At 28.8% G+C, this 206,429-nt stretch carries 169 protein-coding genes, 1 rRNA gene, 1 pseudogene and 3 riboswitches (1 of these 174 only partly in view); of the genes and pseudogenes, 147 read left to right on the forward strand and 24 right to left on the reverse strand.

Annotated features, from left to right (window positions below):
* From IC173_RS04390 to IC173_RS04480, 19 genes are all read left to right on the forward strand, one after another.
* Positions 1-122, forward strand: the final stretch of a protein-coding gene (locus IC173_RS04390; protein WP_227434357.1) for a uracil-xanthine permease family protein. The gene continues 1,222 nt to the left of window position 1, outside the view; only the last 122 of its 1,344 coding nucleotides appear in the window; the start codon falls outside the window, past its left edge; its stop codon occupies positions 120-122.
* Positions 123-147: 25 nt separating this feature from the next.
* Positions 148-822, forward strand: coding sequence for a flavodoxin family protein (locus IC173_RS04395; RefSeq protein ID WP_227434358.1), 675 nt, complete (start codon positions 148-150; stop codon positions 820-822).
* A gap of 230 nt (positions 823-1,052) precedes the next feature.
* Complete coding sequence (locus IC173_RS04400; protein ID WP_227434359.1) at positions 1,053-2,342, forward strand: hemolysin family protein; 1,290 nt, start codon at positions 1,053-1,055, stop codon at positions 2,340-2,342.
* A 28-nt stretch (positions 2,343-2,370) separates the two neighbouring features.
* A complete protein-coding gene (locus IC173_RS04405; protein ID WP_227434360.1) occupies positions 2,371-3,051 on the forward strand; it encodes an HAD family hydrolase in 681 nt (226 codons plus the stop codon).
* A 101-nt stretch (positions 3,052-3,152) separates the two neighbouring features.
* On the forward strand, positions 3,153-3,686 hold the full coding sequence (locus IC173_RS04410) for a putative ABC transporter permease (protein WP_227434361.1): 534 nt from the start codon (positions 3,153-3,155) through the stop codon (positions 3,684-3,686).
* A 195-nt stretch (positions 3,687-3,881) separates the two neighbouring features.
* Complete coding sequence (locus tag IC173_RS04415; RefSeq protein ID WP_227835213.1) at positions 3,882-4,901, forward strand: Gfo/Idh/MocA family protein; 1,020 nt, start codon at positions 3,882-3,884, stop codon at positions 4,899-4,901.
* Between the two features lie 36 nt (positions 4,902-4,937).
* Complete coding sequence (locus tag IC173_RS04420) at positions 4,938-5,909, forward strand: Gfo/Idh/MocA family protein (protein WP_227434363.1); 972 nt, start codon at positions 4,938-4,940, stop codon at positions 5,907-5,909.
* A 242-nt stretch (positions 5,910-6,151) separates the two neighbouring features.
* A complete protein-coding gene (dltD, locus tag IC173_RS04425) occupies positions 6,152-7,342 on the forward strand; it encodes a D-alanyl-lipoteichoic acid biosynthesis protein DltD (protein WP_227434364.1) in 1,191 nt (396 codons plus the stop codon).
* Complete coding sequence (locus IC173_RS04430) at positions 7,308-7,448, forward strand: hypothetical protein (RefSeq protein ID WP_227434522.1); 141 nt, start codon at positions 7,308-7,310, stop codon at positions 7,446-7,448. Before dltD ends, IC173_RS04430 begins: the two co-directional genes overlap by 35 nt.
* Positions 7,449-7,462: 14 nt before the next feature.
* Positions 7,463-8,977: a D-alanine--poly(phosphoribitol) ligase gene (locus tag IC173_RS04435; protein WP_227434365.1), complete on the forward strand. Its 1,515-nt coding sequence runs from the start codon at positions 7,463-7,465 to the stop codon at positions 8,975-8,977.
* Complete coding sequence (gene dltB / locus IC173_RS04440; RefSeq protein ID WP_227434366.1) at positions 8,977-10,125, forward strand: D-alanyl-lipoteichoic acid biosynthesis protein DltB; 1,149 nt, start codon at positions 8,977-8,979, stop codon at positions 10,123-10,125. Before IC173_RS04435 ends, dltB begins: the two co-directional genes overlap by 1 nt.
* Positions 10,126-10,143: 18 nt before the next feature.
* Positions 10,144-10,374, forward strand: a complete 231-nt coding sequence (dltC, locus tag IC173_RS04445; RefSeq protein WP_227434367.1) for a D-alanine--poly(phosphoribitol) ligase subunit DltC — start codon at positions 10,144-10,146, stop codon at positions 10,372-10,374.
* Between the two features lie 308 nt (positions 10,375-10,682).
* Positions 10,683-11,468, forward strand: coding sequence for a DeoR/GlpR family DNA-binding transcription regulator (locus tag IC173_RS04450; RefSeq protein ID WP_227434368.1), 786 nt, complete (start codon positions 10,683-10,685; stop codon positions 11,466-11,468).
* A 241-nt stretch (positions 11,469-11,709) separates the two neighbouring features.
* Positions 11,710-13,620: a 2-aminoethylphosphonate--pyruvate transaminase gene (gene phnW, locus IC173_RS20925; protein ID WP_227434369.1), complete on the forward strand. Its 1,911-nt coding sequence runs from the start codon at positions 11,710-11,712 to the stop codon at positions 13,618-13,620.
* Between the two features lie 255 nt (positions 13,621-13,875).
* Entirely contained in the window at positions 13,876-14,718 is an 843-nt protein-coding gene (locus IC173_RS04460) for a hypothetical protein (protein WP_227434370.1), read from the forward strand.
* Positions 14,719-14,757: 39 nt separating this feature from the next.
* On the forward strand, positions 14,758-15,528 hold the full coding sequence (locus IC173_RS04465; RefSeq protein ID WP_227434371.1) for a polymer-forming cytoskeletal protein: 771 nt from the start codon (positions 14,758-14,760) through the stop codon (positions 15,526-15,528).
* 7 nt (positions 15,529-15,535) lie between these two features.
* On the forward strand, positions 15,536-16,156 hold the full coding sequence (locus tag IC173_RS04470; protein ID WP_227434372.1) for a YhbD family protein: 621 nt from the start codon (positions 15,536-15,538) through the stop codon (positions 16,154-16,156).
* Positions 16,157-16,370: 214 nt separating this feature from the next.
* On the forward strand, positions 16,371-16,805 hold the full coding sequence (locus IC173_RS04475) for a MarR family winged helix-turn-helix transcriptional regulator (protein ID WP_227434373.1): 435 nt from the start codon (positions 16,371-16,373) through the stop codon (positions 16,803-16,805).
* Positions 16,798-18,129, forward strand: a complete 1,332-nt coding sequence (locus IC173_RS04480) for an MATE family efflux transporter (RefSeq protein ID WP_227434374.1) — start codon at positions 16,798-16,800, stop codon at positions 18,127-18,129. The genes IC173_RS04475 and IC173_RS04480 overlap by 8 nt, the downstream gene beginning before the upstream one ends.
* Before the next feature lie 395 nt (positions 18,130-18,524).
* On the opposite strand, the gene rbr is transcribed toward IC173_RS04480, so the two are convergent.
* Both rbr and IC173_RS04490 read right to left on the reverse strand, forming a co-directional pair.
* The gene (gene rbr / locus IC173_RS04485) at positions 18,525-19,112 is read right to left on the reverse strand and encodes a rubrerythrin (protein ID WP_227434375.1); all 588 of its coding nucleotides are present in this window, start codon (positions 19,110-19,112) and stop codon (positions 18,525-18,527) included.
* Positions 19,113-19,198: 86 nt separating this feature from the next.
* A complete protein-coding gene (locus IC173_RS04490; RefSeq protein WP_227434376.1) occupies positions 19,199-19,636 on the reverse strand; it encodes a MarR family winged helix-turn-helix transcriptional regulator in 438 nt (145 codons plus the stop codon).
* A 120-nt stretch (positions 19,637-19,756) separates the two neighbouring features.
* On the opposite strand from IC173_RS04490, the gene IC173_RS04495 reads away from it, so the two are divergent.
* Positions 19,757-20,752 carry a YhdH/YhfP family quinone oxidoreductase gene (locus IC173_RS04495; protein WP_227434377.1) on the forward strand — a complete coding sequence of 332 codons (996 nt, stop codon included), beginning with the start codon at positions 19,757-19,759 and terminating at the stop codon, positions 20,750-20,752.
* A gap of 199 nt (positions 20,753-20,951) precedes the next feature.
* On the opposite strand, the gene IC173_RS04500 is transcribed toward IC173_RS04495, so the two are convergent.
* Positions 20,952-21,878, reverse strand: a complete 927-nt coding sequence (locus IC173_RS04500) for a carbon-nitrogen hydrolase family protein (protein WP_227434378.1) — start codon at positions 21,876-21,878, stop codon at positions 20,952-20,954.
* Between the two features lie 398 nt (positions 21,879-22,276).
* Between IC173_RS04500 and IC173_RS04505 the strand changes: the two genes are divergently transcribed.
* Complete coding sequence (locus IC173_RS04505; RefSeq protein WP_227434379.1) at positions 22,277-23,875, forward strand: amidohydrolase; 1,599 nt, start codon at positions 22,277-22,279, stop codon at positions 23,873-23,875.
* A gap of 180 nt (positions 23,876-24,055) precedes the next feature.
* Here the strand turns inward: IC173_RS04505 and IC173_RS04510 are convergent, their stop codons facing one another.
* Positions 24,056-24,598 (reverse strand): helix-turn-helix domain-containing protein, encoded by a 543-nt coding sequence (locus IC173_RS04510; protein WP_227434380.1) that lies wholly within the window; start codon positions 24,596-24,598, stop codon positions 24,056-24,058.
* A gap of 370 nt (positions 24,599-24,968) precedes the next feature.
* Here IC173_RS04510 and serS point away from each other — a divergent pair, with 370 nt between their 5' ends.
* From serS to IC173_RS04585, 15 genes are all read left to right on the forward strand, one after another.
* Positions 24,969-26,240 carry a serine--tRNA ligase gene (gene serS, locus IC173_RS04515; RefSeq protein WP_227434381.1) on the forward strand — a complete coding sequence of 424 codons (1,272 nt, stop codon included), beginning with the start codon at positions 24,969-24,971 and terminating at the stop codon, positions 26,238-26,240.
* A gap of 198 nt (positions 26,241-26,438) precedes the next feature.
* Complete coding sequence (locus tag IC173_RS04520; RefSeq protein ID WP_227434382.1) at positions 26,439-27,932, forward strand: histidine kinase; 1,494 nt, start codon at positions 26,439-26,441, stop codon at positions 27,930-27,932.
* 128 nt (positions 27,933-28,060) lie between these two features.
* Complete coding sequence (locus tag IC173_RS04525; protein WP_227434383.1) at positions 28,061-28,759, forward strand: response regulator transcription factor; 699 nt, start codon at positions 28,061-28,063, stop codon at positions 28,757-28,759.
* A gap of 285 nt (positions 28,760-29,044) precedes the next feature.
* Positions 29,045-30,133, forward strand: a complete 1,089-nt coding sequence (locus tag IC173_RS04530) for a hypothetical protein (RefSeq protein WP_227434384.1) — start codon at positions 29,045-29,047, stop codon at positions 30,131-30,133.
* Between the two features lie 186 nt (positions 30,134-30,319).
* On the forward strand, positions 30,320-31,576 hold the full coding sequence (gene glyA / locus IC173_RS04535) for a serine hydroxymethyltransferase (RefSeq protein WP_227434385.1): 1,257 nt from the start codon (positions 30,320-30,322) through the stop codon (positions 31,574-31,576).
* A gap of 356 nt (positions 31,577-31,932) precedes the next feature.
* Entirely contained in the window at positions 31,933-33,534 is a 1,602-nt protein-coding gene (locus IC173_RS04540) for a GGDEF domain-containing protein (protein WP_227434386.1), read from the forward strand.
* Positions 33,506-35,116 carry a GGDEF domain-containing protein gene (locus tag IC173_RS04545; RefSeq protein ID WP_227855207.1) on the forward strand — a complete coding sequence of 537 codons (1,611 nt, stop codon included), beginning with the start codon at positions 33,506-33,508 and terminating at the stop codon, positions 35,114-35,116. The genes IC173_RS04540 and IC173_RS04545 overlap by 29 nt, the downstream gene beginning before the upstream one ends.
* Positions 35,116-36,405 carry a GGDEF domain-containing phosphodiesterase gene (locus IC173_RS04550; protein WP_227434388.1) on the forward strand — a complete coding sequence of 430 codons (1,290 nt, stop codon included), beginning with the start codon at positions 35,116-35,118 and terminating at the stop codon, positions 36,403-36,405. Before IC173_RS04545 ends, IC173_RS04550 begins: the two co-directional genes overlap by 1 nt.
* A 36-nt stretch (positions 36,406-36,441) precedes the next feature.
* On the forward strand, positions 36,442-38,088 hold the full coding sequence (locus tag IC173_RS04555; protein ID WP_227855208.1) for a peptide ABC transporter substrate-binding protein: 1,647 nt from the start codon (positions 36,442-36,444) through the stop codon (positions 38,086-38,088).
* A gap of 9 nt (positions 38,089-38,097) precedes the next feature.
* Positions 38,098-39,072: an ABC transporter permease gene (locus IC173_RS04560; protein WP_227855209.1), complete on the forward strand. Its 975-nt coding sequence runs from the start codon at positions 38,098-38,100 to the stop codon at positions 39,070-39,072.
* The gene (locus IC173_RS04565; protein WP_227434391.1) at positions 39,056-40,051 is read left to right on the forward strand and encodes an ABC transporter permease; all 996 of its coding nucleotides are present in this window, start codon (positions 39,056-39,058) and stop codon (positions 40,049-40,051) included. Before IC173_RS04560 ends, IC173_RS04565 begins: the two co-directional genes overlap by 17 nt.
* A complete protein-coding gene (locus tag IC173_RS04570) occupies positions 40,029-41,033 on the forward strand; it encodes an ABC transporter ATP-binding protein (RefSeq protein WP_227434392.1) in 1,005 nt (334 codons plus the stop codon). The genes IC173_RS04565 and IC173_RS04570 overlap by 23 nt, the downstream gene beginning before the upstream one ends.
* Complete coding sequence (locus tag IC173_RS04575; RefSeq protein WP_227434393.1) at positions 41,017-41,997, forward strand: ABC transporter ATP-binding protein; 981 nt, start codon at positions 41,017-41,019, stop codon at positions 41,995-41,997. The genes IC173_RS04570 and IC173_RS04575 overlap by 17 nt, the downstream gene beginning before the upstream one ends.
* Before the next feature lie 268 nt (positions 41,998-42,265).
* A complete protein-coding gene (locus tag IC173_RS04580; protein ID WP_227434394.1) occupies positions 42,266-45,040 on the forward strand; it encodes a calcium-translocating P-type ATPase, PMCA-type in 2,775 nt (924 codons plus the stop codon).
* A gap of 497 nt (positions 45,041-45,537) precedes the next feature.
* A complete protein-coding gene (locus tag IC173_RS04585; RefSeq protein ID WP_227434395.1) occupies positions 45,538-46,290 on the forward strand; it encodes an EFR1 family ferrodoxin in 753 nt (250 codons plus the stop codon).
* A gap of 183 nt (positions 46,291-46,473) precedes the next feature.
* Here IC173_RS04585 and IC173_RS04590 read toward each other — a convergent pair whose 3' ends face one another.
* Positions 46,474-47,235, reverse strand: coding sequence for an EFR1 family ferrodoxin (locus IC173_RS04590; RefSeq protein WP_227434396.1), 762 nt, complete (start codon positions 47,233-47,235; stop codon positions 46,474-46,476).
* Between the two features lie 482 nt (positions 47,236-47,717).
* On the opposite strand from IC173_RS04590, the gene IC173_RS04595 reads away from it, so the two are divergent.
* The 4 genes from IC173_RS04595 (at position 47,718) to IC173_RS04610 (ending at position 54,813) form a co-directional block, all read left to right on the forward strand.
* Positions 47,718-49,337, forward strand: coding sequence for a hypothetical protein (locus IC173_RS04595; protein WP_227434397.1), 1,620 nt, complete (start codon positions 47,718-47,720; stop codon positions 49,335-49,337).
* 233 nt (positions 49,338-49,570) lie between these two features.
* Entirely contained in the window at positions 49,571-50,749 is a 1,179-nt protein-coding gene (locus IC173_RS04600) for a cation diffusion facilitator family transporter (protein WP_227434398.1), read from the forward strand.
* A gap of 120 nt (positions 50,750-50,869) precedes the next feature.
* Positions 50,870-50,955: riboswitch (cyclic di-GMP riboswitch) on the forward strand.
* Positions 50,956-51,071: 116 nt separating this feature from the next.
* A complete protein-coding gene (locus IC173_RS04605; protein ID WP_227855210.1) occupies positions 51,072-53,780 on the forward strand; it encodes a SpaA isopeptide-forming pilin-related protein in 2,709 nt (902 codons plus the stop codon).
* 184 nt (positions 53,781-53,964) lie between these two features.
* A riboswitch (cyclic di-GMP riboswitch) is annotated at positions 53,965-54,051 on the forward strand.
* Positions 54,052-54,150: 99 nt separating this feature from the next.
* Positions 54,151-54,813, forward strand: coding sequence for an anthrax toxin lethal factor-related metalloendopeptidase (locus tag IC173_RS04610; protein WP_227434400.1), 663 nt, complete (start codon positions 54,151-54,153; stop codon positions 54,811-54,813).
* A gap of 95 nt (positions 54,814-54,908) precedes the next feature.
* Here the strand turns inward: IC173_RS04610 and IC173_RS04615 are convergent, their stop codons facing one another.
* Both IC173_RS04615 and IC173_RS04620 read right to left on the reverse strand, forming a co-directional pair.
* Entirely contained in the window at positions 54,909-55,874 is a 966-nt protein-coding gene (locus tag IC173_RS04615) for a DMT family transporter (RefSeq protein WP_227824319.1), read from the reverse strand.
* A 166-nt stretch (positions 55,875-56,040) separates the two neighbouring features.
* Entirely contained in the window at positions 56,041-57,231 is a 1,191-nt protein-coding gene (locus IC173_RS04620; RefSeq protein ID WP_227434402.1) for a pyridoxal phosphate-dependent aminotransferase, read from the reverse strand.
* A gap of 310 nt (positions 57,232-57,541) precedes the next feature.
* Here IC173_RS04620 and bilQ point away from each other — a divergent pair, with 310 nt between their 5' ends.
* The 6 genes from bilQ (at position 57,542) to IC173_RS04650 (ending at position 63,146) form a co-directional block, all read left to right on the forward strand.
* The gene (gene bilQ, locus IC173_RS04625; RefSeq protein WP_227434403.1) at positions 57,542-57,988 is read left to right on the forward strand and encodes a bilirubin utilization transcriptional regulator BilQ; all 447 of its coding nucleotides are present in this window, start codon (positions 57,542-57,544) and stop codon (positions 57,986-57,988) included.
* 1 nt (position 57,989) lies between these two features.
* The gene (bilR, locus tag IC173_RS04630) at positions 57,990-59,084 is read left to right on the forward strand and encodes a bilirubin reductase (RefSeq protein WP_227855211.1); all 1,095 of its coding nucleotides are present in this window, start codon (positions 57,990-57,992) and stop codon (positions 59,082-59,084) included.
* 77 nt (positions 59,085-59,161) lie between these two features.
* A complete protein-coding gene (gene bilS, locus IC173_RS04635; protein ID WP_227434405.1) occupies positions 59,162-59,692 on the forward strand; it encodes a flavodoxin family protein BilS in 531 nt (176 codons plus the stop codon).
* Between the two features lie 209 nt (positions 59,693-59,901).
* Entirely contained in the window at positions 59,902-60,174 is a 273-nt protein-coding gene (locus tag IC173_RS04640; RefSeq protein WP_227434406.1) for a CD3324 family protein, read from the forward strand.
* A 183-nt stretch (positions 60,175-60,357) separates the two neighbouring features.
* Positions 60,358-61,917 (forward strand): ABC-F family ATP-binding cassette domain-containing protein, encoded by a 1,560-nt coding sequence (locus IC173_RS04645; RefSeq protein ID WP_227482088.1) that lies wholly within the window; start codon positions 60,358-60,360, stop codon positions 61,915-61,917.
* A 371-nt stretch (positions 61,918-62,288) separates the two neighbouring features.
* Positions 62,289-63,146 (forward strand): MerR family transcriptional regulator, encoded by an 858-nt coding sequence (locus tag IC173_RS04650; RefSeq protein WP_227855212.1) that lies wholly within the window; start codon positions 62,289-62,291, stop codon positions 63,144-63,146.
* Between the two features lie 277 nt (positions 63,147-63,423).
* Here the strand turns inward: IC173_RS04650 and IC173_RS04655 are convergent, their stop codons facing one another.
* Positions 63,424-64,785, reverse strand: coding sequence for a hypothetical protein (locus IC173_RS04655; protein WP_227434409.1), 1,362 nt, complete (start codon positions 64,783-64,785; stop codon positions 63,424-63,426).
* A gap of 263 nt (positions 64,786-65,048) precedes the next feature.
* Here IC173_RS04655 and IC173_RS04660 point away from each other — a divergent pair, with 263 nt between their 5' ends.
* From IC173_RS04660 to IC173_RS04670, 3 genes are read left to right on the forward strand one after another with little or no spacing between them, the layout of a single operon-like run.
* The gene (locus IC173_RS04660) at positions 65,049-66,221 is read left to right on the forward strand and encodes a M20 family metallopeptidase (RefSeq protein WP_227824315.1); all 1,173 of its coding nucleotides are present in this window, start codon (positions 65,049-65,051) and stop codon (positions 66,219-66,221) included.
* Between the two features lie 14 nt (positions 66,222-66,235).
* Positions 66,236-66,883, forward strand: a complete 648-nt coding sequence (locus IC173_RS04665) for a nucleoside recognition domain-containing protein (RefSeq protein WP_227434411.1) — start codon at positions 66,236-66,238, stop codon at positions 66,881-66,883.
* Position 66,884: 1 nt separating this feature from the next.
* The gene (locus IC173_RS04670; RefSeq protein ID WP_227434412.1) at positions 66,885-67,394 is read left to right on the forward strand and encodes a nucleoside recognition domain-containing protein; all 510 of its coding nucleotides are present in this window, start codon (positions 66,885-66,887) and stop codon (positions 67,392-67,394) included.
* A gap of 228 nt (positions 67,395-67,622) precedes the next feature.
* On the opposite strand, the gene IC173_RS04675 is transcribed toward IC173_RS04670, so the two are convergent.
* Complete coding sequence (locus tag IC173_RS04675; protein ID WP_227434413.1) at positions 67,623-68,735, reverse strand: alanine racemase; 1,113 nt, start codon at positions 68,733-68,735, stop codon at positions 67,623-67,625.
* 340 nt (positions 68,736-69,075) lie between these two features.
* On the opposite strand from IC173_RS04675, the gene IC173_RS04680 reads away from it, so the two are divergent.
* The 3 genes from IC173_RS04680 to IC173_RS04690 all read left to right on the forward strand — a co-directional run bounded on the left by IC173_RS04680 (position 69,076) and on the right by IC173_RS04690 (position 73,377).
* The gene (locus tag IC173_RS04680) at positions 69,076-69,612 is read left to right on the forward strand and encodes a dihydrofolate reductase family protein (RefSeq protein WP_227855213.1); all 537 of its coding nucleotides are present in this window, start codon (positions 69,076-69,078) and stop codon (positions 69,610-69,612) included.
* A 247-nt stretch (positions 69,613-69,859) separates the two neighbouring features.
* Positions 69,860-71,587 (forward strand): ABC transporter ATP-binding protein, encoded by a 1,728-nt coding sequence (locus IC173_RS04685; protein ID WP_227855214.1) that lies wholly within the window; start codon positions 69,860-69,862, stop codon positions 71,585-71,587.
* Positions 71,587-73,377, forward strand: coding sequence for an ABC transporter ATP-binding protein (locus IC173_RS04690; RefSeq protein ID WP_227434416.1), 1,791 nt, complete (start codon positions 71,587-71,589; stop codon positions 73,375-73,377). Before IC173_RS04685 ends, IC173_RS04690 begins: the two co-directional genes overlap by 1 nt.
* Before the next feature lie 144 nt (positions 73,378-73,521).
* On the opposite strand, the gene IC173_RS04695 is transcribed toward IC173_RS04690, so the two are convergent.
* The 3 genes from IC173_RS04695 to IC173_RS04705 all read right to left on the reverse strand — a co-directional run bounded on the left by IC173_RS04695 (position 73,522) and on the right by IC173_RS04705 (position 75,414).
* Positions 73,522-73,830, reverse strand: coding sequence for a hypothetical protein (locus tag IC173_RS04695; protein WP_227434417.1), 309 nt, complete (start codon positions 73,828-73,830; stop codon positions 73,522-73,524).
* A 263-nt stretch (positions 73,831-74,093) separates the two neighbouring features.
* Entirely contained in the window at positions 74,094-74,642 is a 549-nt protein-coding gene (locus IC173_RS04700) for an L-2-amino-thiazoline-4-carboxylic acid hydrolase (protein ID WP_227855215.1), read from the reverse strand.
* Between the two features lie 100 nt (positions 74,643-74,742).
* Positions 74,743-75,414 (reverse strand): GntR family transcriptional regulator, encoded by a 672-nt coding sequence (locus IC173_RS04705; RefSeq protein ID WP_227434419.1) that lies wholly within the window; start codon positions 75,412-75,414, stop codon positions 74,743-74,745.
* 399 nt (positions 75,415-75,813) lie between these two features.
* Between IC173_RS04705 and garR the strand changes: the two are divergent.
* From garR to IC173_RS04720, 3 genes and pseudogenes are all read left to right on the forward strand, one after another.
* Positions 75,814-76,722: pseudogene (gene garR / locus IC173_RS04710) on the forward strand (2-hydroxy-3-oxopropionate reductase); the annotation flags it as partial.
* A 147-nt stretch (positions 76,723-76,869) separates the two neighbouring features.
* Entirely contained in the window at positions 76,870-78,252 is a 1,383-nt protein-coding gene (locus tag IC173_RS04715; protein WP_227824312.1) for a GntP family permease, read from the forward strand.
* Between the two features lie 58 nt (positions 78,253-78,310).
* Entirely contained in the window at positions 78,311-79,747 is a 1,437-nt protein-coding gene (locus tag IC173_RS04720; RefSeq protein WP_227434422.1) for a four-carbon acid sugar kinase family protein, read from the forward strand.
* 139 nt (positions 79,748-79,886) lie between these two features.
* Here IC173_RS04720 and IC173_RS04725 read toward each other — a convergent pair whose 3' ends face one another.
* Both IC173_RS04725 and IC173_RS04730 read right to left on the reverse strand, forming a co-directional pair.
* Entirely contained in the window at positions 79,887-80,741 is an 855-nt protein-coding gene (locus IC173_RS04725) for a putative ABC transporter permease (protein ID WP_227855216.1), read from the reverse strand.
* Positions 80,742-81,026: 285 nt separating this feature from the next.
* A complete protein-coding gene (locus IC173_RS04730; RefSeq protein ID WP_227434424.1) occupies positions 81,027-81,350 on the reverse strand; it encodes a DUF1540 domain-containing protein in 324 nt (107 codons plus the stop codon).
* Between the two features lie 202 nt (positions 81,351-81,552).
* Between IC173_RS04730 and IC173_RS04735 the strand changes: the two genes are divergently transcribed.
* The 22 genes from IC173_RS04735 (at position 81,553) to IC173_RS04840 (ending at position 116,634) form a co-directional block, all read left to right on the forward strand.
* Entirely contained in the window at positions 81,553-82,182 is a 630-nt protein-coding gene (locus tag IC173_RS04735; RefSeq protein WP_227434425.1) for a BofC C-terminal domain-containing protein, read from the forward strand.
* 412 nt (positions 82,183-82,594) lie between these two features.
* Entirely contained in the window at positions 82,595-83,845 is a 1,251-nt protein-coding gene (locus tag IC173_RS04740; RefSeq protein ID WP_227846053.1) for an RNA-guided endonuclease InsQ/TnpB family protein, read from the forward strand.
* A gap of 129 nt (positions 83,846-83,974) precedes the next feature.
* Complete coding sequence (ruvC, locus tag IC173_RS04745; protein WP_227434427.1) at positions 83,975-84,484, forward strand: crossover junction endodeoxyribonuclease RuvC; 510 nt, start codon at positions 83,975-83,977, stop codon at positions 84,482-84,484.
* A complete protein-coding gene (gene ruvA, locus IC173_RS04750; RefSeq protein ID WP_227434428.1) occupies positions 84,477-85,079 on the forward strand; it encodes a Holliday junction branch migration protein RuvA in 603 nt (200 codons plus the stop codon). Before ruvC ends, ruvA begins: the two co-directional genes overlap by 8 nt.
* A 72-nt stretch (positions 85,080-85,151) precedes the next feature.
* On the forward strand, positions 85,152-86,171 hold the full coding sequence (ruvB, locus tag IC173_RS04755; RefSeq protein ID WP_227434429.1) for a Holliday junction branch migration DNA helicase RuvB: 1,020 nt from the start codon (positions 85,152-85,154) through the stop codon (positions 86,169-86,171).
* A 316-nt stretch (positions 86,172-86,487) separates the two neighbouring features.
* Positions 86,488-87,513, forward strand: a complete 1,026-nt coding sequence (queA, locus tag IC173_RS04760; protein ID WP_227830848.1) for a tRNA preQ1(34) S-adenosylmethionine ribosyltransferase-isomerase QueA — start codon at positions 86,488-86,490, stop codon at positions 87,511-87,513.
* Between the two features lie 11 nt (positions 87,514-87,524).
* Positions 87,525-88,010, forward strand: a complete 486-nt coding sequence (locus tag IC173_RS04765; protein WP_227482100.1) for a phosphate-starvation-inducible PsiE family protein — start codon at positions 87,525-87,527, stop codon at positions 88,008-88,010.
* A 77-nt stretch (positions 88,011-88,087) separates the two neighbouring features.
* Entirely contained in the window at positions 88,088-89,209 is a 1,122-nt protein-coding gene (gene tgt, locus IC173_RS04770; RefSeq protein WP_227434432.1) for a tRNA guanosine(34) transglycosylase Tgt, read from the forward strand.
* A gap of 133 nt (positions 89,210-89,342) precedes the next feature.
* Positions 89,343-89,636 (forward strand): preprotein translocase subunit YajC, encoded by a 294-nt coding sequence (yajC, locus tag IC173_RS04775; RefSeq protein ID WP_227434433.1) that lies wholly within the window; start codon positions 89,343-89,345, stop codon positions 89,634-89,636.
* 57 nt (positions 89,637-89,693) lie between these two features.
* Positions 89,694-90,056 carry a TIGR04086 family membrane protein gene (locus IC173_RS04780; RefSeq protein ID WP_227434434.1) on the forward strand — a complete coding sequence of 121 codons (363 nt, stop codon included), beginning with the start codon at positions 89,694-89,696 and terminating at the stop codon, positions 90,054-90,056.
* A gap of 65 nt (positions 90,057-90,121) precedes the next feature.
* Positions 90,122-90,265 (forward strand): six-cysteine ranthipeptide SCIFF, encoded by a 144-nt coding sequence (gene scfA / locus IC173_RS04785; protein WP_009891067.1) that lies wholly within the window; start codon positions 90,122-90,124, stop codon positions 90,263-90,265.
* Between the two features lie 312 nt (positions 90,266-90,577).
* Positions 90,578-92,467 (forward strand): cell wall-binding protein Cwp8, encoded by a 1,890-nt coding sequence (locus IC173_RS04790; protein WP_227855217.1) that lies wholly within the window; start codon positions 90,578-90,580, stop codon positions 92,465-92,467.
* A gap of 502 nt (positions 92,468-92,969) precedes the next feature.
* Complete coding sequence (locus IC173_RS04795) at positions 92,970-94,373, forward strand: cell wall-binding protein Cwp9 (RefSeq protein ID WP_227855218.1); 1,404 nt, start codon at positions 92,970-92,972, stop codon at positions 94,371-94,373.
* Between the two features lie 204 nt (positions 94,374-94,577).
* Positions 94,578-94,663: riboswitch (cyclic di-GMP riboswitch) on the forward strand.
* Between the two features lie 122 nt (positions 94,664-94,785).
* Positions 94,786-100,716, forward strand: a complete 5,931-nt coding sequence (locus IC173_RS04800; protein WP_227855219.1) for a M60 family metallopeptidase — start codon at positions 94,786-94,788, stop codon at positions 100,714-100,716.
* A 213-nt stretch (positions 100,717-100,929) separates the two neighbouring features.
* Positions 100,930-102,813 (forward strand): cell wall-binding repeat-containing protein, encoded by a 1,884-nt coding sequence (locus IC173_RS04805; protein ID WP_227855220.1) that lies wholly within the window; start codon positions 100,930-100,932, stop codon positions 102,811-102,813.
* 368 nt (positions 102,814-103,181) lie between these two features.
* Entirely contained in the window at positions 103,182-104,783 is a 1,602-nt protein-coding gene (locus tag IC173_RS04810; RefSeq protein WP_227855221.1) for a cell wall-binding repeat-containing protein, read from the forward strand.
* A 219-nt stretch (positions 104,784-105,002) separates the two neighbouring features.
* Positions 105,003-106,592, forward strand: coding sequence for a cell wall-binding repeat-containing protein (locus tag IC173_RS04815; RefSeq protein ID WP_227855222.1), 1,590 nt, complete (start codon positions 105,003-105,005; stop codon positions 106,590-106,592).
* A gap of 212 nt (positions 106,593-106,804) precedes the next feature.
* Entirely contained in the window at positions 106,805-109,075 is a 2,271-nt protein-coding gene (gene slpA, locus IC173_RS04820) for an S-layer protein SlpA (RefSeq protein ID WP_227855223.1), read from the forward strand.
* Between the two features lie 235 nt (positions 109,076-109,310).
* Complete coding sequence (secA, locus tag IC173_RS04825) at positions 109,311-111,656, forward strand: preprotein translocase subunit SecA (protein ID WP_227855224.1); 2,346 nt, start codon at positions 109,311-109,313, stop codon at positions 111,654-111,656.
* 426 nt (positions 111,657-112,082) lie between these two features.
* Entirely contained in the window at positions 112,083-113,954 is a 1,872-nt protein-coding gene (locus tag IC173_RS04830; protein WP_227855225.1) for a cell wall-binding repeat-containing protein, read from the forward strand.
* A gap of 104 nt (positions 113,955-114,058) precedes the next feature.
* Entirely contained in the window at positions 114,059-114,766 is a 708-nt protein-coding gene (locus tag IC173_RS04835) for a PIG-L family deacetylase (RefSeq protein ID WP_227855226.1), read from the forward strand.
* Positions 114,767-114,798: 32 nt separating this feature from the next.
* Positions 114,799-116,634 (forward strand): cell wall-binding repeat-containing protein, encoded by a 1,836-nt coding sequence (locus IC173_RS04840; protein ID WP_227855227.1) that lies wholly within the window; start codon positions 114,799-114,801, stop codon positions 116,632-116,634.
* Positions 116,635-116,680: 46 nt separating this feature from the next.
* Here the strand turns inward: IC173_RS04840 and IC173_RS04845 are convergent, their stop codons facing one another.
* Positions 116,681-117,076: a GtrA family protein gene (locus tag IC173_RS04845; RefSeq protein ID WP_227855228.1), complete on the reverse strand. Its 396-nt coding sequence runs from the start codon at positions 117,074-117,076 to the stop codon at positions 116,681-116,683.
* Positions 117,077-117,307: 231 nt separating this feature from the next.
* Between IC173_RS04845 and IC173_RS04850 the strand changes: the two genes are divergently transcribed.
* From IC173_RS04850 to IC173_RS04950, 21 genes are all read left to right on the forward strand, one after another.
* Positions 117,308-119,719, forward strand: coding sequence for a cell wall-binding cysteine protease Cwp84 (locus tag IC173_RS04850; RefSeq protein WP_227855229.1), 2,412 nt, complete (start codon positions 117,308-117,310; stop codon positions 119,717-119,719).
* Positions 119,720-119,929: 210 nt separating this feature from the next.
* Positions 119,930-121,507 (forward strand): cell wall-binding repeat-containing protein, encoded by a 1,578-nt coding sequence (locus IC173_RS04855; RefSeq protein WP_227855230.1) that lies wholly within the window; start codon positions 119,930-119,932, stop codon positions 121,505-121,507.
* A 108-nt stretch (positions 121,508-121,615) separates the two neighbouring features.
* Positions 121,616-122,767 (forward strand): DUF5009 domain-containing protein, encoded by a 1,152-nt coding sequence (locus IC173_RS04860; protein WP_227434448.1) that lies wholly within the window; start codon positions 121,616-121,618, stop codon positions 122,765-122,767.
* A 259-nt stretch (positions 122,768-123,026) separates the two neighbouring features.
* Positions 123,027-125,051: an N-acetylmuramoyl-L-alanine amidase gene (locus tag IC173_RS04865; protein WP_227835712.1), complete on the forward strand. Its 2,025-nt coding sequence runs from the start codon at positions 123,027-123,029 to the stop codon at positions 125,049-125,051.
* Positions 125,052-125,270: 219 nt separating this feature from the next.
* Entirely contained in the window at positions 125,271-125,957 is a 687-nt protein-coding gene (locus IC173_RS04870) for a sugar transferase (RefSeq protein ID WP_227434450.1), read from the forward strand.
* A gap of 94 nt (positions 125,958-126,051) precedes the next feature.
* Entirely contained in the window at positions 126,052-127,107 is a 1,056-nt protein-coding gene (locus IC173_RS04875) for a cell wall-binding repeat-containing protein (RefSeq protein ID WP_227855231.1), read from the forward strand.
* Between the two features lie 115 nt (positions 127,108-127,222).
* Positions 127,223-128,779, forward strand: coding sequence for a murein biosynthesis integral membrane protein MurJ (gene murJ / locus IC173_RS04880; RefSeq protein ID WP_227434452.1), 1,557 nt, complete (start codon positions 127,223-127,225; stop codon positions 128,777-128,779).
* Positions 128,780-128,824: 45 nt separating this feature from the next.
* Positions 128,825-130,531 (forward strand): phospho-sugar mutase, encoded by a 1,707-nt coding sequence (locus IC173_RS04885; protein WP_227855232.1) that lies wholly within the window; start codon positions 128,825-128,827, stop codon positions 130,529-130,531.
* Between the two features lie 21 nt (positions 130,532-130,552).
* Entirely contained in the window at positions 130,553-131,626 is a 1,074-nt protein-coding gene (locus IC173_RS04890) for a mannose-1-phosphate guanylyltransferase (RefSeq protein WP_227855233.1), read from the forward strand.
* A gap of 11 nt (positions 131,627-131,637) precedes the next feature.
* On the forward strand, positions 131,638-132,360 hold the full coding sequence (locus IC173_RS04895) for a glycosyltransferase (protein WP_227434455.1): 723 nt from the start codon (positions 131,638-131,640) through the stop codon (positions 132,358-132,360).
* 15 nt (positions 132,361-132,375) lie between these two features.
* Entirely contained in the window at positions 132,376-133,533 is a 1,158-nt protein-coding gene (locus IC173_RS04900; protein WP_227855234.1) for a polysaccharide polymerase, read from the forward strand.
* A 2-nt stretch (positions 133,534-133,535) separates the two neighbouring features.
* Positions 133,536-134,375: a glycosyltransferase family 2 protein gene (locus IC173_RS04905; RefSeq protein ID WP_227434457.1), complete on the forward strand. Its 840-nt coding sequence runs from the start codon at positions 133,536-133,538 to the stop codon at positions 134,373-134,375.
* A 14-nt stretch (positions 134,376-134,389) separates the two neighbouring features.
* Positions 134,390-135,565, forward strand: a complete 1,176-nt coding sequence (locus IC173_RS04910; protein WP_227482119.1) for a CDP-glycerol glycerophosphotransferase family protein — start codon at positions 134,390-134,392, stop codon at positions 135,563-135,565.
* A 28-nt stretch (positions 135,566-135,593) separates the two neighbouring features.
* Positions 135,594-136,343: a glycosyltransferase family 2 protein gene (locus IC173_RS04915; protein ID WP_227434459.1), complete on the forward strand. Its 750-nt coding sequence runs from the start codon at positions 135,594-135,596 to the stop codon at positions 136,341-136,343.
* Between the two features lie 21 nt (positions 136,344-136,364).
* Entirely contained in the window at positions 136,365-137,273 is a 909-nt protein-coding gene (locus IC173_RS04920) for a glycosyltransferase family A protein (protein WP_227855235.1), read from the forward strand.
* 47 nt (positions 137,274-137,320) lie between these two features.
* Entirely contained in the window at positions 137,321-138,073 is a 753-nt protein-coding gene (locus tag IC173_RS04925; RefSeq protein WP_227835714.1) for a glycosyltransferase family 2 protein, read from the forward strand.
* Positions 138,027-139,394 carry a UDP-glucose dehydrogenase family protein gene (locus tag IC173_RS04930; protein WP_413927540.1) on the forward strand — a complete coding sequence of 456 codons (1,368 nt, stop codon included), beginning with the start codon at positions 138,027-138,029 and terminating at the stop codon, positions 139,392-139,394. The genes IC173_RS04925 and IC173_RS04930 overlap by 47 nt, the downstream gene beginning before the upstream one ends.
* 5 nt (positions 139,395-139,399) lie before the next feature.
* Positions 139,400-140,491, forward strand: coding sequence for a glycosyltransferase family 4 protein (locus IC173_RS04935; RefSeq protein WP_227855236.1), 1,092 nt, complete (start codon positions 139,400-139,402; stop codon positions 140,489-140,491).
* Positions 140,492-140,575: 84 nt separating this feature from the next.
* Complete coding sequence (locus IC173_RS04940) at positions 140,576-142,489, forward strand: polysaccharide biosynthesis protein (protein ID WP_227824289.1); 1,914 nt, start codon at positions 140,576-140,578, stop codon at positions 142,487-142,489.
* Positions 142,490-142,676: 187 nt separating this feature from the next.
* Complete coding sequence (locus IC173_RS04945) at positions 142,677-143,384, forward strand: SH3 domain-containing C40 family peptidase (RefSeq protein WP_227482123.1); 708 nt, start codon at positions 142,677-142,679, stop codon at positions 143,382-143,384.
* Positions 143,385-143,683: 299 nt separating this feature from the next.
* Positions 143,684-145,798: a cell wall-binding glycosyl-hydrolase Cwp19 gene (locus IC173_RS04950; RefSeq protein WP_227835269.1), complete on the forward strand. Its 2,115-nt coding sequence runs from the start codon at positions 143,684-143,686 to the stop codon at positions 145,796-145,798.
* A gap of 241 nt (positions 145,799-146,039) precedes the next feature.
* Here the strand turns inward: IC173_RS04950 and IC173_RS04955 are convergent, their stop codons facing one another.
* A complete protein-coding gene (locus tag IC173_RS04955) occupies positions 146,040-147,005 on the reverse strand; it encodes an LCP family protein (protein ID WP_227855237.1) in 966 nt (321 codons plus the stop codon).
* A gap of 335 nt (positions 147,006-147,340) precedes the next feature.
* Positions 147,341-148,297, reverse strand: a complete 957-nt coding sequence (locus IC173_RS04960; protein WP_227855238.1) for an LCP family protein — start codon at positions 148,295-148,297, stop codon at positions 147,341-147,343.
* 368 nt (positions 148,298-148,665) lie between these two features.
* On the opposite strand from IC173_RS04960, the gene IC173_RS04965 reads away from it, so the two are divergent.
* Positions 148,666-149,454, forward strand: a complete 789-nt coding sequence (locus IC173_RS04965; RefSeq protein ID WP_227434469.1) for an HAD family hydrolase — start codon at positions 148,666-148,668, stop codon at positions 149,452-149,454.
* 135 nt (positions 149,455-149,589) lie between these two features.
* A complete protein-coding gene (locus tag IC173_RS20665; protein ID WP_255613120.1) occupies positions 149,590-149,712 on the forward strand; it encodes a hypothetical protein in 123 nt (40 codons plus the stop codon).
* Between the two features lie 104 nt (positions 149,713-149,816).
* On the opposite strand, the gene IC173_RS04970 is transcribed toward IC173_RS20665, so the two are convergent.
* Entirely contained in the window at positions 149,817-150,287 is a 471-nt protein-coding gene (locus tag IC173_RS04970; protein ID WP_227855239.1) for a DUF4358 domain-containing protein, read from the reverse strand.
* Between the two features lie 138 nt (positions 150,288-150,425).
* Between IC173_RS04970 and IC173_RS04975 the strand changes: the two genes are divergently transcribed.
* From IC173_RS04975 to IC173_RS05025, 11 genes are all read left to right on the forward strand, one after another.
* Positions 150,426-151,070, forward strand: coding sequence for an undecaprenyl diphosphate synthase family protein (locus IC173_RS04975; RefSeq protein ID WP_227482127.1), 645 nt, complete (start codon positions 150,426-150,428; stop codon positions 151,068-151,070).
* Between the two features lie 123 nt (positions 151,071-151,193).
* Positions 151,194-152,018 carry an N-acetylmuramoyl-L-alanine amidase gene (locus IC173_RS04980; RefSeq protein WP_227434472.1) on the forward strand — a complete coding sequence of 275 codons (825 nt, stop codon included), beginning with the start codon at positions 151,194-151,196 and terminating at the stop codon, positions 152,016-152,018.
* Between the two features lie 325 nt (positions 152,019-152,343).
* On the forward strand, positions 152,344-153,894 hold the full coding sequence (locus IC173_RS04985; protein WP_227482128.1) for a GGDEF domain-containing phosphodiesterase: 1,551 nt from the start codon (positions 152,344-152,346) through the stop codon (positions 153,892-153,894).
* Positions 153,894-154,292, forward strand: a complete 399-nt coding sequence (locus IC173_RS04990) for an RrF2 family transcriptional regulator (protein ID WP_227434474.1) — start codon at positions 153,894-153,896, stop codon at positions 154,290-154,292. The genes IC173_RS04985 and IC173_RS04990 overlap by 1 nt, the downstream gene beginning before the upstream one ends.
* A 39-nt stretch (positions 154,293-154,331) precedes the next feature.
* On the forward strand, positions 154,332-156,065 hold the full coding sequence (locus IC173_RS04995) for an Eco57I restriction-modification methylase domain-containing protein (RefSeq protein ID WP_227434475.1): 1,734 nt from the start codon (positions 154,332-154,334) through the stop codon (positions 156,063-156,065).
* A gap of 230 nt (positions 156,066-156,295) precedes the next feature.
* Positions 156,296-157,507 (forward strand): patatin-like phospholipase family protein, encoded by a 1,212-nt coding sequence (locus IC173_RS05000; RefSeq protein ID WP_227434476.1) that lies wholly within the window; start codon positions 156,296-156,298, stop codon positions 157,505-157,507.
* Positions 157,508-157,698: 191 nt separating this feature from the next.
* The gene (locus IC173_RS05005; protein ID WP_003422895.1) at positions 157,699-157,959 is read left to right on the forward strand and encodes an HPr family phosphocarrier protein; all 261 of its coding nucleotides are present in this window, start codon (positions 157,699-157,701) and stop codon (positions 157,957-157,959) included.
* Positions 157,960-158,220: 261 nt separating this feature from the next.
* Positions 158,221-159,933 carry a phosphoenolpyruvate--protein phosphotransferase gene (gene ptsP / locus IC173_RS05010; RefSeq protein WP_227434477.1) on the forward strand — a complete coding sequence of 571 codons (1,713 nt, stop codon included), beginning with the start codon at positions 158,221-158,223 and terminating at the stop codon, positions 159,931-159,933.
* 471 nt (positions 159,934-160,404) lie between these two features.
* Positions 160,405-160,743 carry an IS200/IS605 family transposase gene (gene tnpA / locus IC173_RS05015; protein WP_227434478.1) on the forward strand — a complete coding sequence of 113 codons (339 nt, stop codon included), beginning with the start codon at positions 160,405-160,407 and terminating at the stop codon, positions 160,741-160,743.
* Positions 160,744-160,774: 31 nt separating this feature from the next.
* Positions 160,775-161,863, forward strand: coding sequence for an IS200/IS605 family element RNA-guided endonuclease TnpB (gene tnpB / locus IC173_RS05020; RefSeq protein WP_227855240.1), 1,089 nt, complete (start codon positions 160,775-160,777; stop codon positions 161,861-161,863).
* Between the two features lie 139 nt (positions 161,864-162,002).
* Positions 162,003-162,209 carry a hypothetical protein gene (locus IC173_RS05025; protein WP_227830823.1) on the forward strand — a complete coding sequence of 69 codons (207 nt, stop codon included), beginning with the start codon at positions 162,003-162,005 and terminating at the stop codon, positions 162,207-162,209.
* 441 nt (positions 162,210-162,650) lie between these two features.
* Here IC173_RS05025 and IC173_RS05030 read toward each other — a convergent pair whose 3' ends face one another.
* Positions 162,651-163,316: a hypothetical protein gene (locus tag IC173_RS05030; protein ID WP_227434480.1), complete on the reverse strand. Its 666-nt coding sequence runs from the start codon at positions 163,314-163,316 to the stop codon at positions 162,651-162,653.
* A gap of 343 nt (positions 163,317-163,659) precedes the next feature.
* Here IC173_RS05030 and IC173_RS05035 point away from each other — a divergent pair, with 343 nt between their 5' ends.
* The 20 genes from IC173_RS05035 (at position 163,660) to IC173_RS05130 (ending at position 185,858) form a co-directional block, all read left to right on the forward strand.
* Complete coding sequence (locus IC173_RS05035; RefSeq protein ID WP_227482131.1) at positions 163,660-165,090, forward strand: DUF4116 domain-containing protein; 1,431 nt, start codon at positions 163,660-163,662, stop codon at positions 165,088-165,090.
* A gap of 305 nt (positions 165,091-165,395) precedes the next feature.
* On the forward strand, positions 165,396-166,004 hold the full coding sequence (locus IC173_RS05040) for an accessory gene regulator ArgB-like protein (RefSeq protein ID WP_227434482.1): 609 nt from the start codon (positions 165,396-165,398) through the stop codon (positions 166,002-166,004).
* Between the two features lie 3 nt (positions 166,005-166,007).
* On the forward strand, positions 166,008-166,154 hold the full coding sequence (locus IC173_RS05045) for a cyclic lactone autoinducer peptide (protein ID WP_227434483.1): 147 nt from the start codon (positions 166,008-166,010) through the stop codon (positions 166,152-166,154).
* 356 nt (positions 166,155-166,510) lie between these two features.
* Positions 166,511-167,890, forward strand: coding sequence for a thioether cross-link-forming SCIFF peptide maturase (gene scfB / locus IC173_RS05050; protein ID WP_227434484.1), 1,380 nt, complete (start codon positions 166,511-166,513; stop codon positions 167,888-167,890).
* Positions 167,891-167,918: 28 nt separating this feature from the next.
* Positions 167,919-168,413 (forward strand): gamma carbonic anhydrase family protein, encoded by a 495-nt coding sequence (locus tag IC173_RS05055; protein ID WP_227434485.1) that lies wholly within the window; start codon positions 167,919-167,921, stop codon positions 168,411-168,413.
* A gap of 301 nt (positions 168,414-168,714) precedes the next feature.
* The gene (locus IC173_RS05060) at positions 168,715-170,379 is read left to right on the forward strand and encodes an ABC1 kinase family protein (protein WP_227824276.1); all 1,665 of its coding nucleotides are present in this window, start codon (positions 168,715-168,717) and stop codon (positions 170,377-170,379) included.
* Between the two features lie 12 nt (positions 170,380-170,391).
* Positions 170,392-172,842, forward strand: coding sequence for a single-stranded-DNA-specific exonuclease RecJ (recJ, locus tag IC173_RS05065; RefSeq protein WP_227855241.1), 2,451 nt, complete (start codon positions 170,392-170,394; stop codon positions 172,840-172,842).
* Positions 172,843-172,854: 12 nt separating this feature from the next.
* On the forward strand, positions 172,855-173,367 hold the full coding sequence (locus IC173_RS05070; RefSeq protein ID WP_227434488.1) for an adenine phosphoribosyltransferase: 513 nt from the start codon (positions 172,855-172,857) through the stop codon (positions 173,365-173,367).
* Between the two features lie 73 nt (positions 173,368-173,440).
* Positions 173,441-175,648 (forward strand): RelA/SpoT family protein, encoded by a 2,208-nt coding sequence (locus IC173_RS05075; RefSeq protein ID WP_227434489.1) that lies wholly within the window; start codon positions 173,441-173,443, stop codon positions 175,646-175,648.
* 24 nt (positions 175,649-175,672) lie between these two features.
* Entirely contained in the window at positions 175,673-176,122 is a 450-nt protein-coding gene (dtd, locus tag IC173_RS05080) for a D-aminoacyl-tRNA deacylase (RefSeq protein ID WP_227434490.1), read from the forward strand.
* 14 nt (positions 176,123-176,136) lie between these two features.
* Positions 176,137-176,751, forward strand: a complete 615-nt coding sequence (locus tag IC173_RS05085; RefSeq protein WP_227434491.1) for an MBL fold metallo-hydrolase — start codon at positions 176,137-176,139, stop codon at positions 176,749-176,751.
* Positions 176,752-176,843: 92 nt separating this feature from the next.
* Positions 176,844-178,403 (forward strand): coproporphyrinogen III oxidase, encoded by a 1,560-nt coding sequence (locus IC173_RS05090; protein ID WP_227855242.1) that lies wholly within the window; start codon positions 176,844-176,846, stop codon positions 178,401-178,403.
* Positions 178,393-179,655 carry a histidine--tRNA ligase gene (gene hisS / locus IC173_RS05095; protein WP_227434493.1) on the forward strand — a complete coding sequence of 421 codons (1,263 nt, stop codon included), beginning with the start codon at positions 178,393-178,395 and terminating at the stop codon, positions 179,653-179,655. Before IC173_RS05090 ends, hisS begins: the two co-directional genes overlap by 11 nt.
* Before the next feature lie 73 nt (positions 179,656-179,728).
* The gene (aspS, locus tag IC173_RS05100; protein ID WP_227855243.1) at positions 179,729-181,516 is read left to right on the forward strand and encodes an aspartate--tRNA ligase; all 1,788 of its coding nucleotides are present in this window, start codon (positions 179,729-179,731) and stop codon (positions 181,514-181,516) included.
* 333 nt (positions 181,517-181,849) lie between these two features.
* Positions 181,850-182,602, forward strand: coding sequence for a GntR family transcriptional regulator (locus tag IC173_RS05105; RefSeq protein ID WP_227855244.1), 753 nt, complete (start codon positions 181,850-181,852; stop codon positions 182,600-182,602).
* A gap of 24 nt (positions 182,603-182,626) precedes the next feature.
* Positions 182,627-183,040, forward strand: coding sequence for a PTS sugar transporter subunit IIA (locus IC173_RS05110; RefSeq protein WP_227434496.1), 414 nt, complete (start codon positions 182,627-182,629; stop codon positions 183,038-183,040).
* 3 nt (positions 183,041-183,043) lie between these two features.
* Positions 183,044-183,787 (forward strand): BtpA/SgcQ family protein, encoded by a 744-nt coding sequence (locus tag IC173_RS05115; protein WP_227434497.1) that lies wholly within the window; start codon positions 183,044-183,046, stop codon positions 183,785-183,787.
* Positions 183,787-184,257 (forward strand): PTS sugar transporter subunit IIB, encoded by a 471-nt coding sequence (locus IC173_RS05120; RefSeq protein ID WP_227434498.1) that lies wholly within the window; start codon positions 183,787-183,789, stop codon positions 184,255-184,257. Before IC173_RS05115 ends, IC173_RS05120 begins: the two co-directional genes overlap by 1 nt.
* 16 nt (positions 184,258-184,273) lie before the next feature.
* Positions 184,274-185,032, forward strand: a complete 759-nt coding sequence (locus IC173_RS05125; RefSeq protein WP_227482135.1) for a PTS mannose/fructose/sorbose/N-acetylgalactosamine transporter subunit IIC — start codon at positions 184,274-184,276, stop codon at positions 185,030-185,032.
* Positions 185,016-185,858, forward strand: coding sequence for a PTS system mannose/fructose/sorbose family transporter subunit IID (locus IC173_RS05130; protein ID WP_227434500.1), 843 nt, complete (start codon positions 185,016-185,018; stop codon positions 185,856-185,858). The genes IC173_RS05125 and IC173_RS05130 overlap by 17 nt, the downstream gene beginning before the upstream one ends.
* Before the next feature lie 6 nt (positions 185,859-185,864).
* Here the strand turns inward: IC173_RS05130 and IC173_RS05135 are convergent, their stop codons facing one another.
* On the reverse strand, positions 185,865-186,062 hold the full coding sequence (locus tag IC173_RS05135; RefSeq protein ID WP_227855245.1) for a hypothetical protein: 198 nt from the start codon (positions 186,060-186,062) through the stop codon (positions 185,865-185,867).
* Positions 186,063-186,567: 505 nt separating this feature from the next.
* On the opposite strand from IC173_RS05135, the gene IC173_RS05140 reads away from it, so the two are divergent.
* Together IC173_RS05140 and IC173_RS05145 are read left to right on the forward strand one after the other, a co-directional pair.
* Positions 186,568-187,800 (forward strand): cytosine permease, encoded by a 1,233-nt coding sequence (locus IC173_RS05140; RefSeq protein WP_227434502.1) that lies wholly within the window; start codon positions 186,568-186,570, stop codon positions 187,798-187,800.
* 13 nt (positions 187,801-187,813) lie between these two features.
* On the forward strand, positions 187,814-188,620 hold the full coding sequence (locus tag IC173_RS05145) for a nitrilase-related carbon-nitrogen hydrolase (protein WP_227830818.1): 807 nt from the start codon (positions 187,814-187,816) through the stop codon (positions 188,618-188,620).
* Between the two features lie 121 nt (positions 188,621-188,741).
* Here the strand turns inward: IC173_RS05145 and IC173_RS05150 are convergent, their stop codons facing one another.
* Positions 188,742-189,611 (reverse strand): LysR family transcriptional regulator, encoded by an 870-nt coding sequence (locus IC173_RS05150; protein WP_227482138.1) that lies wholly within the window; start codon positions 189,609-189,611, stop codon positions 188,742-188,744.
* A 171-nt stretch (positions 189,612-189,782) separates the two neighbouring features.
* On the opposite strand from IC173_RS05150, the gene IC173_RS05155 reads away from it, so the two are divergent.
* The 6 genes from IC173_RS05155 (at position 189,783) to IC173_RS05180 (ending at position 195,146) form a co-directional block, all read left to right on the forward strand.
* Complete coding sequence (locus IC173_RS05155) at positions 189,783-190,844, forward strand: DUF917 family protein (RefSeq protein ID WP_227855246.1); 1,062 nt, start codon at positions 189,783-189,785, stop codon at positions 190,842-190,844.
* 263 nt (positions 190,845-191,107) lie between these two features.
* Positions 191,108-192,043 carry a DUF1177 domain-containing protein gene (locus IC173_RS05160; RefSeq protein ID WP_227434506.1) on the forward strand — a complete coding sequence of 312 codons (936 nt, stop codon included), beginning with the start codon at positions 191,108-191,110 and terminating at the stop codon, positions 192,041-192,043.
* Between the two features lie 109 nt (positions 192,044-192,152).
* Positions 192,153-193,580 (forward strand): cell wall-binding repeat-containing protein, encoded by a 1,428-nt coding sequence (locus tag IC173_RS05165; RefSeq protein ID WP_227855247.1) that lies wholly within the window; start codon positions 192,153-192,155, stop codon positions 193,578-193,580.
* 373 nt (positions 193,581-193,953) lie between these two features.
* Positions 193,954-194,355, forward strand: coding sequence for a hypothetical protein (locus IC173_RS05170; RefSeq protein ID WP_227434508.1), 402 nt, complete (start codon positions 193,954-193,956; stop codon positions 194,353-194,355).
* 42 nt (positions 194,356-194,397) lie between these two features.
* Positions 194,398-194,691, forward strand: a complete 294-nt coding sequence (locus tag IC173_RS05175; RefSeq protein WP_227434509.1) for a metal-sensitive transcriptional regulator — start codon at positions 194,398-194,400, stop codon at positions 194,689-194,691.
* 14 nt (positions 194,692-194,705) lie between these two features.
* Positions 194,706-195,146: a SoxR reducing system RseC family protein gene (locus tag IC173_RS05180; protein ID WP_227434510.1), complete on the forward strand. Its 441-nt coding sequence runs from the start codon at positions 194,706-194,708 to the stop codon at positions 195,144-195,146.
* An 88-nt stretch (positions 195,147-195,234) separates the two neighbouring features.
* Here IC173_RS05180 and IC173_RS05185 read toward each other — a convergent pair whose 3' ends face one another.
* Both IC173_RS05185 and IC173_RS05190 read right to left on the reverse strand, forming a co-directional pair.
* A complete protein-coding gene (locus tag IC173_RS05185) occupies positions 195,235-195,708 on the reverse strand; it encodes a threonine/serine exporter family protein (protein ID WP_227434511.1) in 474 nt (157 codons plus the stop codon).
* Positions 195,708-196,496 (reverse strand): threonine/serine exporter family protein, encoded by a 789-nt coding sequence (locus tag IC173_RS05190; protein WP_227434512.1) that lies wholly within the window; start codon positions 196,494-196,496, stop codon positions 195,708-195,710. Before IC173_RS05190 ends, IC173_RS05185 begins: the two co-directional genes overlap by 1 nt.
* Positions 196,497-196,813: 317 nt before the next feature.
* On the opposite strand from IC173_RS05190, the gene glyA (IC173_RS05195) reads away from it, so the two are divergent.
* From glyA (IC173_RS05195) to IC173_RS05225, 7 genes are all read left to right on the forward strand, one after another.
* Entirely contained in the window at positions 196,814-198,058 is a 1,245-nt protein-coding gene (gene glyA / locus IC173_RS05195) for a serine hydroxymethyltransferase (RefSeq protein WP_227434513.1), read from the forward strand.
* A gap of 247 nt (positions 198,059-198,305) precedes the next feature.
* Positions 198,306-199,403, forward strand: a complete 1,098-nt coding sequence (locus IC173_RS05200; RefSeq protein ID WP_227855248.1) for an MGDG synthase family glycosyltransferase — start codon at positions 198,306-198,308, stop codon at positions 199,401-199,403.
* On the forward strand, positions 199,394-200,092 hold the full coding sequence (locus IC173_RS05205; RefSeq protein ID WP_227434515.1) for a polysaccharide deacetylase family protein: 699 nt from the start codon (positions 199,394-199,396) through the stop codon (positions 200,090-200,092). The genes IC173_RS05200 and IC173_RS05205 overlap by 10 nt, the downstream gene beginning before the upstream one ends.
* Positions 200,093-200,094: 2 nt before the next feature.
* Positions 200,095-201,159 (forward strand): lysylphosphatidylglycerol synthase transmembrane domain-containing protein, encoded by a 1,065-nt coding sequence (locus IC173_RS05210; protein ID WP_227434516.1) that lies wholly within the window; start codon positions 200,095-200,097, stop codon positions 201,157-201,159.
* Positions 201,160-201,338: 179 nt separating this feature from the next.
* Positions 201,339-202,043: a response regulator transcription factor gene (locus IC173_RS05215; RefSeq protein ID WP_227434517.1), complete on the forward strand. Its 705-nt coding sequence runs from the start codon at positions 201,339-201,341 to the stop codon at positions 202,041-202,043.
* Positions 202,036-203,358, forward strand: a complete 1,323-nt coding sequence (locus IC173_RS05220) for a sensor histidine kinase (RefSeq protein WP_227855249.1) — start codon at positions 202,036-202,038, stop codon at positions 203,356-203,358. The genes IC173_RS05215 and IC173_RS05220 overlap by 8 nt, the downstream gene beginning before the upstream one ends.
* A gap of 112 nt (positions 203,359-203,470) precedes the next feature.
* Complete coding sequence (locus IC173_RS05225) at positions 203,471-204,844, forward strand: hypothetical protein (RefSeq protein ID WP_227434519.1); 1,374 nt, start codon at positions 203,471-203,473, stop codon at positions 204,842-204,844.
* A gap of 233 nt (positions 204,845-205,077) precedes the next feature.
* On the opposite strand, the gene pdaA is transcribed toward IC173_RS05225, so the two are convergent.
* Complete coding sequence (pdaA, locus tag IC173_RS05230; protein WP_227855250.1) at positions 205,078-206,019, reverse strand: delta-lactam-biosynthetic de-N-acetylase; 942 nt, start codon at positions 206,017-206,019, stop codon at positions 205,078-205,080.
* Positions 206,020-206,362: 343 nt separating this feature from the next.
* Between pdaA and IC173_RS05235 the strand changes: the two genes are divergently transcribed.
* Positions 206,363-206,429: ribosomal RNA gene (locus IC173_RS05235) — 16S ribosomal RNA — on the forward strand; the annotation flags it as partial.

Here is a 206,429-nt window from a genome sequence, read left to right on the forward strand (position 1 = left end):
AGATTATTAGAACCTTAGTTGGAAATTCTTGTATAGTATCAGTATTTATTGTAGCAATGATAATTAAATATATATTATCAATAAAATCGAATAAGTCTAATGATATAAACATAGAGGCTTAAATTAAAATTTGTGGGAGGTATAGTTATGGCTAAGATACTAGGAATATGTGGAAGTCCAAGAAAAGGAGCAACTGAATATGCAATACTACAAGCTTTAGAGGAAGCTAAAGAAATACCAGGAATAGAAACTGACTTTTGGACTGTAAGAGGAAAAAATATAGGTCCATGTATACATTGTGATGCTTGTATGAGAAAAGCAGAAAAATGTACTATACAAGATGATATGGGCGAACTAGAGAAAAAATTGTTAGAAGCAGATGGATTTATAATAGGTTCTCCTGTTTATGATATGGGAATAACTGCTCAATTGACTGCTGTGTTAAATAGATTAAGACATATGTATTTAGTACATGGATGTAATTTGCAAAATAAAGTAGGAGCTGCTATAACTACTGGTGGAACTAGATATGGTGGACAAGAAATGGCCAGATTACCAATAATAAATTTCTTTTTAATGCATGAGGTATTGGTAACAGGAGGACTTATTGGAGGATACACTGGTGCTAGTATTTGGAGTAAAGATGCAAAAGAACAAGGTGCAAAAGATGATGAAGTAGGCATGAATACGATAAAAAGACTTGGGAGAGGTCTAGCAGAAGCTGTTAAAATATCTAAATATGGTCTTGAAAAATGGAATATTGAAAAAGAAGAATTAGGAATAACAAGTGAAACTGAAAAAAGTCCTGTAAAAGACCACTAAAATTTATATTGCCCATACGTAAAATTTAATTAGCCCCTCTTAATATATTATACAACCCATCATAAATATTAAGAGGGGTAATTTTGTATTTAAAATTATTTGTAATAAAATAAGATATATTAATAAATATGATAGAATATATATTATAAATTAAATTTTATAAATATAAGGGGGGAACTTTGAGTTCTTATAAATTTCTTATGTTATAAGATTATAAGGGCCAATATTTTATGCGGGAGTTATTAAATGTAACACTTATAATAGTACTTGTTTTAATAAATGCATTTTTTGTAGCTTGTGAATTTGCTATGGTAAAGCTTCGTAGTTCTAGGATAGATACTATGATAGCTGAAGGTAATAATAATGCTAAAAGGTGTAAAATAATAAAAGATAATCTAAATTCATATCTTTCTGCATGTCAACTTGGGATAACACTTTGTTCACTTGCACTAGGATGGATGGGAGAATCTACAGTTAAAGAGTTAATATTGCCAATAATAAGTATATTTAATCTTAGTGAAAGTGTTATATATACAATATCAATTTCTATTTCCTTTTTAATTATAACAATGGTAGAAGTTGTAATAGGGGAGCTTGTTCCTAAAGCCTTAGCACTTTATAATACAGAGAGAATAATGCTAAGTACATCTTTTTTGTTGATTGGATTTTATAAATTGACATATCCAATAATATACTTTTTTAATCTAAGCACTGATTTATTTCTTAAGCCATTTGGATATTCACAAGCAGATGAAGTTGATGAGCCACATACAGGTGATGAAATAAGATTATTAGTTGAAGAAAGCTATAAAAGTGGGCTTATAGATGAATCAGAGCAAAGATTAGTTGACAATATTTTTGAATTTGAAGAAAAGAAAATTAGAGAGATAATGGTACCTAGAACTGATATGATTTGTATATATGAAAGTGACTCGGAGGAAAAGATATTATCTATTTTGAGAGATGAAGGTGTTACTAGGTATCCAGTATGTAAGAAAAATAAAGATGATATATTAGGATTTGTACATATAAGAGATTTGTATAATCAAAAAATAAACAGAAATAAAATTGAACTAGGAGAAATACTTAGAGATATTATATATATATCAGAAAATTGTACTATAGATAAGGCTCTTGAGAAATTAAGAAAAGAAAAACTCCAACTTGCTATAGTGGTAGATGAATATGGTGGTACATCTGGTGTAGTAACAATTGAAGATATACTGGAAGAGATAGTAGGAGAAATTCAAGATGAATTTGATAAAGAAGAAACTCATATTAAGAAAATAGGAACAAGTTCTTACTTAGTTGATGGAACTGAATCAATCAATGATATCAATAAATACTTTGGGCTTGATATAGAACATGATGGATTTGATAGTATAGGTGGTTGGATATCCTATATGCTTGGTTCAAACATTAAAGTAAATCAAAGTGTAACTTTTGAAAATTACAATTTTACTATATTAGAATTGGATAAATTGAGGGTTGTAAAATTAATCATAAAAAGTGTAATATAATTATATCAAAAAATATTGGAGGAATTGTATGCAAAAAGTAGAAGGAATTATTTTTGATATGGATGGAGTTTTGTTTGATTCAGAGAGAATCTCTCTTGAATTTTGGATAGAGACATTTGAAAAGTATGGATATACTATGACTAAAGAAATATATACATCTGTTATGGGAAGGAATCGTAAAGGGATAATAGAAGGTCTTACTAAGATATATGATAGCTCTGTGCCGATATTAGATTTGTATGATGAGAAAACTAAAAATATGATTGAATTTATGGATAGAGAAGGAGCTCCTATCAAATTAGGAGTTAATGAATTAATATCTTTTTTAAAGAAAAATGGGTATAAAATGGCAGTTGCAACTTCTACAAAACGAGAAAGAGCAGTTAAAAGATTAGCCAAAGCAAATTTAAAAGAATACTTTGATGCTATAGTTTGTGGAGATGATGTTGTAAACTCTAAGCCAAATCCAGAAATATTCTTAAAGGCAGCCAAAAAGATAAATGTTAATCCAGAAAATTGCATTGTTATAGAGGATTCCCCTATGGGAGTAGAGGCTGCTTATAATGGGGGTATAAAATGTATAAATGTACCTGACTTAAAAGAGCCAGATGAACAAATTAAAGAACAATCACATAAGATACTTGAAAATTTATTGGAAGTTAGAGAATACCTAAAAAGTTTAGAATCTAAAGAATGTTGTAGCCTATAATATGAAATATTAAATCAAAGAATTTAAATTTAATTTCTTTGATTTAGAATAAATCCATGAATATGAGAAAAAATAATTATAAACAATTAGGAGGAATATTCATGGATAGTGTAGGTTCTCTATTATATTTTTTATTTAATTTTTTCTTGTATGGTTTTATAGGTTGGATAATTGAAAATTTATATAGTTATTTTACTCAAGGTCATTTTCAAGAAGATGGATTTTTGAATGGTCCGTTTAAACCAATGTATGCAATTGCAATGTCTATTATAATAGAGGTCTCAAGGTTTATTGACCCAAATAATATATTTGCATTGCTTTTACTATGTTTAGTAGTGCCAACAACAGTAGAGTACATCACAGGCATAATTATGAAGGTATATTTTAATAAGGTATATTGGGATTATTCAGACTATAAGTACAATAATAGAGGAATAATATGTTTAAAATTTTCTATGTACTGGACTATATTGACTTTTATTGGAGTAAGGTATCTTCAAGTGTATGTAGTTGATAATTTATATAGTTTAATAATACCTTATTGGCCAATTATAGCAACTGTATTATTGATAGCATTGTTTGTGGATGAAATTTTTACTATAAAATTCCTGAGAGGAAATAGAGATATAATATAACTTTAGAAGTATAAGGTAAGTTTAGATTGTAGTTAAAAGAAAGCTATGCTAAAATGGTGAAATCATTTAAAGTTGGCTTTCTTTTTTATTTGATGAAGTTAACATTCTAATAAGTTTCAAAAGTTTATATAGAGTATTATTTATTATATGGTATTACTTATTTAAAATAAATTATAAAGAATGAGGAGTGTTTGAATGGTGAGTAAAATAAGATTTTGTATTATTGGTACAAGTAATATATCAAAACTATTTTTAAGAGCTGCATCTAGGATTGAAGAGTTTGAACTAGTTGCTGTATATTCAAGAGATTTAGAAAAAGCTAAGGAATTTGGAAAGATGCATGGGGCAAGTCTGTTTTTTGACGATTTAGAAACCATGGCTAAATCAGATGGTATAGATGCTATATACATAGCTTCTCCAAACGCAATGCATTCAAAACAAGCTATTACCTGTCTAAAACACAAAAAACATGTGTTGTGTGAAAAATCATTAGCATCTAACTTAGAGGAAGTAAAATTAATGATAAAGGTTGCAAGAGACAATAATGTATTGCTTATGGAAGCTATGAGAATTACATGTGTTCCAAATTTTAAAGCAGTTAAAGAAAATTTACATAAGATAGGTAAAATAAGAAGATTTTTTGGAAGCTATTGTCAGTATTCTTCAAGATATGATAAATATAAAAATGGAATTATAGAAAATGCATTTAAAAAAGAACTGTCAAATGGTTCATTGATGGATATTGGAGTGTACTGCATACACCCTATGATAAATCTATTTGGTGCTCCAAAATGTGTGAAATCATTTTCTCATATGCTTCAAACTGGAGTAGATGGAGAAGGTTTGGCTATATTCCAATATGATGGTATGGATGCAGTAGTTCAGTATTCTAAAATAGCTGATTCTTACATACCATCTGAGATACAAGGAGAAAAGGGAAGTATAATAATTGAAAAACTTAATTTGTTTGAAAGGGTGGTTATTAGATATAAAGATGGAACTGAAGAAGATATATCTATTTTAAAGGAAAAAGAAGAAGAGAAACCTAGAGAAATAGAAGGAATATATCATGAACTTATTGAGTTTATAACTCTTATAAATAATAATAAAATAGAGTCTGGTATAAACTCACATGAAAATTCAAAGATAGTAATGGGAATTATGGATGAGATAAGAAGACAAGGAAAGATTGTCTATCCAGCTGACAGTCTGTAATTTATTTAAAAATATATAGGATATGAGGTGGTAAATATGGAGAATATAAATTGGGCTATATTGGGTCCTGGAACTATTGCATCAGAATTTGCACAAGCTATGAGTGAGGTGAATTGTAAAGTGTATGCTGTTGCTTCAAGAAGTCTTGAAAGAGCAAAAAACTTTGCAAATAAGTTTGATATAGAAAATGTGTATGATGATTATGATAAAATGCTAGAGAATAAGAATATAGATGTAGTGTATATATCTACTCCACATTGCAATCACTATGAATATATAATGAAAAGTCTAAAAAATGGTAAACATGTGTTGTGTGAAAAAGCTATAACAGTAAATGGAAGTCAACTAACTGATATTATAACTTTAGCTATTGAAAAGAACTTAATAGTAGCAGAGGCGATGACTATTTATTATATGCCTTTATATAAAAAATTAAAGGAGATAGTAGAGTCTGGAAGTTTGGGAAAAATTAAAATGATACAAGTATCCTTTGGAAGTTGCAAGGATTATGATGTTAATAATAGATTTTTTAGTCAAGATTTAGCTGGTGGGGCATTGCTTGATATTGGTACATATGCACTTTCATTTGCTAGGTACTTTATGTCATCTCAACCGAATGAAATTTTAACAACTGTTAAGAAATTTGAAACAGGTGTGGATGAACAATCTGGAATAATTTTAAAGAATTCTGAGAATGAGATGGCTGTAATATCATTAACTATGAGAGCTAAGATGCCAAAAAGAGGTATTCTTGCATGTGAATTAGGATTTATAACTGTAGAAAATTTCCCAAGAGCATCAAAAGCTACAATAATTTATACAGATGGTGGAAGAATTGAAACTCTAGAATATGGTGATACAGAAAAAGCTTTAAAGTATGAAATTGAATATGTCAATAATTGTATATTAAATAAAATAAAAGCCAATACTCTAGAATCATCTATAGATGTCATGAATTTAATGGATGAAATAAGAAAGCAATGGGGATTAAGATATACTTTTGAGTAAATTTAATTTTAAAATAAGTTAAATTATATACACAATTAAGTATTAAAATGTCAAATTATAAAAAGAAGAAAATCACTAAAAAGATTCCTTTTTCAGTGAATTTCTTCTTTTTTTTTACAAATTTGTAACAGAATAAAAAAAAGTTTTGGAGATTTTATTACAATTTTGTAGTTGAATATATACATTAAAACTAATATGATTAATAATAACATAAATTTGAATATTTTTAGAGGAGAGAAAATATGAGAAAATTGATATACTTTATTACACCATTTATAATAGGCGTAGTATTTTTATTTGGGTTAGACAAATTTCTTGATTCTAAAACTGATGAACTTTTGAGGGAGAAAAATCTACTTCCAATTATGGATGATACTTTAAGTGATATAAAGGATAAAGGTGTTACAGCAAATAATCATTTTTTGAGAGAAAAAGATATTATGATTTTGGGGTCATCAGAACTTAGTAATTCAACAAAACAACATCCAAAGTACTATTTTAATACAGATAGGAGCAAAAACAAAGTATTTGCAATTGGTAGAGCTTATACTCAGACATTACAAGATGCTGCAGTGTTAGGAAGTATGAATCCTAATATTGATAATAAGAAGGTTGTCTTGTTAATTTCTATGCAATGGTTTATGGAAAAAGATGGAGTCACAAGTCACCATTACCAGTCTAGGTTTTCACCAATACAATTTTATCGTTTTTTAGATAATCCAAAGATATCTAAACAAAATAAGATTGAATATATAAAAAAATCAAGTAAGCTTTTATGGGGTAGTGACGAATATAAGGCAGAAGCATTGTATGCCAAGCTATATGAACCTAAGACAGTGTATGAGAAAGCTGAGAAGGTGTTATTAGAGCCTTATTTTCAAGGGAGAAAATACTGTATAGAGCTTAAAGAAAAAGGGATACTTTATAAGAAATTAATTAGGCTAGATAAACACAAAAAAGAAGGAAGAAAAAAACCTATAAATTGGTCACATGAGAAAAAGAAAGCTATTGAAGATGCTAAGAAGAGAGTAGGTAACAATCCTCTAAACATTGACAAGTATTATTACAATGAGCATTTTAAAGATGGTCTAGAGCAATATAGAGGAAGAGACAAGGGCATAGACTTAGTAACATCTAAGGAATTTGAAAGTTATAAGCTTTTATTAAATGTATGCAAGGACTTAGATATTAAACCAGTTGTTGTACTAATTCCAAGTATGGGCAAATTCTATGATTTAACTGGTATCTCTGAGAAAGAAAGAAATCAGTTTTATGATAAGGCACAGAATATAGCAGAAAGTAAAGGCTTTGAAGTTATGAATCTTAAAGATAAAGGTAAAGAGAAATATTATTTAAGAGATGTAATGCATCTTGGAACGAAAGGATGGGTAGATGTCTGTGAGAGATTATTTAAAATATTTAAAGAGCAATAAAGAATTAGTAACTAGTATTTGTTTAACTATGATTATAATATTGGCAATAGGTGTTTTAACATTTACACCATTTAAAGAGTTGCCATTTATTTATAATGGATTTTAAAGGAGAATTTTTATATGAAAATTATTGAAGGAATAAAAAAATATTCAAATACAAATAGAATAGCATTGACATGTAATGGAGATAAACTTTCTTATAAAGATTTAAATGAGTATTCAGATGCTATATCAGTTTTTCTAAAAAATGTATACAAAGAAGAAGATACTCCTATAGTAATCTATGGTAATAAAGAAAATATGATAATGGCATGTATGATAGGAGCTTTAAAATCAGGTAGAGCATATGTTCCTCTTGATATTAGTTTTCCACTAGATAGAGTTTTTGAAGTTACTAAGGAAGTAAAGCCAAAAGTATTATTTAACTTTAGTGATGAAAAAGACTTTGGAGATATCAATGTAATTGATAAGAATAAATTAAATGATATAATAAGTGAGTATAAAGGAAAGTCATTACATAAAGAAAACTGGGTAAAAGGTGACGAGAATGCATATATACTATTTACATCAGGTAGTACTGGAAAGCCAAAAGGGGTTCAAATAAGTTCAAATAACTTAGATAGTTTTGTAGATTGGATAAGTCCTTATTTAAATATAGATGGAAGTGAAAAAGTAATAATGAATCAAGCAGCATATTCTTTTGACCTTTCAGTGACAACAATATATCCTGGTCTTGTTCATGGAGCTACATTATTTTCAATATCAAAAGATGTACTAGCAGATTATAAAGAGCTATTCAAACAATTTGGCGAATCTAATATTGCAGTATGGGTATCAACACCTTCTTTTGCAGGTGTATGTGTAACAGAAAAAGAGTTTAATAGTAAGATGCTTCCTAAACTTGAATCCATGATATTTATAGGAGAAGCACTTTCAAAAAATCTTACTAAAGAACTTATGAGTAGATTTCCAAATACAAGAGTTATCAATGGATATGGACCAACTGAAGCTACTGTTGGCGTAAGTGTAAATGATATGACTCAAGAAGCTATAGATGATGAAAAGAGCCTTCCAGTTGGATATCCTATGCAAAATTGTAAAATAAAAATACTTGATGAAAATGGAAATGAACTGAAAGAAAATGAAAAAGGTGAGATTATAATAGTTGGACCATCAGTTTCAAAAGGTTACTTTAATAATAAAGAGAAGACTGAAGAAGTATTTTTCTATGATGAAATAGATAGTGTAAAGTGGCGAGCTTATAAAACTGGTGATATGGGATATCTCTTAGATGGAAATATATACTATTGTGGAAGAAAAGATTTTCAAATTAAGTTAAATGGATTTAGGATTGAAATAGAAGATATAGAAAATAATTTGAGAAAAGTTCATAATGTAAAAAACGCAGTAGTTTTACCAATATATAAGGATGAAAAAATTGCTTATTTAAAAGGTATTGTTGAGTTAAATGAGAAGAATGATTTAGGTAATATCAAAAATGGGATGATGATAAAAAAGGAACTAGGAAAGTATATACCTTCGTATATGATTCCAAGAAATATTGCAATAATTTCTGAGTTTCCAACAAATATCAATGGTAAAATAGACAGAAAGAAACTTATGGAGGAAATTTAATGATTTTTTCACAGTATGGAGATTATTTTTATCTTTACATATTATTATTAACATCAATACCAGCAGTGATTTTAGGTTTAATGGGTAAAAATATAAAGTATTATGGTATGTTGGCAAGTTTATTTATGATATTTTTGATTGTAGGAATAGATGTTCAGTTTAAATACTTGTTGATATTTATCATTTTAGAAGTAATAATAGTCAAAGGATACGAATATGTAAGAAGAAAAACTAAAAACAAATATATATATTGGGGATTTTTGTCTGCATCAATGCTTCCGATAATAATTAATAAAATATCTCCAGTTACATCTTTTGGATTGATTGGATTTATTGGAATATCATACTTAAATTTCAGGGCTATACAAATGGTTATTGAAATTTATGATGGTGCTATAAAAGAAGTTAAGATTTCAGATATGCTTTATTTTATGTTGTTTTTTCCAACACTGAGTTCTGGTCCTATTGACAGGTCAAGACGATTTGAACAGGATTTAGAGAAGAAAATATCTAGAAAAGAGTATCTAGAAGAATACTTATTGCCTGGAATAAAAAACATTGTTATGGGAGTAGGTTATAAGTTTGTTATAGCATTTTTGATAAATACATATTGGGTGTCAATAATACCTAAAGATATGAGGTTTATAAACATTTTAAGTTATATGTATGCATATAGTTTATACCTGTTCTTTGATTTTGCAGGATACAGTTTATTTGCTATAGGTACAGGATATATATTTGGAATAAAAGTACCTATAAACTTTGATAAACCATTTATAAGTAAGGATATGAAAGAGTTTTGGACAAGATGGCATATAAGTCTTTCAAGATGGTTTGGAGATTATATTTTTTCAAGATTTGTTATGTCTTCAATGAGAAAGAAAAGATTTAAGAAAAGAACTACTGCTGCTCATGTAGCTCAGATGATAACAATGATAACAATGGGATTTTGGCATGGACTAACTTGGTTTTACATTGCTTATGGTGTGTATCAAGGCTTAGCACTTGTCTTAACTGATATATATCAGAGAAAATCTAAATTTTATAAGAAACATAAAAAAGAAAAATGGTTTGAGAGAGTTCAAATTTTCATTACATTCCATATTGTATGTTTTGGATTATTGATATTCTCAGGATATTTAGCTTAATTTTAAGGAGGCAAATTTATGCAGGAAACAGTTATAGAAATATTTGAAGATGTATTAGGAACTGATGAGATAAGAGATGATTTAGACCTTAACTTATTTGAAACAGAGCTTTTAGACTCATTAGCTATAATTGAAGTTTTACTTGAGATTGAAAATAGACTTGGAATAGAACTTCAACCAACTGATTTAGAAAGAAAAGACATGTCTACTGTAAATAATTTAGTAAAATTCTTAGAAACAAGAAAATAAATTAATAACTAAACGTTTAATTATTAATTTACATAATAAAAGATTATAAAGTCCATCTAATATTGATATTTGATGGATTTTTTTATTGTAAAGAGATATAACTTAGTTGTATAAATAATAAAATAGTGAAAAGTTTAAGGTATGAATGAAAGATTGCATGCTATATAAATTAATAGTAATATCTATTGTAAGATATACTATATTAAATTGAGTGAAATATCTTTTGTCATATATTAGAATTACTTTATGAGCTTAGATGTTAATTATAATCTTATAAAAGTAGAATACATATTTAGGAGGAGAACTTAATGTCTTTAAATTCAATAGATAGAAAAAAAGAAATATTAGAACTGCTAGATGCAAAAGGAAAGGTGAATACTAAAGAATTAGTAAAAAAACTAGAAGTATCATCGGAAACAATAAGAAGGTATTTGGAAGAATTAGAAAGTGAAAATAAGTTAAAAAAGGTTTATGGTGGTGCTGTAAAAATAAATTATGGAGTAATTGAGCCAGAACATATAAAAAGAAATAGCACTAATTTAGAAAAGAAACAAAGTATTGCTAAGTATGCAGCTAAATTTGTGAATGATAATGAATCAATTGTAATAGATGAAGGGACTACTAATTTACAAATTGTGGATTACATAGTTTCTATAAAAAATCTAAAGGTTATCACCAGTTCTTATCCTGTGCTATCAAAGTTGATTTCATATGAAAACCAAGGCGTATTTGATGGAGAAGTTATATTCATTGGTGGTAAAGTAAATTTAAAACATCAAAGAACAGCATGTCAGATGTCAATAGATGCTATGAAAAACTTATATGTAGATAAAGCATTTATATCTAGTGAAGGTATAATTGACAGCTTTGGAATTAGTAGCATAGACCAAAGTAAAGCTTTATTGTCAAAAGAGTATATAAGAAATTCAAAGGAAAGTTTTGTATTATGTGATAGTTCTAAGATAGGAATTGTAAGTATGTACAAGATAGCTGATTTGAATGAATTAGATTTTGTTATTTGTGATGCAGAACCTCCAAATGAATGGAGAGATAAATTAAATGAATCAAATATAACATGGATAGAAGCAAAATAGAAATGATAAAAATTCATAGATTTAACCTAGAAAGAAGATTACAAATTTTAATTTTTTGTATAGAGTTTTAATGTGATTTTTATATTGAAAACTAAAAACAAGTAAAAACAACTAAAAACATAAATTTAATATACATTTAACCTAAATATGATGTATAATTAACATGAAAAAGTTATACTTTAAAAGTGAAAACAATTAAAAACACAAAAATTCTAAATGAGAATCTATGGAGGTTATAAATATGAAAAAGTTATATGGAGAAAAAATAAAGGCAGTAGTATTTGACTGGGCTGGAACAACAGTAGATTATGGATGTTTTGCACCTCTTAATGTATTTATAGAGATATTTAAAAGAAGAGGTATAGATGTAACAATGGAAGAAGCAAGAAAACCTATGGGAAAATTAAAAATAGATCATATAAGAGAAATGTGCGAAATGGATAGAATAAAAAATATTTGGGCAGAGAATTTTGGAGGATTTCCAACAGAGGAAGATGTAAACAAACTTTATGCTGAATTTGAACCTATGTTATTTGAAACTCTAGAAGAGTATACAACTCCAATTCCTCATGTTGTTGAAACTATTGAGAGATTAAGACAAAATGGATTAAAAATAGGTTCTACAACAGGTTATACAAGAGAAATGATGAATATAGTTGAACCAAATGCAGCTAAAAAGGGATATTCACCAGATTTTCTTGTAACTCCATCAGAAGTATCTCAAGGAAGACCATATCCTTGGATGTGTTATAAAAACGCTGAAGCTTTGGGAGTATCTCCAATGAGTGCTATGGTAAAAGTTGGAGATACATTAAGTGATGTAAAAGAAGGTGTAAATGCTGGAATGTGGAGTGTTGCTGTAATAAAAGGTTCAAGTGAATTAGGACTTACACAAGCAGAAGTAGAAAATATGGATAAAGAAGAATTAAAAGTTAAGATGGAAGCAGTTTCAAAGAAATTTAAAGAAGCAGGAGCACATTTTGTTATAGAAACTATGGCTGAATTAGAAGATGTTTTAGTAAAAATAGAAAATGAAACAATTAAGTCAGATTTTGTACCAGAAAATGATTACATATTACTTACACCAGGACCATTATCTACTACTAAATCAGTAAGAGCATCTATGTTAAAAGATTGGTGTACATGGGATGTTGAATATAATGATTTAGTACAAGATGTTAGAAGAAGACTAGTATCTTTAGCTACAAAAAATACAGAAAAATACACAAGTGTATTAATGCAAGGTAGTGGTACTTTCTCAGTGGAAGCTACAATAGGAAGCACTATCCCAAAGAATGGTAAACTTCTTGTAATTGCAAATGGAGCATATGGGAAGAGAATGAAGGACATATGCAGTTATTTAAATATAGAATATGTTGACTGTACATTTAGTGATGTAGAAGCAGTTGACTTAAACAGAGTGGAAAATTTATTGAAAGAAAATAAAGATATTACACATATATCAATGGTTCATTGTGAAACTACTACAGGTAGATTAAATCCTATACAAGATATAGGTAAGATTGCAAAAAAATATAATAAAGTTTACATAGTTGATGCAATGAGTAGTTTTGGTGGAATTAAAATTGATGTTGAAGACTTTAATATAGATTTTTTAGTGAGTAGCTCTAATAAATGTATACAAGGAGTACCAGGATTTGGTTTTATAATAGCTAACAGAGAAGAATTAGCTAAATGCAAAGGAATTGCTAAATCTTTATCTCTTGATGTATACGCTCAATGGGAAACTATGGAGAATAATAATGGTAAATGGAGATTTACTTCTCCTACACATGTTGTAAGAGCTTTTTATCAAGCATTACTAGAGCTAGAGGAAGAAGGTTCTGTTGAAAAAAGATATGCTAGATATAAAGAAAATCAATTTACAATATCTTCGAGATTAAAATCTCTAGGGTTTGATACATTGGTGAATGATGATGCTCAATCACCTGTAATAACAACTTTCCTATATCCTAAGAATGCAAAATTTGAATTTATGGAATTCTACACTTATCTAAAAGAAAATGGATTTGTTATTTATCCAGGTAAATTGACTGATGTAGATACATTCAGAATAGGAAGTATAGGAGAAGTTTATCCAAAAGATATGGATAGATTAGCTGAGGTAATCGAGAAATTTATCAACATGTAGATTATATAAGTTCATTGATAGGTTATAAAGTTTAGAGACAAGTATATGTAAATAGTTAAATAATAGAGTAGTATTTTATTTGAATTGGAAATCTAAGAAAGATTCATAGTTCATATAAAATATTTCCTCTATTATTTTTTTGTCTATCTTTAAAGGAGCATTGTTTTATTCATCGAGATTATTATACTTGACAACGTAACAATGTTTTGTTATATTATATTCAAGAACAAAATAAGTTATTGAAAGGAAATCATTATGGATGGAGAATTACGTTCGCTAAATTTTAATGGAATGGGAAAATGTAAAGGTGGAATTTTTGATGAAGTTAATATAGCAGGTACAGGAAAAATAGATGGAAATATAAAATGTAATAAATTTGATTCTTCAGGTTCAGCAAAAGTGATTGGAACAACAGAATGTAATGAGTTTTTTACAGCAGGATTGAGTAAAATTGAAGGAAATATATTTGCATCACAAGTGACAATATTTGGACTTCTTAAGTGTACTGGAGACATAAATTCAAGTAAAGTTAAATCTGGAGGAATTATCAATGTTGGAGGAAACTTAAAGTCAGATATTATTAGCGGAGAAGGATGTCTAAAAATCAATAAGAGCATAGAATGCGAAAGTGTTGACTTAAGTGGAATTTTAGATTGTAATGGATTTTTAAATTGTGAAGAACTCAAGATAAGTTTGCATGGAACTTCTAATCTAAACGAAGTTGGTGCATGTAGTGTAAATATAAAAAAGGGACATGGCGATTATTGTAAAAGCTTTTATAGAGCCGAAAAAAAGAGTGGAGATTTTGAAAAGGCATCTTCTAATCTTAGAAATCTAGGTCTACTGTCAGTTAAAAAATATACAGAAAGTAGATTATTAGCAAATGTTATAGAAGCAGATGAAATCAGTTTAGAAAATAGTGAAGTTAAAATTGTAAGAGGTAAAAATATTAACATAGGCAAAGGTTGTTATATAGAGAGTTTGGAGTACAGTGAAAACATAGATATTGATGAAAGTTCAATAGTTGTTGAAATAAAGAATGTAAATGGAAAAGTAAGTCTAAATAATGAAAAAGTAAATCTAAATAAAGATAAGTAATATTTAGGCTTAAAATAAAATTTAAAATGAGGTAATGATATGGAAAATGGAACTATAAAAATACTTGGAGAAGGATTTATCAATAGTGGAGAATATGAAAGTATAAAAATTATGGGAAGTGCTAGGTCAAAAGGAAATGTAAAATGTAATGAAGTAAATGTATTTGGAAATGTAAAGTTTGATGGAGATATTAATATAAAAAACTTTGTAGTAAATGGAAAAGCTACTATAAAAGGGAGTCTTAAAGCTGAACGTGTAAGGGTTAATGGGCAACTTAGTATAGATGGAGATGCAGAAATAGATGACTTGATTATAACTGCTCAACAGAAAATTAATGGAAATTTAAAGTGTAATAATGTTACAGTAAAAGGTCAATTAATTGTAAGTGAAAGTATTTATGCACAGGATATAAAAGTTTATGGTGAAATGAGAAATAAAGAAAATATAGAATGTGAAGATATAAAGGTTCACGGAGCAATAAAATGTGATGGTCTTTTAAATGGAGAAAACATATATATCTATTCAGGAGGAGGTTCTTATTGTAAGGAGATAGGAGCAACTAATATAGAAATAGGTAGAAGTAAAGATATTTTTACATTTGGGATTAAATTTATTAACATTTTTTCAGGCAAATTTAAATGCAATTTGATAGAGGGAGATTCTATTGAATTAGAAGATGTTTCAATAAAAGATATACGAGGAAAAAGCATATCCTTAGTAAGCAATTGTGATGTTGAAAATATTGAATACAGTGACAAGTTGTTAGTTTCAGATAATTCGAGTGTAAAAAACAGTACAAAGGTGGGCTAGAAAAATTATGGAAGAATTGATATCTAAGAAAGATTTATTAAGCAAAACTAATATATCTTATGGGCAGCTATATAGATGGAAAAGAAAAAATATAATACCAGAAGAATGGTTTATAAAAAAATCAGCTTTTACAGGTCAAGAGACGTTTTTTCCAAGAGATAAAATACTAGAAAGAATAGAGTTAATACTATCTATGAAAGAAGATACATCTCTTGATGATATTGCAAACATGTTTACAAAAAAAGATACCAATAAAGAGTTTGACATTGACTTTATTTTAGAGAAGGAAGCTATATGTAATTACACAAAAGAAATATTTCAAAATTTATATAAAAAAGAACAGAGTATAGGCAAAAAGGAATTGCTTATATTGAGTATAATAGAGAAATTTTTAGTTAAATCCACAATAACATTTGAAGAATTAAAATTAATAGTAAATATAATAGAAGAAAATTTTAAATCAATATACAATGAAAATGGAAGAATTTATTTGTTTAGGAAGTTTGGTGTTCCATTTGTAATAGGATGCTTGGATTATAAACAAGTAAAATTTGAAAAGGATGTAGTTAAAATTGTTGAAATTGACTTAATGAAAGAAATAAATGATATAAGTATTAAGTTATCATAGTAGATTATTGTAGATTACTTATTATGTAGGAAAAGAGTTAGGATTTAAGTATGTGGAAAACGCACACTAATGCAAAAGTGTGCGTTTTTATTTTTCTATAAATTTTCTTAAATACTACATTTTTTTGAGAGTTTAAATATCCTATTGACTATAGTCCTAATTAGTACTATACTAAAATAGTACTGATTAGTACTTTTATATTGGGAGGGATATTATGGAAATTCGTGAACAAATTAAACTTGTAAATGCTGTTTTAAGTGGAACTTTAGATTTATACAGGGTATGGGCTAAAAAGCATGATTTAAATTATAATGCATTAGTTATCTTATATACTTTAGATGAGTATAAGGTATGTACGCAAAAGCAAATTTGTGAGTGGTGGGCTTTACCTAAACAGACGGTACATGGGATTTTGATGGAATTTGAAAAGAAGGGATATATTACTATTTCGTCTAATTCTGAAAATAAAAGAGAGCGTCTGGTTTCTTTTACAAAGAGTGGAAAACAATTTACTGATTCAATATTAGAACCACTTCATAGCATGGAAGAAAAGGCTATTGAAAAATTAGGAGATGAAAAATGGAATCAACTTATTGCTTGTAATACTGCATACTATGAATTGTTAAAGGAGGAAATTAAAAATGGATAATGTATTAGCTAAAAAATTTACATTTACTTCTTTACTATCTTTTGCAATTCCTAATGTTATTATGATGATTAGTTTATCTATGTACATTATTGTTGATGGTATGTTTATTTCTCGTTTGCTTGGTACAATAGCATTATCATCTACGAATATGGTATATCCAGCTATCAGTTTTGAAATGGCTGTAGCAATCATGGTTGCAACCGGTGGAAGTGCTATAGTTGCTAGAAAGATGGGGGAAGGAAAACAAGAGGAAGCAAGAAAAAATTTGAGTTTCTTAATCATTGTAGAAATATTGATTGGTATTTTTATTGCTATTATTGGAAACTTGTTTATTGATGAAATTATTTTGTTTTTAGGTGCAAGTTCAATACAAGCTCCTTTGTGTATTACTTATGCTAAAATACTTTTTAGCTTTGCACCTGCATTTTTTCTTCAAACAGCATTTCAGACTTTTCTAGTTACTTCTGGTAAACCAACACTTGGTCTGATTGTTACGTTGTTAGCTGGAGTTGTGAATATTGTGCTGGATTATATCTTTATGGTTCCATTGAATATGGGTATTGCTGGTGCAGCGATTGCAACTGGATTAGGTTATTGTATTCCTGCAATTGTAGGTTTAGCCTATTTCTTTTTTGCAAGAAATAATCCTCTGCACTTTGTAAAACCAGAACTAAATTGGAATGTGCTTTTTCGTTCTTGTACAAATGGGTCATCGGAAATGGTAACAAACTTAGCAAATGCTGTAACAACATTTATGTTTAACTATACTTTTTTGCAATATTATGGTGAAAATGGTGTTGCTTCTATAACAATTATCCTGTATTTCCAATACATCTTTACAGCTATTTATTTTGGCTATTCCAATGGAATAGCTCCAATTATCAGTTTTAAATATGGACATGGTGATAAAAAGCAACTACAAGATATATTTAAGAACAGTATATTATTTTTGATTATTAGTTCAATAGTATCGAATATTTTAATTCATTTGACTATAACAAAGTCATTGACTATTTTTACTTCAATTAACAGTGATGTTTACAATATTACACTTTATGGTTTTTCCTTCTATTCTCTAGCTTTTGTGATTATGGGATTTGGTATTTTTTCTTCTGCAATGTTTACAGCATTTTCTGATGGGAAAACATCAGCTATTATATCCTTTTCTAGAACGTTTATTTTTATTTTAGGTGCTATTCTTATTCTTCCAAATATATTTGGAGAAATAGGAGTTTGGATAGCTGTCCCTGTTGCAGAATTTTTAGGATTATTTATTTCTCTTTTATTTTTGATTAGAAAAAAACATTATGGCTATTGTAAATAAAACCTTAATTAAGGTCAATCCTATTACTCATACTACAACAGATAAGAATGTAAAAAGCAAGTTGTAAAATAAGATAGAAGTATACCCCAACAATACGAAACATATTGTTACAATATGCGGTGTAGGATATAAATTCAATGACAAATTGAAACAGCAAAAGGAGAAGTGCCATTTTTAATAATTGCACTTCTCTTTATTTTTATTGTATCAAAGTCTTTGATAAATATTAAATAAGTGGTAAAATTAGTTCTCAAGTTTTTTTATACTTTTAGAATACTGTATTTAATGGATAATATCATTTTTATAATATAATTTCATATTAGAATAATCTAATATTTATAAAACTAGATAGTATCAATATAATAAATTGCTTAAATACAGTAGATTATTTTTACTTATTCAAATAATGAATTTTTAAAGTCCAAGAAATATCCTTGTGGATGAAGACAAACAGGGCAAGCTTTTGGAGCTTCTTTACCAATATGAATATGTCCACAGTTTGTACATATCCATTGGATATCTTCATTTCTTCTAAATAAAGTACCTTCTTCTAAATCAGTAGCATATCTACCAAATCTATCACCATGAACTTTTTCTATTTCAGCTATATTTTCAAATAATTTAGCTATAGCTTCAAAACCTTCTTCACGTGCTGTTTTTCCAAAGTTTTTATATACATCATCCCACTCTTGAAGCTCATTATGTTGTGCAGCTTTAAGATGTTGAGCTGTTTTATCATATAAATCTACAGGATATGCTCCTGATATACTTATATTTTCTCCAGCAAATTCTTTTAATTTAGTAAAAAATTGTTTTGCATGTGACTTTTCTTGGTCAGCAGTATAATTAAATAAAGATTCTATTATATATAATCCTTCTTTTTTTGCTACAGATGCAGAAATATTATATCTATTTCTAGCCTGGCTTTCACCTGCAAAAGCTCTCAATAAATTTTCTTTAGTTTTACTGTCTTTTAAATTCATATTATACCTCTCTATTAACAATAAATTTTTACAATATTTGATTCTTTTTATTTATTATTCCAAAACTAGATATAATTATGCTCAATTTAGTCAGCATTTTTGAAATTATTATTGATTTTTTTTAAAATTCTAAGAAATTCTTGCTTTTCCTTTTCTGTGATATTACAGTAGGCTGTTTCTTTAACTTGTGATGAAATACTATTGAATGTATCCTCTATTAGCATTGCTTTCTTTGTAAGTTTTATATATGTAATACGTTTGTCATTGTCACTCTTTTGTCTTTCTATATATCCTAGACTTATAAGTTTATTAACTAATACTGTAACAGTAGATTTGTCTTTTCCTATTTTAGTTGCAATTTCTTTCATTGTAAGTATTCCATTATTTTCATAAAGTGCAGTGAGTATATTTCCATGTGTAGGCAACAATTCATTTAAACCGTTTTTATTGAGTTTATTTTCAATGAATTTAAGCATATTAGCTTTTGTCTTACTTATAAAATGTATGATATATTTATCTTCCATAAATTAATCTCCAATCTTTAAATTATTTGAGGTACTTTGAAATAAAAAGTAGTTTGACATAAAACTATTTTTCAACTATAATTAGTTTAACATAAAACTAAATGTATTGGGAGGAAATTTATGAGTAAAAATTTTAAATCACTATATATTACAGAAGAAGAGGGACGTTTTAAGAGAAATATAATCGAAAGAGATATAGATGAACTACCAGAAGGAGATGTTCTGATAAAAGTAAAATATTCTTCACTAAATTATAAGGATGCACTTTCAGCAAATGGAAATAAGGGTGTAACTAGAAAATATCCTCATACTCCAGGAATAGATGCATCTGGTGTAGTAGAATTTAGTAGTTGTGATGATTTTAAAGTTGGAGATGAAGTTTTGGTAACAGGTTATGATTTAGGAATGAACACCTCTGGAGGATTTTCAGAATATATAAGAGTTCCTTCTAATTGGGTTGTCAAACTTCCAACTAATCTTTCTCTAAAAAAAGCAATGGATTATGGTACAGCAGGATTTACAGCAGCTTTATCTGTATATAAATTTGTAAATACTGTAGACAAAGATATGGGAGATGTACTAGTTACTGGTGGTACTGGAGGAGTTGCTGTGATTGCAACTAAAATATTAGTTAAATTGGGATATTCAGTTGCAGTTTCAACAGGAAAATTGGAAGAACAAAAAGACACATTATTAAAACTAGGTGTTAAAGATGTTATACATAGATCAGAAGTAGATGATAATTCAGGGAGACCTCTACTTAGACCAAGATGGGCTGGAGTAATAGATACAGTAGGAGGAAATACTTTATCAACAGCAATAAAGACAACTAATTATTGTGGAGCAGTTACAACATGTGGTAATGCAGGTGGAATTGATTTTACAAGTTCAGTATATCCATTTATATTAAAAGGTGTTACTTTATATGGTATAGATTCTGTAGATTGCCCAATGAATTTGAGATTAAAAATATGGGACTTATTGTCAAATGAATGGAAGCTAGAAGATTTAGATGACATGGTAACTGTAGTATCATTAAATGAATTGAGTAAAAGCATAGATTCAATAATAGAAGGAAAGCATGTAGGAAGAACAGTAGTTGATTTAGGATTGTAGTGAAGGTTAGGTTTATAGTTAAGTTAACTGATTCTGAATATATAATTGGTTCTTAATATATAGTTAAGTAAGTTTTAATGTAAAACTATAACATCAAATCATAAAATAAAAAATGAGATACCTTAAAATTATTTTATTTAAGAGTATCTCATTTTGATTTTTATGTAAAAAGTTTATGTAAAGATTTTGGATAAAAAGACTATTCGTGAACAATTAATTCAAATACATCAGGTCTTGAATAGTGACCCTCTGAATCAAAATCTAGTCTACTAAGAACTATTTGTTCTAAATCTAAATCAGCTATTAATATTTCTTCTTTATTGAAAATAGGGCCTGCTACATATTTTCCAAAAGGGTCAACTATGCAACTTCCACCTGGACACATAATCTCTGGTTCTGCATCAAGTTCTTTATAATAGTTAAGGTCAGTTGGGTACATATTTTTTTCAACATATTGATTGCATCCAATAACAAAGCATCTTCCTTCTAAAGCGATATGCTTCATAGTTGATTGCCACTCTTCTCTTGAATCAGCAGTAGGGGCTATATAAAGTTTTACACCTTTAGCATAAAGAGCTGTTCTAGCTAGTGGCATGTAGTTTTCCCAGCAAATTAATGAACCCATTTTCCCATATGGAGTATCAACAACTGTAAGAGTACTTCCATCACCTTCACCCCAAATGCATCTTTCTGTTCCTGTAGGTTTAAGTTTTCTATGTTTACCAATAAGTTTACCTTCTGGTGAGAAAAATAAGTTTGTACAATAAAGAGTGCAATTTATATCGTTTCCATCTCTTTCTGTTATTCCCATTGATAGATATACTCCTGCTTCTTGGGCTGCTTTTCCTAATAAATCTGTTGTAGCACTAGGTACTGGTACAGAATTATCATAGTATCTTTTCCAATCTTCTCTACCTTTCATTGTTCTACTTCCAACAACAAATCCAAATGAAAGTCCTCTTGGATATGCAGGTATAAATGCTTCTGGGAAAACTACTATATTTGCCCCTTTTCTACTAGCTTCTTTAATTAATTCTAATGCTTTTTCAACAGTTTTATCTAAGTCCATTATAATTGGTGATGCCTGAACAACAGCAATTCTTACATTTTTATTTTCTTTGTTCATAAAAACCTCCTAAAAAATATTTGAATTTGTTGATTTGAACAGATTACATCAGGTTTTATTTGAGAAAAAAGTATCTTATCTTGTAAATAATGATGTAACTGTATATTTAAAATGATACATCATGATTTAGCAAATTACAATTATACAAAAAAATAATTCATATTAAGTACTTTTTTTTATTAACATATAATATTAATTTTTCACATCAATATTATGACTATTAAATTATAATATTTATAATGAATAGTATTTATTTCTTGGCGAACAATAATTAAAAATGAGATTTTTATATATTAATATTAGTTAATATTAAAAAAAATAAGCTTAATGAAATACGAATAATTAATTATAAAATACTAAAATAAATTTATCAAAATAGACAATTTAAGGAGAACTTTATGAAAGAAAAAATTTATTATAATGGAAATATCCTTACAATGGAAGATTCAATATGTGGAGATGCTATTCTTATAAAAGATAAAATAATAAAAAAAATAGGAACAAAAGAAGAAATTCTAGCTTTAAAAAATAATGAAACAGAAGTCATAGATTTGCAGGGTAAAACATTGATGCCTTCCTTTATAGATTCACACAGTCATTTGACAGCTTTTGCTACTACCCTAAGATTAGTTCCTTTAGAAGATGCAACTAGCTTTAAAGATATAGTAAAGAAAATACAAGATTTTAAAGATTCAAATGATATAAAAAAGGGTGAATGGATAATTGGTTTTTCGTATGATAACAATTTTTTAGAAGAAAATATTCATCCAGATAAAGATTTATTAGATAGTGCATCTTTAGAAAATCCAATACTAATTTCACATGCTTCTGGTCACATGGGAGTTGCAAATACTTTAGGATTAAAAAAATTAGGTGTTACTCATGAAACACAAGACCCAGAAGGAGGGCATATAGGCAGAGTCAAAGGGAGTAAAGAGCCAAATGGATACTTGGAGGAAAATGCCTTTTTTAAAGTATCATCTAAAATAAAACAACCATCATTAGATGAAGTTTGTAATCTAATTGAAAAAGTACAAGATATTTATTTAAGTTATGGTATTACAACAGCACAAGAGGGATTAATGGCAGATAATCAATTTAATCTCTTAAAACTAATGTCAAATCAAAATAGACTAAAAATAGATATTGTAGGATATGTAGATTTAAAAAATAGTAAATCTGTAAAAGATGATAATAAAAATTTTGTAAAGAAATATGTAAATAGATTTAAAATAGGAGGATATAAGATATTTTTAGATGGTTCTCCTCAAGGAAAGACAGCATGGTTAACGAAACCATATGAAAATTCAGAAGATGGTTATCGTGGGTATTCTATATATAAAGATGAGGAAGTAGAGAAATTTATAAACATTTCAGTAGAAGAAAAAATGCAACTTTTAACTCATTGTAATGGGGATGCAGCGGCAGACCAGTTGATAAACTTATTTGAAAAAGTTATAACAGGAAAAAATATTAAAGATAATATGAGACCTGTGATGATACATGCTCAAACTGTAAGAGAAGACCAAATTGATGAAATGGAAAAAATAAACATGATACCCTCATACTTTGTAGCTCACACATACTATTGGGGAGATATTCATATTAAAAACCTTGGGGAAGATAGAGCATTTAAGATTAGTCCAATTAAAACAACTATAGAAAAAGGTTTAATTTATACTTTACATCAAGATACACCTGTAATAGCACCTAATATGCTTGAAACAATATGGTGTGCGGTTAATAGAATTACAAAAAAAGGAGTATTGATAGGTGAAAATGAAAAAATAAGCCCATTAGAAGCTTTAAAAGGTGTTACTATAAATGCAGCATATCAATATTTTGAAGAAGATAAAAAGGGTTCAATCAAAGAAGGTAAACTAGCTAATTTAATAATACTAGATGAAAATCCACTTACTGTTGACTCTCTTAAAATAAAAGATATTAAAGTTTTACAAACAATAGTAGAAGGGGAAGTATTATATTCATTAAAATAGATATGAATTATATTCTTTTAAATATTATGTAAAAGTATTGTATAAAAAATATTATGTAAAAATAAAATCTAATAAAATAGGTAGAGTTAAATAATATTATATGTGACTGAAGGGCTAGCTTATTAGGTCTAAAGGTTCATTGCCATAATTTTATTAATTCTGCCTTGAAAATTTGTGTTTTTAGGACACAACTATGTAGATTACCTTACTTTCAACTTCACTTGGATTTCCCCATTTATGTCTCATACCAAAAGGTATTTTTACACTATCACCTTCATTTAATTCAAATATATCATCTTCCAAACTAAGTTCAACACTTCCTTTAAGTATATAAGCAACTTCGTCTCCAGCATGCCCATTTTTTTCTTTACAGTAAGACTTAGGGGACAAATTCATAATGGCAAATTCGAATTTATTAAATGGATTATTGGATAACATTTCATATAAAATATTTTCTGATTCTGGAAAAATTACTATTTTTCTAAGATTGTTTCTTACAATTAATTCTGAATCATCAATAGAAGGAACGAAAAAAGTAATTAATGGTACATTTAAAGCATTTGAAATTGATTTTAAAAAATTTATGGATGGATTTACGCTTCCTTTTTCTATTTGACTAATTAAAGAAGGTGTAACTTTAATTAATTTAGATAAATCTTTTATACTAATGTTCTGTTTTTTTCTACATAAAGTCAATTTTTTACCTATACTTGAATTACTCATTAAAATCCTCCTATTCTAACATCTGACAAAGAATATATAAAGAATTATATCATAAGGTAAAAAAATTTATATGAAAATTGATAATTATATAAGATTGATAAAAAAAAAGTCAAAATAGATAATTGATTGCTAAAATTAGCATAATTATAATGAAAGTAAAAGTAAGATTAATGATGAAAAATTAAATTATATTAATTTAATTAAATATAATTTGACAATATGTAAAAAAGTGAGTAAAATATAACTAAATAAAAATAATAGGTTCGGATAAGACAGAAAAAGATTTCTTAACCTTAAGCAAATATACTATTATCAAAGTTAACTGAGATTAAGAGATAACATCCAATCTTAAAGTATTGAGGAGGAAAAAATGCTTGATATAAAAAGAATAAGAGAAAACTTAGATTGTATAAAAAAAGCAATGGAAAGAAGAGGTGAAAAAGCCTTTAATCTTGATGAAGTAGTTAAGTTAGATGATGAAAGAAGAAAAATTCTTCAAGAAGTTGAGGTTATGAAAAACGAATTAAATACTGCATCTAAAAATATACCAAATCTTATAAAAGAAGGTAAAGATGTAGAAAATGAAAAAATTAAGCTAAAAGAGTTATCTGACAAGATTAAAGTTATAGACCAAAACCTTAAAGATGTAGAGGAAAAAATGGAATACTTGTTAATGAGAATTCCAAATGTACCACATTCAGAAGTACCACAAGGGGAAACCGATGAAGATAATGTTGAGGTGAGAACTTGGGGTAAGACGTCTAATTTTGATTTTGAATCTAAAGCTCATTGGGAAATAGGGACTGAGTTAGGTATACTTGATTTTGAAACAGCTGGTAAAATAACTGGTTCAAGATTCACTCTTTATAAGGGATTAGGAGCTAGATTAGAAAGGGCATTATTAAATTTTTATCTAGATACAAATACAACAGTAAATGGATACACAGAAATTATTCCACCATTTATGGCAAATAGAAATAGTTTTTTGGGTACAGGACAACTACCTAAGTTTGAAGAGGATATGTTCAAAATAGAAGGATTAGATTACTTTTTAATTCCAACATCAGAAGTTCCTTTAACTAATATACATGCTAATGAAATACTTAAATTTGAGCAACTACCAATAAATTATACAGCATATACTCCTTGTTTTAGGTCAGAAGCTGGTTCTGCTGGAAGGGATACAAGAGGTTTGGTAAGACAACATCAATTTAATAAAGTAGAAATGGTAAAAATAGTAGCTCCAGAAGAATCTTACAATGAATTAGAAAAATTAACTAATAATGCTGAGACTATGCTACAATTATTAAATTTACCATATAGAGTAGTAAAAATATGTACAGGTGACTTAGGATTTACAGCTTCTTTTAAATATGATGTAGAAGTTTGGATGCCAAGTTATAACAGATATGTTGAAATTTCATCTTGTTCAAACTGTGAAGATTTTCAAGCTAGAAGAGCTGGAATAAGATTTAAAAGAGACAAAAATTCTAAAGCTGAATATGTACATACATTAAATGGTTCTGGACTGGCTATTGGAAGAAGTGTAGCAGCTATATTGGAAAATTACCAACAAGCAGATGGCTCTGTAATAGTTCCAGAAGCTTTAAGACCATATATGGGTGTTTCTGTTATTAAATAACAATTAAAATATATATTTTTAAATAATAAAGTAAGCTATAAATAATTAAAAAATAATAATTAATATAATAATGTGTACAAACTAATGAATATTGATATAGTATAGCTATCATATGAAAGAGTATGTGCACATTTTTATTTGATAATTTATTTAAGGGTAAATGAATATAAATAATCTATAAACAGAAAGGGTTTTTTTATGAAGATTCAAAATACTGAGTGGGGATATATTGAATGGAAACATACTTATGATGAGAATAACCCAAAACAAGCTATGAATATATATATTGCAGTTACTATGCCAGGTAAAAAACATTTTAATCATGTTCATTATGGTCAAGAACAGATGATATATATTTTAGAAGGAGAAGGGTTATATATTATAAATGGAGTTTGGAAGCCATTTTCGCAAGGTATGATTTTTTACATAGAATCTGGTAGCACACATGAGTCTATAAATACAGGAGATGGACCAATAAAAGAACTTATTGTTTCAAATAATGTAGGAAATATAGGAGAAAGTGAAGTTATAGAAATCAATCCTAATAGTGATTTAAAAAAGACCTTAATAAATTATAGTGAAAGTACTTTAAATTTATATGCAGCAGTAGAATCAATTCGTGGTCAGTTTATTGATCCATTTAAAATTCCACTGATTATATATGATGATTCTTGGAACATAGTTTTAAAAAATCCATATTTTCCATTATTTTGTTTTGAAAAGTGTAACCCTATGAAGTTTCCTAAAAATTGCGATTGTATGAATCAAAAAAGTAGCAATCAATTCATATGTAAGTATGGGATAACTATATATAATATTCCAATATTATACAAGAACAATAGTATTGGAGTTATTCGAGGAGGATATGTATTGTTATCTGATTTAAATCTAGATACTACTCATAGTAATTTATATGATATTCCAGAAGGTGCTGCTAGAAGCATAAAAAGATTATTAAAGCAAATATCTAAAAACATAATAAATTTTTGTTCATTTAATGATATAAGAAAAGATTTACAAGAGAAAGAACAAACTATTGCAAGAACATATCACTATGGAGAACAACTTGAAATGAATCTAAAGGTAGCACAGGATACGGTTACTAATTTGAGAATAAATCATCATTTTTTATTTAATACTTTAAATTCAATGGCAAGTATAGCACTTGATGATGGTTGCTATGATTTATATAGTGCAATAATAGATTTGTCTAAAATGTTTAGATATACAATGAGGTCGGATTTAAGATTTGTAGAATTAGAAGCTGAAATATTATATATTAAAAATTATTTAAATTTGCAAAAGTTACGTTATGGTAATGCATTAAAAGTTGAATATGTTATTCCAAAAGAGTTATATAAGATTTCTGTACCTTTCAATTTTATTCAACCTATTGTAGAGAATGCTTTTACACATGGTTTTAGAGATATTGATAAAGAAAAGCAAATTAAAATAGTTGCAAGTGTAGATTGTCAGTATGCTGTTATAAAAATCTGTAATAATGGAACTATTTTGGATGAAGGTACTATTGAAAAAGTGAAAACAGGTATTCATAGTAATAATGGTCATGGTCTATCTTTAATATATACAAAGTTCACATCTGCTTATGGAAGTGATTTTGAGATGAATATTAAATCAAATAGTAAAGAAGGTACTTATATAATTATTAAAATCCCTCTTGAAAATGAATAAAGAATATGTATAAAACTTAGATAAAATTAATAAGTTTTATCAGTATAAAGAAATATATTAGATGTTTCTATATTATTTTTTACATCTTACTTTTTTGTACATCATTAAGCTAAAAGGGAGGAATTCTCATGAGAAGAGCACTAATAATAGATGATGAAGAAGCTGTTTTAAAAATAATAACACATTTTATAGAGATGAAAGATATGCCAATAGAAATTGTTGGGAGAGCAACTTCTGGTGACGAAGCAGTAGAAAAGATAATTAGTTTAGAGCCAGATATAGTATTTATAGACATTCAGATGCCGATATATAATGGGTTGGAAGTAATAGAAAGAACATCTCACATATCTAAAAAAATAAAATTTGTAGTAATAACTGCCTTTGATTATTTTGAATATGCCCAAAAAGCTTTAAGATTAAATGTAAAAGATATACTTCTTAAACCACTAGACTTGAAGGAGTTTACTAGGTCTGTAGAAAAGATTATTGGTTATCAGTATACTAGCAATGATTTGTTAAATGAAATACTAGAGTATATAAATTTAAATTATAGTGAGGATTTAAAATTAAATGATTGTGCTAAATTATTTTTAACTAATCCATCCAATATATCTAGGATTTTTAAAAGTAATTTGAATACTACCTTTATATCATATTTAAATCATATACGAATAGAAAAATCTATAGAATTGCTTGAAAATACAAAAAAAAGTATAAATGAGATTGCGGAAATAGTTGGATATAACAGTCTAAATAACTTTTATAAGAATTTTAAGATAGAAAAAGGGATGACACCCAAAGTTTATAAATTGAATATTAAAAATTGAAATTGATAAATAAAAAGTCAATATAGATAATTGTTTGAAAATGTCTGGATAAGTATACTTTAATTAATAACAAAAATTAAAGCGCTTTAAACATATTTAATAACATTGAACCTTATAAAAGATGTACCTATATATATAAAAAAATATATATAAATAAAAATTAAAAAATATACAAAATAAAAAAAGTGAATTAAATATTATTCCAAAAAGACAGAATATTCATTTAAGTTCGCTGTAAATTTATATTTGTTAAAGAAGGTAACTTTATAATGGAGGTAAGTTGATATGTCAGACAAAGTAAATATTAAAAATGTTATCTGTATTGCAGGTGCTTATTTAGCAACAGCAATAGGTTCAGGATTTGCGACTGGTCAAGAAATACTCCAATTTTTTGCATCCCAAGGATATATGGGATTGATTGGAGCATTAATATCGATGGTACTATTCTCATTTCTTGGTGTTGAAGTCATAACAAGGGGGAGAGAGTTAAAACTTAAAGAGCCAACAAGAATTTACACTTTTTATTGTGGAAAGATTCTAGGAAAATTTTATGAATGGTTTAGTCCAATATTTTTATTTGGAATTCTGATAGTAATGATTTCAGGTGCTGGTTCAACTTTAACTGAATATTATGGAATAAATCCTTATTTAGGAAGGGTATTAATGTCTATTGCTACACTAATCACAGTATCCATGGGTCTTGAAAAATTAGTAAATATACTTGGGCGCATTGGACCAGTAATAGCAGTATTTACTATTGCAGTTGGATTAATAAGTTTATTTAAGCACTTAGATGGATTACCTGTTGTTGGAGAGGCAATGAAAAATATTGAAGTTACAAAAGCATCAGGAAGCCCAATAGTTTCAGGTGTAATTTACAATACATTAAATATAATTGTAATGATTGTATTTTTAACAGGTATGGGAGCTTCTGTTGAAAATAAAAAAGATGCTTTCTGGGGAGGATTATTAGGTGGTGTAGTTTTTATGACTGCTGGTATAGTTATGTATCTAGCTATGATTTCAGATATAGGTAACCTGTATATGAAAGAGATACCATCCCTTTATCTAGCAGATAATATATCTCCTATTGTAGGTGTATGTTTCTCAGTTGCACTTATATTAGGTATCTATACAACTGCTGTTCCACTTTTATGGTCTGTGACTAATAGAATTGTTGAAGACAAACACCCTAAATTTAAATTAGTTACAACAGTAGTAGCTATTTTGGCTTGTATTGGTGGCTTTTTACCATTTGGTAAGCTAGTAAATATTTTATATCCATACACAGGTTATATGGGACTTTTAATTTTAGTTTGCATGGTATATAGGGCAATTACATGTAGAGAAAAATCAACTCAAAGTCAGGAATAAATATAGTTAGGATAATTGATAGTTGAGAAAATTTCTTATTGTAATACAAATTATAAAAAAGTCAAAATAGTTAAATAAATTGCAAATTTTGATAATATAATTAATTAAAATATTATAGTAGAATATAAATATAAATAAAAATTAATTAAATTTATAAAAATAATTAAATTAAGAAGAGGTGTTATTATGTTAAAAACAACAAGAATTTCAGACCCAGAGTTATACGAAATTGTAGCTGGTGAATTGGTTAGACAAGAGCATAATATCGAGATGATAGCTTCTGAAAGTACAGCACCAACAGAAGTACTTGAATTAAGTGGATGTGTATTTACAAATAAAACAGAAGAAGGTTATCCAGGAGCACGTTTCCAAGCAGGTTCTGAAGAAGCAGATAAACTTGAAAATCTAGCAATAAAACGTGCAAAAGAAATATTTGGAGCAGAACATGTAAATGTACAGCCTTACTCAGGTTCTACAGCTAACTATTGTGTATATTCAGCAATATTAAAGCCAAATGATACTGTTTTAAGTATGCGTCTTGACCAAGGGGGACACTTAACACATGGTAGTACAGTAAACTTCTTACATGATATTTATAAATATGAATTTTATGGTGTAGATTCAAATACTGGTCGTATAGATTATGATGCTCTTGAAGCGAAGGCAAAAGAGTGTAAACCAAAACTTATAATTGCAGGAGCGAGTTCATATCCAAGATTGATAGATTATGAAAGAATATCAAATGTTGCAAAAGAAGTAGGAGCTTATTTTATGGTAGATATGGCTCATGTTGCAGGTTTGGTGGCAGCAAAAGTAATACCTAGTCCTGTACCTTATGCAGATTTTGTTTCTTCATCTACAACAAAAACTTTCTGTGGACCAAGAAGTGGTATTGTGCTTTGTAAAGCTGAACATGCAAAGAAACTTGATAAAGGTGTTTTCCCAGGAACATTAGGTTCTATACATCTTAACACAGTTGCAGCGAAAACGTTTTCGCTATTGTATTTAGGGACAGATGAGTTTCGTAAAATAATGGAGCAAGTAGTAGTAAATGCTAAAACTTTGGCAGCTGAACTTATTTCTCACGGATTTAGTATAGTAAGTGGTGGAACTGATAATCATATAGTAATGGTTGATTTAAGAAGTAAAAATTTGACAGGAAAGCAGTTTGAAAAGGCTCTTGAATATGTAGGAATAACGGTTAATAAAAATGTTATACCTGATGACCCACAATCACCATTTGTAACTAGTGGCGTTCGTATCGGTCTTACATCAATATCTCAAAGAGGTCTTAAAGAAAAAGAAGTTGTGCAAATAGCAGGAATAATGAATAAGGTAGCAGAAAATATTGATAATAAAGAAGTATTAGATGAATGTAGGGTAGAAGCTCAGGAACTTATAGCTAAATTCCCATTATATCCAGAAGGATATTTTGAAGATTAAGTATATTGATTTATATAGCTCACAACCTATAAAGCCTATAACATAAAACCCAATAATATATAATTATTATAAGGAGATGCCTCAAAATAAAACTTTGAATCATCTCCTTTTTTTGTAGAAAAATAGAAAATGGAATCTCTAAGAACTCCTAATCTATGTAATAATTTAAATGAAAGTTTATTTAAAATCTTAAAAAACTGTGAACCATTGATATAAGAGGAAAATAGGTATGTTATTGCCAACAATGGACAGCAGTATAGTCTATTTAATACTTATGATACACAAATGTAGATCTCATTGTGGAAAGCCGCACTTGTGTGTTATAATGTTGTAAAAAATAAATTTGGAGTAATGCCATGATTGAAAACTACGTTTTGTGTGAAATTGAGGAATTAAAGAGAAAAATACATGAAAACATTAATGTGAACGATGATGTTATTTGTGGGATTTGTGATAAACTGATTTCGATTTCAAAAGAAAGTAAAGATTGGCAAAGTGTGGCTTTTGGACATGTATGGCGTGCCGATTATTATTTCTATGTGGAATCAAATATGAAATGCGTATCAAAAGAGTTGGAGTATGCACAAGAGTATATTAATGAAAAGAATCCAAGTGAATTATTAGAAAAATTTTATGCACTGTGTAGTTTACTTTCTTTAAATTCATATGATAAACAGTCTGCATTTAGATACACTTTAAAAGCATTGGATGTTTCTGAAAGATTAGACATCAGACATCGCATTGGTATAAATTATGGGAATATTAGTGCTTATTATTTGGACTATGAATTATATGATGAAGCACTGTTCTATTTAGATAAATCAATGGAAGTATTGCGTTCTTTGCCAGATACGAAGCCACGTTTTCTGCGAATGCTGTTAATTAATTTCATTAATATATATTTAAAATTAGGTAAGCTTGAATTGATGAAATCAACTATTGAAGAATTGAGTTTACTTCCCTTCGAAGAGAAAGATTTAAAAATATATGTTGATTATGCATATTTGCTTTATTATGCAGAGATACAGAATCAAGAAAAGAGTTTATATTATCTACAGGAAATGCAGAATGATGGACTTATGACTTTTCCAAATCGTGTTTATCTCATAGAATTTTTGATGAATGCATTAGAAGCAATGATATCTATCAAAAACAAAGTAAAATCAAGTGAATTATTACAATCCTTACAAGAGCTAATAAAAGAAGATGAACCAGAGCCTTTATTGAAATTATGTAAATTGAATATTAAGTATTCACAGAAATTTGAGACAAAAAAAGAATTATATTACCATTACCACGAGTATTATGATTTATATTTAAAAGCACAGAATCAAGTAAATCTATTAAAAGTAGAAGGTTTACGTGCAAAAATTGAATTGAATGACACTTATACTAAGTATACTCAATCAAAAAAAGTATTAGAAGAATTATATGACCTTGTAAATTATGATGAATTGACTAATGTATACAATCGTTATTATTTTAATATTAAGCAAGATGAAATTCTCAATAGTAATAGATATACTAATATTGGTCTTGCAATATTTGATATTGATTACTTTAAAGAATACAATGATTATTATGGTCATTTGGAAGGTGATGAAATATTAAAACAAGTAGCAAGTAGCTTGAAAGAAAAGGCAAATGAACAAATGGCAGTCTTTCGCTATGGTGGTGATGAATTTGTTTGTCTTAGCTGGGATTTGAATTTTGAACAAATGGCTGAATATGTTAATCAAGTAAAAGAAGCAATAAAAGAAAAAAGTCTTGAACATATACATTCACGATGTGAAAAAATAATAACATTGTCAATTGGATATGGTAATAAGACAGTTTCAACTAAAGTTGATGTACTTAATTTATTTGATGAAGTAGATAAAGCACTATATGATGTAAAGAATAATGGTAGAAATAATGCTAAATCAATAATTGCTATGGAAGAGGTGCATAATGAATAACTATAATGTAGCACTTGAACAAATTCAATTGCTGATTGATCGAATTCAGTGTCGTTTTGAGCATAATTCTAGGTTTAATAAACACGATTGTGATAGGTTACTAATGATATCAGAACAGTTAAACTACTTCTATGGACAAGCATTGGCTCATGTGTATTTGGCACAATATTTTCAAATGAAATGGGATGTAGATGCTTATAATTTTCATTCAGAGAAGGCAAGAGAAATTGCTGAGAATAAAAATTATTTTGATGTTTTAATTGAATATTTTAAAATAGAGGGCTTGCGAAATGTTACTATTTGTGACGAAATAGCAGCTCTTACTATATATTTAGAAGGAATCCAAATTGCTTATAAAATTAAAGATAAAAAATCATGTGCTATTTTCTATAACAATATTGCTGATATATTTTACACAAGTGGTGTATATAAAATTGCAGAGCAATTCTATACAAAAGCATTAGATGTTATAAAATATATTCCTATAAAAAGTGTGCTTTTTTATTACAAGTCTATACTTGTGAATCTATTACACCTTTCTTGTGTTCAAGGAGAATTAGATAAAGCCCTGAAGTATCATGAAAAATGTTTAAGCGTAAAATGTGAAGTTGGCATTTTACCTTTATTATTTATGGAAGGAGAAATACGTCTTTTATTATTAGAAAATAAGGAAACAGAAGCGTTACATAAAATAGATAGTTTGATAAATAAGTTGATTAAAAATAAGGAAGAAGCGTTTTTACTGAAATCCATTTATTTATATTTAATGGAATTTTTGCTTTTGTTGAAAAGAGAAGAAGATGCAGCATGGTGCTTAAACCAATTAGACACATTGTATAAAAATACGAATCAAAATATAATGATACAAATTCAAAAATTACATGTTCAATATTCAATTCTATTTGGGCATGAAACTGATGAACTTTATGAAACTTTTTATGAAACCATATTAAAAGGAGAAATGGACAGTAAGATATCAATGGGCGAAAGCTTCAAAAGTCTTCTTTCTCTCTATGAAAGAGAAAAAGAACAGAATCTTATGTTGGAAAAGCAAGTTAGTCTACAAACAGTAGCAGATATAGATGAACTTACAAAAATTTATAATCGAAGATACTGTAGTAAACTTATAAGTAAATTAATCCAAGATGATGAGGTTTTATCCATTGGATATGTTATGGTTGATATCGATTTTTTCAAAGAATATAATGATTACTATGGTCATTTAAAAGGTGATGAGGCAATAAAAGAAGTTACTACTTTATTAAAGAAGAACTTACCAAACAATGCTTTTGCTGCACGATATGGAGGAGATGAATTCACCTGTATATTTGTTGATAGAAGTGATGATGAAATTATTACATTTGTTGAATCAGTTCAAAAAGAGCTGAGAGACAAAAATATTGTACATTTAAAAAGTAAAAATTCCAAACAGCTCACTTTATCTTTTGGGATATATAATGAGATACATATGCATGGTTGTGATGAATTAACTCTTATTAAAAATGCTGATTTAGCCTTATACCAATCCAAAAAGAAGGGAAGAAATGTATATACAATTTATAAACAAAGGAGCCAATCGTAATGGAAACGGAAAATAATAGCACCTTAAAGCGTGATATGTATGATACTTCATATATTTTGGAAAAATATTGTAGGATAAAAGGTAGTGATGAAAGATATGCTTTAATACACTTGAACATTAAAAATTTTCGCTATTTTAATACAAAGTATGGAAGTAAAGCAGGTGATGAAATCCTGACATTGGTTTTTCAAAAAATAACCACATTTTTAGAAGAAAAGGAGTACGCTGCATATTTATATGCGGATAACTTTGCTTTTTTAGTAAGGTGTGATGATTCTAACTATCTTATATATGAACGATTGATACCACTAATTGACATATTATATCGTATAGATGATGAGCGGATTTATAGAAATCTTTTTATGTCTATGGGTATTTATGTGATTATTAACCCAGAAGTCTCATTTTATGATGCACTAAATTATGCGAATTTGTGTAGGAAAGAAAGTGAAGCTTTACTTAATAGAAGTTCTTGTATAGAACTTTATGGTGATTCTTTTTATAATAGTTATATGGACCGTATGAAACTGGAAATAGAGACAGCAGATGCATATAAAGGTTATGAATTTGTCACGTACTTACAGCCCAAAATCAGTCTAATAAATGGAAAGGTTATAGGTGCAGAGGCATTACTTCGTTGGTTTGATAAAGATGGAAACAGCATCCCATTATATAAATTTCTGCCTATTTTAAACCAAAATGGCTACATTAAATTAATTGATATTGATACTTTTGAACAAATGTGTCAGTACTTGGATACAAGAATAAAAAACAATCAGAAAGTTGTGCCAATTAGTTTTAATATTTCAAAGTCACATTTTTATGACCCAGGGATTGTTCAAAATTACATTGATGTGTTTGAAAAATATGATATTCCAAAGCACTATATTGAAATTGAATTTATGGAATCAATTTCTTTAAATGATACTGAACGTTTAAAAAAAGTAGTATCTGATTTCAAAGAATATGGGTTTACATGTTCACTAGATGATTTTGGAGATGGTTATTCTTCTTTTAATGTATTACTTAATGCTCATTTTGATATTATCAAGATGGACCGTCAGTTTTTTTTAAATAACTTAAATGGCAATAGTAGTCTAGTAATAAAGACTATTATAGATTTAATTCATTCTTTAAATATGAAAGTGATTGCTGAAGGCGTAGAATCTAAAGAACATATAGAGTTTTTAAAAGAGTATAGATGTGATATGGTTCAAGGTTATTATTATTATAAACCTATGTCAATTGATTCATTTAATATGATATTGGATGTGCAGGATGATTGTTAGGAATTATATGAATTAATTATTTAGAGGGAGAAAAATATGAGATACAAAAAAATTATAACATTATTAGTAGTAGCTATACTTGCACTAAATTTGGTGGCATGTTCCACACCTACTCAAGGAGATGCAACAAAAGGCTCAGTTTTTCAGGGGACTCAAGGAAAAGAAATGGTAACGTTAAATGTTACATCTGAGCCAACAGAATTGAATCCAATGAGAATGAGTGATACTATTGCACAAAGTATTCTCTATCATTGCATGGCTGGATTCACAAAGTTGAATGAGAAGGATGAGCCAGTGGCTGATTTAGCAGAACGTTGGGATATAAATGATGCGAACACTATTTATACAATGCATCTAAGAAAAGATGCAAAATGGTCAAATGGAGACCCAGTAACCGCGAATGATTTTTACTATTCCTGGGTGACACAGATGACGCCTTCTACTGGAAGTATATTTGCTTCGTATATATACAAGAATATTAAAAATGGAGAAGCATTTTATAAGGGTGAGATTGACGAATCACAGCTTGGGTTAAAAGTATTAGATGATTATACATTAGAAATTCAATGGTCTCATCCAATGACTAATGGCTTGTTTTATTTGTCACAGCCATATTTTTTGCCAATAAATAAAAAGGCTTATAAGGCAATTGGTGATAAACAGTACGCTAAAGAGGCCGATAAAATGGTAACAAATGGTGCATATAAAATAACAGAATGGGTTCATGATGACCATATTACAATGGAGAAAGCTGAAGAATATTATAATGCATCAGAAATTAATATTCCTAAAGTTAAGTTGGTTATGATAGGAGATGCAAATACAAGTTTGAATGCATTTACTGCTGGAGAAATTGACCTTTGTAACCTATATAACGAACAAATTAAACTCGTGGGAGACAAAAGTAAAGATACTATTCAATCCTATATAGATGGAGGCTCTTGGTATTTAAGCTTTAATACACAAAATGAGTATCTTTCTAACATAAACCTAAGAAAAGCACTTGCCTATTCTATTGATGTACAAAGTCTACTTAATAATGTAATTAATGATGGTTCTATAGCAGCCAATGGTCTTGTACCAGGTGTTATAAAAGGTGTTGATGGTAAAAGTTATGCAGAAAAACGTGGTAGCTTATTTAAGTATGACAAAGATAAGGCAAGGGAATTCCTTGATAAGGCACTTCAAGAACTTGGGATAGAAAAGAAAGATATTAAACTTGTATTTTGGACATCAGATACAACATATAATCAGAATCAGGCTGCCTACTTGCAACAACAATGGAAAGAAAATCTTGGACTGGATGTAGAACTGAAATCTACAGCAGTCAAAGCTTTGTCTGAAGCAAAAAGAAATGGTGATTATAGTTTTGCAGTGGATGCTTGGGGTCCTTCTGAGAATGATGCAATTACATTTTTGGAGAACTATACAACAGAAAATATGAACAATTATGGAAAGTATTCCAATCCAAAGTATGATAAGTTGATTGAGGATTCAACTCATGAGAGTGATTCTAAAAAGCGTCAAGAGATACTGATACAGGCAGAAAAAATTCTAATGGATGATATGGTTATAGGACCGATGTATTTTACATGTACTACTTATGCAGTTTCTAAAAAACTAGTTGGTCTAGTACGTACACCATTTCAATTCTTTAACGTTTTAAATGCACATATTAAGTAAATAAAAAACATGACAGGAGCAGACAAGATGTCTTTACAAATGAGGTATATCGCTAAGCGACTTATTTATGCGGTACTTACTGTATGGGTTTTGATTTCCATTACATTTTTACTGATGCAGATGCTTCCAGGAGACCCTTTTTCTGGACTTAAGGTAATTAATTCTGAGATAAAAGCTTCTTTAGCCACAAAATATGGTCTAGATAAACCTGTATTAGAGCAGTACAGAATATATGTGAATAATTTGATACATGGAGATTTTGGTTCTTCAATTGTTTCTGGTCGTCAAGTCACAGATATTATAGCCCAGGCATTCCCAGTTTCTTTAGAACTGGGAATACGGGCTTTGATTTTTGCAATCATTTTGGGATTTTTGTCAGGTATTACAGCTGCTTTGAAGCATAGGACAAAGTGGGACACATTGATGATGATTTTGGTGCTTCTTGGGGTGTCTGTTCCATCATTTATTATTGGTGCTTTGTTGCAGTATTTTTTTGGAATTGTGTTGTTTCAATTTACTGGTATCCATTTTTTTGCAATTATAGGATGGGGGAGTGAAAATAGCAAGATTTTACCTGCATTTGCGCTAGCTTTTGGCTCTATGGCAAGTATTGGAAGATTAATGCGTTCTAGTATGCTTGATGTACTTGGGCAGGATTATATTCGTACAGCAAAAGTGAAAGGAATCAAGAAAAAAGATATTATCCTTCATCATTGTCTACGCAATGCATTAATGCCAGTGATAACAGTTCTTGGTCCTATGACAGCAGTTCTGTTGACTGGGACATTTGCTGTAGAATATGTATTTTCTATTCCAGGTCTTGGAAAATACTTTGTGGACTCAGTACAGGCCAATGACTATCCAGTGATTATAGGAACAACATTATTTTTTGGTATGTTTCTTGTGTTGTGTAATCTAATCGTGGATATTTTGAACAGCTGTATAGACCCTCGCGTGAGATTAGGAGGTGAGGAAAATAGATAGTAGTAAAAGAGTACTTGTTCATGAAGATTTTTCATCTATTGATGGCTGTAATTCAGATATGACTAATAACGAACAGGTGTATCCCTCTATGAGTTTTGCAAGGGAGACCATATCCATACTACGCCACAATAAAATTGCAGTAGTATCATTTATAATGATACTTATTCTTATGATAGGTTCAGTATTTTTTCCAATATTTTGTAATTTTGATTTTTCATCTCAGAATGTGGCATATGCAAATAACCCCTTTTTTAGTAAAGATATAAGTAGTGGTTTTACTCATATCTTTGGTACAGATAATCTTGGGCGTGATATTTTTGTACGTATCTGGTATGGGACACGAGTATCACTTCTAGTAGCAGGGGTGGTAGCTATCATAGACTGCATAGTAGGAGTAGTATATGGTAGTATTTCTGGATATATAGGTGGTATGGTTGACAATGTAATGATGCGTACATTGGAAATCATTAGTGGAATTCCATACCTTGTTGTTGTTCTTTTACTTATGGCAGTGCTTCCACAGGGAATTGGAACTTTGATTATTGCCTATACCCTTGTAGGATGGACTAGTATGGCACGATTGGTAAGAGGACAGGTGGTTTCTCTTATGGGGAGAGAATTTATAATTGCTGCAAAAATTATGGGAGCAAGTATGGGACGGATTATTTTCTTCCACTTAATTCCTAATATGTTAGGTATTATAATTGTACACATGACATTGAGCATTCCAGGAATTATATTTACAGAAGCATTCTTATCAATGTTGGGAATGGGAGTTCCACCACCATATCCATCATTGGGAATTATGGCAAATGAAGGTGTTGCTGTTTTTCAGACTTATCCAGCAAGGCTTGTAGTGCCAGGATTATTTATTTGTCTGATAATGCTTTCTTTCAATCTCTTGGGAGACCAACTTCAAGATGCTCTAAATCCTAGATTAAGGAGGTCTGCTTATTATGGACGACATTCTAAGAATTAAGGAATTAAATGTATCTTTTGATATGTACGAAGGAACAGTAAATGCAGTTCGAGGTGTATCGCTTTCCATGAACAGTGGCGAGATTCTTGCGTTAGTGGGTGAAAGTGGTTGTGGTAAAAGTGTAATGGCACAGTCAATTTTGCAACTAAATCCTTCACCACCAGCTAAAATTATGGCTGAGGAATTGAAACTTCTCAATTTTGATATTTTGAATGCATCAGAAAAAGAGATGGAACGAATAAGAGGTACTTTAGCAAGTATGATTTTTCAAGACCCTTTGACCTGTTTGAATCCTACAATGAAAATAGGTAAGCAGATTACAGAGTCACTATATAGAAAAGAGAAAATGTCATCATCTGATTGTAAGAAAGAGGCAGTTAGATTACTTGAAATGGTACAGATACCAAATGCTGAACTACAAGCAGAACAGTACCCTCATCAATTTTCAGGAGGTATGCAACAACGTGTAATGATTGCTATGGCTTTGGCATGCAATCCTAAACTACTTATTGCAGACGAACCAACAACAGCTCTTGATGTTACTACACAACTGCAAATCTTGAAATTGATTGCTAAAATTAGAAAAGAGATGGGAACAGCTGTACTTTTGATTACTCATGATTTTGGTGTTGTAGCAAACTTGGCAGACCGTGTAGCAGTGATGTATGCTGGAAAAATTGTGGAAGAAAGTGGTGTGAAAGAACTTTTTAATAGAGCAACACACCCATATACACAGGCACTGTTAAGAACACTTCCTACATCAGGTGGTATAGGGGAACGCATATCTATATTGGGAAGTCCACCAAACTTATCTGATTTGCCAGTCGGTTGTTCTTTTTCAAAGAGGTGTCCATATTGTATGAAGATTTGTTTGAGAGAAGAGCCACCTTTATTTGAGGTTTCAAATAGTCACAGTGCTTCTTGTTGGCGTCTGCATGAAAGTTTTCCAAAGGAGGAATTGGATGATGGAAAAATTACTTGAATTAAATAATGTATCCAAGAGCTTCCCTCTAGGAAGAAAGCGCAAAAATATTGCTGTCAATCATGTGAACCTAACTATTTATAAAGGTGAAACTCTAGGGCTTGTTGGAGAATCTGGTTGTGGAAAATCAACTCTTGCAAGAGTTATTATGGGTGTATATCCATCAAGCGAAGGTGAAATATTATTTCAAGGCAAAAAGTTAGAACTACATAGACAAAGTAGAAGAAAGGCATTTGCACAACATACACAAATGATATTTCAGGACCCATATATGTCTTTAGAACCACATATGACAGTAGAATCTATTATTGCAGAAAATTTGAAGGTTCATGGGATGTTGGATAAAAATACAAGAACACAAAAAGTATATGAATTGTTAGAAATGACTGGGCTTTTGAGAGAACACGCAGGACGTTTCCCACATGAGTTTTCAGGAGGGCAAAGACAAAGAATTAGTATTGCACGTGCACTCGTGGTTCAGCCAGATTTTATTATATGTGATGAACCAGTGTCAGCACTGGATAATTCTATTCAGAGTCAGATTATAAATCTTTTATATAAGTTAAAGATGGAGTTTGGTCTTACTTATCTATTTATTTCACATGACTTAAGCATGGTACGTTATATTTCTGATAGGATTGCTGTGATGTATGCTGGTAGAATCGTGGAAACTGGAAATGCTGAGGCGGTTTACAATACACCTTTACATCCATATACACAGATGCTTTTGCGTGCAGTTTTGACTCCAAATCCGAATAGCAGAAATATACTACATGAAGAAGTAGATGTACAAGACGAAGTCAAAATTTTTTCGAATTCTGAAAAAGGATGTCCTTTTGTGGAGCGTTGTCCAGTATCAGCAGAATATTGTAGAAAAGAAATGCCTGAATTATTTGAACATAAACAGAATCATCTAGTTGCTTGCTATATGGCAAGTGAAGGATTTAGCTATTATAAAAAGTAATTTTTTAGTGTAATGATAAATTAATTTTATTTAAAATACATATGCTTTACCTCTTGTACTCAAATTTCTTAAATATTAAAATCTAGAATATTAATTAAAAAAGAAGTAGTAAAAAATAGCTTATAAAAATTCAACAGAGGAGTTGAACTTAAAATTTGATTAGAAAAAAATCAATTTTTAGACAACTCCTTATTTTTTTTGAAAAGTAATATACAAGCTATCATAAGCATATAATTCTCTATAGATAATTAACAAGGGGGATAAAGTTATGAGGTATTATAATAAACCTACCAAAGAAGTCTTAAAATACTTAAAGACAAATCCAGAAGTTGGACTTGCTGATAATGAGGTAGAAGAGAGGAAGCTTAGATATGGATTAAATGAATTTACGATAAAAGAAGGACGAACATTTTGGGACGAGTTGGGGGAAAGTCTGACAGAACCTATGATATTAATTCTTATAGGAGCAGCAGTAATAAGCTCATTTGTGGGAGAATTGCATGATGCATTAGGTATTTTAGGAGCTATCTTTATTGGTATTTCCATAGGTATAATAACTGAAGGGAAATCTAAAAAAGCTGCTCATGCTCTATCAAAATTAACAGAGAATATAGAGGTAAAGGTACTTAGAAATGGAAAGATAGTTAAAATATCAAAAAATGATTTAGTACCAGGAGATATTGTATATATAGAAACAGGAGATATGATACCAGCAGATGGAAGGCTTATACAATCTATAAATCTAAAGCTTAGAGAAGATATGTTAACAGGCGAATCTGATGATGTAGCTAAAAATGCTGATGCTATATTAGATATGGAGGTAGTTTATTCTAAAACAGAAATAATTGAACAAGATACAATACCCGCAAAACAAATCAATATGGTATTTGGGGGAACTCTTGTAGCATATGGTAGAGGGATAATGGTTGTTACTCATATTGGTGATAAGACAGAGATGGGTAAGATAGCACAGAACTTATCAAATGATGACCAGCAAACTCCACTTCAAATTAAATTAGGTAAGTTAGGTGCTAAAATAGCAGGTATATCAGGTGTAATAGCTACATTATTATGTATGTTTATGATTATACAAATGCAAAGAAGAGGTATGCTAATTTTGGATACAAGCAGTATTTTATCTTTTTTACAATCATTAGAGCCTGCTAAAAATGCATATATGGTTTGTATTGCTTTAATAGTTGCAACAGTACCAGAAGGTTTACCAACTATGATAAATATTACTTTAGCCATAACAATGCAAAAGATGGCAAAGATAAATGCATTAGTAACAAAGAAAGAAGCCTGTGAAACTATAGGTTCTGTCTCTGTAATATGTTCTGATAAGACAGGTACTTTGACACAAAATAAGATGATGGTAGAAGTAGCATATGTTGATGGTAAGTATATAAGTAGTGGAGAATATCAAAGTAATAGTTATTTTGAACAAAACTGTATAGTGAATTCAACAGCTGATATAGAAAAGGGAGACAATTCATTTAAATATATTGGAAGTGCAACAGAGTGTGCATTACTTTTATATCATAACGATAAAAATTATAATGAAATGAGAAAACAAACTTATTTAATATCACAAATCCCCTTTAGTTCAGAAGAAAAAAAAATGTCAACATTAATTCGTCAAGAGGATTCGGATATACTACTTTCAAAAGGAGCTCCAGAAGTATTATTAAAGAAATGTTCTTATGTACAACAAGGAAAAAGTATTGTCCCAATAACTCCTAAAATAGAAAAAGGTATTCTCGATGAAATTAAAAAACTACAAATTAAATCTATGAGAACATTGGGGTTTGCTTATAAAAAGATGACTAAATCTAGAACAGAAGTTGCAATAACTTCAGAAGGAGAATTGAATTTAATCGGAAATCCAAGAGGGTATGAGAAGGAAGAAAATTTAGTATTTAGTGGCTTTGTAGGAATAGTAGACCCATTGAGAGCAGGTGTTAAAGAGTCTATTGATAAGGCATTTAATGCAGGTGTAGATGTAAAAATGCTTACAGGGGATAATATCAATACAGCAACTGCTATTGGAGATGAATTAGGATTATTAAATGATGGTAAAAAGGCAGTTGAAGCAACCTATATAGATGTACTGACAGATGAAGAGTTAAGAGAAGAAATAAAAGGAATATCTATTGTCGCAAGAAGTAAACCAGATACAAAGATGAGAATAGTTTCTGCACTTCAAAAAAGTGGTGAGGTTGTAGCCGTAACAGGTGATGGTATAAATGATGCTCCAGCTCTTAGTCAAGCAGATGTTGGTATCGCTATGGGAATCTCAGGTACAGAAGTATCTAAAAATGCAGCAGATATAATATTGACTGATGATAGTTTTAGTACAATAGTAGAGGGAATAAAATGGGGAAGAGGTATTTATGAAAACTTCCAAAGATTTATACAGTTCCAGCTTACTGTAAATATAGTAGCATTTATAATTGCTATAATATCTCAACTTACTGGTAAAGATATGCCATTTACTACAATACAATTATTATGGGTAAATATAATAATGGATGGTCCTCCAGCTCTTGCATTAGGATTAGAACCTGTTAGAGATTATGTATTGAAAAGAAAGCCAATAAATAGACATTCTGGAATAATAGCTAGGTCTATGTCTGTTAATATTATTATAAATGCTATACTTATGATTACAATTGTATTTACACAATCAGCTTTTAATATATTGGGAGCAACTCCAGAAGAACAAGGTACAGTTATATTTTCATTATTTGCATTCAGTGCTCTTTTTAATGCATTAAATTGTAGAGAATTTGGATTAAACAGTACAATACCAAATCTATTTAAAAATAAATTAGCATTACAAGTAATAGTTGTGACAGGGGTGATTCAAATAATATTTACCCAAGTATTCCAAAGTTTCTTCAATTCAGTGTCACTAGGGTTTGATATGTGGATAAAGATAATATTATTCGCATCGACTATTCTATTGTCAAATGAATTTGTAAAATTACTTCTTAGAACAGTAAAAAATAGTAAGAAAGTAAATCTTAATAATAAAAATTAGATTATAAAATTTCGCAAAATCGTATTAATACTACGCTTTTGCGGTTTTATTTGTTTTTGTGTAAGTGATTTCAAAATACTATTTATCACTTTTTTGTATGGTACATTATTATACTTAAAAAGATGATTGACCATTAAAATATGGTATTTAGCAAAATATTCGTGAGATTTAAAGATTATTATTGCTACTAATTTACTGCCATTAAATGAGTCCTGATATGATGTAAAGAGTCTTGAAGATATAAACTGATAAACAACATAATTTTAAAAGTATTTGATATGAAATAATGATATATAATCTTTTAATGGTAAAGAGTTTCTTTACCAATGTCGCAATATTTATTTTGTCTGATATAATGGTTAAAGAACATTAACGAAACATATTGAGGAGAACTAAAAGAGTAAAAATACAAATAAAAAGTATATCTGAGTATTTAAGTAAGTTAAAAATATGTATGGGTTTAAAAATAGGAATTTTATAAAGGAGTTGCTAAAATTATGATTGTATATTTTTCTGGGACTGGTAATAGTGAATATGTAGCAAAAAGAATGGGTAAAGAGCTTCAGAATGAAGTATTGAATATATTTGAAAAAATTCGAACTAGGGATTATTCTCATTTAGCATCTGAAAGACCATGGGTTATCGTTGTACCAACTTATGCATGGCGTATTCCACGTATTGTGCATGAATGGTTGATGAAAACAGAACTTAGAGGAAATAAGAATATTTATTTTGTAATGACCTGTGGGGCTGATATTGGCAATTCAGGCACATACTTGAAGAAATTGTGTAAAGCAAAAGGGATGAATTACAGAGGATGTGCTTCTGTAGTCATGCCAGAAAACTATATTGCGCTTTTTAGTACACCAAGTAAAGAAGAAGCTCTAGTAACGATTGAACAAGCTGAGCAGAAAATATCATCTACAATACAATGTATTAGAACTGATATAGCATTCCCAGAATCGAAAGCAACATTTAAGGCTAAATTCAGTAGTGGATTGGTCAATAATATATTTTATCCAGTATTTGTTCATTCTAAAAAATTTTATGTGACAGATGCTTGTGTTTCTTGTAAGAAATGTGAAAATGTATGTCCACTTGGAAATATACACCTTAATGATGGAAAGCCAAACTGGGGAAATCATTGCACTCATTGCATGGCTTGTATATGTCGATGTCCAAAAGAAGCTATTGAATATGGCGAACATAGCAAGGGGATGGCACGTTATATTTGCCCAAAGGAAATATAAAAATAAATGACTTAAATTAATCCTGATGTATTTTGATGAGGGTGCTTTAAAAGCAATCATTATATAACATAGATTTTATTTAATGGAGTATTAACTTAAAAGACAGTTGATAAATAGTCAGCTGTCTTTTTTTAATCAATTAAATTAATTAGTCATCATAATTAAATTATAATGAAACTTGTATTATAGATATTTTTCAATTTTACTTTGTTCAATTACACGTTTACCTAATAAGGTAATTGCCTGTTTTGGGCAATTATTAACACAGCGATAACACATAGTACACTGATTTCCTGGTATAGCAACACCATTTTTCACAACAATACTTTTCAAGCAACATAGGCTTGCACATTTTCCACAGCCAATACATTTATCAGCACTTATTTTTAATTTGTCTGAATAGTATTTTGTTTTATTAATAAAATATAACCTTTGTCCAAATAAACCTGCTATATGATGAAAAATTCCGATTCCATCTTGTGGTGGAGTTCCATCTTGTATTTTTCTTACAGCATGCTTTATTTTTTGCTCTGCATTTGTTATGAGTTTCTTGTTGCTTTCTAAAGTCTTTTTTAATGCCTTTTCATCAGCAATGCTATCAGGCATTTTTAAATGTAAACCTCCAATAGTGACTGCACCATATTTTTTAAGCAAACGAGCTAAGATACCTGCTCCATCTCCACTGAATAACCCCATTGTTGCAATAATAAAAACTCGCTTGTCTTTCCATAAATTTTGATGATTGATTATAAAGTCCTTTAATATTTTAGGTATGTTGCTGTATTGTGTAGGATAGCTAAATACAATATCTTTATGCTGACTAATTTGATGTAACAATTGCTTATCTTCAATAGAAAATGCTTTTGATGTCATATCATATTCCTGCAAAAACTTTTCTATACAATATTTTGAATTGCCTGTTCCACTGAAATATATTCCTAGCATAATTTTTCTCCAAATCTTAATTTATTGACTTATTTGTTTTATTCTACCATGAGTATATTTAAAAGTCATTTTTTTATGTTTTGAATAGATATTTGAGCAAAAGTTATGTGAATTAATTTTGATATGTAGAAAATAGAGCATTTTTTATTGATTTAAAAATGTTGTTAATAAAGAATTTTTTATTTTACTTAGATATAAATTAATATAAAAAATCTGTTATAAATATGTTGGTTTGATTATAAATAAGATATTTCTATGCTACTTAATAAATAAAAGTTGTCAATTAAGATGCATATAAATAACTAGTATTATGAAAAATATAATAGAGAATTTGTTTGTGATATTATTTTATATTTATATGAGTAGGAAGTGACTATAGGTTATAATAGTAGAAAGCTTAATAAGTGAATGTTAAGGAATAAATGCAATTAATAAAAATTTAAAAATTTTATCTAAAGGGATATATAGAAAGGAAAATATTTATGAAGTTTAAAAGGTGGGTCAGTATAATTTTATCTATAATAGTTATAAGTGCTCTTCTTGTGGGTTGCACAAATAAATCTAATTCGGATACAGTATCAAATGAAAAAATATCATATGAAATAAATTCAACAAAAAATAGCAATAATAAGGTTGAAACTAATAAATTTAATTTAGGAACATCAGAAATGGTTATAAGAGGTAAATCTATACCATTTAATATGGAAGGAATAATATCAGTACCTGAAAATATAAAAGAAAAAGCACCTGTAGTATTAATCTTTCATGGACAACATGGAGATGGAGAAAATGATTTTGAAGATGGATTTAAATATCTTACTGAGGCTTTGGCAAAAAATGGTATAATAGGATTATCTATTGATACCTCAGTAAATTATACTTTTAAGTATGGAGAACCAGTGGAAAATGAAAGAATAACTTATTTAGCTCAAACATATATACAAACTTTTAAAGACATAAACGAAGGTAAGAAAAATGGATTTGGGTTATACCTCAAAGATAAAGTTGATTTAAATAGAATTGGTCTTATAGGACATTCTGTAGCAGGTTCAGGGGTAATTAAAATAGCAGAAGACCAAATACAAAAAGGATTCAAAGGGATAAAAGGAATTATATCACTTACACCAGCGTATAATAGTCCGATAGAAAAGTTTCCTGATATACCAACAGCAATAATAGTTTCAGAGTATGATGGAGATGTTGTTCATAGTGGAGATGATATTTTTTATGATATATCTTTAGATAAAAATAGAAAAAGCCCACTGGGTCTAACTTATCTAGTGGGAGGAAATCATAATGCATACAACTCAGTTTTAGGAGAAAAAGAGTTTTCTAAGCCACAGACTACTAATGGAACTTATCCTGAGAAATTAGGACAAGAAGAACATAGAGATTTTTTCTCTAATTATGCAGTTGACTATATGAAATCTATTTTTGAGTTTGATAGTAGTGAATCACCTATCTTCAATAAAAAAGGATTGCCTTATAAAATGTATGGATATCAGACTTTAAATAAAGTTAAATATAGTGAATCTGTAGAATTATTCAATAAAAAGACATTTAAAAATATAAGTTCAAGTAATGTTGATATAAAAGAATTGGTTGAATCAGAGAGATTGAATAAAGATACTGCAAAAATATTTATCAATACTGGAGTGAATGAAGATTTAGACTTGTTACAAGTTGATTGGAAATCTGAAAGTGGAAAAATAGAACTACCTTTAAATAATAATAACTTAGGAGCTTATTCTGCACTAAAGTTTAGATGGGCATTAAACTCTCCTAGTAAATTAAATAATAAAGATAATGTAGTTTCTTTCAAACTTAGCTTAGTTGATTCTAAGGGAAAAGAAAGCAGTATCATTGTAGAAAATGATAAAGTATCTGCTATGAAGTATTTTGAAGGAGAAGTTATAAAAGATGAATATGTAGAAGGGAAGTTTATGGAATTCTGGTCAAGATATACTCCAATAAGTGATACAGTAATACCACTTGAAAAATTTAGAAATATAAATTTATCTAATATAAAGAATGTTACAATTGAATTTGAAAGTCCAGAAACTGGTTCAATTATGTTAAATAAAATAGTTGGTATAAAATAATAAAAGTGGTTCTAGATAAAAGTATAAAGTATCTAGAACCAATTTTATTAGACATTATTAATTTTAGTCAGAGATATAAAACTACTTCATATTAACTATAAGAAAAGAAAATTAAGAATATTTTACTGATATAGAACAAGTTTAAAGAATTTTATATCTAAATTGTGTTATCATGAGTAAAGATATCAAGTTTCGAGTTTATTAATAAAATAAAAGACAGGGAGGTAAGTTTCATGTTCTCAAAAATCCTAGTCAAAACATTTATCAAAGATAGTGAGAATGTTCAAGATAAAGTTGTTAGAAATAAGTATGGTTATGTAGCCGGAATAGTAGGCATAATATCTAATCTAGTTTTATTTATAGTAAAGGTTTCTATAGGTATACTTACATCAAGTATAGCTATAATGGCTGATGCGTTTAATAATCTTTCTGATATGGCATCTTCAGCAATAACTATGATAGGGTTTAAACTAGCAAGTAAACCAGCTGACAAAGAACATCCTTTTGGGCATGGTAGAATAGAATATCTATCAGCATTAATAGTAGCTTTTATGGTTATGTTGGTTGGACTTCAATTTGTGAAATCGTCTATAGAAAGAATAACAAATCCAGTTCCTATAAAGTTTGAATTAGTACCACTGATACTTTTAATTGCATCTATAATGGTTAAAATATGGTTGAGTCGCTTTAATAAATTTATGGGAAATAAAATTAATTCATCAGCATTAAAAGCAGTGTCATTGGATGCTTTGGGAGATGTATTTACATCAAGTTGTGTAGTTATATCTTTTATTTTGGCTAGATTTACTGATTTACCTATAGATGGATATGTAGGTATTGTAGTATCATTAGTAATACTTTATGCAGGATTTTCTCTTGTAAAAGATACTATAAATCCTCTTCTAGGGGAAGCTCCAGATGAAGAAATGGTCAAATCTATTTTAGAATTATTATTATCTTATGAACATATAATAGGTACACATGATTTAATAATCCATAATTATGGAGTTGGAAGATGCATTGCATCTATACATGCAGAAATTCCAGCGAATATAGATATAATGGAAATTCATGAAATTATAGATACTGCTGAGAGAGAAATATCTGAAAAGTTGGATATATATTTGGTAATTCATATGGACCCTATATGCCTTGATGATGAAGAGGTTATATCATCAAAAAGAGAACTTGAAGAAATACTTAAGAAAAACAGCCTTATAAAATCTATGCATGATTTTAGGATAGTTGGAAAAGGAAGTAAGAAGAATTTAGTCTTTGATATAGTAGTTAATCCTTCTGAATTTTCTAAAGGTATGTCAGAAGAAGATCTAAAAGCAGATATAACAAAGCTAGTTAAGGAGATGAATCCTGATTATAATTGTGTAATTGTTGTAGATAAGGATTTTATTTAATGATGATAAAAAAATAAAGGAAAAAAATGTAAAAAATATAGACAATAAAACATAGACATAATATAATGGATATATAACTGTATTTAATTTGAATATAATAATTTTTAATTATTTTTATAAAAAAATTATAGAGACGTTGAAGTATATCCTATTACTGGGCACCTTATGGGTATACAGAGTCAATGGTGCAACCGGCTATGAATATAAATTTTATTTATTTCATAGCTTTTTTTGTATAGTTTTTTGATAAAAAAAGTTAAATTATATTGGGTATTTATGGAATTTTACAAGAGTGTAAATAGATTAGAGGGGAGCAATCTATATGAAGAAAGGAAATAAAAAGGCATTATTAATCAGTTTAATTATGATTTTAAGTATGATAGTTACTACAATATATCCATCTGTATCTTATGCATCAGAATTAGAAGGCAGTGGGTCTATACAAAACAATTCAAATAATTTACCAACTGGAGATGGAAAACAAGAAGAAAATAAGAAACCAGAACAGACTCCAGAGGGAGATAAGCAAGAAGAAAATAAGAAACCAGAACAGACTCCAGAAGGGGATAAACAAGAAGAAAATAAGAAGCCAGAGCAAACTCCAGAAGGAGAGAAACCAGAAGAAAACAAGAAACCAGAACAAACTTCGATAGAGGATGAAAATTTACTTAAGACTTTAGAAGAAGAACTTAATGAAGATAATGAAGACCACGGATTTATCGTAAAAATTAATAATGATGCAATAGAAACAGAGTCAATGAAAAAAATTACATTTAATTTAACTTATACTCCAACATCAAAAGGGATAAAAGCAGGTGACTCAATAACTTTTAAGGTTCCAGATGTATTTAATAAAGTTAATTTAGATTATACAAGTGAATGTTTTGATAAAACAGAGAGTAATGGAGAGTATACGCTTACATTTAGAGAATTACCTAATGGTCAAAGTGTAATGCAAGGAAAAATTGGATTAGAAGCATATGTGAATAAAGTTAATGAAGAAACAAGTGCCAAAATTCATATTGAAACTACTGGAAAGATAGAAAGTGGAAATGGAGATGTGGATATAGAAATAAAACCTGGCGATAAAGAAGATATTGAAGAAGCTAAAGGAACACTTAAGAAGCTTGTTGAAGGAAGAGAGTCAACTACTGTATTTATGCCAGTTAAAAATAAAGATGTAAATTATAGTATACAAGTAAATGAAAAAGAAGAAGAATTAAAAGATATTACTTTATATGACGAACTTCCTGAAGGAATGACATTAATAAAAGATTCTGTAAGTATAGTAGCAAGCAATGGAAAAGAAGTAAGTGATTTTAATATTGAACAAGATGAAAATTCTATTTCAGTTACTTTTGGAGATATAGATAAAGCGTATACTGTTAAGTATAAGGCTAGAATTAGTGATGAAAATGCAAAACATGGTAACAAATATAAGAATATAGCTAGATTAGAATCTGCAGGTAATAAAGTTCAAGAAGATGATGCTACTGTAAGTATATTTGATAGAGGAAATGATTGTCTTTTGACTAAGGGGCATTCAGGAGCAACAAATATTACTCAAGTAGGTCAAGTAATCAACTATCAGATTTCAATAAATGATGATAAATCACCAATAAGTAATGTGGTTATAACAGATAATATACCAGAAGGTATGAGATTAACTACTGCTGGAGAAGCTGGGCATGATTTTAGAGTTGTAGAAGTTCCAATGAATGGTGGCTGGACTCCTTGGAGTAAAGAAAAAATTGCAAATAATATTTCATATAAAACAGAAGAAAAAAGAAATGAAAGTGGGCAAGTAGAAAAAGTTATAACTGGATTTACAATTAATCTTAGTGAAGAAGAAGTAGAATCAAAGTTCTTTATAGCATATACATTAAAAGTTATTAGTATTGAAGATAGTTATACAAATAGAGCTGTTCTTGATGCGAATAATAGTCAAGTAGATAAAAGAGATGAGATAAGTTTTAAGAAGAACTCTGGATTAATAAGTGCCAAAAAAGAGGTTGATAAAAAGGTATTAGATGGAAATGATAACCAAATAGTTAAGTATAAAATAAACATGTCAACTTATGGTGTTTATGATGCAGGGCAAGTAAATATTTTAGATGAAGTAAATCCAACATTAAAAATATCTAATATAAAATACTCTGATAATCTTGAACTTAAAAAAGAAGCTGAAGATGGAAAAAATACTATAAGATTAGTAAATAAATATGAATTTAAGCAAATAAAAGAAGGTGAACCTGTACAAGGTTGGGTTACATTTGATGCAGATTTTACAGATGTAAAAGTAGGGGAGACCATACAAAATGTAGCTCAGATTAATGGTTCAAGTCCTCCTGGTGTAGAAACTACTAAACAAGGATATGCTTTTGAAGCTAAAAAGGTAGATAGTTCAGATAAAAGTGCTCTTGAAGGTGCAAAATTTAATTTGGAAAATACATTTGGAATAGTAGTAGTTAAGGATTTAGTTAGTAATGAAGATGGTATAATTGAATCTAGTGTCAAAAATCCAGGAACATATTATTTAGTGGAGACAATGGCTCCAAGTGGATATGAAAAATTAAAGGGTAAAATAAAGGTGGAAATTGATAGAAAAAATATTGGTAAAATTGTGGATATTGGGAATATAGAAAATGTAAAACAAGAAAATATTCCAGTAAATCCATCAGTACCACCAGGTACAGATGAACCAACAGTGAATCCACCAGTGCCACCAAGTACAGATAAGCCAAGTAAACCATCAAGACCATCTGATACAGAGGAAGCAACAATAAATCCACCAATACCACCATCAGAAGATGTAATAGAAAAGCCTGTTAAACAAATTGTTCCAATACCAGAAGTAGTAAACCCACCAGTGCCACAGGAAAAGAATAATACAGTAAAAGATAATACTGTAGTAAATCCACCAGTGCCACCAAAGACAGGTGATAGTACTACAATTACTGTAGAAATACTTTTAGGATTAGGAGCTATTGTAGGACTTATTATATTGAGAAGAAAGAAAAACATCAATTAGACCCTAACATTATAAAAATATAAGTAATATTAAAAAATATCTTCTAAAACAATATTTTCAAGTGAGAATATTGTTAGAAGATATTTTTTTTTGGAGTATTATGTAAAAAAACAATCGTTTTTTAGAAGAAAAATCCAAAAAACTATAGACAAAGAGACAGATATAAGATATAATATAAATATAAAATTAAACGAGGCAAAACTAGGGAAACCTAGTCACGCAAAGCTATAGGGGCTAAAGTTTAAATAAACTACGCCAGCCAGTTGCCGAAAAGAGTAAAAATTTCTTTTTGTATATACAAAGATACTCTTGGGTATCTTTTTTATTTTGAAATTTATTACTCCCGGCCTAACTCAAAGGAGGGAATAATATGAAACCAAGTAAAAAATTATTAATCGCTATAATATCAATATTTTTAATAAGTTCAGTTCCAGTAAGTGCACATGCAGATAGTGCAACTTTAAAAAACAATAAAGAAACACTTAGTGAAATAGTGGTTCTTCCAAATGGAAATTACGATAAAAAAGAAGCTAATGCTATGATAAATAGACTTGCTAATATAGATGGAAAATATTTAAATGTATTAAAACAAGATAACTTAAAAATAAAATTATTAAGTGGAAAATTAACAGATGAAAAAGAATATGCTTATTTAAAAGGTGTAGTTCCTAAGGGATGGGAAAATACTGGTAAAACTTGGGATGATGTTCCTGGTTTAGGTGGAAGTACAGTAGCTCTTAGAATAGGATTTAGTAACAAAGGTAAAGGTCATGATGCAATAAACTTAGAATTACATGAAACAGCACACGCAGTAGACCATCTTGCATTAAATGATATTTCTAAATCAGCACAATTTAAACAAATATTTGCTAAAGAAGGGCGTTCTTTAGGAAATGTAAATTATTTAGGTGTATATCCAGAAGAATTCTTTGCTGAGGCATTTGCATATTACTACTTAAATCAAGACACAAATAGTAAATTAAAAGCAGCTTGTCCACAAACTTATAGCTTTTTACAAAACTTAGCAAAATAGAAAATTTATATAAAAAAATTAAGAGATGCTAGTATGCTAGCATCTCTTTTATATTGCGTGAAAAACTAATTAATTTAATCTTATGTATATATTTATTACTGACTTTTATATAATGACTCAATATGTTTATTATGAGATTGAGTTATTATTGTAGGTATAATAGAAACTATTGAACCAATCACTATCAATAGAATTCCTATAATCATATTAATAGGAATAAATTCTTTAAGAATTAGTAATGCCAGTATTGGAGATATTACTGGCTTAAAGAAAAATACTAAAGATGTAAGGCTAGTAGATGTAGCTTCCATTGCCATAAAATAAAGTGCATAACCAACACCTGTAACAAATACAAATACGTAAATCATAGTAGGTATGTTGTGTAAGGTATAACCACTAAAAATAGGTATATTTGCAAATACATGTAGTCCTTTTTTATTTAATATATTTGATATAAAATTAATCTTAGTAAGTAGAACCAATACAAGCATTTCTAAACTACCAAATATAAAGCTGAAACAAGTCACAACTATTCCACCAAATTTTAACGTTTTTCTTTTACCAAAAACAGTATACATTGAAAAAATAATGGCAGAAGATAGTGTTAAGAATATACCACTAAAAGTTAATTTTGTGTGCAGTGGATTTATAATAACTATAATTCCAAGGACTTCTAATATAAGTGAAATTATATTGTGCCTATAGATTTTTTCCTTTAGAATCAAATAAGCTAGAAGCATAACAAATACTGGATTACAACTAAATAAGACAGCAACTACAGATGCTTTTGTGTTTAGTACAGCTAACTGGTACAATGACATACTTACTACAACACACATAAAACCTAGAAAAGCAAAGTATTTTAAATCTGATTTTGTAATAGAAAGACTAAGGGATTTTAATCTTTTTATAGCAAAAGGTAATAAGACTAAGCCACCAACAAAAAATCTTGATAAGGTTATTTGTATGGGATTAAAGTCATTAGTAACTGTCTTTAGACTAATTTCCATTGAACTAAAAAATAGGGTAGTTAGTATTATATAAACATAACCTTTTTTCAAATCAAACACCTCCTTGTAATTTATACTAGTACTATAAGCTACAATATTCAAGTACATTGGTATAAAATGGTATATAAATATAAGCTATAAAATTATAAGCTACCTTAATATAGAATATAAAATTCTACACTAAGGTAGCTAATTATTTGTAATTAGATTTATTTAATTATTTTAAATTGTACAATTTAGATAATTTTTCAAATGCTGGTAGAGAACTCTTAACTTTATCGTAAGATACACAGTATGATACTCTAAAGTGTCCTGGGCAACCAAAAGAAGAACCTGGAACCAATAGTAAATTAAATTGTTTAGCATCAGCACAGAATTTTTTATCATCTTCAATTGGAGCTTTTGGGAATAAATAGAATGTACCACTAGGTTTAACACAAGAAAATCCCATTTCTATTAAGCTATTATATAAAAGGTCAAAGTTCTTTTTGTAAATATTTACATCAACTTCTGCATCTAAGCTTCTTGCAATAACTCTTTGGAAAAGAGAAGGAGCATTTACAAATCCAAGTATTCTATTTGCAACATTTAATGAAGACATAACATCATCAAAATCATCCATTTCTCCATTAGCCACAATATATCCTATACGTTCACCAGGTAGAGACAATGATTTACTATAAGAGTATCCTATAAATGAATTTTTATAGTATTTTAATATACAAGGAACTTTAGCATCATCATAAATTATTTCTCTATATGGTTCATCAGAAATTAAATATATATTTGTATTAAATTCTTTTTGTTTTGTATCTAGTAATTCTCCAAGGTTTTTTAGCAATTCTTCAGAATAAATAACACCAGTAGGATTGTTTGGAGTGTTTATTATTAGAGCTCTTGTCTTTGGAGTAATAGCATTTTTTAGAGCATATAAATCTGGTTCAAAAGTTTCTATGTTTGTAGGGACTTCGATTAGTTTTCCATCATAGTTTTCTGTATAATTTTTATATTCACCAAAATATGGTGCAAAAGCAATAACTTCATCGTCAGGATTTAAAAGAGTTTTTAAAATGATATTTAGACCACCAGCAGCCCCACAAGTCATAATTAAGTTATCTTTTGTAAGGTTTAATCCATTTTTTTTATTTATGTGGCTGGCAATAGCATCTCTTACATCTTCATATCCTGAGTTGTTCATATATCCATGAACTAGATTTGGAGATTCTTCATTTAAAATATCGCTTATAACTGCTTTAATAGTTTCTGGAGGCTCAACACTTGGATTTCCTATACTAAAATCAAAAACATTTTCTTCTCCGTAGATATCGGAAAGTTTTTTTCCCTCTTCAAACATGGCTCTTATAACAGAGCTGTTTGCAACTAAAGTTTGCATTTTATTAGATATCATATGTAACACTCCCTTTTATAGATTTATATTGCTTATGTATATATTACCATATTTTTACTGAATTTAGACAATTTTCGAAAAATTATTTGCTTGAAAATATAAACTTTTATATAAAATATATTTATGTATGATGTATATAAAAAATTACAAATTCTAACTAAAGAAGAATTATATTTTATGATAATTTTATAAGGTAGTATAAAAATATACAGTTATAAGGCAAAATATTCTTGACTGTATCAAGTATTTAATATAATATAGTTGATATAGTCAAATATATTATATTAGAATTATAGAGGGGAAATTAAAAATGGATTTTAAAAATTTACAGAATGAGAGTTTATCGTATATTATTTGTTATTTACAAAGGAACTTTAAACTTTATTGTGAAAAATGTCTAAAGCCATATAAGCTTACGAATGGTCTATATTTTTATTTAATTTATATCAATAAGAATAGGAATTGTTCTTTGAATGATATTTCGACGGAATTCGAGGTGGATAAAGCTCATACTACAAGAACTATCTCTAGATTAGAACAAGATGGTTACATAGAAAAGATTCAAAACCCTAATGATAGTAGAGCTTTTCAATTGAGAGTAACAGATAAGGGTGAAGAAGTACTGGGAGATATAAAAAACATATTTTCAAAGTGGGATAGTAATATAAAAAAAGAGTTTTTGGATGAAGAATACAAAGAATTAGTAAAGAAATTACATACAGTAAAAGATATAAAGGCAACAGTGGAGGAAGAATAGGATGTATAGCAACTTATTAAAGTCAATTAAAATTGGAAACTTAGAATTAAAAAATAGAGTATCTTTTGCACCTACAAGTATGGGTCTTAATCTGGAAGAACGAATTAACAAGCTTTGTAAAATTGCTAAATCAGGAGTAGCTTTAATTACTATAGGAGATGTATCAGTTAGACCTAGTTTTCATAAAATGGCTCTAAGCTTATCCAATGAAGATGGAATTAGAGAGTATAAAAAAATTGTAAATGCAATACATGATTCAGGGGCGAAAGTTTCAGCACAAATATTTTGTTCAGATTATGACATAAATTTAATCAGAAATACTATGAAATCGGGAATTACTTCACATGATGAAATAAAAAAAATTATGGATGATGGAGTAAAGGATTATGTAACAAATATGACAAAAGAAGAAATAAAAAATATTATAGAGTTGTTTAGAGTAACAGCATTAAATGCAAAAAAAGCAGGATTTGATATGATTCAAATTCATGGAGATAGACTTATAGGAAGCTTTTCATCCAGTATATACAACAGTAGAACTGATGAATATGGTGGAAGTTATGATAATAGAAGTAGATTTGCAAGTGAAATAATTAGTAGTATTCGTAATAATATAAAGGATGTTCCAATAGACTATAAACTTGCAATTAGACAAGAAAATCCTCATTATGGCAATGCAGGAGTTTTATTTTCTGAAGTAGAGAATTTTGTAAAAAAATTTGAATCACTTGGAGTAAATAGTTTTCATGTAACATTAGCAAATCATTCCAAATTAGAAGACACCATACCAGTTAATAATCATCCTTATTTTAAAGATGAAGGATGCTTTTTGTATTTAGCTGATGAAGTTAAAAAACACACAAACCTTCCAGTTTGTGGTGTTGGCAAGCTATCTAGTCCAGATTTCATAGAAAGTATTATATCAAATAACAGAGTAGATATGGTTGCTATGTCGAGACAACTATTGGCAGACAGTGATTGGTTGCAGAAAGTAAGAGAGGAAAGAGTAGATGATATCAAGAAGTGTTGCTACTGCAATAAAAAATGTGCAGATGCATTACAGACACATTCTCAATTTGGTTGTATATTAGATTAATAAAATCTTATAGTAATTGAAAACTTAATGGTATTAAGAAATTTTAGATAAATACTTAACATATAGGAGGATATATCATGAAAAGTTTAATTTTATATTCAAGTTTAACTGGAAATACTAAAAAAATTGCTCAATCTATATATGATGCAATGCAAGGCGAAAAAGAAATTAAAAATATCAGTGAAGTAACTGATAATAATGTTGACTATGAAAAATATGATATAATATTCTTGGGATATTGGGTAGATAAGGGTATTTGTGATAAAAATTCAAAACTAGTCTTTGAAAATATTCACAACAAAAAGCTAGCTTTATTTGGAACAATGGGAGCAAATACAAAGGGTAACTATGGAATTAACATTATGGACAAAGTGAAAGATGTCTTTTCGAAAGATAATGAAATAGTTGGGTCATTTATATGCCAAGGAAAGATTGCAGAAGGTTTAAAGGTAAAATATGAAGAAATGCTAAAGCTTCATCCTGAAAATGAACATATTCGTGAGCAATTAAAAGGTCATGAAGAGTCTCAAAGTCATCCAGATGAGCAAGATGTATCCGAAGCTGTTAGATTTACAAAAGATATAATGGCTAAAGTTAGTGATATGTAATAGTTTAAATTAGATAGAAAGGGAGTTTGCAATATGAAAGAGAGTAACGATATTATAATTTCAGTTGGCTCTAAGCAAAGACTGCAAAATACAATTGCAATAAAACTTTGTTTAGAGCCTAATAGATAAAGATAATATTTAGGCTAAATTGTTTTTGTGCAGTCTTTGCTTTTATTTACAATTAAAAATGTAGATGGGAGCAGAGTATTATGAAGTATGAAAAAGCACAAAATATATTGCCAGAAGAGATACTTGAATTAATTCAAGAATATACAGATGGTAGTTATTTATATATACCACGAAAGTCTGAAAATAAAAAAGCTTGGGGCGAAAATAGTGGTTCAAGAAATATCTTGAAAGAAAGAAATAGGGAAATACTTGATAAGTACAATAAAGGTATTTCTGTTAAAGAACTTACAAAAGACTACTATTTAACGGAGCATAGTATAAGACGAATAATCAGAGAAGAAAAAAGTGATTGAAAATAGAATATTAATGTTCTAAAGATAGATTTATATAACAAAAAATTAAGAAGAGACTTTTTAACAAAGTCTCTTTTTTCGTACAAAATTAGTACAGGTTTGTTTATGAACTTGAGGGATAATCTATTTAAATGGTATGATTTTATTGAGGAATTTCTAAATTTTAAGAAGAGGAATAGAACAATGAGTATTTTAAATGTAAATAATATAAGTTATGGATTTGGAGATAGAACATTATTTAAAGACATATCTTTTAGATTGTTAAGAGGAGAGCATGTAGGTCTTGTTGGAAAAAATGGCGAGGGAAAATCTACATTTATGAATATAATAACAGGTCAGCTAATTCCAGATAGTGGTGATATACAATGGAGTAGTAAAGTAAGAGTTGGATATATGGATCAACACACTAAACTAGAAAAAGGTAATACAATAAAAGATATTTTAAGAGAATCTTTTAAGGAACTTTTTTATATGGAAAGTGAAATGAATAGCATATACAGTAAAATGGGAGAAATGAATGAACATGAGATAAATAAGTCTCTTGAAAAAGTTGCAAATATACAAGAATTTTTAAATAACAATGAATTTTACAATATTGATTCAAAGATAGATTCAATTGCCCTAGGTCTTGGGTTTAGACATATTGGACTTGATAGAGATGTTTCAGAATTGAGTGGAGGTCAAAGAACAAAGGTATTATTAGGCAAATTATTATTAGATGAACCAGATATATTGCTTTTAGATGAACCTACAAACTATTTGGATGAAGAACATATAGAATGGTTAAGAAAATATCTTCAAAATTATGAAAATGCATTCATATTGATATCACATGATTTGGAGTTTTTAAATAGTGTTGTGAATGTGGTGTGTCATCTTGAAAATATGACATTGACAAGATATATTGGTAATTATGAAAATTTTCAAAAGATGTATAAAGAAAACAAGAGAAATTTAAGAATAGCTCAAGAAAAACAAATTAGAGAAATATCAAAGCTAGAAGAATATATTGCAAAAAATAAAGTTAGAGCATCAACCAGTAAGATGGCAAAATCAAGACAGAAAAAATTAGATAAAATAGAAAGAATAAGTATATCAAAGGAAAAAGTAAGACCTCACTTTGACTTTAAAATATCCAAAAAATCTGGGAAAATGATATTTGAAGCTAAGAACTTAGTTATAGGATATGAAACAGCATTAAGTAAACCTATAAATTTAATTATGGAAAGAGGAGAAAAGATAGCTTTAATAGGTGCAAATGGTATAGGAAAATCAACCTTATTAAAAAGCTTGATTGGAATAAATAAACCAATAAGTGGAAGTATTGAAGTAGGAGAAGAACAAAATGTTGGATATTTTGAACAGGAAGTTAAAGAAATAAGTGATAAAAAACTTATTGATGAGGTGTGGTATGAATTTCCAACATACACAAGATATGAAATAAGAAAAATGCTATCAAGATGTGGTTTGACTAATCAACATATAGAAAGCAAGCTTTCTATATTAAGTGGTGGAGAACAAGCTAAAGTAAGGTTATGTAAACTTATAAATAATCCTAGTAATATATTAATACTAGATGAGCCAACAAACCACTTAGATTCTGAAGCAAAGGAAGAACTAAAAAAAGCTTTAATATCATATGAAGGCAGTATAATTTTAGTCTGCCATGAGCCAGAGTTTTATAATGATATAGTTAATAAAATTTGGGATTGTGAGAAGTGGGCAATTAATTATTTAATATGATAGAAAATCTTATACGACTTGTTATATCTTTTATCAATTTTAATATAAGACAGGCTAATTTGACTTTTGGACTGAGAAAGATATGAAAAGACTAAATTAATAGAAAGGCATGGCATTTATTTGCGATGCCTTTTTTAATAGAATCAAAAAAATGATAAAAATACTCGACTGTAAACCATGTTTATACTGTATCTTATATAATAATCAAGCAGTTTTAGATACACACAAGGAGGAGATTATTACAAAGTGTGGTATTATTGAGAATGGAATATTGGCGAATCAAATAATGAAATAAAACATTAAAGAAGACTTAGAGTAATAAAAAAGAAAGATATTAGGTAATTCAATAAATCGAAAGGTGGTGTTTAAAAATGACAATTAAAGAAGTTGAAGAAAAAACTGGACTAATACGTTCTAATATTCGATTTTATGAGAAAGAAATGCTAATTCAGCCCATTCGTAATGAGAGTAATGGTTATAGAGAGTATTCAGATGAAAATATAGAGGACATCAAAAAAATTGCATATTTACGTACATTAGGGATTTCTATTGATGATATTCGTAATATTATACTTCAGCAAATATCTTTATATGAGATTGTTGAAAAACAGGAACAAGTTCTCAAAACTCAAATATATGATTTGGAAAATGCAAAAACTATGTGTGAAAAAATGCTTAAATTTAATGAACTAAGTTATCTAAATTTAAAAGTAGAAGAATATATAACTGAGATACCAGAATATTGGAATGAAAATAAACATACTTTAAAACTGGACTCTGTAAGTTTCTTATATATGTGGGGAGGAAATATTACATGGGGAATTATAACCATTGCTTGTTTACTGATTGCAATCATAGCATTTCCAAAACTGCCAACTCAAATTCCTGTGCAATGGAATAATGGTGTAGCCAATAGTGTAGATAAAAAATTTATTTATGCTTATCCAATTATTTGTGTTGTATTCAGATTTATTTTACGTCCATTTACATGTAGATGGTTACAAATACGAGCTTTCTATAGTGATACTATTGCAGATTATTTGACGAACTTTTTATGTTTTGTAGCTTTATCCGTAGAAGTATTCTCAATATTTTTTGTCTACAATATTGTCAAGAACGTTACAGTTATTCTTTTTGTAGATACCTGTGTATTTATGATTTTATTACTAGTAGGATGGAATAAAATATACCAAAAAACAAGCAACTCTCAAAAAATGAGTAAGGAGTGAACTTACTTTCCATAAAGAATTTAGGGTACGTGCTAAGGTACATTTTCCATGTTGATGAAGTAAGATAAAAGTAAAAGCTTACTTTAGCATCATTTGTTTAAATTTTGATAGCGAAATAAAAAAGAATGCCAGAGTTGATAAAAATATAGTGTTTATGAGGATTCTGGCATTTTGTATATTCATATTTAAAAACTTTGCTTATTGAAAATCAGTGGAAAATTATTATTTTTATTGGAAAAGCTAATAATTCAGACTTCAATCTCTACATGTTATCTCTCTACATATTATCTAAAAAAGCTAAGAAATCAACTTTGTATATTTTTCGTGGTCTACCTCTTTGATTATCCAGTTTTGTGTTTACAATAGTTGCAATACCAGCCTTATATAAGATACTTAGGATTCTATTTGCACTTCTAAGAGTTATATTCATATAGTCTGATAATATTTCTGCTGATACATTATTTGAATTTCTATCATTAATCATACTCATAATTTTAGATACATTTACATTAGATAAAGGAATGAAAGAAGCAACTTTATTAGCTATTGAACTTTCTTCCAGGTCATTAGAATTTTTATTTGAATATAAAGGTCCTATTATATTATTAGTGTCATTTACTATAAACGTACAATTTCCACCTAGAGAAGCTGATTTACTATTTGCCTGACGAGCGTTCTGTTCTGCATGAATATTTGTGTTGCCAATTCCCCAACCAATATTTAAGCTATACTTGATTTCTTTTAAGTCTTCTGAAATAAAAAATTCTGTATAATCCTTAGTCATATTATTTAGCATTTCTTTAGTAGTATGTATTTCTATTTTCATGTCATTTTTTTTGACTTGAACTCCATAGAACCCATTTCTTGATAAAGAATTTAAGATAGTATTGTATATTTGATTTTGTATCTCATCATTTTTAAATATTAGGTCATCATTTATATACTCTGAGCTATTTATTGTGACTATACAAGTTGCAGATTTATTTTTATCTAAATTTTTTAATGTTATTTCGTTTATTACAGATTTAAATGTGTTTAAGATTGATTCAGTAGATGGCACCATATAAATACAATCATATCCAAGTCTATTTAATTCACAATTAATTATATAATTTCTAGTAATAGAAAGGTTAATCTTATTATTTTTTAATAAATCTAAGTGTATCTCCAATAATTTATCATTTAATTTTTTAAAGTCATATACAGGTTGAGGAATATTGAAATCTCTAATTGTATATGGACAGTTTTTAGAATCTATCAATGAATAGATGTCATAATAGTTATTATCTTCTCTTAAAAAATCAATAAATGATTTTGTAAAATCAATCTCTCTTTTACTATTTAATAGTTTAAATAAGTATTTATAAAAATCTCTTTCATCAAGCTTTAAGAAACTTAATGGGACCTTTATATCCTCTATATTTATTATAAGCTCACTATATGGAATTAGACCACTACAAACAAATCCATCAAAATTATCTACTTGTTCATTATATATATTTGGCAAATTACTAAAAGGATTTTCACCTTTTAGTTCAATGTATGTAATTTCGCAAATATCTTTTAATTCTTCGAGAGCTTGTTTAAAGTTATCTGCCATAAAATAAGATGTTGTTAAAAAGCCAATCTTATATTTCATAAAACCTCCTTTAAAATTTCGAAAGTATTGTAACTAATTATCAATTTATAACCTCATTTTATAATAGTAGATAAAAAGCGTCAATTTATTTTACAAAGTAAAAATTAAAAGAAAAATCAGAAAATAAAAAATATACTGAAAAAATGTTGACTGATGAAAATAATTGTGTTATTTTGTAATTAAGGACTAGTCTTTTAAAATTTCCTAAAGTATAAACTCAGCTTTTAGGAAAAAAATTTTATTCAAAAATAAAGGAGATTATTATGATTACATATTTAAAGGAGATTTCTAAATTTGTTGACGAGAATAGAGAAGAAATCATTTCACTGTGGAAAGAGATTGTTAATATTGAAAGCTATACAAACTGTAAAGAGAGTGTAAATAAATTGGCTGATAGATTAAAATGTGAGTTTGAAAAAGAAGGATTAGATTGTGATTTAATAGATGCTGGAAATAATGGCAGTACATTAATAGGTACACTTGGTTCTAACAGAAATAAGAAACCAATAATTTTTTCAGGGCATATGGATACTGTCTTTGAAATAGGTACATTTGGAGAAAATCCATTTAAAATAATGGAAGGAAAAGCATATGGGCCAGGTGTGTTAGATATGAAAGGTGGAATAGTAATTTCTTTATACGTTATCAAGGCTTTAAATAAGATAGGATACAAAGATAGACCAATAAAAATAGTCTTTTCAGGTGATGAAGAGATAGGACATAAGGATTCAAACGGAGGAGACATTATATTAAAAGAAGCAAAAGGTGGTCTATGTGCATTTAATATGGAAACTGGGTTGGTAGATAATAGCTTATGTGTAGGTAGAAAAGGAAGAATCGGGTGTAATATAAATGTAAAAGGTGTAGAAACACATGCAGGAAATGATTTTGAAGGTGGAAGAAATGCAATAGAAGAAATGGCTAATAAGATATTACAAATACAAAAATTGACTAATCTTGAAGTTGGGACTACAGCAAGTGTAAGTATAATTAAAGGAGGAAGAGTATCAAATTCTATTCCTGAAGATTGTAGTATAGAAGTAGACCTTAGATTTGAAAAAGTAGAAGAAATGGAGAATGTTAAAAAAAGAATTCAAGAAATATGTGAAGATACTTACATAGAAGGAACCTCTACACATGTTGATTTTGTAAGTGAAATGATGCCATTTGAAACTACAGAGGATGTTATGAAGTTTCACAAATTTGTAAATACAGTATCAAAAGAAAATGGGTTTGGTGAAATAAATTCTAAGAGACTTGGAGGAAGTTCAGATGCTAGCTATTTAACTATTGCAAACGTTCCTGCGATATGTTCTTTTGGAGTAAAAGGAGAATGGAATCATACCTCAAGAGAATATGCATTAGTAGATTCTATGTTTGAAAGGGTAAAATTGATTTCTACAATTGTTTTAAATTTAGATAAATTTGATATATAAAAGGGGGATTTTATATGGATACAACAGCTGGAGATAATAAGGTAACATGGAAAGGATATATGTCTTTATTTGTATTGATAATACTATTTTCTGGTATTTTTAAGGAGAGTCAAGGATTTCTAAAAGCTTTAGACTTTGCTAACTTAACTGGCTCATTTGGTACTATTTCAGATGGCGTAGACTTTATGGGAAAGGGTGGAACTGGTGCAAAGGATGGTTTTTTATTTGCACTTACTTTAATACCAACTGTGTGTTTTGCTGTAGGACTTATTGATGTAGTTGAATCTATGGGAGGGATGAAAGCTGCATCAAAAATATTTAATCCATTACTTAAACCTTTACTTGGGATACCTGGAATAGCGGGTATAGCATTTGTATCTTCATTTACTAGTTCAGATGTAGCCTCAATAATGACAAAAGAATTATGTGAAAGCGGAGAAATAACGGATGATGAAAGAACTATATTTGTAGCTTATCAATATGCTGGTTCAGCAGTTATATTAAATACAATAAATACTCAAGCTCCACTTTTGCCAATAGCATTATTGGCATTAGGTCCAATAATACTTATAGAGATATTCTGTAAGATACTTGGTGCCAATCTAGTTAGACTAATTATAAATATAAAAAATAAAAAGAATAAAAATAAGGAGGCTGCGTAATATGAGTCAACAAAATACTGGAAGTACAATTGTAAATAGTAAACCAAAAAAAACTGTTGTTGAAACATTTATGGGAGGCGCAAAAAAAGGTTTTTACATAGGTGTTGAACAAATATTGCCAGCCATGATAATGGGGTATGTAATAGTACAATTTCTACAATTGACTGGTATAGTTGATATTTTAGGAAATGTTTTTGGTCCAGTAATGGGGATTTTTGGACTACCTGGAGAATCAGTCGTAGTTTTGATAGCGGCTTTCTTTGCTAAGGCAGCAGGAGCAGCTACAGCCGCAAATTTATTTGCGCAAGGTATAATTGCAGCATCACAAGCAACTATTTTGATTATGCCATGTATGTTAATGGGTACTCTAGTTGGTCATTACGCTAGAATAGTTCTTGTAGCTAATACTAGCACTAAGTATAGAATGTTACTATTAGCAGTTCCTATATTTGATGCAGTGGTAGGTATGTTGATAGTTAGAGTTTTACTTACTTTTATGGGATTAATGTAAAAATTAAATAAAACTAACATAATAATGTCATGATGATGTACTAATTAAAAAATGATATGTTAATTAAAAAAGAAGTTTACTAGTATAGTAGTAAACTTCTTTTAGATTTTCTATGTTTTTAGAGTTTTTTTTTAAAACTTTCTATGTTTTGTTTTAATATCTTTAAATCAACAATAAATTAAATTCATTTTTAGTTAATATCAATATAAATTTATTATGATTTTATTTTTAAAGTACAATATGTTTTGAATTTTCACGTATATCTACTTCAATGACTTTTTCTATTGTATCTCCTCTAAAGCCTAGTAAATTACTTGTTAAGTTTGCAGTAGAACAAGAGTGGTTAGGTATGATTCTTATCCTATCACCTATTTTTATATTAGTTTTTCCATTTACTTTAATTTTGCCAACTTCTTCTGAAAGTGAATCAATAATAAGTTCTGGATGTCCACAAACTATACCATAGCCAACAATACTACTATTTCCATGAGCACCCTTATCTAGTCCAAGGCATTTACTTCCACAATCAACTAAATAATATCCATCACTATTTTTTGATATTACAGTACATACAACAGTAAGAGCACACATCTTTTCAGTAGCACATCCTAAAGCTATTTGTATAGCATCATAATATACATAGTTTCCAGGTCTTACAGCAGTGATAGTTTTAGAAGTAGCTTCAGTTTCAACTGTTGGAGTGCTTCCAGAAGCTACAATATCTATATTAAATCCATTATCAGTTAATAATTTAGATGCTTTTTCCATAGCAGAATTTTCTTGAACACAAACATCTGGTACACCTTCTGGAGAACTGCAACCGTATACTTGACCTGGATGTGAGCTTATTCCAACAATTTTTATACTTTCTAGTTTTGAAATTTCAATAGCAAGTTCTACTACTTTTTCTGGTTTAACACCAAAACGGTGTAATCCGCAATCTACAATAAGAAGTAGTTTACATTCAATTTTAGCTAGAGAAAAAGCCTTGCTGTAAGCTCTTGCACATTCTATATTATCTGTAGCACATATTAAATTTATTTTTGAAGCCATGGTTACTACCCTATTTATATTTGCATCTCCCATGTAAGGGTAAGCCAACATAATATCTTTAAAGCCAGCATTTATCAAAGCTTCAGCTTCATCAAGAGTTCCAACAAGAAATCCAGTAGCACCTGTATCTTTTTGAAGTTTTGCAATATATGTACTTTTATGAGTTTTAAGCATAGGCCAAAGCTGTTTGTTATTCTTTGTACAAATTTCTTGTATTGTATTTATATTTTCTTCTAACTGGTCTAAATCTAGTAAAAAGCTTGGTGTAGCAATTTCTGAAATTTTCATATTGTTTACCACCTTTCAATAAAAATAAAATCAATCACAGGTCTTAATTTTACGATATTAATAAATATTATGATAAGATTAATTTTATAATATAAATATCTTCTAATTATATTATAGAACCAGTATGAGGTTAGAGCAATATTTATTTAGATTAATTAGAATTTTCAATATATTTATTGGTTATCAAATTATGTAACTATTAAACTGTATATATAATAATGTTTTATTTTTGTGGTTTTACTTAAAACTGTTTGAGTTTTATTTAATAGGGTATTTTAAATAAGTAAAAATTTTATTTCAGCATAAAAAACTTATATTATAAATTTTGGAGGTAGCAAATATGAGAAAAGTGGTACTTTATATTGCAATGAGTTTAGATGGTTATATAGCAGAAGAAGATGGTAGTGTAGCTTTTTTAGATGAAGTAGCTTCAGATTCTCAACAGGAAGATTATAATACTTTTTACGATACAATTGATACAGTTATTATGGGAAATTCAACATATACACAAATAATAAATGAACTAAGCCCAAATGAATGGTTTTATAAAGGGAAAGAATGTTATGTGTATTCAAAGACTACTAGTGGAGTTAATGAAAATGTAAATTATACCAATTTGGAACCTAAAAAACTAATTGAGCAAATTAGAGCAGAGAAAAATGGGAAAGATATCTGGATAATTGGAGGAAGTGAAATAGTAGAATTATTTACAAAAGATAATCTAATTGATGATTATTTTGTATATGTATTGCCAATAATATTAGGTAGAGGAATTCCATTATTTAAAGCTGGAATACAGAGAACAAACTTAAATCTTAAAAAGGTTAGTAATATAGAACAACTTGTAAAATTAGAATATAGTAAAAAACAAGTATAAAGTATGTGCTGGCTTGTTATCATTTTATAAAATAAAGTATTTAAAAGCTTAAATTATATATAAATTGACATTACTTGTCAAATATGGTAACATAGAAGCGACTTATCGGAGGGTGTATTAAAAAGAATATGCTGGAGAAGAGAGTGCACTAACTCTTTTCTCCTTTTTTTATAAAAGCAAGTATTCATAAGCTTGGCATTACTACATAATAATTACACTGTCTCAAAAATTAAGAAAGGAGTAGAATATGAAATTAATTTTAAATTATTTAAAAAATTATAAGTTATTAATAGCATTAAATATACTGGCTATATTTAGTTTTGCATTAGTTGAATTAGGTATACCAACAATAATAGCTAAAATAATTGATAATGGTATTGCAAATCAAAACACAACTTACATAAAACAAATGGGAATAGTAATAGTTGTTATTTCTATTATAGGAGTTGTAGGTAGTGTATTATTGGGTTATTGTTCTGTAAAAATATCAACAGGAGTAACTAGAGATATAAGAAATGATATATTTAAAAAATCTCAAGAATTTTCACACACTGAATACAATAAATTTGGGATTTCTTCAATGATTACAAGAACTACAAATGATGCATTTCAAATTCAACAATTTGTAAATATACTTCTTAGAACAGCTTTATTAACTCCAGTCATGTTTATTATAAGTATAATCATGACAATTAGAACAAGTGTAGAGCTTTCTTTGGTATTAGCTATATCAGTTCCTTTTATAATTATTGGAGTAGCAGTAATAGCAAAAATTTCTCAATCAATATCGTCTAAACAACAAAAAGGACTGGATAAACTAAACCTTATATCAAGAGAAAATTTAACGGGAATAAGAGTAATCAGAGCATTTGGGAATGATGACTATGAGACAAAAAGATTTGAAGAAACAAATACATATTATGCTAATGTTTCTAAAAAATTGTTTAAGCTTATGTCAATTACTCAACCCGCATTCTTTTTATTATTAAATATAGCTGTTTTGGCTGTGTTTTGGATTTCAAGTGAAAAAATAAATATTGGAGAAATTCAAGTTGGACAATTGGTTGCATTTTTGGAATATCTTTTCCATGCTATGTTTTCAATTATGCTTTTTTCAATGGTATTTATCATGTATCCAAGAGCAGAAGTTTCAGCAAATAGAATAAAGGAAATTTTAGAAGAAGAACCACTTATAAAAAATCCTAAAAATGGAGTAAAAGATACTGAAAATAAAGGACTTATAGAATTTGACAATGTAACATTTACTTATCCAGATGGAGAAGCTTCTGTGCTTAAAGATATTTCGTTTACTGCAAAGACTGGTGAAACAGTTGCCTTTATAGGTAGTACTGGTAGTGGAAAAAGTACCTTAATTAACTTGATACCTAGATTTTATGATGTAACAGAAGGTAGTATTAAGATAAATGGAGTAGATATAAGGGAATATGACTTAAAGGCTTTAAGAAAAAAGATAGGGTTTATACCTCAGAAGGCATTGCTTTTTACTGGTAGTATAGCAAATAATATTAGATTTGGTAAAAATAAAGCAGGAACATCAGAATTAGAACATTCAGCCAAAGTTGCACAGGCATATGAGTTTATATCAAAAAAACCTAGAAAATTTGATGAATTAATTAGTGAAGGTGGAGCTAATGTATCTGGAGGTCAAAAGCAAAGACTTTCTATTGCCAGAGCTATTATAAGAAAACCTGAAATATATATATTTGATGATAGCTTCTCTGCATTAGATTTTAAGACTGATGCAATACTTCGTTCTAAGCTAAAAAAAGAAACAAAAGATGCAATTGTATTGATTGTTGCACAGAGAATCAGCTCAATTATTGATGCTGATAAAATTGTAGTACTAAATGAAGGACAAGTTGTTGGAATGGGAACTCATAAGGAATTATTGAAAAATTGTGAAATATACTATGAAATTGCAACATCTCAGTTGAAAAAGGAGGAATTGGAATAATGAAAAAGTCTAAAGGTTTTAAAAAAACAATTGGTAGACTTCTTCCATTTGTAAAGCAATATAAATTTTCATTTATTATAGCTATTATATGTATAATTTTAGCAGCTACTATGAATGCAATTGCTCCTAAAACAGAGGGATTAATAATAACACAATTAACTAAAGATGTAATTCGTATAGCAAAAGGAATACCAGGAGCATCTGTGAATTTTAACTATGTAGTAAAAATTTTGGCACTCTTAGCATGTATATATGTTGCTAATGCAATTTTTACGTATGCTTCAAGTTTTTTACTTACAAATGCTATTCAAAATACTATGAGAGACTTAAGAAATGAAGTAGAAAATAAGATAAGAAAACTGCCTATTAGTTACTTTGACAGCAATAGTTTTGGAGATGTACTAAGCCGTATATCAAATGATGTAGATACAATATCAAATGCCTTACAACAGAGTTTTATGCAAATTATTAACTCAATTTTAGTAATAATTTTGGCAATTTCTATGATGTTTACAATTAATGTATATATGGCATTTATAGCTCTTTTTATAATTCCAATTAGTTATTTTGTATCTAAGTTTATAGTAAAAAAATCACAAAAGCGATTTTCATTACAACAAAATGCTCTTGGAAAATTAAATGGAAAAGTACAAGAGATGTATACTGGATTTAATGAAATAAAATTATATGGTAAAGAAGAAGACTCTATAGAAGAATTTAAAAAAGTAAATCAAGAACTTTGTGAAAATGGATTTAAGGCACAATTTATATCAAGTATGATGAATCCAATGGTTTCATTAGTAACTTATTTTGGAATTGCAGCAGTAGCAGTAGTTGGTTCTATATATGCAGTGAGTGGAGGGATAACAGTTGGAAATTTACAAGCATTTGTACGTTACATATGGCAAATAAATCAGCCTCTTTCACAGATGACACAATTATCAACTGTAATACAATCTTCTTTTGCAGCAATAGAGCGTGTATTTGAAATTTTGGATGAAGAAGAGGAAACTCCTGATGTTGAAAATCCAGTTAAGATAGAAAATGTACAAGGAAATGTTACATTTGAACATGTGAATTTTGGATATGGAGAAAGTGAGACTTTAATAGAAGATTTAAATGTAGAAATAAAAAGTGGTCAAATGGTAGCTATTGTTGGTCCTACTGGAGCAGGTAAAACAACATTAATAAACTTATTGATGAGGTTTTATGATGTAAAGGGAGGAGCTATTAAAGTAGATGGAGTAGATATCAGAAATATGAGACGTGAAGATTTACGTTCAATGTTTGGAATGGTACTTCAAGATACATGGCTATTTAATGGTACTATTTTTGAAAATATAGAATATGGTAGATTTGGAGCTACTAAGGAAGAAATTATACAAGCAGCGAAAGTAGCAAATGTACATCACTTTATAACTACACTTCCAGATGGCTACAATATGTTTTTAAATGAAGAAGCATCTAATATATCGTTGGGAGAAAAACAACTTTTAACTATAGCTAGAGCTTTTATATCAGACCCTTCAATATTGATATTAGATGAGGCTACTAGCTCTGTTGATACTAGATTAGAATTGATGCTTCAAAAGGCAATGAGAAATCTTATGAATGGTAGAACTAGTTTTGTTATAGCACATAGACTTTCTACAATTCGTAATGCTGATTTGATTTTGGTTATGAATAATGGAAGTATTATAGAGCAAGGTAATCATGATGAACTAATGGAAAAAGGCGGATTTTATGAGAAGCTTTATAATAGCCAATTTGCAGATACAGAATCTGAATAGTAAAATATCTGCATGAATAATAGCTAAAATTTAAATTGATAATGTTAGAATTGAAAAGAGTATCAGCAAAGTTATTTTTTAATAAACTTACTGATACTCTTTATATTTAAGCTTAAAAATATTTATATTTGACAATTAATCTTGTTATATCTGATAGCTAGAATTGCAGTATTTTTCTTTTTTACCTTTTTGTTCTCTGACATATAATAACTCACTTAACTTATCAATGTAATAACAATCATCACTTATGCGAATTAAACTAGTTAGATAATATCCGTCTTTACTTCGAGGAATTTTTTTGTTTATAGCTAAGTCAATAGCTGTCTTTGCTGCCTCAAAATGTTTTAAGTGTGTATGACCTTCTTCAAAATTCTTTCTAGTATTATAAACTACATAACCTTTTTTAACTTGAAAAACTATAAATTCTTTTTTTTCATATATTTTATTAAACATTTAATCAGCCTTTCTCAAGATAGTTTTATAGTATAACAATAGAAGCTTCTAAAAAATTTTATAAAGAGTATAAATATTATGTAAATTATAGACCTAAAGGCTATAATTTTATAAAGATAAATTTTTTATTACTTATATGTTAATTCATAGAAGTTAAAAGTAAATTATCTTTAAGTTAAACAAAAGTAAAATAAAAGACTAGTTATAATATTTATATGAAAAAGTACAAAATATAGTATAAAAATATAGAAAAATTAAATTATTTACTTGCAGTTTCTAGTTCCGTAAGTATATTTACCTTGAGATATATTATCATCATGAAAATATATTCTCTCACAAACTTTATCACCCCATAGAATATTTTTTGTTATTTTATGTGATGTATCTCCTGTAAATACCTCAGCAACAGTGGTATCAGTAACATCACAATAAAGGGATGCAAACTGCTTAAACCAAGGATTTTCTTCAAAGCGTGAAAGCCAGGAAGCTCCATAAGGACAGTGTAACTCTTCAAATTCAGGAACCCAACCTAAAAATGGAACATCAGTTATACTAGCAATATTGTCAGCAATCAATTCATCTCCATTTTCATTGGCTCTTTCTCTCATAGAAATAGCTCTTTCTTCTGATCTTTCAAACAAAACTTTTTTTAATATTTCAGCAGTTTTTTCATTTCCAAATTCCTCAAATAATACTTTGGTAAAATAAAAATATAAATCACCAAAATGTTTACAAGCCATACGAACTTCTTCAATAGCATAATCTTTGTCAATAGTTTCATTAGTTACAGTATCTTTGTTCAAAAAAATCACTCCTTAAAATAATAGTAGTTACATTATAATTATAGAGTATTTTTTATAAATAAGAAATTGATTTGAGATAAATAACATTTTAGTAAATGTAAATAGATTATTAAAATAATTTATTATTACAAAAATCTTCTAAATTGATGTATTTAGGAGTCTCCATATGAATAAGTGTTGTTTTGTAAATATCTTCAGTACATCCATTAGATATATTATTAAAAATATCTGTATGCTCTTTTAATGTTGTTTCTAGTCTTCCCTCATGTGATAATGAATCAAGAGCTAATTTTTTTATTCTGTACATATAGCTGTTGAACATCTTATCAAATTCAGTATTTTGAGCATATGAGACGATTGTTGTGTGAAATAAAGTATCATATTCTGCAAATGTGTTTAAATTCTTATCACTTGATACAATCTCTTTTTGTTTATCTAAAAGATACTTTAATTTATCTATAGTTTGAATTGCTCTAGGCTCTTTGTATTGGCTTGTAATCAAAAAAGTACAAAATCCTTCTATTGCAGAACGTATTTGAAATATCTCTACAATTTCATTGGCTGTGATTTGATGAATTTTAAAACCCTTACTTGGAATGATATCTATAAAACCATCTTGACTGAGTCTTTGAAGAGCATCTCTTATAGGAGTTCTTGAGATTCCTATTTCACTTGCAAGCTTTGTTTCAGAATATATTTCATTTTCTATTATTTCACCAGATAGTATTAATTCTTTTAAATAGTCATATGCTTGTTCTTGTAATCTTTTAAATGTAGCCATATTTTACCCCTCCTAAACAATGTAAAAATACAAAAACTTATATAATGTTAAGAATACAACATAGTAAAATTAAGGTCAATCCTTTGAAATTTAAATTATATATTGGATGATATGGCGATATAAATAAAGGTTTAGTTGAATGATACTTAATTATTGATAAAAATAGTTGATATAAAGAAAAATAATTAATATAAAGTATGATTAAATATAATATAAAAATAGTGTGGTTTATTTAACATAAATAGTATGCGTTAAATATAATGATTATAGATAAAATCTATTATATAAATCTAAAAATCGTGTTTTATTGTTAAAATAAATACTTTTATATTTTATATTGACCGGTATACTGGTGTGTAGTATACTTTAAATCATAAAAAACGTTTTCAAAAATATGAAAATATGGAGGGGTATATAATGAAATTAGGATTTATCGGATTAGGAATAATGGGAAAACCAATGGCCAAAAACTTACTAAAAGATGGATGTAATCTTTTAGTATATGACATTAATAAATGTGCTGTAGATGAGCTTGTATCGTATGGTGCAAAATATGCAAGTCTTTCAGAAATAGGTGAAGAGTGTGAGATTGTATTTACAATACTTCCAAATGGAGCTATTGTTCAAGATATATTATTTGGAGCTAATGGTTTAACAAATACTTTAAAAGAGGGAAGTATAATTGTAGATATGAGTTCAGTTACACCTACAGAATCTATGTTATGTGCAGAAAAATTAAAGCAAATGAACTTAGAATTTATAGATTCGCCAGTAAGTGGAGGTGAACCAAAAGCAATTGATGGAACACTTGCTTTTATGGCTGGTGGTAAAGAAGAGGTATATAAAAAAGTAGAGCCATTCTTTAATATAATGGGAAGCTCAGCTATCTTAATTGGAGATAATGGTAGTGGAAGTGTTACAAAACTTACAAATCAAGTAATAGTTAATCTTACAATAGCAGCAGTATCTGAAGCATTTGTACTTGCAGCCAAAGCAGGAGCAGACCCAGAAAAAGTGTACAAAGCGATAAGGGGAGGTTTAGCTGGCAGTACAATATTGGATGCAAAAATACCAATGATTATGAATCGTGATTTTAAACCAGGTGGGAAAATATCTATCAATCTAAAAGATATAAAAAATGTAATGCAGACAGCACATAATTTGGATGTGCCACTACCTATGACAAGTCAGCTATTAGAAATTATGCAAACATTAAAAGTACATGGACACTTAGAAGATGACCATGGTGGAATAGCTCAATATTTTGAAAAATTAGCAGGTGTTGAAATAAAAAAACACAATAACTAATGGCAAAGATATTGATGATATAGTAGATATGTATTATAAAAATTAGATTTAGATTATATTATACAGAGATGATAGAGTTACAGTATCATAATAAAAGAAAAAATAAGGTCAAGAGATAATAAAGTAAATTATAAAGGGGAAAAGATTATGATTACAGGATATGGACTTTTGATAGCATTTATTATATCTATAGGAATTTTGCTTGTGTCAATTATCAAGTTTAAAGTAAACCCATTTTTGGCATTACTTATAACATCAATAATTACAGGATTTATGGTTAAAATGCCTATAAATGAAATTTCAACTACAATATCAACTGGATTTGGAAATACATTAGGTAGTATTGGTATTGTAATTGGACTTGGAATAATATTTGGAAATATACTTTCAGAATCAAGAGCAACAGAATCTATTGCAAAGGGATTGTTGGCTAGAACTGGAGAAAAAAATAGTGCGTTAGCTATAACTACAGCAGGATTTTTAATTTCAATTCCAGTGTTTATGGATGCTGCATTTGTTATAATGATGCCTATAGTTAAATATGTTTCGAGAGTAACTAAGAAGTCTCTTATGGTTTTTGTATGTGCATTAGGCGTTGGTACAATAGTAGGTCATGCACTTGTAATACCAACACCAGGGCCTTTAGCTGTTGCAGCAAATGTAAATGCAAATGTAGGTAGTTTTATACTTTATTCTATAATTGTTGCATTTCCAGCAGCTCTTGCAGGAGGATGGATTTATGGAAAACGTTTTGAAAAATATCCAGCTTATGCAATTGACGAAAATAATAGAGAAAAAAATTTAGAACAAGAAAAAGAGAGTATTGAACTTGAAGATGATAACTCTAATAAAGTCCCTGGTTTTGGAGTTTCTATGTTTTCTTTATTATTCCCAATACTTCTTATACTTGTATCAAATGTATTTAGTATGTTTTTAGAAAAAGGTTCTAAAATGAGTGGAATACTTGCTTTTATAGGCGATAAGAATATAGCAATATTACTTGGAATATTGGTAGCAATAGTATTTTTAAAGAAGTACATAAGTAAACCTATGGGAGATGTTGTTATTGAAGCTGCCGATTCAGCAGGATTGATACTATTAATAACAGGTTCAGGGGGAGCATTTGGTAGTGTTATAAATGCTAGTGGAATAGGAAACTTCTTAGTTGACACTATGTCTGGACTTAGTATATCAGTTGTAGTACTTGGATTCTTATTAAGTGCATTACTTAGAATTTCTCAGGGTTCTGCTACTGTAGCACTAGTGACTACCTCATCAATTTTAGGACCGACAATTTTAGCAACTGGGATGTCACCAGTTTTAGTAGGGCTTGCTATATGTGCTGGTGGTGTTGGTTTTTCTCTTCCAAACGATTCTGGATTCTGGGTACTTTCAAGATTTAGTGGATTGTCAGTTAAAGATACTTTAAATTCATGGACAATAGGAGGTACAATAGCTGGTATTACAGCATTTGCAATGGTTTTATTACTTAGTGTTATAAATGGTATTATACCACTTCCAGGCTTATAAAAAATATAAATATTAAACATATGCATACTGTAATAAATTGCATAAAGGGGGATTTTTAGTGAGAGAAGTCAATTCAATTAACATAGATATACTTGATACTTTTAAGAACGTAGATGAAGATAAATTAAATAAATTACTTGTAAATGAACTTAAAAATTTAAATAGAAAAATTATTGTATTAGATGATGACCCAACTGGAGTACAAACAGTTCATGATGTTTCTGTATATACTGATTGGGATAAGAATAGCATAGAACAAGGTTTTGATGAAGAAAATAGTATGTTTTTTATACTTACTAACTCAAGGGGATTTACAGTTTCTCAAACAACAGAAGTGCATAAGAAAATTTCAAAAAATATTGTGGATATTTCTCAAAAAGTTAATAAGGATTTTATTATTATAAGCCGAAGTGATTCAACAATGAGGGGGCATTATCCTCTTGAAACTAATCTGTTGAAAAATGAGGTGGAAAAATTATCAGGGAAAATATTTGATGGTGAAATAATAATGCCATTTTTCAAAGAAGGTGGAAGATTTACGATAGACAATGTGCATTATGTAAAAGAAGGAGAAATGCTTGTACCAGCGGGAATGACTGAATTTGCAAAAGATAAATCTTTTGGATATAAATCTTCTGATATAGGAGAATGGTGTGAAGAAAAAACAAATGGAGAATATAAATCTAGTGATATGATATACATTTCATTAGAGGAACTTAGAAGTTTAAATATTGATAGGATAACAGAAAAGCTTAAAATGGCAAAGAATTTCAACAAAATCATTGTAAATGCAATAGATTATGTAGATGTAAAGGTATTTACAATTGCGTTTATACGTGCAGTAAACAGTGGCAAAGAATTTATATTTAGAAGCGCTGCTGCTATAACAAAGATACTTGGAGGTGTAAGTGATAAGGAATTACTTACTAAAGAGGAATTAGTATCAAAAGATAATACTAATGGAGGTATTATACTTGTTGGTTCACATGTAAATAAAACTACTCAACAACTAGAAGAACTTAAAAATTGTAAACATCCTATAGAATTTATAGAGTTTAATCAACATTTAGTTTTGAGAGAAGATGGATTAAAAAATGAAGTAAAAAGAGTTATACAAGTTGTAGAAGAGAAAATAACTAATGGAAAGACTGTTGCTGTGTATACTAGACGTGAGCGTTTTGATTTAGATACGAATGATAAAGATAAACAACTTATGGTTTCTGTAGAAATTTCGGATGCTGTAACTAGTATAGTTGGTATGCTTAATGTAAGACCAAATTTTATTATAGCAAAAGGCGGAATTACATCTAGTGATGTTGGAACTAAGGCACTAAAAGTAAAAAAGGCTACTGTAATGGGTCAAATAAAACCTGGTATACCAGTATGGATGACAGGAGAAGAAAGTAAATTTCCTAATATGCCATATATAATTTTCCCTGGCAATGTTGGAGAAGTTAGTACACTTAGAGAAGCTGTTGAAGTATTAATGGGCTAGAAGATTTGATTTAAAAATAAGGATAAGTCAATAGTAAGTTTTAGAATATATTAAATAAGGTTTAGAATATTATCAATAATATTCTAAACCTTATTTGTATTTATAAATATTTATATTATAATATGGCATATAATTTAGATTATTTATTTTTTTTGATTGATTTAATATCTTCTTTGATTTTATTTAAAATATCTTTATGCTTATTAGAGCTTATATTAGGGAACGCCTTAATAATACGTCTATGAAGTAATTTGTGGCTAGATAGTAGAGTATTAAGCTTGTTTTTAAGTTCTTCAATTCTATTTTTAGCATAACGATAATTTTCTCTTTCTTTTAATATTTCAAATCTATCCTCTAAAGTCTCAAATCTATTTTCAACCAAAGTCTCAAGTTTATTCTCAATAGTTTCTTGTGTAATAATTTTGTAGTATTCCTTTTTATCTTTTAATTCCTTAATTATAAGATTGATTTGTTTTAATTTACCATTTAATTGTAAAATTGTGTGTACTGTAATTATTAAATCTAAAACAAAATAAATTTCTATGGATATACCAAGAATAAATAGTATATTTTTAGGAATATAATCTATGAAATCAACTACAATAGGATGTATTATCAGCATTACAATTAATGACAACACACCAAACATAAGTGAATTTTCTAGGCACACTCTTCCGTGAATATTGAACTTGTGATTGGAATAATCCCACCACTTCATATTAAATATTTTTTCTAATACAAAACTTGTAAAATACTCCATTATACTGGTGATAATTATACTAAACACAAATAATAAGGGAATATTATGAACAAAAGGAGTTAATGTAGCTACTATTGCTAGTGCTCCAAATCCATATATAGGACAAAATGGCCCATTTAAAAAACCTCTATTTACAAATTGTTTTTGTAAAACAGAACAATATGTAGTCTCACAACACCACCCTATAAAACTATAAATTACAAAATAAAGAAATTGGATATAAAATGTACTCATAAGCACCTCATTTCTAGTTAATATAACATTATATAATACTATATATCTGGTATTTTCTTTCACAATTAACTATATTACTTTAAATTTAATTTACATATTGATTATACCAATTTATAGAAATTTATCAAATTTAATTGCAATTATAATATTATATGCAAAACTATAATAATGAGATTTTATTTAAAATAAATAAGGGTGTCAAGTATAATCAAATCAATATCTGTAGATACTCTACAGTATATTGTTTTGATTACCTTTGACACCCTTATATTATTTATATTTTGTTTATTTACATTTAAAACTAGAACAACATGTTTCAGTGTAAAGATTTACTCTATCAGTTTCAGGAGCTACTACTATATTATCAAGATTACATAAGCTACCATCTTTATTATACTTACAAGTCTTGACACTACAAACTAATTCTTCACAATTTCTATTGTTAACATTATTAGATAGATTACTATAAATAGATTCATCTAAAAACGAACTACAGCAAGTATGTCTATCATTATGGGCTTGTTCACCATTTATAAAAATTTTATCTGCATAACATATATGGCTGTTATTATGTGAGCAGTTAGTTACATTACAATTGATTCTTTCCAAAGTTATTACCTCCTAAACTATTATTTATTATAAATTATGTCCATATAATTGCAAGAATATAACATTTAAGAGAAAACTTCCTTTTAGAAGATATCTATTTTTAGATTAATTTGAAATACAGATATATTTTCTTCTAAAATTTACCTAAATTGTATAAAAACTTACAGCTTGGAGAAAATAATAGAAAAAGGAGGCGTAATCAATGTTTGAAAAGAAGAAAAAAGAATTATTTCCTTGGAAAATATCTGCATTAGTACTAGTAGGAGTATTTGTATTAAGTAGTGGAGTTTATATAGGAACAAAGTTAAAAAATAATGGAGTTCAAACTGGTAAAGTTGTAAGTGCTAGTGCGAATATGAATGAAGAATCAAAAGAAGCTTTTGGATTAAATAAAAACTGTGAAGTTTGGCTTCAAAGCGAAGGTGAGAATGAAACTAACTATAAGAGAGTACTTACGATGGCTGGAGTAGTTCCAGAGTCATTATTAGATAAGACAAAATCAGAAATAGTATCATATTTTAAGCAAGAATATCCAACTAAAACAATAAAGAGTATGGATAAAAATGAAATCATATTAGTAGAATCTAAAAACAGTGATAATAAAGATGTACAAGCAATGAACACTACTATAAAAGGTAAATATACAATTGAAAATGATAATGGAAATATAGCATTGTATAAATATGATGATAGTGGAAATAAAACATTAGTAGAAAAAACTAAAATAAGAGTAGATTCACTTCCTAAGACTGTTCAAGATGAACTTAAAAAAGGTGTAGTTATGGATACAGAGGAAGAGGCCTATTCAAGATTAGAAGATTTTGCAAGTTAATATTTCAAATTGATATTAAGATTCAAAACATATTTAATGCCTATTAAAATACAATAATTTATTTGTACTAAATATAAAAGTTATATTGGAGTGAGAAGTTCGCTTTGATATAACTTTTTTATTTGATTTTATTAAATCTCTAAGAATACTCGTGACTTTAGTCATGAGATGAATTAGGGAAATAGTAAGCGTATAGAGAAGTTTGTACGTAGAGATAGTAAACAATCTATCCAATATACCACTTGAATTGCTGGAAACCCCTAAAGCTTATGTGAACGACAACCTCTAATACGATTAATGTAGAATTTAGCTACAGGTTAAATTTTCTCTACTGTCATTGTTTTTTACCAAAACATTGGCTTTACAGTAAAGATATGTTATAATCATCTTAGAAAGCGAAGTGATATATATCATGTATTTAACTGTAAAACAGCAGGTAAAACATCTTTCAAAGGAAGATTATAAGAATATTAAAGAGCTTTCTCGTATAGCTAAAAATTTAGCTAATGAAGCAATCTATAATATTAGGCAATATTACTTCCAAGAAGGCGAATATCTAAATTATGAAAAGAATTATGTTCTTCTGAAAGATAGTCCTAATTACAAAAATTTAAATTCCAATATGGCTCAACAAATTTTGAAGGAAGTAGATGGTTCATTTAAGTCTTTTTTTGGACTGCTTAAATTAGTGAAAAAAGGTAAATATTCTTTCAAAGATATAAAATTACCACATTATCTTCCAAAAGATGGATTTACTACACTTGTCATTGGTTTTGTTCGATTAAATAATAATCAATTAATAATTCCATATTCACGTCAATTTGGAAAAGAACATAAAAAAGTTATAATAACGATTCCGCCAATTCTTAAAGATAAGAAAATTAAGGAAATTCGTATTATACCAAAAGCAAAAGCTAGGTTCTTTGAAATTCAATACACTTACGAAGTGAAAGAAGAACAGAGAAAATTAAATAAAAACAAAGTACTAGCAATTGATTTTGGAATTAATAATTTAGCAACTTGTATTACTTCTACTGGTGAAAGTTTTATTGTTGATGGAAAGCGTTTAAAATCAATAAATCAATGGTATAATAAACAAAATGCACGACTTCAAAGTATTAAAGATTTACAGGGGTATGTAAAACGAAATACCAATCGACAAAAATCGAATACTCGCAATCGAAACAATAAAGTAAATGATTATATGGCTAAAACAGCTCGTATTATTATTAATTATTGTTTAAAAAATGATATTGGTATTTTAGTTTGTGGGTATAATGAAACTTTTCAATACAGAAGTAATATCGGGAAAGTTAATAATCAAACATTTGTACATATTCCTTTTGGTAAATTACGTGATAAATTAGAATATCTATGTAAACTATATGGAATTACTTTTTTAAAACAAGAAGAAAGTTATACTTCCAAAGCTAGCTTTTTTGATAAAGATATTATACCAGCTTATAATGACGATAATCCAAAGGAGTATGAGTTCTCTGGAAAAAGAATTAAAAGAGGATTGTATCAAACTAAAAAAGGAATGATTTTAAATGCTGATGTTAATGGTGCATTAAATATTTTGAGAAAAAGTAATGTTGTGTCCTTAGATGGACTATACAGTAGGGGCGAACTGGACACGCCTGTACGTATCAAAGTAGCTTAGGTTATTTTGAACGTAATCGAACTCTGCGATTTTAGTCGTGGGAGGTTCAGGGTATAATAATTTAGAACATAAGTTTTTATGAGAAATACATTTTGGTATTTCTTTTATTTTTAGGAGGAATTTTTTAAAATGATGATATTGGGGATTGACCCAGGTATAGCCATAGTTGGATATGGTATAATTGAATATAAAAATAGTAAATTTAAAGTAATAGATTATGGAGCAGTGACAACACCTGCGCATATGAATATCTCTAAGAGGTTAGAACTTGTATATAAAGGAATTGATACAATAGTAAAGAATTACAATATAGATGAAGTTGGAATGGAGGAACTATTCTTTAACAAGAATGTAAAGACTGCTATAACAGTAGCACAGGCTAGAGGGGTTACTATGCTTGCTTGTGCACATAATGGTAAACCAATATATGAATACACTCCGCTTCAAGTAAAACAAGGTGTAGTTGGATATGGTAGAGCAGACAAAGCACAAGTTCAACAGATGGTAACCTCATTTTTAAGTTTAAAAAAAGTTCCAAAGCCAGATGATGTTGCAGATGCTCTAGCTGTGGCTATTTGCCATGCTCATTCAAATAAACTTGAAAAAACTTTAAAGAATATAGGTGGGAAGTATGTATAGTTATATAAAAGGTACAGTAGAAGAAATTTATATAGACAGTATAGTTGTTGAAAACAATGATATAGGATATAAGATAAATGTGTCATCCAATACAATAATGAATTTGCAAATAGGGAATACTGCAAAAATATATACTAAACTAATAGTAAGAGAAGATGATATGAGTCTTTGCGGTTTTGCAAGCAGGGAAGAATTAAAGATGTTTGAATTGCTTACATCTGTATCAAAAATAGGACCTAAGGTGGGGCTTTCAATACTATCATTTGCATCACCAGCGCAACTAGGAGCTTATATTTTAAGCGAAGATGTTGGGAAACTATCTAAAGCTCCAGGCGTTGGCAAAAAGACAGCAGAGAGAATCGTCTTAGAACTTAAGGATAAAGTGGATAAAAATAATATAGAATTTGAACCAACATTATTATCACAAAAACCTACTTTCATATCTCAAGATGAATCTATAGATGCACTTGTAGCTTTGGGGTATACCTTAGCAGAATCAAAAGAGGCAGTTCAAAAATGTAAAAAAGATGGTATGAATACAGAAGACATTATAAAAAAAGCACTTACATATATAATGAGTAAATCTATGAAGTAGCATTTAATTTGTGAATGTAAAATAATATTTAAAATAAAGTAGATTTGCAAAATTACGGAAGGAGGGGTATAAATGCAAGATTTTGAAGATGAAAATAGGATAATAACTTCTACTATGAAGGTGGAAGATATAGATATAGAAAATAGTTTAAGACCAAAAACACTAGAAGATTATTTGGGTCAAGAAAAATCCAAAGAGCAACTTAGTATATTTATAGAGGCAGCAAAATCAAGAAATGAGCAGTTAGACCATGTACTTTTATATGGACCACCAGGGCTTGGAAAAACTACACTAGCAAGTATAATAGCTAATGAGATGGGAGTAAATTTGAGGATTACATCAGGACCTGCAATAGAGAGAGCTGGAGACTTAGCAGCTATACTTACAAATTTGAATGAAAATGATGTTTTATTTATAGATGAGATACATAGAATCAATAGGAGTGTTGAAGAAGTATTGTATCCAGCAATGGAAGATTTTTGTTTAGATATAATAATAGGAAAAGGACCATCTGCGAGAAGTATAAGGCTTGACCTTCCTAAGTTTACACTTATTGGAGCTACTACAAGAGCTGGTATGCTTACAAATCCACTTAGAGATAGATTTGGTGTTATTTGTAAATTAGATTATTATACAGTTGATGAACTTTCAAAAATAGTGCTTAGGTCATCAAATATTTTAGATGCAGAAATACAATCTCAAGGAGCTTTAGAGCTTGCAAAACGCTCAAGAGGAACTCCAAGAATAGCAAATAGATTGCTAAAAAGAGTTAGAGATTTTGCACAGGTTAGGGCTGATGGAAGGATAACTGATGAAGTTGCAAAGGATGCTCTTGAACTTTTAGGAGTTGATAATTTAGGTCTTGATTTTGTGGATGAAAAGCTTCTTATAACTATAATAGAAAAATTTAGGGGTGGTCCTGTAGGTCTTGATACGTTAGCAGCTTCAATTGGTGAAGATAGGAATACAATAGAAGATGTGTATGAGCCGTATTTACTTCAACTAGGGTTTATAAATAGAGGGCCTAGAGGTAGAGTAGCCATGCCATTAGCCTATGAACATCTAAAAATACCTTATCCTAGCGATAGATAAGAATAGAAGAAAGAGGTATCAATTAAAAAAATAATCATTAAATTAAAATATTTCTAAAATGGGCAAAAATTCAAACATATCCACAAAATGGTAATTATATCTGTAGATACTGTGGATAAATACAAGGGAAAATGTGTGTACTGTATCTATATATTGTGGATAAGACGTGTATAACGTGGAAAAATATCTATATATTGTGTATATGCTGTATGTTAAAAATAGGGATTTATTGATAGATTATGGTAATATTGTAGAAAATAAGTTGTTTTTTTGATATTATTGTAGCTAGAGAAATTTTAAGAGAGGAAGTTTGACATTGAAAACAAGTGATTTTAAATTTGATTTACCACAGGAACTTATAGCTCAAGTTCCTATAGAAGATAGAGCTAGTTCAAGATTGATGGTATTAGATAAAGAAACAGGAGAAATTGAGCATAAAGTATTTAGAGATATAATAGAATATTTAAATCCAGGAGATTGTTTAGTTTTAAATAATACTAGAGTTATACCTGCTAGATTAATAGGGGAAAAACTTGAGACTGGTGGAAAAATTGAATTTTTATTATTAAAAAGAACAGAGGAAGATACTTGGCAAGCTTTAGTAAAGCCAGGTAAAAGAGCAAAAGTGGGAACTAAGTTTTCTTTTGGAAATGGGAAATTAATTGGAGAAGTTGTAGATTTATCAGATGAAGGTTCAAGAATTATAAAGTTTCATTATGATGGAATTTTCGAAGAGATTTTAGATGAGCTTGGAAATATGCCACTTCCTCCATATATAACTGCTAGATTAGAGGAAAAAGAAAGATACCAAACTGTTTACTCAAAACATAATGGCTCAGCAGCGGCACCTACAGCAGGTTTACACTTTACAGAAGAATTATTAAATGAAATAAAAGAAAAAGGTGTAGATATAGCATTTATAACTTTACACGTTGGTTTAGGTACTTTTAGGCCAGTAAAAGTGGATGATGTTTTAAATCATAAGATGCATTCAGAATATTATATGGTTAGTCAAGAGGCAGCTGACAAAATAAATAAAGCAAAAAAAGATGGGAACAATGTAGTATGTGTTGGAACTACTAGTTGTAGGACTATAGAATCAGCTTGTGATGAAAATGGCAAGATGAAAGAAACTAGTGGATGGACAGATATATTTATATATCCAAGTTATAAATTTAAGGTTTTGGATAGACTTATAACTAATTTCCATTTACCAGAGTCTACCTTAATCATGTTAGTAAGTGCTATCTGTGGAAAAGAAAATGTTTTAAATGCATATAATGAGGCAGTAAAAGAAAGATATAGATTCTTCAGTTTTGGAGATGCTATGATTATAAAGTAGGGAGGGAATAGATGCATAGCTTACAAAAACAAAAAAAGAATAACCCTATATTAAAGATTGCTTTTATCTTTGAACGTGTATTAGCAGTAGTAGTTTTAATAGCAGTATTTTTAGGTACAATAGATGTATTAAGACTTATGTGGGGAGCATATATAGTTGATTTTCAAAACCCAGTACAATACAGTCAGCTTAATGATTTCTTAGCACAAATATTACTTTTGGTGATAGGTGTTGAGCTTGTAGTAATGCTATCACTTCATATACCAGGAGCATTTATTGAGGCACTACTATATGCTATAGCTAGAAAAATGTTATTGCTTCCTAAAAATGAAGGAATGATAGATGTTTTAATTGGAGTTATAGCTATTGCAGGACTATTTGCTATAAAAAAGTTTTTAGTAACAAAAGACAAGAGTGCTCTTAATATAACGAGTATTCATGATGAAGAAGCAATCAAAGAACAACAAAGTAAAGAAGATAAAGATAAATCTATTTAGAAAATATATTAGATATTTAGATTAGTGAAAATATATGTTATGAATAACTAGAAATAAAAATTATTAAGGAGATATTTATGTACGCAGTAAGATACGAACTGATAAAAACTTGTAAACAAAGTGGTGCAAGGCTTGGAAGATTACACACGCCACATGGGATTATAGAAACACCAATATTTATGCCTGTTGGGACTCAAGCAACAGTAAAGTCTATGACACCAGAAGAATTAAAAGAGATTGGCTCACAAATAATACTTAGTAACACTTATCATCTATATATGAGACCAGGACATGAACTTATAAAAAAAGCTGGTGGACTTCATGAGTTTATGAACTGGGATAAGCCAATACTTACAGATAGTGGAGGATTTCAAGTATTTAGCTTAGGGCCTTTGAGAAAGATAAAAGAAGAAGGTGTAGAATTTAGGTCACACCTAGACGGTTCAAAACATTTTTTAACTCCAGAAAAAGCTATGGAAATACAAAATGCGTTAGGTTCAGACATAATGATGGCATTTGATGAGTGTGCGCCATACCCAGCAGATAGAGAGTATGTAAAGAATTCATTAGAAAGAACAACAAGATGGTTAAAAAGATGTAAAGATGCCCATAATAATACAGACAAGCAAGCTTTATTTGGTATAATACAAGGTGGAATGTATAAAGATTTAAGAGAGCAATCAGCGAAAGAAATAACAAGCATTGATTTACCTGGATATGCGATTGGTGGACTTAGTGTTGGAGAACCAAAGCCACTTATGTACGATGTACTAGAACACACAACTCCATTTATGCCAAAGGACAAACCAAGATACTTAATGGGAGTTGGTAGTCCAGATGATTTAGTGGAAGGTGTTATAAGAGGAGTAGATATGTTTGACTGTGTTTTACCTACTCGTATAGCTAGAAATGGAACTGCAATGACTAGTCAAGGTAAAGTAGTAGTTAGAAATGCAACTTATGCTGAAGACTTTACTCCACTTGACCCTGAATGTGATTGTTATGCTTGTAAAAATTATTCAAGAGCTTATATAAGACATCTTGTAAAAGCAAATGAAATACTGGGTGCAAGATTGATAACTACTCATAATCTTCACTTTTTACTAAATTTAATGAAACAAATAAGACAAGCAATAATGGAAGATAGATTACTTGATTTTAGAAATGAATTTTTTGCAAAATATGGGTATGAAATATAGGTTTTGCACTATTAATTATAATCATTTTAATATATAATATTCAATAGTACTCAAAGCTAAAGAAAGTAAATTGTTGTATAAACATTTATTACGATTTGCAAAAGAGTATAATTTACAAAGGAGTGAAAAATTAATGCCACAGCAACAAATAATGATGAGTATAGGTCTATGGGTAGTAGTAATTGCAATCTTTTATTTCCTAATGATTAGACCTCAAAAGAAAAAAGACAAACAATTGAAAGAAATGAGAAGTAGCCTAGGTGTAGGAGACAAAGTCATTACAATAGGTGGAATAGTAGCTAATGTAGCTAAAGTTGAAGATGATGTTGTAATATTAGAATTAGGACCAAACAGAACTAAAGTTCCATTTGAAAAATGGGCTATAGGGACAGTTCAATCTAGAAAAGAAGAAATAGAAGAACAGTAAAATAGTAATTTAAAAGCCTTTTCTCGAATATATATTAATTTGAGAGGAGGTTTTTTTATGGGAAAATCTAATTATATTTTTAAAGGTTTGGGATATGCATATATAATAACTTTGGCTGTTTTATTAGTGTATAACTTATTTTTGACATTTACAGATATCGGTGGAGATAATATAACTATGGTTGCATCATTTATAACTACTATTTCTGCAGCTATAGGAGGTTTTTACACTTCAAAACACATGCAAGAAAAGGGACTTATGTATGGGCTTTTAGTTGGACTTTTGTACATAGTGTGTATTTTTTTGACTGTGTTTTTAGCACAAGAGAGCTTCATATTTGAAGTAGGAATGATTTATAAGTTATTGCTTATATCAGCAGCAGGAGGTATTGGAGGCGTATTAGGTGTCAATTTTAAATAGAGTTTATATTAAAGTGGTTTTGTGATATAATCAATAGGAAACAATTAGAAATGGAGGCGTTGAAAATGGAAAATAAACATGTAAAAACTTTATCTCAAGCTACTTTAAAGCAAAGTGCTGCAAAAGGTGGATGTGGAGAGTGTCAAACTTCTTGTCAATCAGCTTGTAAAACTTCTTGTACAGTTGCAAATCAAGAGTGTGAAAGATAGAAAATTATTGATTTAGTTGTTTGTAAGAGGGTATCTCAAAATGGTTCTTTTATCATTAATGAGGTATCCTTTTTTATTTTTTGTCTCCATATAAAATGTTTAATATGTTTATAAAAAATAAGGTTTGACTTGTTAGTGTTTAATTTTTTATATATTCAAAATCTAACTTTTTATTCTTATATTTCTAATATATGCATTAGTAAATTATGTAAACTTATAAAATGTATTGATAAATAATATTATATATAATATTATCTATATGTGGGAAATACGAATATAAAAAATTAAATACAATATTCGGAGGACATAAATATGTTAAGTAACAAAAAGAGAAGTATGGCAATAGTAATGGCAGGAGCTACAGTTATGAGTGCAGCAGCACCAATATTCGCAGACAACACTGTGTCAGAAAATGTTGATAAAAATTACACAGTAAGTGCAAAAGATTCTACTAAACTAATCGAAGAGGTTAGAAAAGCATTAGAGATTAAGTTTGAAGAGACAAAAGCAGGAGCGAATGTAAATGATAGAGTTTATGATATAAAAGTAGATAATGTAAACTTAACTAATGCAACTCAATTACAAAACAAGATAAACTCATTAGTAGAAGGACAAAGTTTAAAAGTTACTATACAAGATAAAGGCCATCAAACTATAGGTGGAAAAGTAGTTGACTATAAAATTGAAAACTACAAAACAGCTCAAGAAATAGTAGATGCAGTTAATGCTTTCAATGCAACTTTAGCAGAAGATTCTGATAGCAAGTTAACAGCAACTATAAAGTCTACTAGTACAGTTGAAGTAAAAAGAGCAAAAGATTCAAAAAATACAATTACAGTAAATGTAGGAGACCAACATTTAGACTTTGCAAAACCAGTAACATCAGAAGAAGGTACTTTTGAAGGCTATGAAAAGCGTTACAGCGATATAGAATCAAAAGAATTACATACAATAACAGTTAAAAATGCAGATTTACAAGACATATCAGCAGAAGATTTATTTGATGGAGTTAGATTAACTACATTAGGTAGAGAAATAGTTAATAAAGTTAAAAATGGATATACTTTAACATTTGAGAATGAAGCAATACTTACTCAAGAGCAAGAAGATAGTGATGATAAAGATAAGCCAGAAAAGTCAAGCTTTGATATGGTTTTAAGTAAGACAAATGAAAAGCCAGAAACAATAAGTGTATCAAGTAAAAACCATAAATTAGTTAGAGATTTACACAAAGTACTAACTGATGTAAAAGACGGAAAAGAATTAAAAGTAGAAGTTTTATCTGGAGATTCAAGATTTACAACAGCAGTAGAAGTTAGTAAGGAAAGATTCAAAGATGGAGAAGCAGATTCAATAATTTTAGTTGGAGAAGATGCTATAGTTGATGGATTAGCATCAGCACCACTTGCATCTCAAAAAAATGCACCAATACTATTATCTAAAAAAGATTCATTACCATCAGAAATAGAAGCTGAGATATTAAGAGTACTTGGAAGTAACTTATCTTCTAAGAAAATATATATAGTAGGTGGAGAATCTAAAATATCAAAAGAAACTGAAGAAAAACTTTCTAAATTGGGTGTAAGTAAAGTTGAGAGAGTTTCTGGAGATGATAGATTTGAAACTTCTTTAGAAATAGCAAAACAATTAAAAGATACATTTAAAACTGCATTTGTAGTAGGTGGAAATGGAGAAGCAGATGCTATGAGTATATCTGCCAGAGCTGCTCAATTTGGAGCTCCAATAATAGTTACAGGTAACGAGTTAGATGCAAGTGCTGAAAAATTATTAAAAGGAAAAGAATTAGAAATCGTTGGTGGAGAGAATTCTGTATCAAAAGAAGTTGAAGATAAATTAGTGGAAATAGATTTAAACAACAAAGTTGAAAGACTAGCTGGAGAAAACAGAAAAGATACTAACGCTAAAGTAATCAACAAGTACTATGCAGGAGCAACTAAAGCATATGTTGCAAAAGACGGTTATGTAGGTGGAAATGGACAATTAGTTGATGCACTTACAGCAGCACCACTTGCAGCTAGTTCAAAAGCACCAATAGTATTAACTACAAAAGAACTTTCTAAGTCACAGGAAGAAGTAGTTGAGTTAAGACTTAAAAATGCTACTAAGTTAGTACAAATAGGTGAAGGAATAGCTAAAAATGCTATTGAGAAAATAGCAGAAAAAATAAACTTATTTAAATAAGAACTAATAGTATATAAAAATTGATATTATAAGTTTGTTTAGATAATATAGAATGTCTATAATGTACATTTATACAAGATGCTTAGATAAGATATGATGTCTACAATATAAAATATATACAAATAATGAAATAAAAAGAATAACAGTAAAGAATAATAACAAGGTATCTCATTTAGATTTAATTTGAGATACCTTGTTTTTTTATTTTTTGATTATAATACTGTAAAATTCATATTATAAAAAAATTATTATAAATGATATTGTTTATAATGATTAAACATCTTATTAACATATATTATTTTGAATTTATTACTTAATTAAATAAAATAAGTTATAATGTTTTGAATTTACGGAGAATAAAGACTTTAATTATAGTATTTGAGTTATATGGATAACTATGGTATTATATATAAAATATGGTAACAAAACTGTAACTTTTTATTGAGAATGGATAAAATTATTGATAAAAAATACGAAAAATATATTGGGGGTAAATAATAATATGAAGAATAGTAAAAAGATATTAGCTATAGGACTTGCACTATCTTTAGTAATGGTAAATACTCCTATAGTAAATGCGTTGACATCCGTTGAACAAATAAAAGGTAATGACAGGTATGAAACAGCAGCAAAAATAGCAGATAAACAAAGCTATAATACAGCAATACTAACTAATTCAGATAATAGCTTGGCAGATGGTCTTAGTGCAAGTGGTTTAGCTGGAGCTTTAAATGCGCCTATTTTAATGACAAAACAAAATCAAATTCCAAGTACTACTATGGAAAGACTGAACAAAGCAAATACTGTGTATATAATAGGTTCAGAATCGACAATAAGTAAAAATATTGAAAATCAATTACTTTCTAAAAAGAAGGTTGTACAAAGAATATTTGGTGAAAATAGATTTGATACGAGCGTAAAAATAGCTGAGAAAATTAAAGAAATCAAACCTATTGATAAAGTAATTATAGCTAATGGAGTCACAGGAGAAGCAGATGCAATAAGTGCATCACCAGTAGCTGCAAGAGATGGAGTACCTATAATACTTACAGATGGAAATAGTGTAGGATTTGATACTACAGGATTAAAGAGTTATGCACTTGGTACTAGTGAAATAATAAGTGATGAATTGGTCAAAAGTACAAATTCTGTTAGGTTAGGTGGAACAGATAGGTTTGACACCAACAAGAGAGTTATACAAGAGTTTTATAAAAACAGTAAAGAGTTTTACTTAAGCAAGGGTCTACAATTAACGGATGCATTAGTTGCTTCTACAATAGCAAAAAATGCTCCTGTAGTATTAGTAGAAAATGGTAGCAATAAGAGTATTTTAAGTGGAGCAGATAAACTTACAGTACTTGGAGGGATAAATCAGAATGTAATCAAACAGTGTATAAATCAAGCTTCTCCAAATCAACAAGGACTATATTATAATCCAAATGATAGAGCATTTAAGGACAGAATAAAGGGAAAAGTGTATGCTCATATAAGACAATATAGAAAAGAAAACGGAGTAAAAGAGTTATCTGTAGCAAGTAGATTAGAGGGATTAGCAAATGATTGGTCTAATTTAATGGCAAATAAGAAGACTTTATCTCACACAATAAATGGGAAAAACTCATACTCTACTTTTCTAAAGTACTTAGATTGGAGTGAGATTAAATCTGGATATGTTGCAGTTCAAGGTGAAAATATAATTAAATATAAAATTCCAGATAAACCCGTTTATACAAATAGAGATGCAGATGATATAGGAAATTTTATTTTCAATGAGTGGAAGACAAATCCTGAAGAAGGTACCAATATGCTACATAAAGGATATGAAATAATGGGATTTGGAATAGCCATAACGGGGGATAAGACTATATACGCAACACATGAGTTTTATGGAAGGTATAAAGAATAAATATTTGTTATGATTTATGTATCTTACAAAATGTAATTATACACAAAATGATAGCTGTGAGAAAATAATATATAAATAATAAAATTATAATGGAAAATAACATTTATATTAATACAATAATATAAATGTTATTTTTTTAAAAATTTAGTGAAAAAATTGTATCAAAAAGTTTAAATATGGTATAAAATGGGTAAGAAAGTAGTGAAAATTAAATGGCAAAATTAGGGAAACTTAATGACGCAAAACTATAGGGGTTAAAGCTTTTAAAGCCATATCAGCCAGTTGCTAAAAAGAGTAAAGTCTTTTTATTTTATAATTAAGATTCTCTTTGAGTGTCTTTTTTTATTGTCTGAAACTATAGTATTTAAATTCATGAGAAATTAGAAATTTATTGAGGGAGGATTGTTGTTTCATGAAAAAAGCAATATCTTGTGTACTAGCAGTATCAATGTGTAGTGCACCACTAAACGTTTTTGCAGAACCTATCTTAGAGGGGAAGTTAAGGGCAGTTGAAAAATCAGTTACAGAGAAGTTAAAGGGGAATCTTGAAGTAGATTTAAATTTTTCACTTCCAATAAAAAATAATGAATCAGAAAGTATAACTAATACACAATTGGAATTAAAAGATGATAGTAATAACAGTGGAATAATAAAGCTTGGAGAAAAAGATTCAGGAACATTAAATATTGGGGCAGATAACATAGAGTATACTATAAAAAAACTATCTGCAAGTAGAAGTGAAATAAAAAATAAAGATGAAAATATATCATATTATAATATTGTATTTAATAATTTACCTGTTGGAAAATACAATGTAGAAGTCTCTGGAGGAGGATTCAAGAGTAAGGAAATTAAGGACATTGATATATCAAGTTATTCACAAAGAGTTTTGTTAAGTAATAGAGCAAGTGTTGATGATAAAAATAAACCTCTAAACTATGAACTATTCTTGATGGGCGATGTGAATAATGATGGCAAAGTTGATAAGAAGGATTATGAGGATGTATTGAAAAATATAAACTCAAATAAAAGTGAATATGATTTAAATAGAGATGGAAAGGTAGATATTGCTGACTTAGACTATGTTCAGAAAAATTTAGGGCAAAGTGAAGATGAAAAAAGCCTAGAGAGTATAGTATCTACCAATCCTATAGTAGATACAAGTAAAGTAACATTAGAAAAAAACAGTGATACAAATATTCAAGGTACTGTAGAGGATTTATTCAGTGGAGATAATAGTGGAGTTAAAATATCTCCAGCAAATGCAGATGATAAGATATCAGAAGAAAAACCAGCAGTAATGGATATAGCTTTATCAGAAGCACTTGATATGGAAGTCATAAATATAAAAGCACCTGAAGGGAATGCTCCAGCAAAAGGAATAGTTGAAGTTACAGATAAAGATGGTAATGTTCAACAGGTTCCTTATGAAAATAAAGAATATGTAGAAACTTTAAAAGAAGAGCAGAAGCAAGAGGAAGTAAATAATGAGCAAGAAGAAACAAATAATAAAGATGAAAATATAGAGCAGTCTGACAATAATTTAGACAATAATCAAGAAGAAAAAAATGATAAAGAAGATTCAAATACAACTGATAAAGAAAACAACGATAAAGAAAATTCATCAACAGATAAGTCTGATTCAGACAAAGATACATCAAAACAAGAAGACAATATCAGCAAAGATGATAATTCTACAACATCTACATATGGTAGGTCAGCAGTAGAAACATATGCAGAAGTTCAAAATAGTGATATAGTAATAAATCTTGGTAAACAAGTAGCAGTAAAAAAGATAACAATAAAAATAACAGCTACGACAGCAAATGATAGAAATCTTGCAGAAATATCTAAAGTTGAATTTTTAAATAATGTTTATAAAGAAATACCAAAACCAGATATGAATATACCTAAAATCAATAAAATATCGACTAGTACTGCTGTTGGAAACGAAAAAGTATCTTTTTATTGGAATAATGAAGTAAATGTATCTGCATATGAACTTATATTAGATACAATTGACAGTAAAGGAAAAGTACTATCGACTAAAAAATTACAAACGAGTAAAAACACTATAGATGTAAGAGATATACAAGCATATGGATTATATAGAGTGAGCATACAGTCTTTAAATGGAGATTGGGCTAGTGGATATAAAGAGGCAACAGCAGAAAACTTAGATGGAGTCCCAGAAAATGTAGACTCAAACTATAAGCCTATACAATTTAGTCCAGACAGTATAATAGAATTTCAAGTTGTTCCAGATACAAAACCAGAACCACCAGAAGGTATAAATGTCAAAGGTAGATTTAAGGCTCTTGATGTAAGCTGGAAAAATCATAAGCAAGCTAAAGACTTTGATTTATATTATAGAGAAAAAAGTTCTAATGGCTCTTGGATAAAATATAATGACAAACTTATTCGTGGAACAAGTTTAAAAATAGAGGGGCTTAAGGATAATACAACATATGAAGTTAGAATGACAGCTACGAACCATTTAGGTACGAGTGGAATGTCTAAAACATATATAGGAACAACTGAGAGTGTTGATGCTCCAACAACACCTAACTATAGACTAATTAATACTCCTAAGTTAGATGCAGGTTTTGGGATACCAACAAATCATATAGTAGATGTTACTTATCCAGCTGGATATGACAAAAGTGAATATAGTGACAAAAATCCATTTAATAAATTTAATATAGTAGATGGAGATTTTACAACACATTGGACATTCCAAAAATATAATGCAGCTGAAGGAACAAATAGAGGACCAATCATAACTTTTGATAAAGTTTATACTATGGATACTTTTATGGCTACACCTAGATTTGATGTTTCTGATAAGACAATAAATGACTTTGAGATACGATATTGGGATGAAAATGGTCAATTACATAATTTAGGAGATGTACCTTTTGAAACAAAGACAGACCCTGTAAATAATAATAAATATGTAATGGTTAGATTAAAGGAACCAATAAATGCTACTAAGATACAAGTAAGTGTTTGTTCATCTTATTCATATAAGTCTAATATATCAGAGCTTAAATTCTATGAATATGACAGTATAGAAAAAGATGTAAGAAATCTATTTGTAGATGACTTACAAGTTGAATTAAAAGAAGATGTAACTCAAGAAAAAATAACCGAATTAAAAGATAGAATTAGCACTCCTGATAAAGTGAGTGATGAATATCATCCATATAAGACAATTATTGATAGAGAATTAAAATTAGCCCAAGACTTATATAATGATAGAGCTACACTTACTGATATAACAACTGTAAATCAAGATATAAATGTTTCAGGAAAATACAAAGATAAGAGTGGAAAATATACTGTTAAGTCTAATAACTTAGGTATGGGAAATGACTGGCAGGCATTGGGAGTAGCTGCTAGAGCTGGAGATGAAATTACGATATATGTTGGAAGTAAAAGTGGTAAGACTCCTAAACTAATATATACACAATACTATGGAGAGTCTGGAGCATATAAGAGTGGAGAAATAAACCTTAGCACTGGTAAAAATGTAATTCAGCTGAGTAAGCTTCACAGCTTAGATGCAGAACGTGGAGGAAGCTTGTATATAAGATACCCTTATGACACTCCAAGTGGTGGAGATATAAAAGTACGTGTAGCAGGAGCTACTAAGATACCACATCTTAACTTAAATGGAATGATAAATGATAAGAGCCCTGAAGGAGTTTCTGCATCTAAGAAAAAGATAAGAGCCTATATAGAAGAATTAGCTAAATATAAGAATGATATAAAGGGAGAGCCATATTATCCAGGAACGAATATTGGCAATTCATATGGATATTCAGAAACAACGGGGGTATTAAACACTACAGATATTGAAAGTGATAAAGTTACGTTAAATGTTCCTGCAACAGCTGTATACCAAGGAATATCAAGTGGAAATTCTGATTTAAATACACAAGTAGATAGATTATACAATAGTATGCTTGCATGGGAACAAATAATGGACTTAATATACTCAGAAAGAGGAGTATTTAAGACACAAGATTTAGATGGAAATGGAACTGTAGATGATAATGAATTTGACATAACTAAAAATGATATGGCTCCTAAATCTCGTATGAATATAAAATATCAAAGAATGTTTATTGGAGCATTTATGTATGCTTCTGGTTTACATGTAGGAGTAGAATACGGTTCGGTTCCAGGACTTATGAATGGAGTACCTTTCCAAATAGATGCTACTGGAAAAGCTACAGGAGGAAGTTTGTTTGGATGGGGAATAGGTCATGAGATAGGACATGTTACAGACATTGGGAAGATGACATATAGCGAAACTAGTAACAATGTACTTGCTTTACTTGCTCAAACATTTGATGATAAGATACATTCAAGACTTGAAGGTTCAACAATGGACAAGATATATGAACATGTAACTTCAAACAGTGTAGGTATACCAAGTAATGTATTTGAGAGACTTGGAATGTTGTGGCAACTACATTTAGCTTATGATAATGATTTTACTGGTTCAATGCTAAAGAATAACTCAGATGCTGATTTAAGCAATGACACATTCTATGCTAAGATTTCAAGAAAATATAGAGCACTTTCAAGTGATGACCCAATAAATAATTTACCAAAAGACCAAATGTTAGTAGCAATGGCATCAAGTGTTGTTGAAAAAGATTTAAGAGATTACTTTAAAGCATGGGGAGTAGAAATTACACCAGAGTTAAACAGTATAATGGATAGTAAACAGTACACAAAAGAGACTAGAAAGATACAATATATAAATGATGAAGCTAGAAGAAAGATTTTAAATGAAAATATAGCTAGTATGGCAGAAGATACTAAAGTAAGTGCTGGTTTTGCTGATGGAGTACAAAGTGGTTCTTTAGTTAAATCTAATAAAATATCAATAGACCTAGATGTCGATAAAGACAAAGACAAGATATTAGGATACGAGATAATAAGAAGTGATGGAAACTACTTAGATGGTGAAAATGGAACTCAAGTAAAATACAGAACAGTAGGGTTTGTAGATGCAAAAGGAAATAGTCAAGCTAAATTTACTGATAATATATCGCCTCTTAATAATAGAGCATTTACATATAAAGTAGTTGCATACGATTATCATCTAAATCCAACAGATGAGTTTGAAATTGGTACTGTAAAATTATCAGATGAAGGAAAAATAAACAAATCAGCATGGTCATTTATAACAAATACTGTTTCTGATGGTGATGTTAGAACTGAAAATGACTCACATGGACCATTACAAAATCCAGAGATTGATAACATCAAGGATAATGATGCAAGTACTACATATAAAGGAAAGAGAATAAGTAAAGCTGAGTGGAACAAAGACCCACAAAAAGACCCAGATATAAATGTAGAAGAAAATCCATATATAATAGTAGATATGAAAGAGACATTGCCTATAGTAGGGTTAAAATATACAAAGCCAAAAACTGAAGCTAGAAAGTTCTCATTAAAAGGATTATTCAACCTTAGAAAGGATACTAGTACAACATACAATCCTTTAACTAATTACAAAATACAAGTAAGTAATGATAAAAAGAATTGGGAAGATGTTAGCCAAGGAACTTTTGAATACGGACAAGACTTAGTTGGTGGAGGAAAAGACCAAGATAATGAAGCTAGAGTTACATTTAATAAAGATGGTAATCTTTGGACATACCAAGCTAGATATGTAAAACTAATATCAAACAATAAGTCTAATATAGAGGTTGCAGAGCTTGATGTAATAGGACCTCCAGGTGATAATATAGAGATTGGAACAGTAAATAGTGTAGACCAAACTCGCACTAATGGAATTGGAAAGTTAGCAGAGGATTATATTTATCAAAAGGATGACACTAATACGAGTGAAGATGAAACAGCTAAGATTCCAGCTGGTTCAATAGTAATTACAGGTGAATACAGTGGAAATCCAGCATTTAACTTACCATTACTTATAGATAAAAATAATAAAACTATCTCTGGGGAAGCACTTTTATTTGCAGAGGTACCAGAAAAAGGTGAATTAGGTGAAATAAGCAAAGGTACATGGGTTTACTATATGCCAAAAGAAAGCTTTGATTCTTTAAGTGATAAAGTTAAGGCAGAATTATATAGATATAATGACCTTCAAGGAGATACTCCAATAGGTCAAAGATTTGTAAGTGATACAATGTATGTTCCTGTGGAAGCTAAAACTTATGATGAGTTAAAGACGATAAGTCTTACTGATAGTAATAGTAAAGCGAGAAAAGCTACAAAGAATACTATTGATGTTAGCAATAAGAAGGTTATATCTATAAATAATAAAGTAAAAGGTAATATTGTCAGAGATAAATAAGTAATAGAAATCTAAAAAAAACTAAACATGCTAGTGCCAATAGTGGATATTTAGTAGGATTAGGTACTAGAAAAGTTTTAAAAGAGTAAGATGTTAAAAGTAAAGTATATATAATGTAACTATAAGTTTAGGGTAATTTATAAATTAAATATAAAAGCCAGATAAATAAAGGATTTTATCTATCTGGCTGATGGTAGATAAGGACGGGTGTTAATGAGTAAAGGAAAATCTCTTATAAGAACTATTGCAGTGTCAACTATGGCAGTAGCTGTAACTGGTAGTGCTACATGTGCATATGCTGCTCCAGTGTTACAAGGAACAAAGACATATGAAAAAGTAAATACTATAGATATATCTGTGGATTCAGTAGAAAATATAGTATATTCATTTCAAGCTAGTATAAAAGTACAAGGTGAGGTTGAAGTACTAGATAATGAGCCAGGCCAAAAGATTAAGTGGTCTGATAATATAGAAGCTCAGATAAAAAGTGGAAATGCAAATGCCAATTGTGTTTCAACATATGATAAAGCAAGTAATACAACAACATTAGATATATATGTTACATCAAATGAAGATTTGTTAGATGGAAATACATTAAATATAGGAAGAATATCAGTAAAAAAATCTGGAAGTAATTCAAGTGCTAAGTATAAAATATTGGGTAATGGGGAAAATTCCAAACCAGCTTTAAAAATTGTAACTTACAACAATAAAACCGTTGATTATGAAAGTATAGATTCTAGTGAAAGTTTAAACTTTACTCTTATCAATGAGAATGAAGTAAAACCAATAGGAGGAACTGGAACTAGTAAAAACGATCCTGAAAAATATAAGGTTGAGAAAAGTGAATCACTTGAATATTTATTAAATAATATTAGAATAAACTATTCTGTTGTTAGTAAAGAAACAGAAGAAAGTGGTTCAAATATAATATTGAAGCTTGGATTATCACAAAAATCAAGTAAAGGAAGAAAAGCTACAATAAGTAAGTATGTTGAAGTTACACTTCCAAAAAGTTTAGAGTATGTAGTTGATAATGAGTTAGCTAAACCAGATGAATTACCACCAGACAATTCTGATGACAATAATAATGGTGGAAATAATAATTCAGGTGGTTCATCTGGAGGTAGTAGTTCTAGTGGAGGAAGTTCAAGCGACTCTACATCTAATGTTAAAGTAAAAAAATTAAAAGGTGCAGATAGATTTGAAACTGCTGTTAAAATATCTCAAAGTGGATGGACAAAGTCAGATACAGTTATGATAGTAAATGGAGAAGACAGAAGTATGGTGGATGGGCTTACTGCTACACCACTTGCTAGTGTAAAAAATTCACCAATTCTTTTATCTTCAAATGATAAACTTCCTCAAAAAACTATAGAAGAACTAAAAAGATTAAATCCATCAAAAGTAATTGTAGTAGGTGGAAATAACTCAATGCCAAATTCAGTTGTTGAAGCTATTAAAGGCATAAATTCAAAGATATCAGTACAAAGAATAGGTGGAGAAACAAGATATCAAACTTCTATTAATATAGCAAAAGAAATTGATAAGACAAATAATGTAAGCAAGTTGTACATAGGAGCAGGAAATGGAGAAGCAGATTCATTATCAATAGCATCATTAGCTGGAAAGGAAAAAACTCCAATAGTACTTACACAAAAGGATGGTGTAGATAATGAAGCAGAACAATTTATTAAATCAAACAAAGTGTCAAATGTATACTTTATTGGTGGAGTAGAAAAAATATCTAACAAGGCTATTGAGCAAGTTGGAAAAATAACGAATAAAGATGTGTCAAAAAATAGAGTTGCAGGTCAAAATAGACAAGAGACAAATGCTAAAGTAATAGATAAATTCTATTCTCATTCCAAATTGGATGGGGTTGTAGTTGCTAATCAAGATAAGCTTATAGATGCTTTGGCAGTTGGTCCATTGGCAGCTAAAAATAATTCGCCAGTTGTACTTGCTACAAATACGTTAGATAAATCACAAGAATCATCATTAAAAAATAAAAATTCATCTAAGTTGTTTGAAGTGGGTGGAGGAATAGCTTCATCTGTAGTAGATAAGATTAAGAGTTTAATTGAATCAAAATAAATATCAAAGTAAATATAAGTAAGTAAGTTTAAAATAAGAATGTATTTAGATATAAATCATATGTCTAAGTGCATTCTTATTTTTATTTATATTATCTTAATAATATTATGCTGGAATATATGTGAAAATTTAAGTAGAATTAAATTTAATTTGTAAAGTGATGTAAATTATTTTTAATAATGAAATATATCTTACAAATATTTAAAATATAACTAGAGATAGTTTTTGAATTTTTAATTAAATAAAATATTAATATATAGACGTAATATATTTATATAAGATATACTTTATAATATACAAAAAATAACAAAATAATAAAAAAAAGTAAAAACCATATAAATATAAAACATAAAAATCATCAGGGGGATATGAAAATGAATAAAAAAATATTATCATTAGGTCTAGCAGTATCATTAATCTTGGTAAACTTCAAAAGTGTAAATGCATCATCAGTAGTAGAAAAAATATATGGCAAAGATAGATATGAAACAGCAGCAAAGATAGCTGACAAACAAACTTATGAAACAGTTATTTTAGTAAATACAGAAAAATCTCTTGCAGATGGATTAAGTGCAAGTGGGTTGTCAGGTGCAACAAAAGCACCAATATTATTTACACAAAAAAATAAGATACCAACAGAGACAAATAAATGTCTAAAAAATATCAAAAAAGCATACATAATAGGTACAGAAGATACTATAAGTAAATCAGTAGAAAAAGAACTAGATTCTAAACATATAGAAGTAAAGAGAATTGGTGGAGAAGATAGGCTAAAAACAAGTTATCTAATAGCTAAAGAAATAGCAACTATAAAAAAAGTGGATAAGGTACTATTAACTAATGCATATAGTGGAGAAGCAGATGCTATGAGTGTATCATCAGTAGCTACTAGAGATGGTGTTCCAATTATACTTACAGATGGGAAGAGTATACCCTTTGATGTTAAAAGTATACAATCATATTGTATAGGCTCAGAAGAAATAATGAGCAATGCTCTAGTTAAAAATACAAACTCAGTAAGAATAGAAGGAACTGACCGATTTAAAACTAATGAGAAGGTAATAGACTATTTTTATAAAAATGTAGATAGGTTCTATGTATCAGATGGCTATCAATTAGTAGATGCTATAGCAGCTGCACCATTAACTAAAGATTTTCCAATGGTATTAGTTAATGATGGTAGTAGTAAAGTTGTGTTAGAAGGAGCTAAGCATATAACTTCTATAGGTGAGTTAAGTGACAAGGTGATAGAACAATGTGTAAGCGCATCAAAGTCAAATGGGCAATCTCCAACAATCACAATAGGAACTACAGAGCTATATAAAGGGGAAAAGTTTGATAGTAGTAAGTTGAATATAGTAGCTAAAGATAATACTGGGAGGGTTTTACCAATAGAAATTGATGGATTTATAGATACAAATAGAGTAGGTACATATATATTAACATTAAAGGCTACAGATGAATGGGGGAAGAGCACAGAAAAAAGGGTAGAAATAAAAGTGCTAGACGATAAAACTCATGACTACAATAGCCCAGAGTTTAAAAAGATGGTGTCTACTGAAATGTATAACCTAATTAATTCTTATAGAAAAGAAAAAGGGAAAGATTCTTTAGTAGTATCTAGTAGGCTAGAAGGAATGGCAAATGCATGGTCTAAGTATATGATGGATAAAAAAGTTTTTGCGCATTATATAGATGGTAAGAATGCCCCACAAGTATTTTCTGAATTTGGAATGAGAAGTGAAGAGAATATAGCTTATATTTATATTAATTCTAAGAGTGTTCAAACGACTCAAGATGCTAAAGATATGGCAAAGACTATATTTGAAGTGTGGAAGAAGTCTCCTGAATACAACGCAAATATGCTTAGTGATGATTTTTCTAGTACTGGATTTGGACTTTATATATTGTCAGATGGACAAGTGCATGCTACTCAAGAATTTTTAAATGGTAATGAAGGTAGTTTGTAAAAAACTACCATAAATCTTGTTTTTTTATTAATTTACTGATATCATAAAATTTAAAATCACATCTAAAGTACTTTTTGTAATCTGTTTTGTTATTTGCTTTACAGGTTATGGTATTTTAGATGTTTTTTATTTTAGATATTTATAAATTTTAAGGGAATAACTACTGAGGATGTAATTTATAATGAGTTGAATTATTAAAAGATTGGTAGGAGGAGTTTTATGAAGGTAGATAAGAGAATATTATCAATAGGATTGACAGTATCATTAATAATGGCAGGGGCAGTAAATATCAATGCACTTTCAAGTATAGAAAAGATACAAGGGAAGGATAGATATGAGACAGCTGCCAAAATTGCACAGAAGCAAACATATGAAAATGTAGTACTAGTAAATACAGACAATACTTTAGCAGATGGACTTAGTGCAAGTGGATTAGCAGGAGCGGTTAAAGCACCTATATTATTATCACAAAAAAATAGCATACCATCAGATACAGAAAAAATGTTAAAAGGTGTAAAAAAAGTTTACATAATAGGAACTGAAGAATCAATAGGAAAATCAGTTGAGAATAAATTAAACCAAAAAGGAATAGAAGTTAAAAGAATAGGTGGTAATGATAGAATTGAAACTAGTTATCTTATAGCAAAAGAAATAGCTTCAATAAAGCCTGTAAGTAAATTTTTTATAACTAATGGATACACAGGTGAGGCTGATGCAATGTCTGCATCATCAGTAGCATCAAGAGATGGGGTTCCTATAATTTTAACTGACGGGAAAAGTGTACCATTTGATACAAAAGAAGGCATACAATGTTATGCTCTTGGTTCAGAGGAGATAATAAGCAATGATTTGGTTAAAAAAACTGATGCAGTTAGATTAGCAGGAGAGGATAGATTTGAGACCAATAAAAAAGTCATAAAACACTTTTATAGCTCATCAAAAGAATTCTATCTTTCTAAAGGATTCCAATTAGCGGATGCAGTTGCTGGTTCTTCTATAGCAAAAAATGCACCTATTGTATTGGTTGATGGAAGTAGTGACAAGTCTGTAATTAGAAGTGCTGATAAAATCACAGCACTAGGAGGAATAGATGAAAAGACACTAGAACAATGTTTAAGTGCATCAGCATTGGATGCAAGTGCACCAACAATAACTATTGGGAATTTAAATGTATATCAAGGAGATAAGTTTGATATAAAAAAACTGAATATAGTTGCAAAGGATAGTAATGGTAACGATTTAACACCAGAGATTATAGGCAATATTAATACTGATAAGGTTGGTAAATACAAAGTGACTATAAAAGCTACTGATATTGGTGGAAAGACTACATCAGTAAATGTAGAAGTAAATGTACTTGAATACAAGACTAATGATATGAATAGTACTGAATTTAAAAGAATGGTTTCTAGTGAAATGTATAGTTTGGTAAATTCTTATAGAAAAGAAAAAGGAAAAGAAGCACTACAAGTTTCTAAAAACTTAGAAGGGCTTTCTAACTCTTGGTCTAAATATATGGCAGATAAAGGTCAGTTTTCACATGTAATAGATGGTAAAAAGTCTGTTGAAGTATTCACTGGATATGGAATGAGAAGTGAAGAAAATATAGCTTTTGTACCTCTTGTTACTAAGAGTACTTATACAACGAAGGATGCTAGAGAAGTAGCAAATGTAATATTTACAGTTTGGAAGAAGTCAGATAAATATAATGAAAATATGCTAAATAGTGATTTTGTATATACTGGGTTTGGATTATATATATTGTCTAATGGAGAAGTATATGCTACTCAAGAATTTTTAAATAAATAAAATTAAATTTTTTTAATTATTAAATAGTACAATTTAGGGGTATAAAAACTCATATCTTTGGATAAAATAATAATTTCAAAAAAATGCCTTGCAAAAAGAATTAAAATGGATTATTATAGAGATGTGAGAAATATTAGGAATATATGGATGATTATTCTATGTACATAATAAAGAGATGTAATTTTAATATAATGTTGGGAGGAATTTAAGAAATGAATAAGAAAAATATAGCAATAGCTATGTCAGGTTTAACAGTATTAGCTTCTGCGGCTCCTGTATTTGCAGACGATACAAAAGTTGAAACTGGTGATCAAGGATATACAGTGGTACAAAGTAAGTATAAGAAAGCTGTTGAACAATTACAAAAAGGATTATTAGATGGAAGTATAACAGAAATTAAAGTTTTCTTTGAGGGAACTTTAGCATCTACTATAAAAGTAGGTGCTGATCTTACTGCAGCAGATGCAAGTAAATTGTTGTTTACACAAGTAGATAATAAATTAGATAATTTAGGTGATGGAGATTATGTTGATTTCTTAATAACTTCTCCAGGTCAAGGTGATAAAGTAACTACAAGTAAACTTGTTGCATTGAAAAATTTAACAAATGCTTCAACAGATGCTATAATTGCTGCAACAACTTCAGAGAATGGTGTTGTTGAAAATACAGGTGCTGCTAGTGGTGGTACTGAAGTAAATTCTGCAGGAACAAAACTTGCAATGTCAGGTGTTATTGACGCAGTATATACAGATTCATCTGAAACTGCAGTTAAGCTTACTATAAAAACAGCTATGGATACTACTAAATTTGGTAAAGAAAGTGAGACAACTTATTCAACTGGACTTACATTTGCAGATGGGTCTTCAGAAAAAATTGTTAAATTAGGAGATAATGATGTTATAGACATAACTGCTGCTCTTAAACTTACTGTTGTTCCTGGAAATAAAGCAACTATTGATTTTGCTAAAAAAACACCAAGTAGTGGTGTTCAACCAGTAATAACTAAACTTAGAGTAGTAAATGCTAAAGAAGAGTCTATAGATATTGATGCTAGTTCTAGTAAAACAGCACAAGATTTGGCTAAAAAATATGTATTTAATAAAACTGATTTAAGTACTCTTTATAAGGTGTTAAATGGAGACGAAGCAGATACTAATGGATTAGTAGAAGAAGTTAGTGGAAAACATCAAGTAGTTCTTTATCCAGAAGGAAAAAGAGTTACAACTAAGAGTGCTGCAAAGGCTTCAATAGCTGATGAAAACACACCAGTAAAATTAACTCTTAAGTCAGATAAGAAGAAAGATTTGAAAGATTATATAGATGATTTAAGAACATATAATAATGGATATTCAAATGCTATAGAAGTAGCAGGAGAAGACAGAATAGAAACTGCAATTGCATTAAGTCAAAAATACTATAATTCTGATGATGAAAATGCTATATTCAGAGATTCAGTTAATAATGTAGTATTAGTTGGAGGAAATGCAATAGTTGATGGACTTGTAGCTTCTCCATTAGCTTCTGAAAAGCAAGCTCCTTTATTATTAACTTCAAAAGATAAGTTAGATTCAAGTGTAAAAGCTGAAATAAAGAGAGTTATGAACATAAAGAGCACAACAGGTATAAATACTTCAAAGAAAGTTTATTTAGCTGGTGGAGTTAATTCTATATCTAAAGAAGTTGAAAATGAATTAAAAGATATGGGACTTAAAGTTACAAGATTAGCAGGAGATGATAGATATGAAACTTCTCTAAAAATAGCTGATGAAGTAGGTCTTGACAATGATAAGGCATTCGTAGTTGGGGGAACAGGATTAGCAGATGCTATGAGTATCGCTCCAGTTGCATCTCAATTAAGAAATGCTAATGGTAAGATAGATTTAGCTGATGGTGAGGCTACACCAATAGTAGTTGTAGATGGAAAAGCTAAAACTATAAATGATGATGTGAAAGATTTCTTAGATGATTCACAAGTTGATATAATAGGTGGGGAAAATAGTGTATCTAAAGATGTTGAAAATGCAATAGATGATGCTACAGGTAAATCTCCAGATAGATATAGTGGAGATGATAGACAAGCAACTAATGCAAAAGTTATAAAAGAATCTTCTTATTATCAAGATAACTTAAATAATGATGAAAAAGTAGTTAATTTCTTTGTAGCTAAAGATGGTTCTACTAAAGAAGATCAATTGGTTGATGCTTTAGCAGCAGCTCCAGTTGCAGCAAACTTTGGTGTAACTCTTAATTCTGATGGTAAACCAGTAGACAAAAATGGTACTGTATTAACTGGTGCTGACAATGATAAAAACAAATTAGTATCTCCAGCACCTATAGTATTAGCTACTGATTCTTTATCTTCAGATCAAAGCGTATCTATAAGTAAAGTTCTTGACAAAGATAATGGAGAAAACTTAGTTCAAGTTGGTAAAGGTATAGCTACTTCAGTTATAAACAAATTAAAAGATTTATTAAGTATGTAATATAAATGTAATAATATGAAAGGGTTTCTCATATGAGAAGCCTTTTTTATTATATTTTTAAGTATAAAAAAAGAGACTAGATTTAGTCTCTTTTTTATGTGAGAAATACTTAAATATCTAAAGATGTAATTTATTTAAGTATGATTATTATACTATACAATAAAATAATTGTCTACTATTCTATAATTTTAAGGTATAATAATAATTGTATTATAAAAGAGGAGGTAAAGAAAATATGTCAGTTTTAGATGCAATTTTGGATAAGGCAGATGAACAAGAAATAAAAAAATTAAATTTAATAGTAGATAAAATAGAATCTTTAGAAAAATACATGGAGATTAAAGATAATGATCAATTAAAAGAAATGACAAATGATTTTAGAGTTAGATTGGAAAAAGGTGAAAGTTTAGATGATATACTTCCAGAAGCATTTGCTGTAGCTAGAGAAGTTTCAAAAAGAGTTTTAGGAATGCGTCAATATAGAGTGCAATTAATTGGTGGTATAGTAATTCATCAAGGAAAGATAGCTGAGATGAAGACTGGTGAAGGAAAAACTTTAGTTGAGGTAGCTCCAGTATATCTAAATGCTTTAACAGGAAAAGGCGTTCATGTGATTACAGTAAATGACTATTTGGCAGAACGAGATAAAGAACTTATGCGTCCAGTATATGAATTTTTAGGCTTGACTGTAGGCGTAATTGTATCTAATCAAGACCCAAGTATAAGAAAAGAGCAATACAAATGTGATATAACTTATGGTACAAATAGCGAATTTGGGTTTGATTACTTAAGAGATAATATGGTTCCAAATTTATCGCATAAGGTACAAAGAGAGTTGAATTTTGCTATAGTAGATGAAGTAGACTCAATATTAATAGATGAGGCTAGAACTCCACTTATCATTGCAGGAGATGGAGATGAAGATTTAAATCTCTATGAACTAGCAAATAGCTTTATAAAAACTGTTAAAGAAGAAGATTTTGAGATGGATAGGAAAGATAAAACCATAGCATTAACAGCAAGTGGTATAAGTAAGGCAGAGTCATTTTTTGGTATAAAGAACATTACGGATATAAAGAATATAGAATTATATCATCATATAAATCAAGCTTTAAGAGGTCATAAGCTTATGGGAAAAGATGTTGACTATGTTATTTCAAATGGAGAAGTAATGATAGTTGATGAATTTACAGGAAGAGTAATGGATGGAAGAAGATTTACAGATGGACTTCATCAAGCTATAGAAGCTAAAGAAGGTGTCGAAATAAAAAATGAATCTAAAACCATGGCTACAGTTACTTATCAAAATTTCTTTAGACTGTATGAAAAACTTTCAGGAATGACTGGTACTGCAAAGACAGAAGAAGGAGAATTTGAGTCAATCTATAAATTAAACGTTGTTCAAATCCCAACTAACAAACCAGTTATCAGAGCTGATTTACATGACAAAGTATTTAAAACAGAAGAAGAAAAATACAATGCTGTTGTAGAAGAAATAATAAGGATACATAAGACTAGACAGCCAATACTTGTTGGTACAGTTTCTGTTGAGAAGTCTGAAAAGTTATCTAAAATGCTTAAAAAACAAGGTATAAAGCATCAAGTCTTAAATGCAAAACAACATGATAGAGAGGCAGAAATAATCTCTAAAGCTGGTAAATTGGATGCTATAACAATTGCCACAAATATGGCAGGTAGAGGAACTGATATTTCTTTAGGAGCAGGAGATAAAGAAGAAGAACAAGACGTTAAAAATTTAGGAGGCCTTTATGTTATAGGAACAGAAAGGCATGAGTCAAGAAGAATTGATAATCAGCTTAGAGGACGTTCTGGTCGTCAAGGAGACCCAGGTACATCAAGATTTTTTGTAAGCCTTGAAGATGATGTAATAAAACTTTATGGTGGAAAAACTATAGAGAAATTAATGAAAAGAACTAGTTCAAATGAAAATAAAGCTATTGAAAGTAAAGCACTTACAAGAGCTATAGAAAGAGCACAAAAAGGTGTAGAAGGCAAAAACTTTGAAATAAGAAAAAATGTTCTTAAATATGATGATACTATAAATGAACAGAGAAAAGTTATATATAATGAAAGAAATAAAGTTTTAAATGATGAGGATATTCAAGAAGATATTCAAAAAATGGTTAAGGACATAATACAAGAAGCAGGAGAAACTTATTTAGTTGGAAGAAAAAGAGACTATTATGGATATTTTAAACATTTATATAGTACATTTATGCCAGCTGATACATTATTAATTTCTGGAGTAGATAAAAAAAGTGTACAAGAAATAGTTGATAGTACTTATGAAATTTCGAAAAGAGTTTATGACTTGAAAAAGATGATGATTGGTATTGAAAAGGTTGCAGAGTTGGAAAAGACAGTACTTTTAAAAGTAGTTGACCAATACTGGATAGAACATATAGATGCTATGGAACAATTGAGACAGTATGTAGGCTTAAAAACTTATGCTCAAAAAGATCCATTTAAGGAATATGCCTTAGAAGGATATGATATGTTTGAAGAACTAAATAAAAATATAAGGGAAACAACAGTGCAATACCTATATAAATTTAGTTAAAAATAATAACTTAGATTATCTTAATTAAAAAGAGGTAATAAATAAGTATTTTGATTTATATATGATAAGATTATAATTAAATTAATAAATTCATATAAATGAAAAAGAAGCTGAAAATCAGCTTCTTTTTCTGTGTGAGAAATACGGAAAAAAGAGATGCTTGAAATTTCTTTCTTCCATTTAATATTATACTATAAAGAAGATGAAAAGTCTATTAGTTATAAACTGGATTATTAAAAAAAATTACAATTTTGTTACCTTTTTGTATACATAAATACTTAAAAAATAAAGTATAAAAAAGAATTTCATACCAAATGGTTAATTATTACAATATAGCCTATTTATTGAAATAATATCAAATATATATTATAATTGGTAAATAAGGAAAAAATGATGAAAAATTGAATTTTTTAGGGGGAAAATACTATGAATAGAAAAAATATTTCTATAGTTATGGCAGCTGCAATGATAAGTACATCAGTAGCTCCAATTTTTGCTGCAGAAACTACACAGGTAAAAAAAGAAACAATAACTAAAAAAGAAGCTACAGAATTAGTTTCAAAAGTTAGAGACTTAATGTCTCAAAAGTATACTGGAGGTTCTCAAGTTGGACAACCAATATATGAAATAAAAGTTGGTGAAACTTCATCACAATTAAAAATAATAACTAATATAGATGAATTAGAAAAATTAGTAAATGCTTTGGGAGAAAATAAAGAACTTCTAGTAACTATAACAGACAAAGGACATATAACAAACAGTGCTAATGAAGTAGTTGCTGAAGCAATTGAAAAATATGAAAACTCAGCAGACCTTTCAGCTGAAGCTAATTCTATAACAGAAAAAGCTAAAACTGAAAATAATGGAATTTATAAAGTTGCAGACGTAAAAGCTTCATATGATAGTGCTAAAGATAAATTAGTCATAACTTTAAGAGATAAAGAAGAAACAATAACTTCTAAAACTATAGAAATAGGCATTGGTGATGAAAAGATTGATTTAACAGCAAATCCAGTTGACTCAACTGGAACAAATTTAGACCCATCTGTAGAAGGATTTAAAGTAAATAAAATAAATAAGTTAGGTTTAGCAGGAACTAAAGACATAGCTGATGTTAAATTAGCTGAAATAACTATAAAAAATAGTGACCTAAATACAGTTTCACCACAAGATTTATATGATGGATATAGATTAACTGTTCAAGGTAATATGGTAGTAAATGGTACATCAAAATCAATTAGTGATATTTCAGCAAAAGATTCAGAAACAGGAAAATATAAATTTACTGTTAAGTATACTGATGCATCTGGAAAAGCTATAGAGCTTACTGTAGAAAGTGCTAATGAGAAGGATTTAAAAGATGTTAAAGCTGCATTAGAAGGAAATTCGAAAGTTAAATTGATAGCTGGAGATGATAGATATGCAACTGCTGTAGCTATAGCAAAACAAACAAAATATACTGACAATGTAGTTATAGTTAATTCAAATAAACTAGTTGATGGATTAGCAGCTACACCACTGGCTCAATCTAAAAAGGCGCCTATATTATTAGCATCTGATAATGAAATACCAAAAGTAACTTTAGACTATATAAAAGATATAATTAAGAAAAGTCCATCAGCTAAAATATACATAGTTGGAGGAGAATCAGCAGTATCAAATACAGCTAAAAAGCAATTAGAATCGGTAACTAAAAATGTTGAAAGACTAGCTGGAGATGATAGACATACAACTTCTGTAGCAGTAGCAAAAGCTATGGGTTCTTTTAAAGATGCATTTGTAGTAGGTGCGAGAGGCGAAGCTGATGCTATGAGTATAGCTGCTAAAGCTGCTGAACTTAAGGCTCCTATAATAGTAAATGGCTGGAATGATCTCTCAGCAGAAGCTATCAAATTGATGGATGGAAAAGAGATTGGTATAGTTGGTGGTTCTAACAATGTATCTAGCCAAATTGAAAATCAACTTATTGATATTGATAAAGATAGAAAGGTTCAAAGAGTTGAAGGAGAAACAAGACATGATACTAATGCCAAAGTCATAGAAACATATTATGATAAATTAGATAAACTATATATAGCAAAAGATGGATATGGAAATAATGGTATGCTAGTAGATGCATTAGCAGCAGGTCCTTTAGCAGCAGGAAAAGGACCAATACTTCTAGCTAAAAATGACATAACAGATTCACAAAAAAGTGCTCTTGATAAAAAATTAAATCTTGGTGCAGAAGTAACTCAAATAGGTAACGGGGTTGAATTGACAGTAATACAAAAGATAGCTAAAATACTAGGTTGGTAATAATCTATACTGTGGAGAAGATTCCTTAATATATAGGAATCTTTTTCTACAGTTTAGTTATTTATTGTAGATTATAACATTTTATGAAATAGGAGGATATAGTAGTGGTAGATGCAACTTTATTTTTTACACCACATCAAGACGATGAAACTTTAAGTATGGGTAGTGCCATAATTGAACATGTTGAAAAAAGTGATACACATGTAATTTTATGTACAGATGGTAGTAAATCAATAATAAGAAAAGTTCTAGATGATGGAGGAGCATGTTCCTATCATATTAAAGATGTGCATAAGTATTCTCTATCAGAAAGTGAATTTTCAAAAAATAGAGATGAAGAATTCAAAGATAGTTGTGAGGCAATGGGTGTAAAAGAAAGTAATATACATATAGAAGATAATAGAGCTCATGATGGTGAGCTAAATAAAGAAAAGGCAAGAGAAATAATTCTTAAGTATCTAAAAGAATATCCAGATGCGAAAGTAAAAACAGTGACTCCATTTAAAGCTAGTGGAATACATGAAGACCATAGAGCATTAGGTGAAGCAGCTTTAGAATTATATAAAGAAGGTAAAATAAAAGACTTAAGATTTTATGTAGAACCATATGACTACATTGATTTTAAAAAAGTTAATCCAAATGTAGAAGTATGGGAGGTATTACCTAGCCAAGAAGAGAAGTTATTAAGTGCAATGAATTCATATAAGAAATGGAATCCAGAAAGCGGGCATTACGCTATAGGGTATCATTCAGTAAAATCTCATTTTGATGAACTAGCTACAAGTAAAATACAGTATGTGCATGCTCCATAAAATATTATTAAAGAATTAGGAGGTAATAATTAATGAAAATATCAAAAAAGATAGTGTCATTATTAACTATAACATTTTTATCTGTTACATTATATGGAAATACGTCTAATGCGTCCACCAAAGATACACTAACAGGTTCTGGTAGATGGGAAACCGCTATAAAAATAAGTCAAGCTGGATGGACAAAGTCTGATAATGCTATATTAGTAAATGATAATTCAATAGCAGATGCTTTATCAGCTACTCCATTTGCAAAAGTAAAAAATGCACCTATATTATTAACTCAAAGTAATAAACTGGATAGTAGAACAAAAGCAGAATTAAAAAGACTTGGTGTAAAAAATGTATATTTGATAGGTGGCTCAATTGCAATAGGTTCAAATGTTGAAAAGCAACTAGATGCAGAGAGTATAAATTTTGAAAGAATATCTGGGAGTAGTAGATATGAGACTTCTTTAAAATTAGCTGAGAAATTAGATAAGGAAAATTCTATATCTAAAATAGTTGTGGTAAATGGAGAAAAAGGACTTGCTGATGCTGTAAGTGTTGGAGCTATAGCTGCTCAAGAAAATATGCCAATAATACTTTCTGATTCAAATGATGGAACTGAAGTAGCTGATAATTTTATAGATAGCAAAGATATAGAAAAATCATATGTAATAGGTGGAACATATTCTATTTCTAATTATATAGAAAGAAATCTACCGAATGCTACAAGAATAGCTGGAGAGAGTAGAAGTGAGACAAATGCAAAGATTATAGAAGAATTCTATAAAAGTACTGATATAAAAAATATTTATGTTACAAAAGATGGTACAAAGAATAAGAATGATTTAATAGATTCTTTGGCAGTAGGAGTATTAGCTGCTAAAAATGATTCCCCAATACTTCTAGCAGGTAATAAATTAGATACTAATCAAAAAGATATATTAAATACTAAGATTATAGATAAAGTTACTCAAATTGGAGGTTTAGGGAATGAAAATGTTGTAGAAGACATACTAGATATACAAGAAGAGACTAAATATACTGTTGAAACTATTGATGAACTTAATGTTGCTATAAAAAAATCAGATGCAAATGATATTATAAGATTTAAGCCAGAAAAAGATAAAAATATAACTAATTCATTTAAAATAGAAACAAATAAAGCTATAACTATTGAATTTGAGGGTATATACAAACAATCAATAACTATAGATATGCCAAATGGAGATATAAAAAATTTAGGGGATATAGATAATGATTTAGTAATAAATAATATAAAAAGTGATACTTTAGTTAATGAAGGAAGTATACAAGGTATAGATATTTATGATGAGAATGGATGTAAAATAGAAAATGAAAATTCTGGAGAAATATGGCTTATAACAATACTTAAAAATTCAAAAGATGTATATATTATGAATCGTGGAGAAATAACTAAAATATCTAATAATTCTTCTAGTGTAACAATAAAAAATTCAGGTAATATTGATACTATAAGTGGAAGTGAAGAACCATCAATAAGTGGTAAAAAACCTACAACTAATGATACTGATAAAGATGAAGATAAAAAGGCTCGTGGATTATATCCTAAAGTAGAGTCTTGTATACCAGCTTTAAAAGATTATGTAAGAATAACTATATCAACAAAACCTGAAAGTTCAAAGTATGAAATTTATTATAGAGTAGTTGATGAAAAGCCATCTGCCAAATATGTTGGAGAAAAAATTAGTATTAAAGGTTGGAATATAGTACCAACATCAAATCAACCATTTACTGAAAGGGCTAAAGATGGATCTTATATAGAAGCAATAGAAATAGATACGTCAAAAAATGAAGTTTCACGATGGGGAAAATCTAGCATTACAGATGATGGGATTTAAAAACTAAATTTATTCATTAAGCAGATTACTATCAAGTAATCTGCTTTTATTTTCTAAAAATTATAGCTTTACTAAATAAATAATTTAAAACTATAACAACTATATTAGTAAATACTTTGACTATAACATCATTTACAAAAAGCAAATCAACCATTATATACATAATAACCATTTCTATAATACCAGAAAGTAACCTAAAACTAACAAAAGATAAAAACTCCTTAAATAAGAACTTTAACTCAACTCTTCTACTTTCAAACACAAAAAACTTATTAGTAACATAAGCAAATAAAACAGCAAGTATCCATGCCAAAGTATTTGCGACCATAAAATTAAATGAAGTAACTCTAGTAAAAAATAAATAAGAAACTATATTTACAAGAGTAGTAAATGCTCCAAAAAATAAATATAATATCGTCTCTTTATGCTTTTTTAAAATCAAATATAACCCTCCCAAACTAATCAAATATAATTATTCTTGAAGATTCTAACATATTTTAGTATAACATATCCATTAATTAATAAATCAATACATTATAAAATATCATAAAAAATAAAATTATAGCACTATACAATTAATACACACTTATAATCCATATTTTATCAAAATAAAATATGACCTCGATTTAGAAATCTGATATAATAAAAATTAAATACATACAAGGGGGTAAATATGAGAAAGTACAAATCAAAAAAATTGTCAAGCCTACTGGCATTGTTGACAGTTTGCTTTTTAATAGTGTCAACAATACCTGTCTCAGCAGAAAACAATAAAACTCTAGATGGAGTAGAAACTGCAGAGTATTCTGAAAGCTATCTTCAATATCTAGAAGATGTCAAAAATGGAGACACAGCAAAATATAATGGAGTAATACCAGTTCCACATGAAATGGAAGGTACAACACTTCAAAATAAGGGAAGAAGCAGTCTTCCATCATCATACAAAGCAAGTGCAGCATACAATCCAATGAACTTAGGATTGACTACACCAGCAAAAAATCAGGGAGACCTTAATACATGCTGGGCATTTTCTAGTATGTCAACTTTAGAATCATATTTAAAGTTAAAAGGATATGGAACTTATGACCTTTCAGAAGAACACTTTAGATGGTGGTCAACTGGTGGAACACATGGATGGAACTTAACAGATATGACAGGTAGTTCAAATGTAACAGCTATAGGATATCTTACAGCATGGGCAGGGCCTAAATTAGAAAAAGATATACCATATAATCTTAAATCTGAAGAGCAAGGAGCAACTAGACCTTCAAATATGGATACTGCACCTACACAATTTAATGTAACAGATGTTGTACGTCTTAATAAAGACAAAGAAACTGTAAAAAATGCTATAATGCAATATGGCTCAGTGACATCAGGGTATGCTCATTATTCAACTTATTTTAATAAAAATGAAACAGCATATAACTGTACAAATAAGAGGGCTTCTTTAAATCACTCAGTAGCAATTGTAGGATGGGATGATAATTATTCAAAAGATAACTTTGCTTCAGACGTTAAGCCAGAATCAAATGGAGCATGGCTAGTAAAAAGTAGTTGGGGAGAATTCAATTCTATGAAAGGATTCTTCTGGATTTCTTATGAAGACCAAACATTATTAACAGACACAGATAATTATGCAATGAAATCAGTATCAAAACCAGATAGTGACAAAAAAATGTACCAACTTGAATATGCTGGTCTTAGTAAAATAATGTCAAATAAAATAACAGCAGCAAATGTATTTGATTTCAGTAGAGATTCTGAAAAACTTGACTCAGTTATGTTTGAGACAGACTCAGTAGGAGCAAAATATGAAGTATATTATGCTTCAGTAGTAAATGGAGTTCCTCAAAATAACTCAATGACAAAACTTGCAAATGGAACAGTATCATACTCTGGGTATATAAACGTACCTACTAACTCTTATAACTTACCAAAAGGAAAAGGAGCTATAGTAGTAGTTATAGACAACTCAGCAAATCCTAATAGAGAAAAATCTACTTTAGCATATGAAACTGATATAGATGCATATTATTTGTATGAAGCTAAAGCAAACTTAGGTGAAAGTTACATACTTCAAAATAATAAATTTGAGGATATAAATACATATAGCGAGTTCTCTCCTTGTAACTTTGTTATAAAAGCTATAACAAAAACATCTTCTGGACAGGCTACTTCAGGAGAATCTTTAACTGGAGCTGACAGATATGAAACAGCAGTTAAAGTTAGTCAAAAAGGATGGACTTCTTCACAAAATGCAGTACTAGTAAATGGTAATGCAATAGTGGATGCTTTAACAGCTACACCATTTACAGCAGCAATTGATTCTCCAATCCTTTTAACAGGAAAAGATAACTTAGATTCAAAAACTAAGGCAGAGTTACAAAGATTAGGAACTAAAAAAGTTTATCTAATAGGTGGAGAAAATTCTCTAAGTAAGAATATACAAACTCAACTTAGCAATATGGGTATATCAATAGAGAGAATTAGTGGTAGTGATAGATACAAGACTAGTATATCATTAGCTCAAAAACTAAACAGTATAAAATCTGTTTCACAAGTTGCAGTGGCAAATGGTGTCAATGGACTTGCAGATGCAATAAGTGTTGGTGCAGCAGCTGCTGACAACAATATGCCAATAATACTTACTAATGAAAAGAGTGAGTTACAAGGTGCTGATGAGTTTTTAAACTCATCAAAAATAACTAAGTCTTATATAATTGGTGGTACAGCTACTTTATCATCAAACTTAGAAAGTAAGCTTTCAAATCCAACAAGACTTGCAGGAAGTAATAGAAATGAAACTAATGCTAAGATAATAGACAAGTTCTATACTAATTCAGATTTAAAATATGCTTTTGTCGTTAAAGATGGTTCAAAAAGTCAAGGTGACTTAATAGATGGACTAGCAGTAGGAGCATTAGGTGCTAAAACTGATTCACCAGTAGTTCTAGTTGGAAATAAATTAGATGAAAGTCAAAAAACTGTACTTAAATCTAAGAAAATAGAAACTCCAATTAGAGTTGGTGGAAATGGAAATGAAAGTGCTTTTAATGAATTAAATAGTTTTTTAGGAAAATAATAATGTTAAATGTTTTATAGTTTAAAAAATATTTAATATTGCTTTAAAAATATATAAAGGAAATAAGCCCTAACCGTTAATATGGTTGGGGCTTATTTCTTTTATATATTTTTATAGATAAAAATGTAATAATTTTAAACTGTAAAATAGTGTAAAGATATTCTATAATATAATATAGTAAGATTTTAAACGAAATAAGGGGGTAATAAAATGAAAGCACCAAAAACTATTTTAAAAACATTAACAATAGCGCTTACTTTAAGTGGGATTTCTATAACTTCATCATATGCACTTACAGAAGAAAAATTAATAGGTGAAGGGAGATATGAAACTGCTGTAAAGATAAGTCAAAAAGCATATAGTTCTAGTAATAATGCTGTATTAGTCAATGATAGTTCTTTGGCTGATGCTCTTTCAGCTACACCATTTGCAAAAGTTAAGGGAGCTCCAATACTTTTAACAGAAAGTAATAAACTGGATGATAGAACCAAAACAGAGTTAAAGCGTTTGGGAGCTAAGGATATTTATTTAATTGGTGGGACTGCCGTGTTAAACAAGGATATAGAGAATCAATTAAAAAGTGATGGATTAAATGTAGAAAGAATTAGTGGTAATGATAGATATGAAACTTCATTACTTTTAGCAAATAAACTAAAAGATATTAAAGATGTTAAGGAGATAGCTGTTGTAAATGGTGAAAAAGGGCTAAGTGATGCTGTAAGTGTTGGGGCACCTTCTGCTCAAAATAATATGCCTGTAGTATTATCTAGTCCAAAGAATGGAGTAGAAGCATTTGAGAAATTTATAAAAGAGGAGAAAGTTATAAAGGCATATGTAATAGGAGGTACAAATTCTGTTTCAAGAGCAGTAGAAAAGAGTCTTCCTAATGCAGAAAGATTGAGTGGAAAGGATAGAAATGAAACTAATGCCAAGGTTATAGAAAAATTTTATTCTGATGTAGATTTAAACAATCTATATGTAACTAAAGATGGAAGTAAACATGAAAATCAACTTATTGATTCATTGGCAGTTGGAGTATTGGCAGCAAAGAATGAATCACCTGTTGTTTTGGTCGGTGATAAACTAAATACAAAGCAAAGGGATATACTTAGTACTAAAAAATTAAGTACTGTAACACAAGTTGGTGGAAATGGAAATGAAGAAGCTTTTAATGAAATTAAGACTTTACAAGATAAAACTATCTTTGAAGCTAAAACCGTTGAGGAATTAACTAATATGATAAATATTGCAAGTCCTAATGACATTATTAACTTTAATCCAAAAGAGGATACTGTAAATGAAGCTTTTAGAATGGTAACAAATAAGCCAATAACTGTGAATATAAAAGGTGATTGTTCAAAGACTATCACTATTGATATGCCTAATGGTGAGGTAAATAACTATGCTACTTTAGTAAATGTTATAGTGAGAAATATTGGAGAAGGTGGATTTAACAATCATGATACAATAACTATATTGTCAGTTCGTGACAAAAATGGTAGAGTTATAGAAAATACTAGAAATTCAGATATAGAAACAATGATGATATTGGCATCTGCTAATGATACAAAATTGATTAATGATGGTTATATAGGAAAGCTTATAGATAACTCATCTAATAGTGACATCACTAATCATGGTACTATAGACAAAAAAGTAAATCAGGTTGAAGATTTAGAAGCTAAGGTTGATTCAATTGAAAAAGCTATAGATTCTATAAGCCAGAAAATTAATAAGATACAAGATATATTAGATAAACTTGGATTTCTAAAGAAATTTCTTAACTAAAAAGATGTATATTTAAGAAAGCTATATTTTATATTTATATTTGAAAATATACAGTTAGATTGATTCATAGCTAAAGATAAATATACAATTAAATCTTGGGGAGGTAATATGGAGAGTGGATTTGAAAGTAAATTAGATACAAAAATTATGAAAAATAGAGTTAAATCAATTGATATAATAAGAGGGCTATCAATAGCCCTCATGATAGTTTGCAATAATCCTGGGACTTGGATGAGAATGTATCCACAACTTAGACATGCTATATGGCATGGTGTAACACTTGCAGATTTTGCATTTCCTTTCTTTGTTATATCCTTAGGTGTTACAATTCCAATATCAATAAACAGTAAACTAAAGAATAATAAATCTACAATACGAATAATACTAAGTATATTTAAGAGAAGTATTTTACTAATGTTGTTTGGATTTTTCTTAAATTACCTAGGAAATCATGACTTAAGTACTGTAAGAATACTTGGGGTGCTTCAACGTATGGGATTAGTATACCTTGTAACTAGTCTAGTGTATTTACTACTAAAAAAACTGAATGTAGGAAGCACTGCAACTATAATTACTTTCTTATGTATATCTGCATTTATCATAGTGGGATATTATATAGTGGCAAAACCATATGGATTTGAGCTAGAAGGTTCTCTTGCACAATTAGTGGATTTCCATTTTTTCAAAGGACATTTGTACAAGCCAGAGTTTGAACCAGATGGATTTTTAACGAGTATAGTAGCAATTTCTTCAGGTATGTTAGGCTGTACTATGGGGTGTGTACTTCTAAAAGAAAATATAGGACAGTATAAAAAATTCTTTAAAATATTAATTATGAGTATCATTTTACTTATATGTGCTTTTGCTTTTAATCAATATTTTCCATTTAATAAGAGATTATGGTCAAGTTCATTCGTACTTTTAATGGCTGGAAGTTATGGTATTTTATTGGCGATATTTTACTTTATATGTGACATCAAAAATAAAAGCAAAATATTTACTCCAATAATAGCACTTGGAAGTAGCCCTATTTTTACATATATGTGTCTTGAAATATTGAGCCATGTGTTTTGGAATTTACCAAAACTTACTGATAAAGTAGATTATCCTACTACTTTGGTGGAATGGACTACATATGAATTTATAACACCTTGGGCAGGTACAACATGGGATTCTCTTGTATTTTCTCTCTTGTATGTATTGTTTTGGGTTATAATAATGTCGTTTATGTATAAAAAGAAAATATTTATTAAAATTTAATGTAGTGTTTTGTTTAAAAAAATATTTATTCAATTTGTTTAAATATGCAGAAATTCTCAGTAATAATCCAGTTTTTCCCTAGCGAAAATTAAAAAAACATGCCATAAAAGATTACAAAAAGATTACAATTTGTAATCTTTTGTGCTATAATGAAAAAAGATTTACATAATATTGAATTTATGTAATATAAAACAAGTTCAAGAAGAATTAAATAAGAATTAAATAAGATTTAAAGATCTAAAAATCTAGGGGGGATACGATGAGAAAGAGAACAAAATTATTAGCAACAGGAATGTTGTCTATAGCAATGGTGGCACCAAACGTGGCTTTAGCAGCGGAAAATACTACTGCAAATACAGAATCTAATTCAGATATTAATATAAATTTACAAAGAAAAAGTGTTGTGTTAGGAAGTAAATCGAATGCAAGTGTAAAGTTTAAAGAAAAATTAAATGCTGATTCAATAACATTAAACTTTATGTGTTATGATATGCCACTTGAAGCTACTTTAAATTACAATGAAAAAACAGATACATATGAAGGTGTAATAAACTATAACAAAGACCCAGAATACTTAAATGTATGGGAACTTCAAAGCATAAAAGTAAATGGTAAAGATGAACAGAAGGTTTTAAATAAAGAAGATTTAGAATCTATGGGATTAAATCTTAAAGATTATGATGTTACACAAGAGTTTATAATAAGTGATGCTAACTCAACAAAAGCAGTGAATGAATATATGAGAAAAACTTCTGCACCAGTAAAAAAACTTGCAGGAGCTACTAGATTTGAGACAGCAGTTGAGATAAGTAAACAAGGATGGAAAGATGGAGCTAGTAAGGTTGTAATAGTTAATGGAGAACTAGCAGCAGATGGAATCACAGCTACTCCACTTGCTTCTACATATGATGCACCAATATTACTTGCAAATAAAGATGATATACCAGAAAGTACAAAGGCTGAATTAAAACGTCTAAACCCAAGTGATGTAATAATCATAGGTGATGATGGTTCAGTTTCACAAAAGGCAGTATCTCAAATAAAATCTGCTGTAGATGTAAATGTAACTCGTATTGGTGGAGTTGATAGACATGAAACATCTTTACTTATAGCAAAAGAAATCGATAAGTATCATGATGTTAATAAGATATATATAGCAAATGGATATGCTGGTGAGTACGATGCTCTTAATATTTCATCAAAAGCAGGTGAAGACCAACAACCTATAATATTAGCTAATAAAGATTCTGTACCAGAAAGTACATATAATTGGCTATCTTCACAAGGTTTGGAAGAAGCTTACTACATAGGTGGAGACCAAAGTCTATCATCAAAACTTATAGATAAAATATCTAAGATAGCAAAAAATGGGACTTCAAAAAACAGAGTATCTGGAGCTGATAGACATGAAACTAATGCGAAGGTAATTAAGACTTTCTATCCAGATAAAGAATTGAGTGCAATGTTAGTTGCAAAATCTGACATAATAGTTGACTCAATAACAGCAGGACCTTTAGCAGCTAAGTTGAAATCTCCAATACTTATAACTCCAAAAACTTACGTTTCTGCATACCATAGTACAAATTTATCAGAAAAAACAGCAGGAACAGTATATCAAATTGGTGATGGAATGAAGGATAGTGTTATAAATTCTATAGCATCTAGTTTATCAAAACACAATGCACCAACAGAACCAGAAAATCCAGGTTCAGCAGCAGGAAAAACTGTAGTGATAGACCCAGGTCATGGGGGTTCTGACTCAGGAGCAACAAGTGGATTAAATGGTGGAGCTCAAGAAAAGAAATATACTCTTAATACAGCACTAGCAACTACTGAATATTTACGTTCAAAAGGTATAAATGTTGTTATGACTAGAGATACAGATAAAACAATGGCTTTAGGAGAAAGAACGACATTATCAAACACTATAAAGCCAGATTTATTTACAAGTATACATTACAATGCATCTAACGGAGCTGGCAATGGTGTGGAAATTTTTTACAAAGTAAAAGATAAAAATGGTGGAACAACTAAGACTGCGGCATCAAATATATTAAAAAGAATATTAGAGAAATTTAATATGCAAAATAGAGGAATCAAGACAAGAACACTTGCTAATGGAAATGATTACCTATATGTATTAAGAAACAATAAATATCCTGCAATACTTGTAGAATGCGCATTTATAGACAATAAGAGCGACATGGACAAGTTAAATACAGCAGAAAAAGTAAAGACAATGGGAACTCAAATTGGAATAGGAATAGAAGATACAGTAAAATAAAATAAAAAATATTAAAGCAAAATATATCATCTCCTGTTATAATGTAAAATATAGCAAGAGATGATATATTTTTGCAAAGAATCAAATTGTTTACAATGACGTTTATTGTATTGATAAACTTCTCATTATTGAGTATAATATAGAAATAAGTCAAAAATAAGATAGAAATACGTTGAAATTAAGAATTTAAAAAATTTTTATTCCAATATGGAGGTAACTATGTCTGGATATACTAATGATGAATGTGAAATACCTAAAGTTACAAGCTATCCAGGGGCAGATAAAGAAATTGCAAGTGAGATTGACTATAGCATAGTAAAAGGCACAGTGTTGTTTGACTTGTACCAAAGAGTTGTGGATTTAGTTTTATCTATATTAGGACTTGTAGTAGGTTTACCTTTAATAGCAATATTTGGAATTCTTATTAAAATAGAGGACAAAGGACCAATAACTTATAAGCAAGAAAGACTAGGAAAATGCGGGAGAAGATTCTATATATATAAATTGAGATCTATGAGAACAGACGCAGAAAAATTTGGCGCACAATGGGCTGAAAAAGATGATCCTAGAATAACTAAGGTTGGAAAGTTTATTAGGAAAACTAGAATTGATGAGATTCCACAGCTGTTTAATATATTAAAGGGGGACATGGGCTTAATAGGTCCTAGACCAGAGAGACCAAACTTTACTGTTCAATTTAATGAGGAAATACCTGGATTTATCAACAGGCTTGCTATAAAACCTGGACTTACAGGTTGGGCACAAGTAAATGGTGGATACGAAATCACTCCTGAAGAAAAACTTAAAGAAGATATTTACTATATAAAAAATAGGAGTATATTACTTGACTTTAAGATACTCTTTAAAACTGTTAAAGTAGTATTGACAGGAGACGGAGCTAGATAATTTTAAAATATTAGATTATTAATCAATGAAAAAGCTCTTTAAAAAAGAGCTTTTTTATTGTCAAAAAATACAAAAAGAAAAGGAATGAGAACTTATGATTAAAAAAATTTCTACTATATTATCGTTAGTTTTGCTAATCTCTATTTCTAGTACAGTGGGGGTATTTGCAGATGTAAGTCCTAAAAAAGAGTTGATAGAAGGTAGTATACCAGAGATTTCAACAGAATTAAATAAAAGAGTATTCAAGAATTCTAAAGAAGTAATTCTTGTAAATGAAGAGTCAATTGTAGATAGTATAAGTGCAACACCTTTGGCATATGTAAAAAATGCTCCGATAGTTGTAACTAAGAGTAAAAATGTTGGTAGAGTAACAAGAAATTATCTAAAAGAGCTAGGTCCAGAGAAGGTTACGATAATAGGTGGTTTAAAGGCAGTATCTAAAGATGCTGAACGTAATATAGAGAAAATGGGAATTAAAGTAGAAAGAATAAGAGGAAAAGACAGATATGATACATCTTTAAAGATAGCTAGAGAAATGTACAGAACAGTAGGATTCGATAAGGCATTTTTACTTAGCTCAACTACAGGATTAGAGAATGCCATATCTGTATATTCTTATGCAGCTAAAAATGGAATGCCAATAATATGGGCTCAAGATGAAGGTTTTGAAGAACAAATTGGCTTCTTAAAAAGTAAAAACCTTGAAAAAATATATGCATTAGGTGATTCAAAAGAGTTTATTGCAGACATTGATTCTAGCTTAAAGAATATAGAAGGTATAAAGCAAATAAATAAGTCAAGCACAAATGTCGATTTAATAAAGAAATTTTATGATGAAAAAGATATAAAGAAAATCTATACTGCTAAATTAGATTTTGGAAGTAGATCTGATGTAAACGAATATATTTCTTTGGGAGTAGTATCGGCCAAAGAAAATATGCCAATACTGATTTGTAGTGATAATTTAAGTCATGCACAAGATAAATTCTTGAAAGATAACAACATAAGTGATGTAATTGAAGTTGGATATACAGTAGGTAATTATAGTCTGTTAAAGAGTATACTTAATTTAACATCCTTATCTTGTATAATATTAATACTATTATTACTATTGATTGTATTTAGAGCGCTTAGATATGAGTCAAGATAGTCTTTAATTTATTAAGGAAGCTTTTCATAGGTTAAATTTACTTAATCAGAATAATGTTTATAAGCAGTTTTAAAAGTTCTACTTTTAGAGTTTAAATTAGAGAAGGAGAAAGAAAATGTCAAAAACAGCTAAAGCAGCATTGTGGATTATGGCGGCCACTATGTTTTCAAAAGTATTAGGTTTCCTTAGAGAACTTGTACTTGCGAATTTCTATGGAACAGGTATGTATGCAGATGTATTTGTATTAACATTAAATATACCTGGTTTAATCATAGCAGTCATAGGTTCTGCAATTGCTACAACTTATATACCTATGTACTTTGAGACAAAGAAAAGACTCGGAGATGAAGGTGCCTTAAAATTTACTAACAATGTTTTAAATATATGCTATATAATGGCTATAATAATAGCTATTTTTGGGCTTTTATTTACAGAGCAATTTGTTACAGTATTTGCAGCAGGATTTAGAAGTGACCCTGCTAAGTTTCAAGCAGCAATACTATTTACTAAAATAATGATTTCAGGAGTTTTGTTCTTAAGTGGAAGTAAAATATTTAGTTCATTTTTACAGGTGAATGAGAGTTTTGTAATTCCAGGTCTTATAGGAATTCCATATAATATCATAATAATAGCAGCAATAGCACTAAGTGCAGGTAAAAATGTATGGATACTACCAGCAGGAGCATTGGTTGCCATGGCAAGTCAGTTATTGTTTCAACTCCCATTTGCATTTAAGAAGTCCTACAAGTATAAACCATATATAAATTTAAAGGATGAGTCCATAAAAGAATTAGTGAATCTAGTCTTGCCTATGTTAATAGGTGTAGCTGTTGGACAGTTAAATATATTTGTTGATAGGTTATTAGCAACTACTTTGGGGGATGGAAAGTTGTCTGCCCTTAACTATGCAAATAGACTAAATGAGTTTGTTATGGCATTATTTGTTACATCTATAATAACAGTTATATATCCTAAGTTGGCAAAAATGTCAGGTAAAGATAATAAAGAAGGATTTATAAGTACTATTGTAAAGTCATCAAATTGTATTATATTGGTAGTACTTCCAATATCCATAGGAGCTATTATACTAGCAGAACCTCTAGTTAGAATACTATTCCAAAGGGGTAAGTTTGATGCATTATCAACAGACCTTACATCTATAGCTCTTAGATTATATTCGTTAGGTTTATTGGCTTGTGGGGTAAGAGATGTTTTATATAGAGCATTCTATTCTCTTTCAGATACAAAGACACCAATGATAAATGGAAGTATCGCGCTAATAATAAATATAGTTCTTAATTTAATATTGATAAGACCACTTGGTCATGCAGGTATTGCTATATCAACTAGTACGTCTAATATAATTACAGTTATATTATTGTTTATATCTCTTAAAAAGAAAACTGGATATTTTGGAGGAGATAAAATCATAAAGACTGGTCTTAAAAGTTTGGTAGCATCAGGTGTGATGGCAGTAGTCACTTTATTGATATATAACAATCTATATGCATTTATAGGTGCAGGAACAATTAAAGAAATTATAGCAGTTGGAACTGGAGTATTAGGTGGGGCTTCTGTATATACGATATTGATAGTTTTATTTAAGGTAGAAGAGATGGACTTAGCTTTTGAATTTTTAAAAAAAGGAAAGCAAAAACTACTTAAAAGATAGACATTTACCTTAAAAAATTAAAATAGAGTCAGAAAGGATGAAAATATGGATTATAAAAATAATTATGAGATGTGGTTAAATTCTCCTTATTTTGATGAACAAACCAAAGAAGAGCTATTAAGTATAAAGGATGATGACAAAGAAATACAAGATAGATTCTATAAAAATTTAGAATTTGGTACAGGTGGTCTAAGGGGTATAATAGGAGCGGGAACTAATAGAATCAATATTTATACTGTTAGACGTGCAACACTTGGAATTTCAAATTATATTATGAAGACGCAAGGTGAAGAAGGAAAGCAAAAAGGAATTGTTATAGCACATGATAGTAGATACATGTCAAGAGAGTTTTGTATAGAAGTAGCTAAAACTTTAAGTGCATATGGTGTAAAGGCTTATATTTTTGAAGAGTTAAAGCCTACACCAGAACTTTCTTTTGCTGTTAGACATTTAAAGTGTGCTATGGGAATAGTAATAACAGCAAGTCATAATCCTAAAGAGTACAATGGATATAAGGTATATGACTCAGATGGAGGTCAAATCTGTATAGATATGGCCAATGATATAATTGCAGAAGTTAATAAGATTGATGATTACAGTATCATTAAAAGTGTAGATTTTGAAGAAGCTTTATCTAAAAATTTAATAACTATATTAGATAATGAAATAGATGATGAGTTTATAAAGGCTGTTAAGAAGCAAGTTTTAAGACAAAGCACGATAGATGAATATGGGAAAAAATTAAAAATAATATATACACCTATTCATGGAACCGGAAATAAACCAGTAAGAAGAGTCTTAAATGAATGTGGCTTTGAAAATGTAATGGTGGTTAAGGAGCAAGAATTGCCAGATTCTAATTTTTCAACAGTTAAGTATCCTAATCCTGAAGAAAAGTCAGTATTTAATATAGCTATTGAAATGGCAAAGAGTAATGGTACTGATTTGATAATAGGGACAGACCCTGATTGTGACAGAGTAGGTGTTGTTGTAAAAGATTCTAGTGGTGAGTATGTAGTCTTAAATGGAAACCAAGTTGGCTCACTTTTAGTTAGATATATAGTAGAGAGTTTAGTTGAAGAAAATAAACTTCCTAAAAACAATCCTACAATAATAAAAACTATAGTTACATCAGAACTAGGTGCAAAAATAGCAAAGGCTTATAATGTAGATTGTTTGAATACTTTAACAGGGTTCAAATTTATAGGAGAAAAAATAAAAGCGTTTGAAGAAAGTAATGATAGAAGCTTTATAATGGGATATGAGGAAAGCTATGGTTACTTAATTGGAACTCATGCTAGAGATAAAGATGGTGTTGTATCTTCGCTTATGATATGTGAAATGGCAGCATACTATTTTTCAAAAGGTATGAACTTGTATGAAGCCTTGATAGATACATATAATAAATTTGGGTACTACAAAGAGGAATTAAAGTCAGTGACTTTAAAAGGCATAGAAGGAATAAAAAAAATAAAAGAGATGATGCTTTACTTTAGAAGTGTTAAAATAGATAATGTGGCTGATGTAAAAGTAGATAAGATTTTAGATTATAAAGATGGAGTAGATGATTTACCTAAATCAGATGTACTTAAATTTTTACTTGAAGATGGTTCTTGGATAGCTATAAGACCTTCAGGTACAGAACCTAAAATTAAATTTTACTTTGGAGCAAATTCAGATAACCAAGAAGATGTAGAATCTAAGTTGAGTAATTTAATATCTTATATATTAAATGTGGTGGATTCTATATAAAGAGCTAAGGGGAGATAAACGATGAAAGTATATAATGTCATAATGGCTGGAGGAGGCGGAACTCGTTTCTGGCCACTTAGTAGACAAGAAGTACCTAAGCAGCTTATAAATTTAAGTGGAGAAGATGCTTTAATAAATGAAACTATAAACAGAATAGATTCTCTAGCAAACAAAGAGGATTTATTTATAGTAACTAATGAGAAGCAAATGGACGCTTTAAAAGATACAGTAAAAGATAAATGTTTATACAGCAATATCTTACCAGAACCATGTGCCAGAAATACGGCAGCAGCTATAGGTTTTGCAGCCTTTAACATAATGAAAAAATATGGTGATGGTGTTATGTGTGTATATCCAGCTGACCATTATATAAAAGATGAAAAAGAATTTAAAGCTATTTTAGAAAAAGCTATTTATATAGCAGAAAATAATGATAAACTAGTAACTATTGGGATAACTCCTACATTTCCATCAACAGGATATGGATACATAAACTTTAGTAGAGAAAATACAATAGAAAATGTTGCATATGAAGTAGTGGAGTTTGTAGAAAAGCCAAACTATGAAATTGCTAAAGAGTATGTAAATTCTAAGAAATATGTGTGGAATAGTGGTATGTTTGTATGGAAGGTATCCAAGATATTGGAAGATTTTAAGAGATACTTACCAAAAGTATATGAAAAATTAGAGGAAATCAGTAATTACTTAGGAACAGAAGAAGAAATAGAAAAAATAAAAGAAATCTATCCAACAATACAATCAATCTCTATAGATTATGGTATTATGGAAAGAAGTAATGATGTTATAGTAGTTCCTGGTGATTTTGGTTGGAATGATGTTGGTTCTTGGGACTCTCTAGGTGCAATATATCCAACTGATGATGAAGGTAACATCAAAAGAGGTGAAAATATTACTATAGATACTAAAAACTCAATTATATATTCAGATGACAAATTAATATCGACAATAGGTATTAGTGATTTGATAGTAGTATCTACGAATGATGCAGTTATGGTTTGTAGAAAAGATAAAGCTCAAGATGTCAAAAAGATAGTAGAGCAATTAAAAGAAGAAGATAGACAAGAATATATGTAGGAGGTGTTCATTTGATTCCTAAAAAAATACATTATGTATGGTTTGGTGGTCCAAAAGGAAATATAGAAAATATATGTATAAATTCATGGAAAGAAAAACTTCCAGAATATGAGATAGTAGAGTGGAATGAAAAAAACTTTGATATAGAGAAAGAAATAAAAGGAAATAAGTTTTTGGAAGAATGTTATAAAAGAAAGCTTTGGGCATTCATATCAGATTATACAAGAGTAAGGGTACTCTATGAACAAGGTGGAGTTTATCTGGATACAGATATGCAGATATTAAAGGATATAACTCCTCTTTTAGAAAATAATAGGCTTATATGTGGATATGAAGATGATGGAGAATACATGAATGCAGCCATAGTAGGTGTAGAAAAAGGACATCCTTTCTTTAAAGATTTATTAGAGTACTACGAAAAAGAGGTGCTTACTTCTTCATTGTTTACAATACCAAAGGTTATGACTTATCTTATGGAAAAAAATTATAAAAAGATTGACCAAAATAACTATGAAGAAGGCATTCGTGTCTACGATAAAGAATATTTTTATCCTTTTGGATTTAAAGAAGACTTTACACCAGAATGTATTACAGAAAATACTTATGGAATACATTGGTGGGGAAAAAGTTGGGCTAAGAAAAGAAATTATTTCTTAGAAAGTAAGCACTTAACAGGTGTAAATAAGATATGGAAGTGTTGTAAAATATTTGCAAGTAATACTTTAAGAAGCTAAAAGGGAGAAAGTGAAATGAAGACTTTAAACGATGATAGAAATATTATGATTAAAAAATATCTTTATATATTTGTTTTGTTTATCATAGTACTTAGAAAGTATATGATATCATTTATTGACCCAGATATGAGTATAGGGATAATTAAATCAGCGTTATTTTATTCTTCAATAGGAATACTAATGCTACTTTTCTTATTTGATAAGAGAAAAAGTATAACAGAAATGGTGCTAGTTGGAGCTTGTGTATTACTTTATATATTAAATAGAGAAGGAGCTATATTATTAATTGTTTTGTTAGCTGTATCAGCTAAACAAATAGATGATAAATGTATAGTTAAAAGTTATTTAATAATATCTGTATGTTTTTTAATAGGAGCTATATTATTATTTAATTTATTTCCTTCATTAGTATTTAATCAGGAAGTCCACTATAGATATATAGGAAAATTAGATACGCTTGTTACAAGAATGGATTTTGGACTTGGTAATCCAAATGGAGTATTTTATTATATGGTTACTATATATGCAGCATATATATTCTTAAGATATAAAAACTATAATAAATGGGATAGAATAATTTTATTTGGATCTGCATTCTTTGTTTATCAAACTACATATAGTAGAACTGGCTTTTTTACTATATTAGCAGGATTAATATTTGTAGAGATAATAAGAGTGATAGACCTAAAAAAAATAAAAGTACTACCAATGCTTATAAAGACATCACCGATAATACTTACTTTATTTAGTGTAATTATTGGTATGATGTTTTCTAAAAGTAGTGTACTAAATAGATTATTAGCAAGTAGACCTAAGTTCTGGAATGTATACTTAGCTCAAGAGGGAAATTTTATGAAACCTTTTGGAAATTCATATAGTGCTGCTATAAAAGCAACTAATCCATTAGACAGTTCTTATATATATATAATTAGTGTACTAGGAGTAATTACTTGCATCTTATTTATGTTTTTGATGTATAAAGGTATACAAAGCTTTATAGAAAAAGATAAAAAAGAGTATTTAGTAGCTTTGTTCATATTTTTACTATATTCTTTTGCAGAAAATTTATTATTAGAAGCTTCATTTAGTTTCACAATAGTATTACTAATAAAAGAAGTAATATTAAATGATAAAAGAGAGGTAGATTTGTGGAAAATGAAAAGTAGGAGGTAGTAATGTTAATATCATTAATAATGCCAACATTAAATAGATATGATGATATATACTTACTTATGGATAGCTTAGAAAATCAAACTTACAAAAACTTTGAACTTATAGTAATAGATCAAAATGATAATAACAAAGTTAAGGAGATAGTTGATAAATACGTTGATAAGTTAGATATAAAGTATATAAAAAGCGATAAGCTAGGATTAAGTTATAACAGAAATGTAGGCATAGATAATGCTAAAGGGCAAATTATAGGTTTTCCTGATGATGACTGTGTCTACGAAAATGATACATTAGAAAAAGTTACAAACTTCTTTAATAAAAATAAAGATTATAAAATATACAGCTGTAAAACTATGGATGCAAATAAAATTGATGCATTTAAGAAAATGTATGATGGAACTTGTGATATCACAAGTTCCAACGTTTTAAATACTATAACATCCATAACTTTTTTTGTTGATTTTGGAGAAAAAGAATATACACGATTTGACGAAAAATTAGGTGTTGGTGGAGATTTTGGTGCTGGTGAAGAGATAGATTATGTTTTAAACCTGTTGAGTTTAGGATTTAAAGGAAAATACTTTGGGAATGATATAATTTACCATCCTGCAAAAAAACATTCTAAATCTAAAGAAAAGTATCAAAAAGATTATAACTATGGAAGAGGTTTTGGAGCCATTTGCAAAAAAGAAATAGTCTATAGAAAGAATTATAAGTTTGTAAAGGTTATGGCATCAAAGCTTGTAAGAAATATAGGCGGTCTTATATTGAGTTCCAACAAAGATTATCATAGTGCCACTATAAAAGGAAGAATTAATGGATTTAGACAGTATAAGTTATAATGAGGATGGTGTTTATGGACAAGGTTAAATTTTTAATAAATATGCTTTTGGCTTTTTTTATGTATCCATTTAATAAGCATAAGTTTAATGGTAGAAATATTTGGCTTATAGGTGGACATTCAGGAGATATATACAATGATAATGCCAAGTTCTTTTATGAGTATATGTTGAAAGAACATAATGATGTAGAAACTTATTGGGTAGTAAATAAAGACAGTAAAGTATTCAATAAAATTCCAGGCAAGAAATTAATAAGAGGAAGTGTAGAAAACTATCTATATTATTACAATTCAAAAGCTATAGTATTTTCACATGCGCCATCAGCAGATATAGCACCTTATAACTTTGCTGTACCTGTTCTTAATTATTTCCATAAAAAGACGATAAAAGTATTTTTAAATCATGGAACGATAAGTTTTAAAAAGAGAAAGCCAATGAATAAAAAGTTTAAAAATATTATAGATAACCTATATAAAAGTTATAATATAGTTACAGCAAGTTCTGAGTTTGAAAGAGATGTCATGGTAAATGATTGGGGAATGTTAGATGACTCAGTTTATATAATTGGAAATGCAAGATATGACAATTTACCAACAAATGAAGTTGCACAAACACGAGATATATTATATACTCCTACATGGAGAGACTGGATAAAATTTAGTTCAGGAAAATTTACAGATACAGATTATTTTAAAAATATAATGAATTTCTTGAATGATGATAAATTAAATAAAATATTAGATGAGAAAGATATAAATGTAAAAATTTATATGCATCATCTTATGCATGAGTTTATAGATGACATAAAAGAAAATATAACTGGTAAACGAATTGTATTTTTAGATAAAGGGGTAACTCTAGCAAATGAAATAAGAAAATCAGCTGCAAACATAACTGATTATTCAAGTGTTGCCATAGATTTTCTCTATATGAACAGACCTATTTTATTTTATCAATTTGATTTAGATGAATATATGGAAAAAGTTGACTCGTATATAGATTTAAAAAGCGAAATGTTTGGGTCTTTGGCTTATAATAATGATGAAGCTGTGAATAAACTTATTGATATTATTGAAAATAATTTTGAGGTTATGGGTAACCAAAAAAATGAAAGAAATAAGTTTTTCAGATATAATGACAATAAGAACTGCAAGAGGATATATGATTGTGTATTAAGTAAAATTAAATAAATATTTTATAAATGATGAGGAAGGTAATATGAAGAAGAATTTAGTATCTATAATTACTCCCATGTATAATTCTGAAAAATTTATTGAAGCAACCATAAAATCAGTATTAAACCAAACTTATCAAGAATGGGAAATGTTAATTATTGATGATTGCTCAACAGATAATAGTCCTAGTATAGTCAAATCTTATATGCAACAAGATAGTAGAATAAAATGCATAAAGACTGAGACTAATAAGGGTGTCTCTAATGCTAGAAATCTAGCATTAAGTAATGCGACAGGACAATTTATAGCTTTTTTAGATAGTGATGACCAGTGGAATAGTAGTAAGTTAGAAAAACAAGTAAACTTTATGTTAGAAAATGACTATGTAATCTCATTTACTTCATATGAACTGATGGACGAAAATGATAAAAAGTTAAATAAAGTAATAAAAGTGCCACCTAATGTAGATTATAGAAGGTTATTAAAGGGAAATATTTTGGGATGTCTTACTGTTGTAATTGATAAGTCTAAATTGGATTTTGAAATTAAAATGAGTGGTGTAAGACATGAAGATTATGTCTTGTGGTTATCTATATTGAAAAGAGGACATATCGCTCATGGAATAAATGAAGTTTTAGCATTATATAGAAAATCTAGTAACTCCCTTAGTGGTAATAAGATAAAGGCTGCTATGTGGACTTGGAATATATATAGAAATATAGAAAAAATACCTCTATACAAAGCTATATACTACTTTATTAATTATGGAATAAATGGAATTAAAAAAAGTTAGATAGAGAGGAAGATTTAATTAATGTATAAATATAAATTTACTGTATTTACTCCAACATATAATAGAGCACATTTACTTGAAAATTTGTATAATGATTTAAAAGCTCAAACATATGATTTCAACTACTTTGAATGGTTGATTGTTGATGATGGAAGTAGTGACGGTACTAAAGAATTAGTTGAAAAATTTATATCAGAAGATAAATTAAATATAAGATATATATACAAAGAAAATGGAGGAAAGCATACTGCAATAAATCTAGGTGTAAAAAATGCAGATGGAGAACTATTTTTCATTGTAGATAGTGATGATGGTTTAATTAAAGATTCTCTTGAAATTGCTAATGATGAATGGAATTCTGTAGAAAATAAAGAAGGATTTAGTGGGGTTGTTGGACTTTGTGTATACCCAAGTGGAGATTTAATAGGCACAGAAATGCCTGAGGATAAAAAAATATGTCACTTTGCAGACCTATATTTTAAATATGGTGTTAAGGGAGATAAAAGCATAGTATTTGTAACTGATGAGCTTATAAAATTTCCTTTTCCAGAAAGAAAAGAAGTGAGATTTTTACCAGAAAGTGTAGTATGGAATGAAATGTCTAAATACTATAAAGTTAAATGTGTAAACAAACCTATGATAATAAGAGATTATTTGGATGATGGTTTGACTAAGAATATATTAAATAAAAATGCATTAAAAGGTAGAGCATTAGAGTTTTTATATTTAATAAATCAAAATACATATCCTTTAGGTAGATATCCATATATGTGGATAAAGAATTACATAAATTTAGCTAGATACTCATTGTTATCTGACAGTCATTATTTTGGCGAAATCAAAAAAATATCTGATAAATTATTGTATTTAGTGTTGTTCCCATTAGGATATTACAAATATATTGGACAAAAAAAGTTAGTATCTAAGTAAACTTGTTGGTATAGTACTGCTAGTTGCTATATAAGGAGAGTAAAAATATGAATGAGCCTTTAGTATCGATAATTACTCCTGTATATAATTCAGAAGAGTTTTTATCAGAGACAATAAAGTCAATCCAAAATCAAACTTATAAAAATTGGCAGCTTTTATTAGTGGATGATTGTTCTAAGGACAATTCAAGTGAAATTATAAAAAGTTTTCAAAAAGAAGATGCTAGAATAAAATATATAAAGCTTGAAAAAAATTCTGGAGCTGCAGTATCTAGGAATGTTGGTATTGAAAATGCGGAAGGTAGATTTATTGCATTTATAGATAGTGATGATTTATGGGAGAGTAAAAAGTTAGAAATTCAGATAGGATATATGTTAAAAGAAAATATCGGGTTTTCTTTTACATCTTATAGATATATGAGACAAGATGGAACAAAAACGAGTAAAGTTGCAAGAGCACCTAAAAAGATTGACTATGAAGGATTACTTAGAAATACTATAATAGGGTGTTCTACTGTAGTCATCGATAAGGATGTCATAGGTGAATTTAGTATGCCTTTAGTAAGAAGAGGACAAGATACTGCAACTTGGTTACAATTACTTAAAAAGGAAAAATATGCATATGGAATTCAAGAAGATTTAGTGAATTATAGGCTAGTTGGGAATTCTATATCAAGCAATAAGATAAAAGCATTAAAACGAACTTGGAATACTTATAGAAATGTTGAAAATTTAAGTTTACCAAAAAGTCTATATGTATTTTGTTTCTATGTTTTTAATGCCATTAAAAAAAGAGTATAAGTTTTATATACTTGGAGGTAAAAAAATGAAAATAGCTATAGCTGGGACTGGATATGTAGGGCTAGTAACAGGTGTTTGTCTAGCAGAGGTAGGCAATGAAAATGTAATTTGTGTTGATATAGATGAACACAAAGTTAAATCGATGCAACTTGGGATAGCACCTATATATGAAGAAGGCCTAGAAGAACTTATGGTTAGAAATTATAAAAAAGGAAGAATAAATTATACTACAGATTATAAAAAAGCTTATGAAGATGTAGATATAATACTAATAGCTGTGGGAACTCCTGAAAGAAGTGATGGTTCAGCTAATTTAGATTATATAAAGGCAGTTGCAAAGCAAATAGCTGAAACTGTAACAAAAGATACTTTAGTAGTAATAAAATCTACAGTACCAATTGGAACAAATGAAGAAATAGAAGATTATATAAATAGAAACTTAAAAAATGATGTGAAAGTTGAACTTGCATCTAATCCAGAGTTTTTATCACAAGGTAGCGCAGTAAGAGATACTTTACATGCTTCAAGAATCGTTATAGGAGTGGAAAGTGAGTGGGCAAGAGAAATACTGGAAGAAATCTATAAACCTTTTAATCAACCTATAATAGTAACTAATAGAAATAGTGCTGAAATGATAAAATATGCATCAAATAATTTTTTAGCACTTAAGATATCTTTTATGAATGATATTGCAAATCTTTGTGAGATAGCAGGAGCTAATGTGGAAGATGTTGCCTTAGGAATGAGTTATGATGATAGAATAGGAAGTAAATTCTTAAAAGCAGGTATAGGTTATGGAGGTTCTTGTTTCCCTAAAGATACAAAAGCTCTTCACTGGTTGTCTGAACATAATGGATATGAGTTAAAAACAGTAAAAGCTGCTATAGAAGTGAATGAAAGCCAAAAACTTAAATTAGTTAGAAAGGCATCTAAACTAGTAGAGAGTTTTCAAGATATGAAAGTTGCTGTCTTAGGATTAACATTTAAGCCAGATACTGATGATATAAGAGAAGCTCCATCTATCCCAAATATAAAATATTTGCTTGAAAGAGGAGCAAAAGTTACTGCATTTGACCCAATAGGAGTTGAAAATACTAAGAAAATATTTGGAGATTCTATACTTTATGCTAAATCTATAGATGATACAATAGAAGATGCAGAGATATGTTTTATAATGACAGAGTGGAAAGAGGTCTTAAATTATGATATACATAAGTATAAGGAAAAGATGAAAAATCCTTTAGTTCTAGATGGAAGAAATTGCTACAAGCTTGAAGATATGAAAGAACTAGGTATTGAGTATTATTCGATAGGAAGGTAAATATTATGAAGACTGTTTGTTATTTGGCTGATGGGTCAAATCCTCATACTTTGAAATGGTGTAGTTTTTTTAAAAATAAAGGATATGACATTCATGTAATCTCTTTAAATGGAGGTCACATGGAAGGAATTAAAATATATGATTTTGGTTCTAATGTAGAAGAACTGAAAAATGAAAATATTTCTAAAAAAACAGGATACTTAGGTTCAATAAAACAAATAAAGAAACTAGTAAGTGAAATAAAGCCAGATATACTTCATGCACAATATGCAAGTAGCTATGGATTTATAGGGAGTTTACTTGGGTATCATCCATATATTATTTCTGTTTGGGGTACTGATATTTACGATTTCCCAAACAATGGTTTTATACAAAAACAAATTATAAAACATAACTTTAGAAAAGCAGATTATATATTTTCAAATAGTAGAGACATGGCTAAAGAAGCTAATAAATATACAACTAAGCATGTAGATGTAACTTTTTTCGGAGTAGATATGGATAGATTTAAACCTATGGAAGTAGAAAAAGAAGATGCTTTTGTAATAGGAATTGTAAAGAGTTTGGAAAAAAAATATGGAATTGAATATTTAGTACAAGCATTTAAGATGTTGAAAGATGAATATAAAGAAAAGAAAATAATTTTAAAAATAGGTGGTTCTGGAAGTCAAATGGATAACTTAGTGAATTTGACTAAGGAATTAGGACTAGAAGAAGATGTTCAATTTTTAGGTAGAATATCTCCAGAGGATGTAAGTAAGACTTTTAATTCTTTTGATGTAACTGTATTTCCTTCTTTGAGAGAGGGTTTTGGTGTAGCTGCAATAGAATCAGAGTCTTGTGAAGTTCCTGTCATTGTTACAAATGTAGGTGGACATCCAGAATCTGTATTGAAAAATGAAACTGGGCTAATTGTAGAGCCAAAGCAACCAGAAGAAATAAAAAATGCTATAATAAAGCTAATGGAAAATGATGAACTTAGACTTAATATGGGTAAAAAAGGGCGTCAGTTTGTTAGAGAAAATTATGAAGTTAATTTAAACTTTAATGATATAGCAAAAATATACGACTCTATATTAGATAAATATAAAAAATAAGAATTGAAAAATACAGCAAAAGATAGATGTTGTTGGCTATGCTTAGGTGCGTAGCTTTTGCTGTTTAATGGAGGGCTTCTAGTTATGCGAGAAAGTATAGATTTAGAGAAAGAAAGCTTTTTTAATAAGCTTTTTAAAAAATATAAATTTAGACAACTAACATTATTAATTCTAGATATTTGTAGCGTGCTAGTAGCATTTCGAATGTCTTTGAGTTTGACAGGAAATTTAGATGTATTCAATGTTAATAATGTAATAATTTCAGTTTGTATATATATTGTACTCCATATAGTATCATTTAGATTGTTTAAGTGTTACAACACATTGTGGAGATATGCAGGAGAAGAAGAAATTATTTCGATTTTTATTGCAACTTTAGCTTATCTAATTCCAGCTTATGTGATAAATAGAATATTGGGACTCGATTATCCTATAATGCTTTATGTATTAAATACGATATTCATTATAATGTTTACAAGTGGAGTGAGAATAGGGTACAGAGCTATAAGAATAGTCATGAATAAAACCTATTCTAGAGGGAAGGTTTCTAACATTCTTATAATTGGAGCAGGAGATGCTGGAGAGATGGTTATACAAGAATTAAAGCGAAATTCAGAACTTAAAAAAGTCGCAGTAGCTATAATCGATGATGATAAAAATAAAATCGGAAGAATAATTCATAATGTAAAGATTGTAGGAACAACTTCAAAGATAAATGATATAGTTGAAGAATATAAAGTAGATGAAATAATTTTTTCTATTGCCAACATAGAAAAACGTAGAAAAAAAGAAATTATTGATATGTGTAAAAATACTAATTGTAAAATAAAGACAATACCAGGGATTTATGAAATTATAGATGGAAAAGTTGACATAAAACAGATTAGAGAGGTAGAAATAGAAGACTTATTGGGTAGAGAGCCTATAAGAACAAATTTAAAAGAGATAAGTAACTACATTGAAGGAAAAGTAATCCTTGTAACTGGAGGAGGAGGCTCAATTGGTTCAGAGCTTTGCAGACAGATTGCAGGATTTAATCCTAAAGAGCTTATTATAGTTGATAATTATGAGAATAATGCTTATGCAATACAACAAGAATTGCTTAGAAAATATAAAAATAAGCTGGATTTAAAAGCAATAATAGCTTCAATAAGAGAAGAAAAAAGAATGGATGAAATATTTAATAAATATAAGCCAGAAGTAGTGTTCCATGCAGCAGCTCATAAACATGTTCCTCTTATGGAGTCAAGCCCTGGTGAAGCTATAAAGAATAATATATTTGGAACTTTAAATATAGCAGGTTTATCTTCAAAATATAAAGCTAAGAAGTTTGTCCTTATATCTACAGATAAAGCTGTAAATCCTACAAATATAATGGGAGCTACTAAAAGAGCTGCTGAGATGATTATACAGACAATGAATGATGAAAGTCAGACTGAGTTTGTTGCAGTTAGATTTGGAAATGTACTTGGAAGTAATGGAAGTGTAATTCCCCTTTTTAAGAAGCAAATTGAAGATGGAGGACCAGTAACTGTTACACATCCAGATATCATTAGATATTTTATGACGATACCAGAGGCTGTAGGACTTGTTATACAGGCTGGAGCTATGGCTAAAGGTGGAGAAGTATTTGTACTTGATATGGGAGAGCCTGTAAAAATATTGGATTTAGCAAAAAATTTAATAAAATTTAGTGGGTTTGAACCAGATGTTGATATAAAAATTGAATTTTCTGGTCTTAGACCAGGAGAAAAATTGTATGAAGAGCTTCTTATGTCAGAAGAAGGTCTGTTAGATACAGAGCATAAAAAGATTTTTATTGGTAGGCCAATAGATGTTGATAGAGAAGAAATAACAAAATACTTAAAACTTTTAAAAGAAATTACAAACAATGAAGAAACTGAAAAAATAGATAGTGTAATGAGAAAATTAGTACCAACTTACATTAAACCAGAAGATGCTAATATCAAGGAAATTGCAATAACTCGAGATAAGTAGAATATATTTCTAATTTGTAACCAGGGGGAGCAAAAAGAAGCAAATAGAGACTAAAAAGAAACAAAAGATTACAAAAAGATTACAAAAAAGGTTGCAATTTATTTTGATGTAAGTTAGAATGTTAATTAGGAATTGGAAACGAAGGAACAAAATGTTAAATTTTCGAAAGGATTAGGTATTTGAGATTATGATGAATATTAAAAATAAAAAACATATATTGAAAAAATTTATAGCGATGGTGTTAATAGCAGGAGTTGTTACAGTGGAGGCGGGAGCAATAACAGCTAGTGCAGCAGAGTTATCTAATTCACCTATGACTGCGACAGTAGATCAATGTGACTTCTTAAACATGAGAAGTGGAGCTAGTGCAAATGATGCAATAGTAGGAAAGATAAACACAGGTGACAAAGTTGAAGTTTTAGAATTACATTCAAATGGATGGATAAAAATAAAAACAGTTGACAATGTTACAGGATGGGTAAATGGAGATTATTTAACTATTGAAGGTGGAAATGTAGACGCAAAGGTACAAAATGTTTTAAACTTAGCATTTAAGCAACAAGGTAAACCATATAGATGGGGAGCAACTGGACCAAACTCTTTTGATTGTTCTGGGTTCACTTCTTATGTTTACAAAAATGGAGCAGGAGTTAATTTGCCAAGAGTATCAAGATCACAAGCAACAGTAGGAAAGAAAGTATCTAGAGCAGAATTAAAAGCAGGAGATTTAGTTTTCTTTGGTTCAGGTGGTTCAATAAATCATGTTGGGTTGTATATAGGAGATTCTAAATTTATACATTCACCACAAACAGGAGATGTAGTAAAAGTTACTAGTATGGCTCCAGGAACTAATTATGCTAGAAGACTTATAACTGCTACACGTGTTTTACAATAATAATAGATTTAATTTACATAGGATTGAATATTAACATTAAATACAGTTATGTTTAATGTTTTACATAGAGAGTGAAGTATTAATTAATATTAAAATAGTGATGAACGTTATAAAAACAGCAAAGAAGATAAATTTCTTTGCTGTTTTTTTTATAATAAATTATTTCATATTATAATCAAATATTAAATATAAATATTAACTATATTATTCAATATTTGACAGATAATATGAATTTTAGATATACTTAGTAAGGAGTATATTGTAGAAAAAAATAAATTTAAGAAATTAAGGGGGATGAAATGAAAAAGATAAGTATATTATTATTATCGTTGGTAATGACACTTACAATGTGTAGTGTAAGTTCATTTGCTGATTCGTCAAATGATAAGGAAATGAGAGCAGCTTGGATATCTACAGTTTATAACTTAGATTGGCCTAAGACTAAAAATAATGAAGCCAAGCAAAAAAAGGAATACACAGACCTATTAGACAAATTAAAAAGTTCAGGGATAAACACAGCAGTGGTTCAAGTAAGACCAAAATCAGATGCTTTATATAAATCAAATATAAATCCATGGTCTGAATATCTTACAGGTACTCAAGGTAAAGACCCTGGATATGACCCATTACCATTTTTAATAGAAGAAGCACACAAAAGAGGAATGGAATTTCACGCATGGTTTAATCCATACAGAATAACTATGGCAGATGAGAGCATAGATAAGTTGCCAGCAAACCATCCAGCAAAGAAAAACCCAAGCTGGGTAGTTAAACATGGAAATAAGTATTACTATGACCCAGGTCTACCAGAAGTTAGAAAGTACATAGTTGATAGTATAGCAGAGGTAGTTCAAAATTATGATATAGATGGTGTTCATTTCGATGATTATTTCTATCCAGGAGTAAGCTTCAATGATACTGCTACATATCAAAAATATGGACAAGGACAAAACAAAGACAATTGGAGAAGAGAAAATGTAAATACTCTACTTAGAGATGTAAAGGCATCTATAAAGAGTATAAAGCCTGAAGTTGTGTTTGGTGTGAGTCCAGCTGGAATATGGAGAAATAAGAGTAGTGACCCAACAGGTTCAGATACATCAGGTAATGAAAGTTATGTAGGTACATATGCAGATACAAGAGCATGGATAAAACAAGGATTAGTTGATTACGTAGTTCCACAACTTTACTGGCCAATTGGTCTTAAAGCTGCAGATTACTCTAAATTAGTAGCATGGTGGGCAAATGAAGTAAAAGGAACAAATGTAGATTTATACATAGGACAAGGTATATATAAGCAAGGGCAATCAAGTTATAATGGGCAAAACATAGCAAAAGAAATAGTTAAGCAAGTAACATTAAATAGAAAATATAGTGAAATAAAGGGTAGTATGTATTTTTCAGCTAAAGATATAGCAAATAGTACATCTATACAAAATGATTTAAAGAGCTTGTACTCTGACAGCAATGAACAGCCAGTGACTCCACCATCTAATGTCAAGGTGGAAAAATTAAGAGGTGCTGAAAGATATGATACAGCAGTTGCAATAAGTAAAAAAGGATGGGCTACAAATTCAGATACAGTAGTATTAGTAAATGGATATTCTATAGTAGATGGTATAACATCAACTCCACTTGCTACTGCAAATGATGCACCTATATTATTAGTAAATAAGGGTGACATACCAACATCTACCAAAAATGAAATAAAAAGACTTAATCCAAGTAAAGTTATCTTAATAGGAGGAAATAGTTCTATTGGAGATAAAATTGAAAGTGAGATAAAAGATACATTATCAAATGTATCAATAAACAGAGTAGGTGGCTCAGATAGATATAGCACATCTCTTTTAATAGCAAAAGAATTAGCTAAGACTAATCCAGTAGACAAACTATATATAACAAGTGGTACAGGTGAAGCAGATTCTCTTTCTATAGCTTCAAAAGCAGGAGAAGAAAAACAGCCAATCGTATTAGTATCAAAAGATAATGTAAGTGATGAAATCTATAACTGGGTATCAGACTTAAATGTAAAAGATGCATACTTTATAGGTGGTAATTTAAGTATATCTGATTCAGTAATAAGTAAATTAGATAAAGTTATTACTAATGATGTATCTAAAAATAGAATAGCTGGAGAAAATAGAGAAGAAACAAATGGAAAAGTAATACAGAAATTCTATCCAAATGTTGAATATTCATCAATATTTGTAAGTAAGAGTAATCAGTTAGTAGATGCATTAACATCAGGACCTTTAGCAGCAAAATTAAAATCACCAGTAGTTATGCTTGGAAATAGTGTAACATCTGCTCAGAAAACTGCTCTAGAGCCTAAAAAGACAAGTCTAGTATATGAAGCTGGAGATGGCATAAATCAAACTGCATTAAACAGTTTATTAAACTTAGTTCAGTAGTAAGAATTTAATAAAGATGCTATATTATAAATTCTATAAAGGCAAATTAAAATAAAAGTATCAAATTGGAAAATGTTAAATTAAAAAGTATTAAATAAAAGTAGAAATTAAAAAAAGAACTATATACATTTTATAATCAAGCATGGATAACAACTTGAAAATAATTATGTAATATAGTTCTTTTTCTATATTTAATCTTATATTTTATAATAATATTTGTATTAAATGTTTTTTAGTGTTATTATTGTTTAAATTCTATATCATTAAATATAAAATCATGTAATATATCTAAAGTATCTGGGTCAAATCTAAGAACCCAACCAGCCTTTCCATATATACCACCTGTACTATGAATTTCATCATCAATAGGGAATTCAAATTGTTTAACATTTAAGTCGCCCATTTTTAAAACTTGAGCTCCTAGAGAAAGTATTGCATTAGGCTTCATATTAGTTTTAACATATGGAAGAACAGCATCTAATAAACCTGGATATTTAGTAACAGGTAAGGTTTCTGTTTTCTTGATTATAGCTTGTATAATCTCTCTTTGTCTTCCATCTCTTGCAAAAGCTGTATCATTATGTCTGATACGTGCAAAAGATAATGCTTGATATCCATTTAAAGTTTGTACTCCAGATTTTCTAATATATTGTATGCTACCTTTATCATCACTTTTATTCCAACCATAAGTTTCAGGAATAAATTTATTTAATTCACTTATTTCTCCTTTTTCAATTGTAACTTCAACGCCACCAATAGCATCAATTATATACATAAATGATTCGAAATTAACACAAGCATAATTTTGAATATCAACATTAAAGTTCTCTTCAATTGTTTGTATTAATAAATCAGCTTGTCCATAAGCATAGGCATGAGTAAGTTTTTGTTTACCATAACCAGGGATGTCTACATAGCTATCACGAGCTAATGATGTAAGTTTGATATCATTATGTTTGTTATCAATAGTTAATATCATCATAGCATCTGACCTTGAAGAATCTTCATTTGGTCTAGCATCTGTTCCCATAAGTAGTATGTTAGTTATCCCATTTTCATTTTTATGGTCATTATTATCTAATAAATCACTATTTATGCTTGAGTCATGAATAGTAGATAATTTATAATAAAAATATCCATAGACGCTTATAGGGAATATTACTACCAAGAAAGCCAGTAGTATAACAAATTTCTTTAATTTTGACAAAAGTACCCCTTCTTTCTTCTTTTTCCTGTATATTTTTTAATAGCATACACTTAATTATATTAAAGTATTGAGATATATTCAATACTTGTTTCAGTTACAAAAAAAAGACAATGGCATAATTTATAAGAAAATTTGTCAATTTATATATAATTAAAAGTATGTGTAGTATACTCTTTAAAAAATTAATTAAATTTTTAAAGAAAAATAAGATTTATATGTTTTTTTACAATAAAAATAAGTACACACCTATCAATTACAAAATAATTTGCTTCTTGAAAGGCATGCACTTACTGTCAAATTCTGTATATAACTTTTTATTAATATAAATAAATATTTTACTCTTCAACCATAATATCTTCAAATATGAAGTCGTGCATTGCATCTAATTCATATTCTTCAAAAGGAATTACATAGCCTGCACTACCAATTTTTCTACCATTTTCAGTAGAAAGAGGGAATTCCATTGATTTTAAGTCTAAGTTTCCAATACTTAAAAGTTTTGTTCCTAGAGAAATTATTTCATTAGGACTCATATTAGTTTTAACATATGGAAGTATAGTATTAACTAGATTAGGATATTTGGTAACTGGTAAATCCTTAACACCATTTATTAAACTTTGTATAACACTTCTTTGTCTTCTATCTCTCTCATCTGTACTATCATTTTTTCTTATACGAGAAAATGCAAGTGTTTGATATCCATTTAGTTTTTGCTCACCTGAACTTCTTATATACTCAAGAAAGCCTTTGTCAGAATTTTTATGCCATTTATAAGTTTCAGGTATAAATTTGTTTAATTCTCTTATTTCACTCTTATCAACTGTAACAGTAACCCCTCCTAGAGCATCAACTATATCCATAAAAGAGAAAAAGTCAACTACAGCATAATTCTGTATATCGAGTTGGAAATTTTCTTCTATAGTTTCTATTAATAAATTAGCTTGACCATATACATAAGCATGTGTTAATTTTTGCTCTCCATGTCCTGGTATATTAACGTACGTATCTCTATTTAATGATGTTAATTTAAGACTTTTATTTTTATTATCAATAGTTAATATCATCATGGCATCAGAACGAGAAACTTCTTCTCCTGGTCTTGCATCTGTACCTAATAATAATATATTTGTAATATCTTCTTCATTTTTATAGTCATTACTGCTAAGAGCCTCTGTATTTATACTATCATCTTGGATAGTTTTTAATTTAGTAAAAACATATCCGTATACACTGACAGGAAATGCTATGACTAAAAGGGCTAGAAATATAACAAATTTTTTGAGTCCTGACAATAATATCCCCTACTTTCTAAATTTTTTAATTACACATAGTTAATTATATTAAAAAATTGTTACATAAGCAATAAAAAACACAATAAATTAGCATAAGTTTGTCATAATATAATTATTTTTATAATATTTTATAGAAGGAAGTGTGTAGTTATTATTAATTTTCTTGGAATATAATTATATGAAGATTTAAATTTTTATAAATTACTGTATATATTGGAAAAAATATTTTCCTGATTGTAGTTATATCATCTTACAAAAGGTGTAAATTGTAATTTAGAATTTTTGGTGTATAATAGGAATTGAAAATTTAAACTGATAAAAATTAATAAAAAATAATCATAAATTATATAATTTGGGGGAGGAAATGTATGATAAAATTAATAGCAACAGACTTAGATGGAACTTTGTTAGATGAAAAGAGCGAAATAAATCCAGAATTTTATAAAGTATTTAAAAAATTAAGAGAGAGGGGAATAATGTTTTCTGCTGCAAGTGGCAGGCAGTATCAAAATCTTATAAAAAAATTTGAAGATATAAAAGATGATATGATGTTTATCTCAGAGAATGGAACATTAGTAGTATATAAAGGAGAAGAAATATTATCAAATCCTTTGGATAAAGAGTTAGTAAATGAAATCATAGAGACAACAAGAAGTATAAAAGGGAAAAAAATTGTAATGAGTGGTAAAAAATACGCCTATATAGAGAGCAAAGATGAAGCTTTTATAGAAGAAGTTAATACTTACTATGCAAAGTTTAAAATTGTAGATGACTTGACTGAAGTAGAAGGTGATATATTAAAGATAGCTATACATGATTTCAAAGGTGCAGAACATAACAATAGTATCTACTTTGATAAGTTTTCTGATAGAGCTCAAGTATGTATTTCTGGGGTAGAGTGGCTTGACTTAACTGCAAAAGGTGCGAATAAAGGAAGTGCCATAAAAAAAGTACAAAGAATGTTAGATATAAAATATGAAGAAACTATGGTATTTGGTGACCAATTGAATGATGTGGAAATGATGAAGAGTGCTTATCATAGCTATGCCATGGAGAATGCAAATGAGTATTTGAAAGAAATTGCTAGATTTAGAGCAAAAAGAAATACTGAAAATGGTGTTGTAGATAAGATAAAAGAAGTCATAAAAATTGGATAGCCATCTATGATGGGGTTCTAAATGAAAAAGATTATTTTGGCTGGTATAAATGATAAATTAAAGGAAGCATATAAATTACAGCTTGAAGAAGTATTGGGAGAAATTGCAGAAATAGAAACTAACTAACTATATGATATGTCTGGTGGATATACATTAGCATGGATGACATACTTAGTATTGACTGTAATTATGGTCGATTTGATATTAATAAGTTTAGTTTTAGGAAAAAAGAAAAATATAAATATCAAAGAGAGTTAAATGATACTAATTGAATAAATAAAAAATATCAATGTAATTTTTGATAAAATAAATTTATTTATATAAAAATTACATTGATATTTAATAAACATCAATAAAGATATTTATTTTTTTATGATACTCAGTATTTTGTCCTCTATTTGAGATACATTTTCTGCGGAAATCAAATAAACATATTTACCTGCTTTTTCAACAATAGTACTGTTTGCTATTTCAGAATTGTTTTTTTCTCCATGTCCTTCTCCAAAAGGTGCTTGAATCATGTCTCTTTTATAATTTTCTAGAGTTTTATAGATTTTATTTACATCGTCAGTTTTTATGACAATGATATCTTCTAGATATAATTTTTCAGAAGAATTGATTACAAAACCTTGTGTAATGTCTTCTTCTACATCGTTAAAATAATTAAATTCTTTTGCATCAAAAATTTTTGATTCTTTTATAAGCAAATCAGAAGACTTTAATGCTTTTTCAATTTTTGATGTAGAAACGTTTTTATAATCGCTACTTGAAGAACAACTAACCATTCCAAAGGATAAGATTATTGAAAAAAACAACATTAAAATTTTTTTCATGAGAAACCTCCAAGTTTTTTTAACTCTATCTTAATTTAGTTTACTACATAATTATATAAAAATAAATGTATTTAATGTTACAGTTTTGATTAATAATGTAAGAATTTGATAATAATACCTATTAAGAGGTGATTAAAAATGAGAGTACCAAAACATGTAGGAATTATCCCAGATGGAAACAGAAGATGGGCAAGTCAAAATGGAATGACAAAGGATAGAGGATATGAAAGTGGAATAAATCCTGGACTAGAATCTTATAGATTATGTAGAGATTTAGGTTGTGAAGAAGTAACTTTTTATGGATTTACAACTGATAATACAAGACGTCCATCAGTCCAGACAAAAGCGTTTACAAAAGCATGTATTGATGCAGCAAATATATTGATAGAAGAAGGTGCAGCTTTACTAGTTGTTGGAAACACAAAATCTCCAATGTTCCCAGAAGAATTATTACCATATACAAATCGAATTCAAGCTAAAGATGGACAGATAAGAGCAAATTTACTAGTAAATTATGGGTGGTATTGGGATTTAAATAATATATCAGGAGTAGAAAATGTAAATAAGAATAACATACAGGATTACATACAGTCATTTGATGTGTCAAGACTGGATTTGATAATTAGATGGGGAGGAAGACGCAGATTAAGCGGTTTCTTGCCTGTGCAATCAATTTATGCAGACTTTTATGTTATAGATAATTATTGGCCAGATTTCAAAGGTGATGATATAAAAGATGCCTTTAGTTGGTATGATACACAAGATGTCACTTTAGGCGGATAATTAAGAAATTTCAGTTTTTAGATTGTAGAGTATTTTAAATTATTGAAAAAAAAACTTCTTGGTGGTAAAATAACACTAATAATATGAAAAAATGTAAAAATCTATACCAAGAAGGGTGAAGAAATGTCGAAAAGCAATAATAACAATAATTCAAGAAACAAATCTAAAAATACCAGCTATCTAAATAGAAAAAAAAGAAAAATAAATAAAAAAAAGTTAGTAGTACTGATTTGCTTTACAGCGTTATTTTTATTTATTGCATTTAAGGCTACTCAAGGTGTAGTAGCTTTGGTCAAAGGGATGGATAAAAATAATAAAGCAAATCAACAACAAAAAGTTGACTCAGAACAATTTGACCTTGGTGATGAAAACGAAAATAAAAACAAAAAATATACTGTATTTATAGACCCAGGTCATGGAGGAAATGATAAAGGAACTCAAAGTAAAACTAGTAACAGATATGAAAAAGACCTCACTTTACAAATTTCAAAGAAATTAGCAAATAAATTAGCTAAGCAAAAGGACATTCAAGTAGTTGTATCTAGAACTGATGATACATATGTATCATTAATGGATAGAGTAAACTTAGCAAAAAATAGCTCTGCTGATGTACTTGTTTCTATACACTTAAATGCAGAAAAAAATGGAAATACAGCAACGGGTATAGAAACATGGTATAGAAATAAAGCTACAGATGGCTCAAAAGAATTTGCACAAACAGTTCAAAGTACAATAGCATCTTATGTTAAAGTAAGGGATAGGGGAATAATTGAAAATAATTTTGAAGTACTTAGAGAATCAAATATGCCAGCTATATTAATAGAGTGTGGTTTTTTAACAACGCCTTCAGAAGAGCAAAAAATAATAAACGCGAAATATCAAGAGCAACTTACAGAGGGAATTGTTCAAGGTATACTTTCATATTTGGATTCTAAGGGAAACAAATAATTTAATTATTATCTAAATGTAAAAGTTAAATTAAAAATGCAAAGGTGTGAATTATATTAAAAGTATGATTTCATACTGAAAAGATTATTTAGATTCAAGAACTATGAAACTACAGACTGTTTTATGTATGTCTGTCTTCATAGTTTTTTTTGTCAAAATTAGTTGGTATTTGAAAAAAATAGAGAAATAAAATCGTAGAAATGGAGTTATTTATATGTGATTTTAAGTTAGATTGATTTACTAGCAATTGTGCCTTATAATTAATATATAATATAAAAAAAGTTTGATTGTAAAATAATTTAAAAAATAATATAGGGGAATTTATATGAATAAAAAAAGTATAATGAAAATTTGTTGGTTAAATAAAATAGTTTTTATTATAATTGGTGTTTTGGGAATAGTTTTACTTACGAAGCATATTGGAATAGACATTAAGAGTCAAATTTTGCTTTTATTAATCTTATTTAGCATAAGTATGTTTATTTCATACCTTAAGGTTAAGGCATATGAAGACGAAATTAATTTAGATATTAAAAGCAATTTGGATAAACTTATAAACATCACTAAGGATGATGACTTTTTACAACATATTCAAAGTTATATATTTGCTAATAAGAGAGAAAATTGTGTGTTAGCATGCTTTGATTTATGCAGACTTAAACTTATAAATGAGATATATGGTTATAAGCTAGGGGATGAAGCATTAGACAATATCTCAAACAACTTAAAAAATTATTTTGGAAATGAAGCTATTTATGGAAAGTTAAAAAGCGATGTCTTTTTATTAATAATAAAACTTGAAGATAGAGATGAAAAGATTCCTAATTTGGCAAACCTTATTAAAAATAAAATTGTGACCTTGAGTCAGATAGATAGTTTTAAAATGAATATAAACATTGAAGCTTCTATTGGTATTTATAAATTTAATAATGATGAAATTGACATAAAAAAAGCCATAGATAATGCTGATATGGCAAGAATTAAATCAAAAGGATTAAAGCATATAGAATATGTTGAATTTGATGATGCTATGGAAAAAGAAATAAAATCACTTATGAAAATAGAACAAGATTTATTTTTAGCTATTAAAAACAAAGAGTTCATAATTCACTACCAACCTAAATTTGATTCAAGTACAAATAAAATTATAGGTTCAGAAGCATTAATAAGATGGATTCATCCAACCTTAGGTATGGTTGCTCCAAATAATTTTATACCTATAGCTGAGAAAAGTGGTTTGATAAATAATATTGGTAGATGGGTGATTGAAGAAGTTTTTATTACTATTGATAAATGGATTTCAGAAGGGATAAATGTTTTACCAGTTTCAATAAATTTATCTAGAGTAGAACTTTATAAGAATGATTTAGTAGATTTTTTTAAGTCGATGTTTGATACATATAATGTTCCTAGAAAACTTGTAGAAATAGAAATAACAGAAACAACAGCTTTAAATGATGTAAAATTTATTAGTGAGAGACTTTATGAAATTAAATCTTTAGGTATGAATATATCATTGGATGACTTTGGCATAGGGAACTCAAATTTTATCAATCTTAAGGGGATACCAGTAGATGTTATAAAAATTGATAGGTCACTTATATTAGATATAGTAACCAACTCAAAAACAAAGGTTATGATAAAAGCCATTGTTAATCTTTCGCACGATTTAAATCTAGCTGTTATATGTGAAGGTGTAGAGGATATGGAACAAGTTAAAGTTTTAAATAATATGGGATGTAATTTTATACAAGGTTATGTATTTTCTAAGCCAATAGATGAATGTAGTTACAAGGAACTTCTTACTGGAAGAAGTAATATAAGTTTAGAAGAGAGTCTTTTGAAAGAATATATGGCAGTTGAGGAGGTGGAATAATGATTTCAGAAGACGTAGATTATGCAATAAGAATTGTAAGAGCTATATTTAATAATGGAGAAAATAATCCAATAGATGTCAAAACAATATTAAAAAATGAAGATATACCAATATTAACACTATATAAACTACTTAGAAAACTTTGTGCAAATAATTTACTTACTTTTAATAAAGAAGATGGAAAGAAATACATGTTAAATGTATCATTGGATACAATAAGTTTGAGAACAATTGTAGAAATAATTGATGGGAAAATATATATAAATAAATGTACTAGATATGTATCTAATTGTAGTAATTGTTTAAAAGGTTGCAAGGTAAATCAGGAATTACTAGAGATAGAAAAAGAAATCTATAAACTTTTATCAAGAAAATCTATAAGACAGATATTAGAATAATAAATTTTTAGCTTAGCTAATAGTTGGAGGTTTTCAGTTATGGATGATATATCTCAAGATAATTTTCTATTATCTAAAGAGTATGAGAATAGTTTAGATGTAGATACTAAAAAAGCAGGTGGAATATACTATACACCTAAAATCATTGTCGATTATATTGTTAAAAAAACCTTGAGAAATCACGATATAATTAAAAATCCATATCCGAGAATTCTTGACATATCTTGTGGATGTGGGAACTTTCTTTTAGAAGTATATGATATTTTATATGACTTATTTGAAAAAAATATTTATGAATTAAAAAATAAATATGATGAAAATTATTGGCAGATTGATAATATACACAATCATATATTGAACTATTGTATATATGGTGCTGATATCGATGAAAATGCTATAAATATACTAAAGGATAGCTTAAAAAACAAAAAGACAACGAATGATTTAGAAGATGAAGGTATTAAAATCAACCTATTTTGTTGTGATAGTCTAAAGAAAAACTGGCGATATAAGTTTGATTACATAGTTGGTAATCCTCCGTATATTGGACATAAAAAACTTGAAAAAAAATATAAAAAATTTCTTTTAGAAAAGTACAGTGAAGTTTATAAAGATAAAGCTGACTTATATTTTTGTTTTTATAAAAAGATTATAGATATCTTAAAATGTGGAGGAACTGGAAGTGTTATAACGCCGAGATATTTCTTAGAAAGTTTGTCAGGAAAAGATTTGAGAGATTATATTAAGTCAAATGTTAATATTAAAGAAATAGTAGATTTTTTGGGTGCAAATATATTTAAAAATATAGGTGTTTCTAGTTGTATTCTTACTTTTAATAAAAAAAAATTGAATGATACGCCTATAGATATATTTAGAATAAAGAATGAAGATGTATCTATAAATAAATTTGAAACACTAGAAGAACTTTTAAATAGTAGTAAATTTGAATATTTTAATATAAATCAAAACTTGCTTTCTGATGAATGGATAATTGTAAATAAGGATAATGAATCTTTTTATAATAAAATACAAGAAAAAGGTAAATATAGCCTAGAAGACATAGCTGTAAGCTTTCAAGGCATAATTACAGGATGTGATAAGGCTTTTATTTTAAGTGAAGGGGATTTAAAATTAAATTTTGTAGATGAGAAGCTTTTAAAAGATTGGATAAAAAGCAAAAATATAAACAAGTATGTAGTAGAGAAAAGTAAATATAAGTTAATATACTCAAATGATATAGATGACGAGGTTAAAAACAAAAAAATACTTGATGAAATTATAGGTGTGTATAAGACTAAATTAGAAAACAGAAGAGAATGTAAAAGTGGAATAAGAAAGTGGTATGAGCTTCAATGGGGTAGAGAAAAGCTTTTTTTCGAAAGAAAAAAGATAATGTATCCATATAAATCCAAAGAAAATAGGTTTGCTATAGATTATGATAATAATTTTTCAAGTGCAGATGTATATTCTTTTTTCATAAAAGATGAGTATTTAGATAAATTTTCATATGAATATTTAGTTGGAATTTTAAATTCTAGTGTATATGATAAATACTTTAAAATAACAGCTAAAAAAATGAGTAAAAATATATATGATTATTATCCTAATAAGGTTATGAAGATAAGAATTTTTAGAGATAATAATTATGAAGCAATAGAGGATTTATCAAAACAAATAATATCAATTTTATTAAATGAAACAATAGACAAAGACAGAGTAGAAAAATTGCAGATAAAAATAGATAAATTAGTAATAGATTCTTTGGGAATATAAATAAGTATGGATATGAAAAAATATGTTGAATGTTAATAATTTATCTAAATTGATAAAGAAAAAGTTAACCATATAAAAAATATTAAAAATATATACTTTTGAATATTTTTTTGATAAAATAAAAATAAATTTGTACAATTTTATTTTTCTCCAATAGCTAAAAGTAGTTTTTTGAATTAATATTTGCTGAGGAATATAAATTAGGAACGCTTTAAATAGTAGGTGATAATATGAAAGGATTAGTTTTAGAAGGTGGAGGAACAAAAGGAGCTTATCAAATAGGTGCGTATAAAGCTTTAAGAGAACTTGGTATAGAATTTCAAGGAGTAACAGGAACATCAATTGGGGCTTTGAATGGAGCATATATAATTCAAAACGATATTGAGGTAATGGAAGATATATGGCTAAACTATGATTATACTCATTTTATGAATATTGACAAAGAAAGCTATGAGAGATTTAAAAATGTAGATTTTACTACGAAAAATATCAATGCAGTTTTTGAACTTATAAATAAAGCCAGAAAAAATGAAGGTATAGATATAAGCCCATTAAGACACTTGATGGAAACTACATTAAATGAAGATATAATAAGAAAATCAAAAAAAGACTTTGGACTTGTTACGGTTTGGTGGGATAAAAAAATTAATCCTCATCCATTGTATATAGAAGATATGCCACAAGGTAGATTGGTTGATTATTTAATTGCTAGTTCTAGTTTGCCTATTTTCCAAACAAATGTAATGGATGATAAATTGTATTTGGATGGAATGTTTTGTGATAATATGCCAATAGGGCTTTTAGAAGATAAAGGATATGAAGATGTTGTTGTAATTAGGTTAATTGATGATTTTCTTGGAAAAATGAACCTAAATAAACATCAAAATATAAATATAAAAACCATAATACCATCAGAATATTTAGGCGGTTCTCTTAATAAAGATAGAGATAATGTAGAAAAAAATATTCGATTAGGATATTTAGATACTATGAAAGCTTATGAAAGATGCGATGGTATTAAGTATTACTTTGATGTAGAGTATAAGTATGATGAAGAGTATTGTTTTGATAGATTTAGAAGAATGAGTAATGAAACAATACAATGTATTTGTAACTTATTGAATATAAAAAGAGATGTTTCGCTTAGAACTGTTATGGAAAATGTAATACCAAAGCTTGGTGAGACACTTGGTTTACCCAAAAATTTTTCATATAAAGATTTATTTTACTGTGTATATGAGAAAAAACTTGAAGAAAATAGTATAAATAGGGTAAAATTATATGATTTTAATAAGGTTATAGATGTTGTAAATACAAATATTGATTCTAATAAGAATTTAGCATCAAATTTTGAAATTAGACCTAAAATCAGTATTAAAAAGAACAAAAACACAAAATTATTGACAAATTGTATTATAAAAGACTTAAAAAGTCAAAGTTAAATAAAAAACAAAAAAAAATTTGTAATTATACTCGAAAAAAGTGTATATTAGTAGTATAATATTTTTGTAGCACTAGTGGGAACAAAAAATGACCATAGGACAAAAAAGTACCACTAAGTGCCATTAAAGTAAAAAATAGGAAAACAATTTTAAAAAATATAAAATGTTAGGTTTATAGGAGGATTTAAAAAATGGAAAAAGTAGTTAGTATCAAAAATGCAAGTGGATTACATGCTAGACCAGCAGGAATGTTTGTTAAGAAGGCTGCTGAGTTTAAATCAACAGTAGAAGTTGTGGCAAAAGACAAAACTGTAAATGCAAAATCAATCATGGGAATAATGAGTTTAGGTTTAGCTCAAGGAGAAGAATTAAAATTAGTTGTAAATGGAGAAGATGAAGAAGTAGCTTTAGCAGCAATGGTTGAATTAGTTGAAAGTGGATTTGGAGAGTAGATATAATAATTTCTAAAAATTTGGTATTTATAATCTAATCATTGCTTAGAGTAAAAGTAACAGAGAAACATTAAAAATATACAGACAAAAGTTTGTAAATATTTAGTTTCTTTGTTACTTTCATGTTTATTTAATCAGAAGATTAAGATTATTATTAATTGGGTATGAAAATATAAATATTTTAAATGATGAAATAAGTAAGATATTTTTAATTATAAATTTGGAATCAAAATACAGAAGATATTTTTAGGAGGTAGGGTTATGGCTTACAAAGGAATAGGAGCTTCTCCTGGTATTGCTTTAGGGAAAGCGTTAGTAGTTGAGCATAGTGAGTTAGTAATTGAGAAAAAAACTATAGATAATGTTGAAGCGGAAGTTGCTAAATTAGAAAATGCAGTTGTAGTTTCTAAAGAAGAATTAATAAAAGTTAAGGAAAAAGCTTCTCAAGAATTAGGAGAAGAAGAGGCAGAAATATTTGAAGCACATTTATTAGTTTTAGAAGACCCAGAGTTAATTGGTTCTGCAATTGATAAAATCAAAACTGAAAATGTAAATGCAGAATATGCTTTAAATGAAATAAAAGAAATGTTTGTTAGTATGTTTGAGTCTATGGACAATGAATATATGAAAGAAAGAGCAGCAGACATAAAGGACGTTACAAATAGAATACTTAGACATATACTAGGAATCAAAGTTGTTGATTTATCTGCTTTAAGTGAAGAAGTAGTATTAATAGCACATGATTTAACTCCATCAGATACAGCAACTATGAACAAAAAAATGGTTTTAGGATTTTTAACTGACATAGGTGGAAGAACTTCTCATACAGCTATAATGTCTAGAACTTTAGAAATCGCTGCAATCGTTGGACTAAGTGATATAACTTCAAATGTTAAAGATGGAGATTTTGTAGTTTTCAATGGAGATACTGGTGAAGTAATCGTTAATCCAGATGAAGAAACTATAAGCAAATACACTGAGTTAAAAGCTAAGTATGAAGAGGAAAGAAAAGCATTACAATTATTAAAAGGAAAGCAATCAGTAACTCTTGATGGGAAACACGTGGAATTAGCTGGTAATATAGGAACTCCTAATGATATAGAAGGTCTAATAAAGAATGATGCTGAAGGTGTTGGTCTTTATAGAACAGAATTTTTATATATGGATAGAGATTCTTTCCCAACTGAGGAAATACAATATGAAGCTTATAAAGCTGTATTAGAAGGAATGGAAGGTAAACCTATAGTTATAAGAACATTAGATATAGGTGGAGATAAAGAGTTAAGTTACTTGACTATGGAACCTGAAATGAATCCATTTTTAGGTTACAGAGCAATAAGACTTTGTTTAGATAGAACAGATATATTTAAGACTCAATTAAGAGCTTTATATAGAGCAAGTGTTCATGGAAGATTGAGAATAATGTTCCCTATGATTTCATCTTTAGAAGAATTATTACAAGCTAAAGAAGTTGTAAAAGAAGTTTTAGCAGAACTTGATTCTGAAGGTATAGCTTATGCTAAAGATGTAGAAATCGGTATGATGATAGAAGTGCCATCTGCTGCTGTAATATCTGATATACTTGCTAAACATGTAGATTTCTTCTCAATAGGAACTAATGATTTAATACAATATACTTGTGCAGTTGATAGAATGAATCAAAAGATAAGCTATCTTTACAATCAATTTAATCCAGCTGTTTTAAGACTTATAAAGACAGTTATAGATAATGCACATAAAGAAGGTAAATGGGCAGGTATGTGTGGAGAATCTGCTGGAGACCAAAAAATGATACCAATACTTTTAGGTATGGGATTAGACGAGTTTTCTATGTCTCCAATATCAATACTTCCTGCTAGAAAATTAATAACTTCAGTTAAAGAAGCGGATATGAAAAAATTAGCTGATGAAGTACTTAATATGGGTACTGCGGAAGAAATAAAAAGATATATTGAAACAACTTTTAACATGTAATTTATAAAATATATAATATGTAATTTACAAACTTATATTATATAAAATATCCATGTAGATATGTTATAAATAATATGAATAACTCAATAAGTAAAGAAAAGCCATAGTTTATTTTATACGCTATGGCTTTTTTATTATTATAAATTAAAATTTATAATACTTTAATTATAGTTTGTGTTTTTTGTAGACTTATTTTTTAGGTAATTGCACCTGAATATGTATTAATGTTATGTGGATGTACTTTTGAAATATGGTAATATATATTAAGGGTGAATGGTTTAAAGAGTATATATTTAACCTCCTATGGCGAAATTCCTCTTCCTCGTCATAGGAGATGGAGGATGTAAGCCTAACCGATAGGTTATTTATTTTACTTGATTTTCAAAAAATGTATTGTATTATAAAATCAGTAGTAAAAACTGAAAGGAAGTAACTACAATGAAATTAGATAGTAATAATCATTAAGTATTTTTGTTACACTATCACTTAGTTATGTGTATAAAATATAGAAGAAAAGTAATAGATAACTCTATATCAGATAGACTAAAAGATATATTTGTAGATATCTCCCCAAATTATGGAGTGGAGTTGCTAGAATGGAATCATGATATTGACCATGTGCACTTGTTATTCAAAGCAAAACCAAATACAGAGATATCTAAACTCCTAAATGCTTATAAATCAGCATCAAGTAGAAGAATAAAGAATGAATTTCTAAGTATTCGTAAGTCCTTATGGAAAGAATACTTTTGGAGCAAAAATTATTGTCTAGTAACAACTGGTGGAGCTCCATTGGATGTTGTAAAATAATACATAGAAAATCAAGGAAAGTAGGGATAATATGCTAAGAGCATATAAATATAGATTATATCCAAATAGCGAACAAAAAGAATATTTTGCTAAAACTTTTGGATGTAGCAGACTTATATATAATCTTATGTTATCCTATAGGATTAAAGCATATGAGGAAAACAAGGACTTAGATATTAAAAAAATAAAATATCCTACACCTGCACATTACAAAAAGGAATATGAGTTCCTAAAAGAAGTTGATAGTTTAGCACTAGCAAATGAACAAATGAATTTAGATAAAGCCTATAAAAACTTTTTTAGAGATAAATCAGTAGGTTTTCCTAAATTCAAATCTAAGAAAATAAACTACCATAGTTATACTACTAACAACCAAAAAGGTACTGTAAGGATTGAAAATGGATATATAAAATTACCTAAACTAAAATCGATGGTTAGGATAAAACAACATAGAATGTTTGATGGAGAAATAAAGAGTTGTACTATATCGAGAACACCAGGTAATAGATATTATATTTCTATATTAGCAGAAACTGAAATAGAGAAACTAAAAACTATTGATAAGAAAATAGGTGTAGATGTTGGATTGAAAGAATTTGCAATATGTAGCGATGGATTTAGAGTAGATAATCCTAAACACTTTAGAAAATCAGAGAAAAGATTAACTAAACTACAAAAGGACTTATCAAGAAAACAAAAAGGAAGCAATAATAGATATAAAGCAAGATTGAAGGTAGCAAGGTTGCATCAAAAGATATCAGACCAAAGAGCAGATTTCCTAAATAAGTTATCAACTAAACTAATACACGAAAACCAAGTTATAGTTATTGAGGACTTGAAGGTAAAGAATATGGTGAAAAATCATAAGTTAGCGAAAGCTATAAGCGAAGCAAGTTGGTCGGAGTTCAGAAGAATGTTAGAATATAAAGCTAATTGGTATGGTAGAGAAATAATAGTAGCAGATAAGAATTTCGCATATAGTCAATTATGTTCTAAATGTGGATATAAAAATCCATTAGTGAAGAACTTAGGACTAAGAGAATGGGAATGTCCAGAGTGTGGAGCATTCCACGATAGAGATATCAATGCAAGTATCAATTTACTAAACTTAGCCATATAAATGGTAATCATAAGGGTTAGGAACTAGCCCAATAGCTTGGAGATACTGATAACAATAGTTATCTTGACCAAGAAGCCACCACTTCAAACATTACCGTAGGTAGTTAAGTGGATGGTAGTTCACTGATACTAGATTTGAAATGAATTTACCAGATTATATTAATAGCGATACAATTGTATATATAGAAAAAATGGATTTAGGAGAAGAAAAAGATAAAAGAAGTTATAATGTAATATTTGCCAATGATGGGGTAGAAAAAGCTGGTGGGAAGTTAGGTTTTTCTGATATTAATATTGATGTTATAAATGATGGTGGAGTGTGGAAAGTATCTGGATTTACGAAATAAATTTAAACTTAAAATTATTAATGTTAAAATTTGATATTGTATTGAAAAATAATTAAAAGTATTTAATAATAGAATTAAGGGTAAAATAAATTAAGAACTTAAGATATTGAATATGAATGTATAATTCTAATGTGATATCCAGATAAATCCTGAATTTAATTTGAGTTTTAATATATATGGTCTAAGGTTTGATTATTAAAGATTTAATTGTAAGTGTTACAGTTGATGATATTGATGTAGAGATTAAAGTTTAGAGTAGAAAGTGCACCTTAAATTTTAAAATGTAAATTTAAAAATGTAAGCTAGTACAATCTAAAAATTATAATCACTCAATAGATTCAGGGATTTATTTGTTTATTATAAATAAGTGGGAGTAGATTTTTCTACTCCCACTTTGTATATTATTATTTAATCAAAAATTATCACATTAAAATCCTAAGATTAGTTGATATTTCCTGCTTTATTAGCAAATAACTCCTTAATAACATTGTTTCTAGTAGCTAAATCTCCATTAGAATTATTTGTTTTTTTCATAATTACAGAATAACGCTTTTTATTTATAAAAAATATTAAAATCTTATCATCATCAAAGTTATATTCTTTGTATCTATCAATAGATTCATAACCTAAATTTAAGATGTTTTTATCTTTTATGCTATCTACATCCAAAACATATGATGGGTCAGCCTTTAGTAATATATTAATTAAACATTTTTCTTCACCAGCACAAAATAAATCAACCTTATTTGATATAGACTTAGATTGTTCTGAAGTTATTTTTACAGGAATAAGATTACTATTGCTATCTCTTAAAAGAGAACCATATGTGTCTTGTTGATATACTAAATTAACTTTTTTCTTAGGAACACTTACCATCTTATCCAAATGTACATAATGATGATTTTCAACAAAGCCTTCATTTAATATTTCAACAAAGTTGTCAATTTTACCTAAACAAAAAGATTCTATAGATTCTTTACAGAATTTATTTGTAAATGGTATAATGTTTACGTTTTCCTCGTCTATATTCCATGCTATAGCATAATCCAATGAATATACTTCTTCCTCTATATCTGCAAAATTATATTGTACTATGTTTCCTTTCAAAATTACTCAACCTCCATCTTATAATATATTTAATATACTTTATAAAACTTATATTATACTTAAATAATATCATAAATTAAATGAATATGATATAGTAAATGATGAAAAAATTGAAAAAAATAACTATAAATGAGTATTAAATATAAATAGTATATACTAATGGGATGAAAAATGTCCACTATTAACTTTATTACCCCGCATGTTTATAATTAAATTATTAATATAAAATAGAATCTATCGACAATGAATGGACTTTTAAAAGAACTTAATATAAAATTAATTAAATAAATACTTAAAAATGATTTACTTTAATGATAAAATCGTATTAAAGGAGGTTAATTTTATGGATATAAAAAATAAAATTAAATCTATGTTTTTGCCAGATAAAGATGACTATTTAGATGATGAAGAATTTGAGGATGATATAAAAATTAATGAGGATAATTCAGAAGAAGATAATAATGTACATTTAAATGACTTAAGCAGAGTGAAATATGACTATAGAGAATTAAAAGACATAGAAAATCAAACTGAAGAAATGTGTTTACTAGCAGTAAGGCAAGATGGTACAATAATAGAATTTGTAAAAGATAAGACTGATAGGGTGTGCATGGAGGCAGTAAAGCAGACTTATAAAGCTCTCAAATACATAACAAATCAAACCGAAGCTATATGTATAGAGGCCGTAAAACAGAATTATAGAGCATTATATTACGTAAACGACAAGACAGAAAATATATTAATTGAAGCTATAAGAAGTGCATCAACTCATGATGTTATGGAAGTTTTTAGATTTGTTGAAGAGCAGACAGAAGAGGTATGTTTAGAATTAATAGAAAGAGCATCAAAAAATGATGTGGCAGAAATATTAAAGGATATAAAAGAACAGACTCCAACAATATGCTTAGAAGCAGTAAAAAAAGATGGAAAGTCTTTAGCTTATGTTAAGGAACAAAATAATAGTATATGTTTAGAAGCAGTAAAGGAAAACTACAGTGCATTGCCTTGTGTAGAAGAACAGACAGAAGAAATATGTATAGAAGCAGTAAAGCAAAATGATTTTGCCTTGTATTATGTAAATGAACAGACAGAAAAAATATGTATAGAAGCAGTAAGACGAAGTTATATGGCTCTTCAATATGTAAATAAGCAGACGGAAGAAATCTGTTTAGAGGCAGTAAGAAATGATGGAAGAGCACTACAATATGTAAAAGAGCAGACAGAGAATATTTGTTTAGAGGCAGTAAGACAAAATGGGAAAGTATTACAATATGTAAAGAAACAGACAGAAGAAATATGTATAGAAGCTATAAGGGGCTCATTTAAAGATTTTGAAATAAAAGAAATATTGACCTATATAAAGATACTAACAGAAAAAGTATGTTTAGAGGCAGTAAAGCAAAATGGAAATATTCTTAAATATATAGAAGAGCAAACAGAATCAATGTGTATAGAGGCGGTAAAAGAAAATTACAGTGCTATACAATATGTAAAAGAGCAAACAGAAAAGGTTTGTTTGGAAGCAGTAAATCAAAGTTTTGAGGCACTTAAATATGTAAAAGAACAAACAGAGGATATTTGTTTAAGGGCAGTAAGACAAGATTATAGAATGATAAAATATGTTAAAAATCAAACAGAAAAGATATGTTTAGAAGCAGTAAAACAGAATTATAGAGCTTTGGAATATGTAGAAAATCAAACAGAAAAAGTTTGTTTAGAGGCAGTAAAACAGAATAGAAAAGCACTTCAATATGTGAAGCAAAAACAAAGTTAAACATATATATTACGAAAATAAAAGCAAAACTAAGGTATATCATAAAAATAAATATAAAATTAAGGATTTATAATAAAAATAAAAGCACATAACTTATATGCTATAAGTTATGTGCTTTTATGCATATAAAGCTTAATAAAACTCTTTTATTATAACTTTTTTATTATATAAAAAATAACAAAATGATTATATAGGTCTTTTTTTGACCAGTTTTACAATTTCAATAACTAGTTTTGAAAAATATATTGAATTTTCTCAAAAAAGACGCTATTCTATATATGTAAAATTTTTTTCTGGAGGTAATAATGTTTAAGAGATATGCTGATAAAATGACATCTGTTTTAATTTATAACAACATGATAGATAACCATGAATCTAGGGTGTATTCTTATGGATTTGAAATATTAATTGCTTTTATAGTTAATATAACGACCATACTACTCTTAGGTTTTTTATTTGGGAAATTTACATATATATTATTTTTTTTAATATGTTACTGTCCAATAAGACAATTTTCTGGAGGGTATCATGCAAATAACTATTTTAGATGTCTATTAACCTTTATTTTTATAATCTTATCTACAATATTTATTATAGAAAATCTAAATGTATATTTATTTAAAAATATTATTATGATTATTGCTAGTATTAGTTGGATTGGAATTTGCATCATGTGTCCAGTAGAGCATAAAAGTAATCCTATAAGTGAGATAGAAAAGTTAACTTATAAAAAAATTGCTATATCTATGTCTACAGTAGTCTTGTTAATGACAGTTTCAAGTTTTTCATCAAATGTATTTATGGATTATTTTATATATAGTGCTTTTGCAATGTTTTGGATTTGTATAATGCTAGTATTAGGTAAATTAAAATCTAAAAAGAATATAAGTAAAATGTGTACGAGGGAGAATTAAATTATGAAAAAGTTTATTGTGAAAATTATGAAGTGTGCTAGTTCATTAGCACTGAGTACTGCAATTTTGTCAGCAAATAGCACTTGTCCATGGATTATACATCAACCCAAGGTACCAAAAGAAATTAAGAATTTAAAAAAGATAAATTAAAAACAAGCAATTATTTATATGAAATAATTATAAGAAATATTATGGTTTAATAAATACAAAATAAGCAAATTATTTATATAGAATTATTATAAAAAGAACTTATTATACTTTTAATAAATATAAAATAAGTAATTAGATACAAAAATTTTATTTTATGAGTACATAATATACTTTATTTTGTAATGTACAAGTGTGCTAATTTAGGGGGATATAGTGTATCCATTGAAATGACTTACGAGTAGTAAGTCATTTTTGTATTGTATGTATTTTAAGCAAACTGTATGATATAATGAAGGGTAAAGTTTAATTAAAATAGTAAAAAACTTTAGTATAGATAGTAGTTTAGGAGGTAGGTTATGAGTATAATACATAAATTTTCTATGAATGGATATAATATCGTTTTAGATGTGAATGGAGGAGCTGTTCATGTATTAGATGATGTTGCATACGATTTATTAGATTTTTATAAAGAAAAAAGTAAAGAAGAAGTACTAGATATATTAAAATCTAAATATCAAGAAGAAAAAATAAATGAAGCATATGAAGAAATATTAAATTTAGAAAAAGAAGGTCTTTTATATACAGAAGATACATATCAATATCATCCAAGCTTTGTACATAGAGAGCCTGTAGTAAAAGCATTATGTTTAAATGTAGCACATGATTGTAATTTGAAATGTAAGTATTGCTTTGCAGCTCAAGGGGATTTTGGTGGAGAAAAAGAACTTATGAGTTTTGAAGTCGGTAAAGCAGCAATAGATTATTTGATTGCCAATTCTGGAAGTAGAAAAAACTTAGAGATAGATTTCTTTGGTGGAGAGCCTCTAATGAACTTTGAAGTTGTAAAGCAATTAGTTGAATATGGAAAAAGTATTGAAAAGGATTATAATAAAAATATAAGATTTACAATAACTACAAATGGTGTTCTGTTAAATGATGAAATTATAGATTATATAAATGAAAATATGCATAATGTAGTTTTAAGTTTAGATGGAAGAAAAGAAGTCAATGATAATATGAGACCAACTTTAAATGACAAAGGTAGTTATGATATTACATTGCCAAGATTTAAAAAACTTGTAGAAGGAAGAGCAAAAGATAAGTATTACTATATAAGAGGTACATTCACAAGAGATAACTTAGATTTTTCTAAAGATGTTATGCATTTTGCAGATTTAGGGTTTAAATTAACATCTGTAGAGCCAGTTGTTGGAGATGAAAGTAATCCATATGCACTTAGAGAGGAAGATTTACCAAAAATATTTGATGAATATGAAAAATTTGCGGTGGAGTATGCAGATAGACAGTTACAAGGAGATGGATTTAAATTTTTCCATTTTATGATAGATTTAAATCAAGGACCATGCGTAATAAAGAGAATAACTGGATGTGGTGCTGGAAATGAGTATCTTTCTGTAACACCAAGTGGAGACATATACCCATGTCATCAATTTGTTGGAAATGAAGAATTTAAAATGGCAAATATATTGGATAAAGAAATTGTACTTCCAGAAAAGTTAAAAAATACATTTAGAGAAGCTCATGTATATACTAAGGAAGAGTGTAAAAAATGTTGGAATAAGTTCTATTGTTCAGGTGGATGTCATGCAAATGCAATAAACTTCAACAATGATATATCAAAACCATATGAGTTGGGCTGTGAAATGCAAAGAAAGCGTACAGAATGTTCTATTATGATACAAGCAAAATTAATGTTAGAAGGAGCAAATAATTAAATTTATATCTTAAAGGAGTTGTTTATATATGATTAGAGAGTATTTAGAAGATAAACCTTTAATTGATGAAAGTGTCTTTGTAGCAAAATCAGCAGATATAATTGGAAATGTTAAAATCGGTAAAGATTCAAGTGTATGGTACAATGCAGTAGTTAGAGGAGATGAAGGACCAATAACTATTGGAGAAAATACTAATATACAAGACTGTTCAATAGTACATGGAGATGAAAATACTGTAATTGGGAATAATGTAACAGTAGGGCATAGGTCAATAGTTCATGGTTGCAAAATTAGTGACAATGTTTTAATTGGAATGGGTTCAATAATACTAGATAATGCTGAAATAGGAGAATACACTTTAATTGGAGCAGGTACATTAATTACATCTAATAAAAAGTTCCCACCAGGAGTTTTAATAATGGGCTCTCCCGGAAAAGTAGTTAGAGAACTTACTGAAGAAGATAAAAAATATATTGATGAGTCATATCAATGGTATTTAGAAGCAGCACAAAATCAAAAATAACAATTAAAGAGTGGTTGTTTCAAAACATGCTTAAATTTGTTTTGAGGCAACCACTAATTTATTTTATTAGGTTAGTTGGTATTTTAATTTTGAGAAAGCAGTTGTTTAGAATAGGTATGAAATGTCAAAAATAAAAATTAACTGAGTTAAAGAAATTTAATAAAATTACTAGTATATGTGATAAAATTAAATATTAAAGAGGATATAAGATATTAGAGTATCAATTAGTAAAATAATGTCGTAGACAGAGATAAATTAAGGTGTAAGTTTTTGGGTATACCTATTCTAGGAGTGAAAAAATTTGAGAATAAGTTATAGGAATTTAAAGAGATATAGAGAAATTGGATATATTTTGATAAAGTATGGTTTTAGTTTTATTGTAGAAAGATTAAATATAGAGGGCATAGCATATAAAATACCACTATTTGACCCACCAGAAGAAATAAAAAATATGACAACTGGTGAGAGAATGAAAAGAGTCTTAGAAGAACTAGGACCTACATATGTAAAAATAGGTCAAATATTGAGTACAAGAAAAGACTTGTTAGACCAAGATATAATTGATGAAATATCAAAGCTTAGAGATGATGTAGAAAAATTTGATTCAAATATAGCCATTGAAATATTTAAAGAAGAAGTAGGCTTAAGCATAGAAGAAGTATTCTCAGAATTTAAAGAAGAACCAATAGCAGCAGCTTCAATTGGTCAAGTTTATGAAGGAATACTTAAAACAGGAGAAGAAGTGATTGTAAAAATTCAAAGGCCAAATATAGAGAAGATAATAAAATCTGACTTGGAGATTCTTAGAACTATTGCACATACATTAAAAGACTTAAAAAAAGATTTTAATTTAGATTTAGAGCAAATGATAGAAGAATTTCAAACTCAATTAATGAGAGAACTTGACTACAATTTTGAATCTATAAATGCAACTAAATTTTCTAGGATATTTAAAAATAGTGATGAAGTATATATACCAAAAGTATATTCAGAATATAACAGTAAGAGAATTTTAGTAATGGAGAAAGTTAATGGCACAAAGTTAAGTGATGTAGAAAAAATAAGAAAATTAGGTTACAATACAAAAACTATTGTTGAAATAGGTGTTAGGTCTTTTTTTATACAGGTATTGTCACATGGTTTTTTTCATGCAGACCCACATCCAGGTAATATATTTATAGTTGGCAGAAACAAGATAGCATATATAGACTTTGGAATGATTGGAATTATTGATAATAGAACTTTGAACCAATTAAATGAAATTGCATTAGCAGGTGTAGAAAAAAATGTTGATAAAATAATTTACTTATTAATAGAAATGGATGCATTAAATGGAGAAGCTGATGTTAAAGGTCTTAGACAGGATTTATTGTATCTAATACATTACTACTATGATATCTCTATAGAAAAGATAAATGTGACAGATATATTAAATGAATTGTTTAGATTTTTTAGACAGTATAAGATAATTATGCCTGCACAGTTTGTAACACTTGCAAAGACTATTATAACATTAGAGGGTACAAGTAGAACCTTGAATACAGATTTTTCTCTTGGCTCTATGGGAAAAGAGTTTATGAAGCATCATTATAAAAGTAAATTCAATCCTAAGAATGTAGTTTTAAATTCAAGACAAAATGTGGAAGAGATATTGCTTGACGTAAAAACTATTCCAAAACAGTTAAAAGCAATCTTAAGAAATGTAGAAAGAAATAATATAAAAATGCAAATTGAAGATGTTAAAATGACAAAATTAGAAATTTGTATAACAGAATTAACTTCTCAAATGTCATTAAGTTTAGTATTAGCATCCATCATAGTAGGTTCTTCACTTATAATTGCATCACCAAATATAGAAAATAATATATGGATAAAATTTACTGCTATAGCAGGGTTCTTTATTTCTTTTATAATAGGGCTATGCTTAGTTATAAGAAGTATTAGGTCAAAATACAAAAAAGATTAGGGGGAATTAAATTTGAAAAAATGGAAACTGAAATATAAAGGGAAGATAGAGGAAAGTGAATTTAGCAAAAAACTTAATATTTCCCCGGAAATCTGCCAAATTTTAAAAAATAGAGGTATATATACTGAAAAAGATTCAGAAATATTCATGAATCCATCTTTAGACTATTTAAGAGACCCTTTATTAATGAAAGATATGCAAAAGGCTGTAGATAGAATAAAGTCAGCTATTGATAAAAAAGAAAAAATTTGGATTTATGGAGATTATGATGTTGATGGTGTATCTTCTACTTCTATTTTATGTTTATATTTTAATAGTATAGGATATCATGTGGATTACTATATTCCAAATAGACTAGAAGAAGGCTATGGTATAAATGAAGAGGCTATAAAGCTTATAAGCTCTAGGGGATGTGACTTGATTATAAGTGTTGATTGTGGAATTACATCAGTATCTGAGGTTAACCTAGCAAATAATTTGGGTATAGATGTTATAATAACAGACCATCATGAATGCCAAAATGAAATTCCCTCAGCTTTTGCAGTAATAAATCCAAAGCAAGAAGATTGTAACTATCCATTTGATGCATTATGTGGATGTGGTGTAGCATTTAAAATGATACAAGCACTTACTCCAAAAGAAGATTTTAAGACTAGCATGTATGATTATTTAGAAATAGTAACATTGGCAACTATTTGTGATATTGTTCCACTTGTGGATGAAAATAGAATAATTGTAAAAAATGGTTTAAAATTAATGAAAGAAGGCAAAAATATTGGATTAAGAGAGCTTATAAAAGTTTGTGGTGTAGAAAGTGAAAAAATAGGTTCTTCTCATATAGGCTTTGCAATTGGGCCTAGAATAAATGCATCAGGACGTTTAGGATATTCTTATTTGGGTGTTGAGTTATTTACTACTCAATCTAAAGATGAAGCTGTTGAAATAGCTAATATATTGGAAGAAAAAAATAATGAAAGACAGATGATTGAGGCTCAGATGTATCATGAAGCTGAGGAAATATTAAAGTCCAATAGTAGATATAATGAAGATAAAGTATTGGTTTTAGCTAAAGAAGGTTGGCAACATGGGATAATAGGAATTGTAGCATCTAAGTTGACTGAAAAATACTATAAACCAACGATTCTTTTAGGTGTAGAAGATGGAGAAGCTACTGGTTCAGCAAGGTCAATAAAAGGATTTAATATATTTGAGGCTCTTGTAAAGTGCAAAGACTTAATGACTAGGTTTGGTGGACATGAGCAAGCAGCTGGATTGTCTTTAAATTCAGAAAATGTGGAAGCTTTGGCTAATGAAATAAATAAGTTTGCAGATTATAATTTGACTGAAGATGATATGATAGAAAATGTAAATGTTGAATTTGAACTACAAGAAAATGTAATAAGTTTAAATCTTGTGGAGGAATTACATAAGTTAGAACCATTTGGATTAAATAATCCTAATCCTAGATTTATAGTTAGGAACTATATTCTAAAAGACTTAAAAATCATAGGTAAAAATCAACAACATTTGAAATTAAGCATAGAAAATGAAAAGTGCTATGAATGTATAGGATTTAACATGAGTCATTTAAAATCATTATTCAAGGTAGGAGATAAAGTAGATGTATTGTTCCAACTAGATGAGAACAACTATATGGGAAATAGGAAAGTGCAGTTTCTACTTAAAGATATTAGATTAGCTCGACCTAAAAGTGCAAGTAATGACAAACTTTCGCTAAAATTAATGTCAAAAATAATACCAAAAGATTCACAAAGCTTGTATAATATATCTGAGTCTGGTTTTGAATTATTTGATGGAAATACAGATATAAATATATTTGATTATTTTGAAAAAGAGACATTGATAATATCTAATTCTATAAATGGATTCTATAGAGCAATATCAGATGTATCACTTATAGATTTGGATTTTAACATAAATTACAATATTATTGAAGATATTAACAAAAATACTGATAAATTAGAGCTTATATTTTCTCCTAATATTGATAAAATAGACTTAAAAAGATATAATAATATTATTCTTTATGATTATTTATACAATAAAGGCGAATATTCGTATATATATGAGAATAAAAGAGAAGAAAGTGAAATTATAAAATATTATAATAAAACAGACCTATTATATTTAAAGAATGTAGTTAGTAATATAGTTCCATCAAGAGATGAATTTATAACAATTTATAAACAAGCACTTATAAAAAAAGAAATTGATTTGGATATGGTAAATATAAAGGGAACTTTTAATGTAATTCCATTAAAGTTTTTTACGATATTGAATGTGTTTAGAGAATTAAATTTACTTGACTTTAATTTAAATTATGAAAAAAATTCTGTACTCATAAGAATATTGCCAAAACCACAGAAAAAATTAGACTTAAATGAGAGTTTAATACTCAATAATCTAAAAAAATTAGAAAAACAATACAATAGCAGTTATTAGGAGGCGTTTCCCATGGATTTAAAAAACTTTATAAGGAATATTGATGATTTCCCAAAGCCAGGTATAGATTTTAAAGATGTTACAACTCTATTTAAAGACGGCGAGGCATTTAAATATGCAGTAGATTCTATGGCTGAAGAATTGAAAAGCAAGGGTGTGGATTTAGTAGTAGGTCCAGAAGCAAGAGGATTTTTGATGGGTACACCTGTAGCATATGCACTAGGAGTAGGATTTGTTCCAATTAGAAAACCTGGAAAGTTACCAGGAGAAGTTGAGAGTTATGAGTATGGATTAGAGTATGGTACGGATACTTTAGAAATACATAAAGATGCAATTAAAAAAGGTCAAAAAGTGGCAATAGTAGACGATTTATTGGCTACTGGTGGAACTATGGAAGCTGCTGCTAAGCTTGTAGAAAAATTAGGTGGAGAAGTAGTTTCTATGCAATTTTTAATTGAGCTAGAATTCTTAAATGGGAGAGAAAAGTTATCTAACTATGATGTTAATTCTCTTATAAAATACTAGTACTTTTACAATAGTTGGTATAGCACCAACTATTTTCATATATATTAAAATTTTATACAAAATAGGTGGTTATATGCATGATAAAGAATTACAAGAAATAATTGAAAAGATAAAAGTTTATGCACCTAATGCAAATTTTGAAAAGGTTGAAAAAGCCTACAATCTTGCAAAAAAAGCGCATGATGGACAATATAGAAAATCTGGGGAACCATACTTTATTCATCCATTGGCAGTGGCAAATATTTTAATAGAGATGGAATTAGATATTGAAACTATAACAGCAGGTTTGCTTCATGATGTTGTAGAAGATACAGAATATACCTATGAAGACATAACAAAAGAATTTGGAAAAGAAGTAGCGGATTTAGTTGATGGAGTAACAAAACTTGGTCAGATAAAATATCGTTCAAAAGAAGAAACTCAATCTGAAAATTTAAGAAAAATGTTTCTAGCAATGGCAAAAGATATAAGGGTTATACTTATAAAGCTTGCTGATAGATTGCATAATATGAGAACGTTAAAATACATGCCTCCAGAAAAAGCAAAGTATAAAGCAAAAGAAACTTTAGAGATTTATGGAGGTATAGCCCACAGATTAGGTATATCTAAGATAAAGTGGGAACTAGAAGACAGAGCATTAAGGTTTATGGACCCAGAAGGGTACTATGAATTAGTTGATAGAGTGTCAATGAAGAGAAGTCAAAGAGAAGACTATATACAAGGGATTGTTGAGCTTCTTAAAGATAAGTTTAAAGATTTAAGTATACCATGTGATGTATATGGTAGACCAAAGCATTTTTACAGTATTTATAGAAAGATGCAGAAAAAACACAAGACTTTTGAAGAAATTTTTGATTTAACGGCTGTAAGAATACTAGTAGATAATGTAAAAGACTGTTATGCTGTACTTGGTATAGTTCATACATTATGGAGACCTATCCCAGGCAGATTTAAAGACTATATAGCAATGCCAAAGCCAAATATGTACCAATCATTACACACTACTGTTGTAGGGCCTGATGGAGAGCCTTTAGAGATACAAATAAGGACTCATGAAATGCATAATATAGCAGAAAATGGTATTGCAGCACACTGGAAATACAAAGAAGGTATTTCTGGCAAAGAAGTAAAAGTTGAAGAGAAACTTCAGTGGTTAAGACAAATGATGGAGTGGGAAAAAGATTTAAAAGACCCACAAGAATTTATGGATGCACTTAAAGAAGATGTATTTAATAGTCAGGTTTATGTATTTACTCCACGAGGAGATGTAATTGAATTACCAGCAGAATCAACTCCAATAGATTTTGCCTATAGAGTCCATACAAATGTAGGAAATAAATGTGTTGGAGCAAAAATTGATGGAAGAATAGTACCTATTGATTATAAGCTTCAAAATGGTAACATTGTTGAAGTACTTACATCATCTAATTCTAATGGTCCAAGTAGAGACTGGCTTAACATAGTAAAAACACCAAATGCAAAAAGTAGAATTAGACAATTTTTCAAGAAAGAAAGAAGAGAAGAAAATGTTGACCGTGGGAATACCATATTAGAAAGAGAGTTTAAGAAACATGATATACCACAGAAAGACCCTCTTGTTGAAAAATATATGGCATTAGTTGCCAAGAAGTTTAATCAGCCAAGTGTTGAAGACTTAGTTGCCACTGTAGGTTATGGTGGTATAATGTCATCTCAAGTTGTATCTAAAGTAAAAGATTTGTATTTAAAAGAAATTAAAAAAGTAAAAAAAGAACAACAGATGCAAGAAGAAGATTTAAATAAACACAATATGAGCGAAACAGAATACAGCAAAAAGAGAAAGAAAAATTCATCACAAGGTATTGTAGTAAAAGGACTTGATAATATCTTAGTAAGGTTTGCTAAATGTTGTAATCCACTTCCAGGAGATGAGATTGTAGGATATATCACTAAAGGTAGAGGTGTAGCTATACACAGAGCGGATTGTCCAAATGCAAATAACAATGGAGATTTCTTCCAAAATAGATTAGTGGAAGTGTCATGGAGTTCAGCAGGTAAAGGCAAGTTTGAAGCAGAGATTCAAATAAAGGCTGTTGACAGAAGAGGAATTGTTAATGAAATAACTCATATTGTTGCAATGGATAAACTTAGCTTAAATGGAATAAATGCAAGAAAAGGAAAAGATAGTATTGTAAGTATAAATCTACTTGTAGAAGTTAATGACACTGAGGAATTGAAAATTCTAATGAAAAAATTAAAAGCAATTCCTGGTGTAGAAAGTATTTATAGAATGACAAATTAGAGTTAAAATAATAGGGAGGAAAATATGAGAGCAGTAGTACAAAGAGTATCTTCATCTAAAGTTACAGTAGATGAAAACATTATAGGTCAAGTAAATAAGGGGTTGCTAGTACTGTTGGGAGTGACTCATGATGATAAATCAAGTGATGTAGACTACATGATTGATAAAATATTAAACCTAAGAATTTTTGAAGATGAAAATGATAAGATGAATTTATCTCTAATGGACATAGGTGGAGAACTTTTAGTAGTATCTCAATTTACTTTATATGGAGACTGTAGAAAAGGAAGAAGACCTGGATTTAGTAACGCAGCTAGACCAGAACTTGCAAATGATTTGTATGAAGAATTTGTAAAAAAAGCCAAAGATAAAGGTGTAACAGTAGGTACAGGTCAATTTGCAGCTCATATGATGGTAGAATTAACTAATGATGGACCAGTAACAATACTATTAGACTCAAGTAAATCTTTTTAAGGGGGAAAACTTTAATGGTTATAAAAAAATTTGTAGATAGTTATTTTGGAGTAAACACTTATGTGTTAGGTGATGAAAAAACTAAAAAATGTGCAGTTATAGACCCAGGAGGAAGTTTAGTAGATACATTAAGCTTTGTCAAAGAAAATGGATTGAATGTTGAATATATAATTCTTACTCATGGACATGGTGACCATATAGGGTATGTTAAAGATATTAAAGATAAGACTGGTGCTAAGGTAGTTGCACATACTGATGAAAAAGAATTATTAAATGATAAAAATAAAAACTTAAGTTACACAATGAGATGTGGCGCACAAGAATTTGATGCAGATATATATGTAAATGATAAAGATAAAATGGAACTTGGTGAATTAAAAATGACTTTCTTGCATACACCAGGTCATACACAAGGATGTATGTGTATAAGAGTTGAAGATGACATGTTCACAGGAGATACTTTGTTTGCTGGAAGTATTGGTAGAACTGATTTATATAGTGGAGATTTCCACCAAATGGAGAAATCACTTAAAAAATTATGTAAATATGAAGATGCTGTTAGAGTATATCCTGGTCATGGGCCAACTAGTACTCTAGGTGTTGAAAAGAAGACAAATCCTTACATGTAATTTTATATTAATATTTAAAAATAGTATCAAATATTTAATAAATGTATCAGTGATGGGGTTCTTCTAGTGTTTAAATAGAAGGAGTTAAGTTGATGTTGGATGTTTTTTTAAAAGGACATGATTATAAGTATGAAGTAGCAGAACTTATAAAATTGTTTACTAGTGAATTTAAATTTAATGACTTTGCTGAGTGTAGCAATAGTATAGAGTCAAGATATTTAATAAATAGATTGATTTGTGAAAATGATACTTTACTTTCAATTACTGAATATTATGAAGGTGGTAACTTAAAGTATGAATCAATACAAAATATCAAAGATATAAATACGGAGTTTTTAAATGGATTTTGTAATAATAATACGATTGAAGAGTTTTTAGATAGACTAGACAGTGAAAGTAAGAGAAAGATTAGAAAATTATGCAAAGAAAGTATTAAAAAAAGTATGTTTATAGTACTTAAACAAATATTTAATTCTTATGTTCCATGGGGCATTTTGACTGGTATAAGACCAGTCAAAATTGTCCACAATCTGATGGATGAAAGACTAGATGATGATAGTATAAGAACTATTCTAAAAGAGAACTATTTTATAATGGATGAGAAAATAGATTTAGCTCTTGAAATAGCTAAAAGAGAACGCTTATTTATGTATCCGATAGACAAAAATAAAATTTCTCTTTATGTAAGTATTCCATTCTGCCCAACTAGATGTGTATACTGTTCATTTCCTTCAAACTCGTTAAAGCAATTTGGCCATTTAAAAAGAGAATATATCTATAAATTGATTGAAGAAATTAAAGGGTTTTCCAAAGTTATTGAGGATACTAATAAAGAAATTGAAACTCTATATATCGGTGGTGGAACTCCTACTACATTGGATGAGGAAGAATTGGATTTACTTATAAATGCTCTCTTTAGAGAATTGGACTTAAGCAAAATTAAAGAATTTACGGTAGAAGCAGGTAGACCAGATACTATTACCAAAGAAAAATTAAGTGTATTAAAAAAACACAATGTAAGTAGAATTAGTATAAATCCTCAAACTATGAATGATGATACTTTAGTTAAAATTGGAAGAGAACATAAAGTTTCTGATTTAGTAGAATGTTTTAATATGGCTCGAAATATGGGATTTGACAATATAAATATGGATATAATTTTAGGTCTTATAGATGAAGACTTAGACATGGTAAGAAATACATTAGAGGAAATAAAAAAGCTTTCTCCTGAAAGTCTTACAGTTCATACATTAGCTATAAAAAGAGCTTCTAACCTAAATATAAATATGGATAAGTACAAAGAACATTTAACTCAGTATGAAGAAATGATAAAAATGATAGATTTATCAATGAAATATGCCAAGGATATGGGACTTAATCCATATTATATGTACAGACAAAAACATATGCTAGGTAACTTAGAAAATATAGGTTATGCTAAAGAAGGATATGAGTGTATTTACAATATACAAATTATGGAGGAAAAACAAAGCAACTATGCCTTGGGTGCAGGTGCTATATCAAAATTTGTCTATGTAGATGAAGATAGAATTGAAAGAGTAGAAAATGTAAAGAATGTTGAACAATACATTGATAGAGTAGATGAAATGATAAAAAGGAAGAAAGAAGAGGTATATAAAAATGTTGACTAAAGCTCCTAGAGGAACTAAAGACATAACTCCAAAAGAGGCTTATAAATGGCGTTATGTAGAAAATAAATTTAGAGAAATATGTGCTTTATATGGGTATGAGGAAATGGTAACTCCTATATTTGAACATACAGAACTTTTTAAGAGAAGTGTTGGAGATACTACAGATATAGTTCAAAAAGAAATGTATTCTTTTAAAGATAAAGGGGATAGAGAAATTACTCTAAAGCCAGAAGGTACAGCTGGTGTAGTAAGAGCATTTATAGAGAATAAATTATATGCAGATACTCAACCAACAAAATTATTTTATGTTACACCTTGTTTTAGATACGAAAGACCACAAGCTGGTAGACAGAGACAATTTCATCAATTTGGTATAGAAGCACTTGGAAGTGATACTCCTTCAATGGATGCTGAAATAATAGCACTAGCTGTTCAATTTTTTAATGAAGTTGGATTAAATGATTTGGTAGTGAGTATAAATTCAGTGGGTTGTCCAGTTTGTAGAAAAGAGTACAATGCTTTATTAAAAGAATATCTTGATTCAAAAGCAGATATATTATGTGAAACTTGTAATGAGAGAAGAGAAAAAAATCCAATGAGGGTTATAGACTGTAAAAACCCTACATGTAAAGAAAATATCAAAGATATACCATTTATTGCAGACCATTTGTGTGATGATTGTAAAGTTCACTTTGATAAACTTCAAGAATACTTAAAGGAAATGAATATAAACTTTGTAATTGATAAAACAATAGTTAGAGGGTTAGATTACTATAGAAAAACTGCTTTTGAAATTATATCTAATGATATAGGTGCCCAAAGTACTGTATGTGGTGGAGGCAGATATGATGGTCTTGTTGAACAACTAGGTGGTCCAAAAGGTATAAGTGGAATTGGATTTGGACTAGGGATTGAAAGACTTTTACTTACACTTGAAGGTAATGGAATTGAAATAGAAAACCCTCAATCTACAGACATATTTATAGTAACTATAGGTGAAGAAGCAAATACAAGAAGCTTTAAATTGTTGAAAGATTTAAGACAAAATCATATAAGTGCGGATAAAGACCATATAGAAAGAAGTGTAAAAGCACAATTTAAGTATTCAGATAAAATAAATTCAAAATTTACAATAGTAATTGGTGATGACGAGCTAAAAAATGACACTGCAACATTAAAAAATATGAAAACATCAGAGCAAACTACTGTAAAATTAAGTACATTAGTTGAAGAATTAAAGCAAAAGCTGTAAAATAAGAAAGTATGATGTTTTGTGTATTAGATAAATATATAGCATTAAAATTAAATAAAATGGAGGTAGTATCTTGGAAACTTTAAAGGGTTTAAAGAGAACTCACTACTGTGGAGAGTTGAGAGAAAAAAACATAAATGAAGAAGTTGTACTTATGGGATGGGTACAGAAAAAAAGAAACTTAGGAGGACTTGTATTTGTTGATTTAAGAGATACAAGTGGATTATGCCAAATAGTTTTTGATACAGATGTAGATAAAGAAGCTTTTGAAAAAGCTGAAAAATTAGGTGCTGAGTTTGTAATAGCAGTAAAAGGAAAAGTATGCGAAAGACAGTCTAAAAACCCTAACATGCCAACTGGGGACATAGAGATATTTGCAACTGAACTTATACTTTTAAATAAATCAGAAACTCCACCTATTTATATAAAAGATGATGATGATGTTTCAGAAGCACTAAGACTAAAATATAGATACTTAGACTTGAGAAAATCATCTATGCAAAGAAATTTAAAGTTAAGACATAAAGTAATGAATATTACAAGAAATTACTTATCAAATAATAGATTTTGTGAAATAGAAACACCATTTTTAATTGCTCCAACACCAGAAGGAGCAAGGGATTATCTTGTACCAAGTAGAGTTAATCCAGGTAAATTTTATGCATTACCACAATCACCACAATTATACAAACAATTATTAATGGTAAGTGGTATGGATAGATATTTCCAAATAGTTAAGTGTTTTAGAGATGAAGACCTAAGAGCTGATAGACAACCAGAATTTACACAAATAGACTGTGAAATGTCTTTTGTTGAACAAGAAGATGTTATGAGTATGATTGAAGGATTACTTGAAGTTATATTTAAAGAAGTTTTAAATGTAGAATTGACACTTCCACTTCCTAAAATGACTTATGCAGAAGCTATGGCTAGATATGGTTCAGACAAACCAGACACTAGATTTGGTTATGAACTAACAGATATATCTGATGTCGTTTGTAATTGTGGATTTAAGGTGTTTGCTGATGCTACACAACCAGGAAAAAGCGTTAGAGGTATAAATGTAAAAGGAAAAGCTGACGATTTTACTAGAAAACAAATATCATCATTAGAAGAACATGCTAAAACATATAGAGCAAAAGGGCTTGCTTGGATGAAAGTAGGTCAAGATGGAGTAACTTCTCCAATAGCAAAATTCTTTAGCGAAGATGAAATGAATGCTATACTTACAAGAATGAATGCAGAAGCAGGAGATTTACTTTTATTTGTAGCTGATAAAAACTCAGTAGTATTTGATGCTTTAGGACAAGTTAGACTTGAAGTGGCAAATAGACTTAATGTACTAGATAAGAATGTATATAATTTATTATGGGTAACTGAATTCCCTGTTTTTGAAGAAGATGAAGAAACAGGTAAGTTTGCAGCAATGCATCACCCATTTACATCACCTATGGATGAAGATTTAGATAAACTAGAAGATGGAGATAAAGCATCTTTAAGAGCTAAAGCTTATGACATTGTATTAAATGGATATGAAATAGGTGGAGGAAGTGTTAGAATATCAAATTCAGATGTTCAATCAAGAATGTTTAAGGCACTTGGGTTTACAGAAGAAAGAGCTAATGAGAAGTTTGGTTACTTATTAGAAGCATTCAAATATGGAACTCCTCCTCATGCTGGTCTAGCTTTTGGGCTTGATAGACTTGTTATGTTGCTTGCAGGAGCTGAAAATATAAGAGAAGTTATTGCATTCCCTAAAAATCAAAATGCTGTTTGTCCTATGACAAATGCTCCTACAGTAGCAGATGATGAGCAATTGGATGAATTAAGTATAAAAGTTGATATAAAAGATAAAGAATAATATATGAATAAGAAATAATATATAAAAGACTGTCGCACTAAAAATAGGGTGACGTCTTTTTTTTGTACTATTTAATAGTAATAATTGTCAATTAAAAGTAACATTAATTATTATTTACACAATTCTAAAAAAGAATTCTGTTAGATTAATAATCCAAACTATTCCTACCTGATACTACAAACAATAAAATACTATATTAGACAAAAAAATTAAAAAATTACCAAATTAAAAATTATTTAAAAATAAATTGACAACGATTTCGAGTTGTTATAATATGTAATAAAGAACTTGTTATATAATGTTATAAAAATACTACATGAGGGGGTGAGTAAAATGGATGAAAAAAAGCAAAAAAAAGAAATGGACTTAGAGGTAAATTCATTTATTCCTTTGTACCAACAACTATATGACAACATAAAAAAACAAATAGCAGCTGGTATATATAAGCCAGGAGATAAACTTCCATCTGAAGTAGACCTATGTAAGGAGTTTAATATAAGTCGTATAACTGTGAGAAATGCGCTTAATGAACTTGTAAAAGAAGATATATTATGTAAAAAGCGTGGAAAAGGAACTTATGTAACTATTCCAGAGAGAATAGAAGCAACATGTGCAGGAAATAGTTTTACTAATTCTTGTCATCGTATTAATGCAAAACCAAGTACTAAGATAATCTCTATTTTGATAAAAAAAGCTGATAAGCAGGTGGCTGAAGCTTTAAATATTGGACTAGAAGAGAAGATAATATGTATTAAAAGACTTCGATTAATAGATGAAGTACCTGTTATTTTTGAAGTTGATTACTTTAGAATAGATTACATGTTTTTATTAAAAGAAGAGCTGGAAGATAAGTCTTTAATGGAAGTTATATCTAATAATATAAGTACACTACCTAATCGTGTGGAAAATATATTTGAAGTAAAACACTCAAACAAAGAATATTCTGACCACCTTAAATGTGCAAGCAATATGGCATTATTAAAAGTAAGACAATTAGTATATACAGAGAATAATGATGTTTTATATTACAATGAACAATTTATAAGAAGTGATAAGTATAAATATGCAGTATCAGCAGAAATATAATTTACACTTAGGAGAGGAATAAATATGAGAAAAATAATATTAGCGTCTCATGGAGACTTTTCAAAAGGGCTTTTAGATTCAGTAAAAATGATAGTAGGAGATTTAGCAAATTGCGTTAATTCATACAGTTTATATCCTGGACAAAGCGCTTCAGATTTTGCTTTAGAGTTAGAAAAAACAATAGTAGAAGATAAAGAATGTGAATATATAATTTTATCTGATTTATACGGAGCAAGTGTATGTACTGCTATGTTAAGGTTAACTAAGTTACATAATGTTAAGCTATTTTCAGGAATGAATTTAAATATGGTATTAGAGCTTCTTACAAGATTTTCTGATAAATTAACAACTGAAGATGCAGAACAGTTAGCAAAAGAATCTAGAATGGGAATACAAAATGTAACATTACAAATAAATGAAGAAGAAGAGGTATTTTAGTTTATGGACAATAAGGGAATATTATCAGTTTTTAAAAACAAAAAGCCAATTATAGCAATGATACACCTAAAGGGAGATACTTCAGATGATATTTTTGAAAGAGCTAAAAAAGAAATTAGTATCTTAGAAGCAAATGGTGTAGATGGAATAATGTTAGAAAATTACTATGGCAATTACTATGATTTAGAAAGAATACTTGAATATGTATCTAAATCTAATTTGTCAATACCATATGGAGTAAATTGCTTAAATGTTGATACTATGGGATTTGAACTAGCAACAAGATATAATGCAAGCTATGTACAAGTTGACTCTGTAGTAGGTCATGTCAAACCTAGAGATGAGGCTACTTTAGAAGAATTTTTCAAATTACACCGCTCAAAATGTCAAGCTTATTTAATTGGAGGGGTACGTTTTAAGTATCAACCAGTTTTATCAGAAAATACTGTTGAAGAAGATTTAAAGATAGGAATGACAAGATGTGATGCTATAGCAGTTACAGAAAATGCTACAGGGCAAGAAACATCAATGGAAAAAATAGAATTATTCCGCAAAAATGTAGGAGATTTCCCTTTAGTTATTGCAGCTGGAGTTACATTAGAAAATGCAAAAAAGCAGCTTGAGATAGGGGATATGGCAATAATAGGAAGTTACTTCAAAGATAATTACCAAGACTTTGGAGATGTTAGTGCAGAACACGTAAAAACATTTATGGATGAAATAAAAAAAATTAGGGAGGAATTATAATGATTAAATTAGTAAGGGTAGACCACAGACTTATACATGGACAAGTAGCATTTACATGGACAAAGTTTTTAAATACAGATTGTATATTAATAGCAAGTGATGAACTATTAAAGGATGATTTAAGAATGGCAGGGCTTAAAATGGCTAAGCCATCTAATGTCAAACTTGTAATGAAAAGTATCGCAGATTCTATAAAAGCACTTAATTCAGGTGTAACTGATAAATACAATCTTTTGATACTTTGTGAATCTGTAGAAGATGTTTATAGACTATCTAAAGAAGTTAAATCTATTAAATCAATAAACCTTGGTGGAACAAAATCAGATGATAATCGTGAAAATATATCTAAAGCAGTTCATGTATCAAAGGATGATATAAACATGATTAAAGAATTAGATTCAGAAGGTGTAAATGTATTCGTACAATTAGTTCCTGATGATGATGCTACAAATGTAATGAAACTAATATAATTTTAGGGGGATAAAAATGGAATTTACACAAGTTATTCTAATAACTCTAATTGCATTCTTTGCATATATGCATTGTTTTGTAGGTTCTACAATGCATAATAGACCTATAGTTGTTGCACCACTTGTTGGTTTAGCACTAGGAGATTTACGTACAGGTATAATAATAGGGTCAACATTAGAACTAGTATTTATGGGTGCATTCCCAGTTGGAGCAAGTAATCCTCCTGACTTTGTATCTGGTTCTATTATTGCTACAGCATTTGTAATATTAACTGGTCAAGATGTATCAGCAGCAGTTGTACTTGCAGTTCCTATAGCAACTTTAGTATTACTTATAGACAACTTCTTAATGACAGTAGTACTTACATGGGGAGCTCATCTTGCTGACCGTTATGCAGAAGATGGTAACATTGAAGGCGTAGAACGTATACAATTATTATTTGGTATAGGCAATAAATTAATACTAGCAATAATAGTAGGTACAGGATTCTCATTAGGTGTTCCAGTAATAGAAAAAATACTTTCATTTATACCATCATATGTAATTCATGGTATGGATGTTGCAGCAGGCGTGATACCAGCAATAGGTTTTGCCATGTTAGCTAGAATGATGCTTAATAAGAAAACGATAGCATTCTTATTATTAGGTTTTATAATGGTTGCTTATTTAAAAATAACAGTAACAGGAGTTGCATTATTTGGATTAGCAGTAGCTTTAATATATGTTAACTTTTTAGGCGAAAAGGAGGTAGTAGTAGATGACAACGAATTCTAAGAAATTAGAAACAATTTCGCCAGATAGCAAAATAACAAGAAAAGACTTTTGGAAATGTTTTAGAAGGTCTTTAACATTAGATTCATCTTGGAACTACGAACGTATGCAAAACATAGCATATGCATATACGATGGCACCAATAATCCGTAGATTATATAAAAATGATAAAGAAAAAAAATCTCAAGCTTTAAAAAGACATCTTGAATTTATGTCAGTTACACCTCATATAAGTACTCTTTTAGTTGGTATATCTGGAGCTATGGAAGAAGAAAATGCAAAAAATGAAGAATTTGATGCAAAGAGTATAAATGCTGTTAAATCAAGTTTAATGGGTCCAGTTTCTGGAATAGGAGATTCATTTTTCTGGGGAACATTAAAGCTTATAGCAGCTGGAGTTGGTATAGCTTTAGCTTCTCAGGGGAATATAATGGGTCCAATTTTATTCCTTCTAATAATAAATATTCCTCACTTTATTATTCGTTATATATGTTTAGATAAAGGATTTAAGTATGGAACTCAATTTTTTAAAGATGTAAGTGGTTCAAATATAGTCTCAAAAGTTATGGAAGCAGCATCAATGCTAGGACTTATGGTAATTGGAGGGATGACCGCCTCTAATGTAATACTAAAACTTAGTGTTAATGTAGGGAGTGGAGAATGGGCAGAGCCTATTCAAACTTACTTAGACCAAATAATGCCATGTATGCTTCCAGCTATGATATTTGGAATTATGTATTGGTTATTAGGAAAAAAAGTCAAGACAACTACGATATTAATTTCAGTTATGATTATTTGTATAATATTAGCTGCAATTGGGGTAGTATAAGTAAAATTATGAATATGATTTTTGATAATCTTTTCTACAATTGAAATATATAAAGGGGGGGCGTACTAAAAAATAGGCGACTCCCCTTTTGAATAAAAAGTAAATACTAAGTTCAAATAAATCACCAATTTTATGCCCATAGTGGCAAGCACCTTTTTCTTTTTTATCCATTAAAGTTATCTTTATATTTGGTCTTCTAGCCATAATCTTACACATCCTCCTTTGTATTCATATTCAATATAATAAAAATACTGTATTTTAAAATTTTATCATGAATTCGTTTTTAAGTAAATTTTGTTTTAAAAACTATTTTTATAATAATAATCAGAAAATTTAGACTAAATTTGATTAGTAAAGTTGTAATAAATTCACTAAAAATAAGTTAGAATAGGTAAAAATTGAAGTATTTATAAGCCTCATAAAAAATATTTGGGAATAAATTATACACTATAAAATTTTAATAAAATAAGTATAATTCTAATAAAACTGAAATAAATTTAAAATATGTGTGAATAGTCTAAATTTAAATAATAATTTTAGACTATTTATCTATCTATAACTTAAATTATATCAAATTGATAATAAACTATATATTATACTTTTTTGTAGAGTAGAATTATAATTATAGAAAGAAAAAAAACTATCAAGGGTGAAAAAAATGTAGAAAAAAGTAGAAAAGATTCTTTTACAAAGAAAGGGAGGGATAATCTTGCAAGAGAGAGAAGAATTAGTTTTAAATCCAGTTCCAAAAGAGGAAAGAGTTGGATGGTTAGCTCCATTATTTAATATGCTTGGCTCTAATATAGCCATATCAGAATTAATGGTTGGAGGAACCTTAATTTTAGGAATGACTCTTTCCAATATGATTATTACATCAATTATAGGGAACTTAATATTAGTCGCAATTATTATGATACAAGGTTATATTGGTTGTAAAGAAGGGTTAAATACATATGTATTAGCTAAGGGGGCATTTGGAGAGATAGGTGGAAAATATCTAATATCTCTATTGCTTGGAATAACTAGCTTTGGTTGGTTTGGTGTACAAGCAGGAGTTGCGGGATTATCAGTACAAAAAATATTTCCAAGTGTAAACTTAACTCTAGTCACAGTTATACTTGGATTATTAATGGTAGTTTTCGCTTTGTATGGTTTTAAGGCAATGGCTAAGTTTAATTACTTAGTTATACCACCACTTATAATATTAATGGCTTGGGGAGTTTTTAAAGCTTTTTCTACTTATGGAGTTGAAGCTATCTACAATTACACTCCTCAAACAACAATGAGCATGGTTGAAGGATTAAATATGGTTGTTGGTCTTATCATAGTCGGTGCGATTATATCACCTGACCAATTAAGATATACAAGGGGAGTAAAAGATATTTGGATAATTGGTTTTTTAGGATTAGGTATTATTTCATTGTTCCAGCAAGTTGCAGCAGGTGTAATGTCTATGGGTGCTCCTACTTGGGATATAACAGAAGTATTGGCTAATTTAGGATTTGGATGGATAGCATTTGTTATTTTAATACTTGCATCTTGGTCAACCAATGTATCAAATGCCTATTCTGGTGGATTGGCACTAAAAACTATTTTTCCAAATGTAAAGAGAAATGTATTAACTTTAGTTGCAGGTCTAATAGGTACAACAATAGCAGCTACTGGTATAATATTCAAATTCCAATCGTTCTTATCTTTCTTAGGAATAGCAGTTCCAGCTATAGCAGGAATTATGTGGTGTGAATATTATTTTATACAAGGAAGAACTTATAAACACAGAGAAGGAATAAATTGGATTGCAGTAATAAGTTGGTTAATTGGTTTTGCAGCGTCATATTATACTTCAAAAATAAGTTTCTTAATACCACCAATAAATGGAATTGTAGTAAGTATGATTCTTTATTATATACTAATGAAATGTTTTGGAAGTAAGGATAAATAAAGGGGGAAATTGTATGAGTCGTAAAGTGAAAATAGGTATAATTCAACAGCATAGTGTACTTGGAGATGTTAAAAAAAATATAGAAAAAGCAGTAGAGATGATAGATGATTTGGGAAATCAAGGTGCAGATATTATTTGTTTGCCAGAATTATTTGCTACAGGATATAACTTAGAATATTTAGGTGGAATTAAAACATTAGACCTAATAAGAGAACATAACAAATACATAGAAAAATCAATGTCAGAAGCAGCTAAAAGAAATAATGTATACCTAATATCTCCATATGGAACTTTAGAAAAGGACTCTACACATGTTTTCAACTCAGCTGTTATATTCGATAGACAAGGTAATATGATGGGAGAATACTGTAAAAATCACCTATGGTCATTAGAAGCAGTATACTTTAAAGCAGGGGAAAAAGTAGATGTATATGATGCTGATTTTGGTAAATTTGGTGTAATGATATGCTATGATGCAGGATTCCCAGAAGTGGCTAGAGAATTGACATTAAAAGGCTCTGAAATAATATTTATACCTTCTGCATGGAGAATACAAGATGAAGATATGTGGGATTTAAACGTATCTCAAAGAGCTTTAGAAAATACTGTGTATACAGTAGGAGTAAATTTAGTAAGTAATGACCCTAATTTGATACTGTTTGGAAAGAGTAAAATATGCAATCCTAGAGGAACTATAATAAGTCAATTAGATACATATAGAGAAAAATATATATTAGCAGAGATTGACCTAGATGAAATAGAAAAATATAGGAACGATATTCCATACTTAAAAGACAGAAAAAATAGTTACAATATATAATTTTACATTATATGTTAAGGTACAATTTTGATAAAAAATAAAATAGGAGGATATGTCAAACGCTAAAGATAAAGTTATTAACTCTGTTTGATATATCCTCTTTAATAATACCAGCTTTGGTTTAAAGGTTTTTGAAATAGTTTATAAGAAAGTCTTTAAATAATAAGACTGCTTTAGATGCATAATTCTCACTAAACCATGAAAGATTTAAATATCTTTTAAATTCAATATCTTTTATATGTAATAGTTTAATTTCAGGGTCTCGAGATAAGCCCCATGATTTTCCACATATAAATCCAACTCCTTGAAGTGATTTTATAAGAGCATAGATTGTATATGGAGAATCGGATTCAAAGGCTATTTTGGGCTTGAAATTAGCTGATTCACATAATATATCTATTATTTCTCTGTAATTCTCACCTTTAGTTATAACTATAAAATTTTCATCTGAAACTTCATTTAGATAAACCTCATCTTTTAAGGATAGAGAGTGGTTTATTGAAACTCCTAATAATATTTCCTCGCAGGTTAATGTTATATTATTTTCTGAGTTTAATTTTGTAAATGAAGAAGATATATACAAATCAAAATCACTTTTCTTATAAGACGATGGTAGAGTATGTGAAACATTAAAGGTAATATTAGGATATAGTTTTCTAAAGTTGCTCAAAAGTGGCGGTAATACATTAGCAGCTGCTGTAGCTAATATTTTTACTTCACCAGAGTTTTCTAAGGAAATATCTTGTAATTCTTTTTTTGACATTTCTACTAAATCTAAAATACTATCCACCCTTTTTAGAAATAATCTACCATATTCATTTAGTACAATATATCTTCCTTTTCTATCAAACAACTGAACCCCAAGTTCTTTTTCTAAAGAAGATATGGTTTTACTTAAAGCTGGTTGTGCTATATTTAGTTTTTGTGATGCTTTTGTTATGTGTTCCATTCTAGCGACAGTTTGAAAATACTTAAGATGCAATAAATCCATAATATAAAATACACCTCTTTTAATATAACTTGAATTATATAAATTTGATAATTAATTATATATTATACATTATAATACAAAGCTTGTATAATAAACTATAATATGGCATAAAGTTATGTAAATATTTACTAATACATTTACATAATCTAACTAATAAAGGAGATATTTAATATGAAATTAACTAAGGAAATATTAGAATATGCTTTAATAGGAGGTACAATTTTAGGTGGAGGAGGTGGTGGTGCAAAGGAAAGTGGAAGAGAGATGGGGGAATATGCCTTACAACATGGATTTCCAAATCTAATAAGTATAGATGAATTACATGATGATGCAATTGTCTTAAATGTATCAGCAGTAGGAGCTCCAGCAGCACCACTCAAGTATGCTGATAATGATGATTATATAAATACAGTCAAGATATTTATTGATAAACTAGGATTAGATATACAAGGTATTATTACAAATGAAAATGGAGGATGTGCAACAATAAATGGATGGCTTCAGTCTTCTGTACTTAAAATACCACTAATAGATGCACCTTGCAATGGTAGAGCCCATCCAACAGGCCTGATGGGGAGCCTTGGATTACATAGAGATAAAACATATAAGTCTTATCAAGCTGTGTCTGGTGGAAATCCAGAACTTGATAATCATATAGAGGGATTTGTAGAGGGGTCTTTAAATAAGACAGCAGGACTTGTTAGACAGTGTGCTGTAGCAGCAGAAGGTTTAGTTGCTGTAGCTAGAAATCCTGTAAAAGCATCTGTTGTAAAAGAAAATGCTGCTATAGGAGGTATAAGCCATGCAATAGATTTGGGTAGAGAGTTTTACTTAGGTTTAGAAATATCAAAAGATAAAGCAATAAACAACGTTGTCGAATTTTTGAATGGAGATGTAGTTTCAGAAGGAACAATAGAAATTTTAGAGTTAGAAACTACAGGTGGATTTGATGTAGGTAAATTGATTGTAAATGGTTATGAGGTAACTTTTTGGAATGAATATATGACAATAGAAAAAGAGAATAATAGAATAGCAACATTTCCAGACTTAATTATGACTTTTGATAAAAACACAGGCATGCCTGTTACATCAGCAGAAATCAGAGAAGGGCAAGAGATAGTTTTAATAAAAACTTCTAAAGAAAATTTAAAACTTTCAATAACAATGACACAAGAAGAATTATTAAAAGATATAGAAGATATATTAAATAAAAAAATAATTGGAGTTAATTAGGATATGTAGTAATTTGATTGATTGAAGAATTAAAATTGATTAAATTTAATGAGCAATATAATACCTATAAAACTATAAATAAAACAAATACTTAGGAAAAAGTTTATAAAAATAAAAAAATAAATAAGATATGAAAGATAATAAGAAAAAGTTTATAAAAATATAGATAAAATAAAAAATGCTGTAATATTTATAAAAATAAAAGTAAAAATATTTAAACAAAAACTATAAATAAAAGAAATAAAATTGGATGGTGAGCAAATATGATGTTAAAACAAGTTTTGGAAGTTTATGATATTATTGATAGCGCAGAAGTAGATGGAGAATGTGTAAAAAAATATTTGGAAAGCTATGGTGGGAAGAATATATTAGTAAAAACTTTAGGTACGGAAAAAGGGTCTACTGACTTAGTAAAGCTTACAATACCAGGAAAAAATGGAAAATCATCAGGAGGAACAGCTAAGACATTAGGTGTTTTAGGAAGACTAGGAGGAATTGGAGCAAGACCAGAAATGATAGGTATGGTTTCTGACGCTGATGGAGCTTTAGTAGCAATAGCAGTAGGAGCAAAATTATTGGACATGCAGAATAAGGGAGATTTTATTGATGGAGATGTAATAGTTTCAACTCACATATGTCCAGATGCACCTACTAAAGAACATAAACCAGTTCCATTTATGGATTCTCCAATTGATATGAGAACTATGAATGAAAATGAAGTTGATTTAAGCTGTGATGCTATATTATCAATAGATACAACTAAAGGGAATAGAGTTATAAATACAAGAGGTTTTGCTATATCTCCCACAATAAAAGAAGGGTATATTCTAAAAACAAGTAATGATTTATTAGACATAATGCAGACTACTACAGGAAGACTTCCTTACGTATTTCCAGTGTCAATACAAGATATAACTCCATATGGAAATGGTTTATACCATATAAATAGTATTCTTCAGCCTGCTGTAGCTACAAAAGCACCTGTAGTAGGAGTTGCTATAACAACTGAGACAACAGTTGCTGGATGTGCAACTGGAGCAAGTAATTATTCTGATTTAGAGAGTGCAGGAAGATTTGTTGTTGAAGTAGCAAAACACTATTGTGGTGGAAATTGTGAGTTTTATGATGAACATGAATGGAATATTTTAATGAATAGATATGGAAGCTTAGATAAGTTTCAAACTTTTGGAGAAGAATAAAGTTGTCTTTTATTGATGTTTTAGAATGGATGATATAGGCTAAATTATTGTGATATAATATTTAGAGTAAATAAAAATTGTAGATATAATAATTTTAGGGGGAGTTAATATGAAATCAACAAAATCAATATCATCAGTATTGTGTTTATCTCTAGTTTTAAGTTTATCATCAATATCATATGCAAATGAAGTGGGTAGAACGGCAACAGAAAATACTTTAATAGGTAAAGATAGATATCAAACAGCTATTGAAGTAAGTAAAGAGGGTTGGAGTAGCGCAAATGAAGCTGTAATAGTGAATAGTGAATCTATTGTAGATGCATTATCTGTTACACCATTTGCTAAATTAAAGAACGCTCCAATACTACTTACAGAAAAAAATAATTTAAATTTACAAACAAAGAAAGAATTAGAAAGATTAGGTGTTAAAAAAGTCTATATAATTGGACTATCTGGTTCTGTATCAGATAATGTAGAAAAACAACTAGAATCTAATAACTTAACAGTTGATAGAATTGGTGGTAGTGACAGACATCAGACAGCTTTAAACATAGCTAAAAAGATAGAAGGTTTAAAAGACATATCAGAAATAGCTGTGATAAATGGATATACAGGTCTTGCAGATGCAGTTAGTATAGCTTCTGTAGCTGCTACTAATGGTATGGTTATACTTCCGGTTTCTGATGCATCTGGAGTGTCTAGTTTTAAGGATTTTATAGCTTCTAAAAATATAAGTAAGTCATACATAATAGGCTCTACTAATGCTGTATCAGATAAAATAAAACAAAGTCTACCAAATTCAGAAAGAATAGGTGGAGCAGATAGAAATGAAACAAATGGAAAGGTAATAGAAAAATTTTATACATCAAATGACTTAGATAATGTATTTGTAGCTAAAGATGGAATGAAAAAACAAAATCAACTTATAGATGCTCTAGCAGTAGGTGTATTGGCATCAAAAGAAAATTCTCCAGTACTTATAGTAGGAGATAAATTGAGTGCAACTCAAAAGAGTATATTTACAAATAAAAAGGCGACTGCTATAACTCAAGTTGGTAGTGGTGGAAATGAAAATGCATTTGCAGAACTAAAAGATTTACAAGAGAGTAGTACTGGTAAGAAAGTAATGTATGTAGCTAATACAGATAAAGTAAATGTAAGAAGTGATGCTACAATAGAAGCTTCTGTAGTGGGTTATCTAAACAATGGTGATGAAGTAGAAGTTTTAGAGGTACTAAAAACGGGATGGGTTAAGATAAAATACAATGACGATATTGGATATGTCAGTGGGTCTTATCTAACAAGTAATAAACCTAATAACAGCAGTGAGAATGTTAAGATAAAATATGTAAAAGAAAAAGATGGTCTAAATGTTAGAAAAGGACCAAGTACGGAAGATGAAAAAATAGGACAACTTCCATATGGAAGTAAGGTAGAAACTGTAGAAATGTTTGCTACTGGATGGGTAAAAATAAAATACAATAGTGGATATGGTTATGTAAGTAATGATTACCTATCTGATACACCAGTTATCTAAACTTATAGATAATAAACAATAAAGAGACTGTCTTAATATTAATGACAGTCTCTTTATTGTTATGAAATGTAGATTTTAATAATGATTTATATTTTGATAACCTAACTTTAGAAGTTATTATTGTAGATATTATTAATATATAAATACTTAAAATCTGATGCTTAATACCAAAATTGCATATTAATATGATGAGATAATTTAAATATAAATAATTTTATCTAATTATTATTATAAATTAAGTAGTAATATAAAAGAAATAGCTAAAATGAGTCCTTTTATTTTTGTTTTTTGTATCTATTTGGTATAATAGTATTGAAACATATAATAATTTAGATAAAATTTCTTAAGAGGAATACTATGAGGAGAACATAAAATGAAAAAATGTCTTTACTGTAATAGGGATATAAAGTCACCAAATAATAAATTGGCTATAAAATACGATGACAATACCAATATATATCCATGCCGTACAGAATGTAAGGAAAAAATTGAAGAATATATAATAAAAAAACCTACTTATAAGTTTATAAATATATTGGAGGTTCTTTTAGGTGTAGGTGGAATATTTTGCTTTTTGAGCAAATGGACTATTGCAGCCCAAATTGTACTTGGAATTGACGCATTAGTTATATTTTTATTTCCATTAGCAGGGTTTAAGATGAATGGTAAATTAAGTATGGAGCAAACTAAGCATCAGAGCAGGTCTATAGCAATATCAATTTTAGCATTTATAATAGTAATAACTGTATTATATTTTAAGCAAATTGGTAAGTAAATCATAATTGTATAGAACATCATAAGAGTATGAGGTGAGTTTATGGAAGAAAGAAAATTAGCACCAAACAATGAGCGAGAAGCTCTTATAAAAAGATTAAAAAGAATAGAGGGTCAAGTTAAAGGGATACAAAAGATGGTAGAAGAGGAGCGTTATTGTGTTGATATATTAGTTCAAATATCTGCTATAAGGTCTGCTATAAATAGAGTGGGTACAATTATTTTGGAAAATCATATAAAAGGATGTGTAGCAGAAAGTATCAAACATGATGATAGTGAAAAAACTGAAGAGATGATAAAAGAACTTATGGATACCATAAATAAATTTACAAAATAAGGGGGCGATTAGGTATGAATCAACAAGGATTTATTATGGAGATTGTTGATGATAGAACCGCAAAATTAAAAATGCAAAGACACTCAGCTTGTGCTGCTTGTGGAAAATGTGCTACTGCTGACTCATCAGAGTCAAAAGAGATATTAGTAGAGGTAGACAATACAATTGGTGCGAAGGTTGGTGACCATGTAGAAGTAAGTATGGATAACATGAATGTATTAAAAGCAGCTGTGATGGCTTATATAATACCTCTTGTAGCACTTCTTGTTGGAACAATAGGAACATACTATATATTGGGAGCAATTGGCATGACATCTGGCGTTGAAGCGATAAGTGGATTAGTTGGGATTTGTCTTACAATAATTTGTTATTTGTATTTAAAGAAGAATGATAAAAAATTTAGAGATAGTAGAGAATTTATACCAGTAATCACAAGAATCTTAATTGACCTTTAAAATGATTATAATTTAAAAATAGCAATGTACTCTTATAAACACTTAATGTATATTTATAGGATTTCGGTACATTGCTATTTTTATATTTTTATTTTGATTTTCTTTGAGGAATAAAGTTCTTTCGTATTTTTAAAAGGTTTAATGTTCTTACAAAAGAAGTTACAACCAATACACCAAGCGATATTGCAGCACTTAAAAATAGTGCATCAGTACCTTTTGACATAGCTAAATCATAATTTTTTTGAATTAAAGATAACATTGTATTGTATAATCCAATTCCTGGTATCAGAGGAAGAATACCTGGAATTACAAATACAATAGCTGGTTGCTTTAGTTTTCTAGCCAATATCTCACTACATGCTGAAACCAAAGCGGCAGCTATAAAACCCGCAAAAATTGAGTTTGTAGTAAAATTAAATAAATATACATACACAATCCAACCAACTCCACCAGTTATTCCAGCTGGAAGAAGTAGATAAAGTGGTGCATTAAAAAAAACAGCAAATCCAGCAGTTGCAATGCCTGAAAATAAAAAATGTAAAATCATTGACATATCAGTCATTAGAAAGGACCTCCAATTCTATACCATGTATCAAGGACAAAACCGACTCCAGAAGCAATTGCAATAATAATCATAGCAGCATCGAAAGCACGAGAAATTCCTGATATTAAATTACCTGATATTAAATCTCTGATGGCTTTTATAAAAGCAACTCCTGGGAGTAGTGGCATTATTGCTCCAACTATAAGCATTTTAGGGTCATTCAAAATACCTATTTCAACTAGTAAAACTCCTGAAAGTGCTATTAAAAAAGAAGATACTAAACATGAAAATGCAGATATTGCACTTATCTTCATGGTTTTATCATAAGTAATTGCAGCAAATATTGCTATTATAAATGTAAGAATAAAATTTAATATATAATTCCCTCCAAGCAAGCAAGCAAAGCAAGCAGATGCAATTCCTGTACAAGAGTAAAACAACCATAAAGGATAAGGTTTTACCTCTTGGATTTCATAAAGACGTGCAATAGCAGTATCAATATCATATTCTTTATCATTTACAAATTCTCGAGAAAAACTGTTTAATAAGGAAATCTTATTTAAGTTTATACCTCTTGATTGAATCGTTTTCATAAACGAAAAACCGTCAAATTTTTCATCTGAAATAATTATTACTGTAGGAGTTGTAAAAATATTTACATGATAAAATCCTCTTGACCTGCATATTCTAAGGACACTGTCTTCAACCCTAGATGTTTCAGCTCCATTTTTTATCATAAGTTCCCCTACAAATAGAGCTAATTTTAGAATATTTTTTTTATATTCAAGTTCCTCATTTTGATTCATAAATACACCTCCAAATTAAAAAACATAATATTGAAATTATATCAAATTTTTAAGTAATATTCCTTATATATATATAAATTATATTATCTTTTTTTTATTTAAAAATAGTCACATCTAAATTATATCCAATTAAAAGAATTAGACAATATTATTTATTATATTTTAACTTAAAATACAGAAAGAAAACATGTAAAAGTAGTAAAACACTTGACTATTAATTTATAAAAGACTATAATAATAAATTATCATATTGATAAAAACGAAAATTATGAAATGTCTGTAAAAGTAAAATTTAAATAATAACTAGGAGGAGTAATATGTTTGAGAACTTGAAAAAAGCGGACCCTGAGATTTATGAAAGTATGAAAAGAGAGTTAAAAAGACAACAAAGGAATATTGAGTTGATAGCATCTGAAAATATAGTATCAGTTCCAGTAATGGAAACTATGGGAAGTCATCTTACTAATAAATATGCAGAAGGTTACTCAGGCAAAAGATATTATGGTGGATGTGAGTACATAGATGAAGTTGAAACTCTTGCAATAGATAGAATTAAAAAGATATTTGGGGCAGAACATGCTAATGTTCAACCTCATTCTGGAGCAAATGCAAATATCGGTGTATATTTTGCTATGCTAAAACCAGGTGATGTTGTTATGGGAATGAATTTATCTCAAGGTGGGCATTTAACTCATGGTGCTCCAGTTAATATTTCTGGTCAATATTATAAATTTTATGAATATGGAATAGATAGAGATAGTGGACTTATAGATTTTGATGATGTTAGAAAAATAGCACATGAAGTAAAACCTAAAATGATAGTTGCAGGAGCAAGTGCATATCCTAGAGAGATAGATTTTAAAAAATTTAGAGAAATAGCTGATGAGGTTGGAGCATTACTTATGGTAGATATGGCTCATATAGCAGGTCTTGTAGCTGCTGGTCTTCATCAAAATCCATGTGAGGTAGCTGATTTTGTTACAACAACAACTCATAAAACTTTAAGAGGACCTCGTGGAGGAGTTATCCTTTGTAAAGAAAAATATGCTAAAGCTATAGACAAAGCAATATTCCCTGGAATTCAAGGCGGACCTCTTGAGCATATAATTGCATCTAAAGCAGTATGTTTTAAAGAAGCTTTAAGTGATGAATTTAAAACATACCAACAACAGGTTGCTAAAAATGCAAAAGCTTTAGCTGAAGAACTTATTAAGAGAGATTTTAAATTGATTTCTGGAGGAACAGATAATCACTTAATATTATTAGATTTAACTAATAAAAATATAACTGGTAAAGCAGCAGAAAAAAGATTAGATGATGCTTACATAACTGCTAATAAAAATACAATACCATTTGATCCAAATGGCGCACTTGTTACAAGTGGAGTAAGACTTGGTACTCCAGCTGTAACTACTAGAGGCATGAAAGAGGAAGATATGGCAGTAATTGCTGAGGCTATAGACCTATGTTTAACTTATGATGAAGAATCTAAGGCAAGAACATTGGTTGTTGGTTTAACTGAAAAATATCCTCTATATGAAGAATATAATATTATGGATTAATTAAAAGTATAATTAAATAAGACATATTTAAAGAATTAAAATGATAGTATTTATGTTTAAGTATGTTTATAAATACAAAACCCAATTAATTAGGAGATAGCTTCCAATATTAATTGGGTTTTGTATTTTTTAATTAAAACTTTAAGATTTCTTAAGAATTATACTAGGTTTTTCTAAAGATTTAAAGTTTATACTTATAAATATAGTAATTAAAGGTATTTAAAGGCTTTAATGAGGAGGGAATCTTATGAAAGTATTAATTCTTACAGGAAAATTTGGTATGGGTCATTACTCAGCATCAAACTCTTTAAGTGAAGATATAAAAACAAAATTTAATAATTCTGAAATAATAATTAAGGATATATTTGAATATATTATGCCTAACTACTCAGATAAAATGTATAAAACTTTTTCTATTCTTGTAAATCGGGGAAGTAGTCTTTATAATTTATTTTACAAATGCACTGAAAATGGAAAAAAAGATATAAAATTTACATTTTCAGATTATTTCTTAACTAAATTAGACAAGTTACTTAATGAAATACAACCAACAGTAGTTATTTCAACTTTTCCATTTTGTTCTCAAGTAGTATCAAGATATAAAGAAAAGTATAATTCAAATCTTCCTTTGATAACATGTATAACAGATATAAGTAGTCATTCAGAATGGATTAGTAAAAATACAGATTGTTACTTAGTGGCTAGTGAATCTACTAAAGAAGAACTTATTTTAAAAGGAATAGATGAAGATAAAGTAAAAATTAATGGGATACCTGTAAAAAAAGAATTTAAAAAAATAGAACATATAAATCATTTAGATAAAAAAAACATCCTCATAATGGGTGGGGGCTTAGGTTTATTGCCTAAGTCAGAACAATTTTATAGAGAACTAAATAGTTTAGAAGGAGTAAAAACTACTGTAATAACTGGTAATAATAAAAAAATGTACTATAAATTGTACAATAGATATGAAAATATTGAGGTTGTAGGCTATACTAATGAAGTATACAACTATATGGAGAGTGCTGACCTTATTATTTCTAAACCAGGTGGAATAACATTATTTGAAACAATTTACTCAGAGCTTCCAATATTAGCATTCAATCCATTTTTGCAACAAGAGATAAATAATGCTGATTTTATACTAAATAATGGAATTGGAAGAATACTTGATAAAAATAAAAAATACTATGTAGATGAGATAAAAGACTTAATCTATGATGATGTTACACTTAAAGAAATGAGTTTGAATATGAAAAAACTTAAAAAACAATTTGATAATAATTCATTAGAAAATATTTTATTTTCATTTGATGGACAAGGAGTGTGTAGAGAATGTATGTAGTAGGTTTAATTATAGTTGTTGCTTTGATTTTTTTAATCCATTCAATTATACCTACATATTATAATAAATTATTAAATAAAGATGTATTGAAAAATATGACTGAGAAGAATGAAATTGCTCTTACATTTGATGATGGACCAGACAAAAGATATACAGAAAAATTGTTGGATGTACTAAAAGAAAATAATATAAAGGCCATGTTTTTCGTAGTGGCAAAGAATGCTGAAAAAGAGCCTGAAATTATAAAAAGAATGTTAAGAGAAAATCACATAGTTGGTTTACATTCACTAGAACATAAGAATGCATGGCTTTATAGTTATAATTATGTTAAAAAAGATTTTATTGAAAGTACAAATACAATGAAAAATTTAGGTGTAGATGTAAACTACTATCGTCCACCATGGGGTCATACTAATATATTTTCATATCAATTTGTTAAAAAATATAACTTAAAGATGACCTTATGGGATGTAATGGCAGAAGATTGGAGTAAAGATAGTACAGTAGAGATTATAGTAAATAAGTTAATAGATAGAACAAAAGAAAATTCTATAATTTGTTTGCATGATGCAGGAGAAAACTCAGGAGGAGCAGTTGGCGCACCTGAACGTACTATCGAAGCATTAAAGATAGCTATTCCAAAACTCAAAGCTAGTGGTTTTAAATTTGTAACACCAGAAAGGATGTAGTTATGATAAGTAAAACTGAAAAGAAAAATAAGTGTCTAGGTAGTGTAACCTTCTTAGTTTTACTAATGGGTATAACTGGATACTTTGTTTTTAGAGGTCAATCAATTGAATCGTTAATAAAATCATTAAAAGGTGCAAGTCCTGTGTTTATATTAATTGGATTTGCAATGATGTTTATATATGTTGCTTGTGAAGGTATAAATATATATTTAGGTATAAAGGCTTTAAATCAAAAAACTACATTTTTAAAATGTATGGGATATGCGTTTGTTGGATTTTATTTTAGTTCAATTACACCTTCAGCGTCTGGAGGTCAACCAGCGCAAGTTTATTACATGAAGAAAGATGATATAAACATATCTTATTCTTCACTTATACTATTAGTTATTGTTGTCATTCACCAAGTTGTTGTATTGGCATATAGCGGAATAATGTTCATTATGGAACGTGAATTTATACTAAACAATGTAAGAGGAATGAGTATTTTATTGATATATGGTGTAATAACGAATGTTGCTCTTGTTGTTGGAGTAATTGCAGTTATATTTTCAAAAAAATTAGTAAATAACTTCATAATATTCATAACGAATTTATTAGGAAAATTAAGAATAATAAAAGATGTTGAAGGTTCACGAAAAGTGATAACTTCTCAAATTGAAGAATATGTTAAAGGTGCTCAATATATAAAACAAAATCCAAAGTTAGTAATTAAGATTTTACTTATAACTATTGTGCAAATAACAGCTATGTTTTTAGTACCATTCTTTGTATATAAAGCTTTCCATCTATCAACATATACTGTGTTTGAAATATTAGCAATACAATCATTACTCAATATTGCTGTTTCATCTTTACCATTACCAGGAGCTGTTGGGGCATCTGAAAATAGTTTTATGACATTATTTAAGATATTTTTCCCAGGGCATTTATTAGTGCCAGCGATGTTACTTAGCAGAGGAATAAGTTTTTATGCATTCGTTGCTATAAGTGGTTTAGTATGTATTGTAGCACATGTTAAATCTTCTGAAAAAGTTAAGTCAGTAAAAGAAGTTGTTTATGTAAGATAGTATTGTATAGTTTATTTTTTACATCAAGGATATGTGTGTACGTTTTGATTAAACTTTGAGCATACTTACAATAGTAGAAAGTATTAAAACGTATGACATTGCTAAGCTTTTACTAATAAAGTATAATATTTTATATAGTTTGAAATATTTAAGAAATATAGTAAAAAAGGAGCTTAGCGATGAATAAAGAGATTCAAAAAAAAATTTTAGTAGCTGATGATAATCCAGAAATTAGGGAAATTGTAGAAATACTTTTAACTGGTGAAGGTTATGAAGTTGTTATGGCGACGAACGGAGAAGAGGCCGTAAATTTAGTAGACAGTACAATTGATTTGATTATTTTGGATGTTGTTATGCCAGTAAAGACAGGGTTTGTTGCATGTAATGAGATTAGAGAAAAAACAACAGCTCCAATATTATTTCTAACTGCGAAAACTCAAGATTCCGACAAGGTTATTGGGTTTTCAGCAGGAGGAGATGACTATTTATCAAAGCCTTTTTCATATTCTGAGTTAATTTCAAGAGTTAAGTCACTACTTAGACGTTATTATATATATCAGGGGAAGGAAAAGAATAAGGAGCAAAATATATTGAAAACAAGAGGTTTAAGTGTAAATTTGGATACTCAAGATGTCATATTGGATGGAGAAACTATATTTTTGACAACTATAGAATATAGCATACTAGTTCTTATGCTAAAAAATAGAAAAAAAGTTTTCTCGTCTGAAAATATATATGAAAGTATTTGGGATGAGCAATATTTTTATACAGCAAATAATACTATAATGGTACATATTAGAAATTTAAGAAAAAAATTAGAGAAAGATCAGAAAAATCCACAATATGTAAAAACTGCATGGGGAAAGGGGTACTATATTGATTAGCAAAATTAAGCCATCAAAGTTGGGTGTCATACTATTGATATATGTAGTAATCTCAGCTGGGGTGGCTTTTATTTTAAATATACCATTTTATTCTGCCGTTGAGTCAATAGTAAAGGATGTATCAGAAGGTAGAACCTACTTTAAAAGAGAAGCAGACCAGTTAATGGCTGATTTTCAAATCTATGTGAATGATAAAAATTTAAGTTCAAATGATGGAGAAGATATATCAAATTGGAATAATGACAATTGGTTTGTATCTATGAAAGTATATAAAGGAAATGAGCTTTTTTATGATACACTGTACTATCCAGATGAAGTACCTGATAAGAGTGAAGAAAATGAATTTTATAGTAGCTCTATGGCTAGACATTATGAGATACAATTTTCTGATATTAAAGCTAGTGTAGTTATAGTAGCACTGTTTAGATTTCGATTTCAAAACTTTATAGAAGCTGTTTCTATCACATTTATGGCAATTACATTTATTGTAACATTTTTATTGCTGTTGAGTAGAAAGATTAAATATCTAAGAAAAATAGAGATGGGCATAAAGATAGTAGAAAGTGGTAGTTTAAAGTATAGAATTCCTGTTAAGGGTAACGATGAATTATCATCACTTGCATCTAGTATTAATGAGATGAGTCAGGCACTTGATAATCAGATTATAAAAGAAAGAGAAATGAAGAATAAAAATAAGGATATAGTAACTTCAATATCACATGATGTCAGAACTCCATTGACATCAGTAATTTGTTATTTGGATTTAATTAAAGATCATAAGTATAATAGCCCTGAGCAATTGGAGCAATATATAAAAAATGTGAGATTAAAAGCATATCAGATAAAAGATTTGACAGATGACCTTTTTACACATTTTGTTAATTCGGAAGAAGAAGTTTCTAAAAAATATGAAAAGATTAATGCAAATGAATTTATATTTCAACTGCTTTTAGATAGTTCATATACATTGGAAGAAAAGGGATTTCATATAAAAATAGAAAATGAACTTTATAATCAATATCATATTTATGTAGATGTAACACAATTTAGAAGAATATTTGATAATCTATGTTCCAACATAATAAAGTATGCAAGAAGGGATAGACCAATAGTATTTTTAATTAAAGTTGAAGATGGTAAGCTGTTAATTATACAAAAAAACAAAGTTAGTAACATTCATAAAGATGTAGAAAGTTTTGGAATTGGCATAAAAAACTGTGAAAAGATAATTGCATATCACAATGGAAGTATAAATGTAAACTCAGGTGACAAAGCGTTTTCTATTGAAATATCTATTCCAGTAAATGAATCATAAATGTCTAAATTAAGTACTACACATGCCAATTGTTATGTGCCTATGACCAAGTAACAAGTTTACTTGTAAGACCATATAATATTATTATCTTAAAAAAAGGGGACATAATAATATGGTTTTAACAGGAGCGCATTATATTTACATTGTATTTATGGTAATTATCTTAATTACTATGCTTATGAAAAAAGATACTATAGTACCATGTATATTAGGTGTTTTTTTCATGGGGCTATTCTTTGAAAAAAATATCTTTGGAGCTATAACAGCAGTGTTTAACTCGTTTATTATATCTTTAAATGAGTTGGGACCTATTATTTTAATCATAGCTATTATGGTAGCTTTATCTAAAGCTCTAGAAGCAAATAATGCCATACAGTATATGGTAAGACCATTTTCCAAAGTTATAAAAAATTCTAACACAGCATTTTTTGTAACTGGATTTGTAATGTTGATTCTTTCTTGGTTTTTTTGGCCAACTCCAGCTGTTGCCTTAGTCGGAGCTGTATTTTTACCTGTTGCTATTAGAGCTGGATTACCAGCGATTGGTGTTGCAGTAGCATTAAACTTATTTGGTCATGGTCTTGCCTTATCTACAGACTTTGTTATTCAGGGAGCCCCAAGTATAACAGCTGGTGCCGCAGGAGTAGCAGTATCATATGTCATAAATGATGGTATGATTTTATTTTGGGTAATGGGAATTGTAACGATATCGATGGCGTTTTATACATTAAAAAGAGATATCAATAAAGGAATGTTTAGAGAAGAGCTTAAAGATTTTGAAAGTGAAGAAGTAAAAGAATTTAATGGAAAGTCTAAGATAGCAACTATTTTAGTAGCTTTAGGATTTCTTGCTGATATAATTGCTATGTATATGTTTGACCTAAAAGGAGGAGATGCATCAGCTCTTTTAGGAGGAACAGCAGTGTTTCTGATAATTATTATAAACACTATAAATTTCGGTAAAAATAGTCTTGAAAATGTGTGTGAAAATATAATAGATGGTTTTGTGTTTGGTATAAAGATATTTGGAGCTATTATACCAATAGCAGCGTTTTTCTACATGGGAGAAGTTGCACCTTTAACTGGTGTATTTGGAAAGGTATTAGCCCCTGGTTCTCAAGGATTATTATCAGATATAGGGATAGCTCTTTCTCAAACTATACCACTTAATAAATTTGCAGTATCAGGTATAGAAACTGTAGTAGGAGCAATAACTGGGCTTGATGGTTCTGGGTTCTCTGGAATCTCATTAGTTGGTTCACTTGCATCTGTATTTGGAACTGCTATTAATGCAAGTGTTGGTGCATTAGCTGCATTAGGTCAAATTAGTGGTATTTGGGTTGGTGGAGGATGTCTAGTTCCTTGGGGGCTTATTTCAGCAGCAGCAATTTGTGGAGTTAGCCCTATTGAATTGGCAAAAAGGAACTTTATTCCTGTGATAACAGGTCTCATTGTAACAACAATAGTAGCAGTATTCATTATTTAGACAATAAAAGCTAATATTATTTTACTTGTAGATTAACAAAGCTTATATAAATTAAAAATAAAAAATCATATAAATTAAAAATAGATGTACAGTTATTATCTACTAAAAGACTTTTGTATCATGTAAAAACTATACATCTATTTTTTTTTGAAGTATTTAATTTGAAATAGTTTATGTAAATTAATATCTGAATATTACATTTAAAATATAGCTTTTAAATATATTTCTAAATGTTAATAATTTAGAAGCTCAAAATTGTATCCTAGTTTTCTAGCATCTGATATAAAATCACTTAGAATTTCTGTACTAGTTTTAGAAACAGCATGTAGTAATAAGATAGAACCATCATGTAAATTATCCATTATTTTCTTCTTAGCTTCCTCATGTGATGGTTGTTTTTCAGTATCCCAATCTCTATATGCGAAACTCCAAAATATAGTTTTATAACCTAGGTTTTTAGTCATTGCTAAGCTTTTTTCTGAATATTTACCCATAGGAGGTCTGAAAAACTTAACTATGTTTTTTCCAGTTAATTCTTTATAAAGTTTTTCAACATCTTCAAATTCATCATTAAAGCTTTCTAGATTGCTTGTTTTTGTTGGCATAGAAGGATGAGTTTTACTATGACTTCCAACTATGTGACCTTCTGCAACCATTCTTCTTATCAAATCTTCATGTTCCTTTATATATGGAGAGGTAACGAAAAAAATGGCCTTTACTTTATTTTTTTTTAAAACATCTAGTATCTTTGATGTATATCCATTTTCATAACCTTCATCAAATGTAAGATATAATGTTTTTTGACCATCTTTGATGGGTCCATTATATATAGCATTATAGTCAGAAAAATTAAATTTGATGTCAGTATTTACTTCTGGAGTTTGATGTTTAGTATTTGGTATATAAAACCAATCAAGAGCAGTATTATCCAAAGATGACACATCTAACTTTTCATTATCATTGTTCACAGTATTTTTATTTGATGGACTGTCTGTTCCATCTGAAACAGTTACATTGGAAGTATCTTTACTATCATCAGCATTTTGAGAATCTCCTTGTGTTGATATTTCTTTATTCTGTTCTGTGTTTTGTTTTTTTTGTGAGTTTGAACATCCCACAACGAAAAAAATAGATATAGAAAGTATTGTCAAAACGTATAGTATCTTTCTAAGCATTTTTTAGCTCCCTTCTAAATTAATTGTAATTATATATAGTATTATTATAGTTTGAAAGTGTTATTATTAATAGTTACATATTTGAAAATAAAGTCGCAATAGTATTATAAAATATGAATAATTAATAAATTTAAGAAAAAATGTAAAAAAGTAGTTGACCATATTATAATAAGATGTTATTATAATAAATGTGCTCAACAAGGAACCAAAAAATAATGAGTACAAAATGATTTATTTAATAAAATGAACTTTGAAAATTAAACAGTAGGTTAATTTATAAAACAAGAAACAAACCATAAAGCCAGATATTTAGATAACAATAGTATCTGAGCCTGATAAACTTTTATTTGAGAGTTTGATCCTGGCTCAGGATGAACGCTGGCGGCGTGCCTAACACATGCAAGTTGAGC

The organism is Clostridioides sp. ES-S-0048-02, from assembly GCF_020658495.1.
In the GTDB taxonomy this organism is placed as follows: Bacteria; Bacillota; Clostridia; order Peptostreptococcales; family Peptostreptococcaceae; genus Clostridioides.

Excerpts from the sequence above, each read along its gene's own strand:
- IC173_RS05085 (WP_227434491.1), top strand. The coding sequence starts at position 176,137 with ATGGTTATAAAAAAATTTGTAGATAGTTATTTTGGAGTAAACACTTAT.
- IC173_RS05045 (WP_227434483.1), top strand. The coding sequence starts at position 166,008 with ATGAAAAAGTTTATTGTGAAAATTATGAAGTGTGCTAGTTCATTAGCA.
- IC173_RS04685 (WP_227855214.1), top strand. The coding sequence starts at position 69,860 with ATGAAATTAATTTTAAATTATTTAAAAAATTATAAGTTATTAATAGCA.
- IC173_RS04480 (WP_227434374.1), top strand. The coding sequence starts at position 16,798 with ATGGATAATGTATTAGCTAAAAAATTTACATTTACTTCTTTACTATCT.
- IC173_RS04945 (WP_227482123.1), top strand. The coding sequence starts at position 142,677 with ATGATGAATATTAAAAATAAAAAACATATATTGAAAAAATTTATAGCG.
- IC173_RS05180 (WP_227434510.1), top strand. The coding sequence starts at position 194,706 with ATGAATCAACAAGGATTTATTATGGAGATTGTTGATGATAGAACCGCA.
- ruvC (WP_227434427.1), top strand. The coding sequence starts at position 83,975 with ATGATGATATTGGGGATTGACCCAGGTATAGCCATAGTTGGATATGGT.
- phnW (WP_227434369.1), top strand. The coding sequence starts at position 11,710 with ATGAAAAAGTTATATGGAGAAAAAATAAAGGCAGTAGTATTTGACTGG.
- IC173_RS04790 (WP_227855217.1), top strand. The coding sequence starts at position 90,578 with ATGTTAAGTAACAAAAAGAGAAGTATGGCAATAGTAATGGCAGGAGCT.
- dltC (WP_227434367.1), top strand. The coding sequence starts at position 10,144 with ATGCAGGAAACAGTTATAGAAATATTTGAAGATGTATTAGGAACTGAT.
- tgt (WP_227434432.1), top strand. The coding sequence starts at position 88,088 with ATGTACGCAGTAAGATACGAACTGATAAAAACTTGTAAACAAAGTGGT.
- IC173_RS04410 (WP_227434361.1), top strand. The coding sequence starts at position 3,153 with ATGGATAGTGTAGGTTCTCTATTATATTTTTTATTTAATTTTTTCTTG.
- IC173_RS04740 (WP_227846053.1), top strand. The coding sequence starts at position 82,595 with ATGTATTTAACTGTAAAACAGCAGGTAAAACATCTTTCAAAGGAAGAT.
- IC173_RS04525 (WP_227434383.1), top strand. The coding sequence starts at position 28,061 with ATGAGAAGAGCACTAATAATAGATGATGAAGAAGCTGTTTTAAAAATA.
- IC173_RS05110 (WP_227434496.1), top strand. The coding sequence starts at position 182,627 with ATGAGAAAAATAATATTAGCGTCTCATGGAGACTTTTCAAAAGGGCTT.
- IC173_RS04585 (WP_227434395.1), top strand. The coding sequence starts at position 45,538 with ATGATTGTATATTTTTCTGGGACTGGTAATAGTGAATATGTAGCAAAA.
- rbr (WP_227434375.1), bottom strand. The coding sequence starts at position 19,112 with ATGAATTTAAAAGACAGTAAAACTAAAGAAAATTTATTGAGAGCTTTT.
- IC173_RS04595 (WP_227434397.1), top strand. The coding sequence starts at position 47,718 with ATGAAGTTTAAAAGGTGGGTCAGTATAATTTTATCTATAATAGTTATA.
- IC173_RS05190 (WP_227434512.1), bottom strand. The coding sequence starts at position 196,496 with ATGAATCAAAATGAGGAACTTGAATATAAAAAAAATATTCTAAAATTA.
- IC173_RS05185 (WP_227434511.1), bottom strand. The coding sequence starts at position 195,708 with ATGACTGATATGTCAATGATTTTACATTTTTTATTTTCAGGCATTGCA.
- IC173_RS05225 (WP_227434519.1), top strand. The coding sequence starts at position 203,471 with ATGGTTTTAACAGGAGCGCATTATATTTACATTGTATTTATGGTAATT.
- IC173_RS04490 (WP_227434376.1), bottom strand. The coding sequence starts at position 19,636 with ATGGAAGATAAATATATCATACATTTTATAAGTAAGACAAAAGCTAAT.
- IC173_RS05160 (WP_227434506.1), top strand. The coding sequence starts at position 191,108 with ATGATGTTAAAACAAGTTTTGGAAGTTTATGATATTATTGATAGCGCA.
- IC173_RS04765 (WP_227482100.1), top strand. The coding sequence starts at position 87,525 with ATGCATAGCTTACAAAAACAAAAAAAGAATAACCCTATATTAAAGATT.
- serS (WP_227434381.1), top strand. The coding sequence starts at position 24,969 with ATGCTTGATATAAAAAGAATAAGAGAAAACTTAGATTGTATAAAAAAA.
- IC173_RS04550 (WP_227434388.1), top strand. The coding sequence starts at position 35,116 with ATGGAAACGGAAAATAATAGCACCTTAAAGCGTGATATGTATGATACT.
- IC173_RS05125 (WP_227482135.1), top strand. The coding sequence starts at position 184,274 with ATGGAATTTACACAAGTTATTCTAATAACTCTAATTGCATTCTTTGCA.
- IC173_RS04460 (WP_227434370.1), top strand. The coding sequence starts at position 13,876 with ATGGATGGAGAATTACGTTCGCTAAATTTTAATGGAATGGGAAAATGT.
- dltB (WP_227434366.1), top strand. The coding sequence starts at position 8,977 with ATGATTTTTTCACAGTATGGAGATTATTTTTATCTTTACATATTATTA.
- IC173_RS05075 (WP_227434489.1), top strand. The coding sequence starts at position 173,441 with ATGCATGATAAAGAATTACAAGAAATAATTGAAAAGATAAAAGTTTAT.
- IC173_RS05165 (WP_227855247.1), top strand. The coding sequence starts at position 192,153 with ATGAAATCAACAAAATCAATATCATCAGTATTGTGTTTATCTCTAGTT.
- bilQ (WP_227434403.1), top strand. The coding sequence starts at position 57,542 with ATGGATTTTAAAAATTTACAGAATGAGAGTTTATCGTATATTATTTGT.
- dtd (WP_227434490.1), top strand. The coding sequence starts at position 175,673 with ATGAGAGCAGTAGTACAAAGAGTATCTTCATCTAAAGTTACAGTAGAT.
- IC173_RS04705 (WP_227434419.1), bottom strand. The coding sequence starts at position 75,414 with ATGGCTACATTTAAAAGATTACAAGAACAAGCATATGACTATTTAAAA.
- IC173_RS05150 (WP_227482138.1), bottom strand. The coding sequence starts at position 189,611 with ATGGATTTATTGCATCTTAAGTATTTTCAAACTGTCGCTAGAATGGAA.
- IC173_RS05115 (WP_227434497.1), top strand. The coding sequence starts at position 183,044 with ATGGACAATAAGGGAATATTATCAGTTTTTAAAAACAAAAAGCCAATT.
- IC173_RS04675 (WP_227434413.1), bottom strand. The coding sequence starts at position 68,735 with ATGAAAATTTCAGAAATTGCTACACCAAGCTTTTTACTAGATTTAGAC.
- IC173_RS04610 (WP_227434400.1), top strand. The coding sequence starts at position 54,151 with ATGAAACCAAGTAAAAAATTATTAATCGCTATAATATCAATATTTTTA.
- IC173_RS04660 (WP_227824315.1), top strand. The coding sequence starts at position 65,049 with ATGATTACATATTTAAAGGAGATTTCTAAATTTGTTGACGAGAATAGA.
- IC173_RS05005 (WP_003422895.1), top strand. The coding sequence starts at position 157,699 with ATGGAAAAAGTAGTTAGTATCAAAAATGCAAGTGGATTACATGCTAGA.
- IC173_RS04855 (WP_227855230.1), top strand. The coding sequence starts at position 119,930 with ATGAAAGCACCAAAAACTATTTTAAAAACATTAACAATAGCGCTTACT.
- IC173_RS04620 (WP_227434402.1), bottom strand. The coding sequence starts at position 57,231 with ATGATATCTAATAAAATGCAAACTTTAGTTGCAAACAGCTCTGTTATA.
- IC173_RS04690 (WP_227434416.1), top strand. The coding sequence starts at position 71,587 with ATGAAAAAGTCTAAAGGTTTTAAAAAAACAATTGGTAGACTTCTTCCA.
- IC173_RS04870 (WP_227434450.1), top strand. The coding sequence starts at position 125,271 with ATGTCTGGATATACTAATGATGAATGTGAAATACCTAAAGTTACAAGC.
- IC173_RS04920 (WP_227855235.1), top strand. The coding sequence starts at position 136,365 with ATGTATAAATATAAATTTACTGTATTTACTCCAACATATAATAGAGCA.
- IC173_RS04930 (WP_413927540.1), top strand. The coding sequence starts at position 138,027 with ATGTATTTTGTTTCTATGTTTTTAATGCCATTAAAAAAAGAGTATAAG.
- IC173_RS04400 (WP_227434359.1), top strand. The coding sequence starts at position 1,053 with ATGCGGGAGTTATTAAATGTAACACTTATAATAGTACTTGTTTTAATA.
- IC173_RS04505 (WP_227434379.1), top strand. The coding sequence starts at position 22,277 with ATGAAAGAAAAAATTTATTATAATGGAAATATCCTTACAATGGAAGAT.
- IC173_RS04655 (WP_227434409.1), bottom strand. The coding sequence starts at position 64,785 with ATGAAATATAAGATTGGCTTTTTAACAACATCTTATTTTATGGCAGAT.
- IC173_RS04640 (WP_227434406.1), top strand. The coding sequence starts at position 59,902 with ATGAAGTATGAAAAAGCACAAAATATATTGCCAGAAGAGATACTTGAA.
- IC173_RS04495 (WP_227434377.1), top strand. The coding sequence starts at position 19,757 with ATGAGTAAAAATTTTAAATCACTATATATTACAGAAGAAGAGGGACGT.
- IC173_RS04805 (WP_227855220.1), top strand. The coding sequence starts at position 100,930 with ATGAGTAAAGGAAAATCTCTTATAAGAACTATTGCAGTGTCAACTATG.
- IC173_RS04980 (WP_227434472.1), top strand. The coding sequence starts at position 151,194 with ATGTCGAAAAGCAATAATAACAATAATTCAAGAAACAAATCTAAAAAT.
- IC173_RS04470 (WP_227434372.1), top strand. The coding sequence starts at position 15,536 with ATGGAAGAATTGATATCTAAGAAAGATTTATTAAGCAAAACTAATATA.
- IC173_RS04530 (WP_227434384.1), top strand. The coding sequence starts at position 29,045 with ATGTCAGACAAAGTAAATATTAAAAATGTTATCTGTATTGCAGGTGCT.
- slpA (WP_227855223.1), top strand. The coding sequence starts at position 106,805 with ATGAATAAGAAAAATATAGCAATAGCTATGTCAGGTTTAACAGTATTA.
- IC173_RS04780 (WP_227434434.1), top strand. The coding sequence starts at position 89,694 with ATGGGAAAATCTAATTATATTTTTAAAGGTTTGGGATATGCATATATA.
- IC173_RS04925 (WP_227835714.1), top strand. The coding sequence starts at position 137,321 with ATGAATGAGCCTTTAGTATCGATAATTACTCCTGTATATAATTCAGAA.
- IC173_RS04695 (WP_227434417.1), bottom strand. The coding sequence starts at position 73,830 with ATGTTTAATAAAATATATGAAAAAAAAGAATTTATAGTTTTTCAAGTT.
- tnpB (WP_227855240.1), top strand. The coding sequence starts at position 160,775 with ATGCTAAGAGCATATAAATATAGATTATATCCAAATAGCGAACAAAAA.
- IC173_RS04420 (WP_227434363.1), top strand. The coding sequence starts at position 4,938 with ATGGAGAATATAAATTGGGCTATATTGGGTCCTGGAACTATTGCATCA.
- ruvB (WP_227434429.1), top strand. The coding sequence starts at position 85,152 with ATGCAAGATTTTGAAGATGAAAATAGGATAATAACTTCTACTATGAAG.
- IC173_RS05130 (WP_227434500.1), top strand. The coding sequence starts at position 185,016 with ATGACAACGAATTCTAAGAAATTAGAAACAATTTCGCCAGATAGCAAA.
- IC173_RS04645 (WP_227482088.1), top strand. The coding sequence starts at position 60,358 with ATGAGTATTTTAAATGTAAATAATATAAGTTATGGATTTGGAGATAGA.
- IC173_RS04860 (WP_227434448.1), top strand. The coding sequence starts at position 121,616 with ATGGAGAGTGGATTTGAAAGTAAATTAGATACAAAAATTATGAAAAAT.
- bilS (WP_227434405.1), top strand. The coding sequence starts at position 59,162 with ATGAAAAGTTTAATTTTATATTCAAGTTTAACTGGAAATACTAAAAAA.
- IC173_RS05135 (WP_227855245.1), bottom strand. The coding sequence starts at position 186,062 with ATGGCTAGAAGACCAAATATAAAGATAACTTTAATGGATAAAAAAGAA.
- IC173_RS04910 (WP_227482119.1), top strand. The coding sequence starts at position 134,390 with ATGGACAAGGTTAAATTTTTAATAAATATGCTTTTGGCTTTTTTTATG.
- IC173_RS05215 (WP_227434517.1), top strand. The coding sequence starts at position 201,339 with ATGAATAAAGAGATTCAAAAAAAAATTTTAGTAGCTGATGATAATCCA.
- IC173_RS04800 (WP_227855219.1), top strand. The coding sequence starts at position 94,786 with ATGAAAAAAGCAATATCTTGTGTACTAGCAGTATCAATGTGTAGTGCA.
- IC173_RS04450 (WP_227434368.1), top strand. The coding sequence starts at position 10,683 with ATGTCTTTAAATTCAATAGATAGAAAAAAAGAAATATTAGAACTGCTA.
- IC173_RS04650 (WP_227855212.1), top strand. The coding sequence starts at position 62,289 with ATGACAATTAAAGAAGTTGAAGAAAAAACTGGACTAATACGTTCTAAT.
- IC173_RS05090 (WP_227855242.1), top strand. The coding sequence starts at position 176,844 with ATGTTGGATGTTTTTTTAAAAGGACATGATTATAAGTATGAAGTAGCA.
- IC173_RS04985 (WP_227482128.1), top strand. The coding sequence starts at position 152,344 with ATGAATAAAAAAAGTATAATGAAAATTTGTTGGTTAAATAAAATAGTT.
- yajC (WP_227434433.1), top strand. The coding sequence starts at position 89,343 with ATGCCACAGCAACAAATAATGATGAGTATAGGTCTATGGGTAGTAGTA.
- IC173_RS04680 (WP_227855213.1), top strand. The coding sequence starts at position 69,076 with ATGAGAAAAGTGGTACTTTATATTGCAATGAGTTTAGATGGTTATATA.
- hisS (WP_227434493.1), top strand. The coding sequence starts at position 178,393 with ATGTTGACTAAAGCTCCTAGAGGAACTAAAGACATAACTCCAAAAGAG.
- IC173_RS04900 (WP_227855234.1), top strand. The coding sequence starts at position 132,376 with ATGAAGACTTTAAACGATGATAGAAATATTATGATTAAAAAATATCTT.
- IC173_RS04970 (WP_227855239.1), bottom strand. The coding sequence starts at position 150,287 with ATGAAAAAAATTTTAATGTTGTTTTTTTCAATAATCTTATCCTTTGGA.
- IC173_RS04570 (WP_227434392.1), top strand. The coding sequence starts at position 40,029 with ATGGACGACATTCTAAGAATTAAGGAATTAAATGTATCTTTTGATATG.
- IC173_RS05205 (WP_227434515.1), top strand. The coding sequence starts at position 199,394 with ATGTATGTAGTAGGTTTAATTATAGTTGTTGCTTTGATTTTTTTAATC.
- scfB (WP_227434484.1), top strand. The coding sequence starts at position 166,511 with ATGAGTATAATACATAAATTTTCTATGAATGGATATAATATCGTTTTA.
- IC173_RS04555 (WP_227855208.1), top strand. The coding sequence starts at position 36,442 with ATGAGATACAAAAAAATTATAACATTATTAGTAGTAGCTATACTTGCA.
- IC173_RS04735 (WP_227434425.1), top strand. The coding sequence starts at position 81,553 with ATGTTTGAAAAGAAGAAAAAAGAATTATTTCCTTGGAAAATATCTGCA.
- IC173_RS04795 (WP_227855218.1), top strand. The coding sequence starts at position 92,970 with ATGAAGAATAGTAAAAAGATATTAGCTATAGGACTTGCACTATCTTTA.
- IC173_RS05105 (WP_227855244.1), top strand. The coding sequence starts at position 181,850 with ATGGATGAAAAAAAGCAAAAAAAAGAAATGGACTTAGAGGTAAATTCA.
- IC173_RS04840 (WP_227855227.1), top strand. The coding sequence starts at position 114,799 with ATGAAAATATCAAAAAAGATAGTGTCATTATTAACTATAACATTTTTA.
- IC173_RS04950 (WP_227835269.1), top strand. The coding sequence starts at position 143,684 with ATGAAAAAGATAAGTATATTATTATTATCGTTGGTAATGACACTTACA.
- IC173_RS04965 (WP_227434469.1), top strand. The coding sequence starts at position 148,666 with ATGATAAAATTAATAGCAACAGACTTAGATGGAACTTTGTTAGATGAA.
- IC173_RS04475 (WP_227434373.1), top strand. The coding sequence starts at position 16,371 with ATGGAAATTCGTGAACAAATTAAACTTGTAAATGCTGTTTTAAGTGGA.
- ptsP (WP_227434477.1), top strand. The coding sequence starts at position 158,221 with ATGGCTTACAAAGGAATAGGAGCTTCTCCTGGTATTGCTTTAGGGAAA.
- IC173_RS04915 (WP_227434459.1), top strand. The coding sequence starts at position 135,594 with ATGAAGAAGAATTTAGTATCTATAATTACTCCCATGTATAATTCTGAA.
- IC173_RS05000 (WP_227434476.1), top strand. The coding sequence starts at position 156,296 with ATGAAAGGATTAGTTTTAGAAGGTGGAGGAACAAAAGGAGCTTATCAA.
- IC173_RS04940 (WP_227824289.1), top strand. The coding sequence starts at position 140,576 with ATGCGAGAAAGTATAGATTTAGAGAAAGAAAGCTTTTTTAATAAGCTT.
- IC173_RS04520 (WP_227434382.1), top strand. The coding sequence starts at position 26,439 with ATGAAGATTCAAAATACTGAGTGGGGATATATTGAATGGAAACATACT.
- murJ (WP_227434452.1), top strand. The coding sequence starts at position 127,223 with ATGTCAAAAACAGCTAAAGCAGCATTGTGGATTATGGCGGCCACTATG.
- glyA (WP_227434513.1), top strand. The coding sequence starts at position 196,814 with ATGTTTGAGAACTTGAAAAAAGCGGACCCTGAGATTTATGAAAGTATG.
- dltD (WP_227434364.1), top strand. The coding sequence starts at position 6,152 with ATGAGAAAATTGATATACTTTATTACACCATTTATAATAGGCGTAGTA.
- IC173_RS04670 (WP_227434412.1), top strand. The coding sequence starts at position 66,885 with ATGAGTCAACAAAATACTGGAAGTACAATTGTAAATAGTAAACCAAAA.
- scfA (WP_009891067.1), top strand. The coding sequence starts at position 90,122 with ATGGAAAATAAACATGTAAAAACTTTATCTCAAGCTACTTTAAAGCAA.
- IC173_RS04510 (WP_227434380.1), bottom strand. The coding sequence starts at position 24,598 with ATGAGTAATTCAAGTATAGGTAAAAAATTGACTTTATGTAGAAAAAAA.
- IC173_RS04540 (WP_227434386.1), top strand. The coding sequence starts at position 31,933 with ATGATTGAAAACTACGTTTTGTGTGAAATTGAGGAATTAAAGAGAAAA.
- IC173_RS04575 (WP_227434393.1), top strand. The coding sequence starts at position 41,017 with ATGGAAAAATTACTTGAATTAAATAATGTATCCAAGAGCTTCCCTCTA.
- bilR (WP_227855211.1), top strand. The coding sequence starts at position 57,990 with ATGTATAGCAACTTATTAAAGTCAATTAAAATTGGAAACTTAGAATTA.
- IC173_RS05175 (WP_227434509.1), top strand. The coding sequence starts at position 194,398 with ATGGAAGAAAGAAAATTAGCACCAAACAATGAGCGAGAAGCTCTTATA.
- IC173_RS04665 (WP_227434411.1), top strand. The coding sequence starts at position 66,236 with ATGGATACAACAGCTGGAGATAATAAGGTAACATGGAAAGGATATATG.
- IC173_RS04890 (WP_227855233.1), top strand. The coding sequence starts at position 130,553 with ATGAAAGTATATAATGTCATAATGGCTGGAGGAGGCGGAACTCGTTTC.
- IC173_RS04605 (WP_227855210.1), top strand. The coding sequence starts at position 51,072 with ATGAAGAAAGGAAATAAAAAGGCATTATTAATCAGTTTAATTATGATT.
- IC173_RS04725 (WP_227855216.1), bottom strand. The coding sequence starts at position 80,741 with ATGAGTACATTTTATATCCAATTTCTTTATTTTGTAATTTATAGTTTT.
- IC173_RS05025 (WP_227830823.1), top strand. The coding sequence starts at position 162,003 with ATGAATTTACCAGATTATATTAATAGCGATACAATTGTATATATAGAA.
- IC173_RS05035 (WP_227482131.1), top strand. The coding sequence starts at position 163,660 with ATGGATATAAAAAATAAAATTAAATCTATGTTTTTGCCAGATAAAGAT.
- IC173_RS04500 (WP_227434378.1), bottom strand. The coding sequence starts at position 21,878 with ATGAACAAAGAAAATAAAAATGTAAGAATTGCTGTTGTTCAGGCATCA.
- IC173_RS04715 (WP_227824312.1), top strand. The coding sequence starts at position 76,870 with ATGATTACAGGATATGGACTTTTGATAGCATTTATTATATCTATAGGA.
- IC173_RS05070 (WP_227434488.1), top strand. The coding sequence starts at position 172,855 with ATGGATTTAAAAAACTTTATAAGGAATATTGATGATTTCCCAAAGCCA.
- IC173_RS04600 (WP_227434398.1), top strand. The coding sequence starts at position 49,571 with ATGTTCTCAAAAATCCTAGTCAAAACATTTATCAAAGATAGTGAGAAT.
- IC173_RS04810 (WP_227855221.1), top strand. The coding sequence starts at position 103,182 with ATGAAAATGAATAAAAAAATATTATCATTAGGTCTAGCAGTATCATTA.
- IC173_RS04935 (WP_227855236.1), top strand. The coding sequence starts at position 139,400 with ATGAAGACTGTTTGTTATTTGGCTGATGGGTCAAATCCTCATACTTTG.
- IC173_RS04435 (WP_227434365.1), top strand. The coding sequence starts at position 7,463 with ATGAAAATTATTGAAGGAATAAAAAAATATTCAAATACAAATAGAATA.
- IC173_RS04865 (WP_227835712.1), top strand. The coding sequence starts at position 123,027 with ATGAGAAAGAGAACAAAATTATTAGCAACAGGAATGTTGTCTATAGCA.
- IC173_RS05155 (WP_227855246.1), top strand. The coding sequence starts at position 189,783 with ATGAAATTAACTAAGGAAATATTAGAATATGCTTTAATAGGAGGTACA.
- IC173_RS04995 (WP_227434475.1), top strand. The coding sequence starts at position 154,332 with ATGGATGATATATCTCAAGATAATTTTCTATTATCTAAAGAGTATGAG.
- IC173_RS05040 (WP_227434482.1), top strand. The coding sequence starts at position 165,396 with ATGTTTAAGAGATATGCTGATAAAATGACATCTGTTTTAATTTATAAC.
- IC173_RS04580 (WP_227434394.1), top strand. The coding sequence starts at position 42,266 with ATGAGGTATTATAATAAACCTACCAAAGAAGTCTTAAAATACTTAAAG.
- IC173_RS04905 (WP_227434457.1), top strand. The coding sequence starts at position 133,536 with ATGTTAATATCATTAATAATGCCAACATTAAATAGATATGATGATATA.
- glyA (WP_227434385.1), top strand. The coding sequence starts at position 30,320 with ATGTTAAAAACAACAAGAATTTCAGACCCAGAGTTATACGAAATTGTA.
- IC173_RS04830 (WP_227855225.1), top strand. The coding sequence starts at position 112,083 with ATGAATAGAAAAAATATTTCTATAGTTATGGCAGCTGCAATGATAAGT.
- IC173_RS04465 (WP_227434371.1), top strand. The coding sequence starts at position 14,758 with ATGGAAAATGGAACTATAAAAATACTTGGAGAAGGATTTATCAATAGT.
- secA (WP_227855224.1), top strand. The coding sequence starts at position 109,311 with ATGTCAGTTTTAGATGCAATTTTGGATAAGGCAGATGAACAAGAAATA.
- IC173_RS05055 (WP_227434485.1), top strand. The coding sequence starts at position 167,919 with ATGATTAGAGAGTATTTAGAAGATAAACCTTTAATTGATGAAAGTGTC.
- IC173_RS20665 (WP_255613120.1), top strand. The coding sequence starts at position 149,590 with ATGTCTGGTGGATATACATTAGCATGGATGACATACTTAGTATTGACT.
- pdaA (WP_227855250.1), bottom strand. The coding sequence starts at position 206,019 with ATGCTTAGAAAGATACTATACGTTTTGACAATACTTTCTATATCTATT.
- IC173_RS05145 (WP_227830818.1), top strand. The coding sequence starts at position 187,814 with ATGAGTCGTAAAGTGAAAATAGGTATAATTCAACAGCATAGTGTACTT.
- IC173_RS04885 (WP_227855232.1), top strand. The coding sequence starts at position 128,825 with ATGGATTATAAAAATAATTATGAGATGTGGTTAAATTCTCCTTATTTT.
- IC173_RS04850 (WP_227855229.1), top strand. The coding sequence starts at position 117,308 with ATGAGAAAGTACAAATCAAAAAAATTGTCAAGCCTACTGGCATTGTTG.
- IC173_RS04990 (WP_227434474.1), top strand. The coding sequence starts at position 153,894 with ATGATTTCAGAAGACGTAGATTATGCAATAAGAATTGTAAGAGCTATA.
- IC173_RS05200 (WP_227855248.1), top strand. The coding sequence starts at position 198,306 with ATGAAAGTATTAATTCTTACAGGAAAATTTGGTATGGGTCATTACTCA.
- IC173_RS04405 (WP_227434360.1), top strand. The coding sequence starts at position 2,371 with ATGCAAAAAGTAGAAGGAATTATTTTTGATATGGATGGAGTTTTGTTT.
- IC173_RS04590 (WP_227434396.1), bottom strand. The coding sequence starts at position 47,235 with ATGCTAGGAATATATTTCAGTGGAACAGGCAATTCAAAATATTGTATA.
- IC173_RS04975 (WP_227482127.1), top strand. The coding sequence starts at position 150,426 with ATGAGAGTACCAAAACATGTAGGAATTATCCCAGATGGAAACAGAAGA.
- IC173_RS04875 (WP_227855231.1), top strand. The coding sequence starts at position 126,052 with ATGATTAAAAAAATTTCTACTATATTATCGTTAGTTTTGCTAATCTCT.
- IC173_RS04560 (WP_227855209.1), top strand. The coding sequence starts at position 38,098 with ATGACAGGAGCAGACAAGATGTCTTTACAAATGAGGTATATCGCTAAG.
- IC173_RS05170 (WP_227434508.1), top strand. The coding sequence starts at position 193,954 with ATGAAAAAATGTCTTTACTGTAATAGGGATATAAAGTCACCAAATAAT.
- IC173_RS04815 (WP_227855222.1), top strand. The coding sequence starts at position 105,003 with ATGAAGGTAGATAAGAGAATATTATCAATAGGATTGACAGTATCATTA.
- ruvA (WP_227434428.1), top strand. The coding sequence starts at position 84,477 with ATGTATAGTTATATAAAAGGTACAGTAGAAGAAATTTATATAGACAGT.
- IC173_RS05120 (WP_227434498.1), top strand. The coding sequence starts at position 183,787 with ATGATTAAATTAGTAAGGGTAGACCACAGACTTATACATGGACAAGTA.
- IC173_RS05210 (WP_227434516.1), top strand. The coding sequence starts at position 200,095 with ATGATAAGTAAAACTGAAAAGAAAAATAAGTGTCTAGGTAGTGTAACC.
- IC173_RS04395 (WP_227434358.1), top strand. The coding sequence starts at position 148 with ATGGCTAAGATACTAGGAATATGTGGAAGTCCAAGAAAAGGAGCAACT.
- IC173_RS04415 (WP_227835213.1), top strand. The coding sequence starts at position 3,882 with ATGGTGAGTAAAATAAGATTTTGTATTATTGGTACAAGTAATATATCA.